The sequence below is a fragment of the Enterococcus sp. PLH-Efm8 genome (assembly GCF_053011625.1).
Window position 1 is genome coordinate 645,686 of the sequence record NZ_CP172568.1, and the last position, 230,686, is coordinate 876,371.

A 230,686-nucleotide genomic window follows, 5' to 3' on the forward strand; every position below is an offset into this window, starting at 1 on the left:
ATGGCGTTAAGTTTCCTGGTTCAAAATTTACAGGAGGTATCAATCATTCTCTGAGTAATTCGTTATCCAGTGCGTTACTGGCTAGTCTTTATTTTGAACATACTGGGGATACAAAATTCTTTGAGCGGTGTCCGCAGGTTCTACTGAATGCTTCAAGAATTATTGAGGACATATTAGCTCAACGTCGGTCAGGGGAACCAATGCTTTTTCCATCTGTTTGGTTATCAGACGCCTTTGCACTTGGAAAGTATCATACCGGCAGCAATCTTTGTCTTTGGAAGGCCTGTATTGGACTTGCAGAAATTTTTGAAGCCCTAGAACAACTGAGTCTTAGCAAGCGATACAAAAACATTGCCTGTAAACTAAAGGAATCAATTTGTAAACAAATGACTATCGATGGTCCTTTTGGTGAGCAATTTTTGGAGGGAATCGGTGATGAGGAGAAAACAACCTATTCAGTGAAGCACTATCAAAAACCGATTCTTGAGCAAGGGTTAATCTTTTTAAGTGATGTGATTGTGGATGGAAAAATTAATTTATTGATGCATGATGGAGAAGAATCAGACACTACGTTGATGCCTTTTTATCAATTTTTAGATAATAAAGATCATTTATATCAGAACACCATGGCCTTTTCTGCTAGTTCTTTCAATCCAACCTATAGCGAGGAAATCAAAGGCATCACTTGGGGATTAGAATCCGGCGCCACTTTTCCTGGCTTTATCACTGTTTTAATGAGCGAGCTGCACAACCCTCAAGCTTTCGTAACCCGATTAGAAGAACTAATTTGTTTGGCAGATTTAGACGGTTCGTGGTGGTGGTGGCCGTATCGCTTAGAGGCTCAACAAGGAGAAGTCGTGCGAGACTTTGGCTGCGGCAAATGCGGCTGGGCATCGGGTCTTTTTGTCAGCCTAATGATCAGTCAATATTTCGGATTGAAATTCAAAAAAGGAGTATTGCAAATTGATCCTGTTGATAATTTAACGTTTTCTTGGAAGAATTTGAAGTTCGGTCAAGCCTTCATTTCGATTGAATGTACGCAATCCGAGTTGAGTATTTCAAATTTGTCAGAAAAGCCATTGAAAATAAGTGATACGAAAAAAATTCTTCACGTAGAAAAGGGAAAAACGATTCACATTCAAAGGAGAAAAAGATGAGTATACTAAAAAATATTACCCAATTTAAAAAAATCCAGAGTCGAGCAATCACTCCCGAAAATCCAACAGGCGAGAAAGGTAAAGCTGCGATGTTGCCAAGCGAGCTAGGACCAAGCCGCAAAGGTCGTGGCGCAATTCCGCTGACTTCTGGTGAAGAAACTGTGATTGCGGATATTACTGGAACGGGAATAATTCGTCATATGTGGATGACGATTCGTGATCGAACAGAATTTGGCAGTTTTGTTTTACGTGATTTAATCTTAAGAATTTATTGGGATGGGTCGGATAGCCCTGCTGTTGAAAGTCCTTTAGGGGATTTCTTTTGTAATGGGTTTGGAGAGCGTTGCGAGGTGAACTCGTTGCCGATAGTGGTTAATCCTACAGGGGGCTTTAATTCCTATTTCGAAATGCCTTTCCAAACATCCGCTAAAATTACGATCGAGAATTTACATCCGAAGGATATGTCCTCATTTTTTTATACGATAAATTACGCTTTGGTGGACGAATTGGAAGAAAATAGCCTATATTTTCACGCAAATTGGCATCGGGAACGCATTACCAAATTACAGGAGGATTATAAGTTAATTGATCGATTAAAGGGTCAAGGCTATTACGTGGGTACTTACCTTGCGCTTACCTGCCTAGAACGTTATTGGTGGGGCGAAGGCGAGTTTAAATTCTACATTGATGGGGATAGTGAGTATCCGACCGTAACCTCAACAGGTTCAGAAGATTATTTTGGCGGGGCGTGGGCCTTTCATGAGTACGATGAGTTCGGACGTCCACATGCGAAAAACTATTCAACAGCCTTTTTAGGGTATCCTTACCAATCAAATAGAGATGCCACAAGAGATCGTTTTGAAACGGGAAAATTGAATGCCGTTCATGCCTTTGGTGACGACGCAATGCCACGACATGGTCTTTATCGTTGGCATCTTCAAGACCCCATCTGTTTTACCGAAGATTTATCGGTCACTTTACAACAAATCGGCAACGATGATGTTCGCTTATTTGAGCGGCAAGACGATGTTGCTAGTGTCGCTTACTGGTATTCAACAGAAGCTTCAGGAAATACTAAACGTCATTTCACTGATCGAGAACGCTTGCCGCGTTAATGAAGTGTTTTTCACATATTCGAAGGGAGGAACCTATGATGATATATGGGGCAATTGAAGCTGGAGGGACTAAATTTGTCTGTGCAGTCGGTACTGAGGAATTAACGATTTTGGAAAGAGTCAGTTTTCCCACAACAACTCCAGTTGAAACAATGAAGCAGGTCATTGATTTTTTTAAACCTTTTAAGGAACAATTGGCAGGCATCGGGGTCGGCTGCTTTGGTCCAATTGATATTCAATGCAAATCAACGAGTTTCGGTCATATCACATCAACACCAAAACTTGCTTGGCAAAATTTCAATTTTGTAGGAACGCTAAAGCAATATTTCAATATTCCGATTGAATGGACAACAGATGTCAATGCGGCTTGCTATGGTGAATATGTTGCTGGTTCTGGCAAAGGGTTAGCAGGTGTTGCATACTTCACTGTGGGAACAGGTATCGGAGGTGGTGCCTTGTTCAATGGGACTTTCGTGGAAGGGTTCAGTCATCCGGAAATGGGGCATATGTTGATCAAGCGACATCCAAAGGACAATTTTTCAGGAAACTGTCCCTTCCACCAAGATTGTTTAGAGGGGATGGCAGCAGGACCAGCGATTGAAAAACGGTTGGGTGTAAAAGGCCAGAATTTATTGGCTGACGATTCGTTTTGGCAGATTGAAGCCTTTTACCTTGCCCAATGTGCATACAATACAACACTGATGTTTTCGCCAGATAGAATTATTTTTGGCGGTGGTGTAATGAAACAAGAACACATGAAGAAAAAAGTTCAGGATAAATTTGTTGAGCTTATAAATGGATATGTTGAAATACCACCAATTGATAGCTACATTATTACGCCCGAATTAGGTGATAATGCCGGAATAATCGGCGGATTAGCATTGGCCAGAAAAGCGGTAAGAAATAAGCAACCATAATTAATGAATGTTTCATTGATACTCATGTCAAAAGTATTTAACCGAGTAATCAAATGATCAAATGAAGTTGGATAAAGCGAAAATGAATTCAAATAAAAAGGCTCTAAGTCAAATCGTGTTGTTTTCATTAAATCACTGAAAGGAAATGCTTCTGCGTTTCCTTTTTTCTTTTTGTTGTGCGCTGTATACCTTGAGGATATTCACTGGTGGCGTACACTTAAATAGTAATATATTGTGTTACTTTATGTCTGTGGTAATAGTTATAGTTGCTTACCAATGTATGTTCATTTTTCGAAATGTTGACTTCATAATCCTTGGCTTAATGTTTGAATTTTTTTGGTGATAGATTTTTTCAGCCGTATAAAATAAATCGTAATTCTATTATAGAGAGTTGTGATTATAAAAAGATAGCAAGAAAAAAAAAGAAAGTTTCTATACATTTTAAATATTTTATTCCTATTTCTATTGCTAAAAAAGTAGAAATTCTATATTTACCTTTAACTCTCGCTTCTCTTGCAAATGTAGTTAGCATTTTAATCGATAATAAACTCAGGTAGTTATATTACCTTGAAATGATTGATAATTTTGTCACTTCTATTTTTTTTGCAATAAATTTTTTATTTTAGTGAAAAATAAGAAACTATTTCTTTGAAGGCGATAAGTTAGAAAAATATTATTGTAGTCTTTTCTTTATTAGGAATCATCACTGTTGTATCTTATTACCTTTTCTGTTTTTCTTATTAGAGAAAAATAATTTGAGAGGTAGATAGTTTTTATTGGAGGAAGTAATTATGTATATTTTTGAAACAAAAATTTTTCATTGCAATAATTGCAACAAAGAAATTTCATCGGGGGAAGAGGTTTGGACAAAAATGGAAATTTCCGCCAAAAGTAACTGCTCCTCAACTGAAATCAATTAAAGAACTAGAATTTGAGAATGCACTGGTAATTTGTATGACATGTACTGATGAAGTATTTCGAAAACATTTTTAAAGGTTGAGATGTATATAGATTTAACCAATCATTTATCTCTCTCGGAAAAGGAATATTAACTAACCAGCGGGTTATCAAAAATAGGTAGGAAAACTGTACTTAATGGCTTATTTCGCGCTGATTATGAGAATATCAGTCTGTTTGATTAATTTTTAGGGTTCAAAATACAGAGACAAACTCCAGGTCGGGTTTCGCCACAAGCGAATTACGGCTCTTTGTCAATAAGGACTGATGGGTTGTACAAAATCAAATCTGGGTCAGAATGAACCTCATTCTGGCTCAGATTTTTTGTTATCTTACTTTGATTAATTGATTGATCAAAAAGATTCTAATTCTCATGTTCTCAAATGATTTAAATCCGTAGGATACTCGTTTCATTGTCTTTATATGGGTATTCTTCGCTTCTATTTTTCCATTGGTGTAAGGATAGATCATCGCGTTGGTGATGCCTTCTTCATAGGTCAGAAGGTTTTGGAGCTTTTCCCGAAAGCCGTCATCTAACGTTTCGGGAAGTTCTGCCAATAAGGAGAAAAATAAGTCAGGGTCTTTGTCTCGAAAGGCTTCAACTAATTCATGAAAATAGGGATACGCCTCCTTCAGGGACGTAGAAAAGCCAAGCAATCGATCAATCATCATCGCTTCCGTAAGAAATGGGTATTTTGGTGCTCGAAAACTTTTCCATGTTTTGTATTCATAATGGTTGATGTTTGCACGATTTTTTAGCAAAAAGCGCCAGTTCTTTTTCAGTTTTTCTGCCTGACTTTTCTGTCCTACTTTACGAAGTTCATTCATTTCACGGATACGCAACTCATTAAAGGCTTGATTCATGTGTTTGATAATATGAAACCGATCAATCACTACTTTCGCATTTGGCAGAATACGTTTGGTAAGCTGGAAGTAGGCGGCGTTCATGTCTGTGACTAAAAATTTTACTTCTTCAGGATTAGCGCAGCCTAAGAAATAGCTTGTTAATCGAGGCAATTTACGCGTAGGCAAGACATCAATTAATTGTCCTGTTTCGCCATCTGCGCAAATAAAGCTCATTTTATCTTCTATGGAAGCGTGCGAACGAAATTCATCAACCATCAATACTCTGGGGAGAATCCTCTTAGATTGCTTTGGTAAGTAGCTTTTAAACTCTTTCAACGTACGAATAACGGTGGTCAAAGATACCTGACAATTTTTCGCAATAAAAGATAAAGATACTTTTTCAGTCAGTAAAGAAGCAATTTTATATCTGACATGATTCGCGATTGAATGTCTGGGTTGAACAAAATAACTTTGAGCCGTCCAATGGGTTCGACAGTTTTTACAGGTATAGCGCTGCTTTTTTAAGCGCATAACCAAAGGCATGTGATTGTATTGTTCAAAGCGGACAATCGTTTCCTTCTTCCCATTTTTCACTACAATTACTTTCCCGTTTCCATCTACCACAGTAGAACCACAATTTCTACAGGTATGGGGAGCAGGTGAGAAAACAGCATCGACGATCAACGTCTTTTTCTTCTGAAAGGTCTCGTAAGAGACCTCTGTAATCATCAAATCTTTCTCTATTAATCGCAGCATTTTTTTGATAGAATCATTCATATAGCATATCGTCCTCTCAGTTGTTTATTTTGTCGTGATTTAATCATACTAGAGAACGATATGTTTTTTAATACCTAAAATAAAAATTGGGCTGAAGAATCAATTCTGATTCATCAGTCCCATAAATTATAGAGCCCGAATTACCCGATCTGGAGTTTTGTCTATTGCAGGAAGGCGTAGCCGGACTGCAGGAATAAAGCCCCCGGTTCTAACAGGGGGCTAACAAAGAACAGGAAACTGTGACAACTACCCATTGGGGAGTGTCCTAGCAGTATTTTCTTTGTCACGTGCTTATCAATTTTGTCACCTCATTTTGATGATGGATACGCTGCATTTAACAGGCGTTCTTTCTCGACTTCCATCACGAATGGTAGATAAAGATATTGCTGTTCTAGTAGATATTGATTGTCCTCTGTGTACTGATAAGAAGCGGTTTCTTCTGAATAGACCAACGGGGCAATTCGCACATCGCTGGTCAATTGATTAATTGAGTATAGAAGGATGGCTTTCTCACCTAGTTCCTTGGGTAAATGTTTCCCAAAATAGGAATAGGATTTTTGATTTGCTAAATAGACGAGTATGCGATCCACACTAAAGTTGGAGAAGGTAAAGGGCATCATGTGCAGAATATGATTTTGATTATCATGTTGCAAATAGAGCTGGGCTTCCTTACCAAAATTAGTTGAACCAAGATAAAGCTGCTTTTTTTCATCGATACATTGGAAAGTAAACTGGTCTTGTTCAGTTGGTGGAATGAGATTTGTAATAAAAAATTCAATCATTCGATCCATTTCTTTTTCACTAACAAGGTCAGCGTGTTTGATTTCGTCTACTATGAGACCTTCAATCTTAGGATCAAGCTTACCTGCCTTTTTTTGGAGCATTTCTAAAATGTATTGATTCTCTTGATCACCATACAAAAGATATTCATTGGTGACATGACCTATCTCTGCGATTTGGTGAAGGGTTTCGGTTTTTGGAAGGTTGATCCCACGTTCCCAGTTATTGACTGTACTTCGCGGTAAATCACCAATTAGTTTGCCAAATTTCTCCATACTCAACTTTAATTCTTGGCGAATCTGCCGAATTCGATTGCCGACTGCTTGCTTGTCTATCTCCATGAAAACTCCTCCTCAGGATAAGTTCTTAAATTTAGTATACGTGTGTACTTAAAAAAAGTCAAAACATATTGACTTAAAATAAATACAGGCGTACAATAAAAATGTACTTAAAATAAGTTCAATAGGTTCTTTGACAAGTAAATAGCAGAAGGAGGTTTGTCGATGAACCAAGTTAATCAACATGATCTCGGTGAAGCCATTCGAGTTTCTCGAGAAGAAAGGGGGTGGACACAACGATATTTAGCAGAAAAAGTGGGGATTTCGAGATAGTTATTATCGAAAGTAGAAAAAGGAACGAGACAATTAAGTGAAGAAAAATTGAATCTTGTGTTGGATAGTTTGCAAGAAGAGGTCGTTCCAGTTAACCGTGTTTTGATTGATTATCTAACCATTCACTTTTTCTCGAATCAACATTTAAAGCTAATTGAAGAGATTATTGAAATGCCCATTGAACGTTTTGAGGAACTGGATTATGCGCCAAAGGGCTATATTGGCCAATACGTGTGGAATCAAGTAATCACGATTCGGTATTCCATTGACGATGCGGTTAAAGGAACTGTGATGGAGTTTTCAGGTCAAGGCTGTAAACACTTAGCAAGATGGCTAAAAACACGAAAAACAAATTGGCAACAGTTTTTTCGTAAGGTATTAGATTATCAGGGGAACTTTACACGGATTGATTTTACTTTAGATGATTTTGTGGGGAGTCTCAGCATTCCAGAACTTAAGCATAAGGTAATACTAGGCCATGTGTGGACCACTTTTCAAGTGAGTGAATCTCATGGCGGTACGGATATCATAAACAATGAATCAAATGGTGAGACCTTGTATTTAGGCTCAAAGAAGAGTCAGTGTCGTTTTTGCTTTTATCAGAAGGACCATGAACAACGGAAGCGACGAGGAATTCCTTTAGAAGAGGCAAAAGTAAAGAATCGCTTTGAACTACGGTATCGAAAAGAGAAAGCGCAAAGCTTGGCAAAGATTATTTCAAAAACCCATGATTTAACCAAACTGTTCTTTGAGTTACTTAATGGAGCAATTTGTTTTTATGACCGTGATCCAAATGATCTAGGTGCAAAAGTTGATGCCAAATGGGCAGCCTTTATTAGCAATTATGGCGCAATCACCATTTCTTTAGATACAATTCCTCAAAGTTTTGAGAAAACTATGAGTTGGTTAATTCATGGTGTTTCACCATCATTAGTTTTTATTGCACAGGTCGATCAAACGTTTCATTCTTCCTTGTTGCCTTTGATTATTGAACAAGGAGAAATGAATCCAAGACAGATCAAACTTCTCCAAAATATGAAGGCAGACCCGGAGTATTATCAGGAGGAGGTTGAGTATTATGAACGAAAATTACAAAGTATATCAAATGAGAAAACAAGCTACTAAAAAAGCAAAGTACTGCTTACACAACAAGTTGTGCAACGTACTCCGCCTCGACAAGACGAGTATAACACAACCATCGAATGAGAAACAATAGATTATAAAGAGGATTATTTTAAAAGGAGTAAAGAATCAGGAGGTGAGAGAATGGAAACAAAATGTGATTTCATGGTAAATCGTGCAATTTTGATAGAGATGGGCTTTAAACCTAGTCAAGCTGCACGAATGATTAAAGAGAGCAAGGCATATCTTGCAAGGATTGAAGGTATTGATTTTTATAATAATCGCCAAGTTGGTGTGGTGCCATCCCGAGTAATTGAACATCTTTTTCACATTCAAGTTGCGGAATAAACAGTACAAGCGCGGTACTATTAAAGTAGCTTTTCTCAAGTACAGGGAGGAATGGAACGATGCCAAAAATTAAAAATATTTACCAAGATAAAAAGACAAAAAAATGGTTCTTCCGAGCGTATCTAGGTATAGATGAAAATGGAAGAAAGGTTCAGAAGACTAAACGAGGTTATGCTTCACAAAAAGATGCCAAAATTGCTTATGACAAGTACATGGAAACACATGATTTTAACAAGACAATTCCTAATCAACTGTGTTCTACCAATCAAATGACTTTCGAAGAGTTTTACAAGGATAGGTTTGTAAAATGGTACGAGAGACAGGTCAAAAGTCAAACATATGAGAATGCGCAATTCATTTTCGAAAAGCGTATGCAGTTTTTCTATCATTTTCGTGTTCGAGATATTACAAGTCACGATATTGAGGATTGGTTATTTGAACTAAGCCAGACAGAGTCACGTAATTCACGGAAAAAAGTTAATGGCGAAACGTTATCAAAATCTTATATCAATCGGATTCGAGGGCACCTAAAAATTGTATTGGATCGGGCTGTTAAAGAGGGGGTGATTGCTAAAAATCCCGTTGAAGATGTTTCTTCGCTTCCTTCTGAGAATAAGAAAGTTGAGTTTTGGGAACACAGTGAGTTTCAAAAAGTGATGAATGAATTGAAGGATGATAAGATTCAAACCCACCATCGGAAGATTGTGTATGAAATGCTCTTTTATACTGGCATTCGGATTGGAGAACTTGAAGCTTTGTCTTGGTCGAATGTAGATTTTGAGAAAAACACGATAACGATTGAGAAGACATTGATTTATAATACAAAAGATGATTGGTACTTTTCGACTCCCAAAACTAAATGTGCTTATCGAACGATTGGGTTGGGGAAGAAGCTTTCCTTAAAACTCAGACAGTGGTATGACTTGCAAAAACGTATTGGAAATTTTGAATATGTTGCTCAGTTGGACGGAACATTTACGCCACCTTATTCTTTTGCGAACTGGTTAAAAGAAGCTGCTAAAAAAGCGGGTGTCAAACCGATTAAGCTTCACGCGCTACGACATTCTCATGTTGCATTTCTAATTGAGCAGAATATTCAACCGCTATCTATTCAAGAACGATTGGGCCATGCGAATATTCAAATCACTTTAGGAACTTACGGTCACTTATATGCAAAGTCAGATCAACAAGTGGTAAGTGCGATTGATAATGTTCAAGAGGGCGCTATTCTTTCAAAAAATGACAATTTATTACCAGTCTGAGTTTTCCACGGTTCTACCATAAGACAAATAAATGCTTTTGCACCAGTGTTTTCAGTCGAATTGCTCCTGTTCAAGATGTATCGGAAATAGCGAGAAAATAAGCAAATTTGCATAACTATAATAAAAAGGACTTAGTTTTGATGGGAAATTTTTCAAAATTAAGTCCTTTTTTATGTGGTTGAAACGGGTATGATCATTTTAAGGAAGTGATCTAAGATGAAAGGACGACTGAACAATTATCATATTAGAAAAGCTTTATTGTATTCCACAAACAAATTACTAAGAATAACAAATTAGTTTTTGTTTGTTCTTATTCCCTATTGACTTTTCTTTCAAACATGCTATTCTAATTTTATTCTAATAGTATCCGATGAGAAGGAAAGTAGACAGAAAATGGTTCAAGAGAGGCTTTGGTTGGTGTAAAAAGCTAGAAGTTGACTGTCGAAAATGGCCTTAGAGGATTTTTTGTCGAAAGGTAGGCAAAAACGAACAGTCTTTCGTTACCAAGACCACTGATTTTATTGTCAGGCTGAGAGAAAGAATGTTTTTTCTGAAAAAAGGTGGTACCACGAGTATAATCGTCCTTTTACTAGTATTTGCTAGTAAAAGGATTTTTTTTTACAAAAAACAAAGAAAAGAGTGAGTGAAATGAGCAAAAATAGACCATTTACAGTAGATCATGTCGGAAGTTTCTTACGCCCGCAATCGATCAAAGAAGCAAGAAAAAAAGTTCAAGAAGGCTTACTTTCAAAAGAAGAACTTCGTGCAATCGAAGACCAGGAAATAAAAAAATTAGTGGAAGACCAAAAAGCAGTCGGCATCAAAGGAATTACAGATGGTGAATTTCGGCGTGGATTTTGGCATCTTGATTTTTTAGAAGAACTAAATGGTATCGAAGGCTATGTTCCAGAAACTGGATATAATCAAACATTCCACGGAAAAGCAGCACCAGCTTATAATATTCGGGTAGTAGATAAATTATCTTTCAATCCAAATCACCCATTTTTAAAAGATTTTGCTTTTCTGAAAGAAGTAGTGGAAACAGATGATACTTTTGTTGCAAAAGCAACGATCCCTAGTCCCACGATGATTTTACGACAAGAGATCCTATCTAATGATGGTTCTTCAAAAATCAAGGAGATTTATCCTGATCTATCTGATTTTTATGAGGACTTGTCCTCTACTTACAAAGCAGCGATTCATGCTTTTTATGAAAAAGGTTGCCGTTACCTGCAATTCGATGATACAAATTGGGCGTTTCTAGCTGATCAAACTAAAAGAGAAGCACTTCTTCAAAAAGGAATTGATCCGAAAGAAATGGCCCATATTTGTACAGAGATTATCAATAACGCACTGGAAGACAAACCAGAAGATTTGACGATCACAACACATATCTGCCGCGGGAATCACGCTTCTTCTTGGCTGTTTTCCGGTGGATATGAACCCATTGCAGAAGAGTTGTTTTCAACAAATTATGATGGTTTCTTTTTGGAATACGATTCTGACCGAGCAGGAGATTTTACTCCTTTAAGACATTGGAGTAACAAAGAAAGTAAAGTTGTTTTAGGATTAGTTACTTCTAAGTTTCCAGATTTGGAAGATACGGAGAAAATAAAAGAACGAATAAAAGAAGCACAACAATTTGTACCATTGGAAAATCTAAGTATCAGTCCTCAATGTGGGTTTGCTTCAACAGAAGAAGGAAACCATTTAACAGAAGAAGAACAATGGAAGAAAATCCAATTATTGCAGCAAGTCGCAAAAGAAGTTTGGCTATAAAAATGTGAGGCTTGGCAAAAAAAAGCGTCCCAAAAAGTCGGCTTTTCATGGAGTGGAGAAATCCACTCTTTTTTATTTACCTTTTATATTATTTATTTGTATTATTTGTCAAATTAAGCGAGACAAAACTTTCCATTTACGTAACTCAAAAAAACTTCTAATGGTGTTTGGTAATTTAGTGATTTTCTAGGGATATGGTTTCTTTTGGACGCAACGGATGAGATGAATCCTTGATTGACTTGGTTGAATTCCATTTCTTTTGGTAGTCCATCTTTTCGGAGGAGTCCGTTTGAATGTTCATTTAATCCCCGTTGGGAAGGCGTTCCTGGGTCTGCGAAATAAATATCAATATCATTCGTATTACTAATACTTTTCCAATTAGAGAATTCTTTTCCACAATCAAAGGTAATTGATTTGAAAAGATTTTTGGGTACGGATTGAAGCCATTCATTAATCGAATTTTCAATATCAACTGCCTTACGGCCTTCTGGTTTCAAGGCGATAATGGCTTTTGAAAGTCGCTCAACGAGTGTGATGACGGCACTTTTATGGTGGATGCCGACAATCGTATCACCCTCTAAATGTCCAAATTCTTCTTCGAAAACGACATAATCTTTTTTACGTTCAGAAATATTTCTTTTGAATGCCTGTTTTCCACGTTTTTCCTTATAACCATTTGGTTTTCGTTTTCCTTGCATCGGTAAATGTAAAACATTGAATTCTCCCGTCTTAAACCGGCGATAGAGGGTACTTACTGAACAAGAGAAGGTTCGCTCTGCACGGCCAATAATGACGTCTGGGGTCCAACCTTCAGTTGATCTTTTTTCAATGTATTCTTTTTCCTCAGCAGGAAAAATGATTTCGGTTCTCCCACAACGTCGCTTATTTTCTTTGTATTGTTCAAAGTATTCAAGTGCTGTTCCACCACATTTGAGAAAGTTATAGACATTGTAAATTGTTTGGCGTCCACGTTTAAGCTGCTTCGCAACGATAGCAACCGGAGTTTCTTGATGAAAATATGCTTCTATCATTACAAGCTCGTTTGGTGTAAGATGGGTATAAGTCATTTATGTTCACTCTCCTTGTATGCTTTAGCGGGTATTACAATTTGAGTGTAACATAAATGGCTTTTTTATTTGTCTCGCTTAATTATACAAACGGCGCAATAAAAACACTAATAAAGGATAGTACAGTATAATAAAAAATAAAAGGTATCTGGTACGAAAATCAACTAGATACCTTTTTTGTGTTCTTATTTTTTTGTTATTTTATAAAAAATAGAGATCTCATGTTAGAAAACCTAACATATGCAGTTGACAATATTTTTTTTAATTGGTACACTTTAGCCAACTTATAAAACGAAAGGGGACGTCTGATGGGAGAAAAGGAATTGCGCCGATCTATGTCCGTATTTCCAATTGGTACAGTTATGAAGCTGACTGATTTGTCTGCTCGGCAAATTCGCTATTATGAAGAACAAGATTTAGTTCATCCGGAACGAAGCGAAGGAAACCGACGTATGTATTCGCTGAATGATATTGATATGTTGCTTGAGATTAAAGACTATCTTTCAGAGGGATTGAATATGGCTGGGATCAAACGTGTATACGAAATGGCACAGGCGAAAAAACAAGAAGCAAAAAACAAGAAGCCGTTGACAGATCATGACGTTCGACAAATTTTTCGTGATGAGATTTTGGCGCAAGGTGGGTTAAGCAAAACAGGTCATTATCAGTCGCAAGGATTGCAAAGACAATTCTTTGACTGAATAAATTAAAAAAGGAAGAGGGATACCATGGTAAAGAAACAGATAACAGGTGAAGAAATCAAACGAATCATTGAGGAAGAAAACGTACGATTTTTACGATTGATGTTCACAGACATCTTAGGTACGATCAAAAATGTAGAAGTTCCAGTGAGCCAGATCGACAAAGTATTAGAAAATAAAATGATGTTTGACGGTTCTTCGATTGAAGGATTTGTTCGAATTGAAGAAAGCGATATGTATTTGTATCCAGATCTCTCCACTTGGATGATCTTCCCGTGGGAAAGTGCTCATGGAAAAGTTGCTCGTTTAATTTGTGATATCTATAATCCGGATGGGACACCATTTGCCGGCGATCCTCGCGGGAATTTGAAACGAGCATTGAAAGATATGCGCGACCTTGGTTTTACCTCTTTCAATTTAGGACCTGAACCAGAATTCTTCTTATTTAAATTAGACGAAGACGGTGGGATCACAACGACCTTGAATGATAAAGGTGGTTATTTTGATTTTGCACCAACAGATTTAGGTGAAAATTGCCGCCGTGACATCGTGTTGGAATTAGAAAGTCTAGGCTTTGAAGTGGAAGCTTCACATCATGAAGTAGCGCCAGGACAGCATGAAATTGACTTTAAATATGCAGATGTGGTAGATGCTTGTGATAATATCCAAACCTTCAAGCTCGTTGTCAAAACGATTGCACGCAAGCATGGACTTCACGCGACTTTCATGCCGAAACCGTTATTTGGGATCAATGGTTCTGGTATGCATTGCAATATGTCTTTGTTCAATGATGAAGGAAATGTTTTCTATGATAAAGACGGTGAATTGGAACTAAGTGAAACAGCTTATCATTTCTTAGGTGGTTTGCTGAAACATGCTCGTGCCTACACAGCCGTTTGCAATCCAACAGTCAATTCTTATAAACGTCTCGTTCCAGGTTATGAAGCGCCTGTTTATGTCGCATGGAGTGGCCGTAATCGTTCGCCATTAGTACGTGTACCAGAATCTCGCGGTTTATCCACACGTTTGGAATTGCGGTCAGTTGATCCATCTGCAAACCCATACTTGGCAATGGCAGTATTGTTGCAAGCAGGACTAGACGGTATCCGTAATCAGATCACACCGCCAGCAGCTGTTGACCGTAACATTTATGTAATGGATGAGGAAGAAAGAGAAGCTGCACATATCCAGGACTTACCTTCAACTATCCATAATGCTATCAAAGAATTGCGTAAGGATAATGTAATGATTGACGCATTAGGACAACATATCTTCTCAAATTTTGTTGAAGCAAAACGTCTCGAATGGGCGGCATTCAGACAAACTGTTTCCGAGTGGGAAAGAGAACAATATCTAGAACTTTATTAAAACAGGAATACCGTGAATTAGAGGCTGTGAAATCAGCGTTTTGACCTGAGTATTAGAGAAACTAACGGAAAAATAGTTCCTCATATTTTGCCGTTTTTTGAGCTAATACCGAGGGTCAGCTGATTGAACACCGTTTAGTGGAGAGGTTGTGAAAAAGCTGCCCTGCAACAAGTAATAAGAATAGCCAAGCAAAAACAGCTTTTCTTGTTTTTGAATTGGCTGAACTTATTACCGCAGATGCAAGCTTTTGAACACCGTTTACCAAGAGGTTTTGAAAAAGACGTTTAGTTTCGAGTATTAAGAAAAATTTTGTGAAAATGGCTTTCTACATTTTTGCATAAATTTGGCTTAATACCGAGAAACTGGCTTTTGAATACCGTTTATCCAGAGGTTGTGAGCCTACCATTTAACTCCGAATCACAAGAAATAATTTCAAAAACAGCTTCTCATGTTTGATGGATATTGTGACTTGTGACCGAGGAGTTGGCAGGAGAACACCGTTTATTTAGAAATAAGGAGGCACGACTTTTGTCGCATCTCCTTATTTTTTACTTATGTGATTCGTTACCTTCAATGAATCCCTACAAGGCACTTTTGTTGAAAAAAAGGTCATCTTTGAAAAAATTAGTGGAATTGTTTTGTTTTTGATATTATTTAATAGAAAAGATATGCCAAAAATCCGAGAACTGTGGACTACGTTTTTTACGTAAAGGAGGTAAATAAGGGTGAAAGAAAAAGATTGTTTCTACGATAAGCTATATAAACTGTTGCTGCAAGTAGGAAAAAGTAGTTCTTTGTTAGGTGGGATATTATCTATCATAATGTTTGTTTTATTTTTTTATCTATTATTTCACTTAAAATTTTTCAGTAACGATTTTCTGATTTGCTTAGGTTTAACGTTAGCTATGTTTATATCAAGCTTATTATGTGGGTTAAATTTTTTTTGCACTCATAAAGGACTTAAGAAATAATTTCTCAAAGGATATCGAAAAAGAAAAAATTGTAAGCGGATAGTATTCATTTGAGTACTTGACTTTCCCTTAGTCAGCTTGTATTATACACCTTGGGCACCCTTTTAGAGGGTCAGAAGTTTACAGAATTTCGGCTCCCTATTCTTATTGAAGAATAGGGAGCTTTGTTTATTGTCTGAGACTTTTCCTGCACATAAATTAAAAAGGAGTTTTTGAACTTATGACAAAATATATTTTTGTGACCGGCGGTGTCGTTTCATCAATCGGAAAAGGGATTGTTGCAGCTTCTTTAGGACGCTTATTGAAAAACCGCGGCTTAAAAGTAACTATCCAAAAATTTGATCCATACATCAACGTGGATCCGGGGACGATGAGCCCATATCAGCACGGAGAAGTATTCGTAACAGATGATGGTGCTGAAACAGATTTGGATCTGGGCCACTACGAACGTTTTATTGACATCAATTTGAACAAATACTCCAACGTGACGACAGGAAAAATCTATTCTGAAGTTTTGCGTAAAGAACGTAAGGGCGAATACTTGGGAGCAACTGTTCAAGTTATTCCTCATATTACAAATGAGATCAAAGAAAAAATCATGCGAGCAGCTAAAATGACTGATTCAGATGTGATCATTACAGAAGTAGGGGGAACAGTAGGGGATATAGAATCTTTGCCATTCCTTGAAGCACTTCGTCAAATGAAAGCAGATGTCGGTACAGATAATGTTATGTATATCCATACAACATTGATTCCTTACTTGAAAGCTGCTGGAGAAATGAAAACTAAACCAACGCAGCACAGTGTAAAAGAGCTACGTGGTTTAGGTATCCAACCGAATATTTTGGTGGTACGTACAGAGCAACCTGTTTCTCAAAGCGTGAAAAACAAATTGGCACAATTTTGTGATGTCGAACCAGAAGCAGTTATCGAGTCGCCAGATGTAGATACACTTTACTCCATCCCATTAGTTTTACAAGCACAAGGAATGGATCAAATTGTTTGCGACCATTTAAAACTAGATACACCAGAAGCAGACATGACAGAATGGAAAGAATTAGAAGAACGTGTCTTGAACTTGAAGAAAAAAGTACGGATTGCGCTTGTCGGTAAATATGTCGAGTTACCAGATGCATATATCTCAGTAGTTGAAGCATTGAAACATTCTGGTTTCGCCTATAATTCAGACATCGAGATCGATTGGATCAAAGCACAAGAATTAACGAGAGAAAATGTAGAAGAACGTTTGAAAGACGCAGATGGAATCTTGGTTCCTGGTGGATTTGGTGATCGCGGAGTAGAAGGGAAAATCGAAGCGATTCGTTATGCTCGCGAAAATGACGTTCCGTTTTTAGGTATTTGTCTTGGTATGCAGATGGCTTGTGTCGAATTTGCACGTAACGTCGTTGGATTAGAAGATGCGTCATCAGCTGAAACGAATCCAGATACAGCAAACAATATTATTGATTTAATGGCTGATCAGGAAAACATCGAGAATTTGGGTGGAACTTTACGCCTTGGATTATACCCATGTAAAATCAAAAAAGGAACGAAGACGGCTGAAGCATATGATGGAGCCGATGTTGTGCAAGAACGTCACCGTCACCGCTATGAGTTCAATAACAAATATCGTCAATTGTTTGAAGAACAAGGGCTAGTCTTTTCAGGTGTCTCACCAGATAACCGTTTAGTAGAAATCGTAGAGCTGCCAGAGAAAAAATTCTTTGTGGGATGCCAATTCCACCCAGAATTGATTTCTCGTCCAAATCGCCCGCAAAAATTAATCAAAGCATTTGTCGGAGCATCATTAGCAGATCACGAAACAAAATAATTTTTGAACTTGATAGAAAGAGAAAAGTAGCAAGAGAAGGGGATAAGCAATTTTCTTGTCACTTTTCTCTTTTTCTGATTTGTTATTATTTGTAGGAAAAAAGATAGAAAGCAAAAGACTTTTTTCGATTAAAGCGCTATTGGATATTTTATTTTTTGCAAAAAACTTCTTGAAAATTTTCATTTTCATTGATTTTAGTAGAAAACTACCGAAATGTTTGGTAAAATAGGGTCGTTGGTTAAGAATTGTCTTAACAAATTTAGTTTTACAAAACTTAGGAGGAATTTTATTATGCCAGTAGTATCAGGAGCTGAATTTTTAAAAGCTGCTCGTAAAGGCGGTTACGCTGTCGGCGGATTCAACACAAACAACTTGGAATGGACTCAAGCAATCCTTGAAGCGGCTGAAGCAAAACAAGCACCAGTACTTATCCAAACATCAATGGGTGCAGCTAAATACATGGGTGGTTACAAAATCTGTAAAGATTTAATCACTGATTTAGTTGAAGCAATGAACATCACTGTTCCAGTTGCTATCCACTTAGACCATGGTGATTACGAAGCTGCTTTGGAATGTATCGAATTAGGCTATACTTCAGTAATGTTCGATGGTTCACATCTACCATTTGAAGAAAACTTGAAATTAGCTAAAGACGTTGTTGAAAAAGCACATGCAAAAGGTATCTCAGTTGAATGTGAAGTTGGTTCAATCGGCGGAGAAGAAGACGGAATCATCGGTAACGGCGAATTAGCTGATATTGAAGAATGCAAACAAATGGTTGCTACAGGTATCGACTACTTAGCTTGCGGTATCGGTAACATCCATGGTCAATATCCAGAAAACTGGAAAGGATTAGCTTTTGACCACTTACAAGCAATTGCTGATGCTGTAGGTCCAGACATGCCTTTAGTATTACATGGCGGATCAGGTATTCCTCAAGATCAAATCGAAAAAGCTATCTCAATGGGTATCTCAAAAGTAAATGTTAACACTGAATTCCAATTATCATTTGCTGCAGCTACTCGTAAATATATCGAAGCTGGTAAAGATAAAGAAGGTAAAGGATTCGACCCTCGTAAATTATTAGCTCCAGGTAAAGCAGCAATCGTTGAAGATGCTAAATCTCATATCGACTGGTTCGGTTCAGCTAACAAAGCGTAAGCATCCACATAACAGATACGATATATAGGAATGGAGAACGACTTTTGAAGTCGCTCTCCATTCTTTTTTACTTAAAACGGCAGACCATGCTCGTTTCTTTTTTTTATCTATGATAAAATACAAGCATATCCATGAAAAAAGATTAATAAACAAGGTGGAAACAGATGAAAAAAATCGTAATCAAAGGAAACCGACCTTTAGCTGGTGAAGTAACGATCAGCGGTGCAAAAAATAGTGCAGTCGCATTGATTCCAGCTGCAATCTTAGCTGATTCCCCAGTGATCTTGGAAGGTGTGCCGGACATACAAGATGTTCATTCATTAATTGAAATTTTAGAGATCATGGGCGCAACTGTCCATTTTTCCAACAACATACTAGAAATCGATCCTCGAGAAGTCGTATCGATTCCGATGCCGCACGGAAAAATCAATAGTTTGCGTGCTTCTTATTATTTTATGGGAACACTGCTTGGTAAATTTGGCGAAGCGGTAGTAGGCCTGCCAGGTGGCTGTTATTTAGGCCCTAGACCGATTGACCTACACGTCAAAGGATTTGAAGCTCTAGGTGCTGAAGTGACAAATGAACATGGTGCCATGTATTTACGGACAGAAAATAAAGGATTGCGTGGCAATCGGATTTTCATGGACGTGGTTTCAGTCGGAGCAACGATCAATGTGATGTTAGCTGCTGTAAAAGCAAAAGGACAGACAGTAATTGAAAACGCTGCACGAGAACCGGAAATCATAGATGTGGCAACTTTACTGAATAATATGGGGGCAAAAGTTCGAGGAGCGGGTACAGATGTGATCCGTATCGAAGGAGTCGAAACATTACATGGCTGTCGGCATTTCATGATTCCTGACCGCATCGAAGCAGGAACCTATCTAGCATTAGCAGCTGCAGTAGGAAATGGTATCAAAGTGAAAAATGTGATCTTTGAACATTTGGAAAGCTTTATAGCAAAATTGCAGGAAATTGGTGTCCATATGAAAATCAGCGAAGATGAAATCGAAGTTTACCCCTCGAAAGAATTAAAACCCGCAAACATCATGACCTATCCTTATCCAGGATTTGCCACAGATCTGCAGCAGCCACTTACTGCGTTACTATTGATGACTACAGGCACTTCAGAAATCATCGATACGATCTATGCGAAACGTGTGAACCATGTGCCGGAACTAGCACGAATGGGCGCTGATATTACCGTGGAAGGAAATATGATCATCGTGAATGGTCCAAATAAACTTCACGGCACAGAAGTCGTGGCTTCTGATCTTCGGGCAGGTGCTTGTTTAGTGATTGCTGGACTATTGGCAGAAGGGACAACGACGATTTACAATGTAGATTATATCTTACGCGGTTATGATCATATTATCGAGAAACTAACAGCCTTAGGGGCATCAATTGAAATGATAGAGGAAGTGGGAGCTGAATGAGCGATTATTTGACAATGGCAGAACTAGAGAACAAAACGTTAAAAGAAGTTTATAGTTATGCCAAAGAATTTAAAATTCCTTATTACAGTAAGATGAATAAAAAGGAATTATCTCTAGCTGTGATTCGTGCACAAGCAGAGAAACAAGGATTTTATTATATGGAAGGAATATTGGATATCGTTGGTCAAGATGGTTACGGTTTTTTACGGCCAATCAATTATGGACCAAGTGCAGAAGATATCTATATTTCTGCCTCACAAATCAGACGATTCAGTTTGAGAAATGGGGACAAAGTGGCAGGAAAAGCCCGTCCACCTAAAGAATCGGAACGTTATTATGGTTTGATGCACGTGGAAAGCGTTAATGGAAAAGATCCGGAAGAAGCAAAAGAACGTCCGCATTTTCCAGCCTTAACACCTCTTTATCCGCAAAGACAGCTTCAACTGGAAACAACACCGCAAAGACTATCTACCCGAATGATCGATATCTTTTCTCCAATCGGTTTTGGTCAGCGTGGATTGATCGTCGCACCGCCAAAAGCAGGGAAAACTTCTGTATTAAAAGAAATCGCAAATGGTATCACCGAAAACTATCCGGAAGTAGAATTAATCGTTCTACTGATTGATGAACGACCGGAAGAAGTAACGGATCTAGAACGAAGCGTGAAAGGCGACGTGGTATCTTCTACATTTGATCTGCAGCCGCAAAACCATACTCGAGTTTCTGAATTAGTATTGGAACGCGCAATGCGTTTAGTCGAAGATAAACGAGATGTCGTTATCTTGATGGATAGTATTACTAGACTTGCTCGGGCCTATAACTTAGTCGTTCCACCAAGCGGACGTACATTGAGTGGCGGGATTGACCCAGCCGCATTGTATAAACCTAAGAAATTTTTCGGGGCAGCAAGAAACATCGAAGAAGGTGGCAGTTTGACGATTTTAGCGACCGCTTTAGTCGATACAGGAAGCCGTATGGATGACGTGATCTATGAAGAATTCAAAGGAACTGGAAATCTAGAATTACAACTTTCACGTGAATTATCTGAACGTCGGATCTTCCCAGCCATCGATATCAAAAAATCAGGTACCCGAAAAGAAGAATTATTGATGCCAAGTGAAGAATTAGAAGAAATTTGGAAACTTCGAAAAAATATGACTGGAGATTCATTAGAATATACGGAACAACTGATCCGCTTTTTGCGTAAAACAAAAAACAATCAGCAATTTTTCAAAGAATTTCAAGATGTCTCCTTTGGTAAAAAAAATCCGACCAGAAATCTGAAAAGATAATTGCAACCTTGACTGAAACATGTTAAGATGTTAATGTTGTAAATCGACAAATCAACTCTGGTTCAGCAAATGGAGCAGGGCAAAGGAGCGAAAAAATCATGAAAGAAAACATCCATCCAGATTACCACCCAGTAGTATTCATGGATTCAACAACTGGTTTCAAATTCTTGTCAGGTTCAACAAAAACTTCACAAGAAACAGTTGAATGGGAAGACGGTAATACATACCCAGTCATCCGTGTCGAAGTAACTTCTGACTCACATCCATTCTACACTGGACGTCAAAAATTCACACAAGCAGACGGACGTGTGGACCGTTTCAACAAAAAATACGGTCTCAAAGACGCAAACGCTGCGGAATAATAAAAACGCTGATAACTCAACGTTTAGCAGACTATCTGATAGGGATAGTCTGTTTTTTTATGTTTTTTGCCAATTTAAAACTTCGTTTGATGCTGAAAAAGTCGTAGGATCATAATGCACAAAACAATGAAAAACTAGTATATAGTTTTAATTATCCACTTGATAAAAACACCTTATATTAACGAAATGAAGAGGGGTTATTTCGAAGTAAAAAACCATTTACCTAAAATTAGAAGCTAAGCTTTCCTTTCAAGGAAGGCTTTTTGTTTTGTTATAGACTTGCGATTGTTTGTGAGCTAGATCGTTCATTTTAATGACTTATACACGCGGATGATGGGTCTTTTTCCTCTGTTCATTCATAATATTGAACGGTACAGCTAGCGATGCTATACTGACCTCAGTTCCAAGAAAACGTTAACATTTTTTGTGGGGGAGAGGTTTTTTATGAGGTTTGATCAATTGATCGCAGAAGAACTGATTGTTTTCGATCCATCGATAGATTCAAAAGGATCATTATTTGAGCGAATAGGGGATGTGTTGAAAAAAACAAATAAGGTAAGAAATGTTCAAAAAGTCGTTAAGGCACTATTCAAACGAGAGGAGGAGATCTCCACAGGAATAGAAGATGGATTTGGGATTCCCCATGCAAAAAGCAAATATGTGACAAAACCAGCACTGTGTTTTTTTCATACAGCCAAATTAACGGACTATAGCGGGATAGATGAAATGCCAATTGAATATATTTTTGCCATCGTAGTTCCTGAAAAATCAGCAGATATGCATCTAGAGATTCTCAGCACACTCTCCAGACGATTGATGAATGCAGATTTTAGAAAGGGAATAAAAGAAGCCACTACGCCAGCAGATATCATCAGACAGATTAGTCAAGAATGAAAATAGTAGAGTCTTTGTCCGAGTATCGATAGTGAAGAAAAAGGAGGAAAATAATCATGAAAATCGTTGGTGTAACTGCTTGCCCGACTGGAATTGCTCATACTTATATGTCGGCAGAAAAATTAGAAGTAACAGCAAGAAATCTAAACCATCAAGCAAAATTCGAAACACAAGGTGTAAAAACAGAAAATCAGTTATCTGAACAAGAAATCAAAGAGGCAGATGCAATCATTCTTGCAGTAGATAAAGAAATCGAATTGGACCGATTTGCCGGGAAAAAAGTAAAGCGTGTCTCTACAAGCCGAGCAATCAAAGAACCGCAAGTAGTAATAGACGAAGCATTGAGAGATATTGGCGTATTCGTTGTGTCTAATGAAAAAGAACCAGCTGCAAATGAGAAAAAGCCGACAATCTATAATCATTTCATGAATGGTGTGAATTACATGCTTCCATTTGTGATCGCAGGCGGAATCATCATCGCACTGAGTTTTGCCTTTGGGATTACAGCGGCTGATCCCAACTCAGCAGACTATAATGTGTTAGCAGCTGCATTTTCAAGGATCGGAGGAGATACAGCGTTTGCCATGATGGTTCCTGCGTTAGGCGCGGGGATTGCTACATCGATTGCTGGAAAAGCAGGTTTTGCCCCAGGAATTGTTGCCGGATTACTGGCCTCTACAGGTGGTTCAGGTTTTCTTGGCGGAATGATTGGTGGCGTGCTAGCAGGGTATATCTGTGATTTTCTGGCAAATAAAATTAGCGTAAAAAAAGAATTTTCTGCTATTTATCAGCTGATTGTCGTCCCCTTTTTATCGATCTTAATTATTGGGCTTTTGATGGTATTTGTGATTGAACAACCGATCACATGGGTGTTGGATGCTTTGACAAATTGGCTGAATAGCTTGGGAAATACATCCGGGCTATTGTTCGGATTACTTATCGGGATCATGATGGCAGCTGATATGGGTGGGCCGATCAATAAATCGACTTCGACTTTCTCGATCGGTTTGATGTCAGCTGGAGTAAATGCACCGATTGCTGCTTGTATGGCTGCAGGAATGACACCTCCCCTAGGTATTGCTTTAGCCACTTTATTATTCAAACATAAATTTACCAAAGAAGAACGGACTTCAGGTCAATCATGCTGGATTTTAGGCGCTTCGTATATTACAGAAGGTGCTATACCGTTTGCGGTATCTGACCCGATCCGCGTGATACCTAGTTTGATGACAGGTTCAGCAGTCGCTGCAGGGATTTCCATGGCAGTAGGAGTTACTTCAATGGCACCTCATGGAGGGATTTGGGTGATGCTAATTCCAAATGTTATGAACAATTTACCTATGTATGTCTTGGCAATTGCATCAGGTACAGTCACTACAGCCTTTATGCTTGGACTATTGAAAAAAACAGTGAAAGAGAAAAAACAAGACAAGTGGACGAAAAATGAAAATCTAACAAATGAGGTGGAAGCGTAATGTTATATACAATGAAAGAGTTATTGAAAGTGGCTAAAGAGAATCAATTTGCAGTACCAGCCTTCAATATTTGCAGCTATGATATGATGAAAGCAATCATCGAAGAAGCAGAGAGATTAGAAGCACCAGTAATCTTAGAAATTCATCCTGATGAAATCGCCTATTTAAGTGATGAGTTTGTTGCGGCAGTAAGAGCCTATGCTTATACAAGTAAACTGCCGATCGTTATCCACTTGGATCATGGCGGTACGATAGAAGATGTCTTACGGGCGATTCGAAACGGCTATTCTTCCGTGATGATCGATGCGTCTTTGAAATCATTCGACGACAATGTACAGATTACGAAAAAAGTGGTTGCGTTAGCTCATGCGGTAAATGTCTCAGTGGAGGCTGAGCTTGGAACGATTGGGAATAATGGTTCTGCTGAAGGAGGTGCTGAAACAATCATTTATACAGATCCTGATCAAGCGAAGATTTTTGTGAAAGAAACAGGAATCGATACACTTGCTGTAGCAATTGGAACAGCGCATGGCTTGTATCCGAAAAACAGAACTCCAAAATTAAATATCGACTTACTGAAAGAATTGAACCAACAAATCGATCTTCCATTTGTTTTACATGGCGGTTCAGGTAATCCGGACGCAGAAGTCAGCGAAGCAGTAAAATACGGAGTTGCCAAAGTGAATTTGAGCTCAGATCTTAAAAGCGTCTTTTTCAATGCTTTGAGAGAAATATTGAGTGAAAATCCATCGATGTACGAGCCGAATGCAATTTATCCAGCAGCTAATAAAAAGGTACAAGAAGTGGTCAAACATAAAATGGAAATTTTGAACACAGTAGGCAAGGCTAGTTTATACTAAAAATAAAAATGTGTGGTCAAGAGGGTATGACAATAGTCTTGTCATACCCTCTTAACCACACACGATGTTCAGAAGTAGTTTTTTCGAAAAATTTCTTCTTATTTCTCGAAGCCAATCACTTCTGTCACAACCTCTTTTTTCCTGTTACTATATAAAGTAAATGGGGTGATTTTATGTTGAATGAAGTGGAGAATAGACAGCAGGAGATTGTGAATTATCTAAAAAACAACCAATTTGCAAGAGTCACCGATTTGATCGAGTTAGTAAATTATAGCGAAGCCACGATTAAACGTGACCTTGTTTTTCTGGAAAAAAGTGGATTGATCCGTAGAGTTCGCGGTGGCGCCATGCTTATTGACAATCGAAAAATTGACGTGCCTTACCTGATGAAGATCACCAAATTAGAAGAAGAAACAGAAAAACGTAAGATTGCAGATACAGCTTCTTCTTTGATTCGAGATGATATGGTCTTATTCTTGGATTCCAGTACAACCTCTTTACACTTAGTCAGAAACCTAGCAAGATTTGATGGTTTGCAGATCATTACGAATGGCATCGTCACAGCTGCTATGTTGAGTGAATATACAACGGCAAAAGTATCTGTATTGGGAGGGGCAATTGTTCCGAAACGAGCAACAATCAACGGTTCAAAAGCCTATAACGATGCATTGTCATATTATGCGGATTTAGCGATAATGAGTTGTCGCGGGCTAGATTTCAGCCAAGGAGTAACAGAAACTCATGAAGGAGAGGCAATGGTCAAAAAAGCTTTTAGAAAACAATCAGACCGGCTTGCCGTTTTAGTTACACAGCAAAAAATTGCACATAAATTCATGCATCAAGCCATTGCTTTTCATGAAATCGATTATCTGGTGACAAGTAAAGAACTGACAAAAGAACAGTATGCGAAAGTAAAGGAACACCATATCGAATGTCTGTACGGATAAATTATTACGTGAATGTTCTAAGTGGCTTCCTCATTTTTAGATAGGACCTTATCTTTGCTCGCTTCTCTCAGCCGATGGTATAATAATGAAAAGGTTATCTTGTTAGATAATCTTACTTTTTTATCCAGGAGAAAGGAGTGCAGAAAATGAAACATGTGAAGGCGTTGGTAGTGAAGGCAATCATGATCTGGGCGATTCTGTGGGTCGTGCTGACAGGTTTATACGGTGTTAGCTTTATGGATTCAACGATTGTTGGGGTAATTATTGTAGTCATGATCTATGTGCTAGGGGATCTGTTGATCTTACGTAAAGTAGGGAACATCGCAGCGACGATCGCAGATGCTGGTTCAGCTGCAGTTATCTTGTGGCTCTATCTATATTTTATGAATGATACAGTCGATATTTGGATGAAAGTATTGATTCCTGCTCTATTGATCGGTGTGGCAGAATGGTTCTTCCACAAGTGGTTGCTAAGTCAAGGCATCGTACCAGATGAACGGAAAATGGAATAAATCAACAGTTAAACTATTCTTATCGATAAATGAAAGCTTTAAAAATAAATAGATGTTTAATTAAGAATAATCATAAACTATTTTTACTCAAAAAACCGCTCAGATTATTTTCAGATCTGAACGGTTTTTTTTATCTATTCATCAAGATCAAATTTCATTTTTCAATGATTCAATCAATTCGCCCTCTGCTTCATGACTATGTTTTCGGCCATTAACAAGATAGAGTGCTGTACATATCAATGGAATGACTCCGGCAATCACATACAATCCTCTAAATGAAGTAAGAGATTTTAGCATCCCCATCAAATAAGGACCAACGCCTAAGCCTAGGTCTAAACCAATAAAGTAGGTAGATAAAGCAATACTGATTCGATGTTCGCGGACGATTTTTAAACAAACAGCCTGTCCATTTGACATAAACGTACCATAACCTAGGCCGACTAATGCTCCAGAGATAAGCAATGTCACACTATTCGTCGTTACACTCAGTAAAAATAATCCTGCTGTTAAGAATAAATAGCTAGGATACATCACGTATTGTTCTCCTTTGACATCGAAAATCCTTCCAGTCAATGGACGTGTAAATGTGATGACCAAAGCATATACGACGAAGAAAAATGACCCAGCAGCAACTAAGTGGATTACTTTTGTATAAGAAGATAAAAATGATAAAACACTTGAATAAGAAAGACCCATCAAAAAGGCAATTCCTGTAATGAAAAGTGCTTTCTTTTCAATAAAACTATTGATATTCCATGAGCGAAGAGATATTTTTTGTTCTTCAGATAATGGAATATTTTTTACAGGAAAGACAAGGCAGGCAATCGTAACAAAGAAGACCAGTACAATTGAAAACCAGATAATGAAACGAAAATCAGTCATATTCAGCAAAATCATTCCTAAAAATGGCCCAACAGCGGCAGCTAAACTAGTACTTAATCCATAATAATTGATGCCTTCCCCTTTTTTAGATGCAGGGATATATGCAGTAACGATAGCATTTGTAGCTGTAGAAACTGTACCGTAGCCGAATCCATTCAAGAATCGAACTAAATACAATGCCCCGATAGTTGGCGTATAAAGATATGCTAATGTTGAAAGGAGATAGAAGATCGCGCCGCCTCTTAAGGTAAACTTCCGACCAAATAGTTCTAACTGTTTCCCCATGAATAAGCGTGCCAGCAATGTTCCGATGATATAGATCCCAGAAGCAAAACCTGCTTGGCTCAAGCTGGCGTGTAAGGTGTCTTGCGCAATGACTGCCATGATGACCATCAACAGATAATAAATCAGGTAGACAATAAAATTGATCAATGTGATTCCAATAAAATATTTATTAAATAATTTCTTTTCCATGTATGTTATACATTCCCCTTAAGCTGAATATGCTTTTAATTTTTGTATTTGAACTTCTACATCGTGATAATTGGATGGATAGCGATCAACAAGTTGGCGAATAAATAAATCTCTTGTAGACATAAACAGATTTAAAAATTCTTCGCATTCGTTTGTTGGATTCTCATCCACTGCTTTGATCAATTCGATCGAGTTTTGATACGCATCATTTAAAAAGACTAAAGAAGCTTTCATATCAAATCTTGTTTGATATGCTGTTTCTAATCGATTAATGATTGTGTTCATCCAGTAATTCATGTTTTTTCCCTCTATTCTTAAAAAATTTTACTTCTGCAGTATAACGAATAAAAAAAAGGAAAAAAATCGCATAAGTGATGGAAAAAGGTACTTAACAAATGTTAATATCATTAGTAAAATACCTTTGGACTTTAAAAAGTTTTAAAGTACTGTATGATCTTTTTAGATGAAAGTTTGGATGGGGGAGCATCATTGGATAGTAGAGTCTTAAAGGAATATTTGGATAAAAATGATTTTCCGATTATACGCAAAGGATATCATAAATATTTGACATTCGAAGGGATGGAAGATTCCCATACGTATATCTTGAAAGAGGGAACGGTAAAAGCAAGTGTTATTTCAAATGATGGGAGAGAATTTAACCTTCGCTATATCAAAGATCTTGAAATCGTCTCTCTTTTAAAAGACGAATATTCACAATTCATCGATTCGCCGTATAATATTCGAGTTGAATCAGAATATGCAGAGTTTTATCGAATCAATCGTGTGCGCTTTTGGCAAAATATCAACCAAGACCCAAAGCTACAACACTATGTAAAAGAGTATTACCGCTATCGTCTGCTTTATTCGATGAAAAAAATGCAGCAAATGCTATTAAACGGAAAGCTGGGAGCTGTTTGTACGCAACTTTACGAATTATATGATTTATTCGGTGTGCGGACAGAAGAAGGGATGCTGATCGATTTTTCGATCACGAATGAAGAAATCGCCAAATTTTGTGGCATCTCAACTGCTAGCAGTGTAAACAGAATTTTAAAACAACTGAAAAAAGATGGTATTATCACCGTTAAAGACCATCATATCGTTATTTTGAATATGGACTTGTTAGAAGACAATATTATCTTTTGATGAACAAAGAGGTTGTGAAATCAGCGTTTTGACCTGAGTATTAGAGAAACAAACGGAAAAATAGTTCCTCATATTTTGCCGTTTTTTGAGCTAATACCGAGGGTCAGCTGATTGAACACCGTTTACCAAGAGGTTGTGAGCCTGCCGTTTAACTCTGAGTCACAAGGAACAATTTCAAAAAACAGCTTTTCATGTTTGATGAATATTGTGACTTGTGACCGAGGAGTTGGTAGGAGAACACCGTTTACCAAGAGGTTGTGAAAAAGCTGTTCTGCATCAAGTAATAAGAAGAGCCAAGTAAAAACAGTCTCTTATGTTTTTAACTTGGCTGGACTTATCACCGTAGATGTAAGCTTTTGAACGCCGTTTATTTGCAACAAAAGGGGCTGTGACACGATTTTTGTCACAGCCCTTTTTTTGCGAACATTCATTTAGCAATTTTTAGAAACTTCTGCCGCCACCGCCAAAAGTCCCGCCACCGCTAGAATGGGTAGTACTTCCGCCACCGCCGCTTCCAGGAGGTGGGCTTTTGGGGATTCTTCTTGTCGTGACAAAAGAATTTGTCAGACGATCGGTTTTTTCAGTTAATTTGATACTGGATTTTTCTCGGAATGGATATTTGTAGATGCCTGATTTCAATTGATAACGCGAAACAGTCACAAAATAAAAGACAAGACTAAGGATAAGAGCCAAAACAACAGCAATGATGATTTCTACTGTCGTCAAAACCTTATAGCGTGTAATTTTGCCAGTTTCTTCGTCTACACGATAATGTCCTCCTGGAACTCCGTCTTCCACATATGTTGCTGATTTAGACAGGTAAGCTTTTGCAGCATTGTAATAGGCAGCATTTGTCATCTGATCATAAACATCATCTAAGATCGAATCGATTCTGCTATCAGTCAAATAATCGATCATATTACCAGAAGTCGAAATGTAGATTTCACGCTGTCCCATATCTAATAGCAATACTGAGCCATTTTGATCATTTCCGACTGCGTCTCTTAAGTAATTATCAGCAAAGTCTCTTGGTTCTTCTGAATTAGATGTAGTCGTTACGATCAAGACTCGTCCTTTGATTTTTTCATTCAGCTTTTCTGCCTGTTGTTCCAAAGATTGGATTTGATCTGTTGTGAATAACCCAGCCTCATCATTTACCGTAGCTGTATCTGCATGAGTAGCCACCGGCCAGCCAACACTTACTAGCAAAAGAAAGAATAAAAAAAATTTTTTCATCATATCAAGTAACCTCCGATCAGAAAGAGGATCGCTAGCCCAGCGAAAATCCCAAGAGCGGTCAGTCCCAATTTTTTCTGGCTGATCGGCAGGACACCGCTGACCTTTCCTGTTTGTCCATTCATTGCGTAGTAGTAGACTTTTTTACTTGAGTCATTGCTTCGATAAGTAACAAGCCATACCGGCAGTAATACGTAATTATTTACTTCGTTTGTGATTGAAGCAGAAGTTCGCACACCGGTCAATGTTGTATATCCATTTGCGGTATCTTTTAACAGCTTCTCTGAATAGTCTTTTAATTCAGATTGAATCTGTGATTTGATTGCCTCATATTCGATATCTCTTTTTTCTGCTTGGAACCCGGCTAAATACTGGCTTTTAAAATCAATTGCTTTATCTAACGGGAAAGGTTGCACGCCTTCGACCATCTTTTGTTGCGTATTTTTTGATAAGGCATTTTTTACTAGTTCTTTAAAAGAAAGCTTGCCTGCTCTTGAAACAGCAAATTGCTTCGTTTCTGTGTATTCGATGTCACCTATCCGCCATATGCGGATAACTGTACCATTCGCCTGCATGGCACCATCTACTTCAGCATCTGTAGCCCAATAAGGGAAATACACACCTGTCAACTTATCGATTTGATCCTTATTGAAAAAAGCTTTGGGAACAAACCATTTTTTCTTGGTCCAAGCGAGAAATCTGTTGATTGCTTCTTCTTTCTCGACAGCAAAAGGAAGTACTTTATTTGGCAAGAATTCTCCGCTTAAACGTCCCGATAGTACGACGGGATTATGGCAGTAGTAACAATAAGTCGCAGCAGTTGTCGCATCAGTCACGATCTCTGCACCACAGTTGGGACAAAGAAAAAGATCTATCGCTGCGGTATTATCTGCAGATTCGTCCGCTGTATCTGAAAAACCGCCTGCCTCGTCAACCGCTTTGCGCTCGGCTTCATTCATATCGGCAAGCTGTTCTTGGGCTGTAAAAGTAAAATCTTCGGTAGGTGAAGGTTCTTCTTTGCTTTCTTCGCCAGCCATACGCGCTTCTTTTTGCTTTTGCTCATATTGGCTGACTTCTTCTTCTGTATAGATATTCAGGCAGTATTCGCAATGAAATTTTTGGTCTTTGGGATCAAAAGTCAACGGACCGCCGCAATTAGGACATTTATGTGTAAGAACATCCATCAGCTGCACACCTTTCTAAATAAATTAATTAACGGGGATTCCTTTAAACGGTTTACCACAGTTTGGACAGAATTTAGGGATGCCGTTGGAAAGATCCACGATCTCATTGCATTCACTGCATCGCATTTGTAGCTTAGGCTGAACGTTTTCTACAGGTTTGGCAGCTCCGCAGTTGGAACAGAATTTTCCGGAATTTTCTGTCCCGCAAACTGGACATGTCCAAGTATCCGCATTTCCTTGTGCAGTTTGTTGATTTTGTTTTTCTGCTTGTTGTTTGATTTGTTCTTGGTTATTTTGAGCTGCTTGAGAAAGATAAGAACCATTTGCATTCATTCCCATACCTACACCCATAAAGCCGGTCATTGCTCCTGCTTCATTTTTTCCGGCTGCTTCCATACCACGTGCAATGGAACCTTGCACGTATCCTTCACGTACGCTAGGATCACCTAGCATCGCCCCTTCGTTACGCATATTGATCAGTTTCACAGAATCATCGGTGTAAGAAATGCTGGCTACAGCCACAGAAACAATCTCCATCCCACGTAATTCACGCCAAGAATCATCCAATGCAGTATCCATGTATTTGCTTAATTCCAAACTCTTAGATGGTACATAAGAAATCCGTTGACCATCTGCAGACATCTGATTGATTGCTGATTGTAGCGCTGTTAGGAATTCAGCTAAATACTGCTCATTGATATCATTGATTTCCACTTGTGTTTTGTTTTTAGGGATTGCGTTTGTATAAAATAAAATCGGGTCAACGACATGAATAGAATAAGTGCCATGTGCCCGTAAGAATAATTCTGCGTTATAGAAATTGTCAAAGTAGTTCAACGGCGCGCTTGTACCGAATTTGATTCCCTTTATTTCTTGGAGATTGATATAAAAAACTTGTTGTTTCTGCGGTGTGACGCCGCCAAATTTGAATCGGTCAAAAGTTTCAGCAATTGCTTCTTTCAGTGTTCCATTGAACATGGAAGGAGCTGCGTCATTTTTAATGGTGTAATAACCTTCCTCAGCGGTATAATCGATGATTTTTCCACCATCGACCAAAAGCATCATCATGTTTGGATAGACATGGACGACTGTTCCGTCTGTTAAAACATCTTCTGTTCCTTTACGATTGGAGCCACGTTTGTCATCTTTGCGGACTTTGACACCTTTTGTCATGACCGTTGTATCACTCATATTGTCTGGTTCGATGACTTCTAGCCATTGATCTGCCAGACCGCCGCCAACCATACTTGTTGCTGCTTTGATAAGACCCATAAAAAATTCCTCCTCTGATTCAGCTAGTGCCAAACAATTATTGTTTATTTATTATACCATAGGAAGATGTGAAACTTCTCGGACTAGAGACGGAATTGAAATGGAAAATTGCGTATTGTTTAAATACCTGAAAAAGCCGAGAAGGATAGTAGTTTTTTTACCTAATATCACGTATAATAAGAGATAGTGAATTTTTTAAAAAAGGGGGATCCTTATGGCATATCAAGCACTTTATCGAGTCTGGCGTTCGCAGCGTTTCGAAGACATCGTTGGACAAAAAGCTGTGACACAGACACTAAAAAATGCTATTGTTTCCCACAAAACCTCACATGCCTACTTGTTTACAGGACCCAGAGGAACCGGAAAGACGAGTGCAGCAAAGATTTTCGCAAAAGCAATCAACTGTCCGAACAGTAAAGACGGTGAGCCATGCAACGAATGCGAAATGTGTCGATCAATTACTGCTGGTACGCAAGAAGATGTGATCGAAATCGATGCTGCCAGCAATAACGGAGTCGAAGAAATCCGATTTATCCGTGATCGGGCAAATTATGCGCCTACAAAGGCAGCGTACAAAGTGTACATTATTGATGAGGTACATATGCTTTCAACAGGAGCTTTCAATGCCTTGTTGAAAACATTGGAAGAGCCAAAAGAAAGTGTCATATTCATCTTAGCAACGACCGAACCTCACAAAATACCAGCTACGATCATTTCACGGACTCAGCGATTTGATTTTAAACGGATCAATACGGCAGATATTGTCGAACATCTTGAATTTATCTTGAAAGAATCGACTATCAGCTATGAACCAGCTGCATTGAATGTGATTGCCCGTTCTGCAGAAGGCGGGATGCGGGATGCATTGAGTATTCTTGATCAGGCAATCTCGTTTAGTGAAGGAACAATTACTTTAGATGATGCCATGCAAGTGACAGGTAGCTTAACTGACGAAATGATGGACAGTTACTTGAGTGCTTGCGTGAAAAAAGAAGTACCAGAAGCATTGGAAACATTGAACCAAATTCTCGCAGCCGGCAAAGAATCACGTCGCTTTCTAGAGGATATGTTACAATACTGCCGTGACTTGCTGATGTATCAGCAAGCACCTAACCTAGTTGAGGAACAATCGAGTACGATCAGAAGTACATTTACAGAATTGGCACAAACTGTTTCAGCGGATCAGCTGTTTTCAATGATAAAGATTTTGAGCGATACTCAAAATGAAATTCGTTTTACCAATAGTGCCGCTATTTATTTGGAAGTCGCTACAGTCAAACTTGCACAGCTACCGTCTGCTTCTGTTCCTTCAGCAGATGTAGCATTTGCAGATGATCAGATAGTAAAACAGCTACAACAAGAGATTAAGGAACTAAGAAACGAAATCAAGGAACTACGCAGTAATACAGGAATTGAGAATACAAAAGTACAGCCGGTACAGCAAACAAATCATAAAAAACAGACAAGTACCTATCGTGTACCGACGGAACGAGTATATAAAGTTCTGCGGGAAGCGACAAGACAGCATCTGAACCAAGTAAAAGAAGTATGGGAAGACTTGCTGATGAGTCTATCTGTCACTCAGCGAGCAATGCTTAAAGCAAGCGAACCAGTTGCAGCTGGACCTACAGGACTAGTGATTGCGTTTGATTATGAGATTGTTTGTCAAAGAGCAGCAAATGACGAAGAATTGCAGCTTTCGGTACACAACAACTTAAGCCGAATGATCAAAGATTATGCGCCTGATCCTGTTTATATTACAAGAGAAAGCTGGCCAGAACTTCGAAGAAATTATTTGACGCAGGCACAAGAAGAGGGAACAGAAAACTCTTTTGCTTCTGAAGACTCAGAAGGAGAAATCGAGTTGCTTCCTCAAGAACAAGAAGTACCAGAAGAAACACTTGTAGTAAAAGCAGAGGAACTGTTTGGCTCCGAAGCTGTTACAGTGGTAGATGATTAATAAAAAGGAGTAGATAATTATGATGCGTGGAATGGGCAATATGCAAGGCATGATGAAACAAGTACAAAAAATGCAAAAAGAAATGGCAGAAGCACAAGAGCTGCTAAATAAAACAGAGTTTACAGGTAAAGCCACCAATGAATTGGTCAAAGCGGTTTTTACAGGCGATCGTCGCATGAAAGATATCCAAATCAATGAAGAAGTCGTTGATCCTGATGATATCGAGATGCTTCAGGATCTTGTCGTAATGGCAGTCAATGATGCGATCGCACAAATTGATGTGGAAACTGAGAAAAAATTAGGGAAATACGCAAAAGGTTTGCCAGGATTTTAGTTTTAAACTGAAGGAGTAATGAATATGCAATATCCAGAACCAATTGCGAAACTGATCGACAGCTACATGAAACTTCCAGGAATCGGTCAGAAAACAGCGACAAGACTCGCCTTTTATACGATCGATATGAAAGATGAAGTAGTAAATGAATTTGCTAAATCTTTGTTAAGTGTAAAACGCGATTTGCATTTTTGTAGTATCTGCGGAAACATCACAGAAGAAGATCCCTGCGAAATATGTAGAAATCCTTCACGTGATCGAAGCGTTATCCTAGTGGTCGAAGAGCCGAAAGATGTAATGGCAATGGAAAAAATGCGAGAATATCACGGACTTTATCATGTTCTCCATGGTGTGTTATCACCGATGGAAGGGACAGGTCCAGAAGACATCAATATTTCTTCTCTGTTGCAGCGGCTGCATGATGCAGATGTAAAAGAAGTGATTATCGCAACAAATGCAACAACAGAGGGAGAAGCAACAGCTATGTATCTCTCACGTCTGATCAAACCCGCAGGTATCAAAGTGACTCGTCTAGCACATGGTCTGTCTGTAGGCTCTGATATCGAGTATGCAGATGAAGTTACTTTATTGAAAGCTGTCGAAGGAAGACGTGAGTTATAAATTTCTAATTAAGTGTTTTTTCAGATACAATATAAAAGCAGCACAAGAGATGGGGGCAACAATGTGAACGGACTATTTATTACAATCGAGGGGCCTGATGGTGCAGGAAAAACCAGCATCTTGAATGAACTTTACCCTCTTTTGAAAGAAGTAGCAAAAACAGAAATCATTCAAACAAGAGAACCAGGAGGCATTCCGATTGCTGAAGAGATCCGAGCAGTGATCCTTGATCCAAAAAATGATCGGATGGATGAACGTACGGAAGCACTGCTTTATGCAGCAGCAAGAAGACAACATCTAGTCGAAAAGGTTCTGCCTGCTCTGGCAAAAGGGAAAATCGTTTTATGCGATAGATTTGTCGACAGTTCTCTTGCTTATCAAGGTGCAGGCCGACGCATCGGCGTTACCGAGATTGCTCGGTTGAATGAGTTTGCTACAGAAGGTACTACGCCGGATTTTACCCTTTATCTTGACGTAGATTCAGACACCGGATTAAGAAGAATCAAGAAAAACAGACAAAATCAAATCGACCGTTTAGATTCGGAAGGTTTGGAATTCCACCAGCGTGTACGTCATGCTTACTTAAAGCTGGCAGAAGAGAATCCGGAAAGAATCCACAAAGTTGATGCAAGAAAAAGCTTTGAAGAAGTGCTGCAAACAAGTTATCATACAATTATTGAACAGTATCCGCAATTTTTTGAAAACTAGGAAGGTGAACGTTTATGAAAATTATTTTAGCGATTATCCAAGACAAAGACAGCAACCGTTTATCAAATGAATTGATTGATGCAAATATCCGTGCCACAAAACTATCATCGACAGGCGGCTTCCTTAAGGCTGGAAACAGTACGTTTATCGTGGGTATTGAAGATGACCGTGTAGAAGAAGCATTGGAAATCATCAAAAAAACGTGTGAATCAAGAAAGCAATTTGTATCTACACCTGTTACACTGGATATTTCGATGGATGGGGGCGTCCCTTATCCAGTAGAAGTAGAAGTAGGCGGTGCCACAGTCTTCGTCTTACCTGTTGAAGGATTCCATCAATTTTAGGAGGAGCTGAGCTATGAATCAAGAAATAAACTTGGCTCAAATGCAACCGATCGTGTATCAGCAGCTTCAACGGAGTTTTGAGCATGGGCGTATCGCTCATGCTTATCTTTTTGAAGGGGAGAAAGGAACAGGAAAACATGAAGTAGGTATATGGCTTGCACAGCACCTGTTCTGTACCCAAATGAAAGACAATCTGCCTTGTGGAAAATGCAACAATTGTCAGCGGATCGAAAAGAAAGAACATCCAGATGTTTTGGTTATTGAACCGGAAGGACAAACCATCAAAGTCGATCAGATCAGACGTTTGCAGACGGAATTCAGTCGCAGCGGTTACGAATCAAGAAAAAAAGTTTTTTTGATCAAAGAAGCTGAAAAAATGAATAGCAGTGCGGCAAACAGTTTGTTGAAATTCTTGGAAGAGCCCCCTGGAGATTTTTTAGCGGTGTTAGAAACAGATGCAGTAGGAAGAATTCTCCCTACTATTCAATCTCGTTGTCAAGTTCTGCATTTTCAAGAACTTTCGAAAGAAGCACTGATCCATCGATTGCAAGAAGAGCAGATTCCATTGGAAAAAGCAAAACTTTTGGCTTTCTTAACAAACAGTTTAGGAAAAGCAGTTGAAATCTCTCAAGATGAATGGTTTAATGATGCTAAGGACTTGATTTATCAATGGTTCGTTTACTTGCAAAAGCAAGATACTCAAGCCTTTATCTATGTCCAAAAAAAATTGGTAAAATCATTTAAAGAAAAAACACAACAGTTTACAGGATTATCTGTCTTGATGTTTTATTATCAGGAAGCACAGCGTCAAGCAGTAGCAAACGGCGAATATGGCAAAGTGAAACAGATAAACCAGATAATTGAACGGATATTGATCGCAGAGCAGAAACTACGCAGCAATGTCAGTTTTCAGGCTGTTGCGGAACAGTTCGTTTTGCATACGATTTTTTAGCTTGCCGCAAAGGATGATGATCAAGGAGGATGGAAATGGTAGAAGTAGTAGGTGTCCGATATAGAGATGCAGGTCATATCTATTATTTTGCACCAGGAGACTCTGAATATGTTTATAGTGACAAGGTATTAGTCGAATCTCAGCAATCCTTACATATTGCTACTGTTGTCCTTCCTAAAAAAGAGATTGATCCCAATGACCTTCCTGAAGCTATCCGTCCGATCTTGCATAAAGCGTCACAAGCTGAATTAGAAAAAGACAAAAAAAACAAAAAAGATGCTTATGATGCATTGAAAATCGCAAAAGAAAAAGTGCAGTTGCGTGAGTTGGAAATGAAAATGGTCAAAGCCGAATACACATTTGATCGAAATAAATTGATTTTTTCTTTCACAGCGGACGGGCGAATTGACTTTAGAGAATTGGTAAAAGATCTGGCCGCTGTATTTCGTACTCGTATTGAGCTTCGACAAATTGGTGTCCGCGATGAAGCAAAGATAATAGGCGGAATTGGTCCATGTGGGCGTCCATTATGCTGTTCTTCTTTTTTAGGCGATTTCGTGCCTGTATCAATCAAAATGGCAAAAGATCAAAGTTTATCTTTGAATCCAACAAAAATTTCCGGTTTATGCGGACGCTTGATGTGCTGTCTGCAATATGAGAGCGAAGAATACGAGACAGCGAAAAAAGAACTCCCTGACTTTGGAAAAGTAATTGCTACACCTGATGGTAAAGGGAAAGTCGTAGGGTTGAATCTGCTTAGCCGTATCGTTAGTATTCGGCTGACTGGACGGGAAAATCCTGTCGAATATGAATGGGATGAATTGAAAGAATTTATCCAAGTAGGTGAGATGAATGGATAAGAGATCATTATACGACGGATTGAATCAATTAGAATCAGAGTTGAGAAATACATTAACAGAACTTGTTGAAATGAAGCATGCTTTGCATGAGATCGTAGAAAAAAATACAACTTTGGAGATGGAAAATCAACGTCTGCGGGAACACCTGCGGGAATTGAACCAAGTTGCACAAGCTCCAGCTGAAAATGTGAAGCAGGAACTTTCTAAGTCTCGTATGAATCTTGAAAAAATTTATGAAGAAGGATTCCATGTCTGCTACGATTTATATGGATCAAGAAGGGACAATGACGAGCCTTGTGCGTTTTGTCTAGAAGTGATCTATCGCGAAAGCGGTCGATGACCAATAACAAGAGGAGACTGGAGCGGAGAAATACTGCTCCAGTCTTTTTATTAAGGAGATTGTGACAGATGTATAATCAAAAAAGTTTCAAGGGAAATCCGGTATATGGGGATTTATATCTTGTACCGACGCCAATTGGAAATTTAGAAGATATGAGCTACAGAAGTGTTCGTATGCTGCAAGAATCCGATCTTATCGCAAGTGAGGATACGCGTAATACACAAAAGTTATTGAATCATTTTGAAATCCATACACCCCAAAAAAGTTTACATGAACATAATTATAAAGAACGTGTCCCTCAATTGATTGCTTTGTTAAAAGAAGGAAAAACGATTGCTCAAGTCAGTGACGCAGGAATGCCTTCCATCAGCGATCCTGGACATGAGCTAGTTTTAGCCTGCATAAAAGAAGGGATTTCTGTGATCTCTATCCCAGGACCTACAGCTGGGATGACGGCTTTGATTGCTTCAGGGCTAGTGCCTCAACCATTTTTATTTTATGGCTTCCTTCCACGTAAGAAAAAAGAACAGAAAGAAACATTGAAAAAGCTAAAAGAACAGACAGTTACGCTGATTTTTTATGAGTCACCTTATCGGATCACTGCTACATTGACGAATTTCTTAGAAATTTTTGGAAATCGCCAAGTCGTTTTGTGTCGGGAATTGACAAAGGTCCATGAAGAATACCTTAGAGGAAGTACGGAAGAGCTACTCGCTTATATCGAAGAACATCCAGTAAAGGGTGAATGTTGTCTGCTTGTAGAAGGGAATTTGTTCGAAATGCCAGTGACGGAAGTTGATGAAGAGTTGGGAACGTTAAAGGAACAAGTAGAAGCAAAGATCGCTTCAGGCGAAAAACCAAATGCTGCTATCAAAGCAGTAGCGCTGAAAAATGGGCTGAAAAAACAAGAAGTCTACCGTCAGTACCATGAATTAGACTGAGATAGTATAAGTTGTCTATAATGAAAGACTAATGAGGAAATCAGCTACTAACTTTTCAAATCTCTTGAACGCGAACGAATGTTCTTGTATAATGAATAAGAGGTGAGGATGATGGAGCTGCAATTTCCTTTACATAATGATACATCAAGAAAAATCATTCATATTGATATGGATGCTTTTTTCGCTTCGGTTGAAGAACGAGATCATCCTGAGTTTCGCGGACATCCATTAGTAATTGCCAGACACCCCAGTGACACTGGTGGGCGTGGAGTAGTGACTACAGCAAATTATGAAGCAAGAAAATTCGGAATTCATTCAGCAATGAGTGCACAAAAAGCGTATGAGCTTTGTCCGCAAGCCATCTTTAAGCCTGGCGACCATCATAAATACAGCGATATTTCCAAACAAGTACGGGAAGTATTCTATCGTTATACAGATATTGTGGAACCAGTTAGTATCGATGAAGCGTATCTTGATGTGACCGAAAATAAAATCAATTGCAAGTCAGCCATCAAAATCGCCCGAATGATCCAAGCAGATATTTGGGAGAGTGTCCAGCTAACATGTTCTGCGGGAGTAAGTTACAATAAGTTTTTGGCCAAATTAGCATCAGACTATCAAAAACCTAGAGGAATCACGGTAGTTGCCCCTCAAGACGCTGTGCCATTTTTAAAAGCTTTGCCAATTGAAAAATTTCATGGGGTAGGGAAGAAAACTGTACCTAGAATGCATGAGCTAGGGATTTATACAGGAAAAGACCTATATGAATGCACAGAAATGATGTTGATTCGAAATTTTGGAAAAATGGGCTATTCTCTTTATCGTAAAGTCAGAGGAATCCATGATTCTCCAGTAAACGTTACAAGAGAGCGAAAATCTGTGGGAAAAGAGCATACTTATGGGCAGCCGTTGCAAACGGAAGAAGCAGTGCTGACTCAGTTGCGCCAACTAGCTGAAAAAGTAGAAGAAGCACTGAGAAGAGTCCAAAAACATGGGAAAACAGTAGTTTTGAAGGTCAGGTACACGGACTATTCTACTGTGACCAAAAGAGTGACATTGCCAGAATATATCTATAAAAAAGAAGCACTCTTTTATCAAGCAAGCCTTATATGGGAGGAAATCTTGGGAGTAGAAAAAGGAATCCGATTGTTAGGGATTACTTTGACGAATCTGGACCCGATGACTTATGAAAACATCGTCCTTCCATTATGGGAAAATCAAGAAATATAAAAACAGCTTTGAGAGTTGAAACCGGAAATCCGTTTTCTCTCCCAAAGCTGTTTTTATATCAAGTCTTGCTTTTTGATTTGTTCATAGGTTTCTGTTGCATCCGTACATTTTTCCCAAATCACAACTTGATTGGATTCTAAAGATTTTTGGACGTCAATGATCCGCTGGTTGCTACTTCCGCGAAATTGTAGTTTTAGGTCACGTTTGCTTAATTCAAAGCGTCCGTCAACAAGGATATCGATTTGCGAAAGGAGTTCTAATTTATCTTCTGAATCTTGTAGCAATTCATCAAAGGTATAGCCTGTCCATGACCAGATATCTTTTGTCGTACCGAACTCTTTTCGGATACGTCGTACGACTTGCAGACAAACATCTGTATTCAAAAAAGGTTCGCCACCAAGTAAAGTTAATCCTTGCACGTAATCGTTGCGCAAGTCAGCGATGATTTGTTCTTCTAATTCAGGTGTGAATGGTTTGCCATATCGGAAATTTTGTGCAGCTTTGTTGAAGCAGCCTTCGCAGGCAAATAAGCAGCCACTAACGTAAAGACTGTTGCGGACACCTTCACCATCGACAAAATTAAACGGTTTGTAGTCAGCAATATAGTTTTGGCTGTAGTCTTTTGCTAACCATTCTTTTGGTTTTGGATTTCTCATAAAAAAACTTCTTTCATTTAAGGTTCAAAGATATAGCTATTGAAGATAAAATCTACTCGACCACATAAATAAGAACAAACTGACCTAAATCCATTGTTCAAGAAAGCTTGTTCTTATTTTGATAGAGGGCGTTCAAAGATACAAAGCCATCGAAAGAGGGTGGTGAAAAAAGACTTGTCATAGCCTCTTATTCTGAATAAACGGTGTTCAAAAGCTTGCATCTGCAGTAATAAGCCCAACTAAACGAAAAATATGAGGAACTATTTTTGTTTAGCTATTCTTATTACTTGATGCAGGACAGCTTTTTCACAACCTCATTTCATGTGTTTCACACGTGAGGAAATTTCTTTATGGCGGCCATGTACCATCGGACGAGCTTGCGGATTTCCTAAATAGCCACAAGTACGTTTGACTACATCACATGTTTTTGGATCATGATTTCCACATTCTGGACATTCGAACCCTCGTTCTGTCGGTTTGAAATCACCTTCGAAACCACATTGATAGCAATGATCGATTGGCGTATTCGTACCAAGATACCCGATTTTGTCATATGCAAAATCCCATACAGCTTCTAAAGCTTTCGGATTTTGTTGGAGCATAGGGTATTCACAGTAGTGGATGAATCCACCTGAACAATATTTTGGATAATCCTTCTCAAATTCCAATTTTTCAAATGGCGTTGGGTTTTTACGCACATCATAGTGGAAACTGTTTGTATAATATTCTTTATCTGTGATATTTTCGATGATGCCGAATTTTTCTGTATCCAAACGGCAGAAACGGTCAGTTAGACTTTCACTTGGAGTTGAATAGACACTGAAATGATAACCATATTCATCCCCCCATGCATCTGCATTAGCTTTTAATTCTTTGACGATATCAAGTGTGAAAGCTTTTGCTTCTGGGTTTGTTTCCCATTCGCCACCGAAGAAAGCTGAAGCAACTTCATACAATCCAATGTAGCCTAACGATACAGTAGCTCGACGGTTTTTGAATAATTCATTGACAGAATCGGTACGTGAAAGACGTTTCCCGAAAGCACCATACATATATAAAATTGGCGCATTTGCTGGAATGGCTTCTTTACAACGTTCTACACGATAGAGAAGCGCATCTTTCATGATTTCTAAGCGGTCAGACAGTAACTGCCAGAATTTATTCTGATCTCCTTTTGATTCGATCGCGATTCTTGGCAAATTCAATGTAACAACACCTAAATTCATTCGTCCGACATTTACTTCTTGACCATTTTCGTCTTTCCACCCTTGCAAGAATGAACGACAGCCCATAGGTACTTTGAAACTTCCAGTTAATTCAACGATTTTATCGTAATTCAGAATATCAGGATACATTCTTTTCGTTGCACATTCCAATGCTAGTTGTTTGATGTCGTAATTAGGATCTTCAGGGTTTAAGTTCACACCTTTTTTCAAAGTGAAGATCAGTTTAGGGAAGATAGCTGTCCGCTTTTCACTCCCTAATCCATTGATTCGAATCTGTAAAATTGCTTTTTGAATTTCTCTTTCAAACCAGTTTTCTCCTAGTCCAAATCCTAATGAAGTGAAAGGAGTTTGTCCATTTGAAGTAAATAAGGTATTGATTTCATATTCCAAACTTTGCATAGCATCGAAGATATCTTTTTTGGTTTTTGCTTTTGCATATTCTTTTTGGCGTTCTGGCGAATCGATCCATTCTTCCGCGTCTTTTAGATGTTTTTTATAGTTCAATTCTGCAAAAGGAGCAAGCAATTCATCTGTTCGGTCGGCAGAACAGCCACCATATTGACTTGACGCTACATTGGCAATAATCTGTGAGATTTGTGCTGTGGCGGTCTGGATAGATTTTGGCGATTCGACTTCGGCATTGCCGATTTTGAACCCATTGTTCAGCATGCCTTTGAAATCAATCAAGCAGCAATTCGTCATCGGTGTATAAGGATGATAATCCAAATCATGGTAATGGATATCGCCTTTTTGATGCGCATTTGCTATATGTGGTGGCAACATTTTCAGTCCGATTGATTTTCCAACGATCCCGGCTGTCAGATCTCGCTGTGTATTGAAAACATTACTGTCTTTATTTGCGTTTTCGTTCACGACAGTTTGGTCCTTGTTGATTAGCTTTTCAATCGAAAAGTTGATATCTGTTGCTTTACTGCGAGCAAAATCTCGTTTGGTACGATAATTGATGTACTCTTCTGCTAATTCATATTCGTTTTTTTCTAGTAATATATGTTCCACGATGTTTTGAATCTCATAGATTTTGACATTTTCAGCAAACCGGCTTTTGATTTCTTGGACAACCAAGTCTGCAATCATTTGAATTTTTTCATAAGTAAGTGGTGATAATGAGCCGTGAATTTTCTTTTCTGCTTTGATCAGTGCTTCATTGATCTTTTGTTCATCGAAATCAACATGGCGGCCATCGCGTTTGATGACTTTCATCTGGGATGTCTCTGGCTGCTGAGTAACGACAGTTTTTTCTTCATAATTTACTTTCATTATCTTCAACTCCTGCTAAATTGTTCTTGTCTATCATAAAACAAAATCGGGGAAGGAGCAACTAAATATCGGCTATATATAGTATTCAATGTGCTGTATAATTGGATTTCTATACTATATGTAGTGTATATTTTATTGTGAAAAAAGGTGAAAACTTGTAGCTGGTGGATTTGTTTTTTGCATATTTAATTTTGCTGAATAAAATAATTGAATAAAATTTTTTATTCAGTCCAAGTAAAAGTGACAAAAACATAAGAGCAAATTATTCGTAGATATGCTACTATGCAAATAAATAGAAATGAAAAATGAAAGAGGAGGAGAAGAATTGGAAAAGATGATCGAAGTGAAACATCTAAGTAAAAGCTACGGCAGCAAACTTTCTCCCGTCAAAGCCTTAGATAATATCTCATTCACAGTAGAAGAAGGCGAGTTTGTTGGGATTATGGGCCCAAGTGGTGCAGGAAAGACAACGCTGATGAATATCTTGTCCACGATCAATTTGCCTACGATGGGCAGTGTCTCGATCCAAGGAAAAGAAATCACAAAAATGAAAAACAGTGAGCTCAGTGACTTTCGTCGAAAAAAACTAGGATTCATTTTTCAAGAGTTCAATTTGATCGATACCCTAAATGCAAAAGACAATATCCTATTGCCCCTAGCAGTTGAACGGATGACTAAAGAGGAAATGGAAAAGAGAGTAAGACATGTAGCTCAATTGTTGAATATAGAAGAACTGCTCAAACGGTATCCCGATGAACTTTCTGTCGGACAGAGACAACGAATTGCAGCTGCTAGAGCACTTGTTGTTCAGCCACAAGTGATTTTTGCAGATGAACCAACTGGCTCTTTGGACTCGAAGTCGGCTACAGAATTGTTGAACTACTTGAAGACCATGAATCAAAAAGAAAAAGCAACGATACTGTTAGTCACCCATGATCCATATACAGCAAGCTACTGCGATAGAATTTTATTTATTAAAGATGGTGTGATTTTTTCTGAAGTTGTCAGAAGAGGGACAAGAAGAGAGTTCTTTGAGAAAGTAATAGACATGCAGGCGACGATTGGCGGAGGAGGAAAAATGAATGCTGTATAAACTAGCCGTTAAAAGTTTTTTTCGGCAGTCACGAGGCTATCTTGTTTATTTTTTCAGTTTGACTTTATCCGTAATGATCTATTATTCCTTCAGCGCAATGACCTACGATCAATCTTTAGTCAGAAGAGCAAGTCAAGATACTTCGATAGATGGTGGATTGAGTTTTGGTGGATTTATCATTACTGTTGTTTTGCTTTTTTTCGTATTCAGTGCCAACCGATTTTTCTTGAATAGAAGGCAAAAGGAAATAGGCATCTATCAGCTTTTTGGTATGAATAAACTGCAGATATCAGGTATATATGTGTTAGAAATCATGATAATTGGATTGTTCGCCTGTATTTCTGGGATATTACTCGGTATTATTTTTTCCAAACTCTTTTCAATGATTTTGGTTCGAATGATGGATATGGATCTTACTAGTCCATTTTTTATCTCCATTCCATCAGTAGTAGATACTTTATTTGCTTTTTTCATCATCCTTTTAGCAGTATCTGTATATTCAATATGGAAAATATGGCGCTATCCAATGATTCGAAGTTTTGGAGAAAAAGAACAAGCAGATAGTTCAACAATGCGCTTCAGGACAAGGCACCGATTACTCGCAGTCATCGGGTTACTACTTTTAACGAGCGGATATTTTGGAGCTAGTCATTTTAGGGAAATCACTTCATGGATGATCAGTTATCATTATCTTGATACATTAGTTTTCTTTTTTCCTTTTTTAATTTTTTTCGTTTGTGTGGTCGGTACTTATTTGTTTTTCTGTTATACATTTCGGTTATTTTTGATCATATTGAGTAAATGGAAGATTTATTACTATGGTATCAATTTTTTGATAATGGGTAACACGCAAGTTCATTTGCTCAAAAGTTGGCGTACAAATTCTCTGATTACAGTCATTCTCGGAATTTCTTTAATGACAATTGGCGGCACGGCTAGTATCTCTACTATTTTATCCTACCAGGAGAAAGTTTCCTCCCCGATGGACTATCAGTTTGATGTTGAGACAGAGAAAAAAATCAAGCCGATTCTAGCAGAGGAAGGGCAGAAGATAACTAAAGAAATCACCTTGCATTATAAAGTCATTGGGAGTATCTATAGTCAAAATCTCGAAGAACCTATGTTTCAAACTGCTAATCTGATCACGGAAACACAATATCAAGCCTTCAGAAAAGTTAATCCAGATTTGCCGAACATTTCTTTGAAATCACCTGGTCATACTGTTTTGCTTGATCAAATGCAAACTCTTTTTCGGAATATTTCATTATATGGATCTAGTATTGGACTGCCAGATAATCAAGAATTGAAGATTCAACAAATGCTTCCAAGTGTATTAGGTGACGAAACAATGGTATATCTAAGTCCTGTACTGATTGTAGATGATACCGTTTTTGAAAAAGCAAAAGGTGTGGATTATCAAGTAGTCAATGTAGATGTATCAGGTGGAAATAATGAAAAAATAGATGAACGACTGAGCAATGACCTGTCGATAAAGTGGCTCAATGCTGTTTATTATTCTTATGATATCGTAAATGGAAGTCTACAAGGAGAAATTAGCACAAAGAAACTTCCGGATGACCAAATGAAGGAAGCACAATTTAGCCAAGAAAGCTCTCGTTTGAATTTCTCTTCCAGCTATTCGAAATTGCGTGCAGTTAATCGGCGAATCGGTATCAATATTTTTGTCACACTATTTGTCGGGATGATCGTGATTATTGCTACTGGTAGTATTTTGACAGTCCGGCAATTAGCAGAAGCAGAGGAAGAAAAAGAAAATTATCACCTATTGACTAAGCTGGGGATTCCACAAAGAAGGATCAGACGGATGATCTTCGAGCAAAACGCACTTACCTTCTTTCCACCCATGATATTAGGGATCACTCACGCAGTATTTGCAATCAATGTCTTCACTCAGTATATAAAAACTGCCGATTACTGGTTGGCTTATCTTGTGAGTGGCTTATTGATCCTTATCTATCTTTTGCTTTATGTCATTACGAGTCAGTTATATTGTCGGATTATCGAGGAATGATATACGGAATAAGACAAGATAATAAATAGAACTAAATTTTGAATACCATTTATTTGGAATAAGAGGTTGTGACACGATTTTTGTCACAACCTCTTTATTTTTTATATTTTTTAAAAGTACGAGAAATTATAAAGAAAAAAGCAGTGATTTGATGTGCTATTTTTATAAAAGCTATGTGACAAAACTGTTAGTAAAAAAACGGTTTCTGTAAGCTAGACACATGTTTCTTTTTGTCAAAATTAGTTACACTTTGTGTGAGGTTATATGAGGAGGGAATCCAATGAACAAATGGCGTTCTAATCCAAAATTGAATTATTGGGGAAAATTCATCATTCGAACAATTTTTTATAGTGCAGTACTGCTGTTCCTGATTTATCTGTATCACTATAAAAATATTCAAGGAGGAACTTTTATCTATAACGAATTTTAGGAGGAAGAGTATGGAAATCAAAACGATTATTGAAGCAATCGATGATTGGGGAATAAATGAACCTGATCGAGTTGCTTATCAGGCGGATGAGACGCATACTTTTGGTGAATTGAAACAAGCATCAGACGCACTTGCTTATTATTTAGAAAAAAAGGTAGAAGGCGATGGACCAATTGTCGTTTTTGGCAATTTGGAGTTTGAAATGATTGTCTCATTTCTAGGGGTTGTCAAATCTGGCCATGCCTATTTGCCGATTGAAGAGCATACACCCAAGGAGCGTATCCTATCGATCTTTCGGGTGGCTAAACCATCTATGGTCATCAGTATCGGGGACTGGATAGAAGATATTCCTTCGGTTCCTGTCATAACAAAAAAAGAATTTCAAGAAATCAAGAAGATACCAGTAGGATTTTATCCCAGAAATAGCGTAAAAGGTACAGAAAATTTTTATATTATTTTTACTTCTGGTACTACTGGAGAACCAAAAGGCGTACAAATCAGTCATGATAATCTAGTCAGCTTTGTTCAATGGACGATGGAAGACTTTGGGATCAAGCCTGGTATGCATTTCTTAGCCCAAGCGCCATTTTCTTTTGATTTATCGGTATTTTCTATTTATCCTGCATTAGTTTCTGGCGGAATGCTGAAGCCGTTAAATAAAGCAGTTGTTCAAGACTTTCGTCAATTATTCGCGACATTGCCAGCCTTGAAGTTGAATGTGTGGGTTTCTACTCCATCATTTATGGATATTTGCTTGATGGAACCTACATTCAATGGAGAAAATGTGCCGGAATTGGACATGTTTTTATTTTGCGGAGAAGAATTGACGAAAAAAACTGCAGAAAGTCTACTTGATCGATTCCCAAATGCACGGATATATAATACTTACGGTCCAACAGAAGCAACTGTAGCTATTTCAAGTATTCAGATTGACCAGCATGTACTAGATAGTTATGACCGACTACCGATTGGCTACGTAAAAAAAGACACGAAAGTTTCTATTGTCCAAGAAGGTAAACCTGTTTCAAAAGGAGAAACGGGTGAAATCATTATTGCAGGACCAAGCGTATCAAAAGGTTACCTGAACAATCCCGAAAAGACAGCTGCTGCGTTCTTTTGTCAAAATGACTTAGCAAGTTACCATACAGGGGATGCAGGTAGACTAGATGAATATGGGCTTTTATTTTATGAAGGACGTATGGATCAGCAGGTCAAATTACATGGATACCGGATTGAACTCGGGGATATCGAACATTATCTGCTCCAAGACAACCGAATCAAACAAGCTGTCGTCGTACCAAAATACCAAGGAACAAAAGTACAGCAGCTGGTTGCTTTTGTCGTATTAGAAAACAAAACGAAACAGCCGGATTTTCAGTTGACTAAATCTATCAAAGAACAATTACTAGAAGTTGTAATGGATTATATGATTCCTCAGAAGTTCCATTATGTCGATCTGCTGCCTCAGACAGTTAATGGAAAAATCGATCGAAAAAAATTAACAGCTGAGGTGAATCCTGAATGATGTTACCTCATATGATCCCTTATGCAGAGCCGTTTTATTTTTTTCTTTTAGCCATTGCGCTTGTACCGATCGTTCTATCTTTATTGATATGGGAAAAAAGATTACCAGTTTATCAATCAGCAGTGACACTTTTCTTTTTATTTGTCAGCTTTGGAGGTAATTATTGGCAACAGGGAGCGGCGCTGATTGGGTATGTTTTGTGGCAGACGATACTTGTATGGGGCTATTTTGTTTATCGGCAAAGGAAAAATCAGACAGGATGGTTTTTTGCCGCCGTTATTTTAGCGATAATTCCACTGTTTTTAACGAAAGTGACTCCTTTTTTTGAACATGGAAAAGCATCGTTACTTGGTTTTTTAGGAATCTCTTATTTAACCTTTAAATCTGTACAAATGATCATGGAAATAAGAGATGGCATGATCAAAACATATAAGCCATTTCGTTATATCCAGTTTCTGCTGTTCTTTCCAACAATCTCTTCTGGACCAATCGATCGCTATAGGAGATTTGAAAAAGATCAGCTCCATCCGCCTGTTCGTGATAAATATGTTGATCTTTTGGGAAAAGGCGTCCAAAATATTTTTGTCGGTTTTTTATATAAATTCATTATCGGTTATTATTTTGGTCAAGTACTGCTTCCTGTAGTGGGACGCATTGCCTTACAGCATGGTGGTATTTCATGGGCATTAGTAGGTTATATGTACGTGTACAGTATGTATTTGTTTTTTGATTTTGCTGGCTATAGCTTATTTGCAGTCGGTACAAGCTACATGATGGGATATCAGACACCAATCAATTTCAATAAACCTTTTTTATCATGGAATATCAAAGAATTCTGGAATCGTTGGCATATGACGCTGTCCTTTTGGTTCCGTGATTATGTATATATGCGATTGATGTTCTTCATGATGAAGAAAAAATTTTTTAAAAGCAAGATCGTAATGTCAAATATCGGTTATTTTGCTTTGTTTCTTCTAATGGGTATATGGCATGGATTGACGTGGTACTACATCGTATATGGACTGTATCATGCTTGTCTGATCTGTCTGACAGATGCATGGATCCGATTTAAGAAGAAGCATAAAGAGCAGTTGCCTTCTAACAAATTTACGCATGGCTTAGCCGTATTTTTGACATTTCAAGCAGTATGTTTTAGCTTCCTGATTTTTTCAGGATTTTTAGATAAACTTTTTTTTAGCTAACGAATAGTGACATATTAATTTATATAACAAAGGAGAAAAGGAAAATGGAAGAACAAATTTTATCAATCTTAGAAGAAATAACAGGAACAGATGAAGTAAGAAAAAATCGTGATATTGATCTATTTGATGAAGGGTTGCTTGATTCTTTAGCATCTGTTCAATTATTAGTCGAGCTAGACGGAGAGCTGGATATCCAAGTCCCTGTATCTGAATTCGAGCGAGAGGATTGGAGCACACCGAATAAAATCATTCAACAAGCAACTGCATTGAAGGGTTGAGTATGAAAAAGAAACTTTTTGCTATTTTCGGCCCGGTTGTTTTAGCTGTTGGCTTACTGTTTGTGTTTTTTACCTCCTCCTATCAAGTAGATATCTCTAATCCAGAAACGATTAGACGTGCCTCTTCTTCCATGTCAGTGAACGTGTTGAAAGGAGATGCGATAAAAAATTATGCATTATCTGAAAAACAATATATTCCTTTTTTTGGCTCAAGTGAATTAAGCAGAATCAGTCCATTTCATCCGTCTGTTCTGGCAGAAAAATACCAGCGAAACTATCGTCCATTTTTGCTGGGAGCACCCGGGACACAATCGTTAAGCCAATATATGATGATGCGTTCTGCAGGAGATGCTATGAAAAACAAGAAAGTCGTCTTTATTATTTCTCCTCAGTGGTTCGTTAAAAATGGTGTAAAAACTGATTACTTTAATACGTATTATTCTGAACTTCAAACATACGACTGGTTGTTTTCAATGAAGAAAGTAACGCCTGCTGATCGCTATTTAGCTAGAAGATTATTAACTTTCTCAAAAGTAAAAGAGAATGATACGTTGACGGCGATTCTGCAAACGATCAAAAAAGGGAAGCTACCTTTACCTGAATCTTTGAATCAGCTGCGCAGCCAATGGAACATGCTGAAGAGAGAGGATGAAGTATTCAGCAATATTGGGTTGAAAGATCGACAGCAAAAAATCGATCATGAGTCAAAACGATTACCAAAACAATACCAAGAAACAGAATTATCCATTTTAGCAAATCAAATTGGAGAACGAGAAACGACGAATAATCCATTCGGGTTGAAAAACGATTTTTATACGCATCGTATCCGAGCCCACGAGCCAGAGCTCAAACAGTCACAAAAAAATTGGGATTATCGTTTTTCGCCAGAATTTTCTGATTTTCAGCTGGTCTTGGATCAATTAGCAAAAAACCATAACGAAGTATTGTTCATCATCCCACCGGTTAACGAGAAATGGAGCGATTATACCGGACTATCTCAAGAAATGTTACAAGGATTTGCCAAAAAGATCAAATTTCAATTAAATAGCCAAGGATTCAATCGAATAGCTGATTTTGTCAATCAAGCGGGTACCAACTATTTTATGGAAGACACGATCCATCTAGGCTGGAAAGGCTGGTTGGCTGCAGATCAACAGATCAGACCGTTTTTAGAAGAAAATCATATTACTGCTAGTAAGTATCATCTTGACGATGCTTTTTTTAGCAAATCTTGGCAACATCAAATACCAGATAAACTACAATTAAAATAAAGAAAACAGGCGAGTGTTGCTCGCTTGTTTTCTTTATTTTTGAATATTCTGAATAAAAGATAAAAATACCAAGTTTGCCTGAACAAAAATCATAAGCAATGGTATAATCACAATATGAATATAGAAATGGGGGAAAACATTTGGATACAAAAGAAGAACAGCTACTTATTGATTTAACTTCTGCAAAAGGAGTACCTGGAAATGAAGAAGAGGTAAGAGAAGTATTCAGAGAATATGCCAAACCATTCGCTGATGATATTTTTTATGACGGTTTAGGCAGTGTGATTGCCAAACATGGTGCTGGCGGAGGCCCCAAGGTCTTTATTTCTGGACATATGGACGAAGTTGGTTTTATGGTAACAAAAATAACCGAAAAAGGATTCTTGGAATTCCAAACTCTTGGAGGTTGGTGGGGGCAAGTCATGCTTGCTCAGCAAGTTGAAATCAAAACACGTGAAGGGAAAATCGTCCACGGTGTGATTGGTTCCAAACCACCACATGTTTTAACACCTCAAGTAAGAAATAAACCTTATGAAATAAAGGATATGTTCATTGATATTGGCGCATCAAGCCAAGAAGAAGCCAAAGAGTGGGGCATACGTCCTGGAGATATGGTCACTCCATATATTGAATACAAACGAATGAATGGCAGTAAATATTTACTGGCAAAAGCATGGGATAATCGTATCGGGACAGCTGTTTCTCTGCGAGTATTAGAGAATCTATCTAAAGAAGCACACCCAAATGTTTTATTCGCAGGAAGCGATGTGCAAGAAGAAGTAGGCTTGCGAGGTGCTCGAACAAGTACACACCTTGTAAATCCCGATATTGCTTTTGCTTTAGATACTGGTACAGCAGGAGACACTCCAGGAATGACACCAAAAGAAGCAGATTCGATTTTAGGAAAAGGCCCACAGATTTTGATTTTTGATGCATCTATGATCCCGCATAAAAAATTATTGAATTTTGTTATTGATGTAGCAGAGGAAATGGATATTCCATTCCAATATACAGTGATTTCTGGCGGAGGAACTGATGCAGGACAAATGCATTTGACAAGAGATGGTGTTCCGTCTGTAGCCATTACCGTTCCTGTTCGTTATCTGCATTCCCATACATCAGTGATTCATGAAGATGATTATTTGAATACAGTGAAACTAGTCACAGAATTAGTGAAACGGCTTGATAGTGAAACAGTTGAAAAAATTCGGAGTTATGAATAATGAATAATAGAATACACCCGTGGTGCTAGTTAATTTTAATATCCTAAAGAATATCTCAAAGTTCCTTCAAAACGTCGTTGTGCTCGACTTAATAGAACACTGTAAGCCAGTAATATGCTTTCAAATCTACTCTCTAGCCCTTTAACAGAACGTGAGTTGAAATTTTGACAACCTAATTTTTCTAAGGAAGAAAAAACAGTCTCAACTGTTTTTCTTTGTTTTCCAAGTAAGCTGTGGTCTAGTTTTTCTGATTTATCCATGTTTTTACGTGGCGGAACGGATATAGTAATGCCCTTAAGGGCAAGCTTTTCATGGATTTTATGGCTAATATATCCTTTGTCCCCTAGGATATTGGGAAGATTCGCTTCTTCCGATAAAGTCTCTAACACTTTCACGTCATGGACACCTGGATTCGTGATTGAGTAAGTAATCGGAAAGCCAGTCTTAGTAACGATCATATGAATTTTAAGACCATAAAAATAAGATTTTTTTGTTGAGTTATAGCCAACTTTGGCTATTTGATTCAATAGTTTTGCTTGTCTATTTCTAACTGGTTTACATAATGGACTAGGAAAACTATCTATAATTCCGACTAGTTCACCTTTGGTGAGCTTCTTGATGAAAAAGTATCGAATAATCTTGATAGTGTAAGCTAAGTTTGAACTTAAGCGAGTGAATCGACTCCTACTAGGAAAGTCACCATTAGGAAATAAGACGGAACAAACCGCTCTATACGTGGCTCTTTGGCTAGTATAGCCATTAATTATGCCCCATATAACACAAGCAATAATCACTGTATCGCGTTGCTTCAGTTGATCAGTATTTCTTCGGTTTTTAATCTTATCTGGTACACAATTGTGGTATATGTTAGAAACAGTTCTCATAATTTCCTTGAATGTTATAAAAGTATCTGTATAATGTTCAGTATATTTTGATGAACGCATATGTAGTCCTCATTTCTTGGGAGTTTTGAGACTACTATATGCGTTTTTTTGTTGATTTACCAACATGTTTAGACATTTTCCTCTAGGAAAAAATTAACTAGCACCACGGGTTAGAATACCTATTTCTGAATATCGGAAAAAAGCACGAGTTTCTTTGGAAAATCAATGGGGAATCAATACTTGGCTTGTTTTCTTATCTATAATATTTACGAGCGTCATCCAGAACTTTTTTGACGGTTTCAGTCCTTTTCCGGAAGAAAGCATGCAGCAGCACTTATTGAGTTTTCTAGTCGATAATTTACTTTTATTCGCATTCAACTATGCATTGTTTTACATTGCGCTAGTAGTTGTACGGGGTGGCAGACCAAAAAGTAACCTTTTATTTTCAGTTTTCCAAAGAAAGTATTTTGGTTCGATACTTGGCATCAATTTGATCAATTCAGTCATCAACTGGCTACTCAACAGTTTAATCTTTCTGCCCATGTTTTTAATCAGCGGAGTGAGTACTTATATGCAGCTGCTTTTCAGTTCAAATGCGGTACCTACGGGTGTCATGCCAGAAGATTTTCTTGATATCAGCTTTGTTTTATCGATGATAGGGATGATTTTTGTTTCAGCACTCATCATGAGTATTGTTGGCGGTTTATTCCAATTTGCTGCATGGACAAAGTTCGACTATCCTGATTTGTCGGTTATTCAATGTTTGAAATATGGCTGGTTTTTATTGAAAGATAGAATTGGTACGTATATTTTGTTGCAGCTGTCTTTTATCGGCTGGTATTTGCTAGGAGCAATCGCTTTGTTCATCGGTCTTTTGTGGGTCATTGTTTATGTGAATGTGTCAGTTGCAGAATTTTATGAACAAGCACGGATTGAAAAAGGAGGTCCAGACGCCTATTTTACTTAGCATGTAAGCAGTTTATTCATCAAAAAAATAACTTTTGTGGTAGGATAAATCTTTGAGGGGGAATGTACGATGAAATTAACTGTTTTAGGATGCTTAGGAGCGTATCCTTATAAAAATCAAGGGACAACAGGTTATTTGCTTCAATCTGACGGGTTCAATTTGTTGATCGATGCAGGTAGTGCTACGCTGATCAAATTACAAGAACACCTTGATCCACTTGATCTAGATGCTGTGATCCTTAGCCATTATCATCATGATCATATTGCTGACCTTGGTGTATTACAGTATTACTGGCAACTTCATCCTAAGAGAAATCCGGAGACATTGCTTTCAATTTATGGACACACAAAAGATTCCATTCACTTTGAAGAATTGACGTTGGAAAATGTCTCAAAAGGACATCCTTATTTTGAAGCTGAAGAATTAAAAATTGGTCCTTTTCTGATTACTTTTATGGAAACAATCCATCCAGTAGTATGTTACGCCATGCGTATCGTAGAAGAAACAACGGGGAAAGTATTCGTATTTACAGGTGATTCAGGTTATTTGGAAAGTTTCGCTGATTTTGCGAAAGATGCTGATTTGTTTCTAGCAGATACCTATCTTTTTGAAGGAAATGAACATCATCATGCCCATTTCACTTCAAAAGAAGCTGGAGAACTTGCGAAATCAGCTAACGTAAAGAAACTTGTACTTACACACCTACCTCAGTTTGGTGATTTAGAACAATTGAAAAATGAAGCGCAAAAGGCAGCAGGCAAAGGGATTGATATAGAACTTGCTGCAGTTGACAAAGTGTTTAACATTTAGGAGGAAGAACATGATTTTTGTACCAAATGAAAACCACGACCCAAGAATCAATTTAGCAATTGAACAATATTTGCTGCAAGAAATGCCTTTAGATGAACCTATTTTGCTCTTTTATATCAATGAACCTTCAATCATCATCGGCAGAAACCAAAATACGCTTGAAGAAATCAATCGAGATTATGTGGAAGAAAATGGCATTCATGTTGTCCGTCGCTTAAGTGGAGGCGGAGCTGTCTACCATGATTTTGGAAACCTGAACTTTAGTTTTATCATGCCTGATGATGGGGATTCATTCCGTGACTTTGCGAAAGTAACACAGCCAATCATCCAAGCACTTCATGAATTGGGTGTTGCTGGGGCGGAATTGAAAGGCCGAAATGATCTAGTCATTGATGGCATGAAATTTTCTGGCAACGCGATGTATGCTACCAACGGTCGGATGTTTGCTCATGGAACAATTATGTTCGACTCTGATATCAATGAAGTAGTCAATGCATTAAAAGTAAAAAAAGACAAAATCGAATCAAAAGGAATCAAATCGATCCGTTCTCGTGTAACGAATATCAAACCATTTCTTCCAGAAGAAAAGCAAAAAATGACAACAGAAGAATTTCGTCAAGAAATCTTGTTGAAAATTTTCGGCGTAGAGTCAGTAGAAGAAGTAAAAACGTACGAATTGACTGATGAAGATTGGAAAAAAATCAATCGAATCTCTGAGGAATATTATCGAAATTGGGATTGGAATTACGGGAAGTCTCCAGATTTCAATTTCTCTCGCCAAAAACGTTTTTCTATCGGTTCGATTGAAGTCCATTTGAATGTCTCAGAAGGAATGATCAAAGAAGCAAAAATCTTTGGCGATTTCTTCGGACTAGGAGATATCTCTGACGTGGAAAAAAAATTGGTTGGACAGAAATATGATAAAGCATCTCTATCAAAAATAGTCAGCCAAATTGATGTGAAGAAATATTTTGGTGCGATAGAACCAGAAGAATTGCTTACCTTACTTTATTGAAAATAAAAAATAGCGGAATCCACATATATGGATTCCGCTATTTTTTAGGCTCTTTGTCAATAAGGACTGATGAGTTGTGCAAAATCAAATCTGAGTCAGAATGAACCACATTCTGGCTCAGATTTTTTGTTATCTTACATTGATTAATTGATTGATCAAAAAGATTCTAATTCTCATGTTCTCAAATGATTTAAATCCGTAGGATACTCGTTTCATTGTCTTTATGTGGGTATTCTTCGCTTCTATTTTTCCATTGGAATAAGGATAGATCATTGCGTTGGTGATGCCTTCTTCATAGGTCAGAAGGTTTTGAAGCTTTTCCCGAAAGCTGTCATCTAACGTTTCGGGAAGTTCTGCCAATAAGGAGAAAAATAAGTCAGGGTCTTTGTCTCGAAAGGCTTCAACTAATTCATGAAAAAAGGGATACGCCTCCTTTAGGGGCGGAGAAAACTCAAGCAATCGATCAATCATCATTGCTTCAGTAAGAAATGGGTATTTTGGTGCTCGGAAACTTTTCCATGTTTTGTATTCATAATGGTTGATGTTTGCACGATTTTTTAGCAAAAAGCGCCAGTTCTTTTTCAGTTTTTCTGCCTGGCTTTTCTGTCCGGCTTTACGAAGTTCATTCATTTCACGGATACGCAACTCATTGAACGCTTGATTCATGTGTTTGACAATATGAAACCGATCAATCACGACTTTCGCATTTGGCAGAACACGTTTGGTGAGCTGGAAGTAGGCGGCGTTCATGTCTGTCACCAAGAATTCTACTTCTTCTGGATTGGTACAACCTAAGAAATAGCTTGTTAATCGAGGTAATTTACGCGTAGGCAAAACATCTATTAATTTTCCTGTTTCGCCATCCGCGCAAATAAAGCTCATCTTATCTTCTATGGAAGCATGCGAACGAAATTCGTCAACCATCAATACTCTGGGGAGGATCTTCTTAGATTGCTTTGGTAAATAGCTTTTAAACTCTTTCAATGTACGAATAACGGTGGTCAAAGATACCTGACAGCTTTTCGCAATAAAAGATAAAGATACTTTTTCAGTCAGTAAAGAAGCAATTTTATATCTAACATGATTTGCGATTGAATGTCTGGGTTGGACAAAATAACTTTGAGCCGTCCAATGGGTGCGACAGTTTTTACAGGTATAGCGTTGCTTTTTTAGGCGCATAACCAAAGGCATATGATTGTATTGTTCAAAACGGACAATCGTTTCCTTTTTTCCATTTTTCACTATAATTGCTTTCCCGTTTCCATCTACCACAGTAGAACCACAACTTCTACAAGCACGAGGAGTAGGCGAGAGAACAGCATCGACGACCAACGTCTTTTTCTTCTGAAGGGTCTCGTAAGAGACCTCTGTAATCATCAAATCTTTCTCTGTTATTCTCAGCATTTTTTTGATAGAATCATTCATATAGCGTATCGTCCTCTCAGTTGTTTATTTTGTGGTGATTTAATCATACTAGAGAACGATATGTTTTTTAATACCTAAAATGAAAATGGGGCTGAAGAATCAATTCTGATTCATCAGTCCCATAAATTATAGAGCCATTTTTTATACAGGATTCGGGTAATTTCGAGAGAGTTGAACAGTGATCCGATCAATGAAAGTATCTTTTTCCTGCGTTAGTGTTCCTGTGTAACGATCCGCTACGTCTTTCATCATCATTAAGTCAAAACGTTCCTGATCATCTAATTCTTCTGTGATGCCTCGACTAAATAGGTTTGTATCGTAATGTGCACTATGTTCGCAACAAATGACGAAATGTTCCTCTTGTTCGTGTATCGACAAATAAATTTTTCGATACAGTGGATTTTCGATGGCATGAGTTTCTCTAAAGGAATGCTCTAAAGCGTGGATCAAAAGTTGAGCCAGATCGTCATCGTTGATAGGAAGTTCTTCGGGAAGATCTGCTTGGAAGGTTATCTGAATATTCCGTTTGGCAGCTAACTTCTGGTAACGCGCTAAGATAAGATTTGTCACCTGGTGGTTGCAAAAAGAACACAGCATTTCGAAATTTTTTGCTTCTTCTAATATCTTTTCCACATAGTTTTTAGCTTTTGTTTGGTCCGTATGCATTAAATCTTGCAGATTCTCCATCTCTTGGACAAATTCCAGGCGAAGTGTATTTACTTCTTGGATATGCTGTCGAAGCTGCTCATAATGTTGCTCCAACAAATCATTTTTGATTTTTAAGAAATCTACTTGTCTCCGATCTTTGTCGGTATTTAAGATGTGATCGATTAGATTGTAGCTGATAATAACGATTAGAATGATAATATATAAAATCGTAGACCAATTGATCGTTGTTTGATAGATACCTAATGCCGTTTGGATGTAAATCAAGCAATGGATAATGGCTACCAAGACGATCCAAGGTGTACAAGCTACATAAAAACGGTTATTCTTATATGCTTCGCCAATGCATGCAAGTGAAGTGACTAAAGTGCTTATAACACTAGCAATATTAGCAATCGGCATTAATTCAGGAAGTTCTGCAGGAGTAAAAGTTGCATAAAGCAGAACGCCGATAAAAATCAAAAGTTGGAACGTACAAAAAATTCCGTACCATTTTTTATAGTAAAACATTCGGCTCCAATAGTAGCAGATGATGAAAGCTGACGTTAAGATAATAAATAAATGAGATAAAAAAGAATGAACGAATGGTTCAAAAAGAATACCACTTAAAATATCTTCTGATACAGCTTCAAATCCTAATGCCAAAGCAAAGCAACTTAAGAGAATAAGTGAGTATTCAAGACGTTTTTGTTTATACATCAAGTAGATCGTATAGAAAAAGGTCCCTATAGCGATAAAAACAGCGATTATCATCGTCAATACTTGCGGCACTGATTGTGAATAAATAAAACTAATCAATGGTCCAGTTGTTCCTAGATAAACTTTCGGTGGCAGTCCAGCATAGTTCTGATAAGGAGATGAGACTGTAAGGGTCAATTTTTTTCCGATATAATTTGCTGGTAAATCTATCACAGCCAATGAGAGTCCGGGATTGCTTTCTTCCTGATAATCTTTCCGTTGGTATAAAATCTTTTCGCCTAGATATACAGTAATCCATTGATGGTTTCCTTTGATTAGTAAATTTGCTTCGTCCAACGGTTTTTCAAGTGTCGTTTCCATAATGAATGTTTCGTCTTTATCCACGGTAGGAATCGTACGAGTGTACTTGCTGTCAAACTTAAAATCAGGATCATCTTTTGTATAGAAAACCCACGAATCTTTTATTTCTTTCATTTGATTGCTGTCCGCAGGAGAAAAAATAAAATAAAAGAAATAAGCAATTCCTGTTAAAAATAACAATGATAATATAATGATTATGCTCCACTTTATACGTAAATAAAAAGATTCTTTTTTATTATATATGTTATTAAAAAAAGACATAAAGGTATTCCTTTCTAAAACTTGTAATGTTAGGGTAAACGTTTTTTAAACTAACGTCAATTATTTATAATAAAAAATGAGATAAAGATGAGGAAATAGAATTAGAAACATATAATTATTAAAGGGAAACATTTTTACAGCTATAATTTGAAAAAAATTTATCGTTATTATATGATTAAGAAGGATTGAATAAAGAAAGAAGTTGAAAACGATACCTGATTACAAAAAAATAACTTTTATAAGTTCTATAACGTTGATTATATTTTTAATTCTTATTCTTCTCGTCGTCTTGGTTCCCCGAATTTTTGGTTTGACTCCTTATATTATTGAGGACAAAGAAATGAGTCCATATTATGCACAAGGAAATCTGATATATGTACGACCGAAAAATACAAATGAGATTTTAGTCGGAGATATTATTACATATTATGAAAATTCAGGAAAAAAAATCTCGACGCGTCGCGTAATAGCCGTTGAAAACAACCACGAAGATTTTTATACAAAAGCTGATACAAAGACTTATATTGAGCCTGGAGTAGTAAAAAAGAGAAATATTATCGGTAGTCCCATCTTTCAGATTCCATATATTGGACTAGTCCTTTCAAAAACGGCATTTGCATGGATTCAGGGGTTATTCTTTACGATTGCTTTTTGCCTAACAGGAATCACAGCATGGAATACCTTTGTAGAGTTGAAAAAGAAGCGGAGACGAACACAGAAATTTTTGTAAGAATGTTAAAAACATAAATGTATTCCAGAGATCCAACGACTCTTCTGAACATGAAACACGAGAAAACACTCATGCAGCTTGTAGATTTAGTCAGTTGTTCGTATAATGTGTGAAGAGGAGGAGTAGTATGCGCAATGAAATGATGCATCGTCCTGTAGTCAAAGAAGAACTATTGGATTTTATGCGTACCCAGCAAAAAAAATTACCGGGTGAGCTAGGCAAACTGGAAGAAGAAGCTCATGTAGCAGAAGTACCAGTTATTCCCCATGAAACAGTTGTATTTTTGAAATTTTTACTTGGACAGCTTCAGCCTGAACGAATCTTGGAGATCGGAGCAGCTATCGGTTTTTCATCAAGTGTCATGGCCACGACAATCGGAGAAAACGCTCATGTTACGACAATTGATCGTTTCGATGTCATGATCGAGAAAGCTAAAAAAAACTATGAACGTCTAGGACTGACAGATAAAGTGACTTTGCTTGAAGGTCAAGCAGCAGATATCTTGCCGGAGTTGTCTGGTCCGTATGACTTTATTTTTATGGATAGTGCAAAATCAAAATATATTGAATTTTTACCTGAATGCTTACGTTTGTTAAGAAAAGGTGGCGTTTTGATGGTAGATGACATCTTCCAAGGAGGAACGATCTTGCTCCCAGATGAAGAGATTCCCCGTGGCAAACGAGCTATCCATCGTAAATTAAATGAATTTCTTCGTGTTGTGATGGATCATCCCGATTTGACATCGACAATCTTGCCATTAGGTGATGGTGTGATCTTAATGACAAAGGAATCAGAAACAATCGAGTTGTGATACATGATTATGGCAGCCTGTAGATAATCGATTGAATCGAGGGCTCAATTCGAACTTGATGTAAAAGTTTCTATATTTGTAAGTCAATTAAAGGATACAGGAAATCTAAATAAACAGGAGTAGCATGAAGTCAATGTAGCTCCTGTTTTCAATTGATAACCTTAGAACAGCTGAAGGAGAATGTCTCGTTTTAAAAGATTGATTTAGTAGTTGGGCCAAAATAATTCATTATTTGCTAATTAAATAACTATTTCGTATTGACAGAAGCAATTTAATTATCTATAATTATTGATGTTCCGCTGATTCTTGTCATAGTAGCTCAGCTGGATAGAGCATCCGCCTTCTAAGCGGACGGTCGGGGGTTCGAATCCCTCCTGTGACGCTAAAAAACCGTTAGAAACTGAGGTTTCTAACGGTTTTTCTTTGTTTTTTGTGCCAATATTGTTTGTTTTCAAAGGCAAATAAAATAAAAAAACATCCTTATCGAGTACAATTATAAGGAGCAAAAAAATAAAACTCATCAGAAAAGAGGAAGAAGATATGACGATACTATCTAGAATTTTAGTGACTCTAGTTGCAATTGAATTTTTTTATATCATGTATATCGAAACGGTGAGAACTGATTCTGACACGACAAGTAGGGTTTTTAAAATGAGTAAAGAAGAGTTAAGCAGAAAATCTGTTCAAACATTGTTTAAGAACCAAGGAGTGTACAATGGACTATTAGGAGTGGGACTACTTTATGGAGCTTATCTTTCTTCCGCATCTAAAGAAATCACAAGTATGCTATTAATATCTATTTTTTTTGTTGCATTATATGGCAGTTTGACTAGCGATCGTTGGATTTTACTCAAACAAGGTGGGCTAGCTCTGTTGGCATTGCTTTCTATTTTCTTATAAATATAGAAAAAATAAGAATTTATCTAACAGGAAACTTTGTGAAAAATATTACTTTATCTCATGAAATATGATATTCTAATGAATGGTATTTTAGAAAATTTCATGAAAAAGGAGTTAGATAGGTGTTCAAAAAATATGTTTCCTCACTAAAAAAAGAATTTTCAGGTTATGATCTTTCAAGATTTCAGAAAGATCTTTTGGCTGGGATCACAGTAGCTGCTGTAGCATTGCCTTTAGCCTTGGCTTTTGGGGTATCAAGCGGAGCTGATGCGGCCGCAGGTTTGATTACGGCTATCATTGCCGGTATCGTTATTGGCGGTTTATCAGGCGGTTTTTATCAAATATCAGGTCCGACAGGTGCGATGGCAGCTATCTTGATGTCTATTGCGGCAACAAAGGGAATGCAAGGTGTATTGCTTGCTACTTTTTTAGCGGGTCTATTTTTACTTGCAGCAGGACTTTTCCGATTAGGAACACTGACTTCTTTTATCCCAGCACCCGTAATTACGGGGTTTACTTCAGGTATTGCTATCATTATTGCATTAGGTCAGATCGATAATTTATTTGGTGTTCACTCGGAAGGTACAAACGTTATTGAAAAACTAAGTAGTTATCAAACGATAGGATTTCCGATAAACACAGCCTCTTTGATCATGGGAGGGCTAGTCATTTTAGGGATGTTTATCTATCCAAAAAAATGGGCGAAACGAATGCCTAGTTCGCTGCTGGCTATCATTTTGGCAACAGCAGTTATGCTATTGTTCCATTTACCAGTAGCAACTGTGGGTAAGATTCCACAAACATTGATCAGTAGTAATCGTTTGAATATGGGAGATTTTAGCTTTTCTGCCTTGCAACAAGTGGCAGTTCCAGCTATTAGCATTGCTTTATTAGGAATGATTGAAAGCTTGCTATGTGGTGCTTCGGCTGGCCGAATGGCAAATAAGCCCTTAGATAGCAATCAAGAATTAATGGCGCAAGGAATTGGAAATCTGTTGCTTCCTTTCTTTGGCGGGATTCCTGCTACTGCGGCCATCGCCCGTACAAGCGTGGCCATCAAATCTGGTGCACAAACTAGATTAGCTGGTATGATACATGCAGTTGTCTTACTGCTCTCCATGCTTGTTTTTGCGCCAGTGATGTCACAGATTCCAATGCCAGCACTTGCAGGTGTTTTGATTGTGACGGCTTGGCGTATGAATGAATGGGAAACGATCAAGGAGCTATTTACTAATAAATATTGGTCAGCAGTTCTATTGTTTATCCTTACGATGATTTGTACAGTTATCTTTGATTTAAGTATTGCTATCGTGATCGGGGTGATCGGCGGCTGTGTATTTTTTGTTGTCAAAAGCGCTGCTATCACGATTTCATTAGAAACGATCGATTGGCAAAGAATGGGGCTGCCAGAAACGGAAAAGCTGAATAACTGGACAGTAGTGTATATTAGTGGTCCACTGTTTTTTATGTCTTCAGAAAAACTCAAAAATAAATTGGAAGAACTAAATCATCACGATGGTGTCATTTTCTCCATGCGAGGCGTACCAAGTATTGATTTGACGGCACGTGCAGTTTTTGATGAATTTCAAGAAAAAGCAGAGCAAAGAGGACAAACGATTATCTATACTTCCTTGCAGCCAGAAGTAGAAAAACAACTTTCTCACTTGTGGGAACATACATTCACGCATCAACATCAAACAGTTGCTCATGCGTTGACAGCTTTACATGCGAAATATACTGCAATTAGCCATTAAAACAATGAAAAAGAACAGACAAGACTGTAAACTGAAGATTTTATGGTCTTGTCTGTTCTTTTTAATATTGCTGTAAAAGTGAAGCTAGTACTTGCCAGTCTTGATGGATAACAGGTACAAGGGAGCGATTGTAGAAAATAGCTGCTGGATGAAAAAGTGGAAGAATTCGATAGTTTTTTTCTGACCATTCGTAGGCATCCTTTTGTTCTGTTAATTGTAAGACAGGCCCTGTATAGAGTTGACCATGATTTTTGGTAACCGTATATTCTTTGCCAAGTAAACGTTGAAGACCAATGTTTCCAAGTGTCGCAATTAATTTTGGCTGGACCTTCATCAGTTCGTAATCCAATATTGGTGCATGCGCAAATACTTCGGAACGAGTAGGTGTCCGATTTGGATAAACAGTTTCTGACTGTTGTGTCCGTTTATTGATCCGATGAGTCACGCGATACGGGCGGCTCCTTACAGCACTGGTGATATACACCTCTTCTCGTGTTAAGCCAGTTGAAGAAAGTGCCTGCATCAATTCTTTTCCAGCTTGACCGCTAAAAGGAACATGCGTATCAATCTCTGTTTTCCCTGGGGCTTCTCCCACGAGCATCAGTTTAGGATGAAGAGGTCCTTGCCCAGCGATAAATCCTTCTACAGGACGGCCGTTCATTCTTAAAGAAGCTTCTTGTATCAGTTCTTTTGGGTATTCCATTTATGCTCCTCCTTTTTCTTTTATTATAAGAATAAAAGAAACACAATGCGACTATTTTATTTGGTAGAACTGTGAGGATAGAAAAGCAGAAGTATTGCTTGAATTTTTGTTTTACTTTTTGATTTTAAATTTAGTTGACTAACGGTTGCTGTTCTGGTAAGCTAGTACTGTTGTAATTGTGGACTCCACAGCTACAACCGCTCAGAACAAGTAATAAGCACAGCATATGCTGTCACTTCGGATGGCGAGTCTAAGTATATGAGAAGGAGGTGCTTTATAGCATGTACGCAATTATTAAAACTGGTGGTAAACAAGTAAAAGTTGAAGTGGGACAAGCAATCTATGTTGAAAAACTTGACGTTGAAGCAGGAGAAAAAGTTGTTTTTGACGAAGTTATCTTAGTAGGCGGAGAATCTACAAAAGTAGGCGCTCCAACTGTTGCAGGTGCAACTGTTGAAGGTACTGTTGAAAAACACGGCAAACAAAAGAAAGTCGTTACTTTCAAATACAAACCTAAAAAACATTCACACCGTAAACAAGGTCATCGTCAACCATATACAAAAGTGGTTATCGACGCGATCAACGCTTAATAGCGTTTGAGAAAGAAGGCCTATATATGATCAAAGGAACATTTAAGCGAAATGACGCAGGTCAGATCGTTTCATTCACTTTGACCGGGCATGCTGATGCTGGTCCTTATGGAAGTGATATCGTTTGTGCGGGTGTTTCTGCGTTAGCGATCAGCACTGTCAACGGGATTGCCTCATTAGCCGGTTTTGAGCCGATTGTTGAAATGAATGAAGAAGAAGGCGGTTATCTTTATACCGAAGTCACTTCAGGAATGACACAAGAACAAAACAATATTGCTGAGATTCTATTAGAAAATCTTTTATTAGGATTACAATCGATAGAAGCTGAAAACTCAGAATATATCCAAATTAAAACAATTAATGATAAATAGGAGGTGCAGACCATGTTGTTATCTATGAATCTACAATTATTTGCCCACAAAAAAGGTGGCGGTTCTACATCTAACGGCCGTGACTCAGAATCAAAACGTCTAGGTGCTAAACGTGCTGATGGACAAACAGTTACAGGTGGATCAATTCTTTACCGTCAACGCGGTACAAAAATCTATCCAGGTGTAAACGTGGGTATCGGTGGAGACGACACTTTATTTGCAAAAGTTGATGGCGTAGTACGTTTCGAACGTAAAGGCCGTAACAAAAAACAAGTGTCTGTTTATCCAGTAGCTCAAGAAGCTTAATTGAATCTTATGATTAAAGAGGTTGTGACAAGACTTTTGTCACAGCCTTTTTTGTTTATAAAAATAAAAGTTGTAGTGGAGGCTACGAAGTTTACTTTGTCTTTTTACACTTAATATTTTTTTGCCAATTTGGAATCAGGATGTTTTGATAACTATCGTTTTCAATTGATGGAAGCTATATTGTTTGCTATCAGTGAAATAATTATATGGTAAACAGTGTTCTTTTTCTTGTTTCCATTATAAAAATCGTATCGGGATTTTTCGTTCTTTTAAATTGAACATTTCTATCTATCCGCGTGTTATCAACAAAACAAAATCAGGTAAATAGTTGACGAAACAGAAATAAATACATAGTATTATGTTTTGAAGCCTAAGTACAATAGTCTATAGAAAAGGAGCGATACCATTGGCAAAACGCATTGACCGAATTTATATGTATGTCAAAGAAAAAACCGCTCATTTAACAAAGGCAGAATATGATCAAGGAGTAACAACACAGGAAATTGCTGAAGTGTTAGGGATTCAGCGAACAAATAGCAGTAAAGATCTGAATCAGCTAGTGCGCGAAGGAAAACTGATAAAGACAGACGGACGACCAGTACGTTACATATATCAAACACTCGTTACGCACGTAAAGCCAGTTACAAAACATGTAGTCAGTTACAAAGAAACGCCGGTCTCTGAAGAAAAAAATACACTCCAAATAGATACTAAGGATATCTTTGCAAAAATCATTGGAGCTAACGGCAGCATGAAAAATTCAGTGGAACAGGCAAAAGCTGCGATTTTGTATCCGCCAAGAGGATTAAATTGTTTGATTACAGGACCTACCGGATCAGGAAAGACTTATTTTGCACACGCGATGTATCATTTTGCAAAAGCGCATCATGTAATAGATGAGGAAACGGAACTGATTGTTTTCAATTGTGCTGATTATGCCAATAACCCTGAGCTTTTGATGAGTCATTTATTTGGGTACGCAAAAGGTGCTTTTACAGGCGCAGATGAAGAAAAAATGGGGATTATCGATCAAGCGGATGGCGGTATGCTGTTTTTGGATGAGATTCACCGGTTGCCGCCTGAAGGTCAAGAAATGATCTTTTACTTTATGGATCATGGAACTTACAGTCGTCTTGGGGAAACAACGAAATCCCATGAAGCAAATGTACGGATCGTAGGTGCGACCACAGAAGACCCAGGTTCTTCTCTATTAGAAACTTTTGTTCGGCGTATCCCAATCAATATCAAACTTCCGGCTTTTGAAAAACGTCCTGCAAATGAGAAAGTCGATTTAGTAAAAATCATGATTGCCCACGAAGCAAACCGCACGCAGCGAAAGATTTCTTTGACAGAAGATGTAGCAAAAGCATTGATCGGCAGTGTGACCTATGGAAATATAGGACAATTGAAGTCAAATATCCAGTTAGTATGTGCACGAGGATTTCTAAATCATATGCAATCACCCGAAATCTCGATCACAATCGATGATTTGACAGAAGGGATTCGTAGCGGATTGATTCAATTAGCAAGCAACCGCAGTGCAATGGCAGAGCTTTCTAAAATATTGGAGCCAAAGATAACTGTAGCACCAAATGATACGATCATGAAAATCCAATCGGACTCCTATGAGTTACCTTATAATCTATATGATATCATCGGAGATAAAGCAGCTTTACTGAAGTCGGATGGTTTGGATCAAGAAGCAATCAATCATTTCATTTCTACAGATATCAACATCCATCTGAAGTCTTTCTATAAAGACCATGGTTTTTCTTTTAATGCAGACAGCAAATTAGCAGAATTTGTAGATCCGAAAATCATAGAAGTGACCAATCAGATTTATGTAATGGTCAAAAGATCTTTACCATATGAGTTTCAGCAAAACTTTATTTATGCTATGAGCTTGCATATCAGTTCTTTTTTGAAAAAAATCAACTTAGGAGAAGAACGGCATACGAATGATAACATCCGTGAGATGGCTTTTGATTTTCCAGATGAATATGCTGTTGCGAAAGAAGTGCGTAGTTATATCGAAACGTATTTTCAAGTGGAGATTCCAGAAAGTGAAGACTATTACTTGACCGTTCTACTCGTCTCGTTACGGGCAAATCAAGCAAGCGGCAGAATCGGTGTAGTCGTTGCAGCTCACGGAAACAGCACAGCAAGCAGTATGGTCCAAGTTGTCCAACAGTTGTTAGATGCAGAGAACGTACGAGCAGTAGACATGCCTTTGGATATGGATCCGAAAACAGCATTGGACCGAATTGAACGCAATGTACAAGAAGTAGATGAAGGAAGCGGGGTCATACTCTTAGTAGATATGGGGTCCCTTGCGTCGTTTAATTCGCAAATTCAAAGAGACACTGGAATTCCAGTACGTACTGTTGATATGGTAACAACTTCTCTAGTTTTGGAAACTGTACGAAAGGTCTCAGTATTAGGGACAGATCTAGATATGTTGCATGAATCATTGAAAAATTTTCGAGGTTACGCAGAAATATCTTCTGTAGAATCTGTTCAGGAAGCAAAACCTATTCATAAGAAAAAAGCTGTTTTGGCTATCTGCGCATCTGGCGAAGGTACAGCACAAAGAATCAAAGAATTGATCGAACGAGCGGTAAACAAGCGTCAAGAAACAGAATTAGAAGTTCTAGCTTTGTCGATTGTGGAAGTGAAAGAAGAACTGCCAGTTATCCAAAAAGAATATCAGATCATAGCTACTACTGGGATTACTGATTTGAATATCCAAGCCCCATTTATTCCTTTAGAACGTTTTATTGATCAAAATATCGAAGTCATTTTGGATCAGTTGCTGATGGAATCAGAATTGGAGGAAACTGAATTCATCTCCCTAGATGAAGAGTCAGCTAAAAATACGTGTGTTGAGTTTATCTCTGATAACTTCATCTTTATTAATGGTAGTAAGTTAATCGATCCAATGTGGCAATTTTCTACACAAATCTCTCAGACGACGGGAATCGGCGATGAAGAATATGGATTCAAAATCAACCTAGTGATGCACACAGCAGGAATGATCGAACGTATTATTCGGAATGAACCATTGACTGTGGAAGAAAACGAATTGACAAATACAACGAATGATCCTCTTTATAGCCAATTGGCAGCCTCAGTTGTTCTGTTGGAAGATCAGATAAAAGTAAAAGTGCCGATAGAAGAAATGTATTATCTGCTACGTCTAGTCCATAATCAGTTAGATAAAAAAGAATACACTGTGCCATGAATACACAAAAACGATACACTTTTATAGTGTATCGTTTTTGTGTATTGGTTAAGAATCCTTTAAATTCAATTAGTGTATCGTAAAAAAGTTGGCACGCTTTTTGCTTATAGTAGTGTGTGCTAGGAGGTGGTTGTTCACACAGAAATGATAGGGGTTTCTGTGAAGTAGTGAGGAAGAAGGAGTTTTGCAGATGGATATTCGATTGGCACGTATAGATGATCGTTTAATCCACGGGCAAGTCGCAACAGTTTGGTCGAAGCAAACAGGTGTTGAACGTATCATTGTGATCAGCGATGTAGTCGCTCAAGATAAATTGAGAAAGTTTCTACTAAAAGAAGCTGCACCGCCGGGGATCACAGCAAATGTAATAACCGTGCAGAAAATGATTCAAATCTATCATAGTGGATTATTATCACGAGCAAAAGTGATGCTTTTATTCACCAATCCCCAAGATGTTGAAGCGGTTGTCCGCTGCGGTGTACAGTTGAAGTCGTTGAATATCGGCGGTATGAGTTTTACTGAAGGCAAATCAATGATTACCAATTTTGTTTCAGTAAATCAACAAGATATTGATTCCTTTCGTTACTTGAACAGTCAAGAAGTGGAGTTAGAGATTCGAAAAGTACCTGCTGACAGGAAAATCCTTTTGATGGAACTACTAGCGAAAATCAAAAAGGTGTAGCAAGAATGGTTGTTGGAAAAGGTCAAATAATTCTGTTGTAATGGTTAGCAATTATTAATATTTTTGAATTTGTTACAACAAAAGTAAATAGGAGGTATAAATATGGTAGGGATTATCCTAGCAAGTCATGGACAATTTGCTGAAGGAATCTTACAATCCGGTTCAATGATCTTTGGCGAACAAGAAAACGTCAAAGCCGTGATTTTGAAACCAAGTGAAGGTCCAGATGACTTGAGAGCCAAATTGGAAGAAGCGGTTGCTTCTTTTGATAATCAAGACGAAGTGTTATTCTTAGTTGATTTATGGGGCGGAACACCGTTCAATCAATCAAACACATTATTCGAAGAGCACAAAGATAAATGGGCAATCGTCAGCGGTTTGAATTTACCAATGTTGATTGAAGCCTACGCATCACGCTTTTCAATGGAATCTGCTCATGAAATTGCAGCACACATCATTGAAACAGCAAAAGACGGTGTAAAAGTAAAACCGGAAGAATTAGAACCGGCAGAAGCACCGAAAGCAGCAGTTGAAGACGCACAACCTAAAGGAGCACTTCCAGAAGGAACTGTGGTCGGAGACGGAAAAATCAAATATGTATTAGCACGTGTTGACTCACGTCTGTTACATGGACAAGTTGCGACAGCTTGGACAAAAGCAGTGCAACCAAACCGTATTATCGTTGTTTCAGATGCAGTATCAAAGGATGATCTGCGTAAGAGACTAATCGAACAAGCTGCTCCTCCAGGTGTAAAAGCAAATGTTATTCCTATTAGCAAAATGATCGAAGTAGCAAAAGACCCTCGTTTTGGAAATACCAAAGCATTGCTTTTATTTGAAAATCCTGAAGACGTATTGACAGCTGTTGAAGGTGGCGTAGACATCAAAGAATTAAATGTTGGGTCAATGGCGCATTCGGTCGGTAAAGTCGTTGTAAGTAAAGTATTGTCTATGGGACAAGAAGACGTTGAAGCGTTTGAGAAGCTTGAACAAAAAGGTGTGAAATTCGATGTACGTAAAGTACCTAATGATTCACGCGATAACATGGATGATATTTTGAAAAAAGCAAAAGCTGAATTAGCAAAAGCGTAATAAATAATATTAAAATTTATAGGAGGCTTATCATGTCTATTATTTCAATAATTTTAGTCGTATTAGTTGCCTTTCTAGCTGGTATGGAAGGTATTCTTGATGAATTTCAATTTCATCAACCACTAGTGGCATGTACATTGATCGGTTTAGTTACCGGTAACCTCGAAGCTGGTATCGTACTTGGCGGTACGCTTCAGATGATCGCTTTAGGTTGGGCAAATATCGGTGCCGCTGTAGCACCAGATGCTGCATTAGCATCAGTAGCATCAGCAATTATTTTAGTTTTAGGTGGACAAGGTGTTAAAGGTGTTCCTTCTGCGATCGCGATTGCCGTTCCTTTGGCTGTTGCAGGGTTGTTCTTAACAATGATCGTACGTACAATCGCTGTTCCAATCGTTCATTTGATGGATGCGGCTGCTGAAGAAGGAAACATCCGTAAGGTTGAAATGTGGCACATCATTGCTGTATGTTTACAAGGGGTTCGTATCGCGGTCCCAGCAGCAGCGTTGCTATTTATCCCAGCACAAACTGTGCAATCATTCCTTGAATCAATGCCAGCATGGTTAACAGATGGTATGGCTATCGGTGGGGGAATGGTCGTAGCTGTAGGTTACGCTTTGGTAATCAACATGATGGCTACAAAAGAAGTATGGCCATTCTTCGTTATTGGTTTCGTTGTAGCTGCAATTTCTCAATTAACATTGATTGCTCTAGGTGCTTTAGGTGTTGCATTAGCTCTTATTTACTTGAACCTTTCTAAAATGGGTGGTTCATCAAATAATGGAGGCGGAAGCAACTCTGGTGACCCTTTAGGCGACATTTTGAATGACTATTAATCTTGAAGGAGGAAAATAAAATGGCAGAAGAAAAAATCAAATTATCAAAAAAAGATCGTTTAGCTGTTGCGTGGCGCTCTACCTTCATTCAAGGTTCATGGAACTACGAACGTATGCAAAACGGTGGCTGGGCATTTTCTATGATTCCAGCAATCAAAAAATTATACAAAACAAAAGAAGAACGTTCTGCAGCATTAAAACGTCACTTGGAATTCTTTAATACACACCCATACATTGCTTCTCCAATTTTAGGGGTTACATTGGCTCTGGAAGAAGAACGTGCGAATGGCGCGCCTGTTGATGATGTAGCGATTCAAGGGGTTAAAGTAGGTATGATGGGTCCTTTAGCTGGTGTTGGTGACCCAGTGTTCTGGTTTACAGTACGTCCAATGCTAGGTGCACTAGGTGCTTCATTAGCTATGGGAGGAAATATCCTTGGACCAATCATCTTCTTCTTAGGTTGGAACATTATTCGTTGGGCATTCATGTGGTATACACAAGAATTTGGCTACAAAGCTGGTTCTAAAATTACTGATGACCTTTCTGGCGGATTGTTACAAGACGTAACAAAAGGTGCTTCAATTTTAGGGATGTTCGTATTAGCTGCCCTTGTACAAAGATGGGTATCAATCAAATTCTTACCAGTTGTATCAACTGTAAAATTAGATAAAGGTGCTTACATCGAATGGGATAAATTGCCTTCAGGTGGTGAAGGAATCAAGAGTGCATTTGAACAAGTTAATAATGGCTTAGCCCTTTCTCCTGAAAAGGTAACAACATTACAAGACAACTTAGACCAATTGATTCCTGGTTTAGCTGCATTAGGATTAACATTGTTATGTATGTGGTTGCTTAAGAAAAAGGTTTCTCCAATCGTTATCATCCTTGGTTTATTCGTAGTCGGTGTTGTTGGACACGTCATCGGACTTTTATAATCCATAAAAATATAGCTCGGGCGTTGTCCCGAGCTTTTTTTATATAGTATACTGTTCATAAACAAATATCTGGAGGGAGAAAATGGTTCAATCAATCAATACAAAAGTAGACTTGGTAATTGATGCTACTTCGTTTACGGGTCTGACAGATTACGGGCAAATCATGATAGGTGATAATGGTTTTGAGTTTTACCATGCGCGAGATAGACGCAAATATATCCAAATTCCATGGGAAGAAGTGGATTATGTACTAGCATCAGTCATGCTAAAGGGAAAATGGATTCCTCGATATGCCATTCAAACGAAAAAAAATGGTACATACACATTTTCTTCCAAAGAACCTAAAAAAGTGCTTCGTGCGATCAGAGAATATGTAGATGAAGATAGAATGGTACAATCATTGAGTTTCTTTGATGTAGTGAAACGTGGTATTCGTAGTATGTTTAAACGCAAGTAAAAAATAAAGAAAACTTCTAAGAGGAGGTTTTCTTTATTTTTTTACTTTGCAGAAGAAAATATGAAATAGCAAAACCAATTATTTGTCCCCTTTAAATCCCATATGCTAAAATTGATTAGCAAAGAAGGAGGTTATATTATGAGTTGGTTATGGACATTGATTGTTGGAGCCGTGATCGGAGCAATTGCAGGTGCGATCACCAGTAAAGGAAATTCGATGGGCTGTGTAACGAATATCATTGCTGGACTAGTCGGTTCAAGTATTGGACAAGCGATTTTCGGCGAATGGGGACCAAAAGCTGCAGGTATGGCACTTATTCCATCTATTTTAGGCGCAGTGATTTTGGTAGCAGTTGTCTCATTTTTCTTTGGAAAACGATCATAAGTTTTTACAAAATAGTAAACTAAAAGGAGTTGCAGCGAGACTGTGACTCCTTTTTGGCTTTATTTATTTAAAATAAAAAGAAGTTTTCCGGAAATTTTTATTTAACTGTCGTGTACGAAGAAAAGTTTGCTATAATGGAAAAAAGCGTGCAAAGAAAGAGGGAGTTTCATTATGATGCTACGTGTAGAAAAATTGCGCAAAAAAATGCAAGAAGAAAATTTGGATTCATTTTTGGTTACCAGTCCGTACAATCTTCGTTACTTAACGAACTTTACAGGTACGACAGGATTAGCTGTTATTACTTTGGAAAAAGCATTTTTTATTACTGATTTTCGTTATACCGAGCAGGCGGCAGCGCAGGCTCAAGGGTTTGAAATTATTAAAAATGTCGGACCTATTTTTGATGAGGTAGCAAACTTAGTACGCAAAGAAGAACTGCACTCATTAGCTTTTGAGGAAACAACAGTCTCATTTTTAGAATATTCGGTTTTAGAAGAAATCATCGATGCGGAATTAGTACCTGTTTCACAGATGATCGAAGAACTCAGAGAAGTGAAAGATGAAGAAGAAATCGCTATTATCGAAAAAGCATGTCATATTGCGGATATGGCATATGATCACATCCTGAAAATGATCCAACCGGGCATGACTGAGATTGAAGTCGCAAATCAACTAGACTTTTATATGCGTTCTCTTGGCGCTTCAGGTGTTTCTTTTGATACGATCGTTGCTAGCGGATTGCGTTCGGCTATGCCGCATGGTGTAGCAAGCAAAAAAATCATCGAACAAGGTGACTTGATCACATTGGACTTTGGTTGCTATTACGAAGGGTACGTTTCCGATATGACACGTACATTCGCTATTGGTGATCCTGGGGAAAAATTAAAAGAAATTTATCAAATAGTCTTAGATGCTCAATTAGCAGTTATTGATGCTGCAAAACCAGGAATGACTGGTGTCCAATTAGATGCAGTTGCTAGAGATTATATTTCAAAACATGGTTACGGGGAAGCATTTGGACATTCTACAGGACATGGGATCGGTTTAGAGATCCACGAAGGACCAAACGTTTCTTCTCGTGCAGAAAAGCAATTTGTACCAGGAAATGTGATCACTGATGAACCAGGGATCTACTTACCAGGAATCGGTGGAGTACGTATTGAGGATGACTTGTTGATCACAGAAGATGGAAATCGTGTGTTGACTCGTTCACCAAAAGAATTGATCATCTTATAGTTTCATCAATAGAAGAAGTAAGCGTAAAAATCAGTGTTCACAGACTTTGTTATAGAAAATCACTCGATTTAATGATACACTATAGAAGAACTTTTAAGCTGTAAGAGATAATAAAGTTGGGTGTTTTCTCCAATTCATAGCAGTTTGCAGCTGATCGGCGGCAGTTTTCTTACCACGTGATCACTATGCCGCATCATAGAGAATTCGGATGTATCTCGTGCTTAGGCAAAGGGAGGAATAAATAAATGGCAGATGAAAAAAATTTGATTTTAAACGCAAACCAAGATTTAGGAGAGATCGTGATCGCTCCTGAAGTCATCGAAGTAATTATCGGGATTGCAGCTTCTAAAGTAGAAGGCGTATACGGAATGCGCGGAACTTTTGCCAGCAATGTCACTGAATTATTAGGACGTGCAGCTCACGGAAAAGGTGTTTACTTAGCAAACGAGGAAGATGGCTTGAAAGTAGATCTTTACTGTTATCTAGAATATGGTGTTTCAGTTCCTAAAGTAGCAATGGAAATGCAGGAACGGGTCAGCCAGCAAGTCCTTTTCATGACGGATATCGATTTATCTGAAGTCAATATCCATGTAGTAGCTGTTGTTCCTGAAAAATTAGAACAACCAACAATCGAAGAACTTTTTGAAGACGAAGAGGAAGAGAATGAATAAAGAATTATCAAGACACGAGATTCGGGAAATGGCATTGCAGGCTTTATTTCCATTAGACTTCAATGCAGACCTAACAAAAGAAGATGCGATTTTCAACGCAATCGAATTAGACCACCGCGACATGATCAACGAAGATGAATCAGAGTTTGTTCCTGTTTATCTTGATACGCTAGTTGGCGGTGTCTGTGCAAAAAAAGATGAATTGGATAAAGTGATTGAAAAACATTTAAAAAACAATTGGCACATCAATCGGATCTCAAAAATGGATTTGGTGATCTTGCGTATCGCGATTTTTGAAATGACTTATGTGACAGATGTACCAGCGGCTGTTGCTTTAAATGAAGCAATCGAGTTGGCAAAAACATTTAGTGATGACCGTTCACGTAAATTCGTCAACGGTGTTTTATCCAATGTATTGAAAGAATTAGAAGCTGGGGCGTAAGTCCTAGCTTTTTTCTATGAATCATCATAAACCTGTTATAAATCGGGAAAATTCTATGGTAGAATGAAAACACAAAAAATATCTGGGAGTGGTTAGATGGCAGAATTGATTAACGGAAAAGAATTAGCTGAAAAAATGCAGGCAGAGATTGCTGAAAAAATCCAAAAATTGAAAGATAATGGTATCCATCCCGGATTAGTCGTTTTATTGGTAGGGGAAAATCCAGCCAGCCAAATCTATGTAAGAAATAAAGAACGTGTAGCAAAAGAAATCGGAATCCATTCATTGGTAGAGCGTTATCCTGAGACGATTTCTGAAGACGAACTACTTGCAGAAATTGAAAAATACAATCAAGATCCTAGTTTTCATGGTATATTGGTCCAATTACCATTGCCAAAGCATATAGATGAAGAAAAGATCCTGTTAGCTATCCGCCCTGAAAAAGACGTAGACGGTTTTCATCCGATGAATTTAGGCAGACTCCTTGCGGGTAAACCGGACAAGATTCCTTGTACTCCATACGGCATCATGAAAATGTTTGAAGCTTATTCTATCGATCCGGCGGGTAAACGAGCAGTAGTTATCGGACGAAGCAATATCGTCGGTAAACCGATGGCTCAGCTACTCTTGATGGCAGATGCAACTGTTACTGTTGCTCATTCTAAAACCGAAAATCTGGCTGAACTGGCACAAGAAGCAGATATTTTAGTCGTAGCAATAGGACGTGGACATTTTGTCACAAAAGAATTCGTAAAACCAGGTGCTGTAGTGATAGATGTAGGGATGAATCGTGATGCTAACGGTAAGCTGATCGGTGATGTGAAATTTGATGAAGTGGAGCCTATTGCAGGCTGGATCACTCCTGTGCCAAAGGGTGTAGGGCCAATGACTATCACGATGCTGATGTATCAAACCGTAAAATCTGCCGAAGCTTTTGGAGCAGGTGAATAGATGGCACAAGAATATTTAACTGTCACTACATTAACGAAGTATTTGAAAAGAAAATTTGATGCCGATCCTTATTTAGAACGCGTATATTTAACAGGCGAAATATCGAATTTCCGTTTACGTGCCAATGCCCATCAATATTTCAGCTTAAAAGATGACCATGCAAAAATATCTGCTATTATGTTCAAAGGAGCATTCCAAAAATTACGATTCCAGCCAAAAGAAGGAATGAAAGTCCTTGTCGTTGGGCGTATTTCATTATATGAAGCGGGAGGTTCTTATCAAATCTATGTAGAGCACATGGAGCCTGATGGAATAGGTGCTTTATATCAAGAATTGGAAGAACGAAAAGAAAAGCTGATGAAGGAAGGCCTTTTTCAAGGGCCTAAAAAAATGCTGCCACGTTTCCCAAAGCGAATCGCGGTCCTTACCAGTCCAAGCGGAGCGGTTATCCGCGATATCATCACGACGGTGAAAAGAAGATATCCAATTGTCCAATTGGTTTTGTTCCCAACAGTTGTACAAGGAAACCAAGCAGCGGACAATGTTGTCAGGAATATCCAGAGAGTAGAAGAGATGGGCAATTTCGATACAATGATCATCGGTCGTGGGGGTGGTTCGATTGAGGATTTATGGCCGTTTAATGAAGAGCGGGTTGCTCGGGCGATTTATCAAGCTAATACGCCGGTGATTTCATCTGTAGGACATGAAACAGATACCACGATCGCTGATTTAGTAGCAGATGTTCGGGCTGCCACTCCAACAGCAGCTGCAGAATTAGCTGTTCCTGTTTTGTCAGAAGAGTTGATGCGCATTCAAGAACGGCAAGCTAGATTGCAGCAGGCGTTTGTACGCCAGATCCAGCGCAAACAAGAACGGTTCGAGCGTGCTCGACGTTCCTATGTATTTCGGCAGCCTGAAAGATTGTATGAAGGTCAGACCATCAAATTAGACCAGTTGAAACAGCGATTATATCAAGCTACACAGCAAATTTATCATGCGAAAGAAAAACAAACGATCGCATTAAGCCACCAATTGGAACAAGTGGCTCCGCTTTATCGAGTTAAAGCAGCTCGCCAAGAAACTGCTTATCTAGAAAAACGCTTAGAAGAGAAAATCCAACAATATATGAAACAACAGCAGCAGCGTTTTGCTCAAGCTGTTCAATCTCTTGATTTGTTGAGTCCATTGAAAATCATGGGAAGAGGCTACAGCTATACGACGTTAAATGATCAAGTAGTAAAAAGTGTCACCGAGATTCATCAAGGGGATTTGCTGACGATCCATTATCAAGATGGAATCGTTAAAGGACAAGTACAAGAGATAGACAAAGGAGAATAAAAATATGGAAAATCCAACTTTTGAAGAGTCACTGCAAGAATTAGAAAAAATTGTCATGCAGTTAGAACAAGGAGACGTTCCATTAGAATCAGCTCTAGATTCGTTTAAACGAGGAATGGAATTAAGCAAACATTGCCAAGATACATTAGCTAAAGCAGAAGAGACCTTGACGAAAATGATGACAGAATCAAATGAAGAAGTTGATTTTGACGGAAACGAGGAAAGCTGAGATGAGATTAACTGACTTTTCAGCTATTCATCTACCTGCTGTAGAAAAAGAAATCTTGTCTTTTTTAGATGAGCATACAACGGATAGAGGACTCTATGATGCGATGAGTTATTCAGTGAAAGCAGGCGGGAAAAGAATACGTCCCTTATTACTTTTAACGGCCGTTGCTTCCTTTGATGAGCCTATTGATGTTCCCGTCTATCAAGTAGCAGCTGCTTTAGAAATGGTGCATACGTATTCCTTGATCCACGATGATTTGCCTGCGATGGACAATGATGATCTTCGTAGAGGAAAACCTACCAATCATAAAGTATTCGGCGAAGCATTAGCTATATTGGCCGGAGATGGTTTGCTTACAGGAGCATTCCAGCTAATCAGTATGGCACACTTAGGTAATTCTCCTAAGCTTCTGCTGCTTCAGCAATTAGCTGTTTGTGCGGGATCACAAGGTATGGTTGCTGGGCAAGCTGCAGATATCGAGGGCGAATCGAAAAAGCTTTCTTTAGAAGAATTAGCATTTATTCATGAAAGAAAGACAGGGCATTTGATTCGTTATGCCTTGCTGGCTGGTGGCATATTAGCGAAGCAACCTGAAGAAATCTTATTGCTACTTCAACGATTAGCCGAACATTTAGGTTTAGCTTTTCAGATAAGAGATGATCTACTCGATGTGATTGGTACAACGAAAACATTAGGGAAAACAGCTGGTAAAGATGAACGTATGGAAAAAAATACTTACCCGCGTTTATTAGGCCTAGAAAAGACACGTGAGGCGTTGGAGATTGAGCTGTTATCCGCCAACAAGATCATAGACAAATTAGAAGAGGACGTTTTTTCTTTTGATGGCGGGCTGATGCGCCAGATGATCAAGCAATTTGATGTGGAGAAATGAGGGAAAGAATGGAAAAAGAACGCGTAGATGTATTAGCGGTCAAACAAGGATTATTTGAAACAAGAGAACAAGCCAAACGTTCAGTGATGGCTGGTTTGATTTACAACGAAAAAAACGAGCGGTTTGATAAACCGGGAGAAAAAATTCCAGTGAGTAGTGAATTAAGAGTCAAAGGTAAAAAACTTCCTTATGTTTCTCGAGGGGGATTAAAATTAGAAAAAGCACTCAAAGCATTTGATCTATCTGTTGAAGGAAAAACATTGTTAGATATTGGTGCATCCACTGGCGGATTTACTGATGCAGCTTTGCAAAATGGCGCAAAAATGAGTTATGCTTTAGACGTTGGCTACAATCAGCTAGCTTGGAAAATAAGACAAGATCCTAGAGTCGTCGTAATGGAAAGAGTGAATTTTCGTTATGCAAAACCCGAAGACTTTACCTTAGGAATTCCAGAAGTTGCTGTTATCGATGTTTCTTTTATTTCACTAAAACTGATGCTGCCTCCATTACATGCTATTTTAAAAGAAGAGGGAGAAGTGATTGCTTTAATCAAACCCCAATTCGAAGCAGGCAGAGAAGCTGTAGGGAAAAACGGAATTGTTCGTGACCCTCAGACCCATCAAAAAGTTTTAGAAGACATTTTGTCATTTGCGGCACAAGGTGGATATGATGTGCTGGAATTAAGTTATTCTCCGATCACGGGGGGAGAAGGAAATATCGAGTTCTTGGCTCACTTGAGGAAAGTACCCGAAAGCGGAACAATCAATTCAGCTATTAATATGGCAGAAGTGGTTTCAAATGCACACGAACAGTTTGACCATAAATAAATTGTAACTGTGAAAATCAAGTGAGAAGTATGCGGATTCTTCTTTATTATACCAAGGAAATAAGCTATCATTGATTAAGAAGAATATGCTAAGGAGCGAAGACGTAATGAGAAAAAAAGATCGGCATCGTTTGATTACTCGATTGTTGAGTGAGCAAGATATCCGAAAGCAGGAAGAATTTGTTGAAATCCTGAAAAGCAAAGGAATATCTGTTACTCAAGCTACGATTTCCAGAGATATAAAGGAACTGAAACTGATCAAGGTACCGGCTTCAGATGGCGGCTACCGTTATAGCATACCAGCTGAAACAAACGAAGATGTAAATACTAAATTGGAAAAACTATTAAAAGACGCTTTCGTGGCAGTTGACCAAATGGAAAAATTTGTTATTTTGAAAACATTGCCGGGAAATGCTTCGGCAGCAGCAAATTTGATTGATAAACGTTACAAGAAAGAATTATTTTCGATTATCAATGATGACGATAATGTTTTGATGATTACACGAACTGAAGACCAGGCAGTTTTATTGAAGAAAGACTTCCTGCATTACCTTTAAGTTGAGGAGCGAATGTGATGCTACAAGAAATCAGTATTACTAACTTTGCGATTATTCCGGAATTGCGGCTTTCTTTTCACGAAGGAATGACCGCGCTGACCGGAGAGACTGGTGCGGGTAAATCCATTATTATCGATGCTTTAGGTCTGTTAGCAGGAGGAAGAGGTTCAAGCGATTATATACGTCAAGGAGCAGAAAAATGTGTGCTTGAAGGGTTGTTTGAACTACCAAAACAAGAAGGATTCTCTGAACTGATGGTTGAATTAGGGATCGAAACAGATGAGGACAATCTGATTGTTCGACGGGATATGTCCTTAACTGGAAAAAATGTTTGTCGAGTGAATGGTCATATTATCACATTAGCTAATCTGAGAAGAATCGGCAGTTATTTAGTAGATATCCAAGGACAAAACGAACATCAGGAACTGCTCCAGCCTGAATCACATCTTGCTTTATTGGATCGTTTTGGAGATGTAGCTTTCCAACAGAAGAAAAAGAGTTATCAGCAAGAATATATCTCTTATCGTGAGCTGGAAAAAAGGGTACGAAAAGTGCAGCAAAATGAAAAATCCTATGTTCAGAGAATAGATATGCTCCATTTCCAGCAAGAAGAAATAGCTGCTGCTGATTTGCAAGTCGGAGAAGAAGAGAAATTAAAAGAAGAAAGAGAAAAACTTAGCAATTATCAAAAAATTGCTGATGGATTAGCTGCAGGTTACGGAGCACTGACGAATAATGAACAAAACAGTGTAGATGGTGTTGGCTTGGCCGTTTCAGAACTGCAAGGGATCGCCCATCTAGATGTGGAGTATGAAGCAATTTATGAAAATATCCAAAGTGCTTACTATTTGCTGCAAGATGCAATCGGCGATATGAGTCGTCAGATTGATTTATTGGAGTTAGATGAGAGTCGTTTAGAAGAAGTTACGCAACGTTTAGAATTAATCCGACAGTTGAAACGTAAATACGGCGAATCCATTGAGTCAATATTGGCTTACTATGACGAAATCACCGAAGAGCTAGCTTCTTCTGATTTTTCAGAAGGTCAATTGGACAAAATGAAAGAGGAACTAGAGCAAAAAGAGCTTCTACTTCAGCAACAAGCCGCAGATCTTCATGAAGCGCGTAAAAAAATCGCAAAAGAATTGGAAAAATCCATTCTGCATGAATTGAAAAGTCTGTATATGGAAAACACTGAGTTTGAGGTACGTTTCTTAAAAGAAGAAAATAGACAATTGAATCATGATGGATTTGACCAAATCGAATTTTACATTACGACCAATCCAGGAGAGCCACTGAAGCCTTTGGTGAAAGTCGCTTCTGGTGGCGAACTGTCTCGGATGTTGCTTGCTTTGAAAACTATTTTTTCTTCTGAGCAAGGTGTGACAAGTATTATTTTTGATGAAGTGGATACAGGTGTGAGCGGAAGAGTTGCACAGGCCATCGCAGATAAAATTTCTCAAATATCGAAATACTCTCAAGTTTTGTGCATCACTCATCTGCCTCAAGTTGCTGCAGTCGCCGACTATCAATATTATATTGTGAAAGCAGTGATTGATGGACGTACGCAAACTTCTGTTTCAGAGTTGAAAACAAAAGAAAGAGAAGAAGAAATTGCACGTATGCTGGCTGGAAGTGAGATTACAAAACTCACACTCGAACATGCAAAAGAACTATTGAAACTCGCAAAAAGGACCTGAGCCACCTCGCAGTGGTTCAGGTCCTTTTCAGCAGCTGATAGCTATATTTTATGGCTCTTTGTCAATAAGGACTGATGGGTTGTACAAAATCAAATCTGGGTCAGAATGAACCTCATTCTGGCTCAGATTTTTTGTTATCTTACTTTGATTAATTGATTGATCAAAAAGATTCTAATTCTCATGTTCTCAAATGATTTAAATCCGTAGGATACTCGTTTCATTGTCTTTATATGGGTATTCTTCGCTTCTATTTTTCCATTGGTGTAAGGATAGATCATCGCGTTGGTGATGCCTTCTTCATAGGTCAGAAGGTTTTGGAGCTTTTCCCGAAAGCCGTCATCTAACGTTTCGGGAAGTTCTGCCAATAAGGAGAAAAATAAGTCAGGGTCTTTGTCTCGAAAGGCTTCAACTAATTCATGAAAATAGGGATACGCCTCCTTCAGGGACGTAGAAAAGCCAAGCAATCGATCAATCATCATCGCTTCCGTAAGAAATGGGTATTTTGGTGCTCGAAAACTTTTCCATGTTTTGTATTCATAATGGTTGATGTTTGCACGATTTTTTAGCAAAAAGCGCCAGTTCTTTTTCAGTTTTTCTGCCTGACTTTTCTGTCCTACTTTACGAAGTTCATTCATTTCACGGATACGCAACTCATTAAAGGCTTGATTCATGTGTTTGATAATATGAAACCGATCAATCACTACTTTCGCATTTGGCAGAATACGTTTGGTAAGCTGGAAGTAGGCGGCGTTCATGTCTGTGACTAAAAATTTTACTTCTTCAGGATTAGCGCAGCCTAAGAAATAGCTTGTTAATCGAGGCAATTTACGCGTAGGCAAGACATCAATTAATTGTCCTGTTTCGCCATCTGCGCAAATAAAGCTCATTTTATCTTCTATGGAAGCGTGCGAACGAAATTCATCAACCATCAATACTCTGGGGAGAATCCTCTTAGATTGCTTTGGTAAGTAGCTTTTAAACTCTTTCAACGTACGAATAACGGTGGTCAAAGATACCTGACAATTTTTCGCAATAAAAGATAAAGATACTTTTTCAGTCAGTAAAGAAGCAATTTTATATCTGACATGATTCGCGATTGAATGTCTGGGTTGAACAAAATAACTTTGAGCCGTCCAATGGGTTCGACAGTTTTTACAGGTATAGCGCTGCTTTTTTAAGCGCATAACCAAAGGCATGTGATTGTATTGTTCAAAGCGGACAATCGTTTCCTTCTTCCCATTTTTCACTACAATTACTTTCCCGTTTCCATCTACCACAGTAGAACCACAATTTCTACAGGTATGGGGAGCAGGTGAGAAAACAGCATCGACGATCAACGTCTTTTTCTTCTGAAAGGTCTCGTAAGAGACCTCTGTAATCATCAAATCTTTCTCTATTAATCGCAGCATTTTTTTGATAGAATCATTCATATAGCATATCGTCCTCTCAGTTGTTTATTTTGTCGTGATTTAATCATACTAGAGAACGATATGTTTTTTAATACCTAAAATAAAAATGGGGCTGAAGAATCAATTCTGATTCATCAGTCCCATAAATTATAGAGCCTATTTTATTTTTACATGACACTCATTACAGCAGTCAATACAACAGATCCAATCGTTAAAATCAGCATTGTCCAAATGACAAATTTTGTTACTTTAGCAAAAGTACTTGTTTGTTTTTTTTCACGCATTGTTTTCAACCTCGTCATTAATTAGTTGATTCAAGTGTACAATCTTTTTTCCATTTCCACAAGAGGGCTTTTTTATAAAAACTTCCCTTTTTTTAAATAATAGGTAGTTACGATACAAATAAATAATGTTAATAGAACTAGCCATATAAAGGCATCATCCCTTTCAGCAATAGGTAACTTAATGTTCATTCCATAGATACTGCCGACGATTGTCGGTATAGTTAAAATAATCGTTAAAGAAGTTAAAATTTTCATAATATTATTCAGATTATTCGATACGATTGCTGAAAAAGTCTGATTCATTTGTTCTACTAGTTTTAATTGAATGCGAGAAGTAGTCATTGCCTGCTCTGTTTCCACCAATACATCACGTAAATGATTTTTCAAAGCATGATTTTCTTGGAAAAGTTTATTTTGCGCTAGTTCTTTCAATGCATCTAAATTAGCAGAAGTCGCTTCTCTGAAATAAACGAGGCTTTTTTGGATATCCATGATTTGATAAAGTTGTTTGTTTTCAGTGGATACTTGAAGTTTGGCTTCCAAAGTATCGCATTGAGATTGAAGCGTAGCTAAATAACTGTTGTAAGAGAGTGTGACCTGCCAAATGAATTGAAAGAAGATATTGAGATTAGGCGAAATATCACTTTTTGGAAAGGTCTGGCTAAAGACTTTCTTTAAAAACAGTGGTTCATGATTCGTAATTGTGATAAGCTTCTTTTTGGGCGTCAAAATAATAGAGAGCGGGTATGTATCCACTTGAAAATAACCGCTAGGACTTGTTTTAGCAAAAGGATATTGTAACAATAATAACGCTGGCTTTGTCAACTTTGATTGATTGAATTCTTCTGTACGGGAATTTTCTGCATCGTCCAATATGGAAGTGATGTAATCTGACGGAATTTCAAATTGATGTGTCAGCTGATGAATCTCTTCTTGATTAGGACGTTCTACACAATACCAGATCGTTTGGTCAGTTTCCTTTCCGGTATTACGCAGTTTCTCATTATCTAATGTAAAATATTTGATCATGATTTTCCTCCTGTTGCCTGTTTCTTTTATTATAACGGATAGGGAATTGGAATACATGGAATGTGTTTGTAAGATATAGAATATAACTGCATAAATTTAAATAAAATGAAACAGTTGTGTAAAGTATATACAGTATACTTGAAGCAACGATAAAAAAGGAGTTTACGTTCATGGGCACATTCACACCACTTATCTTGTTTTGGTATATTTACCCGGTAATCGTTTTGTTTGGTTGCCAATTTCTTGTAAAATTATTTTCGTTAAATCGTCGTTTTAAAATAAAAGCCCCTGATTTGGCGATTCCTTTTTTGTGGGGCGGTATGCATGCATTGTCTAGAAATACAGGGACAATTTCTATCTTACCGTTTTTCTTTATTTCTGTTTTGCTAATGGGAATTTGTATTGCTGTTTTCCAAGCATATTATTATGAAGAAATTATTTATCCGCGTTATTTCAAGATGACTTGGCGTTTGGTTTTTCTGTTGACAATCGTCTTGTACGCTGTCTTGATCATTGTGAACATACTTTCTTACCTATGAAAAAAATAGAAAAGCTGTAAAAAGTCTTTTAAAAGGCTTTTTGCAGCTTGATTTTTAAAAAAATGTTTATGAATAAAAAAAGTTGTTCCCGGATTTCCCAGAAAAGGTGGTAGAAAGTGGGGGATTGTGGTAGACTAATTTTAGTTAGTGGAGGAATGGGGGGCTTTCAATGTTGATGGGTGAATTCCAACATAATATTGATGCAAAAGGACGTTTAATCGTGCCCTCAAAACTTCGTGAAGAACTTGGCGAAAAGTTTGTTCTGACACGCGGATTGGATGGCTGTCTTTTCGGCTATCCGATGAGCGAATGGGAAAATCTGGAAGCTAAACTGAACGAAATGCCGTTGGCTAAAAAAGACGCACGTACTTTTGTGCGATTCTTCTATTCGGCTGCCACTGAATGCGAACTTGATAAACAAGGACGAATCAATATACCCAGCACGTTAAGAAATTATGCAGCTTTGACAAAAGGTTGCGTAGTCATCGGTGTATCTAACCGAATTGAAATTTGGGATGAGACACGATGGCAAGATTTTTCTGCAGCAGCAGAAGAGAACTTTGACGAAATTGCTGAAAGTATGATTGATTTCGGACTATAAGAATAGGAAGAGGCTGACTAATGACTGAAACATTTCAACACTATACAGTCATGTTGAAAGAAACGGTAGATGGATTGAACATCAAACCGGATGGCGTTTATGTAGACTGTACACTCGGCGGTGCCGGACATAGTGAATATTTATTAAGCCAACTAAGTTCTAAAGGGCATCTGTATGCGTTTGACCAAGATCAAAAAGCAATCGATCACGCCAAGCTGCGTTTAGCTTCTTATGTCGAACAAGGTATGGTCACATTTATCAAAGCGAACTTCAGAGAATTAGAAGAACGCTTGAGTGAGCATGTAGATAAGGTAGACGGCATTTTGTATGATCTAGGGGTTTCCTCTCCTCAGCTAGATGAAGCAGAACGTGGATTTAGTTATCATCAAGATGCACCGTTGGATATGCGCATGGATCAGTCAGCTCCTTTATCCGCTTATCACGTAATTAATGAATATTCCTACCATGAATTAGTAAAGATTTTCTTCCGCTATGGCGAGGAGAAATTTTCCAAACAAATTGCTCGTGAAATCGAACGAGTACGAAAAACAAAACCAATCCAAACAACTGGTGAGCTTGTCGAAATCATTAAACAAGTCATCCCAGCTCCCGCAAGAAGAAGAAAAGGCGGGCATCCTGCAAAAAGAATTTTTCAAGCTGTGCGGATTGCAGTAAATGACGAACTCGGTGCCGAAGAGGCCTCTTTAGAACAGGCAATCCGGTTATTGAAAGTCAATGGAAGAATCAGCGTAATCACATTCCATTCATTGGAAGACAGAATTGTCAAAAGTATGTTTAAAGAATATAGTACGGTACAAGATCTACCACCGGGACTTCCTGTCATACCTGACGAATTCCAACCAGAACTGAAAGTCATTACTCGTAAACCAATCCTTCCTTCAGAGGAAGAGCTAACAGAAAACAATCGATCACGCAGTGCAAAGTTACGTATTGCAGAAAAAATAAGAATGAAAGAGGAGTAGAATGATGGCAGAATTAAAGAAAATGCAAGATTACGAATATGATTTACCTGAATTGGTGGATCAGCCGGAACAACAAATGCCTGATTCTTCTTCGAATCAAGAAATCATTCTTCCACAATCACCGGCAAAACGATTAAAGCAGATTTCTGCTTTGGAAAAAATTGCTGTGGCAAGCGTGGCGATTGCTATTGTTGCTTTATGTGTTTTAACAGTTATGCTGCGCACAAATATCAGCGGAGCTGAAAAAGAAATCACGTCAATACAAACAGAAATCAATGATAAAAAGCAAGAAAAAACGAGTTTAGAACAAGAAAAAAACGAACTTTCTCGTACTGAACGGATTAAACAAATCGCAGAAGAAAAAGGATTGTCTATTAATGACGACAATTTAAGGAGAGTGAAGTAAATGAGTCTTAAAAATAAAATTCGGCGGTTTATGGAAAAGAAAAATCTAAATCCGATGAACAATCGCAAAAAAGTAGGTATCATTTTATTTGCTACGAGTATTGGATTGTTCTTTTTATTTGCCGTCCGTTTCTCGTATATCGTTATTGGAGGTCATGTTGCTGGTACCTCATTAGCTGAAAAAACAAAACAGTTGTACCAAGGAAGTGAAGTAGTAAAAGCAAAAAGAGGAACGATTTATGATCGTAACGGTGTGGCGCTCGCAGAAGATGCCTCCTCTTATTCAATTAAAGCGATACTCTCAAAAACATATACCTCTGGGGATAAAAAACTGTATGTTGAAGAAAAGAATTTTGATAAAATAGCAGAAATCCTGCATAAGAATCTTTCTATAGACAAAAAAGATGCACTGAATATTTTAGAGGACGGCGCAAAAAAAGAGCTGTATCAAGTTGAATTTGGTAGCTATGGGAAAAATATCTCCCAAGAAACCAAGCAAAACATCGAAGCGGACATGAAAAAAGAAGGTGTCGCTGGTCTTTATTTTGTCGACCATCAGGCTCGGATGTATCCAAATGGCGTCTTTTCTTCTCATTTTATTGGATACGCAGTTCCAGACAAAGATGAGAATGGCTTAGTTGGTAAACTAGGTTTGGAGTCTGCTTACAATGATATCTTGAGCGGTAAAGATGGTAAGATTATTTATCAAAAAGATAATTTTCAAAATCCTCTGCCAGGTACAGTGGCAGAAGAAGAAAAAGCTGTCGACGGACAAGATATCTACACGACTTTAGACAGCAGACTACAAAGTTATTTAGAAACACTGATGGATCAAGTAAATGAAGAATATCAGCCAGAAGAATTGACAGCAGTCCTGATGAAAGCAAAAACCGGAGAAATCTTGGCAATGGGACAACGACCTACTTTCAATCCTGAAACAATGGAAGGATTGACTGGAAAAGATGCTATCTGGCGTAATTTCTTGGTACAAGATAGTTATGAACCAGGATCAACCATGAAAGTTTTCACTACTGCAGCTGCTATCGAAGAAGGAGAATTCAACGAGAATGAAACCTTCCAATCTGGAAAAATCCAAGTAGAAGATGCTACGATCAATGACCATGACTTTGGTGAAAAAGGTGTGCTGACCATGCGTCAAGCTCTTTCATGGTCAAGTAACGTCGGGATGGTCATACTGGAACAGCGATTAGGCGGACGATGGTATAACTATTTACAAAAACTGGGATTTGGACAAAGTACTCATTCTGGATTAGATGATGAAGTAAACGGTGCTTTACCTACATTAAATATTGTCGACCGAGCAATGAGTGCTTATGGACAAGCGGTAGGTGTGACGAATTTCCAAATGATGAAAGCTTTCACTTCTATTGCGAATAACGGTACAATGATTCAACCTCGATATATCAGCAAAGTGGTGGATCCCCAAACTGGAGAAGAGCGAACAACTCAAACAGAAGTTCTAGGGCAACCTTTTTCAAAAGAAACAACAGAAAAAGTCCGTGAATATATGAGAGATGTTGTCGAAAGCGAAAACTACGGTAGTGCTTATGGTGTATATAGTGTACCTGGATACAATGTATCGGCAAAAACCGGAACAGCCCAAATCGCTTCTGATACAGGGGGATATCAAACAGGAGATACAGCCTACCTGTATTCGATTGTGGAGATGGTTCCTTCTGAAGATCCAGACTATGTCTTGTATCTAACAATGAAACACCCTAAGACATATGATCGAATGGCATTGGCTAAAATCGCAAATCCATTGATGAAACGGGCAATGGATTTTAAAGAAACTGAAGAAGATTCAGATACAGAAACAAAAACAGAAAAAGTATCCGTAGCCGATTATCGTAATCTTGAAGCGGACGTTGCAGCAGCTGATGCTCAAAAAAGTGGACTGCAACCTGTAGTGATCGGTAATGGTAAAAAAGTACAAAAACAATCTACTGCCAACGGTGATCAGTTGATCTCTGGAGAAAAACTGATCCTATATACTGGTGGTGATAAGCTGATGCCTGACGTAACAGGATGGTCAAAAGCAGATATCATGAAGCTGGGGAAAATCCTCGGTATTGAAGTTAGTTTTGATGGAGATGGTTATTGTGTCAAACAAGAACTTGCTCCATATGAAAAAATCACTGAAGACAAACTTAGTTTTACTTTAGAAGAATAAGAAGAGAAATAGGAGAGAAAAGAGCATGGAATGGACACAAGCATTGATTCCCATTGTCAGCAGTTGTGCAATGACAATTGCCGCAATGCCGCTATTTATTGGTTATTTTCAAATGAAAAAGCAAGGTCAGGCGATTCGTGAGGAGGGACCAAAGTGGCACAATAGCAAAGCCGGAACTCCTACAATGGGCGGCTTAGTGTTTCTGATCGGCTCTATTTTGACAGGAATTTGGGTTGGAGCTTGGCAAAAACAGCTAACTCCTACTCTTTTCATCTTGCTTTTTGTATTAGCGTTATACGGAGTAATCGGCTTTCTTGATGATTTTATAAAAATATTCAAGAAAAGAAACATGGGACTGAACTCGAAGCAGAAATTGATTGGACAGATTCTAGGGGGAATCATCTTTTATCTTGTTTACCGTTCTGAAGGTTATCCAGGTGTATTGAATTTCTTCGGACTAGATCTACCTTTAGGAATCATTTATGGTATTTTCGCTCTCTTCTGGCTTGTTGGATTTTCAAATGCAGTAAATCTGACAGATGGCATCGATGGATTAGTTGCTGGCTTAGGAAGTATCTCTTTTGCAGCTTACGGTCTAATTGCTTGGCATCAGCATCAGTATGATGTATTAATCATTTGCTTAAGTGTTTTAGGAGGTTTACTGGGTTTCTTCGTCTACAACAGAAAACCTGCCAAGATTTTTATGGGAGATGTCGGTTCATTAGCGTTGGGCGGACTTTTAGCGGCAATTTCTATAATGCTAAACCAAGAATGGACATTGCTTTTGATTGGTTTGATCTATGTTATGGAAACAGCAAGTGTGATGCTTCAAGTTACTTCCTTTAAGCTTACAGGAAAACGAATTTTTAAAATGTCTCCAATTCATCATCACTTTGAAATGTGCGGATGGTCGGAGTGGAAGATTGATACAGTTTTTTGGTTGATCAGCATTGTGACTTCGTTGATCACATTATGGATCGTTTGGTAGGAGATGACGGGAAATGAAAAAAATATCAACATATGAAAATAAGAAAGTGCTTGTCTTAGGACTCGCAAAAAGCGGAGTAAGTGCGGCCAAATTATTACATGAATTGGGCGCACTTGTCACCGTTAATGATGGAAAACCTTTTGACGAAAATCCGGAAGCACAAGAGCTGCTTTCTTTAGGGATAAAAGTAATAACAGGTAGTCATCCAATCGAATTGTTGGATGAAGAATTTTCATTGATGGTCAAAAATCCAGGGATTCCCTACAGTCATCCTTTAGTAGCAAAAGCCCAAGAAATGGGTATTCCGGTAATTACGGAAGTTGAGCTAGCTTACGAAGTAGCGGAATGCCCAATTATTGGGATTACAGGAACGAACGGAAAAACAACGACAACAACGATGACAGGACTACTACTGAATGCAGGAGCAGATCAAGGAATTGCACGTTTAGCGGGTAATATTGGGTATCCAGCAAGTGGTGTAGCGCAAGAAGCAAAATCAGAAGATAAAATTGTGATGGAATTGTCTAGCTTCCAACTCATGGGAATCACAGATTTCCGCCCTCATATAGCGGTGATTACCAATATCTATGAAGCACATATTGATTATCATGGTACAAGAAAAGAATATGTCAAAGCTAAATGGAACCTTCAAAAAAACATGACAGAAAAAGATTATCTGATCCTTAACTGGAATCAGTCAGAACTACAAGAATTAGCGCAAAGAACAAAAGCACGCGTACTGCCTTTCTCGACAAAAGAAGTGTTGGAAGACGGTGTGTATGCTGACGATTACTCAATATACTATAAAAAAGAAAAAATAATGGAAATATCTGAACTTGGCGTACCAGGTAAGCATAATGTAGAAAATGCACTAGCTGCTATTTCTGTAGCAAAATTGTATGGTATATCAAATGAAGCTATACGAGAAACGTTGCATTTTTTCCATGGCGTACCACATCGTACGCAATATGTAGGAGAAATCCAAGGCAGAAAATTTTATAATGATTCAAAAGCAACCAATATTTTAGCGACTAAAATGGCTCTAAGTGGATTTGAAACGTCTAAGGTCGTGTTATTGGCTGGCGGATTAGACAGAGGAAATACATTTGATGAATTAATTCCTTCATTAAAAGGAATCAAAGCAATGGTCGTATTTGGCCAAACAAAAGAAAAGTTGATGGATGCTGGAAAAAAAGCAGGCATCGAGACAATAGTAACAGCCGATTCTGTAGAACAAGCAGTTCCTTTAGCATTAGAAAACAGTACAGATGGTGATGTAGTTTTATTATCACCAGCGAATGCCAGCTGGGATCAATACCCAAATTTTGAAACTAGAGGAAACAGATTCATGGAAGCTGTGAACCGATTAAAATAGAAAAAGTAGAAGCGAGCGATAAAAAATGAAAATTTTGGTTACAGGCGGAGGAACAGGGGGACATATTTATCCAGCTCTTGCCTTTGTCAATTATGTAAAGACTCAAGAACCGAATGCTGAATTCATGTATGTGGGAGCAAAACGAGGTCTAGAAAACAAAATCGTCCCTGATACAGGAATGCCTTTCCATACCTTGGAGATTCAAGGATTTAAACGAAAAATTTCCATGCATAACATCAAGACGGTCCGATTGTTTCTTAAGAGTATCCGTCAAGCAAAAAAAATCCTCAGTGATTTTCAACCAGATATCGTTATCGGTACTGGAGGATATGTTTCCGGAGCGGTAGTGTACGCTGCAGCCAAAATGGGTATTCCAACAGTTATCCATGAACAAAACAGTGTACCAGGTGTTACCAATAAATTTTTAAGCCGATATGTGGATCGGATCGCTCTTTCATTTAAAGATGCGGCTTCCTTTTTTCCTGAAAACAAAGCAGTTCTTGTAGGTAATCCTCGAGCACAAGAAGTAGCAGATACTAAAAAATCAGATATTTTGAAAACATTTGATTTGGATCCAGAAAAGAAAACAGTCTTGATTTTTGGCGGTAGTCAAGGAGCACTTAAAATCAATCAAGCAGTATCAGTTTTTTTAAGTGAATATATTCCTTCTTCTTACCAAGTTTTGTATGCTTCAGGAGATAGATATTATGAAGAGATCCTAAATAAAATAAATCCTGAAATACAAAATATTAGTGTCCAGCCTTATATCAAAAATATGGCAGAGGTCATGGCTTCCAGTGATCTGCTGGTGGGGCGTGCTGGTGCAACTTCGATCGCAGAATTCACAGCTCTGGGGTTACCGGCAGTGTTGGTTCCCAGCCCATATGTTACGAATGATCATCAGACTAAAAATGCAATGAGTCTTGTTCACGCAGGAGCAGCAAAAATGATTGCAGATAATGAACTAACAGGTGAATCACTAAGTCAGACAGTCAACGAAATCATGGGTGATGAAGAATTGCAAAAGCAAATGTGCCGAGCTTCTAAAGAACAAGGAATCCCTGATGCTTCAAAACGTCTTTATGACTTAGTAAAACAAATAATCAAAAAATAAAGGCGGTGGTCTTAGTGAGTAAGAAAAAAGAACCAAAAAAATTGTCTCATCCGTCTTCTGATGAAAACAATTTGACTCCTTGGCAAAAGGCTAACCGAAAATATCTGGCAGAACAAGAGATGAAAAACCAAGAGCCAAAAAAAGAAGACATAACATTAGATACACCCCTTTCAGATTCTGAAGAAGAAAAAACGGTTCAAGAGGAACAGCAAGAAGAAAGCCAGTCCGAGAAAAAAATCGAATTTTTTGAAGAGATCAAGCAAAAGAAAAACGGTGGACCATATAACGGTTCTTTTTTGAACCGGCTGCCCAATTTAAAAAGTCAACGGCACAAAGTACTATTTCGTCGGTTAGCTTTGATCATCACTGTATTGGGTATACCGCTGATTTTTTTGATCTATTATGTTTCTCCTTATAGCAAATTACAAGCAGTTGCAGTATCAGGCAATAAGACAGTCAACAGCCAAGAAATCATCTCTGATACAAAATTGTCATTAGGAGAAAATGTTTGGGGACAGTATTTTCATCGATCTACTTATATCGATCGCCTTAAAAAAGCACAGCCAAGAATCGAAACAGCAAATATACATTTCAAAGGGATGAATGAATTCGATTTGGATGTAACAGAATATAAAGAGATTGCTTTGATCGCAAAAAACAATCAATACTACCCAGTGATTGAAAATGGAACAGTATTAGATGAAAAAGTAGCAAATCCTACAAAAAATCTCCCTATCTTGGAAGAGTTCAAAGACTCTGCAAAAATCAAAGAATTAACAAAGCAATACAATCAGTTATCATCAGAATTACAAAAAGCAATTTCTGAAATCAAGTACACGCCAAGAGCAAGCAATAAAAATCTGATCCAATTGAATATGAATGACGGCAATCAAGTTATTGTAAATATCAATAATCTTGCGAACCAAATGAAATATTATTCGCAAGTAGCCAAAGATATGGATGAAAAAGGTGTGATCGACATGGAAGTTGGTATCTTCTCGCATCCTTACGGTAGCACTCAAGAAACGGAAGAATCGGGCCAATCGGAAGAAACAACTGAAAGTGAAGAAAATGCGGATCAAACAAACGAATCAAGTGAAGAGGCAGAAACGCAAAAAGCACAAACACCTGGATCGTCTAGCACAAACGGATCATCTGATTCAAATGATTCAAGTGAAACAAGTCAAATAGAAGATAATCCAAGTACAACTCCGTCAAGTTTAAATGAAAATTGATAAAACAACTTTAAAAAGTAAGAATGTACTTTCTAAAAACCAGTAATTTATGGTAGAATTGGAAGCAGTGAATATATCTATTAATAAGTATATTTTAAAACGGACGCTAGTTGTTCGCTTGTATATGGAATAGTAAGTAGGAGGGAATCCCATTCATGGCAAAAACAGGAATGTATGTAGGCCTTGATATTGGAACGACATCTGTTAAAGTTGTCGTGGCTGAATATATCGACAGCCAAATGAATATTATTGGAGTAGGAAACGCAAAATCAGAAGGGATTAACCGAGGCATTATCGTTGATATCGATAAAACGGTCCAAGCGATACAACGAGCAGTACGACAAGCAGAAGAAAAAGCAGGTATCCAGATCAAAGGCGTAAGTGTCGGTTTGCCAGCAAACATGCTTGAAGTAGAAAATTGCCAGGGAATGATTGCAGTTAACGGAGATTCAAAGGAAATCACCGATGAAGATGTCAGAAATGTGGCTTCAGCTGCCCTTGTTCGTTCAATACCTCCTGAACGTCAAATCGTGTCAATATTGCCACAAGATTTTACTGTCGATGGGTTCGAGGGAATCAAAGATCCTCGTGGAATGATCGGCGTAAGATTAGAAATGTACGGTCTGTTGTTTACAGGACCTAAAACGATCATCCATAACATACGTAAATGCGTGGAAAATGCCGGATTAATCGTCAACGAAATGGTGATTACTCCTTTAGCGCTGACTGAATCAATTCTTTCTGACGGAGAAAAAGATTTTGGTACGATCGTCATTGATATGGGTGGCGGCCAAACAACAACGGCTGTTATGCATGATAAGCAATTGAAGTTTACCAATCTTGACCAAGAAGGTGGCGAATTTGTCACTAAAGATATCTCTATTGTATTAAATACGTCATTTAACAATGCAGAAGCGTTGAAAATAAACTACGGGGATGCATACCCAGAACGGACATCACCAGATGAAGAATTTCCAGTAGATGTGATTGGTCAGTCAGAACCAGTGAAAGTCGATGAACGCTACTTGTCAGAAATTATTTCAGCTCGAATGGAACAGATTTTCAACAAAGCAAAAGATGCATTGGACCAAATCGAAGCATTAGAGTTGCCAGGTGGCGTCGTATTGACAGGCGGAGCTGCTAGTCTTCCTGGTGTTGTGGACTTGGCACAAGAAATCTTCGGCGTAAATGTAAAATTGTATGTTCCAAATCACATGGGGCTGAGAAACCCGGTATTTACAAATGTAATAAGTATCGTGGATTATTCAGCAAACTTGAGTGAAGTGTATCAATTGGCAAAAATTGCTGTTACGGGTGAAACCTCAGCAGCTCGTCAAATGGTAGTTGAACAAGAAACAACAAACACATATGAGAGCTATGAAGCACCTGAAGAAACAATCTACGATGAGCCGGAACCAAAAGAGTCCGGAGAAAATGTAAAAAATAAAATCAAGGGTTTCTTTACAAATATTTTTGATTAATTCATCCTGGGAGGAATAAGATATGGAATTCTCAATTGATAATAATATCAATGACGGCGCAGTAATCAAAGTCATCGGAGTCGGTGGTGGCGGTGGAAATGCTGTAAACCGAATGATTGAAGAAAACGTTAAAGGTGTTGAATTCATTACAGCCAACACAGACGTGCAAGCATTAAAAAATTCAAAAGCTGAAACAGTTATCCAATTAGGCCCCAAATATACTCGTGGTTTAGGTGCTGGTTCTCAGCCAGAAGTTGGACAAAAAGCGGCAGAAGAAAGTGAACAATCCTTACGCGAAGCTTTAGACGGTGCAGATATGATTTTCATCACTGCAGGAATGGGTGGAGGAACCGGTACAGGTGCTGCACCAATCGTTGCAGGTATCGCGAAAGAATTGGGCGCATTGACTGTTGGTGTCGTGACACGTCCATTCACTTTTGAAGGACCGAAACGTGGCCGTTTTGCTGCAGAAGGTATCGCTCGTTTGAAAGAAAATGTGGATACATTATTAATTATCTCAAATAACCGTTTATTAGAAGTTGTAGATAAAAAGACACCGATGCTTGAAGCTTTCCGTGAAGCAGATAATGTTTTACGACAAGGTGTACAAGGTATCTCTGATTTGATCACAGCGCCAGGTTACGTTAACCTTGACTTTGCTGACGTGAAAACAGTGATGGAAAACCAAGGTACAGCATTGATGGGGATCGGTGTGGCTAGTGGAGAAGATCGCGTAGTAGAAGCAACGAAAAAAGCAATCTCCTCTCCATTGCTTGAAACATCTATTGATGGAGCTGAACAAGTACTTCTTAACATCACAGGCGGTTTGGATATGACATTGTTCGAAGCACAAGATGCTTCAGATATCGTAGCAAATGCAGCAACTGGCGATGTAAATATCATTCTAGGTACATCTATCAATGAAGAAATGGGCGATGAAATCCGTGTGACGGTCATCGCAACAGGTATCGATGAATCAAAAAAGGAACGCAAGTCTAGCCGACCAGCTAGACAAGCACAAATGCAATCACCTGCTCAAAAGACTGTATTAGATATGGATCAAGCTAAACCAACTTCTTCAGAAGAAGAAAACAGTTTTGGCGATTGGGATATCAGACGTGAACAAAATGTTCGTCCTAGAGTTGATGATTCCAATTTTGACAATATCGAAAAAAAAGAATTTGATACATTCAACCGCGAAGAAACAAAATCTCATGGCGATGATGAATTAAATACGCCACCGTTTTTCCGTCGTAAAAAATAAAGGAGAGGAAGAGCACATGATTGCTGACAACTTGCAGAAAATCAAGCAAGAAATTCAGGATTCGTGTGCTCTTGTTCATCGTGATCCGAAAGAAGTTACATTAGTAGCTGTAACAAAATCTGTTGAATCCGCTCAAGCTGAAGAATTGGTTAGAGCTGGCGTTATGAATTGTGCAGAAAACCGAGTAGATAAATTATTAGAAAAGAAACAAGATTTATTTGATTTTCCTGAAATAAAGTGGCATTTAATTGGTAATTTACAGCGCAGAAAGGTAAAATTGATTGTAAATGAAATTGATTACTTTCATGCGTTGGACAGTTTAAGATTAGCAGAAGAAATCCAGAAGCGGTTAGAGAAAGAATTATCCTGTTTTATTGAAGTAAATGTTTCTGGTGAGGAATCAAAACATGGAATTTCACCAGATGAGCTTTTACCGTTTGTGGAATCTTTAGCTGCCTGCACAAAAATCAAGGTTGTTGGGTTGATGACTATGGCGCCTAAAGAAGCTTCTGATGAGCAAATCCATAAAGTGTTTGGTACGCTGAAAGAATTGCGTGATCTTGTTCAAGCAAAAGGTTATGCCCATGCACCATGTAGTGAATTAAGTATGGGGATGAGTCAAGACTTTCAAATTGCGATTGAAGAAGGTGCAACATTTATCCGTGTAGGAACAGCGCTATTCAAAGACGAATAAAGGAGGAACAAAAATGCCGCTTTTAAACAGAGGAGCAATTGCTAATTTTTTCGGATTAGCTGATGAGGAAGAGTACGAATACCAAGATTATCCTGAAACAACAAAAAAGGCTGTACAGCCAACTAAAAAAAATACAACACAGAATCAATCAACTCATTCTGTATCTGCTGCGAATACTCATGAAAAACAAAAAACGGCGACTTCACGTCCTGTAACGCATGAAAGTATTCAGCCGGCTGAAAAGAAAAAAGTAATTGAACTACATCAATCACCTACAAAAACTGTAGCGAAAGAAAGAACAGCTTCAAGAACCTCTACACAACCTAAAGCAAATCTTGCTGGAAAAATCACTGTAATGGAACCAAGAGCTTATTCTGAAGCTATGGCGATTGCTAAACGAATCATTGCTGGAGAAGCAACCTTAGTGAATTTTCATTTAGTAGAAGAAAAACAAGCGAGAAGAATCGTTGATTTTCTAACAGGAACAGTTTATGCACTAGATGGAGATATCAAACGTGTTGGAGATGAGATTTTTCTTTGTACACCGACTGGGATGGAGATTGACAGTTCAACCGCTCAATCTTTTGCAGATGCGAATTTGTTTGATCTGTAAGAGGAGGAACTACGATTTATACTATTGCACTATTACTTCATTTACTTCAACGGGCAGCCTATTTCTATAGCATTATCTTGATGGTATATGCATTGCTCTCTTGGTTTCCAGGCGGGTATCAATCAGGGCTAGGACGATTATTAGCTAAGATCTGCGAACCGTATATCAGTTTGTTCGATCGTCTGCCTTTGAGGATTGGACCCTTGGATTTCACAATTTTAGGGGCAATCCTGATCTTGAACTTAGCCGTACAAGGTTTAGCACAGATCGTTATATGGATAACTGTCCATTTAGTTTATTGATTGAAGCAACAAAATCTTTATTCTCAGAATAGATAGGAGGGGAAAATTTTGGATGCAAATGTATACCAGCACTTTCGGGCAGATGAACGTACATTTATCGATTCGGTAGGCGATTGGATTGAACAGGTTCAAGGACAATATGCACCCTATCTGACCGAATTTCTTGACCCAAGACAATCCTATATTTTAGAAACACTGATTCGACAAAGCAGTGATTTGCGTTTCATGTTTTATGGCGGATATGAACAGGCAGAAAGAAAAAGATGTTTGATTTTCCCCGATTATTACGAACCTGTAGAGGAAGATTTTGAAACAGCATTGTATGAAATCCATTATCCTAGCAAATTTGCCAGCCTAAGTCATGGGAAAATCCTTGGAACTTTAGTGGGAACGGGGATCAAACGCTCTTACTTTGGCGATATCATCTCGGACGGTGATCGCTGGCAAGTATTTATTGCAAATGAGGTGGATCATTTTGTTGCTGCACAAGTAACAAAGATTGGAAAGGTTGCTGTACGCTTGGAACCAATCAAATACACAGAAATGATTATGCCGAAAGATAGCTGGACACAAGAAAGAGGAACAGTTAGTTCCATGCGACTAGACAGTGTGATCTCTGAGATTTATAATATTTCCAGACAGCGGTCCAAGCAGCTGATCGAAGCTGGTAAAGTAAAAGTGAACTGGACAGAAAATACAAGACCTGATTTTGTACTTGAACTATTAGATATTATTTCAGTCAGAGGTTATGGCAGAGTCCAGATCCAAGAACTTGAGGGGAAGACGAAAAAAGAAAAGTACAGGGTACTGTTCGGTGTATTACGTAAATAAAATAAAAAGGTGGTTTACTCATGGCTTTAACTCCATTAGATATCCAAAATAAGACATTCCCGACAAAAATGCGGGGATATAATCAAGACGAAGTAGATGATTTCTTAGATTTAGTTGTTCGTGACTATGAGGAATTGACTCAAAGAAATCGAGAATTAGAAAAAGCAGTCAAACATTCTGAAGAAAAACTTGAGTACTTCAATGAATTAAAAGATGCTTTGAACCAATCAATCATCGTAGCTCAAGATACGGCTGATAAAGTAAAAACAAGTGCAAGCAAGGAATCCGAAGTGATCGTTACTTCTGCACAAAACAAAGCAGATGAGTTAGTTGCGAACGCTGAAAAACGTGCACATCAATTAACAACTGATGCAGAAGAAAAAGCAAGAAAAATCTTGACAGATGCAACAGAAAAAGCAAGACAGCTTGCGACAGAAACTGAAGATCTTAAGAAAAAAACACGAGTATTCCATCAACGTATCAGCTTGATGCTTGAGTCTCAATTAGAACAAGTGAAAAGTCCGGAATGGGATGAAATTTTACAACCATTCTCCAGCTACGTGACTGACAGCCATGAAGTGATCAAAGAAGTTTTAGCAAAACAGCTTGACAATGAAAATGATACTGATGTAAACTCAGACATAGGAGTCATAGAAGCACCTATGACGGCATTTGATACACAGGCTATTGATATCTCGATCGTGCCTGGTGAAAATGAAAACGAGTAGAACAGAAAAGCACTTTGTTATTCTTAAAGCGAGCCGATGAGAGTGGAAGTTCGGTAAGACACTGCATGGTGAAAGATCCTCTACTTGAGACCTGCTTTTCCGAAATTAGAGTAAGAAGCAGCGGCTGACCTCGTTATTGGTCACAGAGAGTTTGCACTAGATAGATGCAACTAAATTTGGGTGGTACCACGGCATGTTCGTCCCTTGCGGCTGAACATGCTTTTTTGTGTCCGGAAAACAAATAAAGGAGTGTATGGTTGAATGAAAATGAAAGAAACCTTGCAATTAGGAAAAACAAAATTCCCTATGCGTGGTAATTTGCCAAACCGAGAAGGCGAGTGGCAAAAAGAATGGGAAGAAAATCGAATCTACCAAAAAAGACAAGAGTTGAACGAAGGAAAACCTAGCTTTGTTCTTCATGATGGACCTCCATATGCCAATGGTAATATCCATTTAGGACATTCATTGAATAAAATCAGTAAAGACATTATCATTCGTTCAAAATCAATGTCTGGCTATCGTGCACCATATGTTCCAGGATGGGATACACATGGATTGCCGATTGAACAAGTATTGGCTAATAAAGGCGTGAAACGTAAAGAAATGTCCATGGCAGAATACTTGGAAAAATGTCGTGAATATGCACTTTCCCAAGTAGATAAGCAACGAGCAGATTTCAAACGCCTAGGAGTTGCAGGAGATTGGGAACATCCTTATGTTACATTAGATCCTTCTTATGAAGCTGCACAAGTACGCGTATTTGGTAAAATGGCTGAAAAAAGCTATATTTACAAAGGATTGAAACCAATTTACTGGTCTCCGTCAAGTGAGTCTTCTTTAGCGGAAGCTGAAATTGAATATAAAGATGTAAAATCTCCATCTATTTTTGTAGCTTTCAATGTCAAAGACGGCAAAGATATTCTTGATGAAGATACAGCTTTTGTCATTTGGACGACAACACCATGGACATTGCCAGCAAACCAAGGTATTGCTGTAAATCCAAAATTTACGTATGTATTGGTGGAAGCCGATGGCCGTAAGTTTGTCGTAGCGAAAGATTTGCTAGAAACAGTCCAATCAGAAATCGGTTGGGAAAATGTAACAGTTCTAAAAGAATTTGCTGGACAAGAAATGGAATATATGACTGCAAGTCATCCATTCTATGAACGTGAATCACTTGTGATTTTAGGCGATCATGTTACTTTAGACGCTGGTACTGGATTAGTCCATACTGCTCCAGGACATGGGGAAGATGACTATATCGCTGGTAGCAAATATAAACTATCTGTAGTGTCACCTGTAGACTCAAAAGGATTGTTTACAGAAGAAGCACCTGGATTTGAAGGTATCTTTTATGACAAAGCAAATCCTATGATCACTGATCTATTAAAAGAAAAAGGAGCTTTGCTGAAGCTAGATTTCTTTACTCATAGTTATCCTCACGATTGGCGGACGAAAAAGCCTGTGATCTATCGGGCAACTCCACAATGGTTTGCATCTATCGATAAATTCCGTCAGAATATTTTGGATGAAGTAGAAAAAGTAGAGTGGGTTATCCCATGGGGTAAAACACGTTTGTATAATATGATCCGTGACCGCGGCGATTGGGTAATTTCCCGTCAGCGTGCATGGGGAGTACCACTTCCGATTTTCTATGCTGAAAATGGAGAAGCAATCATCACACCAGAAACAATCGAACATGTGGCAAAATTATTTGCTGAACATGGATCAATTATCTGGTTTGAAAAAGAAGCGAAAGAACTTCTTCCTGAAGGATTTACCCACCCAGGTTCTCCTAATGGCGAATTTACAAAAGAAAAAGATATCATGGATGTCTGGTTTGATTCTGGTTCTTCTCATGAAGCTGTTTTACGTCAGCGACCAGAATTATCATTCCCAGCAGATATGTATTTAGAAGGATCAGACCAATATCGTGGCTGGTTCAACTCAAGTATCACGACTAGTGTGGCTATCAATGGTGTAGCACCATACAAATCAGTTATTTCTCAAGGATTTGCTTTAGATGGTGAAGGCCGTAAGATGAGTAAATCTTTAGGAAACATCATTGCACCAGAAAAAGTGATCAAACAATTTGGTGCAGATATCCTTCGCTTATGGGTATCTAGTGTAGATTATGAAGCAGATGTTCGTGTTTCTATGGATATCTTAAGTCAAGTGGCAGAAGTATATCGTAAAATCAGAAATACGATGCGTTTCTTATTAGCGAATACAGAAGATTTCGATCCTAAAAAAGATACTGTTTCGTACAATGATTTACGTTCTGTAGACAAATATATGACCGTTCGATTGAACCAAGTAATCAAAGAAATCCGAGAAGAAGGGTACGACAAATATAACTTCATGCATATTTACCGTACAGTTATGAACTTCTTGACGGTTGATCTATCGTCATTCTACCTGGATTTTGCTAAAGATGTAGTTTATATTGAAGCAGAAGATGATTATCAACGTCGTTGCATGCAAACTGTTTTCTATCAAACAGCTGTAGCTTTGACAAAATTATTGACTCCTATCATTCCGCATACAGCAGAAGAAATCTGGTCATTCCTGAAAGAAGAAGAGGAGTACGTTCAGTTAAGCGAGTTTCCTGGTTATGAAGAGTTTGCAAACCAAGAAGAATTGATGGATACCTGGACTGCTTTCATGGACTTCCGTGATAATGTCTTAAAAGCATTGGAAGAAGCAAGAAACAGCAAATTGATTGGTAAATCTTTGGAAGCAAAACTAACTGTTTATCCAAAACAACAAGTTCGTGAAATGTTAAAAGCTTTGGATGCAGATATTGCACAATTATTGATCGTTTCACCAGACTACTTTGAAGTTATGGCAGCAGATGAACAAGTGCCAGATAACGCTATGGTATTTGATGATGTTGCTATTACAGTGGAAAAAGCAGACGGGGAAACTTGCGATCGCTGTCGCCAAGTTCGTAAAGATGTAGGAGTAGATGAAAAACTTCCTCATCTATGCGGTCGTTGTGCAAAAATCGTTGAAGACTTCTATCCTGAAGCTGTAGCTGAAGGATTCGAAGAAAAGTAAAAGGGAAAAGGGGGTGTGACATGTTCTTTGTCACACCCCCTTTTGTTATCAATCGTTTAATTTTCCACGTTCACGATACCAGTTATCTGGTTGCCAGATCCATTCGAATCCGTCTTTTTCAAGTAGTTCGAAAGCTGCTTTAGGTCCCATTGATCCAGCTTTGTAGTTGGGAAAATCCGGTTGTGTTTGGTCCCAAGCTTTTCGAATGACATCCACGATATGCCAAGATTGAGCGACTTCTTCCCAATGAGAGAAGTTCGTTCCATCACCATTCAACGCATCTAATAGTAATTTTTCGTAAGCTTCTGGGCTATTTTCAACCATTTCTGCACTATTTCTAAATTCCAATTTGATTGGTTCCGTTTCAAATCCTTGCCCTACTTCTTTCCCATTCAAGGATAAAGAAAATCCTTCAGTTGGCTGAATATAGATCGTTAGAACATTAGGTGGAAGTGTCGTATCGTCACATGGTTCATCGACAGATGTTTTGAATACATTAACAGGAACTTGTTTGAATACGATGTTGATCCGAGTCCCTTTTTCAGTCAAACGTTTGCCTGTACGTACATAGAAAGGAACACCTGACCAACGGAAGTTATCGATAGTGAATTTGCCTGCGACGAATGTTTCAGTCTCTGATTGAGCATCCACTTTGTCTTCTTCGCGATAGCCCTTGAATTGTACACCATCCAATTCACCTTGAGCATATTGCCCGCGAACGAAGTTTTCTAACACTTCTTCTTCGTTATAAATGCGGATAGCTTTCAATGCTTTGATCTTTTCTGTACGGATTTCTTTTTCGGAAAATGCTACTGGCGGTTCCATTGCAAGTAATGCTACAACCTGTAAAATATGATTTTGCACCATGTCTTTAAGTGCGCCACTATGATCGTAGTAGCCCCCGCGATCTTCTACACCGAGGTTTTCGCCAAAAGTAATTTGGATATTGTCGATATAGCGATTGTTCCATTGAGCCTCAAAAATATTATTGGCAAAACGGATAGCTGAGATGTTTTGGATCATTTCTTTTCCTAAATAATGATCAATCCTGAAAATATCTTGTTCTGGGAATACTTCTCTGATTTGCTGGTTCAATTCAAAAGCAGACTGGTAATCAGAACCGAACGGTTTTTCTATGATCAAACGATTGAAGCCATTTTTTGTCATAATATTTTGTGATTTCAAATGAGAAACGATCGTTCCAAAAAATTGAGGTGCCATAGCCAAATAATAGACACGGTTACCGTTTAATTGATAGTGTCCATCTAATCGGTCAGACAATTCTTTTAATGTCTGATAATGCGTTGAATCATTTACATCATGGGATTGATAGTAAAAATGGCTTGCAAAGGTAGTTGCTTCTTCATCTGAAGGATTCAATGCACGGATTGTTTCTTTGACAACTTCACGGTAGTGCTCATCGCTCCAGGGACGGCGAGCGGTTCCGATTACAGCAAAATGCTCGCCTAAATTTCCTTTTCTGTAAAGGCGGAACAAAGACGGGTACAATTTACGCTGGGCTAGGTCACCTGTACCGCCGAATATCGTAAACAATACATTTTTTTCATTAGACATGTGGATACACTCCTTTATATTTTATCGACAAAAATCGTGCTGGCCGCCTTAAAGCTGACGGGGATTTTCTTTCTATCATTTTGGATAGTGATCGGTCCTTCATAAGCTGCGATGTCAACGATCTCATATTCTTCGTTGATATTCAGGTCAATAGTGACTAAGTAATCCAACAATTCTTTTTCATCAAGCACTCGTGCGATACGCACTTTTGTACCGACAGGATAGGACTCCAATGTTTGTCGGCGTTCTTCATGGACAACTTCCTCTTTTTTAGGAATCGATCCTCCATGAGGACAATGTTCAGGATGATTCAAATAGTTTTCTAAATGATCTGCAAGATGTTCCGAAGTCACATGTTCCAATACTTCAGCATCATCATGGACTTCATTCCAGCTATAGTCTAAATGTTCAACTAAAAAAACTTCCCATAAGCGATGTTTGCGAATCAGACTGCTAGCTTTTTGCAGTCCGCTTGCAGTCAATTGTACACCTTGATAAGGGGAATGTTCTACAAGCTCTTCTTTCACAAGTTTAGAAATCATTTCACTGACAGATGCAGCTGAGACATCTAGACTAGATACGATTTGTTTATTGTTGACTTTCGTTGTATCTCCACCTAGTTCTAAAATGATTTTCAAATAATCTTCTCGATTTGGTGTCATATTCGATCATCCTTTCATGGTAAAAAACCATCATTAGTAAGTGTAACAAAAAAAACGTTAATTGACTATTTTTCTAAATAAAAAACAAAGGATTTTTAGACGTTTTTACAACAAAAAACGAAAGATGATAGAGAAGACTCATTCTTTCGTTTATAAAGGATATATATATACATTGGGAGGGATCTATTTTTCAGATAACAACTTATATGAAGTGTCTGCAGATTCGTCATAAAGAGTTTGTTCGGGATAAGAAAAGATAAGATAAAAACCATACTGATCACGTACGACTAAACGATATTCATCTATTTCTACCACAGATGTGCCAAGAGACTGACCGTTGATCAAAAACGTGTAATCAGATGTAATCTGTAATTGTTGTTTTTGCTGGCTATCACTAAAGAACCATGTACCTTGATACTTTGAGAGTCCTTCTGACTTTTCCGCTTGTTTTTTCTTTTTCAAGTAAATAAAACTTGAGAGAACGGTAATGAGTGAACCAAGAAAATAGATCATTTTTTTTATCACCAAATCACTCCTTTATGAGAAAATAATCGCATAGACATATTCTTTCTTCTTTATTTCATTGTACCGAATAAAAGCTAAAATTTCTCTAAGACTTTCGACTGGTTTTTTTACTGTTTTTCTACAAATTATGATAGGATACATAGTAGGAAGAAAGGTGACATAATTTGAAGTATCAGCAAGTGGAAATAGCTTTTTTTATTGACCGCCCGAATCGGTTTATAGCACATTGTATGAAAAAAGACGGAGAAATAATTATTGCGCATGTCAAAAATACAGGTAGAGGAAAAGAGGTCCTGATACCAGGCGCTGAAGTGGCTATTGTATTTGCTCCTGGACCTAAACGGAAAACCGCCTATGATCTGATTGCTGTAAAAAAGAAGGGTGACTGGTTTAATATCGATAGTCAATTGCCTAATCGGCTGGCAATTGATGGTATTTTAGACGGCACGATCCTTTTACCAGGATTAACTGGTCCATTTACGGTATACAAGCGTGAAGTAACTTATCTTCACTCCAAATTTGATATTTATTTAGAGACGGTGGTCGGACAAAAAGCATTTGTTGAAGTCAAAGGTATGACACTTGAAAATAAAGCGATTGGTGCTTTTCCTGATGCGCCCACACTCAGAGGATTGAAACATATAGGAGAATTAACGTATGCCGCACAAGATGGTTATGCCGCTTATGTCTTGTTTATTGCTCAGTTCGAACATCTTCATCTGGCAACGATCCATGAAGAAATGCAACCAGCACTAGCTGATATGGTTCGACATGCGCAGCAAAGCGGAGTTCAAATCCTCGCCTATAATTGTCAAGTATCGGCAGATGAGGTAACTGTCAAGCAGGCCATTCCATTTGATGTAGATATCCCTTTTGAAGATCCTATACAATAGAAAGAAGGTAAAATAATGATCAACTTAGGTATTATCGGAACAAATTGGATTACTCATCAATTTGTCCAAGCAGCTTTAAGCACAAAAAAATATGAATTGACAGCGGTATATTCTAGACATTTGGAAAAAGCACAGGAATTTGGTTCTCATTATGAAGGGGATATCGAATTCGCAACAGATTTGAAGACTTTTTTCAATATTACTCATATGGACACCATTTATATTGCTTCTCCGAATAGTCTTCACTTTAGTCAAGCTAAGCAAGCAATTTTGGCAGGAAAAAATGTGATAGTTGAAAAGCCAGCTTTTTCGACGCCAAAAGAAATGGATGAAATCATCCATTTGGCAAATGAACACAATGTGTATTTTTTTGAAGCAGCAAGAAATATCCATGAATCAGGTTTTAAAAAGATTGCCGATTACTTACCATTAAAAGACGAGATAATCGGTGCAAATTTCAGCTATATGAAATATTCTTCGCGCTATGACCAAGTATTAGATGGAGAAGAACCGAATATCTTCTCGACTCATTTCTCAGGTGGTGCATTGATGGATTTAGGTGTTTACCTTGTATATGCAGCTGTTGCTTGGTTTGGAATGCCAAAAGAAGTCCATTATTTCCCAAGAAAGATTTCTACTGGTGTAGATGGTCTTGGATGGGGGATCTTACGTTATGAGAATTTTGATGTATCGATCCAGCCAGGTAAAATCGGTGATTCTTATTTACCGTCAGAGATTTATTTTGACTCAGGAACGCTAGTGATGAATGGAGTCAATGCAATTGAACAAGCACAATTTCATGATCGCGCGCATAAAGAAATCATTGATTTGGCGGTAACAGCTGCAGAAAATCCAATGGCAGATGAAGCAGAGGATTTTGCCAATGTCATGGCTCATCCGAAAGATCCAGCTTGGGGATTGTTGTATGAAGAGTGGATCGAGCTAGCTAGAAATGTGAACCAAGTGATTTATGATTTAAGAAAAAATGGCGGCATCAAATTCGATGCAGATAATGAGGAAGATTTTTAATGAACGAATTTGTACAAGTATTTCCCGAAAATTGGCAGAAAAAATATGAGGATAAAGGGTTTATCTCACCTTCTCTTATTCAACGAGCAGTTTTTCAGCCACTAAGTAATAAACAAAGTATAGTAGCGGTTTCTCCTACAGGTTCAGGTAAAACACTGGCTTATCTTTGGCCTCTACTACTAAACGTGGAACCAGGTGAAGCAAGTGCGTTGGTCATTTTTGCTTCTTCTCAAGAACTAGCTATTCAAGTAGCAGATGTTGCACGTGAATGGGGAAAAGACAAAGAGTTGAAAGTCCAATCTTTGGTGGGCGGAGCCAACGTCAAACGTCAGATTGAGGGTTTGAAGGAAAAACCAGAAATCTTGATTGGTACACCAGGAAGAATATTGGAATTGATGAAAGCAAAAAAAATAAAAGCACATCAAGTGAAAACAATGGTATTTGATGAAGCAGACCAGCTATTTGACGCTGGGAACAGCCAAATCATTGATCAAATTCTTCATCAAGCTCCAACAGAGTATCAGCTAGCTTTTTTTTCAGCGACAGCAGATCGTTCCCTTGAAAGCATTGAAAAAATCACTGGGAAAACGTTTGAGACAATTGACGTGACAGCAGAGGACGATTCTCGAAAAGGACTGAGACATTACTTTTTACGTGTACCGATACGAAAGAAAGATGACTACTTGAGACGTCTCACGCATATAGAAGATTTTCATGGTCTGATTTTCTTTAATCAACTGACTGAATTAGGCGTAATGGAAGAAAAATTGCTGTATAGAGGTGTACCGGTAGGAAGTCTGGCCTCTGATCAGAACAAGCTACTCCGAAAAGCAGCGCTAGAACAATTCAAAAAGAAAATGGTCAGAGCACTTTTGACCACAGATGTGGCGGCTAGAGGTTTAGATATTACAGGTCTTCCTTATGTAGTGAATGCAGAAGTTCCGTTAAGTGAAGAAGCTTATTTGCATCGTTCGGGAAGAACTGGTCGAATGGGTAATGAAGGAATAGTAATTACACTCGTACAAGATAATAATCTAAGAGATTTAAAACGGCTTTTACGTCCATCAAATATAACACTTGAAGAGATTTTTTTATACGGAGGTAAGCTGCAAACTGAGCAGCCAACCAAAGAAGATGCAGCTCCTGCAGTAAATAAAAAGTATGCGAAAACTTTTTCTGGAAAGGAGCAGAACCCAGAATATAACAAAGAAAAAATAAGAAAAAAAGTTAAAAATAAATCAAAAAAAGAGAGAAATAAAGGAGCAAGGCGCAAATAAGCGCCTTTTTATGCTATGATTATGAAAACGGGAACAAAATTGGTTGCCAGAGGAGGGGTTATGTGAAAGAACGTCAAGAAGAGATCTTGCAGCTATTGACAGAAAACCAACAAGGATTGACAGCAAGTGATGTAGCTGAGCGCTTAACTATCGATCGAAGCAATGCAAGCCGATATTTAAGTGAACTATACAAGGCCCATCATATTGTAAAAACCGCTGGCCGACCAGTCGTTTACTCTTTGCCAACGGAAAAGTCAAAATCTGATGAAGTGCATGTCGACTCTTCTACGCAAGTGACTTTTGAAACACTCGTTGGAGAAAATGATTCTTTAAAAGTCAGCATACAGCAGGCAAAAGCTGCGATTCTTTATCCACCGCGGGGGTTGCATACGATTATTTTTGGAGAAACTGGTACAGGGAAGTCGATGTTTGCTGAATGTATGTATCATTTTGCAATCGATTCAGAGATGCTTTCTGCAGATGCGCCATTTGTTTCTTTCAATTGTGCGGATTATGCTCAAAATCCGCAACTGCTCTTTGGACACATCTTTGGGATCAAAAAAGGGGCTTACACAGGAGCAGCTCAAGATAGTCCCGGTCTAATAGCCAAAGCAGACGGCGGTATATTGTTTTTAGATGAGATCCACCGTTTACCGCCGGAAGGGCAGGAAATGCTGTTTACTTTCATTGATAAAGGTATTTACCGTCCGCTTGGAGAAAGTGCACAAGTACATGAAGCATCTGTTCAGATCATTGGGGCGACGACTGAATCTTCAGAAAGTTTCTTATCTACGTTCAATCGACGGATTCCTATGGCAATCACCTTGCCGAATCTTGCTTCACGTTCACTGGATGAGCGTTATGAAATCATCTCTCTTTTTATCAAACAAGAAGCGAATCGTTTGAATCAACGTATCGATATCGAAAAAGAAGCGATTCTTGCCTTCATGCTTTATGATGCGGAAGGAAATATCGGTCAAGTGAAACGAGACTTGAAACTAGTCTGTGCAAAATCTTTTTTACATTACCGTACTCATCATGAGAAAAAGCTAATCATTCGAAAAGAAGAACTTTCCCTTCAAGTACAAAAAGGATTACTGAAAATCAAGGAAATACCGGAACGTCTCGACCGATTCATGGACAGCAAAAGTCAGTATTTGACATTTGAACCAGGATTTGCTGATGTTGTCTGGTCACAAGATCCAGAACGAAACATGCAGGTCTATAACGATATTGAGGAAAAAGTCACTTCTCTTTCCGAAACCGGTGTGGAGAACATTGATCTAGAGACCCTCATTTCAAAAGATGTGGATGCTTATTTCCAGACATATGTCAAAGAATTGACTAAAAGTTCGATTCCCAAAGATCTTTTGCCAGATGAAATCTGGCGGTTAACCAATCAATTGTATGATGTGGCTGAAAAACGGTTAGACCGTATTTATAATGAAAAAGCTCGTTTTGCTTTTGCTTTGCATCTGCAAAGTACATTGGATCGTGTGAGAGAAGGTCATATGATCGTCCACCCAGATTTGAATAACGTACGGAAAAATTTTAAGAGGGAATTCCAGGTAGCAATCGATCTTTCAACGATCATTGAAGAAGAAGAACAAGTTGAGATTCCTTTTGATGAAATCGGCTTTATTAGTATGTTTCTTTCTATCAATCTAGGAGAAAGTGAGCCTGTTAAAGAAAACAAAGTAGATGTTCTCATATTGATGCACGGCAGACAGACTGCTTCAAGCATGTTGGAGATGGCACAAGAACTATTAGGAACAAAAGTAGGGAAAGCTTTTAATATGCCACTGGTTATGGAAGTTCAAACAATGTATGAAGAAGTGTTACAATATGTCAAAAACTATCAAGAGCATTTGACGAATGGCCTACTCTTGTTAACAGATATGGGATCATTAAACACCTTCAGTGATTTGATTTATGAAGAGACTGGCATTCGGACGAAAGCTATCACGATGACAAGTACCATGATTGTGATAGAAGCGATACGGATGGCAAGTGTTGGAAGAAGCTTAGAAGATATTTATCAAAATATCCAGCTTTCCTTTGAATCGATCGTACGTGATCAGTTCAAAGCGGAAAAGTCTGAAACTTTACAGCGTAAAAAAGCCGTAATCGTGACATGCTTTACTGGTGAAGGAGTAGCTGCCAAATTATATCAGCGTATTATGCCAGTGATTAATCAAAATAAGGTAGAACTGATCCAGATGCAGTTTTTAGAACGTGAATCATTCAAAAAACACATCGATGCCTTATTGGAAGAATATGAGATCAAAGCAATTGCGGGAACAGTTGATGTTGATTATCAAAATATCCCATTTTTTTCAGCCTATGACGTTTTTGATGATGAAAAACTAAATATTTTAAAGCGTATAGCTGATGATGAGATCCCGACAGCTAAAATTGTCGATTCACTTGCTGGATCATTAAGCGATGTCTTTTCTATTGATGAACTGATCCGTTCATTGCAAAAGACAGTTCAGCAGATCCAGACCGATTTGTCGATTATCGTGGAACCTGGAGTAGATACTGGAATCGTTATCCATTTAGCCTTCATGTTAGACGGATTGATCAAACAAGAAAGCCATCGGCAATTTGAGAAACTGTCTATTTTCTCAAAAATTTATCGTTTGGAAATGGATATCGTTCGGGCAAACTTGATGGCACTAGAACGAAAATATCAGGTAAAAATTCCAGAAGATGATATCGCATTTCTTACACAAATGTTTCTTGAAAATAAAATAAAAAAATGAACACACTAATCATACTGTTTACACACTAAACATCTGTGTGCGCACTATAAAAAAGAGCTAAAAAGCATGAAAACGCTATTTCAGCTCTTTTTTTTATTGGCATGCTTCTTGCGTTATATAAAAGTGTAAAAAAATAAAAGGAGTGTTAAAAATGGCAAAAAAAACAATCATGTTAGTTTGTTCAGCAGGGATGAGTACGAGTTTATTGGTCACAAAAATGCAAAAAGCAGCAGAAGAAAAAGGGATGGAAGCCGATATTTTTGCGGTCTCTGCCTCAGATGCAGATAATAATTTAGAATCTAAGAATGTCGATGTATTATTATTAGGTCCTCAAGTACGTTTCATGAAAGCTCAATTTGAACAAAAACTTGCGCCTAAAGGTATTCCATTAGATGTCATCAATATGCAAGACTATGGCATGATGAACGGAGAAAAAGTTCTTGCACAAGCAGAAAATCTAATGAAATAAATCAAGTATGCAGTTGGGGGTATAACAACGTGGAAGATCAACAAAACCTAGAAGCCATCATGGGGTTAATCATGTTTGGCGGTAATGCAAAGAGCGATGCAATGGAAGCGATTGCGGCTGCTAAAATCGGTGATTTTGAGTTAGCGGATAGGAAAATCGCTGATGCAGAAGAATCACTTATACAAGCGCATCATGCACAAACAGACATGTTGACACAAGAAGCACAAGGAAATCATATGCAAGTGACATTATTGACTGTTCACAGTCAAGATCACTTAATGACATCTATTGCGTTTACTGATTTAGCAAAAGAAATCATCGAACTTTATCGTCGCGTATACAGCGAATAAATACAACTTCTTTTTTGAACGGAAGAAGAAAAATTTTTGAACGGATTTTTTATTTTGTTATAAGGAGAACTCTCTTTATATAAAAAACTTATAGGAGGAAGTAAAAAATGAACGGACTATCAAGTTGGATGGAGAAATACATCCTGCCGGTTGCCGCAAAAATCGGAGCGCAAAAACATTTAGTTGCTTTGCGTGATGCTTTTATCGGCACACTGCCCGCAACAATGGCGGGATCAGTCGCTGTAATGATCAATGCAATTATTCGTGATTTACCGCAACAGTTTAACAGTACCTATGCTGACAGTGGTTCTGTTGCAAAGTTTTAAATCTACTATCAAATAAGGTAGAATAATAGAAAAAGATAGCAGGAGGAATGACGATGAATCATTTTAAAGGAAAGCAATTTCAGCAGGATGTGATTATTGTAGCCGTGGGCTACTATCTTCGTTATAACCTTAGCTATCGTGAAGTTCAAGAAATCTTATATGATCGTGGCATTAACGTTTCTCATACGACGATTTATCGTTGGGTGCAAGAATATGGCAAACTACTCTATCAAATTTGGAAAAAGAAAAATAAAAAATCCTTTTATTCATGGAAAATGGATGAAACGTACATCAAAATTAAAGGAAAATGGCATTATTTGTATCGAGCCATCGATGCAGATGGTTTAACCTTGGATATTTGGTTACGTAAAAAACGGGACACACAAGCAGCCTATGCTTTTCTTAAGCGGTTAGTGAAGCAGTTTGATGAACCGAAGGTTGTAGTCACAGATAAAGCCCCCTCTATTACAAGTGCCTTTAAGAAACTAAAAGAATACGGCTTTTATCAAGGGACAGAACATCGTACCATTAAATACCTGAATAATTTGATTGAACAAGACCATCGTCCAGTAAAGAGACGCAATAAATTCTATCGAAGTTTACGCACTGCCTCTACCACGATTAAAGGCATGGAAGCCATTCGAGGATTATATAAGAAAACCCGAAAAGAAGGCACTCTCTTCGGGTTTTCGGTCTGTACTGAAATCAAGGTATTATTGGGAATCCCAGCTTAAATCATAGATACCGTAAGGGATTTTATTCTTTATTTAAAACTTTGCAACAGAACCAACTAGACTGTGCAAAATAGAGACACTTGAAAAATCTATCGGGGGTCAGAAACTTAATAGTTTTTGACACATAAACAAAATCGCGATATAATGGGGTTGAGAGTGTTTCATAAACTTATGTCATAAAGTTAAGGAGATTTCGCATGATTTTAGAGAATAAATTGGGATTAACCAATCAAGTTGAGTTGGCTAAGGTTGAAGAAAAACTCAGTAAACAAAAAGCGAAAGAATTGTACGATTGTGGAAAAATAAATGAAATCGAAGTTGGTACATTTAAAGGTTTATCTGAAATTCATGAATTTCTATTTTCGGATATTTACGATTTTGCCGGAAAAATCCGATCGGTCAATATTGCAAAAGGAAATTTTCGATTTGCACCAGTTATGTATTTAGAACATTCGTTACAGCATATTGATCAGATGCCACAAACTTCTTTTGAAGAGATTATCAAGAAATATGTGGAGATGAATATCGCTCACCCATTTCGAGAAGGAAATGGCCGAAGTACTAGAATTTGGCTGGATCTCATTTTAAAGGAAGAATTGCAAAAAGTTGTAGATTGGAACTTAATCGATAAAGCAGACTATCTTTCTGCAATGGAGCGAAGTCCCATAAACGATTTGGAAATACGCTATCTAATTTCCAATGCTCTGACTGATAAAATTGACGATCGCGAGTTATATATGAAAGGAATCGATGTCAGCTATTTCTATGAAGGGTATTCTGAGTATACGATAGATGATTTGTAAAAGTAGGTGGACCAAATGACGAAATATGGATATGCACGTGTCTCAACCGCTTCTCAAAGTACAAAAGAACAAATTCAACAGTTGCTTGAGAACGGCGTAGAGAAGAAGAATATTTTTTCAGAAAAATTTACGGGTATAAAACGGGATCGGCCAAAATTCAATCAGCTGTTGGCTGGTCTGAAGCCTGGAGATGAAATAGTTGTTACGAAGCTTGATCGATTTGCTCGTAACACGAGAGAAGCATTAGAGATCATTGAACCTTTACTCGATGATAACGTAACGATCAAGGTTTTGAATCTAGGAACGATTGAAAATACGTCCATGGGGCGAATGGTGACACGGACGTTGTTGAGTGTAGCAGAAATGGAACGTGATATGATTGTGGAACGTACCCAAGAAGGAAAAATGTTTGCAAGAAAGAATAATCCTAATTTCAGAGAAGGACGTCCGAAAGCAACAATCACACCGAAGAAGAGGCACGCATATGAACTGCTTACTTCAGGTAAATCGTATAAGGAAGTTGAAGCTATAACCGGTTTCAGTCGCAGTACGCTTTTTAGAATAAAGAAGAAAATTGAAGAAAGTTAAAAAAGAAGTCTCAGCGAACCAGACAGGTAAATACTTAATGCGTTCTAGATATGAGTCTATTAGCATGTTGTGAAATATAATATTTTTTTATTTACTTGATTTCTGCTCAAAAAATGTGTATGGTAACTGTAAAAGGTAAAGTAATTAAAGGTATGCTAGCCACGCTTACTATATTAGGATACCATCATATATTTATAATGAACGATTTGTTCGTCTACCAAACAACACATATCGTTCAGCGTAAGTCACGTTTAGGAACGTGGCTTTTTTAGTGTTATTATCGATAAATAATCTATTGACTCTATTGATTTTATCTCCATATCCCTACGGTGTTGATTGTCTTTAGATCTTTCATTTAAGAACCAAATAACTATCATAAAAATCAGCACTGCTGCTAATATAATAAACAGCATTCCTATTGTGATATTACTGGATTTGAGTCAATATCTTGGACACATTTTAGTAGAGACGGTTAAGCCATTTTTTCTTTTGCTAATTCTTCAAATTCCTGTGGGGTTAGATAGTGAATCGAGCTATGGATTCGATTTCGGTTATAAAATCCTTCAATGTAGCTAAATAGCGCTCGATTTGCTTCTTCAAAATCTGAGTAGCTAGTCGTGTAGACTTCTTCTTTTTTCAATGAGGCATGGAAAGATTCGATTCCAGCATTATCATAAGGTGTTCCTTTTCTACTATAAGAATGCCTTATTTTGTTGGTTTTAAGCCATTGTTCCACTTCTCTTGCTGTGTATTGGCTGCCCAAGTCAGTGTGTAGAATCATTCCTTCTGGAATGTGATAATGTATTTTTGCTTTATTCAATGTTTGAATGACACAATCCACAGTCATTCGTTTTGAAAATGTATAACTAATAATTCTTTTCGTGTGTAAATCCATGATTGAAGATAAGTAACACCAACCATTTTTCTTAGTAGGAATGTACGTAATGTCAGCTGCCCATTTCTCACAGATCGTTTCAGTAGAAAAGTCCTGATTTAAGAGATTCTCTTTTGAAATGATGGAATGGCAACAGTTTTTTTGACAAATTTTATAAGGTGCAGAACTTCTTTCCGTATGCTATTCCGATTGTCCTTGACAATGAGCCTCCTCGGATGTGACGATCTTCGGCAGGAGCTAACAGTTAAAGTTAGACTGCCTCGCTAGCGTTAGCACATCCGAGCTCATTATCAAGGATTCGCTGCGCCAATCTCTGGTTACGGTAACCAACCGGTGTCTCGTAGCCAAGTGTACCGTGCAACCGAAGGTGGTTCCACCAATTGACATAGTCAAATAACTCCAAATCCAATTGTTGTAAGGTTTCAAATGTGTATTGATAGACAAATTCTACTTTCAACGACTTATAAGTTGATTCAGCTACGGCATTATCAAAAGGACAGCCTTTATGACTCAATGATCGATTGATGTCAAAAGTTGTTAATAATTCATCAATAGCTTGGTTATCAAACTCTTTTCCACGATCAGTATGAAAAATCTCAACCTCTGTCAGAGGTTGTTTGATACGGCTAAATGCTTTTTTTACTAGAACGGCATCTTTATGTTCTCCACAAGAATAGCCGAGAATTTCTCGATTGAACAGATCCAAAATGAAACAGACATAATTCCATTTTTTCCCGACTCGTACATAAGTCAAGTCTGTTACGATCGCTTCTAATGGGTTGTCTCTTAAGAATTTACGATTCAATACGTTTGTCGTTTTGGCTTCATTGCAAGTAGAATGATGTACTTTAAAATAAGCAACAGTATAGCTCGATTTTAATCCTCTATTTTTCATGATTCTACTAATTTTTCGTCGGCTGATCTGAATGCCTCGTTTTGATAAGGCTTTTTTTATTTTTCTTGAGCCGTAGGCCTTTCGGCTGCGGATAAATTCTTCAGCGACTACTTCTTCAAGTTCTGATTCGTCTTTCTTTGGTTTTGATTGATAATAATAGGACTGACGTGATAGACCTAATATTCTGCACATCGCTGATATAGGGTAAAGATGCTTATTCGCATCGATTACTTGTCTCTTCGTCCGAATATCAGCGCTGCTTGCTTTAAAATATCATTTTCCATTTCTAATTGCTGGTTTCTTTTACGTAGTTCTAACAATTCTTTTTGTTCAGGCGTAAGATTATCTTTTTCTTTGAATGAACCACTCGTTTTAAATTGCTTTACCCATTTGTCAAATGCTGAAGCCGTTAGTTCATATTCTCGAATGATTTCTACACGTGGCTTTCCAGCTAAGTAAAGATTGACGATTTGTTGCTTGAATTCTTGTGAAAAAGTTCTTCGTGTTCTCTTAGACATAAAAATTCCTCCTGGTATGTTTTCTTCTAGTCTACACACCTTAATTTTTCTGTCTAGTTAATTGTAGCCTATCCATGATCGGTTTATTAGACCTTTGAGGTCTATATTTTTTAACTACAATCGACCTTAAATTTAATTGTTTCATTAGCTTTTGGACATGTTTAAGAGATACTGAAATCCCTTCTTTTAATAAAACTTGATGGATCTTTGTGGCACCATAGCGTTGTTTATTCGTAAAAAAAATTGTTGAAATCTTCTTTTTCAACTTATTATTTCTGATTTCTGTAGCTGTCAACGGTTTATTCTTATAAAAATAATAGACACTTCTAGGGATTTCTAATAACCGACACAACAAAGAAACAGTGTAATCCTTACACCATTTTTCAATAAATTGAACAAGCGAATTTAGGTTTTCCGAGAGAATATGGCTGCGGCTTTTTTTAAGATTTCAAGTTCCTCATTTAAACGAGCATTTTCTTTTCTCAGTTCAGCTACTTCTTTTCCAGTCAGTCCTGTGGACTGATCAGGTAAATATAAATTCTTCCATTTGTAAATCGTTGCTTCAGATAAGCCATATTCTTTCGCTAACCCTCGAACAGAACGTCCAGTTTGATTCAGTTCAACAATCATTTGTTTAAAATTTTCTTCATATCGGGTCATAAAAATTCATCCTCTCGTAGATAAGTTTAATTTATTCTTGTCTCTACGAAAAGCTGTCTAAGATTTGATACTAACACCAAATGTTGTATACCCCCAAACAATACACATATTTTGAAGGATTAGGATTAATAAAGCTAAAAATATAGTAAGTATACTAAATATATTTACTATATCTAGTATACTTACTATATTTTAATCTTTTGATCGTCTATTATATATAATCCGTTCCTCGTCGTTTAAAGTATCAACATAGGCGTCCATTGCAAGTTTGACTATTTCATACATAGGAATATCTTTTGCATAACTAAGATCCCGAATGGTTTTTAGTACGGGAGGATCTACTTGAACTGGTTTTCTTTCTTTCGCAGTGTACTTTCGTTCCCCTAACTCGACATTAATATCATCTTTAATTGAAATATCTTCAGCACCAATTTTCTTCTTATCTTTGTTCGTTGGTAATAATGCCATTTAGTTTAATCTCCTTTCCAAGAGGTAGGATATGATTGGCCATTGAGTCAGCATATTTAGGTGTATAATCAAATCCTTCAATATCACCATGTTGTTCATAGTATTCAATTCTTTCTTCTAATTCTGTAAAGATGTCTGCAAAAATAGCCCACCATCTTCGATCTACATAATCATTTAATTGGATACCATTCTCACCATACATTTCTAACCGATCCGAGCCTTTAACAATGCTTTTAAAAATGTTTGATTCACCATACTTATCAATTGTTTTTTGATAGTTTGCGTGTTGAGAGGAACGTCGCACTGAGAAAAGAACAGGCAAAATTCCAATGATTTGAAGATGAGACTCTTCAAAATTCGTGACAATCGGAACTAAAACTTTATTAATAAAATCTTCTGTTCCTTCCATTGCGTACCGTTTTAATTCTTGCATTGCAATAATATAATCTGCAGCAGTTAAGAATGCACGAACCACATTATCTGTTGATGGTGGGCAGTCGATAAAGATATAATCGAAATTTTTTCTCAATTCTTCTAAAGGTTTAATGAAGGCCAATGATCTCTTACGACGATCAGGATATTTTTCGGACAAGTATTCATTAAGTTCTTCAGATCCAGGAGAGCCAGCCATAATATATAAATGTGGACTTACTTGAGTAATACCTGAAACCCAGTCCCCTTTTTTGATTGCTGCAGACATGGATCGATCAAAGCTAGTAATTTGATACGTTGATCCAATGTTGGAAGTAGTATTTCTTTGTTGGTCATAATCAATTAGCAACACGTCTTTTTCAAAAAGTTGACTAGAAACAATCGCTAATAAATCATTGTCTGTAGTCTTACCAATGCCGCCTTTTCTACCTGTAAGCATTACAACTTTTCCTAGTTTATCTGATGTTTTAAATGCAGTCCGTAAGTTTTCCATAGTTCCCTCCAATTTCCTATACTAAATATATTTAGTATACTTCATATACTTAATATATTCGATATATCTAATATACTCCAAATTGATAAGAATTCAGACTTTATAAGGAATATAGTGGATATACTAAATATATTTGCTATATTCAGTATATCAGATATATTCAAAATGTCAAAATATATTTGTGCGTTTTGCGTTGACAATTTAGAGTGAAAAGAGGTAAACTTAATTCTATAGAAACCACAGATAATTCACTATTTACAAAGTAGCAAAAGCAGTGGTACTCTTTAAACAGAAAAATTACATAAAAAAAAGAGACGGAAATAATTGATTTTAGCAGAATCAATTATTTCTGAATCACATGGTTAGGACATGTGTTCACGCTCGTCTCAAGAATATGTAAGTAGCTACCAACTACTTATATTAAAAGTTGATCGGATACCTTTTCCGATTGCCTTTATTCTACCAAAAAAAGGCGAGCAACTCAACAGAAGAACGTTTATTTAGTGTACTTAAATTAAATATTCTTAAACACTGAAGAGAGAACACATACTATGGCTGAGATTAAAGCTAAACTGTGTTCTCTTTTTGTTTGAGAAAGGACGTTACAATCGATGTTGAGCGAAATTTATTCAGCTATTCTTAAAAACGGCTTACGTACATACAAATATCGAAACAGCACCATGAAACCTGCAGGTCATATTGATTCCAGTAGGAGTGGTGCTATCTTTGCGTACCGTAGCAAGCAATTAATGAATGTTGGGCGTGGTATGGTCATTACTTCGGAAGAAGCTATTTTAGAGAACGAAAAGAAACTAACGCATTGGACACCTAATACCTATCGCTTTGGTACTTATGCGGATGATTATCGAACAGTGGTTAAAGGTCATTCTGAGAAAAACTTAAGTCAAATCAACACATTTGTAGTTGATATCGATTCAAAAGAGAACCATCAAGGCGAAATTATTTTAGCCTGTTTAGATCAAGTGGGCTACATGCCAACGCTAATTTTAGAATCAGATCATGGTTATCAAGTTTATTTTGTACTAAAGACACCAGGCTATGTCACAAAGAAAAGCAATTTCAAGGTGATCGATGTAGCAAAAAAAATTTCAAAAACAATTCGTCTACAGTTGGCTGAAAAATTGTCCGGAGTGGATCTAGGATGTAACCACTTCGGAATTGCTCGATTCCCACAAGAAAATAATATTGTTTTTAAAGAAATGAACTATCAGTATTCTTTTGCTGACTGGATTCAATGGTCGATGAAGCTTGAATCAGATCAAAAAACAAAAGAAGATCGAGAACGAAAACTAATTGTCTTTCCTGAGAAAAAAGAAATTCGTCAAGTAGATGAACCGTGGTTCGATATGTTACTTCATAAAGCAAACATCGTCGGCGGAGAAGGACGTCTTGGTCGAAATAATGTGATTTTCACGCTTTCTTTAGCTTATTACTCTTCAGGTTATGCATTGGATACTTGCGAATACAATATGTTCACATTCAACGAACGGTTACAGGAACCGCTATCTGAAGCAGAATTAGTAAAGATTGTACGTAGTGCTTATTCTGGTAATTATCAAGCAGCAAGCAGAGAATTCATTATTGAATTGTGCCAGCAATGGGTTTCACCAACCTTAAAAAATAATGATCTGTTCATTCAACGACGTGGCTGGTGGAAATTTAAAAAGCCACGAGATCAAAGAAAATATAGTCATAAAAATGAATGGAAAGAAGATCTATTGGCTTATCTAAGCGAAAAAAGTCTTGCTAGTGAGCCTTATTTGAACCTGTCAAAAAAAGAATTGGCTTCACAACTAACGATGCCCAAGCGAACACTTGATAAGATCTTAAATGAGTTACGAGAGGAGAATAAAGTCTTCTACAAGGTAACACGAGGAAGAAATGGCGGAATGATCATTGCTTCAGTCAAAACGTTGTTCGCGAGGGTTATTCAACTAAGTAAAGAAAAGAGACTAGATTATTCAACAAGGATCACAGAGGTATTTGGACTCAACGAGAGCTTAGTAGAAGAGACATTTAGACAATTATCAACCCCCTTGAACCCTCTTAAAGAAGTGAATCTTTTTGAAGTAGATACAGGTTGAAAAATAAAAGGTGCAAATTGCCTTATACAATATATCTATGATACTTCTGTAGGTGTTGCTCCCTTTGCCTAGCTACGTGTAGGTGGTATACTTATAACTGCGTATGCAGTCTTATGTATCATGGAGGAAGTTGTATGTCGTTAAAAAATTATGTCTATTCACATCCTGTTAATGTGTTTATCATTGGTCGTTTGGGATTATCTGTGGAAGTGTTCTGTGAGCTTTATGGTTTTAAGCAGGGGACTTTGTCTTCTTGGGTTACCAGGGAAAAAACAGTTGCTTCTTTGCCGATTGAGTTTCTTCATGGGTTGTCCTTAGCTTCTGGGGAGACTATGGATCAGGTATATGATTGTTTGTGTGTGTTAGAGCAGGAGTATATTGAGTATAAAATAGCTAACGAGTTAAGAAAAAGGAAGAAGTATATCCAGTAGTAGTTTTTATTTACTCTTAATTGTCAAATTAAGTTAGACAAATCATCAATACTTACGTAACTCAAAAATACTTCCAAAGGTGTTCGATAATTCAGTGATTTTCTAGGAATATTATTTCGTTTCGATGCGACAGATTGAATAAAAGATTCATCTACTGAATTGAAATCCATAGATTTCAATAAACCATCTCTACGTAACAATCCGTTAGAATTCTCGTTTAGGCCTCTTTGAGACGGCGTTCCTGGATCAGCGAAATAAATGGCAATATCATTGGCATTACTGATCTGTTTCCAATTTGAAAATTCCTTTCCACAATCAAAAGTGATGGATTTGAATAGATTTTTCGGTACAGATTCAAACCAATGATTTAATTTGTTTTCAATATCAATCGCTTGTCTACCACACGGTTTCAATGTGATGATAACTTTTGATAATCGCTCAACTAAGGTAATTACAGCACTTTTATGTTTCAAACCTACGATAGTGTCACCTTCAAGGTGACCAAACTCATTTGAGAATTGGCTATAATCTTTTTCACGTTCATGAATAGAGCGACGGAAAGCTTGTTTTCCACGTCTTTCTTGATGTCCATTTGGTTTACGCTTGCCTTTCATCGGTAAGTCAGAAGGATTAAATAGCCCCTTTTTGAACATACGATAAATGGTACGAGCAGAACAACGAATAGGAAACGCTGCACGACCAACAATCACATCGGGTGTCCATCCTTGAACAACCTTTCTTTGAATATATTCTGATTGTTCCTCAGGTAAAACAAGCGGGCGTCTACCACAGTTTGATTTGTTTTTCTTATACTGTTGATAGTACTCTAAGGCTGATTTTCCTTGCTTGAAGAACAGGTATACTTTATGGATCGTTTGTCTTGAACGATTCAAGAAATGCGCAGTTTTCGCAACAGATTGATTTATTTTGAAATAAGACTCTATCATTACAAGTTCATCCGTTGTAAGATGGGTATAGGTCATTTGTACTCACTCCTTATAATTCTTTGGACGGAACTATTTTGAGTGTAGCACAAATGACTTTTTTAGTTGTCTAGCTTAATTTTACAATCGGCGTACTTAAAAAATTGGTTCATTGAGCAACCTATCGCTGCTAAAGTAGCAAAGGAAAACGTTAAAGGAAAGAATTTAGGGAAGAAATCGAAATGAAATCGGACGACTGGATTGAACACACCTGGCTTCCTCTGAAAAGAAATAGCAAACGAAAGAAATTTTGGGTATTGCAATTATGGCCATTAGGAAAACTTTGTAGTTACGGGGCACGACTTATTCTTGATTTAACCGTTTACTCGATTGGAGTATTTGGAACGGCTTATTACTTGATAAATGATCCCAATAGGATTGCAGCATCAGACATTTTTACAGTGCTAATGACGTTGATTTTTGTCATGCTATTGTCTATTTTTACTCAATTAGTCATGCAATTTACCAGGCAAAAATTAACAGCAGGAAAACTTTTCAAAAGCCTATTCGATTTAATTGTTGTAAATGCAATTCTAGCGACTTTAATAAAACAAATTGAACAATCTGGAAGAACAACAAAAGGAGTGAAGGATTTTTTATTGACGTTTATTCACTTTGTAAATGGACACATGTATTTGTTTGAAGTGGGTATTATTCTCTTTTTTGTCGGGTATGTATCCACGAAACTTATTAAACGTTCAATTGAAAAAGAAATTGAAATTGACCTGATTCCGACACTTCTTGGTTATGAGTACAATGTTGATTTTGGAAGATATGACGAATTGATCGGTTCTGTTGCAAAGTTTTAAATCTACTATCAAATAAGGTAGAATAATAGAAAAAGATAGCAGGAGGAATGACGATGAATCATTTTAAAGGAAAGCAATTTCAGCAGGATGTGATTATTGTAGCCGTGGGCTACTATCTTCGTTATAACCTTAGCTATCGTGAAGTTCAAGAAATCTTATATGATCGTGGCATTAACGTTTCTCATACGACGATTTATCGTTGGGTGCAAGAATATGGCAAACTACTCTATCAAATTTGGAAAAAGAAAAATAAAAAATCCTTTTATTCATGGAAAATGGATGAAACGTACATCAAAATTAAAGGAAAATGGCATTATTTGTATCGAGCCATCGATGCAGATGGTTTAACCTTGGATATTTGGTTACGTAAAAAACGGGACACACAAGCAGCCTATGCTTTTCTTAAGCGGTTAGTGAAGCAGTTTGATGAACCGAAGGTTGTAGTCACAGATAAAGCCCCCTCTATTACAAGTGCCTTTAAGAAACTAAAAGAATACGGCTTTTATCAAGGGACAGAACATCGTACCATTAAATACCTGAATAATTTGATTGAACAAGACCATCGTCCAGTAAAGAGACGCAATAAATTCTATCGAAGTTTACGCACTGCCTCTACCACGATTAAAGGCATGGAAGCCATTCGAGGATTATATAAGAAAACCCGAAAAGAAGGCACTCTCTTCGGGTTTTCGGTCTGTACTGAAATCAAGGTATTATTGGGAATCCCAGCTTAAATCATAGATACCGTAAGGGATTTTATTCTTTATTTAAAACTTTGCAACAGAACCGATTTTCCTATCTTATGCTATTTGATGATTACAATAAAATTGATCTTACCTTATTGCCCTTGGAAGAGTTAGATAATTACCTAAAGGGCGATAAATTAATAAAGGTTCTAATTGATAAAGATTGTAGAATTAAAAGGGACATAGTTCCGACTGATATAGATTATCATGTAAGAAAGCCAAGCGCAAGGGAGTATGATGATTGCTGCAATGAATTTTGGAATGTAACACCTTATGTTATTAAAGGATTGTGCCGTAAGGAAATTTTATTTGCTATTGATCATTTTAATCAGATTGTTCGCCATGAGCTGCTGAGAATGATATCATGGAAGGTCGGCATCGAAACAGGCTTTAAATTAAGTGTAGGCAAGAACTATAAGTTTATTGAAAGGTATATATCCGAGGATTTGTGGGAGAAACTTTTGTCCACCTACCGGATGGATTCCTATGAAAACATATGGGAAGCATTATTTCTATGCCATCAATTGTTCAGGGCGGTATCCGGTGAGGTGGCGGAAAGGCTTCATTATGCCTATCCGGAGTATGATAGGAATATAACAAAATATACCAGGGACATGTATAAAAAATACACTGGTAAAACCGGCTGCCTGGATAGCACATATGCCGCTGATATAGAAGAGAGGCGGGAACAGTGATTACAGAAATGAAAGCAGGGCACCTGAAAGATATCGATAAACCCAGCGAACCATTTGAGGTGATAGGTAAGATTATACCGAGGTATGAAAACGAGAATTGGACCTTTACAGAATTACTCTATGAAGCGCCATATTTAAAAAGCTACCAAGACGAAGAGGATGAAGAGGATGAGGAGGCAGATTGCCTTGAATATATTGACAATACTGATAAGATAATATATCTTTACTACCAAGACGATAAATGCGTCGGAAAAGTTAAACTGCGAAAAAATTGGAACCGGTACGCTTATATAGAAGATATCGCCGTATGTAAGGATTTCAGGGGGCAAGGCATAGGCAGCGCGCTTATCAATATATCTATAGAATGGGCAAAGCATAAAAACTTGCATGGACTAATGCTTGAAACCCAGGACAATAACCTTATAGCTTGTAAATTCTATCATAATTGTGGTTTCAAAATCGGCTCCGTCGATACTATGTTATACGCCAACTTTGAAAACAACTTTGAAAAAGCTGTTTTCTGGTATTTAAGGTTTTAGAATGCAAGGAACAGTGAATTGGAGTTCGTCTTGTTATAATTAGCTTCTTGGGGTATCTTTAAATACTGTAGAAAAGAGGAAGGAAATAATAAATGGCTAAAATGAGAATATCACCGGAATTGAAAAAACTGATCGAAAAATACCGCTGCGTAAAAGATACGGAAGGAATGTCTCCTGCTAAGGTATATAAGCTGGTGGGAGAAAATGAAAACCTATATTTAAAAATGACGGACAGCCGGTATAAAGGGACCACCTATGATGTGGAACGGGAAAAGGACATGATGCTATGGCTGGAAGGAAAGCTGCCTGTTCCAAAGGTCCTGCACTTTGAACGGCATGATGGCTGGAGCAATCTGCTCATGAGTGAGGCCGATGGCGTCCTTTGCTCGGAAGAGTATGAAGATGAACAAAGCCCTGAAAAGATTATCGAGCTGTATGCGGAGTGCATCAGGCTCTTTCACTCCATCGACATATCGGATTGTCCCTATACGAATAGCTTAGACAGCCGCTTAGCCGAATTGGATTACTTACTGAATAACGATCTGGCCGATGTGGATTGCGAAAACTGGGAAGAAGACACTCCATTTAAAGATCCGCGCGAGCTGTATGATTTTTTAAAGACGGAAAAGCCCGAAGAGGAACTTGTCTTTTCCCACGGCGACCTGGGAGACAGCAACATCTTTGTGAAAGATGGCAAAGTAAGTGGCTTTATTGATCTTGGGAGAAGCGGCAGGGCGGACAAGTGGTATGACATTGCCTTCTGCGTCCGGTCGATCAGGGAGGATATCGGGGAAGAACAGTATGTCGAGCTATTTTTTGACTTACTGGGGATCAAGCCTGATTGGGAGAAAATAAAATATTATATTTTACTGGATGAATTGTTTTAGTACCTAGATTTAGATGTCGGTTCTGTTGCAAAGTTTTAAATCTACTATCAAATAAGGTAGAATAATAGAAAAAGATAGCAGGAGGAATGACGATGAATCATTTTAAAGGAAAGCAATTTCAGCAGGATGTGATTATTGTAGCCGTGGGCTACTATCTTCGTTATAACCTTAGCTATCGTGAAGTTCAAGAAATCTTATATGATCGTGGCATTAACGTTTCTCATACGACGATTTATCGTTGGGTGCAAGAATATGGCAAACTACTCTATCAAATTTGGAAAAAGAAAAATAAAAAATCCTTTTATTCATGGAAAATGGATGAAACGTACATCAAAATTAAAGGAAAATGGCATTATTTGTATCGAGCCATCGATGCAGATGGTTTAACCTTGGATATTTGGTTACGTAAAAAACGGGACACACAAGCAGCCTATGCTTTTCTTAAGCGGTTAGTGAAGCAGTTTGATGAACCGAAGGTTGTAGTCACAGATAAAGCCCCCTCTATTACAAGTGCCTTTAAGAAACTAAAAGAATACGGCTTTTATCAAGGGACAGAACATCGTACCATTAAATACCTGAATAATTTGATTGAACAAGACCATCGTCCAGTAAAGAGACGCAATAAATTCTATCGAAGTTTACGCACTGCCTCTACCACGATTAAAGGCATGGAAGCCATTCGAGGATTATATAAGAAAACCCGAAAAGAAGGCACTCTCTTCGGGTTTTCGGTCTGTACTGAAATCAAGGTATTATTGGGAATCCCAGCTTAAATCATAGATACCGTAAGGGATTTTATTCTTTATTTAAAACTTTGCAACAGAACCGGAAAATCCCTTTTCTTCAGGTGGGAATAATTCCATATCCTCCGGCTTTTGCATCATTATTATATTCCCAAATTGATTAAGCCAGTCATCATTAGATATAAACGGTTCTATATCACTTACAAAATATGTAATATCATAATCCTGAAATTCATCTTTAGGTATATTAATATTTGCGCGTGACCCCTCAAGGGTCACAATTCGAATACGTTCATCCTGTTCTGCTAAAGAAAGTACTAAATCCATCATTTCTTTTTCTGATCTCATTTACATACTCCTCGTTTATTTTTTCTATATTATTACATCTTCTTTTTTGCCGATACAATCAGCATCATTGGGCGTCGCATTTCATCCGCCATCCCCGGAATATCCATCATGTTCTCTGGCGGCTGTGGCTCCACAATCTGATTTATTATAAAACTATTTGAAAGCAGTGTATTTAGATATGTGGTCAGTGTTCTATGATATTTTGTAACCTTTTCTTCCAAAAACATAGCTGTCCGTTTGCCCTCATAATAATAATTGTCCACCGGGAAATGCAGTATTTCTCCTTTTTCGTTATAATACCAGTCTTGTGTTCCATGAGCAGTAAAAACAGGATGTTCAACTGTAAAAACTAAATTGCCACCAGCCTTCAGCATCCTATATATCTTTTTTATTAAATTCTCATAGTCTGCTACATAATGAAACGCAAGCGAACTTAGTATTACATCAAAGCTCTCCTCTGGGAAATCCACATCTTCTATGGCACAGCATTCATATTCAATCTGTGGAAAATGGGTTTTTCCTTTTGCTACTTCGAGCATTTTATGAGAAATATCAACACCTACTACAGAGGAAGCACCGTTTTCCATCGCATATATACAGTGCCATCCATAGCCGCATCCTAAATCAAGCACACGCTTACCCTTAAAATCAGGTAGCATCTTTTTCAAAGTCTCCCATTCTCCCGCACCAGCCAGTCCTTTCTGCGAGCGACTCATTTGACTGTATTTTTGAAAAAATATATTATCATCATATTTGTTTTCTTTCATCTGAACTCTCCTCGTTTAAAAAGTTATTTATCTCCGATACAATTTCATTCACTTCTTTATAAAGTTTCTCGGTCATATCGTAGCATTCAAAAAGAGAAAGACCGAGTACTTCAAAAATATGATTAACTCTTTCGGCATATTTTTCAGGTTTATATTCAAAAGTTTCAAGCAGTTTTATAGCTTTCTTTTCGTTAATGCAATAAGCATTATTACATGCAAATAGTACTTGATTTAAGCATGAAATAATACGAAAAACATGGCCTGCAATATAATATTTATCCTCTACCCCCGCATTTGCTTTTACAAACATTAAAGAGAATTCAGCTTCAAATATAAAAAAGTTCATCAAGCTTTTCTTTAGAGCAGTAGGGTAAATTTCTGCCTGCTTTTTTAATTCGCATAAGCTTTCGTTCTTAGCATATAGTATTTTACTAATCGCTAATTCTCCACGATACATTGCACTTATATAACCATGGGGATGCCCGGTCTGATAATTGGCAGTAACAATTCCTTGCTCCGTATCTTTGATTATTTGTTCTACCCGTTTTATATCACGTAAAATCAAGTCAACATGATACCCATTTATAAATAACCATCCGCCGCCATTAATCCAATCACCCCACGCTCCGGGAGGCACAACAAGGTTGTTTCTATTTTTATCATCCAATTCTGTAGCAATTTGATTAATCGCTGTCAGGTCAAATGAGTCTGAATTGTAATAGATTCCGATATCTATATCAGAATTTTCTGTATGGGTGCCTCTTGCACGTGAGCCCCCTAATACGATGCCTTCTATAAAAGGCAAAGATGATAATTTCTCTGTTACTATTTGAATAACATTACCTACCATATAAACATCCTCCTTTATTCGTTAGATATTTTTATTTCTTCTCCATCTGGTAAAATAAATGCCTGCACAAACTTGACACCTAGCACATCAGCAATGGCCTTCAACTCATCCAAGGTTACTGTTTCTCGTTGTAATTTTTTATTGAAATTCTGTGGAGTCTGGCCAATACGTCTAGCAAGTTCGGAAACACTTATATTCATTTGCTCACACAGTTCTTTAATCATTTCTGCCGTAGTCATACAGCACCTCCAAGTTTACGCTAAGAATATTATAAACCATTTGGTTGATAAACACAATAGTTATTAAAATATTATTATAATCAGCAAGCAAAAGAAAACCCACAACTCTACTGTAGAGTCATGGGCTATTTACTTCTGGTTTTCATATTTCCATTTCGATGCCAGATTTGAAGGCTATGACGAAGTGGCCTTCATAGACTGTAACGCTCTGGATTATCTTCCTTACAAGCTTATCATCATATTCTAAGGTGCGGAATTTGTTCTTGCGGATAAATTCAATCAGCTCATTGATTCGCTCGTTCTCGCCACTGAGGGAGGCATCTTCTACTAAAAGGATCTGTCGCTTGTCTCTCAGCTCATCAATCTCATCTGCTAAGTGGTCATAGTCTTGACCCTTGTTCGCCAGCTTGATTAGTTCTTTTTGTTTTTCCTCTAGTGAGTTGTTAATCTCTGAAATTTGGTATTCTGTGGTTTCGCCAATCACAGCATGAATATTCTCTTCCAGTGTCTTTATCATATTGTTCCCACCTGCAAGTAGCTTATTAATCGCAGTCATTACTGCACCATAAAGTTCATCTTCTTTTACGGTTCGGTTCTTACAAACTTCAGGACCTTGCTCGATTCTAGTCACGCATCGCCAGACAAATTCTTTTCTTCCGTGGATATTCCAATAGACCCGTCTATAAATATCGCCACAATCTCCACAGAAGGTGATGGCACTTAAAGCGTACTTGCTACTGTAAATTCTTTTGTTCTTGCCTTCTCCTGTGTAGATATTGCTTCTCCGATGAATTTCTTCTTGCGCCTGCAAAAATAACTCTTTAGGAATAATCGCTTCATGGCTATTTTCAACATAATATTGGGGAACATGCCCTTCATTTTTCACTCGTTTCTTGGTCAGAAAATCTACTGTGACAGTCTTTTGCAGAAGGGCATCTCCGATGTATTTTTCGTTTTGAAGTATCTTCTTAACTGATTCTGGTCGCCATCTTGGTTTTCCCGCTGCTGTTAAAATACCATCCTTTTCAAGGGCTCGACCAATGCCCACTAGACTCTGACCCTCAAGGTATTCTCGGTAGATGCGTTTGATAATCTCAGCTTCTTCGGGGACAATAGTTAAATTTCCATCTTCATCTTTCGTGTAGCCCATAAATCGCTTATGGTTGACCTGCACCTTTCCTTGTTGGTATCGGTACTGTAGCCCAAGCTTAACGTTTTGTGAAAGGCTCTGGCTTTCCTGCTGTGCCAAAGATGCCATAATAGTCAGCAAAACCTCACCTTTGGCATCCGTGGTGTTGATGTTCTCTTTCTCAAAATAAACTGATATGTTCTTATCCTTGAGCTGTCTAATGTATTGAAGGCAGTCTAGGGTGTTACGCGCAAATCGGCTGATGGATTTTGTAATAACCATGTCGATGTTACCGTCCATACACTCTGCAATCATGCGATTAAATTCGTCACGCTTTTTAGTGTTCGTACCAGAGATACCATCATCTGCAAAGATGCCAGCAAACTCCCATTCATTATTTTTCTTTATAAACTCTGTATAGTGTGAGACCTGAACCTCATAGCTAGAATTTTGTTCTTCTGTTTCTGTAGAAACACGGCAATAGGCAGCAACACGAAGTTTCTTTATCTTTTCTTTTGCGGCTGTACTTCCTACTCTTTTACGAGCAGGAATAACCATTATATTTTTCTCTGTCACTTTATTCCTCGCTTTCTATCAGACTGTATAAGTATTCTGCTCGTTCAAAAGGATCCACTGGCATCTTATTATCTGCCTTTTTCATTTTGAATCGTTCTTTGGGAGGGGGAGAGGTGAAAGCGGCAAGCTCTACCACTCGTCCTAAATCCTTTGCACGTTTATCTCTAACTTCTTCAGCTTTATCAAATATCTCTTTATCAATAATTGCTGGATACGTATCATTTCCAAGGTAGTTGACGTTTTTCAAAATGCGCCCCATCACAGAATGTGTCTTTTCAATACCTGCCTGTTCGCCAGCCACTGTAAGGGATAGTCCTGATATGTATTTCTCAAAGAATACCTTTACTTGACCTGCTGCCTTTTCATCGACAGTAACCACTCCATCTTGAATTTTGTATCCATATGGAATATATGCCATTTATCTCACCACCTTTTCTTTCAGGGAAAGACCGCATTTCAAATTGAATGTCAGCTCATCCCTGGAATTTACAATGATGTTCACTACAAATTCTTCAAATAGTTCTTCCGTGTAGTCACCATTAAAATTATCTGCTGACACATAATTAATGAGGTCCTTTATCTCGTTTGCTCGCAAAACCCCACTCGCAGAGTTCGTTACCAGGTTTGTTTTTTCGGTAGTAAGATTTTTAATCTCACTATCTAAAACATTTCGTTCCTGATTAAAAAGAGCAGGTTCTAGGAAACCTTTGGACATCAGTGCAATAAGGGTATTGCGTTCTTCCAATAGTTGCTCCATTAGCTTATCAATAGCGTCCATTCTTTCACGGTCGCTTTCTTCATCGATTTGGCTAACTGACTTGAAAAGTGGTTCTAGGATTAGCTTATGACTGAAAGCAAGCTTATTCATCATGGTTGTCAATGTGGCTTTGATTTCCCCATCTCGCAAAAACAACATGGAGCAACTTTCTTTATCTTCGATACTATCTCAACATGTGTCGTGGATAAGGTAAGTATGTAAAATGGTATGTGGAACATAGTGATTTGCTGTAAATGATTTGCTAACTACTTTAGTTCTTTATACAAAGTATAAATCGGATATTTGGTTCTGTTGCAAAGTTTTAAATAAAGAATAAAATCCCTTACGGTATCTATGATTTAAGCTGGGATTCCCAATAATACCTTGATTTCAGTACAGACCGAAAACCCGAAGAGAGTGCCTTCTTTTCGGGTTTTCTTATATAATCCTCGGATGGCTTCCATACCTTTAATCGTGGTAGAGGCAGTGCGTAAACTTCGATAGAATTTATTGCGTCTCTTTACTGGACGATGGTCTTGTTCAATCAAATTATTCAGGTATTTAATGGTACGATGTTCTGTCCCTTGATAAAAGCCGTATTCTTTTAGTTTCTTAAAGGCACTTGTAATAGAGGGGGCTTTATCTGTGACTACAACCTTCGGTTCATCAAACTGCTTCACTAACCGCTTAAGAAAAGCATAGGCTGCTTGTGTGTCCCGTTTTTTACGTAACCAAATATCCAAGGTTAAACCATCTGCATCGATGGCTCGATACAAATAATGCCATTTTCCTTTAATTTTGATGTACGTTTCATCCATTTTCCATGAATAAAAGGATTTTTTATTTTTCTTTTTCCAAATTTGATAGAGTAGTTTGCCATATTCTTGCACCCAACGATAAATCGTCGTATGAGAAACGTTAATGCCACGATCATATAAGATTTCTTGAACTTCACGATAGCTAAGGTTATAACGAAGATAGTAGCCCACGGCTACAATAATCACATCCTGCTGAAATTGCTTTCCTTTAAAATGATTCATCGTCATTCCTCCTGCTATCTTTTTCTATTATTCTACCTTATTTGATAGTAGATTTAAAACTTTGCAACAGAACCCTTTTAATGATATTTTCCAAGTCAAACTTAATATTAACAATTCAAAACTATTGGAACCACTGCAAAATATTTTGTTAAGCAGTATATATTTCAAAAATTATACGTAATATATTTGTAGAAAGGTTGTGGACAGTTGTCCTATTGACCTGAAAAGTAATATAATAGCTGGATGAATAAAGAATCCCTTATGAACTTGTAAATCGTTATTAAATCGCTGAATTTTGATAGCCATTCTGAAGAGTTATCTTCAACTACTACACTAACTTCCATTAATTTCTCATTAATTTCCCTTTCGTTCAAAAAATATGGTTGGCTTTACAAGCATTCTATCATATGATAGAATTAAGATAACATTCAAAAGGAGATAATAAAAATGCGGCAAGGTATTCTTAAATAAACTGTCAATTAGATAGCGGGAATAATTAATTAAGCATCCTTATTTAAAATAAGGACTGGTTTTTTGTGCCCAGTTTAAGAATACTTTTATCATTTTATCATAAAGCATCTGTGGCTATCAGTGTGTAGTATACAGCTATTTTTGTATTAAAATCCCAGTGATAAGAGTATTTATCACTGGGATTTTTTCTGCTTTTTGAGCTTTTGAATGGAGGAAATAAAATTGAAAATTATTAATATCGGTATCTTAGCACATGTTGATGCAGGAAAAACTACTTTGACAGAAAGCTTACTATACAGTAGCGGAGCAATTAAAGAGTTAGGAAGTGTAGATAGCGGTACAACGAAAACGGATACTATGTTTTTGGAACGCCAGAGAGGTATTACTATTCAGACCGCAATAACATCTTTTCAACGGGAAAATGTTAAAGTAAATATTGTAGATACTCCTGGACACATGGATTTTTTGGCAGATGTATACCGTTCATTATCTGTTTTGGATGGAGCTATTTTGCTAATCTCTGCAAAAGATGGAGTACAGTCACAAACTCGTATACTATTCCATGCACTTAGAAAGATGAACATACCTATAATATTTTTTATTAACAAAATTGATCAAAATGGAATAAATTTGCCAGATGTTTATCAAGATATTAAGGACAAACTTTCTGACGACATCATAATTAAGCAGACTGTGAATCTAAATTTGAAACCTTATGTAATAGATTATACTGAACCAGAACAATGGGAGACAGTAATTGTGGGAAATGATTATTTATTAGAAAAATATACCATTGGGAAAACATTGAATATTGCAGAACTTGAAAAGGAGGAAAACGAAAGAATTCAAAGTTGCTCCTTATATCCTGTTTATCACGGAAGTGCAAAGAATAATATTGGAATTAAACAACTTATAGAGGTAATTACTAGCAAATTATTTTCACCCACACAACTCAATTCAGATAAACTTTGTGGAAATGTTTTTAAAGTAGAATATTCAGATGATGGTCAACGGCTTGTCTATGTACGTCTTTATAGTGGAACGCTACATTTGCGAGACTCAGTCAATATATCAGAAAAGGAAAAAATAAAAGTTACAGAAATGTATACTTCAATAAATGGAGAATTACGCCAGATAGATAAGGCAGAGCCTGGTGAGATTATTATTTTAAAAAATGAGCTTTTAAAACTAAATAACGTACTTGGAGATAAAAAAAGATTACCACATAGAGAAATTCTTGAGAATCCTCTTCCTATGTTACAAACAACAATTGAACCATGTAAATCAGTACAAAGAGAAAAGTTACTAGATGCACTTTTTGAAATATCCGATAGTGATCCCCTTCTACAATATTATGTAGATACAGTAACTCACGAAATTGTGCTATCTTTTTTAGGTGAGGTCCAAATGGAGGTAACTTGTACTCTGATTCAAGAAAAATATCATATTGAGATAGAAACAAGAAAACCAACTGTCATTTATATGGAAAGACCATTAAAAAAATCTGAATTTACCATTGATATCGAAGTACCTCCAAATCCTTTCTGGGCTTCTATTGGTTTATCTGTAACACCACTTCCTTTGGGTAGTGGCATTCAGTATGAGAGCCTGGTTTCTCTAGGTTATTTAAATCAATCATTTCAAAATGCAGTTATGGAAGGTATACGCTATGGGTGTGAACAAGGATTGTACGGTTGGAAATTAACAGACTGTAAGATCTGTTTTAAGTATGGTCTATATTACAGCCCTGTCAGTACGCCAGCAGATTTCCGAATGCTTGCGCCTATTGTACTAGAGCAGGCTTTTAGAAAGAGTGGTACAGAGTTATTAGAGCCATATCTTAGCTTCGAAATTTATGTACCACAAGAATATCTTTCGAGAGCATATAATGCTGCTTCCAAATATTGTGCAAATATTTTAAATACTAAGTTAAAAGGTAACGAGGTCATTCTCATTGGTGAAATTCCAGCCCGTTGTATTCAAGAGTATCGAAACAGTTTAACTTTCTTTACAAATGGACGCAGTGTCTGTTTAACAGAGTTAAAAGGTTATCAGGTTACTAACATTAAGTCTGCTTTCCAACCACGTCGTCCAAATAATAGAATAGACAAAGTAAGGCATATGTTTAATAAAATCAACTTACATTGATAGTGAACTAAAGAGAAATTTTTAAAATGAATATTGAGTTGTTAATTAGAACAGGAGGATATAGATATTGTAAATACTAGGTGGATACTGTGCCCTATATGTGGCAATAAGACCCGTTTAAAAATGAGGGAAGATACTGAATTAAAAAATTTCCCTCTATTTTGTCCTAAATGCAGACAAGAAATTTTAATTGAAATAACGAAGTTTAGAATAACTGTAATTACAGAGCCAGACGCAAAGACGCAGAGCCGATAATTCGAGATATCAAAATCTCATTTTATCGGCTTTTTCTTTTCTATGCATACCATTGAGCTTAGTTCTTGATATCCTTTATAAGAAAATAAGTGTACTGATTTTTTTTGCAGTAGCTGTATTACAGTAGACATCCCTCAAGCATAAAAAGTATACAATTAAAATTCAATACTTGATTATTGATGAAGTACAGAGTTACTCGTCATTTCAAAACTAGTATATCAGTCAAGTTTTTCCTAAGGAACAAAAACGAACTTCGCTATGGGAATCAAAAATTTTTAGTCGGATGAAGTGATATGCAATAAATCCAGAAAATTTTCCCAACAACAAAAAATGAACTGTACTTTGCAGCGATAAGAGTAACCAAAGAACTATTTATCATTCGCTCTAGTTCCTAAGTGTAACAAAGATAAATTCATTTTCTATTTATGATTAACAAAAATCAGAAAAAATTCATTACATCTTTGTAATCAATCTTTCCTGATAGTATTAATTAATCCATTGTGTATTATTGAACTAGTTAAATTTACATTTTTCTCCGTAAATTGCTTGAATCACTTTCCCAATCGTCACTAATTCATCTTCATCCAGACAATCCAACTGTGCTTCTACTTGAAGACGTTTGGAGCTTTTATGACTGTTTTCTTCCCCTAAAATAAATCCATCCAAAGAAATATTTAGCAAAGTCACTAAATCATATACAACATGAAAACTTGGCTGTTGTCCTTTATTTTCAATGTTCGTCAAATAGCGTGGCGCAATCTGGATCATTGATCCTACCTGCTCACGAGTCAATCCTTTACTAAGACGGGCTTCTTTAATCGCAAGACCCAATGGTTTGAAATCAAAATTTGATAGAGTAGTTTGCCATATTCTTGCACCCAACGATAAATCGTCGTATGAGAAACGTTAATGCCACGATCATATAAGATTTCTTGAACTTCACGATAGCTAAGGTTATAACGAAGATAGTAGCCCACGGCTACAATAATCACATCCTGCTGAAATTGCTTTCCTTTAAAATGATTCATCGTCATTCCTCCTGCTATCTTTTTCTATTATTCTACCTTATTTGATAGTAGATTTAAAACTTTGCAACAGAACCCTTTAAAGACTATTAAATCAATGTTAGGAAAGACTATTAGTAAAACTATGAATTATTCAGGAAAAAAGGTTCTTTTTTAAAGTTTTCTATTGCTTCCTGGCGTTGATAAATGAGATATAAAGTCGGTGTTTGTACACGTCCTAATGAAAATGTACCTTGTACGCCTTTTTGTTGTAAATTCAAGGTATATAAAGGGCTTGCGTTCATGCCGATCAACCAATCGGCAATTTGGCGTGTTTGCGCTTCTTGATAAAGGGGTACATGGAACATAGAAACGAAATAGTGCGGTAGCACAAAAGTAAAAACACAAGAAACGTTGATTTAACGCTGTTCTCGTGTTTTTCTCTTTTTCTATTCGAAGTGATTCGCTGGAACAGTCATACGAAATAGTGCGGTAGCATGCAAAACCCGAACATTGCTAGAATTCTTCTACATTCAATGGACGTAACTTACCGTTGGATAATTCAGCTTCGTATCTAAACGTATACTTACCAACAAAATTGATGTGATCACTAATTAGTGGAGATTGCCTGCGTATCATTTCTTCGGAACAGTCGAATCCTTCAGCTTTCATTTGTTCAAATACTTTTTCTAAATACAGTGAGTTCCAATATATGATGGCATTAGTAACTAATCCTAATGCATTGAGCTGCTCTTCCATCCCATCATAATAAGTCTGGTAGAGTTTTCCTTTTCGTCCATAAAAAATATTACGGCATAAGGCATGCCGAGCTTCCCCCTTATTCAATTGTTCTAAAATTTGCCGTGCATATATTTCGTCAGAAATATAACGAAGCTGATGTTTCGTCTTATAAACTTTTCCATACTCAGTTATTGCTTTTCCTAAAGGCGTGGGTTGCCCATTCCGTTGAAGAGATTTCGTTAATTCTGTTGCATTCACTTTTCCAGATTTCAACGAACCTGCAACCCTAAGAATGTCCTCCCAATGGGTATAAATCAGTTCCATATTAATTGAATTTTGAGACAACGTATCAAGTTCCCCGTAGTGAGCGTTAGCGTCGATTCGCCAAAGTTTGGTTCCTTTATCATTGGCAATTCTTGGACTAAATTGAAACCCTAATAAGCCAAAGAGACCAAAAATCATATCGCTATAACCAGCTGTATCAGTCATGATCTGATTAGGAGTTAATTCGCTGGGTTGATTGAGGAATCCTTCTAGAAGGTAAAGCGAATCTCGCAGTGTCCCTGAAACGACCATTCCGTGGAACCCTATATATTGATCAGAGACAAAATTGTAGAATGTGATCCCACGACCACGGCCAAAATATTTTGGATTACTTCTAGAATATAGGGAACGTTGTGGTGTGATATAACGAATACCGTCAGCTGAAGCCATATGCCCATCACCCCATATCTTAGAGGTGGCAAGTTTCCTGTGTGCATGTATTATTTTTTGATTAGCTCCTGAAAGTGTATCCACTCGAATATAATGATGATTGACATAGACAAGACGATCATACTTTAAAGAATCAAATCCTTCTTTTGAAACCGGGGAAAAACCAATATTGCAGGACTCTGATAAAAGAACTGCTAATAAACTAATATCCAAGTCTTTCATTTTGGTGTCCTTGTCACTTAAGTGGTTAAATGATTGAGTAAGATTTAACTGTTGGTTTACTTCCAATAACAAATCTGACAAATCAATTTTAGGAAGTAACTGCTGAATGCGACGTCTAAAAGACTTATCTTCCTTTTTTTCATATGTCTTTTTAAGTCTAGAGACAACCAGGCGATCTGCATTTTCTATTCTGGCCATTTTAGAAGTAGGCCAACGATTTAGCGCTTCTTTATAAGACAGTTCCAAATCGTTCTTTAACCATAAAGACATTTCATTTGCTGAAGAAGGAAGATCTAGTTGTTCTAATAAAACGTATTTTTGTTGAACCCAAGTTTTCTCATCAATCAAGCAATCCATAGGATTGTTATATAAGACACTCTGAGGAATATAAATATCATGGCGTTTTAAAGATTGAATTAACAATTCGACAGCTGCAATCAATACACATTTATTAGTTTGTTCAGGGTATTCATGAATGTAATAAATCCATTTCTTTGGAAGAGTATGTTTAATAGCTCCAAACATTTTGTAAGTAATCGGCTTAGGAAATCTATTATTAATGAAGGTCCAGAGTTCCTTACAGTTGTTACCGTAGTCATTGCTGTCAAATGTTAGTGTAGTTAAAATATCCGGAATAAATTTTCTGAACTTTCGATAAGTGTTCAGAAGTTCAGAAATGGCTATTGGTTCACGATCATTTTTAACCAATAGCCGAACTTGCGATACAGCTTCGGTAACATTTTCCTCAGAATATTTTTCTAAGATACGATCGCGAAGGGATAGTTCATTAGTATCAGAATGACTGGACATTACTAAATCTACAATATCTGAAAGTGTCGATGCGGCTCGATCTAGATCTTTTATGGTACGAAGACGTTCTTTAGATTCCTTATTTTTGGCGCGTCTAAAAACAGTTTCAAAAAAATTAGATAGTGCTAAAATTTGTTCATCCATAGCCTTACGTTTGTATATGAAAATAAATGCCACTAACAACGCCAGTTTTTTCTGTTCACTCATTCGTTGAATTAATTGAGCTTTAGCTTTAAATGCATAATTTGCAAGAACTTTTATTTTCCCTTCAGGAATAGATTCCATCTTCCATTTTTCAGTAGAGAAAGCTTGAAATTGCTTTAGTCGGTCAAAACCTCTGGCTATTTCTTTATGACTATCGTCAGCTAACGGGGTTCTCAAAATGTCCATTTTGATTATTGCCCCATAAACTGGAGTTCCAATTAATTCTAAATGATTGAGAAGCCGCTTTCTCTCATCTTCAGTTGGAACCAAAGACAATTGTCGGTATAAATGCTCTTCAGCTTTTTCAATTGCACTAGCAACAAAACGAGAAAAAGTAGTAATTCCAGGTAAAACAATCTTTTCATCCAGACATTTTTTTAGAAGCATATCAAACAACATATCTGAAGATTCTGTTGTATACAGCGCTCTATTTAAAAGCCAGTTAGCTAGGTATGTTTCTATTTCCGGTTGGTTGAAATCTTGATATCCATAATGTGATTTTATCAATTTTGTGTGCTGATACCTGGTCTGTCTCCTGCTATAGTAGATAATTTCTCCAGGATCAATATTTAGTTGAGTTGCTACATAACTCAATACATTTTGGGGAATATTGGTAAGATCTAATATAAAAGTTCCTAAAAAACGTAGTGAGACTAACTGTAGTGCAAAACCTAATCTAGTAGCTGGTCGTCGTATAGTCTCCATCAATTCTAAATCTTTTTCATGCAAATAAAAAAATTGGTTTAATTGTTCTGTACTAGGTTCTCCTAAATAAATGCCAAATGCTTTTTTGTTACTTTTGATTTCATCCATTTAAACCCTCCATGAAGTAAATTTTAAGTCTACATAAAATTTATTTTTAAAAATGCTATGATAGCAGTAAAACTACAAGTAAATTTTACATGTAAATTATATCACTTTTAAAAAGGAGTTTTTTATGGGAAAAATTGGCTATATTCGAGTATCTTCACAAGATCAAAATTTGGATCGACAATTGGCAATGATGGAAGGACTTAACATTGATAAATTATTCCAAGAAAAAGCCAGTGGTAAAGATACTGAGCGTCCTGAGTTTCAAAAATTACTAAATTATATCCGTGAAGGTGATTGCGTCATCGTTACATCACTAGATCGTTTAGGAAGAGATTATGAAGATATAAAAAATACAGTTGCTTTTATGAAACAGAAAAAAGTAGCGTTAAAAATATTAGATGCACAGTTTTTAGATTTTAATACTGGAAATGAACTCCTGGATACCGCTATGTTCGATATGTTTTTATCACTGCTAAGTTATATTGCACAAAACGAGCGTGAGAAAATTCGTGAACGTCAGCGGCAAGGAGTATTATTGGCTCAAAAAGCCGGCCGATATAAGGGACGACCAATCGAGTATTCTATTAACTCAACAGATCCGCAAAAACGCTTAGTTTTTAAAACCGTGGTGGACATGTTAAAGCAAGGCATTCCAGTTGCAGAGATTGCAAAAGAAAACGGGATCTCTCGACCAACTATTTATAAAATAAAGAAAGCGAATGATTTGTAGAAATATACTACATTCATTCGCTTTTCTACCGCACTATTTCGTTTCTATGTTCCATGTACCCCGTATCGGCGATGGCATTTAGGACAGTAAAAGTAATTTTTTTGATAAACACTTTTTGCTAATTCCCCACAGTCACACTCCACGTGAAAAGCAATATTTCGATTAAAACTAGTTATTTCAATGCCCCAACGATCATAAGATTTTCGCTTCATAAAAATTTTCCTCCTTGTAAATTTTACTAACGATTATAAATACCGTTGCCATTCTTTCAACTGTTGACTAATTAACGCATAAAATTCGACTTCTGATAAAATGGTAATCTCATGACCTAACGCAATCAAGTCCCGCGCGGTTTGTTCCTTTTTTGTATAGAGAGAATCATCAAACAACGACTTAGAATACTGACCACAAACCAGGAAATTTGTTTTTGAAGTAACACTTGATTGACAATGGCCGTTTAAAGAGTGAACCAAACCGATGGCTTGGGTTCGTGTCATTTGCTGCAGCGTTCCAGTAAAAACGACCCTTTGATTCGTTAAGTCCATTTTCAAACTCTCCCTTCCCGTCTAATAGCTGTTATATCTATCAAGAAAAGTGGTGCAAGGTATGTTCATATTCTTTCACCCGTCGATAAAAGGTATTTCGTTTCATGCCCAATTGATCCATAGCATAGACTGCAGTTATCTTTCCTGCTTTCCAGTCAGAATAGATCGCAGGAAATTCAGGAGGTAAAGCAATTTTCTTTCTGCCGAATTTTACACCCTTTTGTTTCGCAGCTTCTACGCCTTCTCTTTGCCGGCTATTAATTCGTTTCCGCTCGTCTTCGGCCATATAGCTGAGTAATTGCAGAATTAAGTCAGAGATAAGCGTCTCTAACCCATCTAGTTGCTTGTAACTAGCAGTATCTAACAGAGGCATGTCTAACACAGAAATATCAATCTGCTTTTCCTTAGTTAATTCTCGCCATTCTTCTAAAATCATTTGTTTATTTCTGCCTAGTCTATCTAATGATTGTAGATAGAGTAAATCTCCTTTTCGAAACATCCGTTTCATTAATTGATATTCAGGGCGTTTAAAATCTTTGCCGCTGGCTTTTTCTACAAATATATATTCTTCAGGGATTCCTAATTCCTTCGCGGAAATCAGTTGTCGTTCGATCGATTGATCATAACTACTGACCCGGATATAAAAAAATTTTCTCATCGTTTTTATCTACCCTTTTTTCACTAAAATTGTTTCAAAACAATCAGATTAAATCAGAAACGTTTCAAATTGTATTATGTGGTTATTATGCCATACATAAACAAAGAAAATCAAGGCATGTCAAAAAGTATACTTTTTGAAACAGTAAGTTTACACTCCCGCATGATTATATTTATTCCGCTAAAATACATAAAAATGGCAGGCCTTAACGGTCTGCCATTAAATAAACTAGTTATCCAGTTTTTCTTTTATGTCTTCCATGGTATATTTTATTTTTCACATCAGAATTTGACTTCTTTAACTTTTACAATTTTTTTAACACTATTATTCTATTACAACACTATATATTTCTAATTTAGGGTTAAAAATAAATCTTTTTGATACTTTTGCCTTTACAATATAATTGTATTCTTTCTTTTTTTCTTTGAAGTCGCTTGATTCAACTGTAACTTCAAACCACATTTCATTTGGAGACTCTTTTAATTTTTTTACTTGAAATGAATTATCTCTTGGATCATAAGGTGGTACTCTTTCAAACTCAGGAAGTTTTCTCTGTATTTGTTCTTCAGGAGTATTCGCAAAGTAATCTACTATCTTGACAGTTATTAAAAGTACTACTATTCCCAAAACTATAACAAACATAAAGATAATTCCACATCCAGAATTATTTTTATTATTTTGAGTCAGATTATTCCATTCTATTTCTTCCATAATCATCATGTCCTTTTACAATTCATATACTTATTTTATCGTATATATTTAAAAAGGAAAAGGACACTGTTTAAATAGTAAACGATTCTTAATTAAGTTTACTTCTATTTTCTTGAAATTGAATAATTTTTTCAGAAAATCCATTTGCAACTTTCCCCTCATCTCCAATAAAATCAAGATAAGTAAAATCTGTCCCAAGTGAATTATTAACTATTTTATCAATGAAAAATGAAATTATCCCTACACCTAAGATATCAACTGTTTCGTCATTTTCTAATAAACTATTTGTTACTGAAGCGATTTTATCTGAAGAACCAAATCTGTTCTTAACAAATTGATTAAATCTATCAATAGCACCCTTATCACAATAGTACGTTTTTAAAGCCGATAAAGCTGTTGAATCAGAATTTCTTTTTGCTAAGGTATAAACATTTACCGCGTCAACATCTTGGTATAAATCTTCTAGACTAAATGTTCCACCTGCAGCCGTACCTACTAATGCAAATACACCTTGCTCCATTTGTATTCCTAATTTCTTAACTTCACCCCAGCAAGTCATTAAATCTCCTAACCAACCTGCAAAGTCAGAAACACTATCATTGATTGTGTCGGCTAGAAACATCTGTGATTGTAACGTCACAATTAAGTGAGGCAAACCTATTATTGAACCAGTATTAGGATCTATAAAATAATTATACAGGCCCTCGCTATTAGTTAATTTATTCCTATATTCATCATAAATTTTTCTATCATGCTCTGTTACAGGAGAAGAAATGATGTCCCATGACAAACCAGAATAATTTACATATCTATAAAATGTCAAATGAGGGTTCCAAGGATTATCAAGACCAGCTTGTGATAGATATTGATACGCACGTACCATCTGATTTATAACCTTCTGATTGTATTTGGCAATGTAATTATCATTATTAGTATCATTTGATAACTCATTAAATCCGCTATCTCTACCCGATGTAGCGATTAAATCGATACCAACAGCTCCGTTGCCACTTCCTATGGTAAATTCAACAAATTGATCAAAAGACCATTGTCTAGGCATAGGAAAACCTAAATTCCCACTATAACCAGTCGACATATCTGAAACAAATGCAAACGAAGCATACCCGTTATTGATTATTTGAGAACAAACATTTCTTGTTCCGTAAACACCCGTTTGATACCCGCTATATGACATTACAGCAGATACCCCCTTAAAATATTCTCCAGCATATGCAAGAATTTCTTCCCCTAACATGTCTAGATCAACAGCAAAATAAATAACTGTTGTTAATGGTATATTTAGATTTTTTGCTGCATCTATAGCCTTCTTACCATCTGATAAGCCACGATCATAAGTAAAATAAGCTAATGCTGCACCTCCATCTTGATAGATAGGAAACACAGATAAATTTTTAGAAAAAATATTATTCAATTCCTCTGTAGTTAGATACTTATTTCGTTCATCTTTTCCAATTCCAACAGTACCAGTAAGATATCTACCAACTATTTTTATATCATTATCAACCAATGTTTGGATTTGAGATCTAGTTAATTGCGTAGAAGTATCTGCGCCATCTGCAGATCTTCTAATATCTCCAGCGCTAGACAATAGTCCTTTTATTACAACAACATCTGCTATTTCAGTATATTCAGGCAATACCATAAATTTTCGGAATGCCAGTACTTCTAAACCCATATATTTAGTGAAAATACCATCGAATGTACCGTCTTCAAAATAACCATTAACATATAATCCATATTGAATTATTCTTACATAGTTTCCCGAGTTACCTTCAGACACAGGATAAGTTTTACTAGTTGTCCCATTACCATAAGACCCTGTTGCTTCACTGGGAGAATATCCTAGTTCAGCTTGTAATGCAAAAATTAATGCTTGATTTGAATTTCTTTGATAAATACCATCACAAGGCATTATTCCCGTGTATTCTAAATAATTTACATTTAACCATTGCTGCATTTTTCTAATTTTACTATCTCCGCCGGGAACAAGAACAAAAGCACTCATATCAAATAACGCTTTGGCCCATTTCGCATCCAAAACTCCAGTTACAGCGCTTCCATTAAACCCTGCATCAGTCTGCAACTCTTTTACAGCAGTATCTAAATATGGAGTATATACCCCATCGAAGCCACCTGGATTAATCCCCTTGGTTCTGTTGCAAAGTTTTAAATCTACTATCAAATAAGGTAGAATAATAGAAAAAGATAGCAGGAGGAATGACGATGAATCATTTTAAAGGAAAGCAATTTCAGCAGGATGTGATTATTGTAGCCGTGGGCTACTATCTTCGTTATAACCTTAGCTATCGTGAAGTTCAAGAAATCTTATATGATCGTGGCATTAACGTTTCTCATACGACGATTTATCGTTGGGTGCAAGAATATGGCAAACTACTCTATCAAATTTGGAAAAAGAAAAATAAAAAATCCTTTTATTCATGGAAAATGGATGAAACGTACATCAAAATTAAAGGAAAATGGCATTATTTGTATCGAGCCATCGATGCAGATGGTTTAACCTTGGATATTTGGTTACGTAAAAAACGGGACACACAAGCAGCCTATGCTTTTCTTAAGCGGTTAGTGAAGCAGTTTGATGAACCGAAGGTTGTAGTCACAGATAAAGCCCCCTCTATTACAAGTGCCTTTAAGAAACTAAAAGAATACGGCTTTTATCAAGGGACAGAACATCGTACCATTAAATACCTGAATAATTTGATTGAACAAGACCATCGTCCAGTAAAGAGACGCAATAAATTCTATCGAAGTTTACGCACTGCCTCTACCACGATTAAAGGCATGGAAGCCATTCGAGGATTATATAAGAAAACCCGAAAAGAAGGCACTCTCTTCGGGTTTTCGGTCTGTACTGAAATCAAGGTATTATTGGGAATCCCAGCTTAAATCATAGATACCGTAAGGGATTTTATTCTTTATTTAAAACTTTGCAACAGAACCCTGACAGTTTAGCAGCAGACAAAGGAATCTTTGCCGTATTGAATGTCATCATCGGAATCAATGGTTTTGTCTGGAACGGTACACTAGCAATCGCCGGATTGATCTTTGCCTTTTCTTGGGGGTATAATCTTGCCCGAGCTTATGGAGTAAATGATCTAGCTGGGGGGATCGTTGGTTTAGCTACCTTGATTCAAGGTATTTCCTTTGGTCCAGCATTATCAGCAGCATTAGATGTGAATGTTCCTTCAAATGTCGCAGATGCAATCAATAGTTCTGAGATTGGTGCAACGATTGCAGATGGCACACTGTCAGTTGGATTATGGGGTTGGCTAAAACTAGATCATTTGAATGGAAACGCTTATTTTACAGTTATGATCATGGGAGCTATTTCAGTCATTATTTTTTGTAAATTGATGCTTGCCAACATTACGATCAAAATGCCTGATTCAGTACCACCAGCAGTATCTAAAGCATTTGCAGCCATTTTACCAGCGACGATCGCTTTATACGTCATTGCTATTATCAATTATATCGTAGGTCGTGTAGCTGATGGGCAACTGATCATTGATTTGGTGCAAAAATATATTGCAGAACCATTCCTAGGATTATCTCAAGGGTTGGGAGCAGTATTGATCGTCACAGTATTTGTTCAAGTATTCTGGTTCTTTGGTATTCATGGACCAAATGTATTGGCACCAGTGCTAGAGGGAATCTGGGGACAAGCACAACTAATCAATATTGATATTTTCCAAAAAGGTTATAACGGAAAAACTGGTACACCAGCCGTGTTAGATGCAATCGAAGATGGAAAAGCTTATATGTGGGTCCGCGGATCGTTCGATGCTTTTGCATGGTTTGGCGGATCAGGCGGAACGATCGTCTTACTGATAGCTATCTTGATTTTCTCTAAACGTGCAGATTATCTAACAGTAGCTAAATTATCCATTGGGCCTGGTATCTTCAATATCAACGAACCAGTGATGTTTGGTCTGCCAATCGTATTGAATGCAATCATGTTTATCCCATTCTTGATTGCTCCAGTAGTAGCAACAGCAATTGGATGGACAGCTACTTATCTTGGCCTAGTCGCTCCGGTATCGCAGCAAGTCACATGGGTAGTACCGCCGTTCTTATTGTCATTCTTAGCAACAGGAGCGGATTGGCGGGCACCGATCGTAACATTAGTATGTATGGTCGTGACTTTCTTGATTTGGGCACCATTTGTCATCTCTGCAAACAAAATGGACCCTGCCGCAGGCGAACAACAATAAGATGAACGTGAGGAGCGGGACGCTTTAAGTTTCGTTCCTCATAATGAATTTTCGAGGAGGAACTGAAATGATTACAATTGCCAGTGCAATGCAACAAGATGAAATCAAAGAATTGTTAGAAGGATACAATGAAGAAGGAATGACTTTTACATTTAAAGAAAAACAAGGAATCAAGCTGTTCTTTGAAACAAGTGCAGAAGATCCGGAAGTTGCGGCTAAAAAAGCAAAGGAACTAATCAAAGCACAGCCTTGGGGAACAGTCCTTTATTTTCAATCAACAGCTGTTTAGAAAATGGTTTAAAAAGATAGGATGGTTGAGATGATAAAAAACGGTTTATTTTTATGTAGTATTGGTTCTTTGATCGTGTTGTATAGTTTGAATCCACATTCGCAAAGGTATGATTTGTATAGTATGGTCACAGGTCTTTTTCTAACAGGATTAGGAATCTATTTCTTCATGAAGGGGAAAAAAAGAGAAGAAGCAAAGGAGAAAAATAACTAATGGAAATCACGAAAAAATTAAATATTCCAGCATCGTTTTTTTACGATAAAGTTATGGACTCTGTCCTTTTCGATGTACGTAAAGCGACCGGCAAATCAGTAACTAGAAAACAGCTGAAAAATTTGGAGTACGTCAAACAATTCTCGCAAAATAACCGGGCTCGCATAAAAATCGAAGAAGTCATTGAAAACCAGTCTTATAAGTTTCGTACATCGACAACGAAGAATGAATTCGTCGTTCATTATCAAATCAAACCATTGGACGATTCGACCTGTGAGGTTCATTACACAGAAAAAATGGAGTCTTATGGCATGCTTCAAAAGTTGAATGATATGCTTTTAGGAACAATCTTGATGTATTTTAAACGGAGACGTTTCAAAAAAATGCTAGATATGATCGAAGCAACGTATTAAATCAATGAAACATGGTACTATTTAGTTATTGAAAAATGAAGTAAGCTAGAAGGAATTTTTCATAGGAAGATAGATCTTTCCTGCGAATCCTCACTAGCTTTTTTGTAGGAAGGGGCAGCAAAATGACAAACAAAGTAAGAGAGCTAGGTGTATCTTCGATTGAGGAAATGTTTGATTTAGCCACTTATGCATTTAATGGGGCAGATACACCTGAAAGGCGAGAACGTTTTCGTACACTTGCGGAGAATTCTTGGAATTACGGATTTTTTGATGAGGAGGATCGGCTAACAAGTCAAGTCATGGCGACCCCTTTTCCAGTGAATTTTTACGGACAAGAGTACCTAATGGCCGGCATTGGCTATGTTGCTTCTTATCCAGAAGCAAGGGGACAAGGCGGGATCAATCAGATCATGGAAAAGATCCTTGAAGATTGCCGTGATCGTAAAGTAAGCTTATCTTATCTGGCGCCATTCTCCTATCCCTTCTATCGGCGCTATGGCTATGAACAATCATTTGATAAAATCAGTTATCAACTAAACAGTCGTGATGTGCCGTTTATCAAAAAAAAATCTGGAAAAATAAAGCGTATGGATTTTGAAGATGCAAAAGCTGCAATCAGAAGAATTTATGAACAGATGCCGGAAAACCAACGAGCTGGTCTGAAGCGCGAAGACTGGTGGTATACGTATAAATTCAAGCAAAAAGGCAATTACCAGTTTGCTTTGCATTTTGATGATAATGAGGAAGCAACGGGATATATCGTTTATCAGCTTGCAACGTCTTCCTTTATTATTGCGGAGTGGGGATTTTTGGATCATGATGCTTTTTGCAGCCTTGTTCGCTTCGTAAGTTCTCACAATGGTGCTTTTGAAACATTTGAATATTCATGCGGCTACGGCGGTAATGATCAAAATTATCTATTAGAAAATCCATTTGCTTCTGTAATGATCACACCTTATATGATGGCGAGGATCGTAGATATTTCTTTGTTTTTGGAAAATTATCCATTTAAAAAGAGACAAGCTGCATTTGCCCTACAAATAGAAGAAGATCATTATGCGAAATGGAATGAAGGAATCGTGGAAGTAACAATCGAAAATGGAAAAAATCATCTCTCAAAAGTAGAACAAACAAAACTCCCAATCGTTCGAGGAAGTATCCAACATATCACGCAGCTATTATTAGGGTATCGTAAAGTGGAAGAGTTGGTATTCCAAGAAAGAATACAGGTGACAAAAGAATATGAAGAAACGTTAAGCTCAATCTTGCCACAGCAACAGCCAATTCTTAATGACTATTTTTGATAAAAAACGGGTGATGACAATATTTTTGTCACCACCCTTTTGTTTTTCATTTGGCATTTGAAGGAAAATGTTAAAGTAAATCCTCTTTTTTCGTAAATTTGAATTTTTTGTTTTCTTTTGTTTTAGGGTTTTCTTTTTTGTGGTCTTGGATTGCTTCTTTCGTAATCTTTTCCCGATTTTTTTTAGATGAATCTAAGCGTTCTGCGTATACTTTTTCTTTTGGCTTATCATTCATTGGAAAGGACCTCCCTACATTATTTCATTCTACCTCTAGTTTATCATCTGTTAAGGACTAGTGGAAACGTTTTGCCTAACTTATAAGCTGATTTTTTTAGCAGATAAGCTTGCAAGTAAAAAACAAACAAGCTACAATTGATTTATTGAAATTGTTCCTGTAGCTCAGTAGGATAGAGCAATCGCCTCCTAAGCGATAGGTCGCTGGTTCAATTCCAGTCAGGAACGTATAAATAACCCCTGTATCCTTTGCGGTACAGGGGTTTGTTTTGTATTTGTGCCAAAAATGTGCCAAACTAGTTATCATTTTTATATAAACTATCGAACACAGTATTGATTTTTTCTTTATCCTGATCTTCAAGCTCTCGAACAATATGAAGATAAGTAGACATTGTAGTTTCTAAACTGCTATGTCCTAAACGTTTCGATACGCTAAGTATATTTACTCCTTGATAAAGTAAAATAGATGCATGTGTATGCCTTAGTCCATGCAAAGTAAATTGCTTTTCAATCCCTAATTCTTTTAATTTTTTGCGCAAATATTTGCTGACGGCGTTTGATGAAACTAATCCATTTTTTAAGTTGAAAAAAACAAAATTATGAGGGTTTTTGATTTCAAAATTCTCGAATAATTCTTTTTGATTGATTTTAAACTTTTTTAAGAGATCAATCGTATGTTTATCAATGGAAATTTTCCTATTTGAAGTTTCGTTTTTTGTTTTTCCCCATTCATTTAATTTATAATTCCATGTTTTATTAATAGTGATGATTTGATCTTCGAAATCGATATCTTCCCATGTTAATCCTAGAAGTTCAGCAAATCGCATTCCAGTGGCACCAGCAACTAACACGAGCATAGGAGAAGAGTACTGCGCAGAAAGGTTTTCTTCTACGAGTTTCATTAAAGATTTAAATTGATCATAATCTAAATATTTATCTTCTTTTGGCTTCAATGAATCTTTTCCTTTGATTACTGCTTTTCTAGTTGGATCAAACGGAATTAATCCTTCTTCTACGGCATCTTTCAACGACGCTCTAATATGGTTATTAAACTTAATAACGGTAGATTTTACATGGTCTTTAGCATACTTATTTAAAAAGCGTTGATATCCCACTCTATCTAAATCAGAAATCAATACCGCTGGCATATATTTCTTTATGTTCATTAACGTATCTTCGTATTTTCTATAAGTGATAGGAGATACTGTTCCTTCTTTATAAAGTTGCATCCAATCCTCAAAGTAATCTGATAATAATAGATTTTTGCGATCCCCTTTAAGGCCTTTGTTCAAGTTATATTCTAATTCGTTGGCGGCATCTTTTGCTTCTCCTTTTGTCTTAAATCCTGATTTTCTTATCTTCGTGTATTTTCCGTCATCTTTTTTGTATGAAATTTCGTATTGCCAACTATTTCCACGTTTGACTAATCTTGCCATAATTGAATCAGCTCTCTTTCTCTGATACAATAGGAACTATAAAGAAGCCCATTGTTTGGGTTTTATTATTTTTTGCACATCCTTTTTGCTTGCCGGCGCAAGGATGTGCTATTTGTCGTTTTAATGGTATAATTGGATGTGTATTAGATCATCCAATCAGAGGTGTTTATTATGATTAAAGTGATTTTTAAAAGAATAACTGAACTTCCAGAGTTTAGATTATTTGTTGATTATTGGTATGTCTGGTTTTTTATTGTTGCATTGCTGATAGGTCTAGATGTCATATTAGAAAGAAAACTTAAGTAAGAGTTGAGTTAATAAATTGAATTCCTAAATGAGATATTTTGTAGCCCATATTTTGTTTGCCGACATCACCTAATACTATGGAGCTAATCGTTTTTTCTAACAGACCAAAATCAGATAATCTATTTAAGCTACCATCTATTAGCTCTTGTGAATAGCCAGACATGCTGATATTTCCAGTGAAATTTTCGTTTCCACGACTCATTAAGCATGCTAACAATTGAATCTCAATCGATGTTAATTGATTCAGTACAAGAAGATAATACTCCTCGTTATCCCATGAAGCGTTGTTAATTCGAAGTAAACAATTCTTATAAAGATTTTTATACATATCTATTTTATTTTGTGCCTTTGATTTTTCTACCTCGTCATTTATCCCTTCGAATATTCCAATGAGTTGGTCCTTGTTCTCTAAGTTGAAAACATCTTCTGGAATTTGATCGCGAATGTTTTCTAATGATTCGTTTAAATTTTTGTAGAATTTCTCGATGCGTTTGAAACGCTTCTCGTTTTTAGACCCAAAAATAAAGTGACTGCACAACGCCACCAATATAAGGAATTGCTCCAATACCGCCTTCAACTATTAATTCAAGATATTCTTTTTTGGTTAGTTTTTCATTGCTATTATCCATAGTTACCTCCTATTTTGTCATTTCCTTTACAAGCATTGTGACTCCTGATGGCACTCTTTTGTATAGGTTTTATTATTGTGCACAATCTAACTCTTAGTGGGGCGTGGTTCATTTATTTTTTACTTACTTTACTATTAATCATATCCCATTGAGCATAGGATTTTTCTATGTTCGATCCTCTTGAACTAATTTCTCCTGTAAAAGTTACTTTATCGCCCTTTGTAAAGGTATCAGCATTGTTTAAGTCCTTCGCAAAAATTACATATGAAACTTTAGGTGTTGCAGAAATATCATTCCAACTTTTATCATCGTACTCTTTGTCTGCTATAATGGCTATTCTAGTAGTCATTGATTCGATAACAGTTCCTTCAAAAGTATATGTTTTACCACTAATATATTTAGTAAAAGCTGTATTTTGCTCAGTAGCTGGAGTAATAGAATAATAACTATCTAAGAAAGCACCCCAGTCATGATTATTTGTCTCTAAAAATTCTTCAAATTGAGTTAGGCTTTTATTGCTGCTGTTAGATGTAGTAGTTTGAGTATCAGATGATGAGCTTTCCTGTTTGTTATTGTCATTTGCCTCGTTTGATGAGGAAAGCGAGAAACCTACGGTAGTAAAAATAATCCCGATAATAAGGAGAATCATAGGTGTTTTCTTATTTGTTTTTTTGATAAATCTTACAATTAACATGATTAAACCTATAATAAATAAAACAATACCAGTAAAACCAAATATACCGTCCATTAATAGATCCTCTTTCTCTTTTGATATTGAATATTATAAACCAAGCAATTCTTTTTTCTTAAAATCGAATTCTTCTTGATTAATAATCCCTTCATCTAACAACTCTTTATACTTTTTAATTTCATCTGCACTTGAAATTTGTGTTTCTTTGGAATTATTATCTAATATAGATTGTTGCTTCTCTATATATTTTTTTAAATTTTCCATTTCATTCCAATATTTTTTTGTAAACATAACGGTGTTTTCATCTTTCGTGGCCGCTAATATACCTCCGCGACTTTCGTTTCCGCCTAGCAAGGTAAATTGTATATAACCATTACTCATACCTGGTTTTTTTAATTGTACGGCTGATATATTTTTAAAGGGGATAGTTTTTTCTCCTTTAATACCTTGATTAACTAAATTTATAAATCCTTTTCTAATAATTGAAATAGAATCATCAGTTACTTTAATCAAGGTTTTTCCTGGAGATTTTATTAAAATCTCTTTTTCCATTTTTTCTTCCTCATTTCTGTGATATGATTTTTTTTGTAGAAGCTCATATATGAGGAAAGAGCCCGTGTTGCAGCACGGGCTTTTTTAATGTTTTGCTGAAATCGGTTTTTTTAATAATTCTTGATGTATTCATACATATTGCCTTGCGTAAGAATATTTTTTCTTAAAATAGCATTGGCAGACAGCATAACAAGTGTATCTGAGCTTATTCTGAATAGAATAATACTCCATAAATTTTTCGAGATTAAACTGAGATTTATCAGTCAGTTCGTTCTCAATATAGATATTTAATAAAATTAGAATAGCTATTTTATCTGCTTCTGTTTCAAATTTTGAGTGAAAAGTTGTAGAAGTATCGTACAAAACTGAAAATTCAAAATGAGAGGCGCTGAAATGTGCAAGTTCATGAGATAAATGAAAGGCTTCTGCAGTTTCACCGTATAGATTTTCATTCAAAAAAATGATTCTGGGTTTTGGATAGTAGAAACCAGGCTCTTTCATCTCCATATAAACTACTTTCAAATTGTATTCGCTCAACATTTCTTTCAATTTCAAATACATACAAACCATCACTCCAACTATTCATTTTCCTCTAAAGCTTTAGCAATTGCAATCGCTTTACGCATTGTCTCCTTAGATATTTCTTTTCCATCAAAAGAAAAAACAGTATCGTCTTCTGATAAATCCACATGTTTAGGGGTTTCTCTTTCTTCTCTACCTAGAAGGTAGTCTACAGAGACATCGAAATAGTCAGCAATCCGACTTAATTCATCTGAATTAGGAGTATTATTTTTCCACTTTGCTAGATAACCGTTAGAATATCCAAAATTAATTTCTAACTGCCGTATAGATATCTTTTTCCTCTTCGCCAAGTCTTTTATTATTTCATAGGTATTCATCGATAAAACAACCTTTCTAAATGTTTACAAAAAAAGTTTAGAAAAATACGCAGAAATAATTTGACTAATTCTGAGTAATGAGCTATACTATATCTTGTAAACAGATTTAACAACTAAAAAGACAACAAAAAACACTATTGATATGTAAATGCAGACCGCCAAGAAAGCTTTAAAATCAATGTTTTTATGTCTTATTTAATTATGCTCTTAGTATAGAGTATTACTCAGATACTGTCAATTGAATTTAGAAAAAAGTTGTTAAATTTGTTTACGAATATAAAAGAAAGGAATGAGAAATATGAACACACCGCAAATTTTTAATTTCGAACAAAACGAAGTTCGGACAATTTTAGTAAATGATGAACCATATTTTGTAGGCAAAGACGTTGCGAGTGTTTTGGGTTATTCAAACACTAAAGATGCTTTGTCGCGGCATGTAGATTTGGAAGATAAGATGGGGTCGCGAATCACGACCTCAGGTCAATCAAGAGAGATGACAATCATCAACGAATCTGGTTTGTACAGTTTAATCTTAAAATCAAAACTTCCCTCTGCCAAAAAATTTAAACGTTGGGTAACAAGTGAAGTGTTGCCAGCAATTAGAAAACATGGAGGTTATCTAACTCCAGAAAAAGTAGAAGAAGCTTTGCTTAATCCAGATACAATCATTCAATTAGCAACTCAACTAAAAGAAGAAAGAACTGGAAGATTAATCGCAGAACAAAAGATTGCAGAGTACGAACCTAAAATCTCCTATTTAGATAGCATATTATCTTCTACAGATTCAGTAACAATTAGTCAGATTGCAGCAGATTATGGGATGTCTCCACAACAGATGAATAAATTACTTCATAAACTAGGTATTCAGAAAAAAGTCGGTAACCAATGGTTATTGTGCAAAAAACACATGAACCAAGGATACACAAAATCTCATACAACTGAGATCCCGAAAGCCGATGGTGGCACTAAAATTGTAATGAATACCAAATGGACACAGAAAGGGCGTCTATTTATCTACGAATTACTAAAAAAAGAAGGATATTACCCTCAAATGGATTTAGAGGAAATTGGTTAGAAAGGAGTTTTAGTATGACTGACATTGCAGAAATCACTCAACGAGATAGAGAAAAAATCAAAGAATATGTCGAAAGTTCAAAGTTCTTAACTTACACCATGCTTGCTGAAAGATTTGGAATTAGCAAAAGCTACTTATCTTTAATTTTAAACGGTAAAAAGACTTCTGCAGAAGCAAACAGAATTATAGATTCGATTATCACTATGTACGAATTGTAAAGGGAGGAACAGCTAATGCAATATCTAGAAGCAAAAATCCCAATTCCAGAAGGCTATGTAATTATCTCCCAAGTGGATTATGAGGAGTTAAAAAAAGCTGATGATACTGGTAGATGGATGACGTTGCCAGAAGTGCTAGAACGGATTAACAGAAAATATGATTGGTTTACTTCTAGAGTTTTAAAGAACCCAAGATATAGAAATATTATCGATATCGAGAAAAACAAAAATGGATTTGTCTATTATCCAGTTGAAGGAAGAGACACATATCTATTTTTAAGAAGTAAAACACTTGAATTTTTAGAAACAAATTTTTCGGAAATCTTAAGGAGGCAAGCGGATGGGAAAATTTAATAGAGCGCTAGTGTTCAGCGCACCGCTAATCATCTACGCTTTAGGACTTTGGGGAAGCAGGCAAGCGTTGATAGGAACGATTGTTTACATGGTTTGGATTTTTATGGGGCTTGATGAAGCTGAAGCTGAGTACAGAGCGAAAAAGCCAACCGAGGGGGCTGACTAAAAATGAATAGAAAAGAGAAACTAGAATGTATATTACTATTACTCAGTTTAATTCTTTCACTAATTTCTCTATTGGGAAGTTTGTATTTTTGATATCAACAATTTTGTGGATTTGGGTTCTATTTAGAGTAAATATCATTTTTGTTTGGTGATTAAGGAGTTTATTAAAATTAATTTTCCCTACTTCAAATGCAAGGTAACAAGATATAGCACTTTTAGGAGGAATATTTAGCGGTACAGCTTCAGAGTATATTCTATTATCATCGACTGATCCTCCTTTAGCAATTAATTTCTTAAATGGAGTAGCTGACCATCTGCGGTTTAAGTTAGCGGATGAAAGTTCTAAATTAACTAACATAGCTGGTTCTGTTGAATAGTTAGAAATGATTACTTTTGTATAAATCATATCTGCAGCGAAGTAAGAAGCATTAAGTTCAACTTCTAGTTGAGGGCGCATTCCTTTTATTTTTATCCCTGTTAAAAACGTACTCAATATAAAACTTATTATTGACATCCATTGAAAAATTGTTAAGTGAAAAAAATTCAAAATAAACACCACCAGTTTTTAACTAAATTATACCAAAAAGGAGAGAAGAAATAATGCAAGAATTAGTAATTTTGAAAAATAAAGAAGCTGTGACTACGAGCTTACAAGTGGCAGAAAGCTTCGAGAAAAAACATCAACATGTTTTAAGAGATATTGATGCACTAAAAAAAGATGTGTCCAATTTTGGACAGATGTTTGTAGAAGGTAATGAACCAGATTCATATGGCAGAAATCGACGAGTTTTCTTCATTAGTAGAGATGGATTTTTCTTGCTGGCTATGGGGTTTACAGGAAAGAAAGCTATCTACTTCAAACAAAAATACATTGAAGCATTCAACGAAATGGAAGATGTTATTCGCAAGAATACTGTTCCTCAAACAATTGAAGATATGATGATCTATCAATTAGAAGAAATGAAAGATGTTAAAAAAGATGTTTCCATGCTTAAAGATACTATGCGAATTAGCGGACAACAAGAGTTTGAAATTAAGCAAAAAGGAAATATGAAAGTTATGGGAGTTCTAGGGGGAAAAGAAAGCCGAGCTTATGAAGAAATCAGCAAAAAAGTATTCTCAAAATTTTGGTCTGAATTTAAACGTACCTTTTCAATCCCAAGATATGGCGAGTTACCTCGTAAGAGATTCGATGATGCTGTTTCATTTATTGAAATGTGGTTGCCAGAAACTGCGATCCGTATGGAAATTGATCAACTGAACAGACAACAGAGACTTTTTGGTGATGACAATGAATAGAGCTGAAGCGCTAAGAATAGGGACGGCAATTGCTAATTGCTGGTGGAAATACTATAAACCAATCATCCTAAGCCAACAACATATTGACAAGCAAAAAGCATGGCAACAAATAAAAAAGTGACTCCGCCGGCAAGCAAAGAGTCACAAAGAAAACACATCATAAGGAGATTTTAGCATATGGAAAAAGAACTTTCCACTCTAGATCAATATTTGATTGATCCTGATTGGGGCAAGCCGAAAATTGAGGAAACAAGTGGTCGAAAAATCAGACGAAATCTTTTGACGAATGAAGAACTAGCTTGGGATCAAGATGATTTAGGCAACCATGTAACTATTTGGGATCATGTTTATCTTATCCATCTATCGAAGCATTCGAATAAACCTGAATATATTTACGTCATCGAAGATGGCTTGATTGATGCGCTAGAAGAGTACGACAGAGATAACTTGATTGATATCTCTTATTACGGACCAGGTAAGAAATACATTGCTGAAATGGAGGCAGAATTTGATGAGTGAAATCAAAGGGACAACGAACTTTGAAAAACTTTTTAGTCGTAAGTTAAATAAAATTCTCAAGAAAAAAGGAAATTTTGATTATTTATCTTGGGCTCACGCGTGGGAGATTATGAAAAAGAATGATCCACAGGCAACGGTAACTATTAATGAGTACAAACACTACAGGGTTGTTTCTGGAACTCATCAAGACTTTCTTGTTGAGGAATATAAACCTTTTCTTATGGATGAAACTGGGACTTATGTATCTGTCTCAGTAACGGTTAAAGGACACACGGAAACCGAATTATTTCCTGTTTTAGATTATCGAAACCAACCAGTTGTTAAACCAAATGCAATGCAAATCAATAACTCATTGAAGCGATGCTTTGTGAAAGCATTGGCTCTACACGGACTGGGATTATATGTATTTCAAGGGGAAGATATTCCAACACCACCTAGAATCGATACAAAGAAATTAAACATGCTAGAGACGATTCTAGAAGCTTTCAATGAGCAGATGGGTAAAGATATGACCAAAACCTTAATCGAATATGTTAATGAGCAGACAGATAAATTAGGGCTCTTAGCTGATAACGTTGAAACTATTGAACAGTTAAGCTATGAGCAATGTGCCTTGATGGAGCGAGCAATAGCAGCTAAGAGAAAAGAATTAGATAAGAAGTGATATGAGTGTTTAAACCATTAATCGATTCATATTCAGCGGTTCTGAAAAAGTTCAAAGGAAAAGACATAAGCGCAACCATCAATGAGGAAGTGAACATTGATCGACTAAAGACGATGTATGACGGCTACGATGGTGATCGAGTCATTGAAATTCGTTTTATTGATCCTAGACGTTTCACCGTACAGCAACGAAACTTCATCTATGCGCTGATAGGCGATATTTTTATCGATACAGGCATGCCAACGGACTTCTGGAAGGAATTCTTCTACTTTCGTTTTGAAGGTGTCACAGGGCGCAAAATAAGCCTGAAAGACGAATCGAATACAACTGTGAGTGATGCCAATGTCTTAGCAAATATCATCTTAGATTTCATCTTTGAACATCATATTCCTTTCAAAGAAGGCTATGAGATTTTACCTGCGAATCAAGAATATTACTTCTACAAATGCATCACAAAAAGAGTCTGCTGCATCTGTGGCAAAACAGGAGCTGACATCGATCACTTTGACAAAGCGCTAGGAAGACGAAAGCGCAAAGAAGTTGATCATGCAGAGTACACATTTGCAGCACTCTGCAGAATCCATCACACAGAGAAGCACAAAATAGGTGTGATTAATTTCAAAAATAAATATCAAATCAAAGGGATCAAATTAAACCAGAAAACAATCAAAAAGTTAAATATTGGAGGGTAAAAATGACAGAACATCGAAGTTATTATGCGATTATACCAGCCAACGTAAGGTACGACAAAAGACTTAAACCAAATACTAAGTTGTTATACGGAGAGATAACGGCCTTGTGTAATGAAAGAGGCTTTTGTTGGGCAGGCAATGAGTACTTTGCAGATTTATATGGTGTGAATAAAGAGACCATATCGCGATGGGTAAGTGATTTGATTAAGTTTGGATACTTGAATCGGGAAATCATTTACAAAGAGGGTACCAATCAAATAATCAATAGGTACCTACGAATTAATCAATACCCTATTGACGAAAAACGCAATACCCCTATTGACGAAAAAGTCAAAGATAATAATACATCTATTAATAATACATTTAATAATACAAAAGAATATATAAGAGAGTTACCGCCTTCGAAAAAATCGAAGGCTAAGCCCGTCCGTCATAAATACGGAGAGTATAAAAATGTTCTTTTGTCAGATGAGCAGATGGAGAAACTCAAAACAGAATTCCCTAATGATTACCAAGAGCGAATCGAACGACTGTCAGAGTATTGTGAATCATCTGGTAAGACTTATAAAAACTATTTGGCAACTATTCGAAGTTGGGCAAGGAAAGAAAAAAGTGAACCTAAGAACGCAAGCAGTGGATACAAGCGCACAGGAAGACGAGAGAAGCTTCCTGAATGGGCAATCGACCAAGAAGCCTATCTCAAGAAAAAAGCGCTAGAACGAGCTAATAGACAATCAAAAGCACCATTCTAAGAGGTGGAAAAATGAAGATCGATTATCTAGAACTAATTAATGAAATAGCGAATTATAAAAAGGGCGAGGAATTAGACGTCCTGAGAGACGTATATGATCAACTCGAAGAAGCTGGAATTGAAGGAATTAAGAATGATCGTTCGAGTTGGAGTAAGCTCAGATACTATTTCGCACTTTATATCGATACAACACAATTAAGAAATTTAGCATATACCAAATTACTATTTGTTGATTGTGTTAAAGGCTTGCAAAAACATCTTAATGAACTTGAGCAGGTGTAATCAGATGGACCTAAAGACATTTACAGCACAGATTGAACTAATGCATCAAGAAGCTTTAAGACAAAGTGTATCGTACGAAGACAAGTGGCTCAACACGTTCCATGGCGGACGTGAGAGCGCACTTGATCAAGTACTCAAATTACTGAAAGGAGAATGTCGGGATGGATAAGAAAGCGGCAATGCAGCGAATTATCGAATTGACTTATTCAGAAGATTGGCAAAATGACAAAGAAGCTGCTTCAGAAGTGATGAGGCTTGGAAGAGCGATGTGGGCAGACAAGAGCAACAAGCCAAGACCACGAAAAATCGCAATTTGGCACGGTGACAAACTTCTAGTGATAGGGACAGCTGAACAGTTAGCAAGTCTCACAGGCTTGCACGAGAAAATCGTGAGGAAAAGAGCAAGGTGTGGCTACACAGACGCTAAGAAGAGAACGTTTAGATACGTGGAGGAATCATCATGACAACAGAAGAAGTGATTCAAATGCGTATTCGAAGCCTTCAGCGTGAGATTGACGATCTGGAACGAACAAAGGCAGTGATGGTCAATGAAACGGCGAGAAAGGCAATCGATTTGCACATAGAGAATTTAAGAAGGGAAATCCATCGATTGGAGGAATGAGCGTGGATAAGAAAGCAGCAATGAAAAGAATTGCTGAATTAACCAAGTCAGAATCTTGGCAAGAAGACAAAGAAATAGTTGCAGAAGTCCAAAAGCTCGGTAAATCAATGTGGACTGAAAAGCCCAAACGGAGAACGCCGAGAAAAATTGCAATCTGGCATGATGACCGAATTTTAGTAACAGGTACTGCTGAACAGTTATCTGAAATTACTGGATTAAGCAAAAACATTATCTGGGATAGAGCTAGGAGCTTATGGATTGATTCAAAAGGACGACAGTTTAGGTATGTGGAGGAGAGATAATGGATCTCATTACACAATACAGTGACATCATCCTCAAGAAAATCATGATGAAGATTCAGAAAGATAAAAAATCAAAAGAACGAGCTGAATTAGTTAAGTTAGAAATGGCTGAAACAGGAGCAGGAGTGCGAAGTAGCAGGCATTGGAAAGCAGCAGCAAACATTGAATTTTATTACAACGAAATTCAAAAAGGGTTCGATCAGATGCGTGAGCTGGATCGGCAAACAAATTGGAGCAAGAAACTTCATCAAGATCGTTTCAAATTTGTAGAGAAGTATAAAGAAATATTAGAAGAGTATTTGAGGAGGACAGCAAATGATAAAAAAACTCGTTCAATTCAGCATGGATTTATATGATATCGAATCAGGAGCAACACTATCTGTGGAATCGGACCATCTAATCATAAATTTTGGTGGAAAGCGCCAGATTATTTTGTGGGTAGTTGATGATGTACTGTTTCCAGAAATTGTTCATGATTTCGAAGAATCAAAAGCGGTTGAGTTTGAAATAGTGAAAAAAGTAATGGAATTGATTGAAAAATACGAGGAGGACAGCGAATGATACCGAAGTTTAGAGCGTGGGATAAACGAAAGAACGTAATGAGAGATGTAGCCGTCTTGCATTTTACTAAAAACGGCAAAACAAACTTTATTGAATATTGGATAAATCCTACCGAATTGAAATCATATCACGTGCGAAACATCGACCTCATGCAATCCACAGGAATGAAAGATAAGAATGGTGTGGATATATTTGAAGGGGATATAGTATTAGTCAGCGTGCGAAATGGCTTCGATTACTTAGATAATAAAGTCTGTATTGTCAAAAATTCAATAGATTATTCCGGATTAGTTTGTGCCACTGTTGATGAAGACTTAGAGTATCAAATTTTTAACACAGAGCTGTTTGAAGAATACACGTACGAAGTCACCGGAAATATATACGAGAATAGCGAGTTATTGGAGGAACAGCGATGAATAAACAGGAAGCAATCAAAAAGTTAGAAAGTATTAAAGCGATAGGAAATGATGCAATAGCTGCTTGCTATAACGAGAGTATAAATTCAGGTATTACGTTAATGAAAAAAATAGACGAACCGCAGAAACCAGTTATTCCACAACTCGTGGCCGGTTGGCTTGAGAAATCTACGGACCCTTTTACAAAAGCTGAAAAAATAGCGTATTTAATCAAATCTAAAGATGGTGATTCATATTATTTCTGTGATTGGTTTGTACGAGATGGCATAGTGACGCAAGAGCAAGGAGAAGAATTACTCGCTTGGGCAACAAGACAATCATATGAAACACTATTGAGCCTATACAACGGCTACGAGGTTGAGAAAGAGCCGTTATGGGCAATAAAGAATGCCGATGGAAACTATCTTACTAAATGTGCTTTATGGGGAAAAGATGGAGTAAATTATAGTTTTGAATGCAATCCATCTCATCGATTGCTTTTCACTGATAAAGCAACAGCGGATGCTGCAGCATTGTTGGTGAATGGAACAGTGGAAGAGGTGGTAGAAAGATGAAACTAAAAGACGGATTTTACGCTAGCAGTCACGGTATCGGCGGTTTAATGCTAGATATGCCGACAAAGAACCCTAAAACACGCAAGAAATCAAAATTCAAAGTAGGTGACATGGTCCGCTGTGAAGCAGAAGAGTTCGTTTATCCGTTCAGAGGATACGTTAAAAAGATACTGTCAAACTCAGCAATCATTCGTATTGAAAATACAATGAAGTGTGATCGTTCGACTGCAAAACACAAGCATTATTTAGCTGTAGCGAGATTAGTTGACATGGAAGTAATCAAGAGCAAATAAAAAAAGCCGGATCGCTCCGACTGATTCAATAAATCCAACACATTTATTATATCACATAAAGGAGCGGTTTGACTTGATGCAATTGTTACGAGAGGTAGATTTCAAACAGACAAGATGTAATGCGAGAGATGTGCTGAAGAACTTTCGGCGTTTGGAGCGGATGGCAGGTCGCTCTTTGATAGATATTAAGTCGCCGATTATAACGGATATGCCGAAGGCACCGAAGCATGGCAATAAGGCAGAAGACGCGATTATTCAGATGATGGATATAGAAACGGAGAGAGATGCGATTCTAGCGGCTTTGATGGCTCTTAGTCTGATTAGTCGTCAGATACTCTACTACAGCTTCTGTGTGCCAGATAGCTTCTCAAACTACAGAATTAGCCGTGAAGTGGGTTATTCAGAAAGAAGTATACAACGGATGAAGTCGGAAGCTCTAATAGAGTTTGCAGAAGCATATAAACACGGAAAAATAATTGCTTATAAATAATTTGGCGGTTTTTTGGCGGAATGATGGCGGTTTTTAGACATTTACCAGTGTTATTATGGTAGTGTCGAAAGATTAGGAAACAGGATCGACAAAATAAACGAAGGGAGGCAATCTCCCTCATCGTTTTAAACTTCTTCTTAGATAGACAGCAACTAATTATGAAGAAAAGGATGTGAATTCAACTCCTCCTAAATTCTTCATCGGTTGCTGTTTATTTTGATTAGACAGCAGCACTCACAAAACTAAACATGTTCTTGTCGTCTTTCAACTGCTGCTGTCTATTAATTTATGTATTGGAGGGAAGAAAAATGAAATTATCAGTAGAAGGCACTCCAGAAGAAATACAAGAATTGCTCCAAGCTATTGGTAGTAGCAAGGAGCAAAAGGTAAGTGTTTCTAATTCAGATATTGACGGTATTTGCAATTGTTTAAACAGAGAAAAAATATCTAATCCTTACTAAGAGAAAATATGTTCGTTAATGAATTTCCAATTTTCCTCTGTAGCTCTACCTTGATAATTTTTTTGCAGTTCACAGATGAATAAGGAATCGTTATTATCAAGTACTGTATTTAATTTTTCACACATTTGATTTGGATTCAAATTAGTTTTAACTAACCAAAAAGATTTTTGTAGCTTTATATATGCCCCAAATTCTTTTATTATTTCAAATACTTTATCATACTTTTGCCCTGGGTTATTAAGATCATAACTAATCATGTAGGGTTTATACATGTTGTCTTGCACATCCTTGTTTTATATTTCAGCGGACCACTCGCTGATAAATAAAATTATACGCTTAGTATTTATTTTCACAATATTAATTTATCGTAATAACTTTTGAGTAAATAGAACAAAAAACCTGCACTAGTTTCCGCTAGTACAGGCAGTGACTATATCGGTTGATAATCTAGCATATATTAAAAATAATTGCAAGAAAAGAAATTTATAGTGGTTTATACCAAATTATCAAAGCAATGTTATTTTGTTGCTGTCTATTGTTTTTTAATTATTCACACGATAACTAAAGGTGGGTGAAGAGAAATGATTCCATTAATAATTTCAATTTTTGCGCTCTGTCTTAATGTCTATATGATTGGATTTAAAAATGGGCAAAATAAAAAATAGTAGCAGCCAAGAATAATTTTATAGTGTCACTGTGGCGGAAAGGGTAGACGCTAAGCATGTGTGCTAGGTCAATGCTTCGGCAACCATGCAAGGTTCGATTCCTTGCCAGCGACATTAAATGCCTATGACGGTTACGACTACCGAAAAAAGATCGTTAAGAAGCTATACGGTGCTACGTACGGCAATGTAGTAAGTGTGCTATCTGTACACCACCAAGCTTCGGTCACTGTGGCGGAAGTAGAAGACGCAGCGGTAAATGGCGAGTAGCCTCGTGAGAGCCTGGTAAGTTCTCGTGAGTGGTGCAATCCCACTCCAGCGACTTTAAGCAACCGAGGCATCGGCGGTTTAAAAATATAGGGGTGCGCAATTTCGTACGCGTTTTGTGCATCGTGCAAGTTACTATTACATATTAGATCACTCTTTGAGTGGTCTTTTTATTTTTGCACAAAGGAGGAAACAACAATGTATAGACCACAATACTTAGAACAGAAGTATGAAGTAATCACTGTTCATAAAGGTAATGGCGAAAAAGTATATGAGTATAGAAGACCAATAAAGAGCGATACATATAAACGAAAGGAAAACAATGAAGTTATTCCATTGTATGGCAAAAGAATAGCTAAGCATTAAATAAGATTGCGAAAGGAGACGGAACATGACCGAGGAATTCTATAGATGGCTATTACAGTTGACAAGAGAAGATCGTTTGGTTAAGTTCTATCAGTCTCCTAAATGGCGCAGGCTTAGAGAGAAAGCGATGAAACGAGATCACTATGAATGCCAAGAGTGTAGAAGACTAGGTAAGTATCATAGAGTAGAGAACGTTCATCATATAAAGGAAGTCAAGGATAGACCTGACTTAGCTTTAGATTTAGATAATCTTATTTGTTTATGTGTTGAACATCATAATGAAGTTCATGGCAGATATCTTACAGCATTAGATAAACAAGAGAAGAAGATAGAAAGCTTTGCTAACTTCGATGCAAGTGAAAGGTGGTAAGTGCATGATCATCAATGATAATGGCAGAGAGTATGATACAGAAAAGATTGAAGAGTATTCATCTTATACTCAGGGATTAATTAAACGTTTGATATACGTTCGCTATGTAGGTATTAGGGATCTGTTATCAGATAACTGTTGTAGTAAATACAAAGTGAATCAAGTAAGAGAAGCGTTGAATAAAGATAATAACGTCGAAAGAATAAAAAATGTTTTTGGATATAGTATTGAAGAGATTAATTATTACATTGACTTCGCTGAAGCTTTCATTCCGATGGTGAGATAACCCCCCCTTAAAATAAATCGCAAATTTTTTGGGGGTGATGAAACGGAGGGGGCTGTCAGGAAAAGAGATTTTTTCGAACTTTATCATGAAAGGAGGGCTAAAATGTTTAAAAACGAATTGTCTCAAAATCGCTACAGAGAAAAATTACGCCGCTCTTTAATAAGCCAATTGGAAAGTCAGAAAACAAATATTGAGCCATTCTTAGATAATGTTGATCGTTATATCAGTTTATGGGAAACGGCGATATCACTGGAAGAAGATATATCCGAGAACGGCATTAGACTGGAGAATGGTAAAAAGAATGAATCAGTAGCGTTGCTTGTTTCTGTCAACAAACAAATGGGATTGATGTTGGATAAACTTGCCATTACTCCTGAATTGGTAGGTGAAGCAAATGAATCAATTCCTGAGTTATAAGCATATTGAAAATTGGTTCAAAGCTATAGAAGAAGGCACTATCAAGGTATGCAAAGAGCAATTATTGCTAAAAAATTATCTAGAAGAAAGAGTCTTTACTAGAGAAGATATTTACTTCGATAAGCAGATGGTAGAGGATTCAATCAATATACCAGCACAATACTTTCCATTCGAATTAATTCCGTGGGAAAAATTTCTACAATGTTTTATTTATGGTGTTCGATGGAAAAAAGATAAAACACTAGTGTTCAATAGATATCTTTCATTAATGGGACGTGGTAATGGTAAAACTGGTTTTGCTTCTTGGAACAACTTCTTTCTACTAACCGCTAAACACGGTATTAAAAATTATGATATTGATATCTATGCCAATAATGAAAGCCAAGCAAAGACTAGTTTTGATGATGTATTTAAAGTAATTAAAGATCATCCTGATTTAGATAAAAAAGTATTTAAAGCTACGAAGGAAGTTATTCAAAATATCGCTACAAACAGCAAACTTCGTTATAACACGGCAAATGCTAGAACAAAAGATGGGAAGCGACCAGGTGCAAACCGCTTTGATGAAATTCACGAAAATGAAGATTATTCAATGATAAATGTGGCTACTTCTGGTGGTGGTAAAATTCGAGATTATAGAGAATTTTATGATACAACTAATGGTCATGTTCGTGGTGGTCCGCTTGATGACATTATAGAAGAATCAAAAATGATTCTTTCTGGAGAACTTGGAATTGACAAGGATGGAGCAGAATTTTCTAGTTTGTTTCCATTTATTTGTCGCTTGGATAACGATAATGAAGTTGATGATCCCGACATGTGGGAAAAAGCTTGTCCAACTATTAATTACAATGCAGATTTAAAACGGAAAATGTTTCAAGAATACTCTCAAATGCAACGTAATGCTGGTTTAAGACTTACGTTCATGACCAAACGAATGAACAGACCTATGGAAGATACACGATTTGCTGTTGCTTCATATGATGATGTTCTGCATACGAAAGAAAAAGAATTTCCTGAAAAAATGGATGAAGTGATAGGAACAGTCGATTTTGCTGATAGACGAGATTTTGCCAGCGTTGGGTTGCTAGGAAAATACGATAAAGATGTTTATTTTACACAACATACTTTTATCCACGAATCAGCCCTTCGATTACAAAACATCAAACGAGAGGTTATAGATATTTCTATAGATCAAGGAAAATCACAGATCGTTCATGGAAAAAATATAGAAGCTGATTATATTGTAGGTTGGTTTCTTGAAATGAGTAATAAATATTATATTAAAAAAATCGCTATGGATATGTACCGTGCAAAAATATTGAAGCCCGCTTTAGAAGAAGCAGGTTTTACTGTGGAAATTGTTCGAAGCGGATCTGTTACACATGGTATGTTAAAAGATCTGGTTGATGACCTTTTTATTAATCAACGTTTATTTTTTGGTGACGATGCGATTATGCGTTGGTATTGCATGAATGTATATGAAGAGCATATTTCTAATGGAAATATACGCTATGAAAAAATAGAACCTGAAACTAGAAAAACGGATGGCTTTTTTTCATTCCTTCATGGTTTGAATTTTTTAGATGATATTTATGATTCTGCTCCTGTAACAGTCACAAATAGCTCAGTAGAAAATACAGGAACTGGATTTACTCCTCTAGTATTCTAACTTGAAAGGAGGTGAGAAAGTGGGGATTTTTCAAAAGGCGGTAGGATACTTCACAAAAAAAGCAACGGTTCCTTTAGAAGAATACTTTTGTAAATTGCAAGTTGATTTTGTGTATCGAAAATTTGCGATTGAAACTTGTATTGATTTGATTGCAAATGCGATGAGTAAAGCGGAATTCAAGTCATATGAAGATGGAAAAAATAAAAAGAATGATCTTTACTATAGGCTGAATGTAGCTCCTAATAAGAAAAATAATGCAACAGAATTTAGAAAAAAACTGATCAGGAGATTAATATTCTACAATGAAGTATTGATCGTTTCTCCGTCTAATAATTCTAGCGAAATATTTATTGCGGATAGTTGGGATGTCACAGAATATGCATTGAAAGATGATGTGTTTTCTCAAGTGCAAATTAACAACATAGTCCTTGATAGAGAATTTCTAGAAAGTGATGTTATCTATATAAAATACGCAGATCAACAAATTAGGCAACTAGTCGATGCGTATTATCAAGCGTATGGGAAACTCATTTCTAGTGCCATGAATGTTTACAAGCGCTCTAACGCTCGTAGATACGTACTGAAAGGGAATTTATTCCGACCGCAAGACAATACAACACAAGATCAAATCAATAAAATGATGACATCACAATTTAAGGCTTTTATGGAAGCTGATAATGCAGGTGCGGTATTTCAATTACAAAATGAGTACACATTAGAAGATTTCAGCGGAAACTTCCAAAGCAATTCAAGAGATATAAAAAACTTAATAGACGACATCTTTGAGATGACAGCAGCAGCGTTTCACGTTCCGAAAAACCTACTAAAGGGAGACATGAGTGGGTTATCGGATCAAGTGGACGCTTTTTTAATGTTCGAAATCATACCGATTGCTGAACTTATTCAGGATGCGTTTAACGCTAGTCTCTATGAAGTAGAAGAATACTTGTCAGGGAATTTTGTACGTGTGGATACAACTATGATCAAGATTACTAGCTTCAAAGATTTGGTTGACGCTATTGATGTAGGCATTAGAAATGGAGTATTTACAATCAACGAAGGAAGAGAACGCGTTGGAAATGATCGCTCTGATAAGGCGATGGCAGATGAAATATTTATAACTAAAAACAATCAACAAGTATCGAAAGGAGGTGAGGCGAATGACGACAATGAAAACATTTCTAGCAGTAAAGAATGAAGGCGCAGTACCGCAAATTTTTATTCAGGGATTTATTGGTTCTAGTTGGTTCTTTGAAGGGAATACTGACAAGGGAATCAAAAATATTTTGGATAGTCTAGGTGATCAAGAAGAAATTGAAGTAGTAATTAATTCAAACGGTGGAGACGTATTTCAAGGGATTGCTATTGGGAACTTACTTAAGTCAAATAAAGCAAAAGTTAACGTTGTGATTAACGGCTTAGCCGCTAGTGCTGCTTCAATTATCGCAATGGCTGGCGATACTATAAAAATCTACAACAATGCACAATTGATGATTCACCGCGCTTCCACATACGGAGAAGGAAATGTCGATGACTTCCGTACGATTGCTGACCAACTGGAATCAATTGATAAATCGGTAAAGGCTTCATATAAAACACGATTCAATGGCACAGATGAAGCATTGCAAGAACTTCTTGAAAAAGAATCGTTTATGGATGCAGAAACAGCTTTGAGTTATGGATTGGTCGATGAAATTATCGATGCAGAAAATAGCTCAGGTACTGAAGCTAAAAAAGAACAAAGCGTTGAAGAAATTTTGAATGACGTTAAAGAAAAAAGAGCAGAAAAAATTGCTGCATTTACAGCAGCATTAAATAAAACATTTGGACAAGGAGATGTAAAATAATGACAGTTAAAAATTTAAAAGGTGTAACAGCTGCAAGCGACCAATTGATGAAAGCTTTTAAAGATGGTAACGAAGAATCTTTTAGCGCAGCTATGGTAAGCTTATCTAAGGAAATTCAGGATAAAATTTTAGAAGAAGCAACAGCAAAAAATCAAGATCAATTAGTATTAATGAACCGTGGTCAGCGTGTATTAACTACACAAGAAACAAAATTCTATAACGAAGTAGTGAAAAACGAAGGTTTTGCAGGGGTCGAAGAATTAGTGCCAGCTACTGTATTTGAACGTGTATTTGAAGATTTAGAACAATCTCATCCACTATTGCAAAAAATTACTTTTGTTAACACAACTGGTGTAACAGAATGGATTGTGTCACGTGGAGTCAATCCAGCATGGTGGGGTAAACTTTGCGAAGCTGTTAAAAAAGTTTTAGATAATGGCTTTGATGTAATTAACATGAAGCAGTTCAAGCTATCAGGTTATATTCCTGTATGTAAGGCAATGCTTGATTTAGGTCCAGTATGGTTAGATCGTTATGTCCGTACTGTTTTAGTAGAATCATTGAGAATTGCATTAGAACAAGCAATTGTTGATGGTACTGGTAAAGATATGCCAGTCGGAATGATGCGTGACATGAGCAAACAAACTAGCGGAGAATATGCTGAAAAAAAAGCAGAACCTATTACAGCTTTAGATGCTGTAACTATGGGCGGTTTGATGGCGCGACTATCAAAATTCAATATCGAAGGTGTGAATGATCCGATTTATCGTAATGTGAATCCTTCTGATGTGGTCCTAATTGTGAATCCAACTGATTACTGGTCTAAAGTATTCCCAGCTAAGACTGTACTAACTGCTAATGGAGAATACGTACAAGTATTGCCAGTACCAGTTTCAGATTTGCAGTCAACGGCTGTGCCAGAAGGAAAAGCAGTTATTGGGGTAGCCTCAGATTACTTCATGGGTGTAGGATCTACACTAAAAATTGAAGCTTCAGATGAATACCATTTTGTTGAAGACGAACGCATTTATCTAGCTAAACAATATGCAAACGGTCAACCTAAACGTAACGATAGTTTCATTGTATTAGATATTAGCGCTTTGGGAACTACTACTACAACTACAAAACCAACAACCACAACAACTACAACACAAGCGTAGGTGATCAGAATGAAGTATATTCTTTGTCAGCCGGCAATCAATCGGTTTAAATGGGAGCTTGAAGTTTGTTTAACTAATCTGAAGAAACTAGGAATCAAAGATATCGTATTGCTTTTCAGCAGACACGATGATCAGATTCCTATTTTTTTTGAGAAGGAATATGGTGTTGAAGTTCATGTGTACGATGATCTGCGGGACGACAAAGAGTATATTCCTTCGATTAAACCATATTTATGGTGGAAATATTTAGAAGAAGATCATTCGCGTGAGGACGACCGATATTTCTATATCGATTCGGATGTCATTTTCAATAAAAGAATTAATTTGCGCAAATTGCCTTCTAAAGATGATGTTTGGTATTGTAGCGACTGCTGTAGTTATCTAAGTCTTGATTATATTAGAAGCTGTGAAAACGGAGAAAATATTCTAAAAGATATGGCAAACATTGTAAATGTTACAGTAGAATCTTTGGAAACTATAAACACTAATTCAGGAGGCGCACAGTGGGTTATTAACCGTCCTAAAGCGAATTATTGGAAAAAGGTTTATCTGGATTCTAATCGGCTATATCGCTACCTTAGAGGGCAAAAAACAAATATACAAATCTGGACAGCCGAGATGTGGGCACAGCTTTGGAACATGATGTATTTCAATATTGGTCCTAAAGTTCACGAGGAATTAGACTTTTGTTTTGCTACTGATCCAATAGAAAAAGTTAAAGAAGTAAAAATCTTACACAATGCTGGAGTAACAACAAACGATGAAGATTTATTTTTCAAAGGGAGATACGTGACTTCTACGCCTTTTGATGAAGATTTATCATTTGTAAACAAGAAAAAATGCTCTTACGCATATGTTAAAGCAATTAAGGCGGTGGTTAGATGACGCCTGAACAAGTGACTGAAGAATTGCTAATAGCTGTGAAGGATAATATTTACGTTACCTGGAACGAAGAAGATGAGTCAATTAAAAAGATGATAGCTAAAAATGCTGTTTATCTTCAAAGTAAAGTGAGTACAACACTTTCTTTTTCTCCTGAAAGCTTAGAATACGGATTGCTAATCGAAAGATGTAGATACGACTGGAATCGTGCTTTAGATGAGTTTGAACAAAATTTCGCTAGTGAGTTATTAGGTTTCATTCAACATTATGCGCTACAAGAATATATTGCAGGTGATGTGAATGGCGAATAATCGTAGACTCGAAGAAACATTCAACGATGGTTGGTTAAAGATTTTGACGCAAACTACCAAAAGAAATGAACTAGGAAAAAAGATTGGTGTAGAAGATACAGAAATCACTTCTTTAAAATTTAGAAATCTTTCCATGAGAGATAGTGATATAACAGCTATGGATGCGATGGGATCGAAATTAACTAAGAAAGTAAAGACTCCATTTCATCCAATCGCCAAGAAATTTAATAAAGATCAATATTTTATCGTAATCGATAGTATGCGTTACAACGTTATCTATGCCGATTACGATAATTTTTATATCTATTTTTATCTTGAAAGTGTGGGTGAATATGGTGATTGATAATTCTAAAGAAAAAGAACGTTTAAATAAGCAAATTTCTGCTATCAAAACTTCCTTAGAAGAGCATTTTGGCCTCAAACTCTTTCAAGACTCCGTAGGCGAGGATGAGCTACCTGATGATTTTAATTACTTCATTCTCGAAACAGGAGAAATAGAAATGATCACTGAGCCAAAATATAGCGTGGGTCAAAATCTATATCTAACTTTCTATTCAGAAAATAGAGAAGATTTAACAGGAGACTCACTAGATATTATTTCATTGATTCAAAATCGTTCGATTCGTTTTCAGAGAATGGATCCCAATCATTTAAAACTAGAGAACCAAGATCGCTATATCGATCAATTGGTATTTACGTTTAGACGATTATTGAAGAGTGATTGTCATGGCTAAAAATAGTTGGGAGCTAAAAATAAATGGACATGATGAACTTCTTGTGCGGATGGAACGCTATTCAAGCGAGAGCGAACGACTGATTAACGAAGCATTGAAATCAAAAGGTTCGGCTATTGCAGTGGATAGGATTACAGAAAAAATTCCTGTTTCTGAAGCAGATTTAAGAAGAGGGCACCAACACGCAAAAAATAGTCGTCCACTTAAGACTCAATACATTAATTTGGGTTTCATCATTAGACCTACAAGAAAATTTGAGTATTTAAAATATCCTGATTTGGGGATAGGTACTTCTAAAAGAAATCAGCCGGACGAATTTATGAGAAGAGGATTAGGTCTTGCACTTGATCCAATTACAGAACTTCTGATTCGTCAATTCGATAAATTAAATAAATAGGGGGAACAACAATGGCTAAAACAAAAACTGTAGTAACAACGTTCGATAACGTAAGTATCAAACGAATTGCTTTTAATTTTAAGAACGCAGGAAATGCAATCGCAACGAATTGTAACGGACAATTAGATGGCGAAACAGAAATGCAAACGGTGGTTAAAAAATGTGGAGCGACAGAAGTAAAATCAAAATCTAAACCAATCAATATGACGGTAACAATTACTGCACATGTACCGATGGAAGTTTATCGACGTTTCAATGGGTTGAAACAAGATGGACGTATTAAACCAGGCATTTACTCTTACGGTCCTGATTCCGTAGGCGAAGATTTCTCACTTGCTGCAGAGATCGTGGATGACTTCGAAGAAAATAGAAAGTTAGTTGGTATGTTAGCATGCACTTCGAATACAGGATTAACATTCTCTATTGAAAATGGTGCGGATGAAGTAGCTGCGTTAGAACTAGAAACAAAAGTTATGCAAGATGAATTTGGTAAATTTTATCATGAAGCAATTGTTGCAGAACTTGAAGAAGACTTAACAGATCAATGGATGACGAATCTATCTGCTGATGTGATTAAAAAAACTTCAGTTGTGACAACTACGGCCACTCAATCACAGTAAAAAAAACGGAGGTAGCGAAATGAACGAAGATTACTCAAAAATTGAACTAAACGATGGAACAATTTTGAATTTAGAACCTAAACTGAATATCAAGAAATTATTGATGATCAATAGAGATTTTAACACAGACGAGTTTGCAAAAATGACTGTGGGAAAAGGATCCATGGATATTTCTGTTATTCAAGGTGCAAAGGCTGTGTATATTGCTTACCGCCAAGCGAACATGACTGATTATATTTCATTCGATGAATTTATCGATAAATGGGATTTTGATATGGCTACTGCCAGCTATATTTATCAATTGATGATGTTCAAACAAGCACGCGATGCTTATCAAAAAGAATTTGAAAAAGCAAATAAGGAAAAAAAGCTTCAAAAGTAAAAATTCCAAAGCTCTTAGTTGAAACGTGGGTCGATGTCTATTCGATGTTGACCGACGTTTTTTCTATGCCTTCAGATTTGGTTTTAAGCGATATCTGTTTAGATGACATTTTGCAAATGGCTTACAACAAGAGTGCTTATGAAGGATGGAAAAACTATGCAATAAACCAATCCCAGAAAAACTAAAGAAAGGAGGTAAAAAATGGCTAAAAAGAGAACAGAAGCAGAAGTAACTTTCATAGCTAACGATGACGGATTGAAATCTACGTTAAAAGAAATCAGTGCTGAATTAACTAAAAATAGAGCAGAATTAAAACTAGAACAAGCTCAATTACAACAGACTGGTTCTGAATCAGACAAGTTAGGAAGTAAATTATCTTCTTTAGAAAAGCAGTATGAATTACAAAGTCAAAAAGTTGAAGTAACTAGCCAACGTTTAGCCAATGCGAAAAAATATTATGGAGAAAATTCCACCGAAGTTAAGAAACTTGAAAGAGAACTGATTAATCAACAAACAGCGCAACAACGTTTGTCAAACGAAATTGATAAAACGAGTAATGCACTAGCTCAAGCAAAAGGCGAAATACAGACGTACGAGTCTACAATGCAACAGTTGGATAGCGAACAAAAAAATGTTCAAGCTAGTGCTTCTCTGATTGAATCCGAATACAAAAAATGGCAAGCAACTGCTGGTCAATCAGCTTCTGAAGCCGAGAAATTAGCGAAAGCCCAAGAATATGTTTCTCAACAATCTGAAAATGCGGAGAAAACGATAGATATCCTAAGACGACAGTTAGAAGCTACACAGTCTGAATTTGGCGCTACATCCACAGAAGCAATGCAGATGGAAGCGAAGCTTAATGATGCTGAACGTGAATTTGAAGAGTTAGGACAAGCTGCTAAAAATGTAGATACAACTAACTTGGACGATATCGGAAGCAAAATAGATATGAATAATTTAATGGAAGCTTCTGACGTTTTAAGCGACATTGGCGATAAGCTTACAGAATTAGGGAAACAAGCAGTGGACTCTGCTAACAGTGTAGGTAGTTCCCAGAGTAAGATACAAGCTAATTTTGGTTTGTCTAAACAAGAGGCTGAAGAATTAACGAATGTAGCCAGAGACATTTATTATAAAGGTTTTGGAGAATCGTTAGATCAGTCCACAGATGCATTGATTTTGGTAAAGCGTAATTTAGGAGATTTAAATAATCAAGATTTACAAAATATCACGGAACAAGCTATGGTCCTAGAAAACACCATGGGCGCTGATATGGATGAAACGTTACGTGGTGTAAATGGCTTAATGGTCAATTTCGGCTTGAGTGCTCAAGATGCAATGGATTTAATGGTTTCGGGTACTCAAAACGGTTTAGATAAAACGCACGAATTAGGCGACAATATGGCAGAATATAGCCAATTATGGAGTCAAATGGGATATTCAGCTGATGAAACGTTCGGAATGCTTCAAAATGGTTTAGATGCGGGTGCTTATAACCTTGATAAAGTCAATGACTTAGTTAAGGAAATGGGAATATCGTTAACAGATGGTCGATTTGAGCAAAACATGGATATGTTTAGTGAAAGTACTAGAAAAGCTTTTGAAGAGTGGAAAAATGGCGGAGGAACACAAAAAGACGTTATTAATTCCATGATTCAAGATTTTAGCAATATGGATGGTCAATACGACCAATTAAATAAAGCTTCGACAATTTGGTCTGCGCTTGGCGAAGATAATGCGATGAAAGTTGTCCAATCTTTAACTGATGTTAACCATACATTTGATGATGTTAGTGGATCTGCACAAAAAATGAATGAAGATTCTACTACTCCGTTGCAAGAGTTGAACGGGAAAATAGCTGAATTAAAGGATTCATTAGCTCCTATAGGCAACACAATCATAGATGCACTCGAACCAGTAATTGATTTTCTAGGAAAGATGGCTGATGCGTTTAATAATCTTCCACAACCAGTACAGGATTTCATTGTTGCTATAGGTGGTCTTACAGCAGCATTTGGCATACTGTTACCGGCAATACTAGCCGTGTCATATTTATTTGGTCCGATGATGCTTATAATTGGAGGAATTATAGCTGTTATAGCAGGCGTTATTGTGGCAATTAAGAACTGGGGTGCAATTACTGACTGGTTTAGTGGTTTATGGAAAAAATTTACTGATTGGTTGGGTGATACTTGGGAAAGTATAAAAGACGGAGCCTCATCAGTTTGGGATGGGGTTAAAGAAACCTGGTCTGGATTTGTAGATTGGGTTCAAGATATTTGGCAAGGAGTTTCTGATTGGTTTGGAGAGCTATGGAGCGGATTAGTTGAAGGAGCTTCCAACATCTGGCAAGGAGTCCAAGAAACTTGGCAAACATTCGTTGATTGGGTTTCAAATATTTGGAACGGAGTCAAAGAAGTATGGTCGATTATTTGGGCAGACATTGTAGGAATTGTTCAAATACCATGGACATTAATAACGTCATTGATTCAAGCTGGTATTAATATTATCGTGGGTATTTTTGATGTAGCTGGACAGTTATTGGGCGCAGCTTGGCAAGCTGTTTGGACACCTATTTCTGATTTCCTTAAAAATACTTGGGATACTATGACACAATGGATAAGTATCGCTTGGAATGGGATTGTAACTACATTCCATACTATATTTGATCCAGTAGTGGCATGGTGGAATGGTATATGGACAGCTATTAGTACTACGGCTTCAAATATTTGGAATTCAATTAGTGCAACAGCTTCTAGTATTTGGAACAGTATCAAGAATACAATCACTAGCTTGGTACAAGCAGCTGCTACAGTAATTCAAAATATTTGGTCAACTGTATCTAGTTGGTTAGGTGGAATTTGGAATTCAATCAGCTCTACAGCATCAAATATCTGGAATAGTGTGACTAGTAGTATAAGCAATGCTATAAACGCAGCTAAAAGTGCCATTCAAAGTGTTTGGAATAGTATATCTTCGTGGATTAGCGGAATTTGGAACGGTATCAAAAATACTGCTTTGAATCTTTGGAATGGAATTACAAGCACTATTAGCTCTAAAGTAAACGATGGAAAAAATGCAATTTCAAGCGGTTGGTCCAATCTAACAGGTATTGTTTCCGACATATTCAATAATGTTAAAAGTACAATTGCTAACATATGGGAAGGCATCAAAAAGACTGTTAGCGCTCCAATTGATTGGATTAGAGACAAAATCAGTGGCATTTTTGATAATTTGAATATTTCTATACCACATATTCCGTTACCGGAATTTATCATGGAAGGCAGCTTTAACCCGCTAAAAGGTCAAATCCCCCATTTGCGTGTAAAATGGCATGCTAAAGGAGGTATCTTTACTAAACCAACTTTACTAGGTGGAATGAACGGTGTCGGTGAAGCAGGACCTGAAGCAGTTTTACCTTTGAAAAGATCTGTTTTGCAAGAAATTGGTGATCGTATCTTGAGTAGCACATCAGTTTCATCTAGGGCACAAACGATTCAACCTGTGAATAACTACGAATTCAATTTCACAATTGATGGTAACGCAGATGAGGTTACTATGAAGCAAACAACTCAACAAATCATTGATAGCATTACAAAAATTCAAAATGATAATGCTTCGGCATGGCGTTAAACAGGAGAGTATTTCTCCTGTTTTTTTAGTATTAAAAAGGATGTGAAAAAATGACTGATTGTATACATTCTATAATCGATGGATTTCCTGATTATTTGCATAAATTGGCTTTAGCTGAAAGACCAACCATACCTTCTCCAAAAAGACAGAGAGTTGAAACTTCTGTTTTAGGTAGGTTAGGTGGCTTAGTACAAGATTACTCGTTTGAAGATATGTCGTTTACATTGCACTATAACTATTTAGAGGATGTGGAAGACCATCAAGCGTTCAAGCAATCGTTTTATATCATGCGTCATTGGTTAAACTATGCAAAGAAATTAGAATTCTCTGACGATCCCAACGTCTATTACGTTATCCAGACTATCGATATTGGGGATGCAGAAAACGATATTGTTGAATGGGGAGAGTTCGATGTAAATATTACTGCGAAACCATTCGCAAGAGTTCAAGAAGATGTACCTATAACCGTAGATAAACCACAGTCATTTAACTTGCTGAATAATAGTTTAGAAGAAAGTTTTCCAAAGATTATCATCACTCCTTCAGCTACTTCATGCCAGTTCATCTTAAATGATTATGTGTTTAGTTTCGAAGGCTTAGTAGCAGGAACTGATGTAGTCATTGATAGTGATTTGATGCTTTGCTACGAAGAGCAATCGGACGGAGATATTTTAGATCGGTCCAACAAAATGAAGACCATGCAATATCCGACATTGCAAGTGGATATCAATCATTTTAATTGCACTGGTTTGAGCAAAATACAAATTTATCGTAACGGGTTAAGGTAGGTGAAATAGATGATCGATAATTTAATAACTATTTACGATAAAAATGACGCGAATAATTTAGCTGAACATTTATATGATACGCAAGGTTTAGGCGCTTTGTCAGACTGGTTAACAGCTACTGTTAGCAATAAACTAAACGGAGCCGAGATATTTCAGGGTACTTATTCAATAAACGGAACTAATGCAGATTTGATTGTAGAAGGACGTATTATTCAGTGTTATGTAGATGAAAATCGAGCAAAACAGCGTCTACGGATTTATTATGCAAAAACTTCTGTAATAGGCAATACGATAGAAGTAAAAGCTGAACCTATTTTCAATGATATAAGAAAATCGGTGTTGAATAAATATGACAGCGGAACAGAAAAGATCACTGCTACTCAGGCATGGCAAAACGCAAAAGTTTTAGCGAAACCAGCTATCCCTTCGCAGTTTTCTTTCTCGTCATTAGTAGATACGCTTGCTAATGTGAAGATAGAAAAGGCGAATTTTTTAGAATTCTTTGGTGGAAAAGAGGGATCTATTCTAGATCGATTTCATGGTGAGTTTCTAAAAGATAATAACACATTACGTCATGAAAAAAGTCTAGGTACGGATCATAAAATCAAAGCGATTTATACTAAAAACTTAACTGGTCTTGACTTAGAGATTGATGCTCAAAGTGTTTTAGTTGGAGTTTATCCATTCATTAGCAGCTCTTCAGAAGGAGAAGACGAGATCACTCTACCAGAAGAAGTTATTTTCACGGATTACGTGGATGATTATCCTGCTGGATATGTTTCTTTTGTTGATTTTAAAGACAAAGCGACTGATGTAGCCACATTAAGGGAAGCTGCTAAAGACTGGTTGAAAACAAACATAGATAAACAAAAACCACAAGTGAGTGGTTCGATTGAATTAGTACCATTGAGGCATCAAAGAGGCTATGAAAAATTTGTTGATCTAGAAAAAGTTTCGATGGGTGACGGAGTAGATGTGTATCATCCACAGTTAAAAGTGAATATGTCAGCGAGAATTGTGGAATATACGTTTAATGTTCTAACCAATTCATACGATAAATTAGTTGTAGGAAACGTCAAAACAAACTTCTTAGAAAACACAGAGAATAATGTCAGCAATTTGATTAATGATGCCATTGATCAATTGAAAAACGGTGGCGAAATCAGTGATTTACTCAATGATATTGTAGATCATCAAACTGATATGATTACTGGTCAAAATGGTGGTTATGTTTTATTAGATCCTAAAGAAGCGCCTAGTCGTATTTTGATTATGGACACACCAGATAAGAATACCGCAAGGAATGTTTTACAAATCAACAATGCTGGTATTGGTTTTTCTAAAACTGGCATTAATGGAACATATGAAACGGCATGGACGTTAGATGGCGGATTCAATGCCTCGTTTATTACGGCTGGTGAAATAGTAGGAATTACTATTAGAGGTACTACATTAATTAGTGATGGTGCTGATTATAGAACAAGTATTGCTAATGGCAAAATGACTTGGTACTCAAAAAAAGTTAACAAAGATATTATGGAGCTAGAAGCACGTGATTATGTAAGTGCTGATGCCGGTATTGTATCATACACCATGAAAACTGGTGGTGGTTTCATGATTAGAAATCCACAGGGTAACTTGGTTTTTAGTACGTGGGATAATGGTAATAACAGACCGTTTCTATCTTTTGGTGCGCCCAATTTCAGGTATAGCAATGCTAGTTATGTAACTTCTGGCGACGGTAGTTCTTTAAGCATTAATGGTAGTGCGGGTAACTCATGGGAATTTAAGGTAGCTGGTAGGACTATGAAATTTACTAGTGATGGTATGCTAACGTTACCAGGTTGTTTTTTTGGTTCATGGGAAGATGGGAAACTTGCTAGGTTTGAACAATCAACGGTACAAGTATATAAAGATTTTACTGTTAGAGGTACTAAAAACTCAACTGTACCAACAGAACATTATGGACAACGACTATTGAACGCTTATGAAACTCCAGAATATTATTTCGCTGATTATGGGGAAGCCGTTACAGGTGACAATGGTAAAGTTCGTGTTGATATTGACCCCATGTTTGCTGAAACAGTAAATCTAAGTCGGTATATGACACATGTGACACCTACAGAACTAGTTTTGTGTGCTGTTACTCATGAAGATATTGACCATTTCATCATTGAAACTAGTAAGCCAAACGTATTAGTTAGATGGAATTTAGTGGCACACCGTCTAGGGTATGAAGATATTAGATTAAAAGAGGATACAGCATATGATAGCACAGTGCTTGACCAAAAACGTTTTTAAAACGAAGACAAGGAGGTATATAAATGGCTAGCAGTTTATATAATTTGGCTTTAGATTTCAGCAAAGAATTAAACTACACCAAAGCTATTATGGCTCGTCAAGGTGATAAAGGGATTACGGTGACGGTTAAACCGTTTCTAAATGGCTTGCAGATGGATACGAGTGGCGGAACATTTACTTTAAAAGGAACAACACCATCTAACCGTTACGTAGATAATGTTGCAACTAGTGTAACTAGTGAAGAAGTCACGTTTTCTCTTGATGGCACATTTATGAGTGAAGCAGGATATTATAAACACTGCTACGTAGAATATAGAAAAGACAATCAAATTTTAACAACGCAAGATATCATTTTTTTCTCACTAGGAGTGTCTGACATTTCGCAAGGCCAAGCCGATGAATATGTTTCGCAATTAGAAGAGTTGATTCGAAAGTACAACGAAACTTTTGATGCTTTTATGGCTGAAATCAAAGGTAGAGTGGATAGCTTAAATCAACAGATTACTGATTTAACTGGTCAAGCTAAAACGCTACAAGACAAGTTAGATGCTCTGAAAGAAGAAATTTCTAAGTTAGGTAACTTACAAGTGATGTACAGTAACAGCATCGACTTCGGGGACTATGATTATTCGGAGAACCCGAATTTAATGCCATATATTACAGAACCTTGGGTTGGACCTTTGTTAGGTAATGGACATACAGTTAAAGATAGTGTTAAAAGGGTTATAACTCATACTAAAACTAGAACAGCTAATTCCGGCGACATATTATCGCTTGGCTTAGGTATTCCGTGTACAGCGGAAGCTAATAATAGGTATCTTATAACCACTTTACGACCATCTACGACATACACATTAAGCGTTACTATGAGTGTCGGTTCAGATTGGACTGGAGAGACCAATACTATAGGGGTTAGGCTTAGATATTTAAATGAACAAGGTGGTATAGAACTGCCCATTAATGCATTAATACCAGCAAATGTAGAACGCGATAAAATGGTCACTCATACATTTACTGGTATAACAAAAGATAATGTAACTAGCATAACAAACTGTTATGTTGAAATATTCTCACTTAATAGTGAATATAAAGGAACGGTTAGTGTCAGCTATGACGTTAAGTTAAAAGCACACTACCCTAACTTACTAGATGGCCCTTACTGGTTAGGTAAAGTTCCTTTAGGCGAGAATATTGCTGACCCTACAGTTGTCTTTCCACACAAAACTAGTGAATATATGGTTTATGGTAGACGCAATACAGAAAACTATATCGCTGACCAAACATATACCATATCAATGAAAGCAACTAAACTAACAGTTCAATCGTTTGCCGTGTATATTGCTGCTGGCCGCGTTAAAGTAGGAGACATGAAGCCTACTGAGGGGTTAGCTAATACATGGGAGTTAACTTTTACTGTAACTAAGCAACATATAGATAGTGGGGTAACTAATTATCTGGAAATATACCAATACCCGTCAGCTACAAAAGGAGCTGTTCAAATTGAGTGGCTCAAACTAGAAAAAGGCAATACTCGAACCCCGAATATTAGTGAGTATAAATATCGTGGTACTGGTATGCGTGATTCAAACAATCCAAAAGATTATGTTTGGGATCTAGCACCAGAATATGTCGAAGATAATTTGGCCACAGATATTAAAATTTCTGAAATTACTGGTAAAGCAAACAATTATACCGATGGGAAAGTATCGGAGATTAATTCGCAGTTGACTGCTTCAATTAATGAAGTAGACACCACAGCTAAGGATGCTCAAACAAAAGCGAATGCTAATGCGACTGCTATAGATGAATTAGACAATAAGATCGATGAACGCATTAATGATACAGCTACTACCACATTAACAGTTACAAACGGGAATACCGGATCAGCAAAGCTTTATCGTGAAGGAAAAACAGTTTCTATATATTTTGTGGCTTTAAACGGAAAAAGCAGTGGTGGAAATGATTCAACGATACTAACAATTCCAGAAGGCTATCGGCCACCAATTAGTTTTGAGCAACTGGTTGGCTCGATAGACCGTTCTACTTTGAACAGTGCTCAGTTATCTATTGGTGCAGATGGAGCCATTAAATGGCGAAGAAACTCAAGTTATGGATCGGATTATACCTTTGCAATTACTTACACGATTTAGAAAAGCGTGAATCGATATGAAGGCAGCATATAGACCAATTGAACCTTACGGATTCGAGCAAATCATTGTGAATGATGAAGAACATTTACCGGAAGAATGCACAGAAGTCGAACCACCGATTCCAAATTGGAAACCGAAATTCAATTACTGGGAGGGAAATAAATGAAAAACATTTGGAAATATGGACGTACTGGCGGAGAGTACGCAGGAAAAGTATTGGACGACATGCTTGTATCCGTTCCTTACACAGATCAGCCACCGCTTGAAGGAATTCGTGCTGATGGCGAACCGTTAACAATCGCTGATCAAATGTTTGATCCTAAATTGAATCAATGGATTATTTTAGCGAACGCACTAGATCACAACGATTTAAACAATCTCAAAGCAATGTATGAGTCGTTAGAAAATGAGAACGGCGATTTAAAACAGATCAATGCCAAACTCATGCTAAGCGATGTAGCAATTAAACAGGAAAATACTGCATTGAAAGAAAAAGCGGATAGTTTAGCACAAATCAATTCAAAAATGATGCTTGCTTCGTTACAAAATAGCAAAGACATTTCAGAAATTAAAGAGCAACTAAATCCAGCTTCAAAGGGAGGTGAGTAGTATGTTTAGTTTTAGCGATGTGAAAATGATGTATGATTGGGGCTGTTTCACTAACGAACAAGTAATGGTTTTCGTTCCGTTGTGCATTACTGAAGAAAAAGCAGATAAAATCATTAGCAAAGAAGAGAGCGCATCTTAATTGATGTGCTTTTTATTTTGATTCAAGGAGTTGTCACATGATTAATTTAGGGGAATGGGGAGCGATAGCAGGATCAATAACCGCTATCGTTTCTTTGATTTTATTAGTAATAAAACCAATTACTGCATCTTTCTCGAAGATTACTGAGACTCTTTCAAAAGTAAGTCACAATTTAGATTTGCTGACTAAAGATTTAGAATCGAGCAAATCAGATCGATTGATGATTCATGAAGAACTAAAGAAACACGATGAAAGATTAGATACACATGCAGAAAAATTGGTAGAACACACGCAACAAATTAAAACTTTATTTAGGGAGAGAAGAAAATGAATAATAAAACGTTCGAAGTACTAAAATGGTTCGCACTGGTAATTATTCCCGCACTAGCTACTTTCGTGGGGTTAGTTGGTAAAGCGCTCAATTGGCAGTACACAGATATCTGTGTTGTCATCATTACTGGTTTTGGCGCGTTTTTAGGGAGTGTGTTGGGTGTATCAAATCGAACCTACAAAATGTTCTCGGCTGAAAGCGAAGAAGGAGGAAACAAATGAAAAAGAAAATTACTATTACTGCGATGAGCCTGTTAACGGCTCTTTTTTTATTACCCATTAATACGTTTGCTTATACTATTAATGACGAGTATAATTTAGCGCCGAATCAAGGAGACTCCAGATTAGCAATTCCTAACAAAATTATTTTGCACGAAACTGGAATAGATGCACCAGCAAGAAACGTAGCCGCCAACATGAAAAATAATTATAACGGAAGCAATCCTTATACTACAGATGTTATTGGTGACGGTGGGATTGTTTACCGTGTGGGTGAGCAAGGATATGTTTCGTGGGGAGCTGGTAACGCTAATCCTTATGCGCCTGTACAGATTGAATTACAGCGCACATATGATAAAGCATTGTTTGAAAAAAACTATCGAGCTTATATTGAATATACAAGAGATAGTGCAAAAAAATATGGAATTCCATTGACTCTTGATCAAGGAACTTCTTTATTTACAAAAGGAATCATTTCTCATTTGTGGGTGACAAATTATGTTTGGGGGAACCACACAGATCCATATGGTTACTTATCGCAAATGGGAGTTAGCAAAGAAAAGCTTGCTTATGATTTAGCTCATGGATTTACCGATGAAAATCCAACAACTTCTGAAAACAAGCCTGTCATTGATCCAACACGAGCTGGTGCAGCTAATCCTACGCTGACAGATGGAACAAATCACGCCCACATTGATCAGTTTGGGGAAATCGAAAACGCAAACTTGCATGTGGCTGGATGGCACATTGCTAACTATAAATACGAGTATATTTTCATTATGGACTACAATACTGGGAAAGAATTAGCTCGAGTAAGAGCTGATGGAATTTATAGACCAGATGTAAACCAAGCTTATAATACTTCTGGAAATGTTGGTTATCATGTATCTTTCAATATGCGTAATTTTCCTAGTAAGAAAGTCTATGTAATGATGCGGGCAACGAATGATCCAGAGGGAAACACTAAAGGCGGTGCGCAAGATTTCCATGACAAACGTTGGTATTTAAATATTCCTAAACGATAAAAATAGCTCCTCGTTGAGGAGCAGTACATAACTATATTGACAACTATAAAAATTATTCGATAAAATAGTGATGTTATCGCATATCTTCACTATCACCCATAAATAGTCACACTCCAAGCTATGCGATAACAGGTTTGTTGCCACACATTCTACTGGTTGATTGTTTATGGCTTTATGTGGCAACAACCAGTACCCTTAGCTCAGTTGGTCAGAGCAGACGGCTCATAACCGTCCGGTCGTAGGTTCGAGTCCTACAGGGTACATTAACGTAGCCATTTGAATCGTTCTGTGTTAGAATTTTTTTGAAGAGTATTATACAAGCTAAAGCTTTTCTTCATTGCCACTCAAATGAGTGGCTTTTTTATGTATCCTTTTATGGATTAATGAAAGGATGTTTCACATAGTTATACTTCTGTATATTTGAAAAGTTTTACTTTGATTTTTAAATAGAAAGACATTTGGGTTAAATTGTGAGATAATAATAAAGAAGAGTTTAAAGCGCACCCCAAACCACTTCCCCATAAGTGTGTTACGCTTTAAACTCTTTTATATTTGAAGCCATTAAAAAGCATACCATATTTTTGAAAAAAAGTGAGAAAAAAGGCTTACAATTGGAGTGGTAGTTAATTAGTGACTTATTTTTGATTTTATAGCACTGATACTATAAAATATAGATATCATCATATTACACAATCTTAATACTAACTTAAAAAATATCTCCTTTCACAAGTATGGTGATAAAATTCGTTCCGGGCTACCTTTTTAGGTAGCCTACTTTAATCTTTATACCTTTCTGGATCAACGAAAGTATACTTTATATAGTCATAACGCCGATGATCGCTACGTGCGTCCGGCACGTCAGTCATGAATCGGCTACACTAGACTAGACAGAAAAAATAAGGTGTGTAGAATAATAAAAAACACACTGGAGGATTTTTCATGTCAAGACGTCAACGAAGAACCTATTCAAAAGAATTCAAACAACAAATCGTCGATCTCTATCTCGCTGGTAAGCCTCGCGCAGAAATTATTCGAGAGTATGAGCTTACGCCTTCTTCTTTCGATAAATGGATGAAGCAAGCACAATCAACGGGCTCATTCAAAGAAAGAGACAACTTAACACCAGAACAAGCAGAATTGATCGCACTAAGAAAGAAAAATAAGCAACTCGAAATGGAGAATGATATTTTAAAGCAAGCGGCGCTGATATTCGGACGAAAAGACAAGTAATTGATGCCAACAAGCATAAATATTCCATATCAGCGATGTGCAAAATTCTAAATATTTCTCGTCAAACCTACTATTATCAAGCGAAACCGATCGAAAATGAGTCCGACTTAGAAGAGATCGTTCAGGAAGAGTTTATTCGAAACCGAAAGGCTTACGGTACCCGAAAATTGAAGAAGTGTTTAGCAAAGCGTGGGCTTCAACTCAGTCGGCGCCGAATCGGTCGAATCATGAAACGCCGCGGATTGACATCTACCTATACGATCGCTCATTTTAAAGGGCAACGAACAGCTTGTAATGAAGCGAAAACAGCGAATGTATTAGATCGGACCTTTACACAAGAACAGCCATTGGAAGCCATCGTTACGGATCTTACTTATGTTCGCGTGGGGAAAAAGTGGCATTATATCTGCTTAATACTTGATTTGTTTAATCGAGAAATTATTGGTTATTCCTGTGGTGAGAAGAAAGATGCCTCATTGGTAAAAGAAGCCTTTGGACGGATACCGTATTCTTTAACAGACGTCAAGCTTTTTCATACAGACCGGGGAAAGGAATTTGATAACCAAACCATTCATGAGATTCTGAATGGTTTTGGAATTACTCGTTCATTGAGTAGGAAGGGTTGTCCGTATGATAATGCCGTTGTGGAATCAACCTATAAATCTGTCAAAGTAGAATTCGTGCATCAATACCAATTTGAGACACTGGCACAGCTACGTCTAGAATTGTTTGATTATGTGCATTGGTGGAACTATCTACGCTTACATGGCACGTTGGCGTATGAAACACCGATCCAAATTCGACAACAGAGATTGGCGAAGCGAATCCTTGATAATGAGCGCGGATCTGATACCTCTGGAGAGGCAGCGTAATTGAATGATTGTGCTTCTGCCGGAGAAAATCAGATCCGAGGATGCTCATTGTCAAGGGCAATCGTAGCCATAACACCGCAGCATTCACAACACCTTATAATTTTTGTCAAAAAAAGTGTTGCCATTCCACTTTTTTAAATATGCGTTCTCTGCTCTTAAACGAATAACTTCTTCTTCAAGAGACTCATCTTTAAGTTTTTTAGGAATGTTTAGCTTGGAATTCATACTAATTTTTCTGCCCCTTTTTTGGCTCTCAAGTGAAGAAGCACCGCCTTCTTCATATTGCTCTATCCATTTACTTAGAGTTCTATTTGAACCGATATTAAATTTTTTAGCAGTTTCTTGGATAGAAAGACCATTTGTTTCCATATATTCTATAACATCAAGTTTAAATTTTGTAGTGTAGCTTTTGCCACCTCCAACCAAGCCTTCCCAACCATGATAGTTATAAATCCTTACCCAATGTCTAACCAGTGTACGATTTATTTGATATTTATGTGCAAGATATTTGTAGCCGCCTTCGTTATTTAAATAGTCTGAAACTACTTTTTTCTTAAAAACAAATGTATATTTCCGCAAAAAAAGCACCCCTTTTAATTAGATTTCTAGTCTAACTTTTGGGGTGCACATCATTTTTGAGGGGAAGTACATATAGTTGTTGATATAGTTGCTAATATTGTTAGCTAATTTGTTAGTAAAACTGTATACGAATTTAGATAGTAAAAAAACAGTTTGTTCCTTATATAGAGGCACTTTTACTACTGATTAAATGTCAGATATGCTTACAAATATACTTATAAATATGCTTACAAAATTAGCTAATATTTCCGTTGACAAAGCTTTGTTACTATTGTTAAACTAAATTGACTAGCAAAAGTGAAACATAAATTTATTAAATAAATGTAAAAATTAGGAGAAATCAATGTCTTATAGAGTACAATTAATAATTTCAGAAGATGTAGAAAGTCAGCAATTTGGCACTAATGTTATTAATAAAGTAATTAATCCAGCTCTTTCTATTAATGCGCCTTTAATTCCTACTGCTTTATCATTTTCTGTAACAGCTGTGGTGTCTGAGATAGAGGATACAGAAAAGATAAAAATAGTAGAAATTGAAGTTTTAAACAAGAATGAAAAACAAATTTTTTCTACGGGTGAAGTATCGGTAAGCTTGCCTCCTCAAGTTAACGATATAAACTTTAATATAAACGCCAGAAATGTCTTGGTTGAAGAAGCAGGAGAGCATTATGCTGTTGTTAAATTTAATGGAACTGAGATTGGAAGGCAAATCTTTGATATCAAGGTCAACAAACCAGTGGAAAAAAATTAAGGAGACGATACGGATGCTTGATATAGTACCATCAAATACACATCGGAGTGGTAGCTTAATAAATTTTGCTGCGATTTTTGCTTGCGCATCGGTAATTCTAGCATCTCCAGTTGTTGTGGATGCAAGTTCTACTCCGAAAACTAAAAATGATAATCAACTTGTAATTACTACAAAAAATGAGATTAACACAATTTCAAGTAATGATGGCAAAATTTTTGATGTGATAAATACGGTTTTAAAAAGAAAAGCTGAAATCAATATAAAATATGATGAAGATTTAAACTTGTATTTCTTTGTTATCAAAACAACATCTGAATTGTTTTCCTCAGATTACGATGTTTTGGATACTCTCGATAATGTATTATCTGACTATAAATATATGGGGAAATCTGTAGTAGCAACTTTGGGGGAATAAAATGTTTGACTTTAATGAATATTTATCTATTTCCAAACAAATTGAATCAGATGATAAATATAATTCTAAAGAATCTTATAGAAGAACTGCTGTTTCAAGAGCATACTACAGTGCTTTTAAAAAATCTGATGAGTATTTGAAAGAAAATTATGATATTATTTATAATGGAAGTAGCGGAAAAGGAAGCCACCAAACCGTTTGGAATTTGTTTTCAACAGTTAAGGAATTGAATACCTTAGGAATACATAATAGTGGGTATAGAATGTTAGAGAAAAGAAAATGTGCTGACTATATTCCTAATGAAACCATTACGAAAACAGATATGGCGCTGATGAATCGAGAAGCAGAAAAAATAATAAACAAACTCACCTAATGAATTTCAAGCGAGTTTGTTTGTTATTTTTTTATTTAATCTTTGTATCTTTCTGGATCAACGAAAGTATACTTTATATAGTCATAACGCCGATGATCGCTACGTGCGTCCGGCACGTCAGTCACGATATCAAACAAAAAGTATACACCCTTCTTCATTCTAGTTTTCGCAGCAGGAATTTTGAAATAGTTCTTATTAGAATAGTAGAGATTGATTAATAAGCTATCTTCGATTGCTAAAAAGAAAACTTCTGAATTCCATACTTTATAAAAATCTTTGATAAATCTATTCGAAGGGTCAAATTTAAACCATAATTGTGTTTTTCCTTCCATCAGCATAAAAGTTCACCTCAAAAAGAGTATACGAACGAATGTTCTTTTTGTGAAGGCGGAATTTAATATACTGAATAATAGAAAACAAGTACTTGTGCCAAATTATGTGCCAAAAAAATTCGAATTCAACAAAATGTAAACAAATAGAAAACCTTCTATATTAAGATTTCCTGCAATAACAAACACAACAGAAGACGTGTAATAGTTAGTCAGGAACGTACAAATAACCCCTGTATCCTTTGCGGTACAGGGGGTTATTTTGTATAAGTAGACATTGTAGTTTCTAAACTGCTATGTCCTAAACGTTTCGATACGCTAAGTATATTTACTCCTTGATAAAGTAAAATAGATGCATGCGTATGTCTTAGTCCCTCAATAAACAGTCGAAGAGAAAATAGGCAAAAATTGATTACTAAAGAAAAACTTACTAGGTCGACGGTGTAGTTGATTTTCATACTTCAACAGATTCGAATTAAACGATTTCGATTGGCTTATACCAGTCCTATCCGACGAAAGATATATCGTTCTTAACTCTAGCGGTATAACTTGAAGCTTTACGTAAAGCCAATGGGAATGAACTGGAGATGACTTTTTATTATTTTTAGTAATAGCTGATGGGTTAATACTTACAACTTTCCTTTTCAAAGTACCATATAAAAAAACGGTGGGGTTGTTTAGCGAAATAAAGGATCTAAGCCAATAGCTTAGATCCTTTATTCTATGCTTTATATTATTTTTTGCATGTGTGCGAAAGTATACTCAAGCCCAATCGCCATTTCGGAAAATCGGTACTGTAGAGCCATCTTCACGGATTCCGTCGATATCCATCTTGTCAGATCCTACCATGAAATCTACGTGGGTTTGACTTCTATTCAATCCAGCTTCTGCTAATTCTTCATCGGACATTTCTGTACCGCCTTTCACACTGAAGGCATAAGCAGAACCTAGTGCTAAGTGATTCGATGCGTTTTCATCAAATAATGTATTGAAAAAGATGATGCCAGATTGAGAAATAGGTGAAGGGTCAGGTACAAGTGCGACTTCTCCTAAACGACGCGCACCTTCATCTGTATCAAGCAGTTTTGCTAAGACATCTTCTCCTTGTTCGGCAGAAAAATCAATGACTTTTCCATCTTTAAAAGTAAATTTCATACCCGAGATGATGGTGCCAGCATAACTCAGTGGCTTTGTACTTGAAATGTAACCATCTACTCGATGACTGTCAGGTGCTGTGAACACTTCTTCCGTCGGCATATTTGCCATGAATTTTTCTCCACGAGCATTATAGCTTCCAGCGCCTTCCCAAAGATGGTTTTTAGGCAATCCGATAATGATATCTGTACCGGGAGCAGTATAGTGCAGGGCAGAAAATTGTTCTCGATTCAATTCTTCTGCTTTTTTTGCTAATTTTTCATCATGCTTCTTCCATGCTAAGACAGGGTCTTCTTCATAGACACGAGTCGTTTTGAAAATCTGATCCCATAATGCCTCAACTTGTTTTTCTTCTGGCAGTTCTGGGAAGACTTTTGCTGCCCATTGTTTACCAGCCGCAGCCACGACAGTCCAACTGACTTTATTTGCTTGAGTTGCCTTGCGTAAATTCATTAGTGCTTTGCCAGCCGCTGATTGATAAGACGGCTACTCGATGGCTATCTACACCAGCAAATGCATCGGGATCGGCAGAAACAACACTGATCCTGCTTGCTCCTTTTTCAAGCCATTCATCCGCTTGATCGATTTTAGATTGTGGTACATTCTCAATACGATCCGTTGCAGCATGTAAAAGAAATTCTCTTTGGATCTGGTCGTCAGTCCATTGAACGATAACCTCAGCGGCTCCTAGTTTATAAGCTTCTTGTGTGATCAATCGAGCAAGGGGTGCCTGTTCCACGCTGATCTGTAAAACAACTGTGTGTCCTTTTTCTGTGGCTACGCCAGTTTCTGCAATTAAGCGTGCATATTTTTTTAGAAGTTCATTAAAATCAGATAACATAATAAAAATTCCTCCTCACCATTTTTTCTGGTAACTATTAGCATGATACCATTTAATTATGATTCAAACAATGAGGCCTTTAAATAAAAAAAAGAGGTTATTTTTTTAAGGTTAAGTTTCATGATATATGTTACTACTTGCTATTTCAGCTTGTGAAGAAAATCAAAAACTAATTTTGCATATCAAAAAAAACATGTTACAATGAAATTAATCAATGGTGGAAGCGTTATAAAAAAATTAAGGAGATTAAAAAAATATGGCAAGAAAAAAGACGATTACTAGAGAACAGATTTTGGCAGCTGCTTATGAAGTAGCTGCCACCGATGGATTTACACGATTTACTGCGAGAAACATCGCGAACAAAATGAATTGTTCCACGCAACCGATTTATCTTGAGTTTAAAAATATGGATGACTTGAGACAAGCTCTTTTTGAGCAGATCTATGATCATTTACAATATGAAGTGTTCACTGTTGAGCATACAGGGAATACGATTATCGATCTTGCTTTTAATTATCTTAATTGTCAAATTAAGTTAGACAGATCATCAATACTTACGTAACTCAAAAATACTTCCAAAGGTGTTCGATAATCCAGTGATTTTCTAGGAATATTATTTCGTTTAGATGCGACAGATTGAATAAAAAATTCATCTACTGAATTGAAATCCATAGATTTCAATAAACCATCTCTACGTAACAATCCGTTAGAATTCTCGTTTAGGCCTCTTTGAGACGGCGTTCCTGGATCAGCGAAATAAATGGCAATATCATTGACATTACTGATCTGTTTCCAATTTGAAAATTCCTTTCCACAATCAAAAGTGATGGATTTGAATAGGTTTTTCGGTACAGATTCAAACCATTGATTTAATTTTTTTTCAATATCAATCGCTTGTCTACCACACGGTTTCAATGTGATGATAACTTTTGATAATCGTTCAACTAAGGTAATTACAGCACTTTTATGTTTCAGACCTACGATAGTGTCACCTTCAAGGTGACCAAACTCATTTGAGAATTGGCTATAATCCTTTTCACGTTCATGAATAGAGCGGCGGAAAGTTTGTTTTCCACGTCTTTCTTGATGTCCATTCGGTTTACGCTTGCCTTTCATCGGTAAGTCAGAAGAATCAAATAGCCCCTTTTTGAACATACGATAAATGGTACGAGCAGAACAACTAATAGGAAACGCTGCACGACCAACAATCACATCGGGTGTCCATCCTTGAACAACCTTTCTTTGAATATATTCTGATTGTTCCTCGGGTAAAACAAGCGGACGTCTACCACAGTTTGATTTGTTTTTCTTATACTGTTGATAATATTCTAAGGCTGATTTTCCTTGCTTGAAGAACAGATATACTTTATGGATCGTTTGTCTTGAACGATTCAAGCAATGGGCAGTTTTAGCAACAGATTGATTCATTTTGAAATAAGACTCTATTATTACAAGTTCATCCGTTGTAAGATGGGTATAGGTCATTTGTACTCACTCCTTATAATTCTTTGGTCGGAACTATTTTGAGTGTAGCACAAATGACTTTTTTAGTTGTCTAGCTTAATTTTACAATCGGCGTTATATCCATTTTGCAAGAAGAGAGAAGAAGTTGTATCGTTCACTGTACTTAGAAGAATATGGTGGAGGAAAAGAGATGCAGAATTTCTCTTATACTTACTTTGTGAATACAGTGAAACGCGATCCAGCTTATGTGAATCTTTCAGAAGAGCAGATCGAATCTTTGTATAATGGGACATGGATCATAGCTACTGGGATCGCAGCTTTGATGTCTTCAAGCATCATCCATCCAACTGATGAACAGATTGAAAAGATGATACAAGACAGTATAGATGCTATCTTGAAATTCAAAGAACCAATAGAAATCGATTGAATATACTCAAAAGTTCCACAAATCAGTAGATAACAAGAGATGTGTCAAAATAAGGAAAAGTTCGTTTTTCTTACAGCGTATGCATTTTTAACTCCCGAAGAACTCTTCCATGAATGCAATGAATAAAAGAGCCGTACAGATTGAATAAATCTGGATGGCTCTTTTATTGCAAGTATATTAAATTTTTGCGACTAGTTCTTTAGCGAAAGCTTCTAAATTTTCGATATCTTCTTCTTCAGCATTCAGATCCACTTTAACATTTTCGGCTCCTTTTGATGCGCCTGTTTTTGCAAAAGCAGCATCGAAATCATCCACCGATTTGCAGAATTCATCGTAAAAAGTATCACCAGATCCGCAGACACCGTAAATTTTTCCCGATAGATCCAATTCTTGCAAGTCTTCATAAAAGTCTACGATCTCATCAGGCAGATCGCCATCATCGTATGTATAAGTAGCTACTACGCAAATATCTGCCTCCTCGAATTCATCTGCATCTACTTGGGTACATTCGTTGATTTCGACTTCGATATCCAGATTTTCAAATGCTTCTGCAACAATATCGGCGATTTCTTCAGTGTTTCCTGTCATGCTAGCATATACGATTTTTGCTAAAGCCATGATGTGCCTCCTCGTTTATAATTATTTAACAATTATGAATTATACCAAAACATCATTGAAAAGAAAATAAAACCTAGAGACACCTGGGGAATGTCATTTGGCTAAATGTATGCCGCTATGTTAAAATGAGAGGGATTTGTAAAAAGGAGACGAAAATATGATTACTTTAAAATCAGCACGTGAAATTGAAATGATGGCAGAATCTGGAGCTTTATTAGCAGATGTACATAAAAATCTGCGTGATTTTATAAAACCAGGAATCACAAGTTGGGATATTGAGGTATTTGTCAGAAACTATATCGAGAGTCATGGCGGAATTGCTGCGCAAATTGGCTTTGAAGGGTATGAATATGCGACTTGTATCAGTATAAATGATGAAATTTGTCATGGATTCCCTCGTAAAAAGCCTTTGAAAAACGGTGATTTGGTAAAAGTCGATATGTGTATCGATTTGAAAGGCGGCATTTCTGATTCTTGTTGGGCCTATGTAGTTGGAGAATCTACACCTGAGATCGACCGATTGATGGAAGTAACGAAGAAAGCTTTGTACATCGGTATTGAGCAAGCACAAGTAGGGAATCGGATTGGTGACATCGGTCATGCTATCCAAACTTATGTAGAAGGCGAAAATCTAGCGATCGTTCGTGATTTTATTGGTCATGGCGTTGGTCCTACGATTCATGAAGAACCAGCAGTTCCTCATTACGGAGAAGCTGGAAAAGGGTTGCGGTTGAAAGAAGGCATGGTTATCACGATCGAACCTATGGTTAATACCGGAACTTGGAAAATGAAAATGGATCCTAACGGCTGGACTGCGTATACAAGAGACGGCGGACTTTCTTGCCAATATGAACATACATTGGCTATTACTAAAGATGGTCCAAGAATTTTGACATCACAAGGAGAAGAAGGCACTTATTGATCTATCCAGTCAATAGGTACGGGAGAGGTACATGAAAGTTTGGAACAAAATAAAACAAAATGAAAATCTGATGCGCTTTATTGAGACGACTCAAAAGCGCATCACTGATTCAGAAATGAGTACGACCTCTGTCGTCGTTGCTTATTATTTACTCTTGTCTTTATTTCCATTGATTATTGCTTTTGGTAATATTTTACCGTTTCTCCACATCGATCAAGAGACTGTACTGACCTATTTACGAGAAGTGATTCCTGAGACCGTTTACCAGTTTATCGGTCCTGCAATCAAAGACCTTTTGACACAAAGTTCAGGAGGCTTGTTATCCGTTTCTGCATTAGCGGCTTTATGGTCTGCAAGTCAAAGTATCAATGCTTTGCAAATTGCGATGAATAAAGCGTATGGCGTAGAAAATAGAAAAAATTTTTTGATCGTCCGTTTCTTCTCACTAATTGTCATTGTCTTGTTCATGATTGCTATTAGTGGGGTAACTATCGTTCTTGGGTTGGGACAGCTGATTTTGGATGCTATTCAGCCAATCGTACAAATACCCGTGAACTTTATCGATCAGTTCCAAACTTTGAAGTGGCCAATCACATTGGTAGCTTTATTTGTCATCATGTTCTTGATTTATTTAATTGTCCCTAATGCTCAGTTGAAGTTGAAGACGATCATTCCGGGCACGATCTTCGCTACTGTCGGCTGGATGCTGTTATCACAAGTGTTTAGTATCTATGCTAGGTATTTTGCAACGAGGATCAGCGGTTATCAGATCATAGGAAGTTTTATTGTACTCATGCTTTGGCTTAATTTTGCTGCTACGATCATCATTTTGGGCGGAATCATCAATGCAGTTGTTCAAGAATACGTGACGGGTCATCAAATCAAAAAACGTCGAGATCCAAGCCGAAAATGGTTCAATAAATTGAAAACTAAATTTTCTCATAAAAAAAAGTAGAAACAAGAGTTCTTATTGTAAATTTATATCAGTAATTTATAATAATTATGACTCTTAATTAAAGTAGGTGCCCATATGCTTGTTTCTTTTAGTATGGTTATAAGATTTTTTCTGACAATTTTATTATCACTGATATTAACACCTGTATTCAAAATCATTTCAGTACAAACAGGTATGGTCGACAAACCAAATGAAAGAAGAATAAATAAAGTTCCAATGCCTTCAGCGGGCGGACTGCCTATCTTTATTTCATTTGTTATATCGACTTTATTCTTATTCCGTAAAATTATCCCTCAATCGTATATTGTACCGATCTTGATTGCTTCTTTAGTAATCATAGTCACAGGAGTGCTCGATGATAAATATGAGCTGACACCTAAACAAAAAAGTATAGGGATCTTGATTGCTTCTCTTATTATTTATTTTGTAGCAGATATACGTATTGATTCCTTCACGCTTCCTTTTATTGGATATATCCAACTAGGCTGGCTTAGTTTTCCCGTAACGATTTTTTGGATCTTCGGTATCACGAATGCGGTCAATCTGATTGACGGTTTGGATGGGCTGGCGGCAGGGATTTCATTGATCGGTTTAATTACGATAGGAATCATTGGATATTTTTTCCTCCATGCTTCTACAGTGTATATTCCAGTTGTTATTTTCTGTCTTGTAGCAAGTATTATCGGTTTTTTTCCTTACAATTTTTATCCGGCAAAGATTTATTTAGGCGATACAGGAGCTCTATTCCTAGGGTTTATGATGGCCGTCCTTTCACTACAAGGGCTGAAGAACGTGACTTTTGTTTCATCGATTTCTTTGCTGATCGTCATGGGAGTGCCGGTAACAGACACGTTTTTTGCTATCATTAGGAGAAAAGCAAACCGTGTTTCTTTTTCTACAGCAGATAAAAAACATCTTCATCACCGACTAATCAGTTTAGGCTTTACTCATAAAGGTGCTGTCCTGACGATTTATGCGATGGCTTTGATGTTTTCTTTCACAGCTATGGTCATGAATTATACTGGAAGAATCGGAACGATCATATTGATTATTGCCATGTTGTTTGCTGCAATTTTATTATTTGAATTGATTGGTCTGATCAATGAGAAACATCAGTTTATTTTAAAAACATTGCGATTTTTAGGGAATAAAGAGTACCGTACGCAAGTAAAACAGAAATATTTGAAGAAATGGAACCGTCATATAGATGAATAACAAATTAAACCAGCCGATCCTTATTAGTATTGTGACGGCAAACAGTGATAAAATTTTTCGGACACTAGATAATTTTATTTCAACTGTAAAAGATGAAACAGCAGTAAAAATCCGAATTTTTGACAACAATTCACTTCCCGAGTACAAAAAAAGACTAACAGAGTATAGGAAATATCCCTACATCGATATCTATTTTCATGATGAAAATTCCGGATTTGGTTATGGACATAATCACAATCTGATAGCTAGCGATTCTCGCTATGGCATTATTTGTAACCCAGATATTTTAGTGGATGAAGAGACAGTTACAGCATTGGTCTTGTTATTGAAAGAACATCCGGAATGTGCGATGTTAGCACCTAAGATTCTTAATGAAGATGGAACAACTCAGCACCTCATCCGTGAGCAGCTGGCTGTTTTTGATTACGTTTTGCGCTTTGTGCCTTTCAAATGGGTCAAAAAAAAGTTTGACAAACGACTGGCTGTGTTTGAATGCCGAGGATTGCCTACTGATGCTAATAGTTATGTACGGATGATCTCAGGTAGTTTTATGGTAGCTGATATTGATAAATTTAAAGAGATAAAGGGGTTTGATGAGCGTTTCTTCATGTACTTTGAAGACAACGACTTGTGTTTGAGTTTTGAAAAAGCAGGTTACAAGTTATTGTACACACCCTTTTATGCAGTTATCCATTTTTACGGGAAGGGTGCGCATCGAAATGCAAAACTGTTTCGCGTGTTTTTGACTTCTATGATGAAATTTTTCAATAAGTGGGGGTGGCGTTTTTTCTGATGAAACCAGAAATATTAGTAGTCGTTGTGCTTTATCAGCAACTATTCAGTCAATCTCCAGCTTATGGACCATTAAGCAAAGCACTTAGCGAAAAGCAAATTCAGCTTATTATTTACGATAATAGTCCTCAAAGGCAGCAAAATGAGCTGTTTGAAAAAGAAAATATCGTTTATCATCATGATCCGCAAAATCCTGGTTTAGCGGTGGCTTATAATTTTGCGTTGTCTCAAGCAGATGAAGGAACACGTTGTCTCGTCACTCTGGATCAGGATACGAGGCTAGTCGACGATTATTTTGAACTATTGCGTAAAGTAACCTTTACAGATGAATGTGTTGCTGCAGTTCCGATGATTTTTTCTGGGAGCCGACAAGTTTCTCCCCTATATTCAGATCGTTATATCAATCGTACAGCTCAAGCAGTAGAAGTTGAAGGCCCAACAGCTGAACGAATCATGGCAATCAATTCAGGTGTTGCCTGGTCTGTCAAATTTCTAAAAAAGATTGGCGGGTTTAATCCTGCTTTTTCTTTAGATTTTTTGGATCATTGGCTGTTTTGGAAAGTGGATCAGTTGGAAAAAACTGTGGAGATCCTTCCTGTACGAATGGAACATGATCTTTCGGTTTTAGACTATGAAAAAGTTTCAAGTAATCGATACCGTTCTATTTTACAAGCAGAAAATCGATTTTATCATGAATATGATCAAAGGCATTTATCCAGTCACCGACGACAATTATTGTTAAGAACAGCTAAACAGTTCTTGACCGTCAAAAACCGGCATATCTGGCGGATGACTTTGCGCTCATATGTTAAGAATTGGAAGGTGTGAATTCGTGCGTTCGGTTTGTATAGCTACCTTTAATGGAGGCAGATATTTAAGAGAGCAGTTAGATAGTATTTTATCTCAGCTTTCAGCAGAAGATGAAGTAGTCATTTCTGATGATGGGTCAGTAGATGATACATGGGATATATTAACTGAATACGCAGAAAAAGATAAGCGAATCCAGCTTTTTTCGGGGCCTCGTCAAGGATTGATCGCTAATTTTGGTTATGCGATCCAGCAGACGAAAGGAGATCTAATCTTTTTGGCAGACCAAGATGATGTTTGGTTGGAGACAAAAGTGAAAAAGATCACTGACTATTTTGAGCAGAATCCGGATCAGCTAGTAGTAGTTTCTGATTTAATCATTGTGGACAGCGAGCTGCAAGAGATCCATGATTCGTATTTTTCGTTTCGAAATTCCAAAGAAGGATGGCTTAATAATGTGATAAGAAGTCACTATATTGGTGCTGGTATGGCTTTCCGGTCTTCTTTAAAACCCGATATTTTGCCGATCCCGTCAGAAGTGCCGATGCATGATATGTGGATTGGTTTGCTGGGAGGAAAGAAGACTGGGTTCCTAAGAGAACCGTTAACTCTGTACCGAAGACATGATTTAAACGCGAGTGAGATTGAAACACATTCTAAATTACGGCAAAAAATTTCTTGGCGTGTTCATCTGATTACGGCGTTGATCAAACGAAAATGGTTTAAACGTTGATAAAAGATGTTTAAATCCTTAATATTTCCATGACAAATATAACAATTGATGAGATAATAACAAAGTGAAATTTGAAATCAAAAAGGAGAGCAGATATCCATGAAGGGAATCATTCTTGCTGGGGGCAGCGGAACACGTCTGTACCCTTTAACAAAGGCAACATCGAAACAATTGATGCCGATTTATGACAAACCAATGATTTATTATCCAATGTCTACTCTGATGTTGGCGGGAATCAAAGAAATTCTGATTATTTCAACGCCACAAGATACACCACGTTTCAAGGAATTATTTGGAAACGGAAATGATTTAGGACTGCAGATCGAATATGCAGTACAAGAAAGTCCAGATGGATTGGCACAAGCGTTTATCATTGGAGAAGAATTTATTGGAGATGATAGTGTCTGCTTGGTATTAGGGGACAATATTTACTATGGTGGCGGTCTGTCTAAAATGTTGCAACGAGCAGCTTCAAAAGATACAGGCGCGACAGTATTTGGCTATCATGTCAATGATCCAGAACGCTTTGGTGTAGTAGAATTTGATGAGAATATGCAAGCTTTGTCGATTGAAGAAAAGCCTGCTCAGCCAAAATCAAATTACGCTGTAACTGGCCTTTATTTTTATGACAATGAGGTAATTTCTATCGCTAAAGGTATCAAACCTTCAGAACGTGGAGAACTAGAGATTACGGATGTCAATAAAGCATATTTGGATAAAGGAAAACTATCCGTAGAACTTATGGGACGCGGATTTGCTTGGCTTGATACAGGAACACATGAATCATTGCTTGAAGCATCTACCTTTATCGAAACAATTGAAAAACGTCAGAACTTAAAAGTGGCTTGTTTGGAAGAAATTGCTTACCGTATGGGCTACATCGATAAGGAACAATTGCTGGCCCTTGCACAGCCATTGAAAAAAAATCAATACGGTCAATATTTATTGAATTTGGCCGCTGAATAAGGAGTCCTTACAGATGAAAGTAACAGATACAAAATTAACAGATGTCAAAATCGTAGAAATGGACGTCTTTGGCGATCATCGCGGTTTCTTCACAGAAAGTTATTCAAAAGCAAAATTTGCAGAACATGGATTGAAATATGACTTTGTTCAAGACAACCATTCACTATCAGCTGAAGCTGGTGTCCTTCGGGGGCTTCATTTCCAAAAAGGAGAAGCTGCACAGACAAAATTGATTCGGGTAGTCACTGGAGCAGTTTTAGATGTAGTAGTGGATATCCGCAAAGGTAGCCCGACTTATGGTCAATGGGACGGATTTATCTTATCTGAACATAATCATCGACAGTTGCTTGTACCTAAAGGATATGCCCATGGATTCGTTACTTTGACACCAAATGTGAACTTCCTTTATAAGTGTGATAATTACTATAATGCAGAAGCAGATGGGGGCATCGCATTTGATGATCCAGATTTAGCGATTGATTGGCCAATTGATCCATCAAGAGCGATTATGTCGGAAAAAGATCACCGTCATCCGACATTAAAAGAATTTGAAGCAGAAAATCCATTTGTTTACGGAGAAATCTAAGAATTAAGGAGAAATTTTCTTATGAAAAACATCATTGTTACCGGAGGTGCCGGATTCATCGGCTCTAATTTCGTTCATTACGTGGTAAACAATCATCCAGAAGTGCATGTCACTGTTTTGGATAAACTGACTTATGCAGGAAACAAAGAGAACTTGGCTGGACTTCCTAGCGATCGCGTAGAATTGGTCGTAGGAGATGTTGCAGATGCAGAATTAGTGGACCGTCTAGTAAAAGAAGCGGACGCAGTTGTTCATTACGCGGCAGAATCCCATAACGATAATTCATTAAAAGATCCTTTCCCATTTGTACAAACGAATATCATTGGTACGTATACACTTTTAGAAGCTTGCCGCAAGTATGATGTACGCTATCATCACGTATCTACTGACGAGGTTTACGGCGATCTTCCATTACGTGAAGACCTGCCAGGACATGGGGAAGGCGAAGGAGAAAAATTCACTGCGGAAACACCATATAATCCTTCAAGTCCATATTCTTCTACAAAAGCTGGTTCAGATCTGTTAGTAAAAGCATGGGTGCGTTCTTTTGGCTTACGTGCAACCATTTCAAACTGTTCAAACAACTATGGTCCTTATCAGCATATTGAAAAATTTATTCCTCGCCAAGTAACGAATATCTTAAGCGGTATTCGTCCAAAATTATATGGCGAAGGAAAGAATGTTCGTGACTGGATCCATACGAATGATCATTCTTCAGCAGTGTGGCTGATTTTGACGAAAGGCAGAATTGGCGAAACCTATCTGATCGGTGCAGACGGTGAAGAAGATAATAAGACCGTGATGGAATTGATCTTAGAAATGATGGGTCAACCAAAAGATGCGTACGACCATGTAAACGACCGTGCAGGACACGACTTGCGTTATGCAATCGATTCGACAAAATTACGGGAAGAGTTAGGATGGAAGCCTGAGTTTACGAACTTCCGTGATGGGTTGGCTGACACGATCAAATGGTACGAAGAACATGAAGACTGGTGGAAAAAAGAAAAAGAGGCCGTTGAAGCAGCATATGCCAAAAATGGACAATAATACAGAGAAAATGTCACTGTATTAATGGAAAAACACATGTGAGGCAGGCGCTCGCCTGTCTCTTTTTTAAAATAAAAATCAAGGAGCGGATAATCATATGTTTTTATTAACTGGAGGAAATGGGCAACTAGGTACAGAATTGCGCCATTTATTAGATGAAAAAAATCTGCAATATGTTTCAACAGATGCAAAAGACTTGGATATCACAGATGCCGAGAAAACAATGGCTTACATCACAGAATTAAAACCTGATGTTATTTTCCATTGTGCAGCTTACACAGCAGTAGATAAAGCAGAAGAAGAAGCAAAAGAATTAGATGAGAAGATCAATGTTGATGGTACAAGAAATGTAGCACTTGCAGCAAAAGCTGTGAATGCTCAATTCGTCTATATCAGTACAGACTATGTTTTCGATGGAAAAAACAAAAATGTAGAATACGAAGTAGACGACCAAACGAATCCACTAAATGAATATGGTCGTACGAAATTATTAGGCGAAAAAGCAGTAGAAGAGATTTTAGAAGACTATTATATCATACGAACTTCTTGGGTTTTCGGGATCTATGGACACAATTTCGTCTTCACGATGCAACGCCTAGCGGAAACCCGCGACAAACTGACTGTAGTAAATGACCAGTTTGGGCGACCAACTTGGACACGTACTTTGGCAGAATTTATGGTATATGTCATCGAAGAAAAAGCACCATTTGGTATTTATCATTTGTCGAACGAAAATAGCTGTTCTTGGTATGAATTCGCAAAAGAAATATTGAAAGATACAGATGTAGAAGTTGCACCTGTTACGTCAGAAGAATTTCCGCAAAAAGCAACACGTCCGCAGTATTCAGTCATGAGCCTGAAAAAGACAGAAGAGTTAGGATTTGTCATACCAACTTGGCAAGAAGCACTTGCGCAAATGCTGGAAGCTGCCAAAAAAATGAATAAGTAATTTCCTTTTATCAAATAGAATTTGGAGCATGATATGGAAAAACAAACAAGAAGTGCACGACGAAAAGAAAAGCCAAAAGCGAACCAGGCAGATTCGAATTTGGTGCTTGACCTGTTTCTAAAACTCCGCTATCTTATTGGCGTTTTAGTCATCGTGGTCATCGTTACTTTTAATTTAAACGGAAGTTCACTTGGTGTTTGGGATAAATATGTGTCGCAAAGAGACGATGGGAAAAAAACTGATGTGATTTTTGGACAGAATCGGGAAGTGCGGTCAGACGAATGGCTGGTGCAGACACCTTTTTACCTCTCACAAGCTGAAGAGGACTTTCCGTTGGTGAACGAGGATTATTCATTAAACGGACAAAACATGATCATTGCGTATAATTCTCCTGCAAAGGATATTACGGTTATCGGAAAACCATTCAACTGGGGATTCTTTTTCCTCGGAAGAGATCGAGGACTTTCCTTTTATTGGGCGATGAAATTAGTCGTCATGGTCTTGCTTGGATTCGAAGTACTGATGATATTAACGAAGAGAAAAAAAGCTCTATCGCTAATCGGTGCATTTGCGCTGACATTTTCTCCAGCAGTCCAGTGGTGGTTCATGCAACATGTGGGCGATTTGATTTTCTTTACTTTGGGACTGATGACTGCTTTTTATCATTATTTCTACAATCATGATAAAAAATGGCTACGAACGTTGATGATGCTTTTGGTGGTTATTTTCGGTATTGGGTTTATTTTAGTGATTTACCCAGCCCATCAAGTGATGCTGGCGTACTTGCTGATTTTTTATTTTGTTGGCCTGCTTATTTACTATAGCAAGAAAGTTTCATGGGATCTGTTGGATGTAGTGTTGATTGGAGGGGCAGTTTTATTTATTGGCGGAGTCATGGTTCATTTCTGGCTAACGTCAAAAGACGCATTGTTAGCTTCTTTGAATACCTTATATCCAGGAAAACGGGTAAGTACTGGAGGAAAGTGGACGATTGGCGAATTTTTTTCTTTCCTTACAAATTGGAAAATTCCTTTTGAAGATATCAACTATTCGAATAACTCTGAAGTGGCCCTGTTCTATCACTTTTTTCCAACTGTATTCCTAGCAAGTCCATTTGTGTTATTTGGCAAAAAAGATAGCGAACAAAAGTTACTGGGACGTATTTTGATGATTTTTTGTCTGTTTTCTATCTTTTGGATTACCGTTGGGTTGCCAAAATGGCTAGCAGAAATCACTCTGCTGTCTTATGTTCCTCCATTAAGAGCCATCCTTACTTTTAGTTTTGCGGCTTGTTTATTATCGATCTGGTTTATCGCTTATATTTGGAGAGAAGATGTTATTCCTATTTGGTATAAATTCATTTTGTTGGCAGTAAATGCATGGTCTTATTTCTATGCGATTACGCATTCGAAAATAGATAATTATTTTTCGGATTTTGAAACCATCGCAGTTGCTGTGTTGGGAACAGTGATTTTAGCATTTGCATTATTTGGCTGGAGACGCTTGTTTTACCTCGCTTTTGCCGCCTTAGTTATCGTATCTGGCTTTTTCGTCAATCCAGTCGTAGAAGGTACAGGAGCGATTTTTGAAAAAACACTGGCAAAAGAAATCCAAAAAATCGATCAACAAGATCCTGGTAAAGTTTGGTTGTCTGAAGATGAATTATATAACTTCACCCCAACATTGGGAGTGAAATCCTTCAATACAGTACGCTTTTATCCAGATATAGCTGCATGGAAGGAAATCGATCCGAAAGAAGAATACGAGAAGTATTATAATCGGTATGCTCATACAAGAGCTTTTATCGCTAAGGAAGATACAAAGTTCATTTTAGATCGTCCAGATATGTTTTCGGTCACGTTGAATTTTGAAGACGCAGAAAAATTAGGGATCGACTATGTGATCAGTAAACGACCATTAACTGATTACAACCAATTATATGAAGCGCAGTTCACGCAGCTATATGGACCGGATAAAGACGGTTATATGATTTTTAAAGTAGAATATCCGGATTATCCAGATGTACCACAAACACAAACTCAGGAAAATCAGCTAGTCGTACAGTAATAGGCTAGCTGAGAATAATCCTGAAATATTAGTAGAAAGGAGAGTGGAGATAATTCAAGCAATCGTACAAAAATTTGTCAACAAAATGAGTGTCGGTTTCTTGCTTTTGTTGCTGACGCTAGTCTTTTTTGTTTGTACAGCAGGGTTAGGTTTTCCAGCAACTTTGTTTATATATAACAATAGTTCATTACTTATCGCTTTTAGTGTGGCTATTTTGCTCATTTTAAATGTTTATAAAGCAAAAGGCGTCGATTTTCTTTATCTAGGTGTTGCGCTTGCCCTTTTCATTTTCTTTTCTTACTTTCGGGAATTAAGAAATGAGTCTTTATTTGGAGATTTACTGTTTCCTTTGATTATTTTATTTTGTTTAGTAATTAAATGGATCGAGTGGACAAAATGGGATCGCGGTATTTATCTGATTGTCTTTACGGTCTTCCTCGGAATCACGTTATATCGTGTATTTACAGAGATCCAAGTACCAGAAGGACAAAGCATCTGGGCTCCAGGCAATTCGCTTTCTGATATTTGGATCAATACGAATACAATCGGAAGTTCTTTGATGACTCTTGCTTTATTGATCAGTGGATTTGCCAGTTCTTTTGAACGATGGTATGTACGAATCATCGGTGCAGTAGCAGTTGTTGCAGCTTTTCTCGGGATTTGGGTCTGCCAATCTAGAGGTGCATTAGTCGCGTTGATTGTTTTTGCGATATTGGATCTTTTACCTAAATCGTTGATGCGTGTCATTCGTGCGCCATTTATTGCTTACACGGTTACGATTCTTTTAGCTTTGCCGATTTCTTATCTGGCGGCTGTCTCTGAAAAAGTCAATTTGTTTACCGGTCGAGAAGATATTTGGCATAAATTCTATCAGACGCTAGGAGAAAAATCTGAACAAGTTTTACTAGGAATGAAAACATTTATCTTCCAACGAGGAAACCAATTTTTAGGAAACCACAATAGTTATAATTCTATTTTGAATATCTATGGATTGATAGGATTTGGGATTGCTACTTTGCTGCTTATCCTTTTTATTGGTCGCTTAACGTTGAAAGCAGATTTATCCAACGGGCAGATGACTTTTATCTGGGCCTTTTTTGCGGTGATGATGCAGTCATTTATGGAGGATACATTGACTTCATACCCATGGGTTCCGATTATTTATATCCTGTTGGCTATGGCCGTTCATCGATATGATGAACCAGAAGTTGCGGAGGAATTCTATGTTATGGAAGAGGCATATGACGATATGACTTATGATGATACATCTTATGAGGAACAACCAGATAGCGCTCATTCTTCCAGGATCCAACGCTATCATTGATAGGCACAAAATACGAGAGAGGCTGTGACAACCGTCGCAGCCTTTTTTGGCTCTTCGTCAAATCGTGTTGGTGAAGACAAATTTGAATAAAACTTAGTCCGATATGCGGCGCGTTCTGTGCGCCGCATATTTTTTTAGTTTTCAAAGATCAGACCTTGTTGTAAATAGATCCGTGCCCGAAAGTTATAAAAGTTGCGATAACCAAACGCAATTCGTTTAATCAGCTTGATCTTGTTATTCAGCCCCTCAGTGACGCCGTTTGAGTGGGACACCTTAAAGGCATTTGAAATACCCGATTGGTAGCGATGGAAGATCGTGAATTTCTTTTTAAACGACTGAGGTAACGTAGATGAAATTGTTTTAAGGGTTTCTTGAAAGCCTTCCGTACCTCGTTTAACGAAATAATAGCGTAATAATTGACAAAAATGATACGCAGTTCGCAATTCTTCGTTGTAGCTTAACAGCTCATCAACGATTTCTGTTTGACTAATTGGTCGTTTAAACAGTCGATGATAATGCCGTTTGAGTGGCTCCCATGTCGTGGAATCTTTGAGTAAGAGTTTCCAATATCGCTTGAGCCGACGGTACTTCTTCTGATTTTCAGAGTGTGAGGTTCGAAAACGATTCATGATCTGGACACGTAATTGATTGAAGCTGCGATTGATGTGTTGGACAATATGAAAGCGGTCAGTTACGATCTCCGCATTTGGAAAGACTGTTTTAAGCAACTGACAATAGCTGGCATTCATGTCCATCACTAGGTACTTGACCTTTAAACGGGCTTTTCTAGGAAAGCGCAGGAAGTATTGAGTTAGTTTGTAAAGTCTGCGATCTTCAAGGATCGTAAATAGCTGATGGGTTGTCCCATCAACACAAATAAAACTCATGGAACCAGAAACAGACTTCATTGATTTGAACTCATCCATACACAACACCGTCGGAAGGAAGTTCATACGTGGCTGGTAATGCTTCGTTGCTTCACGCAAGATCCGTGTCACCGTCCCATCCGAGACGAAGTACTTCTTAGCGATTAGTTTACGTGATTGATTTTCGTACAGTTCCATGAGAATCGCCTGCTTCAGTTCCTTTGTTAGTTGATGATGTTCATCAACTAAGTCCGTTTTCGCAGAAAAGGTCCTTCCACAATCATGGCAGAGAAAACGGGTACGTTTTAATTCTAAAATAGTTAACTTTTCTTTGACTTTCAACATCTGAGTGCGTGTCGTATAGGAACCGTTGCGGATAATACGAACCGATCGACAGTGTTCACAATAGGAAGGAGAGTCATCCAATTTTCCTTTAATAAACTGCGCTTGAACGCCTTTATATTCTTTTTCAATCAGCCATTCTTCATCAAAAAATAAATGTTTATCTGTTAATCCGAGTAATTTTCTAGTATGATTATCCATTGAGAGACTCCTTTGGTAGGATGACGTTTTGGTCGACTAAATTTTACCAAAAGTGAGTCTCTTTTTGAGTTTAAACGAAGAAAAAGTGTTAGTAGAAAATCGCCTTCGATTTTCCACCAACACAAAATATTATAGAACCCCTTTTTTGGTTTATTGCAATTGTCTAGCATCTTCTGTAAAATAGAAACGTTAGAGAAAATCTTGTATCATAGAAAATTAAGAAAGAAATAAGAACGCAGCTCGGTACCAAAAATATGGTAAAATGGCACTTGACTGTAATTCACTGAAATCGCTTGGAGGAACACAAATGTTTAAAGATTTGTATTTATTTATGAAAGACATTTATCAGAATAGAAAATTACTGCTACAGTTTTCGATCAATGACTTCAAATCAAGATATGCAGGATCGTTTTTAGGAATCTTATGGGCGTTTATCAATCCGCTATTTACTGTATTGATTTATTGGCTGGTATTTGGTGTTGGACTGAAAGCACAAATGATCGATGCAAAATACCCATTTATCGTATATTTAGTTACCGGGATGATTCCCTGGTTCTTCTTCTCAGATGCATTTGCATCAACTACGGTTGTTTTTCGGGAATATACTTATTTAGTAAAGAAAGTCGTATTCAATATTCGTATCTTGCCCACGACGAAAATCCTATCCAATCTGTACACCCATTTATTCTTCATTCTGATTGGCATAGCTGTCGCGCTTATAAATGGTATATATCCTTCAGCAATGTCTTTACAGCTGATTTATTATTTATTTTGCATGTGTGCTTTCTTGACAGGATTGACTTGGCTGACGGCATCGATCCAACCATTTTTACCTGATATCATGCAATTAATTACGATCGTGCTGCAGTTGATCATGTGGACATTACCGATATTATGGAGCCCTAATCAGTTTGATTCAGGTCTTGTAAGCATATTGAAATTAAATCCGCTGTACTATGTTGTTCAAGGTTATCGTGAGTCATTTTTAAGTGAAGCTTGGTTCTGGGAGCATGGAACATATACTTTGTATTTCTGGGTTTTCACGTTAGTAATGTTCGTAATCGGCTCTGCAGTGTTCCGTAGATTGAAACCACATTTTTCAGATGTGCTGTAAGGAGAATAGCTATGACAGAATATGCAATTAGACTAAAAGATATCACAAAATCTTATAATATGTACGCAAAACCTTCGGATCGATTTCGTGAAGCCCTCAATCCTTTTAAGAAATCCTATCATGATGTATTTTATGCGTTGAAAAACGTGAATGTAGAAATAAAAAAAGGTGAGATGATCGGTTTCGTGGGAGAAAACGGATCGGGAAAATCTACAATGTTGAAAATCATTACGGGAGTACTGACACCAACATCCGGCACGATGGAAATCGAAGGAAAAATCTCAGCTTTGCTAGAACTAGGATCAGGATTCAATCCTGAGTATTCTGGCTATGAAAATATCTATTTAAATGGAATGGTTCTAGGATTTTCAAGAGAAGAAGTCGATGAAATGGTCGATGATATCATTGAATTTGCTGATATTGGCGACCATATTTATCAACCTGTAAAAACCTATTCAAGTGGGATGTTCGTTCGTCTAGCTTTTGCTGTAGCGATCAATGTGAATCCTGATATTTTGATTGTGGATGAAGCATTGGCAGTAGGAGATCTTGAATTCCAACTGAAATGTATGGAAAAATTTACAGAAATTAAGAACTCGGGAAAAACGATTTTATTCGTTTCTCATGATATTAGTTCGATTCGCCGTTTTTGTGATCGTTCCTATTGGTTGAAAAATGGAGAAGTTGTCGAATATGGTGATACGATGGAAGTAACGACGAATTACGAAAACTTTTTGAAGAAAAAATCAGTTAAAACAGTAGATCGAAATAAAAACCAAGTAGAACGCTTCGCAGCTCCAGATATCGTAGACGTGACGAAAGCCGAATTGTTGGATAAAAATAAAAATCCAGTGGATATGCTGGAACAAGGAGAAAAACTATACGTTAAAGTAACCTATGAAGTAAAAGACGATACAATCAAAAATCCAGTTTTAGGAATTGCTCTGCGTACAGTCGACAATTTTTATGTGTGCGGACTCAATACTCTACTAGATGGTATCAAGATCCCTTGGAAAAAAGGTGAGAATATCTTTTATCTGGAGTATGAAAAGTTAGGTTTGTTAGCTGGTGAATATTATTTTGACGTTGCGGTCTTTGAAGAAAATGCAACGGTTCCTTTGGTATACAAGACAAAATACATGAACTTGTTTGTCAGCGGTTCTTATATCGGAGAAGGCATCGTGGTCTTAGACCATAAATGGGAAGAAGGGACTCATAGCAATGAAATATGATTTTGAAATGGACCTAGATGAACAAAGCAGTGTGGGAAAAATTGCCGCACAGATCAAACCAGGAAGTAAAGTTTTAGAGTTTGGTCCCGGAAACGGTCGATTAACGAAACATTTGATCGGAGCAAAACAATGTGAAGTGAGCATTGTTGAGCTAGATAAGGAATTATTCGATTTTGTCAGCGAATTTGCCCAAGATGGATTTTATGGAGATATCGAAAGTTTTGAATGGGCAAACTATTATGCTGGACAGACATTTGATTACGTCTTGTTTGCGGATGTTTTAGAACATTTAGTAGATCCTGGAAAAACATTGAAGAAAGTCAGAGAATTTTTGAATGAAGAAGGAGAGATCCTGATTACATTCCCTAACTTAGCACATAATTCTGTCATGATCGATTTGTTCAATAATCAATTGCCTTGGGCTTCTTATGGTCTCCTAGATGAAACCCATAATTCTTTTTATACTCATGATGGTTTCCAAAAAGTTTTTGAAAAAGCCGGATTATTCATTAATATTGAAGATTACTTGTACTTGGCTGTAGGAGATACAGAATTAAAATCAACTTATGAAGAGTTGCCGGAAGCTGTACGCTATGATTTCAAAATGCGACCATTTGGTGAAGTCTACCAATACTTTTTCTCATTGATGAAACATCCAGTAGTACAAACTTCCATTGCACAGCCACAAAACTCTAATTATGTAAAAGTACTAGAAGTAACCCAGCAAACGAAACAAGATGAAACAATCCAACAAATACCATTCAATAATTTCACAGGGGAAAATGAGACACTAAGTTTCCCCGTGTCAGAAGCAACAGAAAGAATGGTGTTTCGCTTCGCACAGCAACCTAGCTTTATCGAATTCAGTGCAGAAGCTGCTGGAGAAAAACTCATATTTATCGATTCAAATGCTGTAGTCAAAACAGTAAATGATTGTTATTTGTTTGATGGGAAAGAAATACCAGAGTTCGCTCTAACGGATATTTCTGGGAAAGAAGTGACTATCCATTGTCACTATCGCTTTATCGGGGAATTGACACCAACAATGAAAGAATTGCTGGAAACAATTCGTCCTATGGCTGAAGTCACAAAGCAGCTTTCTGAGAAAAATGATGAATTAGAAAGAGAAAATCAGCATCTTCTTGAGGAAAATACAAGACTAGACCATACGTTAAAAACAACCACAAATCGCTATTGCACATTGTTGGAAAGTGATGAATGGACGATCAAACATAGACTAGGACGACGTAAGAAAAAAACATCGAAAAAAATACAAGAAAAAGAGCTTTCTATATGTATTGATGAGAAAATATGGGATGCAGAAACAAAAATATTAAAAATCATCGGATGGGGAATCGCTAATTCGGATCGCCAGCCATTGTCCTATAAGTTATCAGCTGACCAATCGCCATTTTTCGAAGCAATTCCTGTTTCACGAGATGAAGTCAATCAAGCAGAACAGCTCGCAAAAGGAACAGAAGCGGGATTTGAATTACGAATCCTTTGCGAGCAAGAACGTTCATTCTTAGTGGAAGCAGTAGCTCAAAATGGTCAATCATGGATCATTGAAATGTAAATAATGATTAACTTATAAAGATAAGGAGTAAACGAATCGTGCAAAAAAAAGAAATTGCCGTATTTATCGATCAAATCACTCGTGAACGGGCCACTGGCGATTTGCTTATTGTGGGCTGGGCAATTGATGAAGTGACCAAAGAAATCCCTACGATAAAGGTAGAAAAAGAAAATGTGATTGCTGAAGCAACACATGTCGTAAGATTGGATATCAATCATTTATATAATCTTGATGTTAAGACCCAAAGCGGTTTTAAGATACGTTTATCCGGGAAAATGAGAGGAAAAGCGATCTTAGATTTTCAAACGGCAAAACATCAAAATGGCATAGCTGTGAAACTAAATGGTAAATACCCTTATGATGACGGCATTGAATCTTCATGGGAAAGAAAAAAAAGATTACTGAAAAAAGGGATAAATTATGCAAGGACTCATGGCGTAAAAAAAACAATCCGCCGGGTCAAACTGGAATTGAAACCAGGATCGATCGACTATGCAGAGTGGATCAGTCGTCACGAGAAACCTGATCTGAAAGAGCAAAGGAAAGAAGCACAAGGGTTTGCATACCGTCCATTGATTTCCATACTTATGCCTGTCTATAACGTTGAAATCAAATGGCTCGAAAAATGCATTGATTCGGTATTGGATCAAACGTATGATCACTGGGAACTATGTATCAGTGATGATGCTTCTACTGATCCAGCTATCCGAAAGTGTCTGGAATCCTATCAAGCAAAGGATGATAGAATCAAAGTTGTTTTCCGACAAGAAAATGGACATATCAGTCTGGCAACTAATTCTGCGTTGGAAATGGCAGAAGGAGAATTTATAGCGCTCTTAGATAATGATGATGAATTACCGCCATTTGCATTATATGAAGTGGCAAAAGTGCTAAACATACATCCAGAACTGGATTTGATCTACAGTGACGAAGATAAAATCGATGCAGATGGCAATCGCTTTGATCCGCACTTCAAAGCAGACTGGTCTCCCGATACATTGATGGGAAATAATTATATCTCTCACTTAGGCGTATATCGAACAAGTATTGTGAAAAAGCTTGGCGGTTTCCGTAAAGGCTACGAAGGCTCTCAAGATTATGATTTGGTCCTTCGTGTGACAGAACAAATCCCTGCAGATCATATTTACCATATTGACCGAGTCTTGTATCATTGGCGGACGATCCCAGGATCAACCGCAAGTAATGGTGAAGCCAAAAGTTATATCTATGATTCTGGAGTGAAAGCATTGACAGATGCCCTGTCTAGAAGGAATATCAAAGGAAGCGTACGTCCTGGCAGAATTTCTGGATTTTATGAGATTGCTTATGACGTCTTGCAAGAGGATTTGGTCAGCGTGATCATTCCAACGAAGAATGGCTATGAAGATCTAAAAACTTGTGTGGATTCGATTATCGAAAAAACGTCTTATCCAAATTATGAAATCATTATTGCAGATAATGGAAGTACAGATCCTAAAATGCAGGAATTATTTGCAGAATACAAGCATCAGCTGAAAGACCGATTTATCGTTGAATTAATTGACATTCCATTCAATTATTCACGTATCAACAATCTGGCAGCAGAAAAAGCAAACGGCAAATACTTTTTATTCTTGAATAACGATACAGAAGTGATTGAACCTGACTGGATGACAGCGATGGTTTCTTATGCACAGTTTGATCGAATCGGCTGTGTAGGAGCAAAACTGTTTTATCCAGATGATACAACGCAGCATGCAGGAGTATTATTAGGAATCGGTGGTGTTGCAGGACATGCATTGAATAACTATGATCGAACACATTGTGGTTATTTCGGCCGATTGGTCATTGACGTCAATTACTTAGCAGTCACTGCAGCTTGTATGATGGTCAAGGCAGCTGACTTCAATGCTGTCAATGGATTTGATGAAACATTAGAAGTAGCATTCAATGATGTTGACTTGTGTTTGAAAGTTTATGAACTGGGTCGTTACAATGTCTATGCACATCAAGCAGAATTGTATCATTTCGAATCTAAATCAAGAGGTTATGAAGATACACCAGAAAAACAAAGACGTTTTGCCGGGGAAATAAAAAAAATGCAAGATAAGTGGCCTTCTTATATTGCTCATGACCCATTTTATAACGATAATCTAACTAAAGAAGGAATCGGCGATTTTTCATTGAGACCTGATTGATTAAAAGAACTGTATTTTCATTTTTATTGATGAAAATACAGTTTTTTTAGTATATGAAAATTGTAACTTGTGACCGAAGAGATGATAGGAAGAACACCCATTCAGTAGGAAGAATGTGATACGATTTTTGTCCAACTCTCTGTTAGGCAGAAATATACATATAAACATACAATAGTCACCTTTTCTAGTTTCTTTTAATTTATTTTACAATTTGGTTATTCACTAGGTTTTTAAACTTTGCTATGGTAAGATGATAGAGGCATTATTTTATGGTTAGGAGTGTATATATGAATAAAAATGGGGAGTGGAATGCGGCACGTAGGATATTCATTATCATCATGGATGTACTTGTATTGAATGTGTCGATCTATCTTAGCTTTTTGCTGAAGTTCCAAGGAGAAGTCCCAGCAAGAAACTTAGAGACCTTTCAGCATTCAGCAGTTTTTATTTCCATTATCTTTATTGCGTTGAATATTTTGTTAGGAGCTTATGTATTCTATAGCCGAGTGATCAGTGATATCGTCTTCATTACTGTTATTGGACAGGTGCTGATAGCATTGGGGATCATGGTAGTTACTTTTGCTGGACGTTGGTTTGCATTTCCGCGTGGCGTCATCGTGCTCTCGTTTATACTTGGCACGATATTACTTAGCGTTTATCGGATAGTTGTTTATAAACTATACTTAAGAGTCAGTCGTGATAAGAAAGTCCTTATCGTAGGTTTGGAGAAAGATGTCGCACCAGCTATCCAAAACTTTCAATCTAAGAAAAACAACAAACATAAAGTTGAAGCAGTAGTGATCGACAAGTATTACGAAAACACAAAAAAATTGATTGATGATATCGATATTGTCTACTTGGCTTCTAAAATCCCAGAAGACGAAAAAATCAATATTTATCAATTAGTAACTAAAAAAGAGAAGAAGCTATTTTTAAATACAACTTTTGAAAATTTAACGATGATCAATCCGAACATCATGAATTTCGAAGATGAAAGTATCATTGAAGCTTCCGGTTTCAAAATTCAGCCGGAATATGAATTATTCAAACGTCTTTTTGATATCATCGTTTCGCTTATTTTACTGATTCTTGCTTCACCTTTTATGCTAATCACAGCGATTTTGGTAAAAACAACTTCACCTGGACCAATTATTTATAAACAAGTACGTATTACGAAAAATCAAAAGGAATTTTCAATCTATAAATTTCGTTCCATGAGTGTAACAGCTGAAGCAAAATCAGGACCGGTCTTGGCAAAGAGCAATGATGCACGTGTGACACCAGTAGGCAAATTTATCCGTGCCGTACGTTTTGACGAATTACCTCAAATCTTTAATGTATTGAAAGGCGATATGTCGATCGTCGGACCACGTCCAGAAAGACCATTTTTCGTTGATCAGTTCAATGAAGAAAATCCTTATTATTATTTAAGACACAATGTACGTGCAGGGATTACCGGATATGCACAAGTATACGGAAAATATGTATCAGATTATAATAGTAAACTACGTTTTGATTTGTTGTATATCAAAAAGTATTCCTTACTATTAGATTTGAAGATTTTACTTCAAACAATCAAAATCTTATTTGATAAGATGTCCTCACAAGGACTAGATGAAGATGAAAATATCCGTTCGTTAGCAGAAATCGACTTTTCACAAGAGAAAATTTATCGCTAGATGGGAAAAATTTTGAGCAAAGAAGTAGGAGAGAACATTGGAAAATAAAAATATAAGTATGCTGCTTTCTTTATATGATAAAGAAAAACCAGAGTATTTAAAGGAAGCATTAACTAGTATTTTTGAGCAAACAGTAATGCCAAAAGAAATTGTATTAGTTTATGACGGCCCTATAAATGAAAAACTTCAAGTAGTTGTCACTTATTTCCAACAAAAAGATCCTCACTTGTTTACAGTTGTAAAATTAGAAAAAAATCAAGGATTGGGGATTGCTTTAGCAATTGGATTAGAACATACGAAAAATCGCTTAGTAGCCAGAATGGATACAGATGATATCATGGAACCCCAACGATTAGAAAAACAATTAGAGATCTTCCAAAAAGATCCAGAAATAGCGATTGTTGGGAGTAATATTGAGGAATTTACTGGCACGCTTAGCAATGTTATCGGAAGAAGGATTGTACCTGAATATAATGATGAAATCCGTGTGTTTTCGAAAAGAAGAAATCCCTTTAATCATATGACAGTCATGTTTGATAAAAATGCTATTTTAGAAGTGGGAAACTATCGCCCATTAATTGGATTTGAAGATTATTATTTGTGGGTAAGACTGTTGAAGGCGGGATATAAAGGGTATAATATCCAAGAGATTCTAGTCCATGCTAGAGCAGGTGCTGACATGTATGCTAGACGTGGAGGAAGTAAATATCTTTTACCAGGAATTAAAGGCCGATATCGCGTATGGAAAGATGGTCTAGGATCACTAAAAGATTTTCTGATAGTTATTTGCGGACATCTTGTAATTAGTTTATTACCGAATAAAATTAGGGGAAAAGTATATGAATCAAAACTTAGAAAAACAAACTAAACTTTCTATAATCATACCTTTTTACAATGCAAAAAATACTTTAAAAAGAGCTGTAGACAGCGTCTTAACGCAAGGTTATCCCAATATTGAAATCTTGTTAATTGATGATGGATCTACAGATGGTAGTAGTGACATTGGTGACGAAATTGCTAATCTAGAGAGTAAAGTAGCATGTTATCACTTGGAAAACGCTGGTCCATCAGTTGCTAGGAATTGTGGGATAAAAGAAGCAACTGGAAATTTGGTAGGATTTTTAGATAGTGACGATTATTTTTTACCTGATTGTTTTAATAATGTTTTGAAAGACTACCATAGGAATTACCCCGATATCATTGCTTTTGGATTAAGTAAAGGAAAAAATATAGAAAATGCAAATTTATTTGTTCCCGAAAAGAAGATTGGTTGTTCAAGTGAAGAAGCAATTGAGCAAATGTTTAGAAGTAAGGCAGTGGATTTTTACGTATGGAATAAATTTTTTAAAAGGGAATTATTCAATCATATAGTTTTTCCAGAAAATAAATTATATGAGGATATGGTTCCTATGTATGAAGCTTTTAGAGCGGCTAGTAAAATTGATATTTTGCCATTTTCAGGTATTTTTTATTATCAAAATAATGATAGCATCGTTTATCAGTCTTTTAATTCAAAACAGTATGATAATATTTTGCAAAGAAAAATATTAGTTGATGAAGTAAAGAAAGATTATCCTCGACTTATTAATTTGGCCAATGCTCGATTAGTAGACGGATACCTTTCAACAGGGTTTAAAATTACTGGCAAGAATCAAAATCAGAAAGAAAAGCAAAAATATTATAATCAGTCTAAAAGAGAAATAAAAAGTATATATTCAAAAATAAGAAGTAACAATGAGATATCAATTGCTAAAAAATTAGCTTTATTTTTATACTTAATTAATCCTAAAACTTATTTTATTTTATATAAAAAAGTTCTAAAAAAATAAAGTTTTTTTCGATATGTTATTTTTTATGTTTATTAACTTCGGAAGACTAAAATTGTTACTGGTAATGATACATTTGTAAAAATAAAAAAGATGATTTTTAGGAAGTGAAGAGAGTGCATAAAATTAGTGTTATAGTACCCGCATATAACGTAGAAGACTATTTAGAAAACTGCTTAGAATCTATTTCCAACCAGACACATTCAAATATTGAAATAATAGTAGTCAATGATGGTTCCCCGGATCGAAGTGGGGAAATTGCAGAAGAATATAAAAAGAAAGATATGCGATTAAAAGTGATACATCAAGTGAATGGTGGTTTAAGTGCGGCTAGGAATTCTGGTCTTGATTCTGCAACAGGAGATTTTGTGTGCTTTATTGACAGCGATGATTGGATAGAACCAGACTATCTTGAGTTACTATATTTTGGCACGCAAACTTATGGAGCAGATATCTCGGTGCTAAAAATAAAAAAGATTTCAAGTTTAGAACAACTAAAAGAACATACAATTGCTGAGAGAAAATGGGAAATATTTGATAGAGAACAAGCAATGAAAAACTTATTTATAAATAATAAAATTGGCTATTCTGCAAATAATAAATTATTCAATAGAAATTTATTTGATAATATAAGATTCCCACTGGGTAAATTAATGGAAGATAAGGCTACTACTTATTTGCTGATCGATCATTCCGAAAAAGTTGCTGTCAATTCATCTGCTAAATATCACTATTACCAAAGCCCTAAAAGTATACTGAGAGGAAGCTTCAATCCTAGAATTTTTGATTCTTTTGAAGTCCATGAAGATATACTAATATTCATAGATAAGTTTTATCCGGAATTATCAATTAATGTTAGAACTCGCTATGTCTATGAAGCAATAAGGATGATGATGACAATGATTAAAAATAACTATACCAATAAAGAAGATTATTTACGTTCTATAAATATTTTACAACGCTTTGAAAAAGAAGTGAAAATTGATCCCGACTTTTCACCAAAATTAAAAAAATTAGTAAAGTTTTTATTAATAAATAAAAACTTGCCTTACTATATGTCAAGTAGTAAGATAGCAAGTAAATTCTTGATTAAGATAGAATCTGTGAGGTAAGAGATGAAGAATATAAAAAAATTTTTTTCAAGGAATATTTTCCCGGTTTTTATTAAAATATTACCTATTCAAAAAAATTTAATTGTATTTTCAAGTTTTGGCGGGCGTAACTATTCTGGAAATCCAAGAGTTATTTCAGAGAAAATTCATGAAAAAAAATTGAATTACAGAATTATTTGGTTAATCAAAAAAGAAGCGATTATAACTGATTTACCAGATTATATTAAAAGAATTGACTCCGATTCTTTTTTAGCTGCCTTTTATTTATATACAGCTAAGTATTGGATAGACGATAGTCGGAAAACGATTAAGTATGCAAAAAGGAAAAAACAACTTTATTTTCAAACATGGCACGGAACGCCTTTAAAAAAAATTGAATTTGATGCAAAAGATAAGTTACCTAAACGTTACCTAAGCTATGCGAAAAAAGATAGTGAGTCAATTACATATTTATTATCTGGTAATCGCTATAGTTCTAAGAAGTATGTTTCAGCATTCAATATCGTTCCTTCTAAAATATTAGAAGTAGGAACTCCTAGAAACGATGAATTAGCCTCTAGTAAAGAGCAAGTGTTTGACTTGAAAAAGAAACAAATCAATGTCTTATTTGCTCCAACTTTTCGAAATAATATTGAGGACAACGGAATTACGCAACTAGAATGGTTAGGTGTGGATAACTTACGTGAATTTTTTAAAAAGCAACAACAAGAATTAAATTTTATGACTAAATTTCATCCTAATGTTCATAGTAAATTAGCAACTGATTCTAAAAGTATAGAATATATGAAAAAACATCAAATTACTTTAATTAATGATGGGATTCCTCTTGAAATGCTTTTTGAAGAGATAGATGTTTTAATCACAGATTATTCATCTATTTTTTTCGATTTTGCGCTAACAAAAAAACCAATTATTCTTTTTAACTATGATGAAAAAGAATATAGCTTAGAAAGAGGTTTTTATATACAGTTAAGTGAGTTACCAATTATAAGCGTACAAGATAGTTATGGCCTTGTTGATGTTTTTAAAAACCAACAAGAAAAGCTTTTGAAAAGTTCTCAAGAGTTACTTGATTATATTGGAAATTATGAAACAGGAGCAAGTACAGAAAAGGTTCTTGAGTTGATAGAGAGGGATATAAAGTGAAAAAAACAGTAAAAGATATATTTTATAATGCGATATATCAAGTCTTTTTGATTGTTTTACCCTTACTTACTATACCTATACTTAGTCGTAGAATTGGTTCAACTGGTTTAGGGATTTATGGGTATGTTTTCTCAATATCACAGTTTTTAATGACTGTCATTGCTGTGGGAATGAATCCTTTTCGTATTCGAAATATCGCTAAATCAAGGAAAGATAAAAAAGCACTATCTTTACAATTCTGGAATATTTACTTTATTCAATTTTTAATAGGCTTGAGTGTTTCCTTTCTCTATATAGCCTATATTTATTTTTTTGATGTAAAGTATAAAAATTTATACTTAATTCAATTGATATTTATTGTAGGGCTAACATTAGATATTTCTTGGTTTTTTCAAGGAATTGAAGAATTTTCGAAAGTGGTTATTAGAAATACAGTTATCAAATTATCATCGGTATTGTTAATAATCATTTTTGTTTCAACTAAAGATGATTTGTGGATTTACGTGTTCATTACTTCAATTACTAACTTTTTAGGAAGTTTAGTTTTCTGGTTAAGTATCCACGGAAAAGTAGGTAAACCAATCTTTAACTCTAATGTTTTTAAACAGTTGTGGAAACCAGCTTTTATTATTTTGACTCCTCAGTTGTTTATGCAAGTGTACACAACTTTAGACAAAACGATAGTTGGGTATTTTGTGGATCCAACGGAATTATCTTATTATGATCAGTCTCAAAAAATTGCTCGTATTATATTGGCAGTCTTAACATCAATTACTATTGTTATGTTGCCTAAAATATCTAAAGCACAGGCAGAGGGGAAATCAGAAAATATTTTAGTTTACACAAAAAAATCTTTTGATTACACGATTATCATTGCATTAATTCTTTTTAGTGTGGTGTTTATCAATACAAAAGAATTTGTTCCATGGTTTTTTGGGGAGAATTTCAAACCGATGACAATAAACATGCTTATTTCTTGTCTAATTATAGTTGTTAGTCCAATTGGTGGAGTTTTTGCTAACCAATTTGCAATTGCTATAGAAAAAGATAAGGAGTATGCTTATCCAATGATCATTGGTGCGATTGTAAGTATTATTGGAAATGTAGCTTTTGTGCCTACTTATGGCGCTGTAGCGGCTACGATCGTACTCGTGGTAGTAGAATTATTAGTCTTTTTCTTTAGAGTATTTTTTGTACGAAAAGAAATAAAAATATCCTATTTCTTTGGGAAGAACGTTATCTTATTTTTTATAGTCAATCTTACTTTGACTACTTGGGCCTATTACTTTCTTCCACAATTATTCTCTTCTTCATTTTTAGATATGGCAATTAAATCAATAATGATTTTCATTATTTATCTTCCGTTTGTTTATTTTCTTTTTCCAGATATACGAAATGAAATAAGAAAGATTACTCGAAAATAAAATAATGTTGTAAAAAAGTAGTTCTTTGTCAAATCGGGCTGATAAGGTCATTTATGAACAACAAAGTTAGTAAGAGTTACTAGCTTTTAATGCATAGCTGATTAACCTGTTGATTAGAAAAATCCACAAGCGCATATTGGTAAAACTGCGAAACCCATAAGCAAATCGTTTCAATGTTTTGATATGTGTGCGAAGATTCTCTAATTTTGTTATTAGAATACTTTTTCGAAAATGCTAGTTAAAAGCCTTTTTCAGATATGAAAAAGGCTTTTTGAGATAGTGAAGTTTCGAGGGAACTTCTTTGGTCGTTTCTCGAAGTAGCTAGCTGTTTCTTGTGATAATTGCTAAGCAGCTTTTGATAAACTGCTTAGCAATTTTAAGTTCATAAGAGATTGAGGGTAGACGATCAACTACTTCACTTTCTGTTAAATAGCGCCATTGAAAATTCTGCCATTTCTTGAATGTTGTGTAATCCAACTCGTCATCTGATTTTAGAAGTAATTTATACAAAGGTTTCAATTGTCGATAGTACTTAGCTTGTGAAGTGTCTTTTTGATTCAACTGCTTCATCACACGTTTTCGAACACGATCGAAAAACTTGTTCAAGTGTTGTCCAATGTGAAAGCAATCAATGATGATTTGGGCGTTTGGAAAGGACTCTTTGACTAATGAAAAATAAGGGGCATTCATATTTGTGACAATGTATCGAACCCCCATATGAGCTTTTCTTGTAAAACGCATGAAATAAGCAATCAAATCTTTTTTTCTCCGGCTGGACAAAATGTCAAAGAGCTTCCCTGTCTCTCTATTCATACAAGAAAAGGAGAACTTTCCATGGGAAATTGAAAGAGAGCGAAACTCGTCGAATAGTAAACAATGAGGTAAATAGTCTAGCATCTGTCGCAGCATTGCCGATAGAGCAGATAATGTCCGTTGAAATGTCGTTACTGAAAGATCACAACGTTTCGTAAGTGTCTTTAACGCTTGACGCTCGGTCAACTCTTCTAATATCGTGTAATGAACTTGTTTCGAAATAAAACATGAAGGAACGACAAGATACGTATGAGCAGTAAAATATTTTCCGCATGATTGGTAGTGGTAATGTTGTTTTCTAAGACGCAAATAGGTTTATTTATTCCCACTGCGATTTAAGATAATCATTGAAATCTTCTTGCCGTTTTTCACGAGCTGCTTCGCAGTTTCTTTACAAAATAGACAATGTCTAAAAGTGCGAACTAATGTACCTTCGATTACGATGGCTTTCTTGTCCTTATAAAAAGTTTTTTGAAAAGAATTAATTTCAATATTTTTATCTTTAATAGTGAAGTGCTCTTTGATAGAACGAGAAATGGATATACAAAATCTTCCTTTCAGATTGATGTTTTAGACGACTCTATTTTATCGAAATTTTTGTATGTCTGTTTTTTTTACAAGAAAATCTAGGATCGACAGAAAATTCTATCAGTCCTAGAAATTATAGAGCCATTTTTTTACGTCTTATCCAGATATATTGTTCTTTCATTGTTTAAAAAATATTATTTATCACTATTTAAAGAATTAAGTTCGTTCTTTATTTGAGTTGTAGAGATCTCAGGTGTTCTTGGTAAATAAATTACTTGTGCATCTGTTAGTTGTTCAAGTTCATCAAATTGTCCAGCCCAATCATCGCCCATCACGAAATAATCTGCATGGTATTCTTTTATATCTTTTACTTTTTGTTCCCAATTTTCTTCAGGAATAACTAAATCAACGTAGCGAATAGCTTCAAGTAACTGTTTTCTTTTTTCATAACTAAAATAACATTTTTTTTGTTTCGCATTCCAATTGAATTCATCTGTAGAAAGGGCAACAATAAGATAATCTCCATATTGTTTTGCTCGTTTCAGTAAATTGATATGCCCGTAGTGAAGCAAATCAAAGGTACCGTAAGTAATTACTCTTTTCATCTTTCACCTCTCGAAATTCATTAATATACATTGTTAGTTTAGCATTTTTTTGTTAGAATTGAAAGAACCAGTTTATCCTAAAAAGGATAAGAAATGTTTATGAGAAATAGGTGGATGGAGGAAAAATGTTGAATGAAAAATTTTTAAAATATGTGAAAGGTTGGTATTTTATTTATTTTGGTTTTATTCTAATGTTACGAGCAATAGGCCCGTATTTACTATTACCTACTAGATATGATACTTTACTTTTTTGGCCTGCTGGAATAGCGGGAGTTGTCTTGATCATTATAGATGCAATTATTGCATTTAGAGAAAAAAATCTTAAAAAATATGATTGGCTATTAATTGCTTTTATTGGCGCGATGCTAGTAAGCAGTTTAATGAATTTAAAATATGGATATAGCGAAAATATCAAGTTAATCATGTGGCAATTAATCTTTTTCTTTATGATTTATCAGTTTGGCAAAGACTACAGTAGTAACTTTTTTTTCAAAGTATTTACTTGGATACTTTCATTGGTATGGTTTTTAGCTAATTTAGTATCATTATACTGGTTTGTCATTCAATATGGCATAAAAATTCCAATAAAATATAAGTATTACCCAGTTCGTTTAGGGTGGTTAGGCAACCGTTTATTTGGTGTATATACAGATCCAAATTTTGGTGCGGTTATATCATTAATTGTCATCATTATTGCTATATATTATTTGGTCACTTACAAGCATTTAAATCTTCTATTTAAAATATTTTTTGCAATTAATATTTTTATTCAATTCTCGTTTATTGCTTTATCGGGCTCACGCACCACATTAGTTTGTTTATTAATAGCAACTTTTGTTTTTAGTTTCTTTACAAGTTATAGTAGTCGTTTTCTTAAAACTAATACTTTAAAAAGATGGCTAACTGCATTAGTAGTAGGATTGCTAAGTATAATTGCGATGTATTATGTAACAGATATAACTGCTCAAGCATGGGCACATGTTCCGCATATTACAGAAATAAAAAAAGATATATCTGATTCATCAGGAACAACTAGCAGCAATAAAGTTGATTTAAAACGCCCTGACACTGATGGCGGGGATGTTTCTAATTTAAGGTTTGGACTTTGGAAAAGTGCAATTGAAATATTCAAGAGTAAGCCGATATCCGGCGGTTCTCCAGGATACTATATTGAATACGCACATGATAAACTACCATATACATTAATGGGAAAAGATACTTTAACTGCTCATAATTTTATTTTCTTAGTTATGGCTGCTACAGGAGGATTAGGTCTATTGACATTGTTAACCTTCTTATTTATCCAATGCTTTAAAACTTTGCGTTATTGTTTCACACAACCAAATCTAGTAAAAGATAAGCACTTTTTTGCTATTTTAATGATTCTTACAATAGCAGTTTCGGCATTATTTATCACAGAACTCATTTTGGTTAGTACGATAGGTTCATTTATTTTTTGGGGATATCTGGGTTCTATCCAAAAAACTATATCTAAAGAAGAAGGAGTAACTAATTGAAACTATTTTTAGGTATATAAAGTAGAAAAGAAAACTAGTTATCCCAACTTCAACAAATTTTATAGTTTTTACAATATAAAAATGGTAAACTAACTTTATTAAGTATGAGAATGCATAATTGGAGTGAATTTGATGGATACTATATTGATTACTGGTGGAGCTGGTTTTATCGGTTCAACGCTAGCGAATTATTTGGGAAAAGAAAACAAAATCGTAGTAGTCGACGATTTATCAATGGGAAAAAAAGAAAACTTGGATATGGAGAAACAAGTGACTTTCATTGAGGGGGATGTATCAGATCCTCAATTGATGGAAAGAATCATGAAACAGTATCAGTTTGCCTATATTTTTCATTTAGCTGCTGTAGCTAGTGTGGCAGATTCTGTAGAACGTCCTCTAGAAACTCATCGTGTAAATTTTGACAGTGCGCTTTTATTGCTTGAATTGGTACGAAAATATCAATCTGGTTTAAAACGATTGGTATTTAGTTCATCAGCTGCAGTTTATGGCGATGAACCAACGTTGCCAAAAAAAGAAGAATCGGTCATCCGTCCTTTAACACCATATGCCATCGATAAGTTTGCATCAGAACAATATGTTTTGGATTACTGTCATTTATATGATGTTCCGACTAGTGCTGTCCGATTTTTTAACGTTTATGGTCCAAATCAAAATCCTAACTCTCCATATAGCGGAGTTATTTCGATTCTAGTGGACCGATACAAAAAACAATTGGCAGGAGAAAAAACAGAATTTACTTTATTTGGTGATGGTAGCCAATCTAGAGACTTCGTTTATATAGAAGATGTTATACAAGCACTTTTACTTGTTGCTAAGGAAGAAAAAGCTTTAGGACAGCAATTCAATGTCGGTACAGGAAAAAGCACTACGCTACTTGAATTGATTCATTCAATTGATCAAATCTTAGGAACAGAGCTAGCGCTTAAATATGAAGCGGAGCGTTCAGGGGATATTCGTGATTCTTTAGCGGATATTTCAAAGATCCGTTCTTTAGGTTATCAACCCAAATTTGATATATTGAACGGAATGGAACGTTATTTAAAGACAGAAATCGATTGAAACAAAAAACCAGCATCCTGCTGGTTTTTTTGTCTCGACTTAGCTTTTTAAATTAACACCTTCCATCAGTTCGTAAATCTGATTTCTTAAATCAGTGGCCGGCAATTTGATGTTTTTATCAGATTGGATATTACTTTCCATGACGATTGCATCTTTTGTGTCTTTTTTCATCGCCGCTACTGCATGGAATCGATTGATATTTCCCTGAGCAAGGATATAATCATTTCCACTGTAAACACCGCCGCTGTAAGGATGTTTATCACCATTATTTTGCCACAATGAGAAAAGTAGTTCTTTTGGTATAATATCGCCAGACAGAACACTGGTAAAGAATTTGTTCAAGTCATAAACAGACATACTTATATTTCCTGTGCCTAATTCATTTCGGATGTCTGTTTCAGGCTCGACCAATGCTTTTGAATAATCGTCAGTTGCAGACATTTGGTAAGATACAGCATGCTGAGGGGAATTTTTTACATTTTCATAAAAATCTGTATGTTCTAGATGGAGTGGCCGAATGATTTCTTTTTTTAAAAGAGTTTCATAAGGCTGATTCATTAGTTTGATCAATACCCCTGTAAGCAATGTATAATTTAATGGTTCATAATGATACGTATCATAACCAGTAAATTTCAAATGATGAAGGGCAAACTGAATGATCTCACTATCTGACATAGGTTTTTTTGGAGAAGCGGTTCGATGAAGACCAGAGCGCATGTAAAGCATATTTTTGATTGAGATTTGCTGACTTCCAGGAATCTGAGGATAAAATTCAGATAGCTTTGTGTCAAAAGTTATCTTGCCAGATTGAATTTGTTTTAGGATAAGTAAAGCAGTCATCGCTTTTTGGATCGAACCGATTTGATAGTAAAGAGAAGGAGAATTCGATTCTTTTATGCGTAGATTTGCGTACCCATATCCTTTTTCTAATATCACTCGATTATTTTTGCGTACATAAATCGAACCGATATAATCTGATTTTTGCAGTAATTGATCAATTTTGCTGGCAAGCATCTGCTCATTAGATGTTAAATTGGAAGCAAGTTGTGCGGGTTCCGTTTTATAAATTTGTGGTTGAGGTTGTTTTGTTAATTGCCATCCTGTAATGATGCCTGTTGAAAAGAAGCTGACAGCCAGCAACAAAACTGCGAGAAAAGAAAGAGAGATCTGCTGTTTTTTTTGATGTTTTCCTTTTGCCATATTAAATCCTTTCTATCCATTTTTAACTATTTTTCATTGTAATCCTCAAAAAGAGCATTTGCCACTTACAATTTTGACATAATATTTGGTAAAATAATTCACGGCAGTAGAAATTTCATGTATAATAAACAGAGTTACGAAGATGATAGTAAGGAGGAGTTGTTTTGTCAGGAAACAAACAACACCCAAGCAAAGACAAAAAAGAAGCCAGTAAGGCAGCTACAGCAGATATAATCGACAAGCGGAGAAATCTGCGTAAAAAAGAAGATAAGATCGTGAGGAAGATCATTTTAGTGATCGCTCTTACATTATTGATTATTGGCGGATTTCTCGGGTTTACCGTATATCGTTATGTAGATAGCGGGTTGAAGCCTTTAGATAAATCGGACGACCAATTAGTCCAAGTGGAAATCCCAAACGGCTCTTCTAATAAGCAGATTGGCGAAATTTTGGAGAAAGACAATATTATTAAAAGTGGGATTGTTTTCAATTATTATACAAAATTTAAAAACTTAACTGGCTTTCAAGCTGGTTATTATCAGTTAGCGCCTAATATGACTCTTGATGAGATTGGCAAGCAGTTGCAAGAAGGCGGCACATCTGAGCCAACAAAAGTTGCAGATGGGAAAATTGCCATTCCAGAAGGCTACGACATCGATCAGATTGCTGAGCGGGTAGCGAAGGTAACAGGTAAAGACAAGAAAGAATTTTTAGATTTAGTAAATGATGAGACTTTCTTTAACGAGTTGTATCAAAAATTCCCAGAATTGTTGGAAAGTGCCTCTAAAGCTGAGAACACAAAATACCGTTTGGAAGGCTACTTATTCCCAGCTACTTATGATTACTACACGAGTACTTCGCTTAAGGATCTTGTGATTGAGATGGTGAACAAGACAAATACGGTCATGCAAAACTATTATTCAGCTATCAAACAGAAAAATTTGACTGTACAAGAAGTTTTAACTTTGGCTTCTCTAGTTGAAAAAGAAGGCGTAAAAGAAAATGATCGTAAAAATATTGCACAAGTCTTCTTTAACCGAATCAAGGCAAATATGCCACTTCAGTCAGATATCTCTGTTTTATATGCATTAGGAGAACATAAAGAATTGGTGACGTATGAAGATACAGCTGTAGATTCACCATACAATTTGTATACCAATACCGGCTATGGGCCTGGTCCTTTTGACAATCCAAGCGAAAAGGCAATCAAGGCAGTATTAGAACCAGCAGAAAATGACTATTATTATTTCGTAGCAGATACGAGCACTGGAAATGTTTATTTCGCTAAAACGTATGAAGAACATATGGAACTAGTGCAAAAATATGTAAATAATTCTTAGAAAAACAGGGGCTAGTCATTGATCATTTTTAGAAAAACATTTACATTTTAAGAAAAGCGTGGTAATCTTTTTTGGACTATATTCCTCAAAAGATTACCTTTTGCGGTATTTTATCGAAAAAAGGAGACGTTACACATGGTAGAGAAAGTTTATCCAATGACTCTAGAAGGTAAAGAAAAATTAGAAAAAGAATTAGAAGAACTAAAAACAGTTAAACGCGGAGAAATCATTGAACGAATCAAAATCGCTCGCGGTTTCGGAGATCTTTCCGAAAACTCCGAATACGAATCAGCTAAAGATGAACAAGCATTTGTTGAAGGAAGAATCACAACAATTGAAAATATGATCCGTTTTGCACAAATCATCGATAATGACGGCGTAGATGCAGATGAGGTATCGATCGGTAAAACAGTTACGTTCATCGAGTTGCCTGATGGAGATGAAGAAGAGTACACGATTGTCGGAAGTGCTGAAGCAGACCCGTTTTCTGGAAAGATTTCCAATGATTCTCCTATCGCGCAAGCATTGATTGGCAAACGTAAAAATGATGAAGTAACCATTGCTACACCAGGTGGCGATATGTTAGTTAAAATCGTCAAAGTAGAACAAGCGTAGTCTGACTGAAAGATCTAGAGAGTTCATCTTACTGATGACGCACTCTAGATCTTTTCTCTTTGAGTATTGCAGGTTTCACTGAACGATCTTACATCTAAAGTCCTATAGCCAACAGTCAAAAAAATAGGTATGATGAAATGAGAATGTGTCAGGAGGGAGAAAAAGCGATGAATAGTTCTTGGCGTTTTTTTGTGGTAGTCGAAGCACTGCTGCTGTTATTTGCTGTTTGGCAAATCGTAAACAATACTG

At 36.9% G+C, this 230,686-nt stretch carries 247 protein-coding genes, 3 tRNA genes, 15 pseudogenes and 2 other annotated features (2 of these 267 cut by a window edge); of the genes and pseudogenes, 198 read left to right on the plus strand and 67 right to left on the minus strand.

Translation table 11 applies throughout. The annotated features are described in order from the left end of the window. The 6 genes from ACIFUW_RS03060 to ACIFUW_RS03085 form a co-directional block, all read left to right on the plus strand. Positions 1-1,157, plus strand: the 3' portion of a protein-coding gene (locus ACIFUW_RS03060; protein ID WP_002287021.1) for a glycoside hydrolase. 943 nt of this gene lie to the left of the window's left edge; 1,157 of the gene's 2,100 nt are visible here — the last part of the coding sequence; the start codon falls outside the window, past its left edge; the stop codon is at positions 1,155-1,157. Further along, entirely contained in the window at positions 1,154-2,272 is a 1,119-nt protein-coding gene (locus ACIFUW_RS03065) for a glycoside hydrolase family 172 protein (RefSeq protein WP_002287020.1), read from the plus strand. The genes ACIFUW_RS03060 and ACIFUW_RS03065 overlap by 4 nt, the downstream gene beginning before the upstream one ends. A 38-nt stretch (positions 2,273-2,310) precedes the next feature. After that, positions 2,311-3,189 (plus strand): ROK family protein, encoded by an 879-nt coding sequence (locus ACIFUW_RS03070; RefSeq protein ID WP_002304270.1) that lies wholly within the window; start codon positions 2,311-2,313, stop codon positions 3,187-3,189. A gap of 145 nt (positions 3,190-3,334) precedes the next feature. Then, positions 3,335-3,532 (plus strand): accessory gene regulator B family protein, encoded by a 198-nt coding sequence (locus tag ACIFUW_RS03075; RefSeq protein WP_071868827.1) that lies wholly within the window; start codon positions 3,335-3,337, stop codon positions 3,530-3,532. Continuing rightward, positions 3,516-3,746 (plus strand): hypothetical protein, encoded by a 231-nt coding sequence (locus tag ACIFUW_RS03080; RefSeq protein WP_002320737.1) that lies wholly within the window; start codon positions 3,516-3,518, stop codon positions 3,744-3,746. The genes ACIFUW_RS03075 and ACIFUW_RS03080 overlap by 17 nt, the downstream gene beginning before the upstream one ends. A 244-nt stretch (positions 3,747-3,990) precedes the next feature. Next, positions 3,991-4,182, plus strand: a complete 192-nt coding sequence (locus ACIFUW_RS03085; protein WP_002304272.1) for a hypothetical protein — start codon at positions 3,991-3,993, stop codon at positions 4,180-4,182. 291 nt (positions 4,183-4,473) lie between these two features. On the opposite strand, the gene ACIFUW_RS03090 is transcribed toward ACIFUW_RS03085, so the two are convergent. Both ACIFUW_RS03090 and ACIFUW_RS03095 read right to left on the minus strand, forming a co-directional pair. Next, entirely contained in the window at positions 4,474-5,769 is a 1,296-nt protein-coding gene (locus ACIFUW_RS03090) for an ISL3-like element ISEfa5 family transposase (protein ID WP_002297185.1), read from the minus strand. 308 nt (positions 5,770-6,077) lie between these two features. Next, positions 6,078-6,890 (minus strand): helix-turn-helix domain-containing protein, encoded by an 813-nt coding sequence (locus ACIFUW_RS03095; protein ID WP_002287017.1) that lies wholly within the window; start codon positions 6,888-6,890, stop codon positions 6,078-6,080. Positions 6,891-7,052: 162 nt separating this feature from the next. On the opposite strand from ACIFUW_RS03095, the gene ACIFUW_RS03100 reads away from it, so the two are divergent. The 5 genes from ACIFUW_RS03100 (at position 7,053) to ACIFUW_RS03120 (ending at position 11,671) form a co-directional block, all read left to right on the plus strand. Next, positions 7,053-7,160, plus strand: coding sequence for a helix-turn-helix domain-containing protein (locus ACIFUW_RS03100; RefSeq protein ID WP_002305412.1), 108 nt, complete (start codon positions 7,053-7,055; stop codon positions 7,158-7,160). Positions 7,161-7,217: 57 nt separating this feature from the next. After that, positions 7,218-8,285 (plus strand): replication initiation factor domain-containing protein, encoded by a 1,068-nt coding sequence (locus ACIFUW_RS03105; protein ID WP_002320736.1) that lies wholly within the window; start codon positions 7,218-7,220, stop codon positions 8,283-8,285. A gap of 141 nt (positions 8,286-8,426) precedes the next feature. Next, positions 8,427-8,630, plus strand: a complete 204-nt coding sequence (locus ACIFUW_RS03110) for a DUF3173 domain-containing protein (RefSeq protein WP_002296936.1) — start codon at positions 8,427-8,429, stop codon at positions 8,628-8,630. Between the two features lie 59 nt (positions 8,631-8,689). Then, positions 8,690-9,892: a site-specific integrase gene (locus ACIFUW_RS03115; protein ID WP_002287015.1), complete on the plus strand. Its 1,203-nt coding sequence runs from the start codon at positions 8,690-8,692 to the stop codon at positions 9,890-9,892. 361 nt (positions 9,893-10,253) lie between these two features. Next, positions 10,254-10,481, plus strand: a binding site (T-box leader). Positions 10,482-10,540: 59 nt separating this feature from the next. After that, a complete protein-coding gene (locus ACIFUW_RS03120; RefSeq protein ID WP_002287014.1) occupies positions 10,541-11,671 on the plus strand; it encodes a 5-methyltetrahydropteroyltriglutamate--homocysteine S-methyltransferase in 1,131 nt (376 codons plus the stop codon). Positions 11,672-11,784: 113 nt separating this feature from the next. Here ACIFUW_RS03120 and ACIFUW_RS03125 read toward each other — a convergent pair whose 3' ends face one another. Further along, positions 11,785-12,738, minus strand: coding sequence for an IS30 family transposase (locus tag ACIFUW_RS03125; protein ID WP_000222572.1), 954 nt, complete (start codon positions 12,736-12,738; stop codon positions 11,785-11,787). Positions 12,739-13,046: 308 nt separating this feature from the next. Between ACIFUW_RS03125 and ACIFUW_RS03130 the strand changes: the two genes are divergently transcribed. The 4 genes from ACIFUW_RS03130 (at position 13,047) to ACIFUW_RS03145 (ending at position 17,609) form a co-directional block, all read left to right on the plus strand. Beyond that, positions 13,047-13,439, plus strand: coding sequence for a MerR family transcriptional regulator (locus ACIFUW_RS03130; protein ID WP_002287002.1), 393 nt, complete (start codon positions 13,047-13,049; stop codon positions 13,437-13,439). Positions 13,440-13,466: 27 nt separating this feature from the next. Continuing rightward, a complete protein-coding gene (glnA, locus tag ACIFUW_RS03135; protein WP_002287001.1) occupies positions 13,467-14,807 on the plus strand; it encodes a type I glutamate--ammonia ligase in 1,341 nt (446 codons plus the stop codon). A 725-nt stretch (positions 14,808-15,532) separates the two neighbouring features. Beyond that, a complete protein-coding gene (locus ACIFUW_RS03140; protein WP_002326505.1) occupies positions 15,533-15,778 on the plus strand; it encodes a hypothetical protein in 246 nt (81 codons plus the stop codon). 220 nt (positions 15,779-15,998) lie between these two features. Then, a complete protein-coding gene (locus tag ACIFUW_RS03145) occupies positions 15,999-17,609 on the plus strand; it encodes a CTP synthase (RefSeq protein ID WP_002286999.1) in 1,611 nt (536 codons plus the stop codon). Here the strand turns inward: ACIFUW_RS03145 and ACIFUW_RS03150 are convergent. After that, positions 17,586-17,798: a hypothetical protein gene (locus ACIFUW_RS03150; protein ID WP_002294058.1), complete on the minus strand. Its 213-nt coding sequence runs from the start codon at positions 17,796-17,798 to the stop codon at positions 17,586-17,588. The genes ACIFUW_RS03145 and ACIFUW_RS03150 overlap by 24 nt on opposite strands. Before the next feature lie 102 nt (positions 17,799-17,900). Between ACIFUW_RS03150 and ACIFUW_RS03155 the strand changes: the two genes are divergently transcribed. The 9 genes from ACIFUW_RS03155 (at position 17,901) to ACIFUW_RS03195 (ending at position 26,548) form a co-directional block, all read left to right on the plus strand. Next, the gene (locus ACIFUW_RS03155) at positions 17,901-18,770 is read left to right on the plus strand and encodes a class II fructose-bisphosphate aldolase (protein ID WP_002294057.1); all 870 of its coding nucleotides are present in this window, start codon (positions 17,901-17,903) and stop codon (positions 18,768-18,770) included. Between the two features lie 164 nt (positions 18,771-18,934). Continuing rightward, a complete protein-coding gene (locus ACIFUW_RS03160; protein WP_002294056.1) occupies positions 18,935-20,206 on the plus strand; it encodes a UDP-N-acetylglucosamine 1-carboxyvinyltransferase in 1,272 nt (423 codons plus the stop codon). Beyond that, positions 20,203-21,498 (plus strand): transcription termination factor Rho, encoded by a 1,296-nt coding sequence (gene rho, locus ACIFUW_RS03165; RefSeq protein WP_002290332.1) that lies wholly within the window; start codon positions 20,203-20,205, stop codon positions 21,496-21,498. Before ACIFUW_RS03160 ends, rho begins: the two co-directional genes overlap by 4 nt. Positions 21,499-21,596: 98 nt before the next feature. Further along, positions 21,597-21,860: a type B 50S ribosomal protein L31 gene (locus ACIFUW_RS03170; RefSeq protein WP_002290330.1), complete on the plus strand. Its 264-nt coding sequence runs from the start codon at positions 21,597-21,599 to the stop codon at positions 21,858-21,860. Between the two features lie 444 nt (positions 21,861-22,304). After that, complete coding sequence (locus ACIFUW_RS03175) at positions 22,305-22,754, plus strand: PTS sugar transporter subunit IIA (protein WP_002296225.1); 450 nt, start codon at positions 22,305-22,307, stop codon at positions 22,752-22,754. 56 nt (positions 22,755-22,810) lie between these two features. Then, positions 22,811-24,229, plus strand: coding sequence for a PTS fructose transporter subunit IIC (locus tag ACIFUW_RS03180; protein WP_002289225.1), 1,419 nt, complete (start codon positions 22,811-22,813; stop codon positions 24,227-24,229). Next, positions 24,229-25,089, plus strand: coding sequence for a ketose-bisphosphate aldolase (locus tag ACIFUW_RS03185; protein WP_002289226.1), 861 nt, complete (start codon positions 24,229-24,231; stop codon positions 25,087-25,089). Before ACIFUW_RS03180 ends, ACIFUW_RS03185 begins: the two co-directional genes overlap by 1 nt. A gap of 173 nt (positions 25,090-25,262) precedes the next feature. Next, positions 25,263-26,036 (plus strand): DeoR/GlpR family DNA-binding transcription regulator, encoded by a 774-nt coding sequence (locus ACIFUW_RS03190; protein WP_002289227.1) that lies wholly within the window; start codon positions 25,263-25,265, stop codon positions 26,034-26,036. A gap of 146 nt (positions 26,037-26,182) precedes the next feature. Beyond that, the gene (locus tag ACIFUW_RS03195; protein ID WP_002289228.1) at positions 26,183-26,548 is read left to right on the plus strand and encodes a DUF2512 family protein; all 366 of its coding nucleotides are present in this window, start codon (positions 26,183-26,185) and stop codon (positions 26,546-26,548) included. A gap of 147 nt (positions 26,549-26,695) precedes the next feature. Here ACIFUW_RS03195 and ACIFUW_RS03200 read toward each other — a convergent pair whose 3' ends face one another. Together ACIFUW_RS03200 and ACIFUW_RS03205 are read right to left on the minus strand one after the other, a co-directional pair. Further along, a complete protein-coding gene (locus ACIFUW_RS03200; RefSeq protein ID WP_002294047.1) occupies positions 26,696-27,904 on the minus strand; it encodes an MFS transporter in 1,209 nt (402 codons plus the stop codon). Positions 27,905-27,922: 18 nt separating this feature from the next. After that, the gene (locus ACIFUW_RS03205) at positions 27,923-28,201 is read right to left on the minus strand and encodes a hypothetical protein (RefSeq protein ID WP_002289230.1); all 279 of its coding nucleotides are present in this window, start codon (positions 28,199-28,201) and stop codon (positions 27,923-27,925) included. A gap of 192 nt (positions 28,202-28,393) precedes the next feature. On the opposite strand from ACIFUW_RS03205, the gene ACIFUW_RS03210 reads away from it, so the two are divergent. Continuing rightward, positions 28,394-29,050, plus strand: coding sequence for a Crp/Fnr family transcriptional regulator (locus ACIFUW_RS03210; protein WP_002289231.1), 657 nt, complete (start codon positions 28,394-28,396; stop codon positions 29,048-29,050). Positions 29,051-29,491: 441 nt separating this feature from the next. Here ACIFUW_RS03210 and ACIFUW_RS03215 read toward each other — a convergent pair whose 3' ends face one another. From ACIFUW_RS03215 to ACIFUW_RS03225, 3 genes are read right to left on the minus strand one after another with little or no spacing between them, the layout of a single operon-like run. Further along, positions 29,492-30,289, minus strand: coding sequence for a TPM domain-containing protein (locus ACIFUW_RS03215; protein WP_002289232.1), 798 nt, complete (start codon positions 30,287-30,289; stop codon positions 29,492-29,494). After that, positions 30,286-31,470, minus strand: a complete 1,185-nt coding sequence (locus ACIFUW_RS03220) for a hypothetical protein (RefSeq protein ID WP_002289233.1) — start codon at positions 31,468-31,470, stop codon at positions 30,286-30,288. The genes ACIFUW_RS03215 and ACIFUW_RS03220 overlap by 4 nt, the downstream gene beginning before the upstream one ends. Positions 31,471-31,494: 24 nt before the next feature. Continuing rightward, positions 31,495-32,742, minus strand: a complete 1,248-nt coding sequence (locus tag ACIFUW_RS03225) for an SPFH domain-containing protein (protein WP_002289234.1) — start codon at positions 32,740-32,742, stop codon at positions 31,495-31,497. A gap of 214 nt (positions 32,743-32,956) precedes the next feature. Between ACIFUW_RS03225 and dnaX the strand changes: the two genes are divergently transcribed. The 10 genes from dnaX to dinB all read left to right on the plus strand — a co-directional run bounded on the left by dnaX (position 32,957) and on the right by dinB (position 41,032). Further along, the gene (dnaX, locus tag ACIFUW_RS03230; RefSeq protein WP_002294042.1) at positions 32,957-34,702 is read left to right on the plus strand and encodes a DNA polymerase III subunit gamma/tau; all 1,746 of its coding nucleotides are present in this window, start codon (positions 32,957-32,959) and stop codon (positions 34,700-34,702) included. Positions 34,703-34,721: 19 nt separating this feature from the next. Further along, entirely contained in the window at positions 34,722-35,036 is a 315-nt protein-coding gene (locus ACIFUW_RS03235; RefSeq protein WP_002292337.1) for a YbaB/EbfC family nucleoid-associated protein, read from the plus strand. Between the two features lie 24 nt (positions 35,037-35,060). After that, positions 35,061-35,657 (plus strand): recombination mediator RecR, encoded by a 597-nt coding sequence (recR, locus tag ACIFUW_RS03240; RefSeq protein ID WP_002296223.1) that lies wholly within the window; start codon positions 35,061-35,063, stop codon positions 35,655-35,657. Positions 35,658-35,720: 63 nt separating this feature from the next. Continuing rightward, positions 35,721-36,365, plus strand: a complete 645-nt coding sequence (tmk, locus tag ACIFUW_RS03245; protein WP_002294039.1) for a dTMP kinase — start codon at positions 35,721-35,723, stop codon at positions 36,363-36,365. A 14-nt stretch (positions 36,366-36,379) separates the two neighbouring features. Continuing rightward, complete coding sequence (locus tag ACIFUW_RS03250) at positions 36,380-36,709, plus strand: cyclic-di-AMP receptor (RefSeq protein ID WP_002292340.1); 330 nt, start codon at positions 36,380-36,382, stop codon at positions 36,707-36,709. Positions 36,710-36,722: 13 nt separating this feature from the next. After that, positions 36,723-37,661: a DNA polymerase III subunit delta' gene (holB, locus tag ACIFUW_RS03255; RefSeq protein ID WP_002288071.1), complete on the plus strand. Its 939-nt coding sequence runs from the start codon at positions 36,723-36,725 to the stop codon at positions 37,659-37,661. Positions 37,662-37,696: 35 nt separating this feature from the next. Then, complete coding sequence (locus ACIFUW_RS03260; protein ID WP_002288073.1) at positions 37,697-38,521, plus strand: PSP1 domain-containing protein; 825 nt, start codon at positions 37,697-37,699, stop codon at positions 38,519-38,521. Then, positions 38,514-38,861, plus strand: a complete 348-nt coding sequence (locus ACIFUW_RS03265; protein ID WP_002288076.1) for a DNA replication initiation control protein YabA — start codon at positions 38,514-38,516, stop codon at positions 38,859-38,861. The genes ACIFUW_RS03260 and ACIFUW_RS03265 overlap by 8 nt, the downstream gene beginning before the upstream one ends. A 68-nt stretch (positions 38,862-38,929) precedes the next feature. Then, positions 38,930-39,802 carry a 16S rRNA (cytidine(1402)-2'-O)-methyltransferase gene (rsmI, locus tag ACIFUW_RS03270; RefSeq protein ID WP_002288078.1) on the plus strand — a complete coding sequence of 291 codons (873 nt, stop codon included), beginning with the start codon at positions 38,930-38,932 and terminating at the stop codon, positions 39,800-39,802. A gap of 108 nt (positions 39,803-39,910) precedes the next feature. Next, positions 39,911-41,032, plus strand: coding sequence for a DNA polymerase IV (gene dinB / locus ACIFUW_RS03275; protein ID WP_002294035.1), 1,122 nt, complete (start codon positions 39,911-39,913; stop codon positions 41,030-41,032). A 53-nt stretch (positions 41,033-41,085) separates the two neighbouring features. Here dinB and nrdG read toward each other — a convergent pair whose 3' ends face one another. Next, complete coding sequence (gene nrdG, locus ACIFUW_RS03280) at positions 41,086-41,688, minus strand: anaerobic ribonucleoside-triphosphate reductase activating protein (protein WP_002288081.1); 603 nt, start codon at positions 41,686-41,688, stop codon at positions 41,086-41,088. Between the two features lie 314 nt (positions 41,689-42,002). After that, on the minus strand, positions 42,003-44,192 hold the full coding sequence (nrdD, locus tag ACIFUW_RS03285) for an anaerobic ribonucleoside-triphosphate reductase (protein ID WP_002288083.1): 2,190 nt from the start codon (positions 44,190-44,192) through the stop codon (positions 42,003-42,005). Positions 44,193-44,517: 325 nt separating this feature from the next. Here nrdD and ACIFUW_RS03290 point away from each other — a divergent pair, with 325 nt between their 5' ends. The 8 genes from ACIFUW_RS03290 to ACIFUW_RS03325 all read left to right on the plus strand — a co-directional run bounded on the left by ACIFUW_RS03290 (position 44,518) and on the right by ACIFUW_RS03325 (position 53,246). Beyond that, positions 44,518-45,285 carry an ABC transporter ATP-binding protein gene (locus ACIFUW_RS03290; RefSeq protein WP_002304285.1) on the plus strand — a complete coding sequence of 256 codons (768 nt, stop codon included), beginning with the start codon at positions 44,518-44,520 and terminating at the stop codon, positions 45,283-45,285. After that, complete coding sequence (locus ACIFUW_RS03295; RefSeq protein WP_002288087.1) at positions 45,275-47,317, plus strand: ABC transporter permease; 2,043 nt, start codon at positions 45,275-45,277, stop codon at positions 47,315-47,317. The genes ACIFUW_RS03290 and ACIFUW_RS03295 overlap by 11 nt, the downstream gene beginning before the upstream one ends. 280 nt (positions 47,318-47,597) lie before the next feature. Continuing rightward, positions 47,598-47,747, plus strand: a complete 150-nt coding sequence (locus ACIFUW_RS03300; RefSeq protein WP_002288113.1) for a teichoic acid D-Ala incorporation-associated protein DltX — start codon at positions 47,598-47,600, stop codon at positions 47,745-47,747. Positions 47,748-47,757: 10 nt separating this feature from the next. Beyond that, a complete protein-coding gene (dltA, locus tag ACIFUW_RS03305) occupies positions 47,758-49,272 on the plus strand; it encodes a D-alanine--poly(phosphoribitol) ligase subunit DltA (protein ID WP_002288089.1) in 1,515 nt (504 codons plus the stop codon). Beyond that, positions 49,269-50,474, plus strand: coding sequence for a D-alanyl-lipoteichoic acid biosynthesis protein DltB (gene dltB / locus ACIFUW_RS03310; RefSeq protein ID WP_002288090.1), 1,206 nt, complete (start codon positions 49,269-49,271; stop codon positions 50,472-50,474). The genes dltA and dltB overlap by 4 nt, the downstream gene beginning before the upstream one ends. 44 nt (positions 50,475-50,518) lie before the next feature. Continuing rightward, positions 50,519-50,752, plus strand: coding sequence for a D-alanine--poly(phosphoribitol) ligase subunit DltC (gene dltC, locus ACIFUW_RS03315; RefSeq protein ID WP_002288092.1), 234 nt, complete (start codon positions 50,519-50,521; stop codon positions 50,750-50,752). Between the two features lie 2 nt (positions 50,753-50,754). Next, positions 50,755-52,023, plus strand: a complete 1,269-nt coding sequence (dltD, locus tag ACIFUW_RS03320) for a D-alanyl-lipoteichoic acid biosynthesis protein DltD (protein ID WP_002288094.1) — start codon at positions 50,755-50,757, stop codon at positions 52,021-52,023. Between the two features lie 140 nt (positions 52,024-52,163). Continuing rightward, on the plus strand, positions 52,164-53,246 hold the full coding sequence (locus ACIFUW_RS03325) for a M42 family metallopeptidase (RefSeq protein ID WP_002288096.1): 1,083 nt from the start codon (positions 52,164-52,166) through the stop codon (positions 53,244-53,246). 35 nt (positions 53,247-53,281) lie between these two features. Here the strand turns inward: ACIFUW_RS03325 and ACIFUW_RS03330 are convergent, their stop codons facing one another. Further along, entirely contained in the window at positions 53,282-54,190 is a 909-nt protein-coding gene (locus tag ACIFUW_RS03330) for an IS982-like element ISEfm1 family transposase (RefSeq protein WP_002295743.1), read from the minus strand. 115 nt (positions 54,191-54,305) lie between these two features. Between ACIFUW_RS03330 and ACIFUW_RS03335 the strand changes: the two genes are divergently transcribed. From ACIFUW_RS03335 to ACIFUW_RS03345, 3 genes are all read left to right on the plus strand, one after another. Then, entirely contained in the window at positions 54,306-55,097 is a 792-nt protein-coding gene (locus ACIFUW_RS03335) for a DUF975 family protein (protein WP_085811613.1), read from the plus strand. A gap of 69 nt (positions 55,098-55,166) precedes the next feature. Beyond that, positions 55,167-55,907, plus strand: a complete 741-nt coding sequence (locus ACIFUW_RS03340) for an MBL fold metallo-hydrolase (RefSeq protein ID WP_002288100.1) — start codon at positions 55,167-55,169, stop codon at positions 55,905-55,907. A gap of 10 nt (positions 55,908-55,917) precedes the next feature. Then, entirely contained in the window at positions 55,918-56,922 is a 1,005-nt protein-coding gene (locus ACIFUW_RS03345; RefSeq protein WP_002288102.1) for a lipoate--protein ligase, read from the plus strand. A gap of 129 nt (positions 56,923-57,051) precedes the next feature. On the opposite strand, the gene ACIFUW_RS03350 is transcribed toward ACIFUW_RS03345, so the two are convergent. Together ACIFUW_RS03350 and ACIFUW_RS03355 are read right to left on the minus strand one after the other, a co-directional pair. Further along, positions 57,052-58,347: an ISL3-like element ISEfa11 family transposase gene (locus tag ACIFUW_RS03350; RefSeq protein WP_002297218.1), complete on the minus strand. Its 1,296-nt coding sequence runs from the start codon at positions 58,345-58,347 to the stop codon at positions 57,052-57,054. Positions 58,348-58,488: 141 nt separating this feature from the next. Then, positions 58,489-60,333 (minus strand): membrane protein, encoded by a 1,845-nt coding sequence (locus ACIFUW_RS03355; protein WP_002288103.1) that lies wholly within the window; start codon positions 60,331-60,333, stop codon positions 58,489-58,491. A gap of 202 nt (positions 60,334-60,535) precedes the next feature. Between ACIFUW_RS03355 and ACIFUW_RS03360 the strand changes: the two genes are divergently transcribed. The 5 genes from ACIFUW_RS03360 to ACIFUW_RS03380 all read left to right on the plus strand — a co-directional run bounded on the left by ACIFUW_RS03360 (position 60,536) and on the right by ACIFUW_RS03380 (position 64,528). Then, the gene (locus ACIFUW_RS03360; RefSeq protein ID WP_002320930.1) at positions 60,536-61,063 is read left to right on the plus strand and encodes a signal peptidase I; all 528 of its coding nucleotides are present in this window, start codon (positions 60,536-60,538) and stop codon (positions 61,061-61,063) included. A 127-nt stretch (positions 61,064-61,190) separates the two neighbouring features. Further along, positions 61,191-61,874, plus strand: a complete 684-nt coding sequence (locus ACIFUW_RS03365) for an O-methyltransferase (protein WP_002288107.1) — start codon at positions 61,191-61,193, stop codon at positions 61,872-61,874. 308 nt (positions 61,875-62,182) lie between these two features. Next, a tRNA-Arg gene (locus ACIFUW_RS03370) sits at positions 62,183-62,256 on the plus strand. A gap of 158 nt (positions 62,257-62,414) precedes the next feature. Beyond that, entirely contained in the window at positions 62,415-62,774 is a 360-nt protein-coding gene (locus tag ACIFUW_RS03375) for a DUF1304 domain-containing protein (protein ID WP_002288109.1), read from the plus strand. 122 nt (positions 62,775-62,896) lie between these two features. Continuing rightward, positions 62,897-64,528 (plus strand): SulP family inorganic anion transporter, encoded by a 1,632-nt coding sequence (locus ACIFUW_RS03380; RefSeq protein WP_085811439.1) that lies wholly within the window; start codon positions 62,897-62,899, stop codon positions 64,526-64,528. 61 nt (positions 64,529-64,589) lie between these two features. On the opposite strand, the gene ACIFUW_RS03385 is transcribed toward ACIFUW_RS03380, so the two are convergent. Then, entirely contained in the window at positions 64,590-65,231 is a 642-nt protein-coding gene (locus ACIFUW_RS03385; RefSeq protein ID WP_002289449.1) for a uracil-DNA glycosylase, read from the minus strand. 185 nt (positions 65,232-65,416) lie between these two features. Then, positions 65,417-65,493 (plus strand) — a sequence feature (ribosomal protein L21 leader region). Between the two features lie 19 nt (positions 65,494-65,512). On the opposite strand from ACIFUW_RS03385, the gene rplU reads away from it, so the two are divergent. The 20 genes from rplU (at position 65,513) to recN (ending at position 82,967) form a co-directional block, all read left to right on the plus strand. Beyond that, positions 65,513-65,821 carry a 50S ribosomal protein L21 gene (gene rplU, locus ACIFUW_RS03390; protein ID WP_002289450.1) on the plus strand — a complete coding sequence of 103 codons (309 nt, stop codon included), beginning with the start codon at positions 65,513-65,515 and terminating at the stop codon, positions 65,819-65,821. A gap of 26 nt (positions 65,822-65,847) precedes the next feature. Further along, entirely contained in the window at positions 65,848-66,192 is a 345-nt protein-coding gene (locus tag ACIFUW_RS03395) for a ribosomal-processing cysteine protease Prp (protein WP_002289451.1), read from the plus strand. A 12-nt stretch (positions 66,193-66,204) separates the two neighbouring features. Next, positions 66,205-66,498: a 50S ribosomal protein L27 gene (gene rpmA / locus ACIFUW_RS03400; protein ID WP_002289452.1), complete on the plus strand. Its 294-nt coding sequence runs from the start codon at positions 66,205-66,207 to the stop codon at positions 66,496-66,498. A gap of 406 nt (positions 66,499-66,904) precedes the next feature. After that, a complete protein-coding gene (locus ACIFUW_RS03405) occupies positions 66,905-69,739 on the plus strand; it encodes a sigma 54-interacting transcriptional regulator (protein ID WP_002289453.1) in 2,835 nt (944 codons plus the stop codon). A gap of 190 nt (positions 69,740-69,929) precedes the next feature. Next, on the plus strand, positions 69,930-70,421 hold the full coding sequence (locus ACIFUW_RS03410; RefSeq protein ID WP_002289455.1) for a mannose/fructose/sorbose PTS transporter subunit IIB: 492 nt from the start codon (positions 69,930-69,932) through the stop codon (positions 70,419-70,421). A 102-nt stretch (positions 70,422-70,523) separates the two neighbouring features. Continuing rightward, the gene (locus ACIFUW_RS03415) at positions 70,524-71,513 is read left to right on the plus strand and encodes a mannose/fructose/sorbose PTS transporter subunit IIB (protein ID WP_002289456.1); all 990 of its coding nucleotides are present in this window, start codon (positions 70,524-70,526) and stop codon (positions 71,511-71,513) included. Positions 71,514-71,545: 32 nt separating this feature from the next. Next, on the plus strand, positions 71,546-72,349 hold the full coding sequence (locus ACIFUW_RS03420; RefSeq protein ID WP_002294546.1) for a PTS mannose/fructose/sorbose transporter subunit IIC: 804 nt from the start codon (positions 71,546-71,548) through the stop codon (positions 72,347-72,349). Positions 72,350-72,369: 20 nt separating this feature from the next. Beyond that, positions 72,370-73,284 carry a PTS system mannose/fructose/sorbose family transporter subunit IID gene (locus tag ACIFUW_RS03425; RefSeq protein ID WP_002286670.1) on the plus strand — a complete coding sequence of 305 codons (915 nt, stop codon included), beginning with the start codon at positions 72,370-72,372 and terminating at the stop codon, positions 73,282-73,284. 82 nt (positions 73,285-73,366) lie between these two features. Beyond that, positions 73,367-73,741, plus strand: coding sequence for a DUF956 family protein (locus ACIFUW_RS03430; protein ID WP_002286668.1), 375 nt, complete (start codon positions 73,367-73,369; stop codon positions 73,739-73,741). Between the two features lie 138 nt (positions 73,742-73,879). Then, positions 73,880-74,125 (plus strand): GlsB/YeaQ/YmgE family stress response membrane protein, encoded by a 246-nt coding sequence (locus ACIFUW_RS03435; RefSeq protein WP_002286666.1) that lies wholly within the window; start codon positions 73,880-73,882, stop codon positions 74,123-74,125. A 171-nt stretch (positions 74,126-74,296) separates the two neighbouring features. Then, positions 74,297-75,361: a M24 family metallopeptidase gene (locus ACIFUW_RS03440; RefSeq protein WP_002286665.1), complete on the plus strand. Its 1,065-nt coding sequence runs from the start codon at positions 74,297-74,299 to the stop codon at positions 75,359-75,361. Between the two features lie 245 nt (positions 75,362-75,606). Continuing rightward, on the plus strand, positions 75,607-76,032 hold the full coding sequence (locus ACIFUW_RS03445) for an Asp23/Gls24 family envelope stress response protein (protein ID WP_002286664.1): 426 nt from the start codon (positions 75,607-75,609) through the stop codon (positions 76,030-76,032). Then, positions 76,025-76,474 (plus strand): transcription antitermination factor NusB, encoded by a 450-nt coding sequence (gene nusB, locus ACIFUW_RS03450; protein ID WP_002286662.1) that lies wholly within the window; start codon positions 76,025-76,027, stop codon positions 76,472-76,474. Before ACIFUW_RS03445 ends, nusB begins: the two co-directional genes overlap by 8 nt. A 96-nt stretch (positions 76,475-76,570) precedes the next feature. Then, positions 76,571-77,425, plus strand: a complete 855-nt coding sequence (locus ACIFUW_RS03455; protein WP_002286660.1) for a bifunctional methylenetetrahydrofolate dehydrogenase/methenyltetrahydrofolate cyclohydrolase — start codon at positions 76,571-76,573, stop codon at positions 77,423-77,425. After that, positions 77,426-78,763, plus strand: coding sequence for an exodeoxyribonuclease VII large subunit (xseA, locus tag ACIFUW_RS03460; protein ID WP_002286658.1), 1,338 nt, complete (start codon positions 77,426-77,428; stop codon positions 78,761-78,763). It abuts the gene before it with no gap. Between the two features lie 4 nt (positions 78,764-78,767). Continuing rightward, positions 78,768-78,992, plus strand: a complete 225-nt coding sequence (locus tag ACIFUW_RS03465; protein ID WP_002286657.1) for an exodeoxyribonuclease VII small subunit — start codon at positions 78,768-78,770, stop codon at positions 78,990-78,992. A gap of 1 nt (position 78,993) precedes the next feature. Beyond that, positions 78,994-79,884, plus strand: coding sequence for a polyprenyl synthetase family protein (locus tag ACIFUW_RS03470; RefSeq protein WP_002286656.1), 891 nt, complete (start codon positions 78,994-78,996; stop codon positions 79,882-79,884). Between the two features lie 8 nt (positions 79,885-79,892). Beyond that, complete coding sequence (locus ACIFUW_RS03475; RefSeq protein WP_002286655.1) at positions 79,893-80,711, plus strand: TlyA family RNA methyltransferase; 819 nt, start codon at positions 79,893-79,895, stop codon at positions 80,709-80,711. A 106-nt stretch (positions 80,712-80,817) separates the two neighbouring features. Next, a complete protein-coding gene (locus ACIFUW_RS03480) occupies positions 80,818-81,267 on the plus strand; it encodes an arginine repressor (protein ID WP_002286653.1) in 450 nt (149 codons plus the stop codon). 17 nt (positions 81,268-81,284) lie between these two features. After that, positions 81,285-82,967, plus strand: coding sequence for a DNA repair protein RecN (gene recN, locus ACIFUW_RS03485; RefSeq protein ID WP_002286651.1), 1,683 nt, complete (start codon positions 81,285-81,287; stop codon positions 82,965-82,967). A gap of 134 nt (positions 82,968-83,101) precedes the next feature. Here the strand turns inward: recN and ACIFUW_RS03490 are convergent, their stop codons facing one another. The 3 genes from ACIFUW_RS03490 to ACIFUW_RS03500 form a co-directional block, all read right to left on the minus strand. Then, positions 83,102-84,397 carry an ISL3-like element ISEfa5 family transposase gene (locus ACIFUW_RS03490; protein WP_002297185.1) on the minus strand — a complete coding sequence of 432 codons (1,296 nt, stop codon included), beginning with the start codon at positions 84,395-84,397 and terminating at the stop codon, positions 83,102-83,104. A 146-nt stretch (positions 84,398-84,543) separates the two neighbouring features. Next, positions 84,544-84,660, minus strand: coding sequence for a DUF4044 domain-containing protein (locus ACIFUW_RS03495; protein WP_002291876.1), 117 nt, complete (start codon positions 84,658-84,660; stop codon positions 84,544-84,546). A gap of 72 nt (positions 84,661-84,732) precedes the next feature. Continuing rightward, positions 84,733-85,689, minus strand: a complete 957-nt coding sequence (locus tag ACIFUW_RS03500) for a magnesium transporter CorA family protein (RefSeq protein WP_002286649.1) — start codon at positions 85,687-85,689, stop codon at positions 84,733-84,735. A 170-nt stretch (positions 85,690-85,859) separates the two neighbouring features. Here ACIFUW_RS03500 and ACIFUW_RS03505 point away from each other — a divergent pair, with 170 nt between their 5' ends. The 17 genes from ACIFUW_RS03505 (at position 85,860) to ileS (ending at position 104,096) form a co-directional block, all read left to right on the plus strand. Continuing rightward, positions 85,860-86,228, plus strand: coding sequence for a DUF3397 domain-containing protein (locus tag ACIFUW_RS03505; protein WP_002286647.1), 369 nt, complete (start codon positions 85,860-85,862; stop codon positions 86,226-86,228). Between the two features lie 169 nt (positions 86,229-86,397). Next, positions 86,398-86,829 carry a division/cell wall cluster transcriptional repressor MraZ gene (mraZ, locus tag ACIFUW_RS03510; RefSeq protein ID WP_002286645.1) on the plus strand — a complete coding sequence of 144 codons (432 nt, stop codon included), beginning with the start codon at positions 86,398-86,400 and terminating at the stop codon, positions 86,827-86,829. 20 nt (positions 86,830-86,849) lie between these two features. After that, positions 86,850-87,812, plus strand: coding sequence for a 16S rRNA (cytosine(1402)-N(4))-methyltransferase RsmH (rsmH, locus tag ACIFUW_RS03515; protein WP_269528369.1), 963 nt, complete (start codon positions 86,850-86,852; stop codon positions 87,810-87,812). A gap of 4 nt (positions 87,813-87,816) precedes the next feature. Beyond that, entirely contained in the window at positions 87,817-88,218 is a 402-nt protein-coding gene (gene ftsL / locus ACIFUW_RS03520; protein ID WP_061573549.1) for a cell division protein FtsL, read from the plus strand. Next, the gene (locus ACIFUW_RS03525) at positions 88,219-90,411 is read left to right on the plus strand and encodes a penicillin-binding transpeptidase domain-containing protein (protein WP_002296622.1); all 2,193 of its coding nucleotides are present in this window, start codon (positions 88,219-88,221) and stop codon (positions 90,409-90,411) included. Between the two features lie 25 nt (positions 90,412-90,436). Further along, entirely contained in the window at positions 90,437-91,399 is a 963-nt protein-coding gene (mraY, locus tag ACIFUW_RS03530; protein WP_002286639.1) for a phospho-N-acetylmuramoyl-pentapeptide-transferase, read from the plus strand. Positions 91,400-91,412: 13 nt separating this feature from the next. Continuing rightward, positions 91,413-92,774 (plus strand): UDP-N-acetylmuramoyl-L-alanine--D-glutamate ligase, encoded by a 1,362-nt coding sequence (murD, locus tag ACIFUW_RS03535; protein ID WP_002286638.1) that lies wholly within the window; start codon positions 91,413-91,415, stop codon positions 92,772-92,774. A gap of 25 nt (positions 92,775-92,799) precedes the next feature. Further along, positions 92,800-93,888 (plus strand): undecaprenyldiphospho-muramoylpentapeptide beta-N-acetylglucosaminyltransferase, encoded by a 1,089-nt coding sequence (gene murG / locus ACIFUW_RS03540; RefSeq protein ID WP_002286637.1) that lies wholly within the window; start codon positions 92,800-92,802, stop codon positions 93,886-93,888. Between the two features lie 14 nt (positions 93,889-93,902). Then, positions 93,903-95,123 (plus strand): cell division protein FtsQ/DivIB, encoded by a 1,221-nt coding sequence (locus ACIFUW_RS03545; protein ID WP_002286633.1) that lies wholly within the window; start codon positions 93,903-93,905, stop codon positions 95,121-95,123. A gap of 155 nt (positions 95,124-95,278) precedes the next feature. Continuing rightward, positions 95,279-96,604, plus strand: coding sequence for a cell division protein FtsA (gene ftsA / locus ACIFUW_RS03550; RefSeq protein ID WP_002286631.1), 1,326 nt, complete (start codon positions 95,279-95,281; stop codon positions 96,602-96,604). A gap of 22 nt (positions 96,605-96,626) precedes the next feature. Then, positions 96,627-97,868: a cell division protein FtsZ gene (ftsZ, locus tag ACIFUW_RS03555; protein WP_002286629.1), complete on the plus strand. Its 1,242-nt coding sequence runs from the start codon at positions 96,627-96,629 to the stop codon at positions 97,866-97,868. Between the two features lie 16 nt (positions 97,869-97,884). Beyond that, a complete protein-coding gene (locus tag ACIFUW_RS03560; protein WP_002286628.1) occupies positions 97,885-98,562 on the plus strand; it encodes a YggS family pyridoxal phosphate-dependent enzyme in 678 nt (225 codons plus the stop codon). A 13-nt stretch (positions 98,563-98,575) separates the two neighbouring features. Further along, on the plus strand, positions 98,576-99,175 hold the full coding sequence (locus tag ACIFUW_RS03565; RefSeq protein ID WP_002286627.1) for a cell division protein SepF: 600 nt from the start codon (positions 98,576-98,578) through the stop codon (positions 99,173-99,175). A gap of 23 nt (positions 99,176-99,198) precedes the next feature. Beyond that, positions 99,199-99,477: a YggT family protein gene (locus ACIFUW_RS03570; protein WP_033582058.1), complete on the plus strand. Its 279-nt coding sequence runs from the start codon at positions 99,199-99,201 to the stop codon at positions 99,475-99,477. A gap of 48 nt (positions 99,478-99,525) precedes the next feature. Next, positions 99,526-100,308 (plus strand): YlmH family RNA-binding protein, encoded by a 783-nt coding sequence (locus tag ACIFUW_RS03575; RefSeq protein ID WP_002286624.1) that lies wholly within the window; start codon positions 99,526-99,528, stop codon positions 100,306-100,308. A 20-nt stretch (positions 100,309-100,328) separates the two neighbouring features. Beyond that, positions 100,329-101,036, plus strand: a complete 708-nt coding sequence (locus ACIFUW_RS03580; protein ID WP_169040272.1) for a DivIVA domain-containing protein — start codon at positions 100,329-100,331, stop codon at positions 101,034-101,036. A 261-nt stretch (positions 101,037-101,297) separates the two neighbouring features. Next, complete coding sequence (gene ileS / locus ACIFUW_RS03585) at positions 101,298-104,096, plus strand: isoleucine--tRNA ligase (protein ID WP_002296621.1); 2,799 nt, start codon at positions 101,298-101,300, stop codon at positions 104,094-104,096. A 48-nt stretch (positions 104,097-104,144) separates the two neighbouring features. Here the strand turns inward: ileS and zwf are convergent, their stop codons facing one another. The 3 genes from zwf to ACIFUW_RS03600 form a co-directional block, all read right to left on the minus strand. Beyond that, positions 104,145-105,671: a glucose-6-phosphate dehydrogenase gene (gene zwf, locus ACIFUW_RS03590; protein WP_002286618.1), complete on the minus strand. Its 1,527-nt coding sequence runs from the start codon at positions 105,669-105,671 to the stop codon at positions 104,145-104,147. Between the two features lie 14 nt (positions 105,672-105,685). Next, entirely contained in the window at positions 105,686-106,333 is a 648-nt protein-coding gene (locus ACIFUW_RS03595) for a metal-dependent transcriptional regulator (RefSeq protein WP_002286616.1), read from the minus strand. Positions 106,334-106,516: 183 nt separating this feature from the next. Continuing rightward, the gene (locus ACIFUW_RS03600) at positions 106,517-106,858 is read right to left on the minus strand and encodes a DUF4828 domain-containing protein (protein WP_002294538.1); all 342 of its coding nucleotides are present in this window, start codon (positions 106,856-106,858) and stop codon (positions 106,517-106,519) included. A 164-nt stretch (positions 106,859-107,022) separates the two neighbouring features. On the opposite strand from ACIFUW_RS03600, the gene sfsA reads away from it, so the two are divergent. The 10 genes and pseudogenes from sfsA (at position 107,023) to ACIFUW_RS03650 (ending at position 116,092) form a co-directional block, all read left to right on the plus strand. Then, positions 107,023-107,751 carry a DNA/RNA nuclease SfsA gene (gene sfsA / locus ACIFUW_RS03605; protein ID WP_002286614.1) on the plus strand — a complete coding sequence of 243 codons (729 nt, stop codon included), beginning with the start codon at positions 107,023-107,025 and terminating at the stop codon, positions 107,749-107,751. Positions 107,752-107,766: 15 nt separating this feature from the next. Beyond that, positions 107,767-108,780 carry a Gfo/Idh/MocA family protein gene (locus ACIFUW_RS03610; RefSeq protein ID WP_002286612.1) on the plus strand — a complete coding sequence of 338 codons (1,014 nt, stop codon included), beginning with the start codon at positions 107,767-107,769 and terminating at the stop codon, positions 108,778-108,780. Beyond that, positions 108,780-110,057, plus strand: coding sequence for a DEAD/DEAH box helicase (locus ACIFUW_RS03615; RefSeq protein WP_002286608.1), 1,278 nt, complete (start codon positions 108,780-108,782; stop codon positions 110,055-110,057). Before ACIFUW_RS03610 ends, ACIFUW_RS03615 begins: the two co-directional genes overlap by 1 nt. A 62-nt stretch (positions 110,058-110,119) precedes the next feature. Then, a complete protein-coding gene (locus ACIFUW_RS03620; protein ID WP_002286607.1) occupies positions 110,120-112,822 on the plus strand; it encodes a sigma 54-interacting transcriptional regulator in 2,703 nt (900 codons plus the stop codon). A gap of 151 nt (positions 112,823-112,973) precedes the next feature. Beyond that, positions 112,974-113,291 (plus strand): PTS sugar transporter subunit IIB, encoded by a 318-nt coding sequence (locus ACIFUW_RS03625; RefSeq protein ID WP_002286606.1) that lies wholly within the window; start codon positions 112,974-112,976, stop codon positions 113,289-113,291. Between the two features lie 29 nt (positions 113,292-113,320). Next, a complete protein-coding gene (locus tag ACIFUW_RS03630; protein ID WP_002286604.1) occupies positions 113,321-113,641 on the plus strand; it encodes a PTS lactose/cellobiose transporter subunit IIA in 321 nt (106 codons plus the stop codon). A gap of 107 nt (positions 113,642-113,748) precedes the next feature. Continuing rightward, positions 113,749-113,946: pseudogene (locus ACIFUW_RS03635) on the plus strand (PTS sugar transporter subunit IIC); the annotation flags it as partial. A 74-nt stretch (positions 113,947-114,020) separates the two neighbouring features. Further along, positions 114,021-114,701 carry an IS6-like element IS1216 family transposase gene (locus ACIFUW_RS03640; RefSeq protein WP_001015311.1) on the plus strand — a complete coding sequence of 227 codons (681 nt, stop codon included), beginning with the start codon at positions 114,021-114,023 and terminating at the stop codon, positions 114,699-114,701. A 197-nt stretch (positions 114,702-114,898) separates the two neighbouring features. Next, positions 114,899-115,504 carry a protein adenylyltransferase Fic gene (gene fic / locus ACIFUW_RS03645; protein WP_000599739.1) on the plus strand — a complete coding sequence of 202 codons (606 nt, stop codon included), beginning with the start codon at positions 114,899-114,901 and terminating at the stop codon, positions 115,502-115,504. A 15-nt stretch (positions 115,505-115,519) separates the two neighbouring features. After that, on the plus strand, positions 115,520-116,092 hold the full coding sequence (locus tag ACIFUW_RS03650) for a recombinase family protein (RefSeq protein ID WP_169038514.1): 573 nt from the start codon (positions 115,520-115,522) through the stop codon (positions 116,090-116,092). 472 nt (positions 116,093-116,564) lie between these two features. Here the strand turns inward: ACIFUW_RS03650 and ACIFUW_RS03655 are convergent. The 6 genes and pseudogenes from ACIFUW_RS03655 to ACIFUW_RS03680 all read right to left on the minus strand — a co-directional run. Beyond that, positions 116,565-117,113: pseudogene (locus tag ACIFUW_RS03655) on the minus strand (IS3 family transposase); the annotation flags it as partial. Between the two features lie 124 nt (positions 117,114-117,237). Next, positions 117,238-118,400 (minus strand): IS3 family transposase gene (locus ACIFUW_RS03660; protein ID WP_086953888.1). Its coding sequence is split into 2 segments (ribosomal slippage): positions 117,238-118,124 and positions 118,124-118,400, totalling 1,164 coding nucleotides; the frame shifts between segments, so codons are not numbered across the junction. 40 nt (positions 118,401-118,440) lie between these two features. Next, the gene (locus ACIFUW_RS03665) at positions 118,441-118,755 is read right to left on the minus strand and encodes an IS3 family transposase (protein ID WP_000882571.1); all 315 of its coding nucleotides are present in this window, start codon (positions 118,753-118,755) and stop codon (positions 118,441-118,443) included. Positions 118,756-118,805: 50 nt separating this feature from the next. Further along, the gene (locus tag ACIFUW_RS03670; protein ID WP_000199136.1) at positions 118,806-119,060 is read right to left on the minus strand and encodes a transposase; all 255 of its coding nucleotides are present in this window, start codon (positions 119,058-119,060) and stop codon (positions 118,806-118,808) included. Between the two features lie 192 nt (positions 119,061-119,252). Next, on the minus strand, positions 119,253-119,528 hold the full coding sequence (gene prgO, locus ACIFUW_RS03675; protein ID WP_001196543.1) for a DNA segregation protein PrgO: 276 nt from the start codon (positions 119,526-119,528) through the stop codon (positions 119,253-119,255). Beyond that, a complete protein-coding gene (locus ACIFUW_RS03680; RefSeq protein WP_000429439.1) occupies positions 119,500-120,453 on the minus strand; it encodes a ParA family protein in 954 nt (317 codons plus the stop codon). Before ACIFUW_RS03680 ends, prgO begins: the two co-directional genes overlap by 29 nt. 611 nt (positions 120,454-121,064) lie before the next feature. Here ACIFUW_RS03680 and ACIFUW_RS03685 point away from each other — a divergent pair. Continuing rightward, positions 121,065-122,558, plus strand: a complete 1,494-nt coding sequence (locus ACIFUW_RS03685; RefSeq protein ID WP_000947691.1) for a primase C-terminal domain-containing protein — start codon at positions 121,065-121,067, stop codon at positions 122,556-122,558. Between the two features lie 134 nt (positions 122,559-122,692). Continuing rightward, positions 122,693-122,989, plus strand: coding sequence for a replication control protein PrgN (locus ACIFUW_RS03690; RefSeq protein WP_000053907.1), 297 nt, complete (start codon positions 122,693-122,695; stop codon positions 122,987-122,989). A 23-nt stretch (positions 122,990-123,012) separates the two neighbouring features. Here ACIFUW_RS03690 and ACIFUW_RS03695 read toward each other — a convergent pair whose 3' ends face one another. Next, positions 123,013-123,972 (minus strand): IS30 family transposase, encoded by a 960-nt coding sequence (locus ACIFUW_RS03695; RefSeq protein WP_002287225.1) that lies wholly within the window; start codon positions 123,970-123,972, stop codon positions 123,013-123,015. Between the two features lie 182 nt (positions 123,973-124,154). Here ACIFUW_RS03695 and ACIFUW_RS03700 point away from each other — a divergent pair. From ACIFUW_RS03700 to ACIFUW_RS03725, 6 genes and pseudogenes are all read left to right on the plus strand, one after another. Beyond that, a pseudogene (locus tag ACIFUW_RS03700) lies at positions 124,155-124,766 on the plus strand (hypothetical protein); the annotation flags it as partial. A 68-nt stretch (positions 124,767-124,834) separates the two neighbouring features. Then, on the plus strand, positions 124,835-125,515 hold the full coding sequence (locus ACIFUW_RS03705) for an IS6-like element IS1216 family transposase (RefSeq protein WP_001015311.1): 681 nt from the start codon (positions 124,835-124,837) through the stop codon (positions 125,513-125,515). Between the two features lie 29 nt (positions 125,516-125,544). Further along, positions 125,545-126,222 (plus strand): annotated as a pseudogene (locus ACIFUW_RS03710) (aminoglycoside 6-adenylyltransferase); the annotation flags it as partial. Then, complete coding sequence (gene sat4 / locus ACIFUW_RS03715) at positions 126,219-126,761, plus strand: streptothricin N-acetyltransferase Sat4 (RefSeq protein ID WP_000627290.1); 543 nt, start codon at positions 126,219-126,221, stop codon at positions 126,759-126,761. The pseudogene ACIFUW_RS03710 and the gene sat4, both read left to right, overlap by 4 nt. A gap of 92 nt (positions 126,762-126,853) precedes the next feature. Continuing rightward, positions 126,854-127,648: an aminoglycoside O-phosphotransferase APH(3')-IIIa gene (gene aph(3')-IIIa, locus ACIFUW_RS03720; RefSeq protein ID WP_001096887.1), complete on the plus strand. Its 795-nt coding sequence runs from the start codon at positions 126,854-126,856 to the stop codon at positions 127,646-127,648. A gap of 92 nt (positions 127,649-127,740) precedes the next feature. Further along, positions 127,741-128,421, plus strand: a complete 681-nt coding sequence (locus ACIFUW_RS03725) for an IS6-like element IS1216 family transposase (protein ID WP_001015311.1) — start codon at positions 127,741-127,743, stop codon at positions 128,419-128,421. A gap of 54 nt (positions 128,422-128,475) precedes the next feature. Here ACIFUW_RS03725 and ACIFUW_RS03730 read toward each other — a convergent pair. From ACIFUW_RS03730 to ACIFUW_RS03770, 9 genes and pseudogenes are all read right to left on the minus strand, one after another. After that, positions 128,476-128,739: pseudogene (locus ACIFUW_RS03730) on the minus strand (aminoglycoside 6-adenylyltransferase); the annotation flags it as partial. A gap of 32 nt (positions 128,740-128,771) precedes the next feature. Beyond that, positions 128,772-129,506, minus strand: coding sequence for a class I SAM-dependent methyltransferase (locus ACIFUW_RS03735; protein WP_000662263.1), 735 nt, complete (start codon positions 129,504-129,506; stop codon positions 128,772-128,774). Next, on the minus strand, positions 129,487-130,356 hold the full coding sequence (locus tag ACIFUW_RS03740; protein ID WP_000233000.1) for a nucleotidyltransferase domain-containing protein: 870 nt from the start codon (positions 130,354-130,356) through the stop codon (positions 129,487-129,489). Before ACIFUW_RS03740 ends, ACIFUW_RS03735 begins: the two co-directional genes overlap by 20 nt. 14 nt (positions 130,357-130,370) lie before the next feature. Continuing rightward, complete coding sequence (locus tag ACIFUW_RS03745; protein WP_000205227.1) at positions 130,371-130,595, minus strand: helix-turn-helix domain-containing protein; 225 nt, start codon at positions 130,593-130,595, stop codon at positions 130,371-130,373. A 142-nt stretch (positions 130,596-130,737) separates the two neighbouring features. Beyond that, on the minus strand, positions 130,738-132,300 hold the full coding sequence (locus tag ACIFUW_RS03750) for a recombinase family protein (protein WP_000136908.1): 1,563 nt from the start codon (positions 132,298-132,300) through the stop codon (positions 130,738-130,740). 1 nt (position 132,301) lies between these two features. Beyond that, complete coding sequence (locus ACIFUW_RS03755) at positions 132,302-132,718, minus strand: recombinase (protein WP_000323438.1); 417 nt, start codon at positions 132,716-132,718, stop codon at positions 132,302-132,304. After that, positions 132,719-133,216 (minus strand): DNA recombinase, encoded by a 498-nt coding sequence (locus ACIFUW_RS03760; RefSeq protein WP_002327635.1) that lies wholly within the window; start codon positions 133,214-133,216, stop codon positions 132,719-132,721. A 200-nt stretch (positions 133,217-133,416) separates the two neighbouring features. After that, positions 133,417-134,097 carry an IS6-like element IS1216 family transposase gene (locus ACIFUW_RS03765; RefSeq protein ID WP_001015311.1) on the minus strand — a complete coding sequence of 227 codons (681 nt, stop codon included), beginning with the start codon at positions 134,095-134,097 and terminating at the stop codon, positions 133,417-133,419. 568 nt (positions 134,098-134,665) lie between these two features. Then, the gene (locus ACIFUW_RS03770; protein ID WP_193393255.1) at positions 134,666-134,791 is read right to left on the minus strand and encodes a hypothetical protein; all 126 of its coding nucleotides are present in this window, start codon (positions 134,789-134,791) and stop codon (positions 134,666-134,668) included. On the opposite strand from ACIFUW_RS03770, the gene tet(S) reads away from it, so the two are divergent. Both tet(S) and ACIFUW_RS03780 read left to right on the plus strand, forming a co-directional pair. Beyond that, positions 134,776-136,716 carry a tetracycline resistance ribosomal protection protein Tet(S) gene (tet(S), locus tag ACIFUW_RS03775; protein ID WP_436424401.1) on the plus strand — a complete coding sequence of 647 codons (1,941 nt, stop codon included), beginning with the start codon at positions 134,776-134,778 and terminating at the stop codon, positions 136,714-136,716. The genes ACIFUW_RS03770 and tet(S) overlap by 16 nt on opposite strands. 66 nt (positions 136,717-136,782) lie before the next feature. Beyond that, positions 136,783-136,971 carry a cysteine-rich KTR domain-containing protein gene (locus ACIFUW_RS03780; RefSeq protein WP_425531079.1) on the plus strand — a complete coding sequence of 63 codons (189 nt, stop codon included), beginning with the start codon at positions 136,783-136,785 and terminating at the stop codon, positions 136,969-136,971. A gap of 513 nt (positions 136,972-137,484) precedes the next feature. On the opposite strand, the gene ACIFUW_RS03785 is transcribed toward ACIFUW_RS03780, so the two are convergent. The 4 genes and pseudogenes from ACIFUW_RS03785 to ACIFUW_RS03800 all read right to left on the minus strand — a co-directional run bounded on the left by ACIFUW_RS03785 (position 137,485) and on the right by ACIFUW_RS03800 (position 141,479). Continuing rightward, entirely contained in the window at positions 137,485-137,841 is a 357-nt protein-coding gene (locus ACIFUW_RS03785; RefSeq protein ID WP_029756604.1) for a helix-turn-helix domain-containing protein, read from the minus strand. Beyond that, positions 137,817-137,999: pseudogene (locus tag ACIFUW_RS03790) on the minus strand (IS6 family transposase); the annotation flags it as partial. The gene ACIFUW_RS03785 and the pseudogene ACIFUW_RS03790, both read right to left, overlap by 25 nt. A 134-nt stretch (positions 138,000-138,133) precedes the next feature. Beyond that, a pseudogene (locus tag ACIFUW_RS03795) lies at positions 138,134-138,343 on the minus strand (DNA topoisomerase); the annotation flags it as partial. 148 nt (positions 138,344-138,491) lie between these two features. Then, on the minus strand, positions 138,492-141,479 hold the full coding sequence (locus ACIFUW_RS03800) for a Tn3 family transposase (protein ID WP_000343406.1): 2,988 nt from the start codon (positions 141,477-141,479) through the stop codon (positions 138,492-138,494). A gap of 124 nt (positions 141,480-141,603) precedes the next feature. On the opposite strand from ACIFUW_RS03800, the gene ACIFUW_RS03805 reads away from it, so the two are divergent. Then, the gene (locus ACIFUW_RS03805) at positions 141,604-142,209 is read left to right on the plus strand and encodes a recombinase family protein (RefSeq protein WP_002321606.1); all 606 of its coding nucleotides are present in this window, start codon (positions 141,604-141,606) and stop codon (positions 142,207-142,209) included. Positions 142,210-142,253: 44 nt separating this feature from the next. Here ACIFUW_RS03805 and ACIFUW_RS03810 read toward each other — a convergent pair whose 3' ends face one another. The 5 genes from ACIFUW_RS03810 to ACIFUW_RS03830 form a co-directional block, all read right to left on the minus strand. After that, positions 142,254-142,421: a hypothetical protein gene (locus tag ACIFUW_RS03810; protein WP_000824191.1), complete on the minus strand. Its 168-nt coding sequence runs from the start codon at positions 142,419-142,421 to the stop codon at positions 142,254-142,256. Between the two features lie 33 nt (positions 142,422-142,454). Beyond that, positions 142,455-142,754 (minus strand): BRCT domain-containing protein, encoded by a 300-nt coding sequence (locus ACIFUW_RS03815; protein ID WP_000366408.1) that lies wholly within the window; start codon positions 142,752-142,754, stop codon positions 142,455-142,457. A gap of 40 nt (positions 142,755-142,794) precedes the next feature. Then, positions 142,795-143,412, minus strand: coding sequence for a recombinase family protein (locus ACIFUW_RS03820; protein ID WP_001224538.1), 618 nt, complete (start codon positions 143,410-143,412; stop codon positions 142,795-142,797). Positions 143,413-143,736: 324 nt separating this feature from the next. Then, positions 143,737-144,132: a hypothetical protein gene (locus ACIFUW_RS03825; RefSeq protein ID WP_002304891.1), complete on the minus strand. Its 396-nt coding sequence runs from the start codon at positions 144,130-144,132 to the stop codon at positions 143,737-143,739. A 79-nt stretch (positions 144,133-144,211) separates the two neighbouring features. Next, positions 144,212-146,326: a glycoside hydrolase domain-containing protein gene (locus ACIFUW_RS03830; RefSeq protein ID WP_269528401.1), complete on the minus strand. Its 2,115-nt coding sequence runs from the start codon at positions 146,324-146,326 to the stop codon at positions 144,212-144,214. Between the two features lie 41 nt (positions 146,327-146,367). Between ACIFUW_RS03830 and ACIFUW_RS03835 the strand changes: the two genes are divergently transcribed. From ACIFUW_RS03835 to ACIFUW_RS03860, 6 genes and pseudogenes are all read left to right on the plus strand, one after another. Next, on the plus strand, positions 146,368-147,048 hold the full coding sequence (locus ACIFUW_RS03835; RefSeq protein ID WP_001015311.1) for an IS6-like element IS1216 family transposase: 681 nt from the start codon (positions 146,368-146,370) through the stop codon (positions 147,046-147,048). Between the two features lie 56 nt (positions 147,049-147,104). Next, positions 147,105-148,373 (plus strand): annotated as a pseudogene (locus ACIFUW_RS03840) (PTS sugar transporter subunit IIC); the annotation flags it as partial. Between the two features lie 67 nt (positions 148,374-148,440). After that, a complete protein-coding gene (locus ACIFUW_RS03845; protein ID WP_002286598.1) occupies positions 148,441-148,662 on the plus strand; it encodes a hypothetical protein in 222 nt (73 codons plus the stop codon). Between the two features lie 30 nt (positions 148,663-148,692). Beyond that, complete coding sequence (locus tag ACIFUW_RS03850; protein ID WP_002286596.1) at positions 148,693-148,875, plus strand: DUF3188 domain-containing protein; 183 nt, start codon at positions 148,693-148,695, stop codon at positions 148,873-148,875. Next, positions 148,875-149,288, plus strand: a complete 414-nt coding sequence (locus ACIFUW_RS03855; protein ID WP_002286592.1) for a DUF3284 domain-containing protein — start codon at positions 148,875-148,877, stop codon at positions 149,286-149,288. Before ACIFUW_RS03850 ends, ACIFUW_RS03855 begins: the two co-directional genes overlap by 1 nt. A 122-nt stretch (positions 149,289-149,410) precedes the next feature. Continuing rightward, positions 149,411-150,592 carry a GNAT family N-acetyltransferase gene (locus tag ACIFUW_RS03860; protein WP_002286589.1) on the plus strand — a complete coding sequence of 394 codons (1,182 nt, stop codon included), beginning with the start codon at positions 149,411-149,413 and terminating at the stop codon, positions 150,590-150,592. Positions 150,593-150,662: 70 nt separating this feature from the next. Here the strand turns inward: ACIFUW_RS03860 and ACIFUW_RS03865 are convergent, their stop codons facing one another. Next, positions 150,663-150,827: a hypothetical protein gene (locus ACIFUW_RS03865; protein ID WP_002286676.1), complete on the minus strand. Its 165-nt coding sequence runs from the start codon at positions 150,825-150,827 to the stop codon at positions 150,663-150,665. Positions 150,828-150,980: 153 nt separating this feature from the next. Here ACIFUW_RS03865 and ACIFUW_RS03870 point away from each other — a divergent pair. Continuing rightward, positions 150,981-151,054: transfer RNA gene (locus tag ACIFUW_RS03870), tRNA-Arg, on the plus strand. A gap of 68 nt (positions 151,055-151,122) precedes the next feature. Here ACIFUW_RS03870 and ACIFUW_RS03875 read toward each other — a convergent pair. From ACIFUW_RS03875 to ACIFUW_RS03900, 6 genes and pseudogenes are all read right to left on the minus strand, one after another. After that, positions 151,123-152,262, minus strand: a complete 1,140-nt coding sequence (locus tag ACIFUW_RS03875) for a site-specific integrase (protein WP_002286587.1) — start codon at positions 152,260-152,262, stop codon at positions 151,123-151,125. A gap of 298 nt (positions 152,263-152,560) precedes the next feature. After that, positions 152,561-153,197: pseudogene (locus tag ACIFUW_RS03880) on the minus strand (hypothetical protein). Positions 153,198-153,309: 112 nt separating this feature from the next. Then, positions 153,310-153,945, minus strand: a complete 636-nt coding sequence (locus tag ACIFUW_RS03885; protein ID WP_002296616.1) for a hypothetical protein — start codon at positions 153,943-153,945, stop codon at positions 153,310-153,312. A 33-nt stretch (positions 153,946-153,978) separates the two neighbouring features. Beyond that, positions 153,979-154,440, minus strand: a complete 462-nt coding sequence (locus ACIFUW_RS03890; RefSeq protein ID WP_002303013.1) for a DUF4429 domain-containing protein — start codon at positions 154,438-154,440, stop codon at positions 153,979-153,981. A 129-nt stretch (positions 154,441-154,569) separates the two neighbouring features. Beyond that, a complete protein-coding gene (locus ACIFUW_RS03895; protein ID WP_002348715.1) occupies positions 154,570-155,001 on the minus strand; it encodes an ImmA/IrrE family metallo-endopeptidase in 432 nt (143 codons plus the stop codon). Between the two features lie 17 nt (positions 155,002-155,018). After that, complete coding sequence (locus ACIFUW_RS03900) at positions 155,019-155,339, minus strand: helix-turn-helix domain-containing protein (protein ID WP_002296612.1); 321 nt, start codon at positions 155,337-155,339, stop codon at positions 155,019-155,021. Between the two features lie 298 nt (positions 155,340-155,637). Here ACIFUW_RS03900 and ACIFUW_RS03905 point away from each other — a divergent pair, with 298 nt between their 5' ends. Genes ACIFUW_RS03905 through ACIFUW_RS03920 form a run of 4 tightly spaced genes read left to right on the plus strand, consistent with a single transcriptional unit; the run spans position 155,638 to position 157,152 of the window. Beyond that, a complete protein-coding gene (locus tag ACIFUW_RS03905; protein ID WP_002290310.1) occupies positions 155,638-156,414 on the plus strand; it encodes a phage antirepressor KilAC domain-containing protein in 777 nt (258 codons plus the stop codon). A gap of 14 nt (positions 156,415-156,428) precedes the next feature. Next, positions 156,429-156,632 (plus strand): helix-turn-helix domain-containing protein, encoded by a 204-nt coding sequence (locus tag ACIFUW_RS03910; protein ID WP_002296611.1) that lies wholly within the window; start codon positions 156,429-156,431, stop codon positions 156,630-156,632. Between the two features lie 15 nt (positions 156,633-156,647). Beyond that, the gene (locus tag ACIFUW_RS03915; protein WP_002286573.1) at positions 156,648-156,986 is read left to right on the plus strand and encodes a DUF771 domain-containing protein; all 339 of its coding nucleotides are present in this window, start codon (positions 156,648-156,650) and stop codon (positions 156,984-156,986) included. Then, on the plus strand, positions 156,973-157,152 hold the full coding sequence (locus ACIFUW_RS03920) for a hypothetical protein (RefSeq protein WP_002296610.1): 180 nt from the start codon (positions 156,973-156,975) through the stop codon (positions 157,150-157,152). Before ACIFUW_RS03915 ends, ACIFUW_RS03920 begins: the two co-directional genes overlap by 14 nt. Positions 157,153-157,194: 42 nt before the next feature. On the opposite strand, the gene ACIFUW_RS03925 is transcribed toward ACIFUW_RS03920, so the two are convergent. Then, complete coding sequence (locus ACIFUW_RS03925; protein WP_002286568.1) at positions 157,195-157,665, minus strand: hypothetical protein; 471 nt, start codon at positions 157,663-157,665, stop codon at positions 157,195-157,197. 86 nt (positions 157,666-157,751) lie between these two features. Between ACIFUW_RS03925 and ACIFUW_RS03930 the strand changes: the two genes are divergently transcribed. The 17 genes from ACIFUW_RS03930 (at position 157,752) to ACIFUW_RS04010 (ending at position 165,057) form a co-directional block, all read left to right on the plus strand. Beyond that, entirely contained in the window at positions 157,752-158,450 is a 699-nt protein-coding gene (locus ACIFUW_RS03930; RefSeq protein WP_002286562.1) for a Rha family transcriptional regulator, read from the plus strand. A 177-nt stretch (positions 158,451-158,627) separates the two neighbouring features. Beyond that, the gene (locus ACIFUW_RS03935; protein ID WP_002286559.1) at positions 158,628-158,969 is read left to right on the plus strand and encodes a hypothetical protein; all 342 of its coding nucleotides are present in this window, start codon (positions 158,628-158,630) and stop codon (positions 158,967-158,969) included. Further along, a complete protein-coding gene (locus tag ACIFUW_RS03940; protein ID WP_002286557.1) occupies positions 158,962-159,633 on the plus strand; it encodes a DUF1071 domain-containing protein in 672 nt (223 codons plus the stop codon). The genes ACIFUW_RS03935 and ACIFUW_RS03940 overlap by 8 nt, the downstream gene beginning before the upstream one ends. Before the next feature lie 5 nt (positions 159,634-159,638). Continuing rightward, on the plus strand, positions 159,639-160,325 hold the full coding sequence (locus ACIFUW_RS03945) for a putative HNHc nuclease (protein ID WP_002286553.1): 687 nt from the start codon (positions 159,639-159,641) through the stop codon (positions 160,323-160,325). Positions 160,326-160,327: 2 nt separating this feature from the next. Next, positions 160,328-161,077 carry a helix-turn-helix domain-containing protein gene (locus ACIFUW_RS03950; RefSeq protein WP_002286552.1) on the plus strand — a complete coding sequence of 250 codons (750 nt, stop codon included), beginning with the start codon at positions 160,328-160,330 and terminating at the stop codon, positions 161,075-161,077. An 11-nt stretch (positions 161,078-161,088) separates the two neighbouring features. Beyond that, positions 161,089-161,358 carry a hypothetical protein gene (locus ACIFUW_RS03955; protein ID WP_002286696.1) on the plus strand — a complete coding sequence of 90 codons (270 nt, stop codon included), beginning with the start codon at positions 161,089-161,091 and terminating at the stop codon, positions 161,356-161,358. Positions 161,359-161,362: 4 nt separating this feature from the next. Beyond that, a complete protein-coding gene (locus tag ACIFUW_RS03960) occupies positions 161,363-161,527 on the plus strand; it encodes a hypothetical protein (protein WP_002296607.1) in 165 nt (54 codons plus the stop codon). Continuing rightward, the gene (locus tag ACIFUW_RS03965) at positions 161,520-161,822 is read left to right on the plus strand and encodes a hypothetical protein (RefSeq protein WP_002286695.1); all 303 of its coding nucleotides are present in this window, start codon (positions 161,520-161,522) and stop codon (positions 161,820-161,822) included. The genes ACIFUW_RS03960 and ACIFUW_RS03965 overlap by 8 nt, the downstream gene beginning before the upstream one ends. Continuing rightward, positions 161,819-161,980 (plus strand): antitoxin, encoded by a 162-nt coding sequence (locus ACIFUW_RS03970; RefSeq protein ID WP_002296606.1) that lies wholly within the window; start codon positions 161,819-161,821, stop codon positions 161,978-161,980. Before ACIFUW_RS03965 ends, ACIFUW_RS03970 begins: the two co-directional genes overlap by 4 nt. Then, on the plus strand, positions 161,977-162,282 hold the full coding sequence (locus tag ACIFUW_RS03975; protein ID WP_002286694.1) for a hypothetical protein: 306 nt from the start codon (positions 161,977-161,979) through the stop codon (positions 162,280-162,282). The genes ACIFUW_RS03970 and ACIFUW_RS03975 overlap by 4 nt, the downstream gene beginning before the upstream one ends. Then, positions 162,282-162,638: a DUF1140 family protein gene (locus ACIFUW_RS03980; RefSeq protein ID WP_002286550.1), complete on the plus strand. Its 357-nt coding sequence runs from the start codon at positions 162,282-162,284 to the stop codon at positions 162,636-162,638. Before ACIFUW_RS03975 ends, ACIFUW_RS03980 begins: the two co-directional genes overlap by 1 nt. Next, the gene (locus ACIFUW_RS03985; RefSeq protein ID WP_002296604.1) at positions 162,598-162,843 is read left to right on the plus strand and encodes a hypothetical protein; all 246 of its coding nucleotides are present in this window, start codon (positions 162,598-162,600) and stop codon (positions 162,841-162,843) included. The genes ACIFUW_RS03980 and ACIFUW_RS03985 overlap by 41 nt, the downstream gene beginning before the upstream one ends. Continuing rightward, positions 162,840-163,259: a YopX family protein gene (locus tag ACIFUW_RS03990; protein ID WP_002286547.1), complete on the plus strand. Its 420-nt coding sequence runs from the start codon at positions 162,840-162,842 to the stop codon at positions 163,257-163,259. The genes ACIFUW_RS03985 and ACIFUW_RS03990 overlap by 4 nt, the downstream gene beginning before the upstream one ends. Continuing rightward, a complete protein-coding gene (locus ACIFUW_RS03995; RefSeq protein WP_002286545.1) occupies positions 163,256-163,813 on the plus strand; it encodes a DUF1642 domain-containing protein in 558 nt (185 codons plus the stop codon). The genes ACIFUW_RS03990 and ACIFUW_RS03995 overlap by 4 nt, the downstream gene beginning before the upstream one ends. Then, positions 163,810-164,106 (plus strand): hypothetical protein, encoded by a 297-nt coding sequence (locus ACIFUW_RS04000; protein WP_002286693.1) that lies wholly within the window; start codon positions 163,810-163,812, stop codon positions 164,104-164,106. Before ACIFUW_RS03995 ends, ACIFUW_RS04000 begins: the two co-directional genes overlap by 4 nt. Positions 164,107-164,182: 76 nt before the next feature. After that, on the plus strand, positions 164,183-164,596 hold the full coding sequence (locus ACIFUW_RS04005) for an ArpU family phage packaging/lysis transcriptional regulator (protein WP_002286542.1): 414 nt from the start codon (positions 164,183-164,185) through the stop codon (positions 164,594-164,596). A gap of 308 nt (positions 164,597-164,904) precedes the next feature. After that, entirely contained in the window at positions 164,905-165,057 is a 153-nt protein-coding gene (locus tag ACIFUW_RS04010) for a hypothetical protein (protein WP_002296602.1), read from the plus strand. Here ACIFUW_RS04010 and ACIFUW_RS04015 read toward each other — a convergent pair. Next, positions 165,054-165,329, minus strand: coding sequence for a hypothetical protein (locus ACIFUW_RS04015; RefSeq protein ID WP_002300143.1), 276 nt, complete (start codon positions 165,327-165,329; stop codon positions 165,054-165,056). The genes ACIFUW_RS04010 and ACIFUW_RS04015 overlap by 4 nt on opposite strands. A gap of 495 nt (positions 165,330-165,824) precedes the next feature. Between ACIFUW_RS04015 and ACIFUW_RS04020 the strand changes: the two genes are divergently transcribed. The 28 genes from ACIFUW_RS04020 (at position 165,825) to ACIFUW_RS04155 (ending at position 186,887) form a co-directional block, all read left to right on the plus strand. Beyond that, entirely contained in the window at positions 165,825-165,989 is a 165-nt protein-coding gene (locus tag ACIFUW_RS04020; RefSeq protein ID WP_002296601.1) for a hypothetical protein, read from the plus strand. 195 nt (positions 165,990-166,184) lie between these two features. Beyond that, positions 166,185-166,352 carry a thymidylate synthase gene (locus ACIFUW_RS04025; RefSeq protein WP_002296600.1) on the plus strand — a complete coding sequence of 56 codons (168 nt, stop codon included), beginning with the start codon at positions 166,185-166,187 and terminating at the stop codon, positions 166,350-166,352. A gap of 25 nt (positions 166,353-166,377) precedes the next feature. Beyond that, entirely contained in the window at positions 166,378-166,722 is a 345-nt protein-coding gene (locus tag ACIFUW_RS04030; protein ID WP_002286540.1) for an HNH endonuclease, read from the plus strand. Between the two features lie 4 nt (positions 166,723-166,726). Beyond that, a complete protein-coding gene (locus ACIFUW_RS04035; RefSeq protein WP_002296599.1) occupies positions 166,727-167,008 on the plus strand; it encodes a hypothetical protein in 282 nt (93 codons plus the stop codon). Between the two features lie 102 nt (positions 167,009-167,110). Next, positions 167,111-167,425 (plus strand): P27 family phage terminase small subunit, encoded by a 315-nt coding sequence (locus ACIFUW_RS04040; protein ID WP_002286538.1) that lies wholly within the window; start codon positions 167,111-167,113, stop codon positions 167,423-167,425. Continuing rightward, positions 167,403-169,097 carry a terminase TerL endonuclease subunit gene (locus tag ACIFUW_RS04045; protein ID WP_002286533.1) on the plus strand — a complete coding sequence of 565 codons (1,695 nt, stop codon included), beginning with the start codon at positions 167,403-167,405 and terminating at the stop codon, positions 169,095-169,097. Before ACIFUW_RS04040 ends, ACIFUW_RS04045 begins: the two co-directional genes overlap by 23 nt. A 19-nt stretch (positions 169,098-169,116) precedes the next feature. Then, positions 169,117-170,295: a phage portal protein gene (locus ACIFUW_RS04050; RefSeq protein ID WP_002286530.1), complete on the plus strand. Its 1,179-nt coding sequence runs from the start codon at positions 169,117-169,119 to the stop codon at positions 170,293-170,295. After that, positions 170,258-170,944: a head maturation protease, ClpP-related gene (locus ACIFUW_RS04055; RefSeq protein WP_002286527.1), complete on the plus strand. Its 687-nt coding sequence runs from the start codon at positions 170,258-170,260 to the stop codon at positions 170,942-170,944. The genes ACIFUW_RS04050 and ACIFUW_RS04055 overlap by 38 nt, the downstream gene beginning before the upstream one ends. Continuing rightward, positions 170,944-172,104, plus strand: a complete 1,161-nt coding sequence (locus tag ACIFUW_RS04060; protein ID WP_002286525.1) for a phage major capsid protein — start codon at positions 170,944-170,946, stop codon at positions 172,102-172,104. Before ACIFUW_RS04055 ends, ACIFUW_RS04060 begins: the two co-directional genes overlap by 1 nt. A 9-nt stretch (positions 172,105-172,113) precedes the next feature. Beyond that, positions 172,114-172,989, plus strand: a complete 876-nt coding sequence (locus tag ACIFUW_RS04065) for a hypothetical protein (RefSeq protein WP_002286524.1) — start codon at positions 172,114-172,116, stop codon at positions 172,987-172,989. Further along, positions 172,986-173,297: a hypothetical protein gene (locus tag ACIFUW_RS04070; RefSeq protein ID WP_002286523.1), complete on the plus strand. Its 312-nt coding sequence runs from the start codon at positions 172,986-172,988 to the stop codon at positions 173,295-173,297. The genes ACIFUW_RS04065 and ACIFUW_RS04070 overlap by 4 nt, the downstream gene beginning before the upstream one ends. Further along, positions 173,287-173,640 (plus strand): phage head closure protein, encoded by a 354-nt coding sequence (locus tag ACIFUW_RS04075; RefSeq protein ID WP_002286522.1) that lies wholly within the window; start codon positions 173,287-173,289, stop codon positions 173,638-173,640. Before ACIFUW_RS04070 ends, ACIFUW_RS04075 begins: the two co-directional genes overlap by 11 nt. Continuing rightward, positions 173,630-174,031, plus strand: coding sequence for a hypothetical protein (locus tag ACIFUW_RS04080; RefSeq protein ID WP_002296598.1), 402 nt, complete (start codon positions 173,630-173,632; stop codon positions 174,029-174,031). Before ACIFUW_RS04075 ends, ACIFUW_RS04080 begins: the two co-directional genes overlap by 11 nt. Continuing rightward, on the plus strand, positions 174,024-174,428 hold the full coding sequence (locus tag ACIFUW_RS04085; RefSeq protein ID WP_002286516.1) for a hypothetical protein: 405 nt from the start codon (positions 174,024-174,026) through the stop codon (positions 174,426-174,428). Before ACIFUW_RS04080 ends, ACIFUW_RS04085 begins: the two co-directional genes overlap by 8 nt. Before the next feature lie 11 nt (positions 174,429-174,439). Further along, a complete protein-coding gene (locus ACIFUW_RS04090; protein WP_002286512.1) occupies positions 174,440-175,048 on the plus strand; it encodes a hypothetical protein in 609 nt (202 codons plus the stop codon). Between the two features lie 19 nt (positions 175,049-175,067). After that, complete coding sequence (locus ACIFUW_RS04095; RefSeq protein ID WP_002286510.1) at positions 175,068-175,430, plus strand: hypothetical protein; 363 nt, start codon at positions 175,068-175,070, stop codon at positions 175,428-175,430. Between the two features lie 2 nt (positions 175,431-175,432). Next, the gene (locus ACIFUW_RS04100; protein ID WP_002305377.1) at positions 175,433-175,615 is read left to right on the plus strand and encodes a hypothetical protein; all 183 of its coding nucleotides are present in this window, start codon (positions 175,433-175,435) and stop codon (positions 175,613-175,615) included. A 16-nt stretch (positions 175,616-175,631) separates the two neighbouring features. Then, complete coding sequence (locus ACIFUW_RS04105; RefSeq protein WP_002348716.1) at positions 175,632-179,063, plus strand: phage tail tape measure protein; 3,432 nt, start codon at positions 175,632-175,634, stop codon at positions 179,061-179,063. Positions 179,064-179,113: 50 nt separating this feature from the next. After that, positions 179,114-179,851, plus strand: a complete 738-nt coding sequence (locus ACIFUW_RS04110; protein WP_002286500.1) for a phage tail protein — start codon at positions 179,114-179,116, stop codon at positions 179,849-179,851. Between the two features lie 9 nt (positions 179,852-179,860). Further along, positions 179,861-182,152, plus strand: a complete 2,292-nt coding sequence (locus ACIFUW_RS04115; RefSeq protein ID WP_002286497.1) for a phage tail spike protein — start codon at positions 179,861-179,863, stop codon at positions 182,150-182,152. Between the two features lie 23 nt (positions 182,153-182,175). After that, positions 182,176-184,302, plus strand: a complete 2,127-nt coding sequence (locus ACIFUW_RS04120; RefSeq protein WP_002286495.1) for a hypothetical protein — start codon at positions 182,176-182,178, stop codon at positions 184,300-184,302. Positions 184,303-184,318: 16 nt separating this feature from the next. After that, positions 184,319-184,468, plus strand: coding sequence for a hypothetical protein (locus tag ACIFUW_RS04125; RefSeq protein WP_002290627.1), 150 nt, complete (start codon positions 184,319-184,321; stop codon positions 184,466-184,468). Further along, a complete protein-coding gene (locus tag ACIFUW_RS04130; protein ID WP_002286491.1) occupies positions 184,465-184,911 on the plus strand; it encodes a hypothetical protein in 447 nt (148 codons plus the stop codon). Before ACIFUW_RS04125 ends, ACIFUW_RS04130 begins: the two co-directional genes overlap by 4 nt. A gap of 1 nt (position 184,912) precedes the next feature. Continuing rightward, complete coding sequence (locus ACIFUW_RS04135) at positions 184,913-185,050, plus strand: XkdX family protein (RefSeq protein ID WP_002296594.1); 138 nt, start codon at positions 184,913-184,915, stop codon at positions 185,048-185,050. A 37-nt stretch (positions 185,051-185,087) separates the two neighbouring features. Continuing rightward, complete coding sequence (locus tag ACIFUW_RS04140) at positions 185,088-185,381, plus strand: hypothetical protein (protein WP_002286686.1); 294 nt, start codon at positions 185,088-185,090, stop codon at positions 185,379-185,381. Next, a complete protein-coding gene (locus ACIFUW_RS04145) occupies positions 185,378-185,602 on the plus strand; it encodes a phage holin (protein ID WP_002286683.1) in 225 nt (74 codons plus the stop codon). Before ACIFUW_RS04140 ends, ACIFUW_RS04145 begins: the two co-directional genes overlap by 4 nt. Then, a complete protein-coding gene (locus ACIFUW_RS04150) occupies positions 185,599-186,624 on the plus strand; it encodes a peptidoglycan recognition protein family protein (RefSeq protein ID WP_002349643.1) in 1,026 nt (341 codons plus the stop codon). Before ACIFUW_RS04145 ends, ACIFUW_RS04150 begins: the two co-directional genes overlap by 4 nt. 189 nt (positions 186,625-186,813) lie before the next feature. Next, a tRNA-Ile gene (locus ACIFUW_RS04155) sits at positions 186,814-186,887 on the plus strand. A 513-nt stretch (positions 186,888-187,400) separates the two neighbouring features. Here ACIFUW_RS04155 and ACIFUW_RS04160 read toward each other — a convergent pair. Next, positions 187,401-187,490 (minus strand): annotated as a pseudogene (locus ACIFUW_RS04160) (DUF5960 family protein); the annotation flags it as partial. Positions 187,491-187,563: 73 nt separating this feature from the next. Here ACIFUW_RS04160 and ACIFUW_RS04165 point away from each other — a divergent pair. After that, a protein-coding gene (locus tag ACIFUW_RS04165) for an IS3-like element ISEfa8 family transposase (protein WP_087046766.1) occupies positions 187,564-188,726 on the plus strand; the annotation gives its coding sequence in 2 pieces (ribosomal slippage) (positions 187,564-187,840 and positions 187,840-188,726; 1,164 coding nt in all). 129 nt (positions 188,727-188,855) lie between these two features. On the opposite strand, the pseudogene ACIFUW_RS04170 reads toward ACIFUW_RS04165, so the two are convergent. Then, positions 188,856-189,305, minus strand: a pseudogene (locus ACIFUW_RS04170) (IS3 family transposase); the annotation flags it as partial. 343 nt (positions 189,306-189,648) lie between these two features. Here ACIFUW_RS04170 and ACIFUW_RS04175 point away from each other — a divergent pair. The 3 genes from ACIFUW_RS04175 to ACIFUW_RS04185 are packed head-to-tail and all read left to right on the plus strand — an operon-like array spanning position 189,649 to position 190,844. Continuing rightward, positions 189,649-190,056: a DUF6941 family protein gene (locus ACIFUW_RS04175; RefSeq protein ID WP_002286474.1), complete on the plus strand. Its 408-nt coding sequence runs from the start codon at positions 189,649-189,651 to the stop codon at positions 190,054-190,056. A gap of 13 nt (positions 190,057-190,069) precedes the next feature. Beyond that, positions 190,070-190,471, plus strand: a complete 402-nt coding sequence (locus tag ACIFUW_RS04180) for a hypothetical protein (RefSeq protein ID WP_002296902.1) — start codon at positions 190,070-190,072, stop codon at positions 190,469-190,471. A 1-nt stretch (position 190,472) separates the two neighbouring features. Then, on the plus strand, positions 190,473-190,844 hold the full coding sequence (locus tag ACIFUW_RS04185; protein ID WP_002286473.1) for a hypothetical protein: 372 nt from the start codon (positions 190,473-190,475) through the stop codon (positions 190,842-190,844). A 35-nt stretch (positions 190,845-190,879) separates the two neighbouring features. On the opposite strand, the gene ACIFUW_RS04190 is transcribed toward ACIFUW_RS04185, so the two are convergent. From ACIFUW_RS04190 to ACIFUW_RS04200, 3 genes and pseudogenes are all read right to left on the minus strand, one after another. After that, entirely contained in the window at positions 190,880-191,182 is a 303-nt protein-coding gene (locus ACIFUW_RS04190) for a DUF5960 family protein (protein ID WP_002286680.1), read from the minus strand. Positions 191,183-191,439: 257 nt separating this feature from the next. Continuing rightward, positions 191,440-191,553: pseudogene (locus tag ACIFUW_RS04195) on the minus strand (tyrosine-type recombinase/integrase); the annotation flags it as partial. Positions 191,554-191,935: 382 nt separating this feature from the next. Further along, positions 191,936-193,169: pseudogene (locus ACIFUW_RS04200) on the minus strand (aminopeptidase). A gap of 256 nt (positions 193,170-193,425) precedes the next feature. On the opposite strand from ACIFUW_RS04200, the pseudogene ACIFUW_RS04205 reads away from it, so the two are divergent. Next, positions 193,426-193,692: pseudogene (locus ACIFUW_RS04205) on the plus strand (TetR/AcrR family transcriptional regulator); the annotation flags it as partial. 2 nt (positions 193,693-193,694) lie between these two features. On the opposite strand, the gene ACIFUW_RS04210 reads toward ACIFUW_RS04205, so the two are convergent. After that, the gene (locus ACIFUW_RS04210) at positions 193,695-194,654 is read right to left on the minus strand and encodes an IS30 family transposase (protein ID WP_002301399.1); all 960 of its coding nucleotides are present in this window, start codon (positions 194,652-194,654) and stop codon (positions 193,695-193,697) included. Positions 194,655-194,748: 94 nt separating this feature from the next. On the opposite strand from ACIFUW_RS04210, the pseudogene ACIFUW_RS04215 reads away from it, so the two are divergent. Further along, positions 194,749-195,060, plus strand: a pseudogene (locus ACIFUW_RS04215) (TetR/AcrR family transcriptional regulator); the annotation flags it as partial. 177 nt (positions 195,061-195,237) lie between these two features. Here ACIFUW_RS04215 and ACIFUW_RS04220 read toward each other — a convergent pair. Next, positions 195,238-195,678 carry a flavodoxin gene (locus ACIFUW_RS04220; RefSeq protein WP_002297963.1) on the minus strand — a complete coding sequence of 147 codons (441 nt, stop codon included), beginning with the start codon at positions 195,676-195,678 and terminating at the stop codon, positions 195,238-195,240. Between the two features lie 157 nt (positions 195,679-195,835). Between ACIFUW_RS04220 and map the strand changes: the two genes are divergently transcribed. The 12 genes from map (at position 195,836) to ACIFUW_RS04280 (ending at position 208,044) form a co-directional block, all read left to right on the plus strand. Next, the gene (gene map, locus ACIFUW_RS04225; protein ID WP_002294533.1) at positions 195,836-196,600 is read left to right on the plus strand and encodes a type I methionyl aminopeptidase; all 765 of its coding nucleotides are present in this window, start codon (positions 195,836-195,838) and stop codon (positions 196,598-196,600) included. Positions 196,601-196,631: 31 nt separating this feature from the next. Next, positions 196,632-197,555: a YihY/virulence factor BrkB family protein gene (locus ACIFUW_RS04230; protein ID WP_002286461.1), complete on the plus strand. Its 924-nt coding sequence runs from the start codon at positions 196,632-196,634 to the stop codon at positions 197,553-197,555. A gap of 75 nt (positions 197,556-197,630) precedes the next feature. Further along, positions 197,631-198,770: an MraY family glycosyltransferase gene (locus ACIFUW_RS04235; protein ID WP_002286457.1), complete on the plus strand. Its 1,140-nt coding sequence runs from the start codon at positions 197,631-197,633 to the stop codon at positions 198,768-198,770. Then, the gene (locus ACIFUW_RS04240) at positions 198,763-199,563 is read left to right on the plus strand and encodes a glycosyltransferase (RefSeq protein WP_002286455.1); all 801 of its coding nucleotides are present in this window, start codon (positions 198,763-198,765) and stop codon (positions 199,561-199,563) included. The genes ACIFUW_RS04235 and ACIFUW_RS04240 overlap by 8 nt, the downstream gene beginning before the upstream one ends. Next, the gene (locus ACIFUW_RS04245) at positions 199,563-200,390 is read left to right on the plus strand and encodes a glycosyltransferase (protein WP_002286453.1); all 828 of its coding nucleotides are present in this window, start codon (positions 199,563-199,565) and stop codon (positions 200,388-200,390) included. The genes ACIFUW_RS04240 and ACIFUW_RS04245 overlap by 1 nt, the downstream gene beginning before the upstream one ends. Positions 200,391-200,394: 4 nt before the next feature. Continuing rightward, a complete protein-coding gene (locus tag ACIFUW_RS04250; RefSeq protein ID WP_002286451.1) occupies positions 200,395-201,102 on the plus strand; it encodes a glycosyltransferase family 2 protein in 708 nt (235 codons plus the stop codon). Between the two features lie 99 nt (positions 201,103-201,201). Continuing rightward, positions 201,202-202,068: a glucose-1-phosphate thymidylyltransferase RfbA gene (rfbA, locus tag ACIFUW_RS04255; RefSeq protein WP_002286449.1), complete on the plus strand. Its 867-nt coding sequence runs from the start codon at positions 201,202-201,204 to the stop codon at positions 202,066-202,068. Positions 202,069-202,081: 13 nt separating this feature from the next. Further along, on the plus strand, positions 202,082-202,654 hold the full coding sequence (gene rfbC, locus ACIFUW_RS04260; protein WP_002286442.1) for a dTDP-4-dehydrorhamnose 3,5-epimerase: 573 nt from the start codon (positions 202,082-202,084) through the stop codon (positions 202,652-202,654). Positions 202,655-202,675: 21 nt separating this feature from the next. Next, a complete protein-coding gene (rfbB, locus tag ACIFUW_RS04265; protein ID WP_002294532.1) occupies positions 202,676-203,704 on the plus strand; it encodes a dTDP-glucose 4,6-dehydratase in 1,029 nt (342 codons plus the stop codon). Between the two features lie 97 nt (positions 203,705-203,801). Continuing rightward, positions 203,802-204,653 carry a dTDP-4-dehydrorhamnose reductase gene (rfbD, locus tag ACIFUW_RS04270; protein ID WP_002286428.1) on the plus strand — a complete coding sequence of 284 codons (852 nt, stop codon included), beginning with the start codon at positions 203,802-203,804 and terminating at the stop codon, positions 204,651-204,653. Positions 204,654-204,686: 33 nt separating this feature from the next. Continuing rightward, positions 204,687-206,720, plus strand: a complete 2,034-nt coding sequence (locus tag ACIFUW_RS04275) for a DUF7657 domain-containing protein (protein ID WP_002348826.1) — start codon at positions 204,687-204,689, stop codon at positions 206,718-206,720. A 43-nt stretch (positions 206,721-206,763) separates the two neighbouring features. After that, complete coding sequence (locus tag ACIFUW_RS04280; protein WP_085811577.1) at positions 206,764-208,044, plus strand: EpaQ family protein; 1,281 nt, start codon at positions 206,764-206,766, stop codon at positions 208,042-208,044. A gap of 134 nt (positions 208,045-208,178) precedes the next feature. Here the strand turns inward: ACIFUW_RS04280 and ACIFUW_RS04285 are convergent, their stop codons facing one another. Beyond that, entirely contained in the window at positions 208,179-209,453 is a 1,275-nt protein-coding gene (locus ACIFUW_RS04285) for an ISL3-like element IS1476 family transposase (RefSeq protein ID WP_010782578.1), read from the minus strand. Positions 209,454-209,760: 307 nt separating this feature from the next. Between ACIFUW_RS04285 and ACIFUW_RS04290 the strand changes: the two genes are divergently transcribed. The 10 genes from ACIFUW_RS04290 (at position 209,761) to ACIFUW_RS04335 (ending at position 222,739) form a co-directional block, all read left to right on the plus strand. Beyond that, positions 209,761-210,567 carry an ABC transporter permease gene (locus ACIFUW_RS04290; protein WP_002289081.1) on the plus strand — a complete coding sequence of 269 codons (807 nt, stop codon included), beginning with the start codon at positions 209,761-209,763 and terminating at the stop codon, positions 210,565-210,567. A gap of 11 nt (positions 210,568-210,578) precedes the next feature. After that, positions 210,579-211,799 (plus strand): ABC transporter ATP-binding protein, encoded by a 1,221-nt coding sequence (locus ACIFUW_RS04295; RefSeq protein ID WP_002297957.1) that lies wholly within the window; start codon positions 210,579-210,581, stop codon positions 211,797-211,799. Further along, positions 211,789-213,375: a class I SAM-dependent methyltransferase gene (locus ACIFUW_RS04300; RefSeq protein WP_002348697.1), complete on the plus strand. Its 1,587-nt coding sequence runs from the start codon at positions 211,789-211,791 to the stop codon at positions 213,373-213,375. The genes ACIFUW_RS04295 and ACIFUW_RS04300 overlap by 11 nt, the downstream gene beginning before the upstream one ends. A 38-nt stretch (positions 213,376-213,413) precedes the next feature. Next, positions 213,414-215,552, plus strand: a complete 2,139-nt coding sequence (locus ACIFUW_RS04305; RefSeq protein WP_002348696.1) for a glycosyltransferase family 2 protein — start codon at positions 213,414-213,416, stop codon at positions 215,550-215,552. Positions 215,553-215,839: 287 nt separating this feature from the next. Further along, the gene (locus ACIFUW_RS04310) at positions 215,840-217,231 is read left to right on the plus strand and encodes a sugar transferase (protein ID WP_010782577.1); all 1,392 of its coding nucleotides are present in this window, start codon (positions 215,840-215,842) and stop codon (positions 217,229-217,231) included. A 58-nt stretch (positions 217,232-217,289) separates the two neighbouring features. Beyond that, positions 217,290-218,099, plus strand: a complete 810-nt coding sequence (locus ACIFUW_RS04315; RefSeq protein ID WP_002348694.1) for a glycosyltransferase — start codon at positions 217,290-217,292, stop codon at positions 218,097-218,099. Further along, positions 218,071-219,060 (plus strand): glycosyltransferase family 2 protein, encoded by a 990-nt coding sequence (locus ACIFUW_RS04320; protein ID WP_002297949.1) that lies wholly within the window; start codon positions 218,071-218,073, stop codon positions 219,058-219,060. Before ACIFUW_RS04315 ends, ACIFUW_RS04320 begins: the two co-directional genes overlap by 29 nt. 113 nt (positions 219,061-219,173) lie before the next feature. Then, on the plus strand, positions 219,174-220,169 hold the full coding sequence (locus ACIFUW_RS04325; protein WP_002297948.1) for a glycosyltransferase family 2 protein: 996 nt from the start codon (positions 219,174-219,176) through the stop codon (positions 220,167-220,169). Positions 220,170-220,172: 3 nt separating this feature from the next. Beyond that, the gene (locus ACIFUW_RS04330; protein ID WP_002297947.1) at positions 220,173-221,315 is read left to right on the plus strand and encodes a CDP-glycerol glycerophosphotransferase family protein; all 1,143 of its coding nucleotides are present in this window, start codon (positions 220,173-220,175) and stop codon (positions 221,313-221,315) included. Then, the gene (locus ACIFUW_RS04335) at positions 221,312-222,739 is read left to right on the plus strand and encodes a lipopolysaccharide biosynthesis protein (protein ID WP_002297946.1); all 1,428 of its coding nucleotides are present in this window, start codon (positions 221,312-221,314) and stop codon (positions 222,737-222,739) included. Before ACIFUW_RS04330 ends, ACIFUW_RS04335 begins: the two co-directional genes overlap by 4 nt. 66 nt (positions 222,740-222,805) lie before the next feature. Here the strand turns inward: ACIFUW_RS04335 and ACIFUW_RS04340 are convergent, their stop codons facing one another. The 3 genes from ACIFUW_RS04340 to tagD form a co-directional block, all read right to left on the minus strand. Further along, a complete protein-coding gene (locus tag ACIFUW_RS04340; protein ID WP_111230976.1) occupies positions 222,806-222,958 on the minus strand; it encodes a transposase in 153 nt (50 codons plus the stop codon). Between the two features lie 102 nt (positions 222,959-223,060). Next, positions 223,061-223,861: an ISL3 family transposase gene (locus ACIFUW_RS04345; protein WP_002298528.1), complete on the minus strand. Its 801-nt coding sequence runs from the start codon at positions 223,859-223,861 to the stop codon at positions 223,061-223,063. Between the two features lie 413 nt (positions 223,862-224,274). Next, positions 224,275-224,685 (minus strand): glycerol-3-phosphate cytidylyltransferase, encoded by a 411-nt coding sequence (gene tagD / locus ACIFUW_RS04350; protein ID WP_002298530.1) that lies wholly within the window; start codon positions 224,683-224,685, stop codon positions 224,275-224,277. Between the two features lie 125 nt (positions 224,686-224,810). Between tagD and ACIFUW_RS04355 the strand changes: the two genes are divergently transcribed. Further along, the gene (locus ACIFUW_RS04355) at positions 224,811-226,202 is read left to right on the plus strand and encodes an O-antigen ligase family protein (RefSeq protein WP_002298532.1); all 1,392 of its coding nucleotides are present in this window, start codon (positions 224,811-224,813) and stop codon (positions 226,200-226,202) included. Positions 226,203-226,334: 132 nt separating this feature from the next. After that, on the plus strand, positions 226,335-227,282 hold the full coding sequence (locus ACIFUW_RS04360; RefSeq protein ID WP_002298534.1) for an NAD-dependent epimerase/dehydratase family protein: 948 nt from the start codon (positions 226,335-226,337) through the stop codon (positions 227,280-227,282). Positions 227,283-227,321: 39 nt separating this feature from the next. On the opposite strand, the gene ACIFUW_RS04365 is transcribed toward ACIFUW_RS04360, so the two are convergent. Beyond that, on the minus strand, positions 227,322-228,482 hold the full coding sequence (locus ACIFUW_RS04365) for a serine hydrolase domain-containing protein (protein WP_002297066.1): 1,161 nt from the start codon (positions 228,480-228,482) through the stop codon (positions 227,322-227,324). A gap of 164 nt (positions 228,483-228,646) precedes the next feature. Between ACIFUW_RS04365 and mltG the strand changes: the two genes are divergently transcribed. The 3 genes from mltG to liaF all read left to right on the plus strand — a co-directional run. Next, positions 228,647-229,822, plus strand: coding sequence for an endolytic transglycosylase MltG (gene mltG, locus ACIFUW_RS04370; protein ID WP_002348690.1), 1,176 nt, complete (start codon positions 228,647-228,649; stop codon positions 229,820-229,822). Between the two features lie 135 nt (positions 229,823-229,957). After that, a complete protein-coding gene (gene greA / locus ACIFUW_RS04375) occupies positions 229,958-230,437 on the plus strand; it encodes a transcription elongation factor GreA (protein WP_002295409.1) in 480 nt (159 codons plus the stop codon). 167 nt (positions 230,438-230,604) lie between these two features. Then, on the plus strand, positions 230,605-230,686 hold the 5' end (the start) of the coding sequence (gene liaF, locus ACIFUW_RS04380; RefSeq protein ID WP_002295408.1) for a cell wall-active antibiotics response protein LiaF. The gene runs 650 nt beyond the window's last position; 82 of the gene's 732 nt are visible here — the first part of the coding sequence; the start codon lies at positions 230,605-230,607; the stop codon falls past the right edge of the window.

Bases quoted from the DNA above. Each gene is read 5' to 3' on its own strand.
- ACIFUW_RS03480 (WP_002286653.1), top strand. From the start codon at position 80,818: ATGAGAAAAAAAGATCGGCATCGTTTGATTACTCGATTGTTGAGTGAG.
- murG (WP_002286637.1), top strand. From the start codon at position 92,800: ATGAAAATTTTGGTTACAGGCGGAGGAACAGGGGGACATATTTATCCA.
- rsmI (WP_002288078.1), top strand. From the start codon at position 38,930: ATGTATAATCAAAAAAGTTTCAAGGGAAATCCGGTATATGGGGATTTA.
- holB (WP_002288071.1), top strand. From the start codon at position 36,723: ATGAATCAAGAAATAAACTTGGCTCAAATGCAACCGATCGTGTATCAG.
- ACIFUW_RS03625 (WP_002286606.1), top strand. From the start codon at position 112,974: ATGGCAAAAAAAACAATCATGTTAGTTTGTTCAGCAGGGATGAGTACG.
- fic (WP_000599739.1), top strand. From the start codon at position 114,899: ATGATTTTAGAGAATAAATTGGGATTAACCAATCAAGTTGAGTTGGCT.
- greA (WP_002295409.1), top strand. From the start codon at position 229,958: ATGGTAGAGAAAGTTTATCCAATGACTCTAGAAGGTAAAGAAAAATTA.
- ACIFUW_RS03835 (WP_001015311.1), top strand. From the start codon at position 146,368: ATGAATCATTTTAAAGGAAAGCAATTTCAGCAGGATGTGATTATTGTA.
- ACIFUW_RS03890 (WP_002303013.1), bottom strand. From the start codon at position 154,440: ATGGAAAAAGAGATTTTAATAAAATCTCCAGGAAAAACCTTGATTAAA.
- ACIFUW_RS03875 (WP_002286587.1), bottom strand. From the start codon at position 152,262: ATGGCAAGATTAGTCAAACGTGGAAATAGTTGGCAATACGAAATTTCA.
- ACIFUW_RS03685 (WP_000947691.1), top strand. From the start codon at position 121,065: ATGTTGAGCGAAATTTATTCAGCTATTCTTAAAAACGGCTTACGTACA.
- ACIFUW_RS03215 (WP_002289232.1), bottom strand. From the start codon at position 30,289: ATGATGAAAAAATTTTTTTTATTCTTTCTTTTGCTAGTAAGTGTTGGC.
- ACIFUW_RS04290 (WP_002289081.1), top strand. From the start codon at position 209,761: ATGTTTAAAGATTTGTATTTATTTATGAAAGACATTTATCAGAATAGA.
- rfbB (WP_002294532.1), top strand. From the start codon at position 202,676: ATGAAAAACATCATTGTTACCGGAGGTGCCGGATTCATCGGCTCTAAT.
- ACIFUW_RS03180 (WP_002289225.1), top strand. From the start codon at position 22,811: ATGAAAATCGTTGGTGTAACTGCTTGCCCGACTGGAATTGCTCATACT.
- ACIFUW_RS03385 (WP_002289449.1), bottom strand. From the start codon at position 65,231: ATGGAATACCCAAAAGAACTGATACAAGAAGCTTCTTTAAGAATGAAC.
- ACIFUW_RS03250 (WP_002292340.1), top strand. From the start codon at position 36,380: ATGAAAATTATTTTAGCGATTATCCAAGACAAAGACAGCAACCGTTTA.
- ACIFUW_RS04180 (WP_002296902.1), top strand. From the start codon at position 190,070: ATGCTTGATATAGTACCATCAAATACACATCGGAGTGGTAGCTTAATA.
- dinB (WP_002294035.1), top strand. From the start codon at position 39,911: ATGATGGAGCTGCAATTTCCTTTACATAATGATACATCAAGAAAAATC.
- dnaX (WP_002294042.1), top strand. From the start codon at position 32,957: ATGGCATATCAAGCACTTTATCGAGTCTGGCGTTCGCAGCGTTTCGAA.
- rfbC (WP_002286442.1), top strand. From the start codon at position 202,082: ATGAAAGTAACAGATACAAAATTAACAGATGTCAAAATCGTAGAAATG.
- ACIFUW_RS03800 (WP_000343406.1), bottom strand. From the start codon at position 141,479: ATGGATGAAATCAAAAGTAACAAAAAAGCATTTGGCATTTATTTAGGA.
- ACIFUW_RS03490 (WP_002297185.1), bottom strand. From the start codon at position 84,397: ATGAATGATTCTATCAAAAAAATGCTGCGATTAATAGAGAAAGATTTG.
- ACIFUW_RS03900 (WP_002296612.1), bottom strand. From the start codon at position 155,339: ATGAATACCTATGAAATAATAAAAGACTTGGCGAAGAGGAAAAAGATA.
- ACIFUW_RS03355 (WP_002288103.1), bottom strand. From the start codon at position 60,333: ATGTCTTTTTTTAATAACATATATAATAAAAAAGAATCTTTTTATTTA.
- ACIFUW_RS03865 (WP_002286676.1), bottom strand. From the start codon at position 150,827: ATGAATGATAAGCCAAAAGAAAAAGTATACGCAGAACGCTTAGATTCA.
- ACIFUW_RS03760 (WP_002327635.1), bottom strand. From the start codon at position 133,216: ATGTTGTTTTTGCGAGATGGGGAAATCAAAGCCACATTGACAACCATG.
- ACIFUW_RS04095 (WP_002286510.1), top strand. From the start codon at position 175,068: ATGAACGAAGATTACTCAAAAATTGAACTAAACGATGGAACAATTTTG.
- ACIFUW_RS03925 (WP_002286568.1), bottom strand. From the start codon at position 157,665: ATGTCAATAATAAGTTTTATATTGAGTACGTTTTTAACAGGGATAAAA.
- ACIFUW_RS04125 (WP_002290627.1), top strand. From the start codon at position 184,319: ATGAAGGCAGCATATAGACCAATTGAACCTTACGGATTCGAGCAAATC.
- ACIFUW_RS03235 (WP_002292337.1), top strand. From the start codon at position 34,722: ATGATGCGTGGAATGGGCAATATGCAAGGCATGATGAAACAAGTACAA.
- ACIFUW_RS03195 (WP_002289228.1), top strand. From the start codon at position 26,183: ATGAAACATGTGAAGGCGTTGGTAGTGAAGGCAATCATGATCTGGGCG.
- ACIFUW_RS03580 (WP_169040272.1), top strand. From the start codon at position 100,329: ATGGCTTTAACTCCATTAGATATCCAAAATAAGACATTCCCGACAAAA.
- ACIFUW_RS03095 (WP_002287017.1), bottom strand. From the start codon at position 6,890: ATGGAGATAGACAAGCAAGCAGTCGGCAATCGAATTCGGCAGATTCGC.
- nusB (WP_002286662.1), top strand. From the start codon at position 76,025: ATGAATAAAGAATTATCAAGACACGAGATTCGGGAAATGGCATTGCAG.
- ACIFUW_RS04240 (WP_002286455.1), top strand. From the start codon at position 198,763: ATGAATAACAAATTAAACCAGCCGATCCTTATTAGTATTGTGACGGCA.
- ACIFUW_RS04295 (WP_002297957.1), top strand. From the start codon at position 210,579: ATGACAGAATATGCAATTAGACTAAAAGATATCACAAAATCTTATAAT.
- ACIFUW_RS04220 (WP_002297963.1), bottom strand. From the start codon at position 195,678: ATGGCTTTAGCAAAAATCGTATATGCTAGCATGACAGGAAACACTGAA.
- ACIFUW_RS03500 (WP_002286649.1), bottom strand. From the start codon at position 85,689: ATGATCAAATATTTTACATTAGATAATGAGAAACTGCGTAATACCGGA.
- ACIFUW_RS04105 (WP_002348716.1), top strand. From the start codon at position 175,632: ATGGCTAAAAAGAGAACAGAAGCAGAAGTAACTTTCATAGCTAACGAT.
- ACIFUW_RS03985 (WP_002296604.1), top strand. From the start codon at position 162,598: ATGATAAAAAAACTCGTTCAATTCAGCATGGATTTATATGATATCGAA.
- ACIFUW_RS04360 (WP_002298534.1), top strand. From the start codon at position 226,335: ATGGATACTATATTGATTACTGGTGGAGCTGGTTTTATCGGTTCAACG.
- ACIFUW_RS03410 (WP_002289455.1), top strand. From the start codon at position 69,930: ATGGATATTCGATTGGCACGTATAGATGATCGTTTAATCCACGGGCAA.
- rsmH (WP_269528369.1), top strand. From the start codon at position 86,850: ATGACTGAAACATTTCAACACTATACAGTCATGTTGAAAGAAACGGTA.
- ACIFUW_RS03860 (WP_002286589.1), top strand. From the start codon at position 149,411: ATGACAAACAAAGTAAGAGAGCTAGGTGTATCTTCGATTGAGGAAATG.
- ACIFUW_RS03855 (WP_002286592.1), top strand. From the start codon at position 148,875: ATGGAAATCACGAAAAAATTAAATATTCCAGCATCGTTTTTTTACGAT.
- ACIFUW_RS04285 (WP_010782578.1), bottom strand. From the start codon at position 209,453: ATGGATAATCATACTAGAAAATTACTCGGATTAACAGATAAACATTTA.
- ACIFUW_RS03990 (WP_002286547.1), top strand. From the start codon at position 162,840: ATGATACCGAAGTTTAGAGCGTGGGATAAACGAAAGAACGTAATGAGA.
- dltD (WP_002288094.1), top strand. From the start codon at position 50,755: ATGAAAAAGAAACTTTTTGCTATTTTCGGCCCGGTTGTTTTAGCTGTT.
- ACIFUW_RS04090 (WP_002286512.1), top strand. From the start codon at position 174,440: ATGGCTAAAACAAAAACTGTAGTAACAACGTTCGATAACGTAAGTATC.
- ACIFUW_RS04365 (WP_002297066.1), bottom strand. From the start codon at position 228,482: ATGGCAAAAGGAAAACATCAAAAAAAACAGCAGATCTCTCTTTCTTTT.
- ACIFUW_RS03905 (WP_002290310.1), top strand. From the start codon at position 155,638: ATGAACACACCGCAAATTTTTAATTTCGAACAAAACGAAGTTCGGACA.
- ACIFUW_RS03845 (WP_002286598.1), top strand. From the start codon at position 148,441: ATGATTACAATTGCCAGTGCAATGCAACAAGATGAAATCAAAGAATTG.
- murD (WP_002286638.1), top strand. From the start codon at position 91,413: ATGAAAAAAATATCAACATATGAAAATAAGAAAGTGCTTGTCTTAGGA.
- ACIFUW_RS04130 (WP_002286491.1), top strand. From the start codon at position 184,465: ATGAAAAACATTTGGAAATATGGACGTACTGGCGGAGAGTACGCAGGA.
- rho (WP_002290332.1), top strand. From the start codon at position 20,203: ATGAGCGATTATTTGACAATGGCAGAACTAGAGAACAAAACGTTAAAA.
- ACIFUW_RS03610 (WP_002286612.1), top strand. From the start codon at position 107,767: ATGATCAACTTAGGTATTATCGGAACAAATTGGATTACTCATCAATTT.
- ACIFUW_RS04190 (WP_002286680.1), bottom strand. From the start codon at position 191,182: ATGCTGATGGAAGGAAAAACACAATTATGGTTTAAATTTGACCCTTCG.
- ACIFUW_RS03975 (WP_002286694.1), top strand. From the start codon at position 161,977: ATGAGCGTGGATAAGAAAGCAGCAATGAAAAGAATTGCTGAATTAACC.
- ACIFUW_RS03115 (WP_002287015.1), top strand. From the start codon at position 8,690: ATGCCAAAAATTAAAAATATTTACCAAGATAAAAAGACAAAAAAATGG.
- ACIFUW_RS03690 (WP_000053907.1), top strand. From the start codon at position 122,693: ATGTCGTTAAAAAATTATGTCTATTCACATCCTGTTAATGTGTTTATC.
- ACIFUW_RS03090 (WP_002297185.1), bottom strand. From the start codon at position 5,769: ATGAATGATTCTATCAAAAAAATGCTGCGATTAATAGAGAAAGATTTG.
- recN (WP_002286651.1), top strand. From the start codon at position 81,285: ATGCTACAAGAAATCAGTATTACTAACTTTGCGATTATTCCGGAATTG.
- ACIFUW_RS04140 (WP_002286686.1), top strand. From the start codon at position 185,088: ATGATTAATTTAGGGGAATGGGGAGCGATAGCAGGATCAATAACCGCT.
- ACIFUW_RS03300 (WP_002288113.1), top strand. From the start codon at position 47,598: ATGAACAAATGGCGTTCTAATCCAAAATTGAATTATTGGGGAAAATTC.
- tagD (WP_002298530.1), bottom strand. From the start codon at position 224,685: ATGAAAAGAGTAATTACTTACGGTACCTTTGATTTGCTTCACTACGGG.
- ACIFUW_RS03920 (WP_002296610.1), top strand. From the start codon at position 156,973: ATGGGAAAATTTAATAGAGCGCTAGTGTTCAGCGCACCGCTAATCATC.
- ACIFUW_RS04175 (WP_002286474.1), top strand. From the start codon at position 189,649: ATGTCTTATAGAGTACAATTAATAATTTCAGAAGATGTAGAAAGTCAG.
- mraZ (WP_002286645.1), top strand. From the start codon at position 86,398: ATGTTGATGGGTGAATTCCAACATAATATTGATGCAAAAGGACGTTTA.
- ACIFUW_RS03740 (WP_000233000.1), bottom strand. From the start codon at position 130,356: ATGGTAGGTAATGTTATTCAAATAGTAACAGAGAAATTATCATCTTTG.
- ACIFUW_RS04115 (WP_002286497.1), top strand. From the start codon at position 179,861: ATGATCGATAATTTAATAACTATTTACGATAAAAATGACGCGAATAAT.
- ACIFUW_RS03755 (WP_000323438.1), bottom strand. From the start codon at position 132,718: ATGGCATATATTCCATATGGATACAAAATTCAAGATGGAGTGGTTACT.
- ACIFUW_RS04185 (WP_002286473.1), top strand. From the start codon at position 190,473: ATGTTTGACTTTAATGAATATTTATCTATTTCCAAACAAATTGAATCA.
- ACIFUW_RS03885 (WP_002296616.1), bottom strand. From the start codon at position 153,945: ATGGACGGTATATTTGGTTTTACTGGTATTGTTTTATTTATTATAGGT.
- ACIFUW_RS03065 (WP_002287020.1), top strand. From the start codon at position 1,154: ATGAGTATACTAAAAAATATTACCCAATTTAAAAAAATCCAGAGTCGA.
- ACIFUW_RS03995 (WP_002286545.1), top strand. From the start codon at position 163,256: ATGAATAAACAGGAAGCAATCAAAAAGTTAGAAAGTATTAAAGCGATA.
- ACIFUW_RS04070 (WP_002286523.1), top strand. From the start codon at position 172,986: ATGACGCCTGAACAAGTGACTGAAGAATTGCTAATAGCTGTGAAGGAT.
- ACIFUW_RS03505 (WP_002286647.1), top strand. From the start codon at position 85,860: ATGGGCACATTCACACCACTTATCTTGTTTTGGTATATTTACCCGGTA.
- prgO (WP_001196543.1), bottom strand. From the start codon at position 119,528: ATGGCATTATTACCAACGAACAAAGATAAGAAGAAAATTGGTGCTGAA.
- ACIFUW_RS04110 (WP_002286500.1), top strand. From the start codon at position 179,114: ATGACTGATTGTATACATTCTATAATCGATGGATTTCCTGATTATTTG.
- zwf (WP_002286618.1), bottom strand. From the start codon at position 105,671: ATGTCTAATGAAAAAAATGTATTGTTTACGATATTCGGCGGTACAGGT.
- ACIFUW_RS03395 (WP_002289451.1), top strand. From the start codon at position 65,848: ATGATCAAAGGAACATTTAAGCGAAATGACGCAGGTCAGATCGTTTCA.
- ACIFUW_RS04355 (WP_002298532.1), top strand. From the start codon at position 224,811: ATGTTGAATGAAAAATTTTTAAAATATGTGAAAGGTTGGTATTTTATT.
- ACIFUW_RS03130 (WP_002287002.1), top strand. From the start codon at position 13,047: ATGGGAGAAAAGGAATTGCGCCGATCTATGTCCGTATTTCCAATTGGT.
- ACIFUW_RS03525 (WP_002296622.1), top strand. From the start codon at position 88,219: ATGAGTCTTAAAAATAAAATTCGGCGGTTTATGGAAAAGAAAAATCTA.
- ACIFUW_RS03190 (WP_002289227.1), top strand. From the start codon at position 25,263: ATGTTGAATGAAGTGGAGAATAGACAGCAGGAGATTGTGAATTATCTA.
- ACIFUW_RS03650 (WP_169038514.1), top strand. From the start codon at position 115,520: ATGACGAAATATGGATATGCACGTGTCTCAACCGCTTCTCAAAGTACA.
- ACIFUW_RS03820 (WP_001224538.1), bottom strand. From the start codon at position 143,412: ATGAGAAAATTTTTTTATATCCGGGTCAGTAGTTATGATCAATCGATC.
- ACIFUW_RS03455 (WP_002286660.1), top strand. From the start codon at position 76,571: ATGGCAGAATTGATTAACGGAAAAGAATTAGCTGAAAAAATGCAGGCA.
- ACIFUW_RS04315 (WP_002348694.1), top strand. From the start codon at position 217,290: ATGCTGCTTTCTTTATATGATAAAGAAAAACCAGAGTATTTAAAGGAA.
- ACIFUW_RS04235 (WP_002286457.1), top strand. From the start codon at position 197,631: ATGCTTGTTTCTTTTAGTATGGTTATAAGATTTTTTCTGACAATTTTA.
- ACIFUW_RS03960 (WP_002296607.1), top strand. From the start codon at position 161,363: ATGGACCTAAAGACATTTACAGCACAGATTGAACTAATGCATCAAGAA.
- ACIFUW_RS03415 (WP_002289456.1), top strand. From the start codon at position 70,524: ATGGTAGGGATTATCCTAGCAAGTCATGGACAATTTGCTGAAGGAATC.
- ACIFUW_RS03265 (WP_002288076.1), top strand. From the start codon at position 38,514: ATGGATAAGAGATCATTATACGACGGATTGAATCAATTAGAATCAGAG.
- map (WP_002294533.1), top strand. From the start codon at position 195,836: ATGATTACTTTAAAATCAGCACGTGAAATTGAAATGATGGCAGAATCT.
- ACIFUW_RS03970 (WP_002296606.1), top strand. From the start codon at position 161,819: ATGACAACAGAAGAAGTGATTCAAATGCGTATTCGAAGCCTTCAGCGT.
- ACIFUW_RS03435 (WP_002286666.1), top strand. From the start codon at position 73,880: ATGAGTTGGTTATGGACATTGATTGTTGGAGCCGTGATCGGAGCAATT.
- ACIFUW_RS04045 (WP_002286533.1), top strand. From the start codon at position 167,403: ATGAATCAATTCCTGAGTTATAAGCATATTGAAAATTGGTTCAAAGCT.
- rfbD (WP_002286428.1), top strand. From the start codon at position 203,802: ATGTTTTTATTAACTGGAGGAAATGGGCAACTAGGTACAGAATTGCGC.
- ACIFUW_RS03980 (WP_002286550.1), top strand. From the start codon at position 162,282: ATGGATCTCATTACACAATACAGTGACATCATCCTCAAGAAAATCATG.
- ACIFUW_RS03930 (WP_002286562.1), top strand. From the start codon at position 157,752: ATGCAAGAATTAGTAATTTTGAAAAATAAAGAAGCTGTGACTACGAGC.
- ACIFUW_RS03935 (WP_002286559.1), top strand. From the start codon at position 158,628: ATGGAAAAAGAACTTTCCACTCTAGATCAATATTTGATTGATCCTGAT.
- ACIFUW_RS03495 (WP_002291876.1), bottom strand. From the start codon at position 84,660: ATGCGTGAAAAAAAACAAACAAGTACTTTTGCTAAAGTAACAAAATTT.
- ACIFUW_RS04025 (WP_002296600.1), top strand. From the start codon at position 166,185: ATGTATAGACCACAATACTTAGAACAGAAGTATGAAGTAATCACTGTT.
- ACIFUW_RS03330 (WP_002295743.1), bottom strand. From the start codon at position 54,190: ATGCGTTCATCAAAATATACTGAACATTATACAGATACTTTTATAACA.
- rfbA (WP_002286449.1), top strand. From the start codon at position 201,202: ATGAAGGGAATCATTCTTGCTGGGGGCAGCGGAACACGTCTGTACCCT.
- ACIFUW_RS03850 (WP_002286596.1), top strand. From the start codon at position 148,693: ATGATAAAAAACGGTTTATTTTTATGTAGTATTGGTTCTTTGATCGTG.
- ACIFUW_RS03560 (WP_002286628.1), top strand. From the start codon at position 97,885: ATGATTGCTGACAACTTGCAGAAAATCAAGCAAGAAATTCAGGATTCG.
- ACIFUW_RS04275 (WP_002348826.1), top strand. From the start codon at position 204,687: ATGGAAAAACAAACAAGAAGTGCACGACGAAAAGAAAAGCCAAAAGCG.
- ACIFUW_RS04085 (WP_002286516.1), top strand. From the start codon at position 174,024: ATGGCTAAAAATAGTTGGGAGCTAAAAATAAATGGACATGATGAACTT.
- recR (WP_002296223.1), top strand. From the start codon at position 35,061: ATGCAATATCCAGAACCAATTGCGAAACTGATCGACAGCTACATGAAA.
- ACIFUW_RS04055 (WP_002286527.1), top strand. From the start codon at position 170,258: ATGACGACAATGAAAACATTTCTAGCAGTAAAGAATGAAGGCGCAGTA.
- ACIFUW_RS04080 (WP_002296598.1), top strand. From the start codon at position 173,630: ATGGTGATTGATAATTCTAAAGAAAAAGAACGTTTAAATAAGCAAATT.
- ACIFUW_RS03765 (WP_001015311.1), bottom strand. From the start codon at position 134,097: ATGAATCATTTTAAAGGAAAGCAATTTCAGCAGGATGTGATTATTGTA.
- ACIFUW_RS03825 (WP_002304891.1), bottom strand. From the start codon at position 144,132: ATGATGATTATGGAAGAAATAGAATGGAATAATCTGACTCAAAATAAT.
- ACIFUW_RS04135 (WP_002296594.1), top strand. From the start codon at position 184,913: ATGTTTAGTTTTAGCGATGTGAAAATGATGTATGATTGGGGCTGTTTC.
- ACIFUW_RS03680 (WP_000429439.1), bottom strand. From the start codon at position 120,453: ATGGAAAACTTACGGACTGCATTTAAAACATCAGATAAACTAGGAAAA.
- ACIFUW_RS04145 (WP_002286683.1), top strand. From the start codon at position 185,378: ATGAATAATAAAACGTTCGAAGTACTAAAATGGTTCGCACTGGTAATT.
- ACIFUW_RS03955 (WP_002286696.1), top strand. From the start codon at position 161,089: ATGAAGATCGATTATCTAGAACTAATTAATGAAATAGCGAATTATAAA.
- ACIFUW_RS04075 (WP_002286522.1), top strand. From the start codon at position 173,287: ATGGCGAATAATCGTAGACTCGAAGAAACATTCAACGATGGTTGGTTA.
- ACIFUW_RS03220 (WP_002289233.1), bottom strand. From the start codon at position 31,470: ATGGATGTTCTTACACATAAATGTCCTAATTGCGGCGGTCCGTTGACT.
- ftsL (WP_061573549.1), top strand. From the start codon at position 87,817: ATGGCAGAATTAAAGAAAATGCAAGATTACGAATATGATTTACCTGAA.
- ACIFUW_RS03295 (WP_002288087.1), top strand. From the start codon at position 45,275: ATGCTGTATAAACTAGCCGTTAAAAGTTTTTTTCGGCAGTCACGAGGC.
- ACIFUW_RS03440 (WP_002286665.1), top strand. From the start codon at position 74,297: ATGATGCTACGTGTAGAAAAATTGCGCAAAAAAATGCAAGAAGAAAAT.
- ACIFUW_RS04320 (WP_002297949.1), top strand. From the start codon at position 218,071: ATGAATCAAAACTTAGAAAAACAAACTAAACTTTCTATAATCATACCT.
- ACIFUW_RS03185 (WP_002289226.1), top strand. From the start codon at position 24,229: ATGTTATATACAATGAAAGAGTTATTGAAAGTGGCTAAAGAGAATCAA.
- ACIFUW_RS03200 (WP_002294047.1), bottom strand. From the start codon at position 27,904: ATGGAAAAGAAATTATTTAATAAATATTTTATTGGAATCACATTGATC.
- ACIFUW_RS03110 (WP_002296936.1), top strand. From the start codon at position 8,427: ATGGAAACAAAATGTGATTTCATGGTAAATCGTGCAATTTTGATAGAG.
- ACIFUW_RS03470 (WP_002286656.1), top strand. From the start codon at position 78,994: ATGAGATTAACTGACTTTTCAGCTATTCATCTACCTGCTGTAGAAAAA.
- ACIFUW_RS03940 (WP_002286557.1), top strand. From the start codon at position 158,962: ATGAGTGAAATCAAAGGGACAACGAACTTTGAAAAACTTTTTAGTCGT.
- rpmA (WP_002289452.1), top strand. From the start codon at position 66,205: ATGTTGTTATCTATGAATCTACAATTATTTGCCCACAAAAAAGGTGGC.
- ACIFUW_RS03810 (WP_000824191.1), bottom strand. From the start codon at position 142,421: ATGAAGCGAAAATCTTATGATCGTTGGGGCATTGAAATAACTAGTTTT.
- ACIFUW_RS03895 (WP_002348715.1), bottom strand. From the start codon at position 155,001: ATGTATTTGAAATTGAAAGAAATGTTGAGCGAATACAATTTGAAAGTA.
- ACIFUW_RS03425 (WP_002286670.1), top strand. From the start codon at position 72,370: ATGGCAGAAGAAAAAATCAAATTATCAAAAAAAGATCGTTTAGCTGTT.
- ACIFUW_RS03365 (WP_002288107.1), top strand. From the start codon at position 61,191: ATGCGCAATGAAATGATGCATCGTCCTGTAGTCAAAGAAGAACTATTG.
- ftsZ (WP_002286629.1), top strand. From the start codon at position 96,627: ATGGAATTCTCAATTGATAATAATATCAATGACGGCGCAGTAATCAAA.
- ACIFUW_RS03150 (WP_002294058.1), bottom strand. From the start codon at position 17,798: ATGAAAATGAAAATTTTCAAGAAGTTTTTTGCAAAAAATAAAATATCC.
- ACIFUW_RS04040 (WP_002286538.1), top strand. From the start codon at position 167,111: ATGTTTAAAAACGAATTGTCTCAAAATCGCTACAGAGAAAAATTACGC.
- dltC (WP_002288092.1), top strand. From the start codon at position 50,519: ATGGAAGAACAAATTTTATCAATCTTAGAAGAAATAACAGGAACAGAT.
- ACIFUW_RS03350 (WP_002297218.1), bottom strand. From the start codon at position 58,347: ATGAATGATTCTATCAAAAAAATGCTGAGAATAACAGAGAAAGATTTG.
- ACIFUW_RS04010 (WP_002296602.1), top strand. From the start codon at position 164,905: ATGAAATTATCAGTAGAAGGCACTCCAGAAGAAATACAAGAATTGCTC.
- ACIFUW_RS03075 (WP_071868827.1), top strand. From the start codon at position 3,335: ATGCTTCTGCGTTTCCTTTTTTCTTTTTGTTGTGCGCTGTATACCTTG.
- glnA (WP_002287001.1), top strand. From the start codon at position 13,467: ATGGTAAAGAAACAGATAACAGGTGAAGAAATCAAACGAATCATTGAG.
- ACIFUW_RS03695 (WP_002287225.1), bottom strand. From the start codon at position 123,972: ATGACCTATACCCATCTTACAACGGATGAACTTGTAATGATAGAGTCT.
- ACIFUW_RS03170 (WP_002290330.1), top strand. From the start codon at position 21,597: ATGAAAGAAAACATCCATCCAGATTACCACCCAGTAGTATTCATGGAT.
- ACIFUW_RS04210 (WP_002301399.1), bottom strand. From the start codon at position 194,654: ATGACCTATACCCATCTTACAACGGATGAACTTGTAATAATAGAGTCT.
- ACIFUW_RS03420 (WP_002294546.1), top strand. From the start codon at position 71,546: ATGTCTATTATTTCAATAATTTTAGTCGTATTAGTTGCCTTTCTAGCT.
- dltA (WP_002288089.1), top strand. From the start codon at position 47,758: ATGGAAATCAAAACGATTATTGAAGCAATCGATGATTGGGGAATAAAT.
- ACIFUW_RS04030 (WP_002286540.1), top strand. From the start codon at position 166,378: ATGACCGAGGAATTCTATAGATGGCTATTACAGTTGACAAGAGAAGAT.
- ACIFUW_RS03565 (WP_002286627.1), top strand. From the start codon at position 98,576: ATGCCGCTTTTAAACAGAGGAGCAATTGCTAATTTTTTCGGATTAGCT.
- ACIFUW_RS04120 (WP_002286495.1), top strand. From the start codon at position 182,176: ATGGCTAGCAGTTTATATAATTTGGCTTTAGATTTCAGCAAAGAATTA.
- ACIFUW_RS03100 (WP_002305412.1), top strand. From the start codon at position 7,053: ATGAACCAAGTTAATCAACATGATCTCGGTGAAGCCATTCGAGTTTCT.
- ACIFUW_RS03445 (WP_002286664.1), top strand. From the start codon at position 75,607: ATGGCAGATGAAAAAAATTTGATTTTAAACGCAAACCAAGATTTAGGA.
- ACIFUW_RS03465 (WP_002286657.1), top strand. From the start codon at position 78,768: ATGGAAAATCCAACTTTTGAAGAGTCACTGCAAGAATTAGAAAAAATT.
- ACIFUW_RS03205 (WP_002289230.1), bottom strand. From the start codon at position 28,201: ATGAATTACTGGATGAACACAATCATTAATCGATTAGAAACAGCATAT.
- ACIFUW_RS03915 (WP_002286573.1), top strand. From the start codon at position 156,648: ATGCAATATCTAGAAGCAAAAATCCCAATTCCAGAAGGCTATGTAATT.
- ACIFUW_RS03595 (WP_002286616.1), bottom strand. From the start codon at position 106,333: ATGACACCAAATCGAGAAGATTATTTGAAAATCATTTTAGAACTAGGT.
- ACIFUW_RS03225 (WP_002289234.1), bottom strand. From the start codon at position 32,742: ATGGGTCTTATCAAAGCAGCAACAAGTATGGTTGGCGGCGGTCTGGCA.
- ACIFUW_RS03340 (WP_002288100.1), top strand. From the start codon at position 55,167: ATGAAATTAACTGTTTTAGGATGCTTAGGAGCGTATCCTTATAAAAAT.
- ACIFUW_RS04310 (WP_010782577.1), top strand. From the start codon at position 215,840: ATGAATAAAAATGGGGAGTGGAATGCGGCACGTAGGATATTCATTATC.
- ACIFUW_RS03120 (WP_002287014.1), top strand. From the start codon at position 10,541: ATGAGCAAAAATAGACCATTTACAGTAGATCATGTCGGAAGTTTCTTA.
- ACIFUW_RS03260 (WP_002288073.1), top strand. From the start codon at position 37,697: ATGGTAGAAGTAGTAGGTGTCCGATATAGAGATGCAGGTCATATCTAT.
- ACIFUW_RS03125 (WP_000222572.1), bottom strand. From the start codon at position 12,738: ATGACTTATACCCATCTTACACCAAACGAGCTTGTAATGATAGAAGCA.
- ACIFUW_RS03375 (WP_002288109.1), top strand. From the start codon at position 62,415: ATGACGATACTATCTAGAATTTTAGTGACTCTAGTTGCAATTGAATTT.
- ACIFUW_RS03615 (WP_002286608.1), top strand. From the start codon at position 108,780: ATGAACGAATTTGTACAAGTATTTCCCGAAAATTGGCAGAAAAAATAT.
- ACIFUW_RS04035 (WP_002296599.1), top strand. From the start codon at position 166,727: ATGATCATCAATGATAATGGCAGAGAGTATGATACAGAAAAGATTGAA.
- ACIFUW_RS03805 (WP_002321606.1), top strand. From the start codon at position 141,604: ATGGGAAAAATTGGCTATATTCGAGTATCTTCACAAGATCAAAATTTG.
- nrdD (WP_002288083.1), bottom strand. From the start codon at position 44,192: ATGAAAGTAAATTATGAAGAAAAAACTGTCGTTACTCAGCAGCCAGAG.
- ACIFUW_RS03670 (WP_000199136.1), bottom strand. From the start codon at position 119,060: ATGACCCGATATGAAGAAAATTTTAAACAAATGATTGTTGAACTGAAT.
- ACIFUW_RS03145 (WP_002286999.1), top strand. From the start codon at position 15,999: ATGACAAAATATATTTTTGTGACCGGCGGTGTCGTTTCATCAATCGGA.
- nrdG (WP_002288081.1), bottom strand. From the start codon at position 41,688: ATGAGAAATCCAAAACCAAAAGAATGGTTAGCAAAAGACTACAGCCAA.
- ACIFUW_RS04330 (WP_002297947.1), top strand. From the start codon at position 220,173: ATGAAGAATATAAAAAAATTTTTTTCAAGGAATATTTTCCCGGTTTTT.
- ACIFUW_RS04060 (WP_002286525.1), top strand. From the start codon at position 170,944: ATGACAGTTAAAAATTTAAAAGGTGTAACAGCTGCAAGCGACCAATTG.
- ACIFUW_RS03705 (WP_001015311.1), top strand. From the start codon at position 124,835: ATGAATCATTTTAAAGGAAAGCAATTTCAGCAGGATGTGATTATTGTA.
- ACIFUW_RS03745 (WP_000205227.1), bottom strand. From the start codon at position 130,595: ATGACTACGGCAGAAATGATTAAAGAACTGTGTGAGCAAATGAATATA.
- xseA (WP_002286658.1), top strand. From the start codon at position 77,426: ATGGCACAAGAATATTTAACTGTCACTACATTAACGAAGTATTTGAAA.
- mraY (WP_002286639.1), top strand. From the start codon at position 90,437: ATGGAATGGACACAAGCATTGATTCCCATTGTCAGCAGTTGTGCAATG.
- ACIFUW_RS03815 (WP_000366408.1), bottom strand. From the start codon at position 142,754: ATGGACTTAACGAATCAAAGGGTCGTTTTTACTGGAACGCTGCAGCAA.
- dltB (WP_002288090.1), top strand. From the start codon at position 49,269: ATGATGTTACCTCATATGATCCCTTATGCAGAGCCGTTTTATTTTTTT.
- ACIFUW_RS03155 (WP_002294057.1), top strand. From the start codon at position 17,901: ATGCCAGTAGTATCAGGAGCTGAATTTTTAAAAGCTGCTCGTAAAGGC.
- ACIFUW_RS04065 (WP_002286524.1), top strand. From the start codon at position 172,114: ATGAAGTATATTCTTTGTCAGCCGGCAATCAATCGGTTTAAATGGGAG.
- ACIFUW_RS04005 (WP_002286542.1), top strand. From the start codon at position 164,183: ATGCAATTGTTACGAGAGGTAGATTTCAAACAGACAAGATGTAATGCG.
- ACIFUW_RS03475 (WP_002286655.1), top strand. From the start codon at position 79,893: ATGGAAAAAGAACGCGTAGATGTATTAGCGGTCAAACAAGGATTATTT.
- rplU (WP_002289450.1), top strand. From the start codon at position 65,513: ATGTACGCAATTATTAAAACTGGTGGTAAACAAGTAAAAGTTGAAGTG.
- ACIFUW_RS04000 (WP_002286693.1), top strand. From the start codon at position 163,810: ATGAAACTAAAAGACGGATTTTACGCTAGCAGTCACGGTATCGGCGGT.
- ACIFUW_RS03725 (WP_001015311.1), top strand. From the start codon at position 127,741: ATGAATCATTTTAAAGGAAAGCAATTTCAGCAGGATGTGATTATTGTA.
- ACIFUW_RS03735 (WP_000662263.1), bottom strand. From the start codon at position 129,506: ATGAAAGAAAACAAATATGATGATAATATATTTTTTCAAAAATACAGT.
- ACIFUW_RS03950 (WP_002286552.1), top strand. From the start codon at position 160,328: ATGACAGAACATCGAAGTTATTATGCGATTATACCAGCCAACGTAAGG.
- ACIFUW_RS03160 (WP_002294056.1), top strand. From the start codon at position 18,935: ATGAAAAAAATCGTAATCAAAGGAAACCGACCTTTAGCTGGTGAAGTA.
- ileS (WP_002296621.1), top strand. From the start codon at position 101,298: ATGAAAATGAAAGAAACCTTGCAATTAGGAAAAACAAAATTCCCTATG.
- ftsA (WP_002286631.1), top strand. From the start codon at position 95,279: ATGGCAAAAACAGGAATGTATGTAGGCCTTGATATTGGAACGACATCT.
- ACIFUW_RS04300 (WP_002348697.1), top strand. From the start codon at position 211,789: ATGAAATATGATTTTGAAATGGACCTAGATGAACAAAGCAGTGTGGGA.
- ACIFUW_RS03070 (WP_002304270.1), top strand. From the start codon at position 2,311: ATGATATATGGGGCAATTGAAGCTGGAGGGACTAAATTTGTCTGTGCA.
- ACIFUW_RS03345 (WP_002288102.1), top strand. From the start codon at position 55,918: ATGATTTTTGTACCAAATGAAAACCACGACCCAAGAATCAATTTAGCA.
- ACIFUW_RS04150 (WP_002349643.1), top strand. From the start codon at position 185,599: ATGAAAAAGAAAATTACTATTACTGCGATGAGCCTGTTAACGGCTCTT.
- ACIFUW_RS03965 (WP_002286695.1), top strand. From the start codon at position 161,520: ATGGATAAGAAAGCGGCAATGCAGCGAATTATCGAATTGACTTATTCA.
- ACIFUW_RS03175 (WP_002296225.1), top strand. From the start codon at position 22,305: ATGAGGTTTGATCAATTGATCGCAGAAGAACTGATTGTTTTCGATCCA.
- ACIFUW_RS03910 (WP_002296611.1), top strand. From the start codon at position 156,429: ATGACTGACATTGCAGAAATCACTCAACGAGATAGAGAAAAAATCAAA.
- ACIFUW_RS04245 (WP_002286453.1), top strand. From the start codon at position 199,563: ATGAAACCAGAAATATTAGTAGTCGTTGTGCTTTATCAGCAACTATTC.
- ACIFUW_RS03430 (WP_002286668.1), top strand. From the start codon at position 73,367: ATGGTTCAATCAATCAATACAAAAGTAGACTTGGTAATTGATGCTACT.
- ACIFUW_RS03640 (WP_001015311.1), top strand. From the start codon at position 114,021: ATGAATCATTTTAAAGGAAAGCAATTTCAGCAGGATGTGATTATTGTA.
- ACIFUW_RS04015 (WP_002300143.1), bottom strand. From the start codon at position 165,329: ATGTATAAACCCTACATGATTAGTTATGATCTTAATAACCCAGGGCAA.
- ACIFUW_RS04230 (WP_002286461.1), top strand. From the start codon at position 196,632: ATGAAAGTTTGGAACAAAATAAAACAAAATGAAAATCTGATGCGCTTT.